Source organism: Rhizobium sp. HT1-10, from assembly GCF_049472505.1.
Lineage (GTDB): Bacteria > Pseudomonadota > Alphaproteobacteria > Rhizobiales > Rhizobiaceae > Rhizobium.
The window spans coordinates 1-230,686 of record NZ_JBCEBQ010000004.1 but is presented as its reverse complement, the minus strand read 5'-3'; the positions used below and the strand labels follow the sequence as shown (position 1 = coordinate 230,686).

The 230,686-nt window shown below is 60.3% G+C and carries 207 protein-coding genes, 1 tRNA gene and 6 pseudogenes (1 of these 214 cut by a window edge); 113 read left to right on the top strand and 101 right to left on the bottom strand.

Annotated features, from left to right (window positions below; translation table 11 throughout):
* Nucleotides 1-1,808, top strand: partial view of a DUF1989 domain-containing protein gene (locus VH564_RS12670; RefSeq protein ID WP_423340197.1) — the 3' portion only. The gene continues 553 nt to the left of window position 1, outside the view; 1,808 of the gene's 2,361 nt are visible here — the last part of the coding sequence; the start codon falls outside the window, past its left edge; the stop codon is at nt 1,806-1,808.
* A 25-nt stretch (nt 1,809-1,833) separates the two neighbouring features.
* On the opposite strand, the gene VH564_RS12665 is transcribed toward VH564_RS12670, so the two are convergent.
* From VH564_RS12665 to VH564_RS12650, 4 genes are read right to left on the bottom strand one after another with little or no spacing between them, the layout of a single operon-like run.
* Nucleotides 1,834-1,959: a hypothetical protein gene (locus tag VH564_RS12665; RefSeq protein WP_423340196.1), complete on the bottom strand. Its 126-nt coding sequence runs from the start codon at nt 1,957-1,959 to the stop codon at nt 1,834-1,836.
* Nucleotides 1,959-2,747: a membrane-anchored protein gene (locus VH564_RS12660; protein ID WP_423340195.1), complete on the bottom strand. Its 789-nt coding sequence runs from the start codon at nt 2,745-2,747 to the stop codon at nt 1,959-1,961. The genes VH564_RS12665 and VH564_RS12660 overlap by 1 nt, the downstream gene beginning before the upstream one ends.
* Before the next feature lie 23 nt (nt 2,748-2,770).
* Nucleotides 2,771-3,622, bottom strand: a complete 852-nt coding sequence (locus VH564_RS12655) for a 3-deoxy-manno-octulosonate cytidylyltransferase (RefSeq protein WP_423340194.1) — start codon at nt 3,620-3,622, stop codon at nt 2,771-2,773.
* A gap of 15 nt (nt 3,623-3,637) precedes the next feature.
* Nucleotides 3,638-4,324, bottom strand: coding sequence for a glycosyltransferase (locus VH564_RS12650; protein WP_423340193.1), 687 nt, complete (start codon nt 4,322-4,324; stop codon nt 3,638-3,640).
* Nucleotides 4,325-4,627: 303 nt separating this feature from the next.
* Here VH564_RS12650 and VH564_RS12645 point away from each other — a divergent pair, with 303 nt between their 5' ends.
* From VH564_RS12645 to VH564_RS12625, 5 genes are all read left to right on the top strand, one after another.
* Nucleotides 4,628-5,539, top strand: a complete 912-nt coding sequence (locus VH564_RS12645) for a glycosyltransferase family 92 protein (RefSeq protein ID WP_423340192.1) — start codon at nt 4,628-4,630, stop codon at nt 5,537-5,539.
* Nucleotides 5,540-5,725: 186 nt separating this feature from the next.
* The gene (locus tag VH564_RS12640) at nt 5,726-7,120 is read left to right on the top strand and encodes an FAD/NAD(P)-binding protein (RefSeq protein ID WP_423340191.1); all 1,395 of its coding nucleotides are present in this window, start codon (nt 5,726-5,728) and stop codon (nt 7,118-7,120) included.
* A 150-nt stretch (nt 7,121-7,270) separates the two neighbouring features.
* Nucleotides 7,271-8,119, top strand: a complete 849-nt coding sequence (locus VH564_RS12635) for a MetQ/NlpA family lipoprotein (protein WP_423340190.1) — start codon at nt 7,271-7,273, stop codon at nt 8,117-8,119.
* An 82-nt stretch (nt 8,120-8,201) separates the two neighbouring features.
* A complete protein-coding gene (locus tag VH564_RS12630) occupies nt 8,202-9,281 on the top strand; it encodes a methionine ABC transporter ATP-binding protein (RefSeq protein WP_423340189.1) in 1,080 nt (359 codons plus the stop codon).
* On the top strand, nt 9,262-9,915 hold the full coding sequence (locus tag VH564_RS12625; RefSeq protein WP_423340188.1) for a methionine ABC transporter permease: 654 nt from the start codon (nt 9,262-9,264) through the stop codon (nt 9,913-9,915). Before VH564_RS12630 ends, VH564_RS12625 begins: the two co-directional genes overlap by 20 nt.
* A gap of 6 nt (nt 9,916-9,921) precedes the next feature.
* Here the strand turns inward: VH564_RS12625 and VH564_RS12620 are convergent, their stop codons facing one another.
* From VH564_RS12620 to VH564_RS12590, 7 genes are all read right to left on the bottom strand, one after another.
* Nucleotides 9,922-11,838, bottom strand: coding sequence for a monovalent cation:proton antiporter-2 (CPA2) family protein (locus tag VH564_RS12620; RefSeq protein ID WP_423340187.1), 1,917 nt, complete (start codon nt 11,836-11,838; stop codon nt 9,922-9,924).
* Nucleotides 11,835-12,446: an NAD(P)H-dependent oxidoreductase gene (locus VH564_RS12615; protein WP_423340186.1), complete on the bottom strand. Its 612-nt coding sequence runs from the start codon at nt 12,444-12,446 to the stop codon at nt 11,835-11,837. The genes VH564_RS12620 and VH564_RS12615 overlap by 4 nt, the downstream gene beginning before the upstream one ends.
* A gap of 253 nt (nt 12,447-12,699) precedes the next feature.
* A complete protein-coding gene (locus VH564_RS12610) occupies nt 12,700-12,840 on the bottom strand; it encodes a hypothetical protein (protein ID WP_423340185.1) in 141 nt (46 codons plus the stop codon).
* Nucleotides 12,841-13,176: 336 nt separating this feature from the next.
* Nucleotides 13,177-13,434, bottom strand: coding sequence for a 30S ribosomal protein S21 (rpsU, locus tag VH564_RS12605; RefSeq protein ID WP_423340184.1), 258 nt, complete (start codon nt 13,432-13,434; stop codon nt 13,177-13,179).
* A 314-nt stretch (nt 13,435-13,748) separates the two neighbouring features.
* Complete coding sequence (locus tag VH564_RS12600; RefSeq protein ID WP_423340183.1) at nt 13,749-14,699, bottom strand: cation diffusion facilitator family transporter; 951 nt, start codon at nt 14,697-14,699, stop codon at nt 13,749-13,751.
* 84 nt (nt 14,700-14,783) lie between these two features.
* Nucleotides 14,784-15,878, bottom strand: a complete 1,095-nt coding sequence (locus VH564_RS12595) for an ROK family protein (RefSeq protein ID WP_423340182.1) — start codon at nt 15,876-15,878, stop codon at nt 14,784-14,786.
* Nucleotides 15,879-16,005: 127 nt separating this feature from the next.
* Nucleotides 16,006-16,839 (bottom strand): helix-turn-helix domain-containing protein, encoded by an 834-nt coding sequence (locus VH564_RS12590; protein WP_423340181.1) that lies wholly within the window; start codon nt 16,837-16,839, stop codon nt 16,006-16,008.
* Nucleotides 16,840-16,979: 140 nt separating this feature from the next.
* Between VH564_RS12590 and VH564_RS12585 the strand changes: the two genes are divergently transcribed.
* From VH564_RS12585 to VH564_RS12560, 6 genes are all read left to right on the top strand, one after another.
* Nucleotides 16,980-18,005 carry a fatty acid desaturase gene (locus VH564_RS12585; protein WP_423340180.1) on the top strand — a complete coding sequence of 342 codons (1,026 nt, stop codon included), beginning with the start codon at nt 16,980-16,982 and terminating at the stop codon, nt 18,003-18,005.
* A 134-nt stretch (nt 18,006-18,139) separates the two neighbouring features.
* Nucleotides 18,140-18,703 (top strand): acyltransferase, encoded by a 564-nt coding sequence (locus VH564_RS12580; protein WP_423340179.1) that lies wholly within the window; start codon nt 18,140-18,142, stop codon nt 18,701-18,703.
* Nucleotides 18,704-18,854: 151 nt separating this feature from the next.
* A complete protein-coding gene (locus VH564_RS12575) occupies nt 18,855-19,916 on the top strand; it encodes an LLM class flavin-dependent oxidoreductase (RefSeq protein WP_423340178.1) in 1,062 nt (353 codons plus the stop codon).
* Nucleotides 19,917-19,927: 11 nt separating this feature from the next.
* On the top strand, nt 19,928-20,719 hold the full coding sequence (locus VH564_RS12570; RefSeq protein WP_423340177.1) for an SHOCT domain-containing protein: 792 nt from the start codon (nt 19,928-19,930) through the stop codon (nt 20,717-20,719).
* A gap of 65 nt (nt 20,720-20,784) precedes the next feature.
* Nucleotides 20,785-22,155, top strand: a complete 1,371-nt coding sequence (locus VH564_RS12565) for an amidase (RefSeq protein WP_423340176.1) — start codon at nt 20,785-20,787, stop codon at nt 22,153-22,155.
* Between the two features lie 121 nt (nt 22,156-22,276).
* Nucleotides 22,277-23,509, top strand: a complete 1,233-nt coding sequence (locus tag VH564_RS12560; protein ID WP_423340175.1) for an adenylate/guanylate cyclase domain-containing protein — start codon at nt 22,277-22,279, stop codon at nt 23,507-23,509.
* On the opposite strand, the gene VH564_RS12555 is transcribed toward VH564_RS12560, so the two are convergent.
* The 4 genes from VH564_RS12555 to VH564_RS12540 form a co-directional block, all read right to left on the bottom strand.
* A complete protein-coding gene (locus VH564_RS12555) occupies nt 23,506-25,122 on the bottom strand; it encodes a GMC family oxidoreductase (protein WP_423340174.1) in 1,617 nt (538 codons plus the stop codon). The two genes, VH564_RS12560 and VH564_RS12555, sit on opposite strands and share 4 nt — an antisense overlap.
* Before the next feature lie 18 nt (nt 25,123-25,140).
* Nucleotides 25,141-26,358 (bottom strand): mandelate racemase/muconate lactonizing enzyme family protein, encoded by a 1,218-nt coding sequence (locus VH564_RS12550; protein ID WP_423340173.1) that lies wholly within the window; start codon nt 26,356-26,358, stop codon nt 25,141-25,143.
* 40 nt (nt 26,359-26,398) lie between these two features.
* A complete protein-coding gene (locus VH564_RS12545; RefSeq protein ID WP_423340172.1) occupies nt 26,399-27,823 on the bottom strand; it encodes an aldehyde dehydrogenase family protein in 1,425 nt (474 codons plus the stop codon).
* Between the two features lie 133 nt (nt 27,824-27,956).
* Nucleotides 27,957-28,865: a LysR substrate-binding domain-containing protein gene (locus tag VH564_RS12540; RefSeq protein ID WP_423340171.1), complete on the bottom strand. Its 909-nt coding sequence runs from the start codon at nt 28,863-28,865 to the stop codon at nt 27,957-27,959.
* A gap of 230 nt (nt 28,866-29,095) precedes the next feature.
* On the opposite strand from VH564_RS12540, the gene VH564_RS12535 reads away from it, so the two are divergent.
* From VH564_RS12535 to VH564_RS12505, 7 genes are all read left to right on the top strand, one after another.
* Nucleotides 29,096-30,229 carry an aminomethyltransferase family protein gene (locus VH564_RS12535; RefSeq protein WP_423340170.1) on the top strand — a complete coding sequence of 378 codons (1,134 nt, stop codon included), beginning with the start codon at nt 29,096-29,098 and terminating at the stop codon, nt 30,227-30,229.
* 12 nt (nt 30,230-30,241) lie between these two features.
* The gene (locus tag VH564_RS12530) at nt 30,242-30,847 is read left to right on the top strand and encodes a dimethylamine monooxygenase subunit DmmA family protein (protein WP_423340169.1); all 606 of its coding nucleotides are present in this window, start codon (nt 30,242-30,244) and stop codon (nt 30,845-30,847) included.
* Nucleotides 30,844-31,809 carry a PDR/VanB family oxidoreductase gene (locus VH564_RS12525; protein ID WP_423340168.1) on the top strand — a complete coding sequence of 322 codons (966 nt, stop codon included), beginning with the start codon at nt 30,844-30,846 and terminating at the stop codon, nt 31,807-31,809. The genes VH564_RS12530 and VH564_RS12525 overlap by 4 nt, the downstream gene beginning before the upstream one ends.
* 22 nt (nt 31,810-31,831) lie before the next feature.
* Nucleotides 31,832-32,872 carry a heme-dependent oxidative N-demethylase family protein gene (locus tag VH564_RS12520; protein ID WP_423340167.1) on the top strand — a complete coding sequence of 347 codons (1,041 nt, stop codon included), beginning with the start codon at nt 31,832-31,834 and terminating at the stop codon, nt 32,870-32,872.
* A gap of 44 nt (nt 32,873-32,916) precedes the next feature.
* Entirely contained in the window at nt 32,917-34,254 is a 1,338-nt protein-coding gene (locus VH564_RS12515; protein WP_423340166.1) for an NAD(P)-binding domain-containing protein, read from the top strand.
* A gap of 150 nt (nt 34,255-34,404) precedes the next feature.
* Nucleotides 34,405-34,614: a hypothetical protein gene (locus tag VH564_RS12510; RefSeq protein WP_423340165.1), complete on the top strand. Its 210-nt coding sequence runs from the start codon at nt 34,405-34,407 to the stop codon at nt 34,612-34,614.
* 238 nt (nt 34,615-34,852) lie between these two features.
* Complete coding sequence (locus tag VH564_RS12505) at nt 34,853-36,301, top strand: sensor histidine kinase (RefSeq protein WP_423340164.1); 1,449 nt, start codon at nt 34,853-34,855, stop codon at nt 36,299-36,301.
* Here VH564_RS12505 and VH564_RS12500 read toward each other — a convergent pair.
* From VH564_RS12500 to VH564_RS12490, 3 genes are all read right to left on the bottom strand, one after another.
* The gene (locus VH564_RS12500; RefSeq protein WP_423340163.1) at nt 36,298-36,618 is read right to left on the bottom strand and encodes a hypothetical protein; all 321 of its coding nucleotides are present in this window, start codon (nt 36,616-36,618) and stop codon (nt 36,298-36,300) included. The genes VH564_RS12505 and VH564_RS12500 overlap by 4 nt on opposite strands.
* 195 nt (nt 36,619-36,813) lie before the next feature.
* Entirely contained in the window at nt 36,814-38,262 is a 1,449-nt protein-coding gene (locus VH564_RS12495) for a DHA2 family efflux MFS transporter permease subunit (protein WP_423340162.1), read from the bottom strand.
* A gap of 26 nt (nt 38,263-38,288) precedes the next feature.
* Nucleotides 38,289-39,782 carry an MDR family MFS transporter gene (locus VH564_RS12490; RefSeq protein WP_423340161.1) on the bottom strand — a complete coding sequence of 498 codons (1,494 nt, stop codon included), beginning with the start codon at nt 39,780-39,782 and terminating at the stop codon, nt 38,289-38,291.
* A gap of 338 nt (nt 39,783-40,120) precedes the next feature.
* On the opposite strand from VH564_RS12490, the gene VH564_RS12485 reads away from it, so the two are divergent.
* Entirely contained in the window at nt 40,121-40,672 is a 552-nt protein-coding gene (locus VH564_RS12485) for a glutathione peroxidase (RefSeq protein ID WP_423340160.1), read from the top strand.
* Nucleotides 40,673-40,717: 45 nt separating this feature from the next.
* Here the strand turns inward: VH564_RS12485 and VH564_RS12480 are convergent, their stop codons facing one another.
* The 6 genes from VH564_RS12480 to VH564_RS12455 form a co-directional block, all read right to left on the bottom strand.
* Nucleotides 40,718-42,232, bottom strand: a complete 1,515-nt coding sequence (locus VH564_RS12480; protein ID WP_423340159.1) for a carboxypeptidase M32 — start codon at nt 42,230-42,232, stop codon at nt 40,718-40,720.
* A 12-nt stretch (nt 42,233-42,244) separates the two neighbouring features.
* Nucleotides 42,245-43,249, bottom strand: coding sequence for an ABC transporter ATP-binding protein (locus VH564_RS12475; protein ID WP_423340158.1), 1,005 nt, complete (start codon nt 43,247-43,249; stop codon nt 42,245-42,247).
* Between the two features lie 8 nt (nt 43,250-43,257).
* Complete coding sequence (locus VH564_RS12470) at nt 43,258-44,256, bottom strand: ABC transporter ATP-binding protein (RefSeq protein WP_423340523.1); 999 nt, start codon at nt 44,254-44,256, stop codon at nt 43,258-43,260.
* Nucleotides 44,256-45,107 (bottom strand): ABC transporter permease, encoded by an 852-nt coding sequence (locus VH564_RS12465; protein WP_423340157.1) that lies wholly within the window; start codon nt 45,105-45,107, stop codon nt 44,256-44,258. The genes VH564_RS12470 and VH564_RS12465 overlap by 1 nt, the downstream gene beginning before the upstream one ends.
* On the bottom strand, nt 45,104-46,042 hold the full coding sequence (locus VH564_RS12460) for an ABC transporter permease (protein ID WP_423340156.1): 939 nt from the start codon (nt 46,040-46,042) through the stop codon (nt 45,104-45,106). Before VH564_RS12460 ends, VH564_RS12465 begins: the two co-directional genes overlap by 4 nt.
* A 76-nt stretch (nt 46,043-46,118) precedes the next feature.
* Entirely contained in the window at nt 46,119-47,696 is a 1,578-nt protein-coding gene (locus VH564_RS12455; protein WP_423340155.1) for an ABC transporter substrate-binding protein, read from the bottom strand.
* Nucleotides 47,697-47,883: 187 nt separating this feature from the next.
* Between VH564_RS12455 and VH564_RS12450 the strand changes: the two genes are divergently transcribed.
* The 6 genes from VH564_RS12450 (at nt 47,884) to VH564_RS12425 (ending at nt 54,414) form a co-directional block, all read left to right on the top strand.
* Nucleotides 47,884-48,906 carry a GntR family transcriptional regulator gene (locus VH564_RS12450; protein WP_423340154.1) on the top strand — a complete coding sequence of 341 codons (1,023 nt, stop codon included), beginning with the start codon at nt 47,884-47,886 and terminating at the stop codon, nt 48,904-48,906.
* 11 nt (nt 48,907-48,917) lie between these two features.
* Nucleotides 48,918-49,619 (top strand): creatininase family protein, encoded by a 702-nt coding sequence (locus VH564_RS12445; RefSeq protein WP_423340153.1) that lies wholly within the window; start codon nt 48,918-48,920, stop codon nt 49,617-49,619.
* Nucleotides 49,616-50,632: a ketopantoate reductase family protein gene (locus VH564_RS12440; RefSeq protein WP_423340152.1), complete on the top strand. Its 1,017-nt coding sequence runs from the start codon at nt 49,616-49,618 to the stop codon at nt 50,630-50,632. The genes VH564_RS12445 and VH564_RS12440 overlap by 4 nt, the downstream gene beginning before the upstream one ends.
* A complete protein-coding gene (locus VH564_RS12435) occupies nt 50,629-51,384 on the top strand; it encodes an SDR family NAD(P)-dependent oxidoreductase (protein WP_423340151.1) in 756 nt (251 codons plus the stop codon). The genes VH564_RS12440 and VH564_RS12435 overlap by 4 nt, the downstream gene beginning before the upstream one ends.
* Entirely contained in the window at nt 51,381-52,760 is a 1,380-nt protein-coding gene (locus tag VH564_RS12430) for a dipeptidase (RefSeq protein ID WP_423340150.1), read from the top strand. The genes VH564_RS12435 and VH564_RS12430 overlap by 4 nt, the downstream gene beginning before the upstream one ends.
* 64 nt (nt 52,761-52,824) lie before the next feature.
* Entirely contained in the window at nt 52,825-54,414 is a 1,590-nt protein-coding gene (locus VH564_RS12425) for a gamma-glutamyltransferase family protein (RefSeq protein WP_423340149.1), read from the top strand.
* Between the two features lie 69 nt (nt 54,415-54,483).
* Here VH564_RS12425 and VH564_RS12420 read toward each other — a convergent pair whose 3' ends face one another.
* Complete coding sequence (locus VH564_RS12420; RefSeq protein WP_423340148.1) at nt 54,484-54,741, bottom strand: DUF2171 domain-containing protein; 258 nt, start codon at nt 54,739-54,741, stop codon at nt 54,484-54,486.
* A gap of 170 nt (nt 54,742-54,911) precedes the next feature.
* Here VH564_RS12420 and VH564_RS12415 point away from each other — a divergent pair, with 170 nt between their 5' ends.
* From VH564_RS12415 to VH564_RS12395, 5 genes are all read left to right on the top strand, one after another.
* Nucleotides 54,912-55,793, top strand: a complete 882-nt coding sequence (locus tag VH564_RS12415; RefSeq protein WP_423340147.1) for a hypothetical protein — start codon at nt 54,912-54,914, stop codon at nt 55,791-55,793.
* Nucleotides 55,794-55,842: 49 nt separating this feature from the next.
* Nucleotides 55,843-56,604 carry a transporter substrate-binding domain-containing protein gene (locus VH564_RS12410; protein WP_423340146.1) on the top strand — a complete coding sequence of 254 codons (762 nt, stop codon included), beginning with the start codon at nt 55,843-55,845 and terminating at the stop codon, nt 56,602-56,604.
* Between the two features lie 143 nt (nt 56,605-56,747).
* On the top strand, nt 56,748-58,082 hold the full coding sequence (locus VH564_RS12405) for an efflux RND transporter periplasmic adaptor subunit (RefSeq protein WP_423340145.1): 1,335 nt from the start codon (nt 56,748-56,750) through the stop codon (nt 58,080-58,082).
* Nucleotides 58,079-61,195, top strand: coding sequence for an efflux RND transporter permease subunit (locus tag VH564_RS12400; protein WP_423340144.1), 3,117 nt, complete (start codon nt 58,079-58,081; stop codon nt 61,193-61,195). Before VH564_RS12405 ends, VH564_RS12400 begins: the two co-directional genes overlap by 4 nt.
* Nucleotides 61,192-64,314, top strand: a complete 3,123-nt coding sequence (locus VH564_RS12395) for an efflux RND transporter permease subunit (RefSeq protein ID WP_423340143.1) — start codon at nt 61,192-61,194, stop codon at nt 64,312-64,314. Before VH564_RS12400 ends, VH564_RS12395 begins: the two co-directional genes overlap by 4 nt.
* A 1-nt stretch (nt 64,315) precedes the next feature.
* Here VH564_RS12395 and treZ read toward each other — a convergent pair whose 3' ends face one another.
* Entirely contained in the window at nt 64,316-66,097 is a 1,782-nt protein-coding gene (treZ, locus tag VH564_RS12390) for a malto-oligosyltrehalose trehalohydrolase (protein WP_423340142.1), read from the bottom strand.
* Nucleotides 66,098-66,292: 195 nt separating this feature from the next.
* On the opposite strand from treZ, the gene VH564_RS12385 reads away from it, so the two are divergent.
* Nucleotides 66,293-66,469, top strand: coding sequence for a hypothetical protein (locus VH564_RS12385; protein WP_423340141.1), 177 nt, complete (start codon nt 66,293-66,295; stop codon nt 66,467-66,469).
* A gap of 355 nt (nt 66,470-66,824) precedes the next feature.
* On the opposite strand, the gene VH564_RS12380 is transcribed toward VH564_RS12385, so the two are convergent.
* Nucleotides 66,825-67,853: an aldo/keto reductase gene (locus VH564_RS12380; protein ID WP_423340140.1), complete on the bottom strand. Its 1,029-nt coding sequence runs from the start codon at nt 67,851-67,853 to the stop codon at nt 66,825-66,827.
* 200 nt (nt 67,854-68,053) lie between these two features.
* Between VH564_RS12380 and VH564_RS12375 the strand changes: the two genes are divergently transcribed.
* Complete coding sequence (locus VH564_RS12375; protein WP_423340139.1) at nt 68,054-68,821, top strand: SDR family NAD(P)-dependent oxidoreductase; 768 nt, start codon at nt 68,054-68,056, stop codon at nt 68,819-68,821.
* Between the two features lie 3 nt (nt 68,822-68,824).
* On the opposite strand, the gene pncB is transcribed toward VH564_RS12375, so the two are convergent.
* From pncB to VH564_RS12345, 6 genes are all read right to left on the bottom strand, one after another.
* Nucleotides 68,825-70,129, bottom strand: a complete 1,305-nt coding sequence (gene pncB, locus VH564_RS12370) for a nicotinate phosphoribosyltransferase (protein WP_423340138.1) — start codon at nt 70,127-70,129, stop codon at nt 68,825-68,827.
* Between the two features lie 183 nt (nt 70,130-70,312).
* Nucleotides 70,313-70,606 (bottom strand): hypothetical protein, encoded by a 294-nt coding sequence (locus VH564_RS12365; protein WP_423340137.1) that lies wholly within the window; start codon nt 70,604-70,606, stop codon nt 70,313-70,315.
* A 97-nt stretch (nt 70,607-70,703) separates the two neighbouring features.
* A complete protein-coding gene (locus tag VH564_RS12360; RefSeq protein WP_423340136.1) occupies nt 70,704-72,338 on the bottom strand; it encodes an ABC transporter ATP-binding protein in 1,635 nt (544 codons plus the stop codon).
* Entirely contained in the window at nt 72,335-73,483 is a 1,149-nt protein-coding gene (locus VH564_RS12355) for an ABC transporter permease (RefSeq protein WP_423340135.1), read from the bottom strand. Before VH564_RS12355 ends, VH564_RS12360 begins: the two co-directional genes overlap by 4 nt.
* Nucleotide 73,484: 1 nt before the next feature.
* The gene (locus VH564_RS12350; RefSeq protein WP_423340134.1) at nt 73,485-74,576 is read right to left on the bottom strand and encodes a microcin C ABC transporter permease YejB; all 1,092 of its coding nucleotides are present in this window, start codon (nt 74,574-74,576) and stop codon (nt 73,485-73,487) included.
* A gap of 180 nt (nt 74,577-74,756) precedes the next feature.
* Nucleotides 74,757-76,595, bottom strand: a complete 1,839-nt coding sequence (locus tag VH564_RS12345) for an extracellular solute-binding protein (RefSeq protein WP_423340133.1) — start codon at nt 76,593-76,595, stop codon at nt 74,757-74,759.
* 333 nt (nt 76,596-76,928) lie between these two features.
* Between VH564_RS12345 and VH564_RS12340 the strand changes: the two genes are divergently transcribed.
* From VH564_RS12340 to VH564_RS12320, 5 genes are all read left to right on the top strand, one after another.
* Nucleotides 76,929-77,303, top strand: a complete 375-nt coding sequence (locus VH564_RS12340) for a methylglyoxal synthase (protein ID WP_423340132.1) — start codon at nt 76,929-76,931, stop codon at nt 77,301-77,303.
* Nucleotides 77,304-77,342: 39 nt separating this feature from the next.
* Nucleotides 77,343-78,368, top strand: coding sequence for a glucokinase (locus tag VH564_RS12335; protein ID WP_423340131.1), 1,026 nt, complete (start codon nt 77,343-77,345; stop codon nt 78,366-78,368).
* 89 nt (nt 78,369-78,457) lie between these two features.
* The gene (locus tag VH564_RS12330; protein WP_423340130.1) at nt 78,458-80,275 is read left to right on the top strand and encodes an ABC transporter ATP-binding protein; all 1,818 of its coding nucleotides are present in this window, start codon (nt 78,458-78,460) and stop codon (nt 80,273-80,275) included.
* Nucleotides 80,272-81,096 carry a 4-hydroxy-tetrahydrodipicolinate reductase gene (dapB, locus tag VH564_RS12325; protein WP_423340129.1) on the top strand — a complete coding sequence of 275 codons (825 nt, stop codon included), beginning with the start codon at nt 80,272-80,274 and terminating at the stop codon, nt 81,094-81,096. The genes VH564_RS12330 and dapB overlap by 4 nt, the downstream gene beginning before the upstream one ends.
* Before the next feature lie 23 nt (nt 81,097-81,119).
* Nucleotides 81,120-81,755 (top strand): 2,3-bisphosphoglycerate-dependent phosphoglycerate mutase, encoded by a 636-nt coding sequence (locus VH564_RS12320; protein ID WP_423340128.1) that lies wholly within the window; start codon nt 81,120-81,122, stop codon nt 81,753-81,755.
* 60 nt (nt 81,756-81,815) lie between these two features.
* Here the strand turns inward: VH564_RS12320 and phnF are convergent, their stop codons facing one another.
* On the bottom strand, nt 81,816-82,556 hold the full coding sequence (gene phnF / locus VH564_RS12315; protein ID WP_423340127.1) for a phosphonate metabolism transcriptional regulator PhnF: 741 nt from the start codon (nt 82,554-82,556) through the stop codon (nt 81,816-81,818).
* Nucleotides 82,557-82,650: 94 nt separating this feature from the next.
* Between phnF and phnG the strand changes: the two genes are divergently transcribed.
* The 14 genes from phnG to phnN all read left to right on the top strand — a co-directional run bounded on the left by phnG (nt 82,651) and on the right by phnN (nt 94,899).
* Nucleotides 82,651-83,130, top strand: coding sequence for a phosphonate C-P lyase system protein PhnG (gene phnG / locus VH564_RS12310; RefSeq protein ID WP_423340126.1), 480 nt, complete (start codon nt 82,651-82,653; stop codon nt 83,128-83,130).
* On the top strand, nt 83,127-83,732 hold the full coding sequence (gene phnH / locus VH564_RS12305) for a phosphonate C-P lyase system protein PhnH (protein ID WP_423340125.1): 606 nt from the start codon (nt 83,127-83,129) through the stop codon (nt 83,730-83,732). Before phnG ends, phnH begins: the two co-directional genes overlap by 4 nt.
* 3 nt (nt 83,733-83,735) lie before the next feature.
* The gene (locus VH564_RS12300; RefSeq protein ID WP_423340124.1) at nt 83,736-84,845 is read left to right on the top strand and encodes a carbon-phosphorus lyase complex subunit PhnI; all 1,110 of its coding nucleotides are present in this window, start codon (nt 83,736-83,738) and stop codon (nt 84,843-84,845) included.
* Nucleotides 84,842-85,723 carry an alpha-D-ribose 1-methylphosphonate 5-phosphate C-P-lyase PhnJ gene (locus tag VH564_RS12295; protein ID WP_423340123.1) on the top strand — a complete coding sequence of 294 codons (882 nt, stop codon included), beginning with the start codon at nt 84,842-84,844 and terminating at the stop codon, nt 85,721-85,723. Before VH564_RS12300 ends, VH564_RS12295 begins: the two co-directional genes overlap by 4 nt.
* Nucleotides 85,720-86,496 (top strand): phosphonate C-P lyase system protein PhnK, encoded by a 777-nt coding sequence (gene phnK, locus VH564_RS12290; protein WP_423340122.1) that lies wholly within the window; start codon nt 85,720-85,722, stop codon nt 86,494-86,496. Before VH564_RS12295 ends, phnK begins: the two co-directional genes overlap by 4 nt.
* Before the next feature lie 11 nt (nt 86,497-86,507).
* The gene (gene phnL / locus VH564_RS12285) at nt 86,508-87,227 is read left to right on the top strand and encodes a phosphonate C-P lyase system protein PhnL (RefSeq protein WP_423340121.1); all 720 of its coding nucleotides are present in this window, start codon (nt 86,508-86,510) and stop codon (nt 87,225-87,227) included.
* Between the two features lie 75 nt (nt 87,228-87,302).
* On the top strand, nt 87,303-87,920 hold the full coding sequence (locus VH564_RS12280) for a DapH/DapD/GlmU-related protein (protein WP_423340120.1): 618 nt from the start codon (nt 87,303-87,305) through the stop codon (nt 87,918-87,920).
* A 154-nt stretch (nt 87,921-88,074) separates the two neighbouring features.
* Entirely contained in the window at nt 88,075-88,929 is an 855-nt protein-coding gene (gene phnC / locus VH564_RS12275; RefSeq protein WP_423340119.1) for a phosphonate ABC transporter ATP-binding protein, read from the top strand.
* Between the two features lie 88 nt (nt 88,930-89,017).
* Nucleotides 89,018-89,926: a phosphonate ABC transporter substrate-binding protein gene (gene phnD / locus VH564_RS12270; protein WP_423340118.1), complete on the top strand. Its 909-nt coding sequence runs from the start codon at nt 89,018-89,020 to the stop codon at nt 89,924-89,926.
* A gap of 83 nt (nt 89,927-90,009) precedes the next feature.
* The gene (gene phnE / locus VH564_RS12265) at nt 90,010-90,978 is read left to right on the top strand and encodes a phosphonate ABC transporter, permease protein PhnE (RefSeq protein ID WP_423340117.1); all 969 of its coding nucleotides are present in this window, start codon (nt 90,010-90,012) and stop codon (nt 90,976-90,978) included.
* A gap of 7 nt (nt 90,979-90,985) precedes the next feature.
* On the top strand, nt 90,986-92,329 hold the full coding sequence (gene phnE / locus VH564_RS12260; RefSeq protein WP_423340116.1) for a phosphonate ABC transporter, permease protein PhnE: 1,344 nt from the start codon (nt 90,986-90,988) through the stop codon (nt 92,327-92,329).
* 122 nt (nt 92,330-92,451) lie between these two features.
* Nucleotides 92,452-93,147: a DUF1045 domain-containing protein gene (locus tag VH564_RS12255; protein ID WP_423340115.1), complete on the top strand. Its 696-nt coding sequence runs from the start codon at nt 92,452-92,454 to the stop codon at nt 93,145-93,147.
* A gap of 13 nt (nt 93,148-93,160) precedes the next feature.
* Nucleotides 93,161-94,300, top strand: coding sequence for an alpha-D-ribose 1-methylphosphonate 5-triphosphate diphosphatase (locus VH564_RS12250; protein ID WP_423340114.1), 1,140 nt, complete (start codon nt 93,161-93,163; stop codon nt 94,298-94,300).
* Complete coding sequence (gene phnN, locus VH564_RS12245) at nt 94,300-94,899, top strand: phosphonate metabolism protein/1,5-bisphosphokinase (PRPP-forming) PhnN (RefSeq protein WP_423340113.1); 600 nt, start codon at nt 94,300-94,302, stop codon at nt 94,897-94,899. Before VH564_RS12250 ends, phnN begins: the two co-directional genes overlap by 1 nt.
* Before the next feature lie 89 nt (nt 94,900-94,988).
* Here phnN and polA read toward each other — a convergent pair whose 3' ends face one another.
* Nucleotides 94,989-97,982 carry a DNA polymerase I gene (polA, locus tag VH564_RS12240; protein WP_423340522.1) on the bottom strand — a complete coding sequence of 998 codons (2,994 nt, stop codon included), beginning with the start codon at nt 97,980-97,982 and terminating at the stop codon, nt 94,989-94,991.
* 395 nt (nt 97,983-98,377) lie between these two features.
* On the opposite strand from polA, the gene VH564_RS12235 reads away from it, so the two are divergent.
* The 8 genes from VH564_RS12235 (at nt 98,378) to VH564_RS12200 (ending at nt 106,201) form a co-directional block, all read left to right on the top strand.
* Entirely contained in the window at nt 98,378-98,809 is a 432-nt protein-coding gene (locus VH564_RS12235) for a MarR family winged helix-turn-helix transcriptional regulator (protein WP_423340521.1), read from the top strand.
* A 125-nt stretch (nt 98,810-98,934) separates the two neighbouring features.
* The gene (locus tag VH564_RS12230) at nt 98,935-100,323 is read left to right on the top strand and encodes a M20/M25/M40 family metallo-hydrolase (RefSeq protein ID WP_423340112.1); all 1,389 of its coding nucleotides are present in this window, start codon (nt 98,935-98,937) and stop codon (nt 100,321-100,323) included.
* Between the two features lie 163 nt (nt 100,324-100,486).
* Nucleotides 100,487-101,530, top strand: coding sequence for a LacI family DNA-binding transcriptional regulator (locus VH564_RS12225; protein ID WP_423340111.1), 1,044 nt, complete (start codon nt 100,487-100,489; stop codon nt 101,528-101,530).
* Nucleotides 101,531-101,553: 23 nt separating this feature from the next.
* Nucleotides 101,554-102,573: a polyamine ABC transporter substrate-binding protein gene (locus VH564_RS12220; protein WP_423340110.1), complete on the top strand. Its 1,020-nt coding sequence runs from the start codon at nt 101,554-101,556 to the stop codon at nt 102,571-102,573.
* Between the two features lie 75 nt (nt 102,574-102,648).
* Nucleotides 102,649-103,479, top strand: a complete 831-nt coding sequence (locus VH564_RS12215) for an ABC transporter permease (RefSeq protein WP_423340109.1) — start codon at nt 102,649-102,651, stop codon at nt 103,477-103,479.
* On the top strand, nt 103,476-104,252 hold the full coding sequence (locus tag VH564_RS12210; protein ID WP_423340108.1) for an ABC transporter permease: 777 nt from the start codon (nt 103,476-103,478) through the stop codon (nt 104,250-104,252). The genes VH564_RS12215 and VH564_RS12210 overlap by 4 nt, the downstream gene beginning before the upstream one ends.
* Nucleotides 104,245-105,273 carry an ABC transporter ATP-binding protein gene (locus tag VH564_RS12205; RefSeq protein WP_423340107.1) on the top strand — a complete coding sequence of 343 codons (1,029 nt, stop codon included), beginning with the start codon at nt 104,245-104,247 and terminating at the stop codon, nt 105,271-105,273. The genes VH564_RS12210 and VH564_RS12205 overlap by 8 nt, the downstream gene beginning before the upstream one ends.
* A gap of 4 nt (nt 105,274-105,277) precedes the next feature.
* Nucleotides 105,278-106,201, top strand: a complete 924-nt coding sequence (locus tag VH564_RS12200) for a nucleoside hydrolase (protein WP_423340106.1) — start codon at nt 105,278-105,280, stop codon at nt 106,199-106,201.
* Between the two features lie 20 nt (nt 106,202-106,221).
* Here VH564_RS12200 and VH564_RS12195 read toward each other — a convergent pair whose 3' ends face one another.
* From VH564_RS12195 to VH564_RS12185, 3 genes are all read right to left on the bottom strand, one after another.
* Nucleotides 106,222-107,277 (bottom strand): ABC transporter ATP-binding protein, encoded by a 1,056-nt coding sequence (locus VH564_RS12195; RefSeq protein ID WP_423340105.1) that lies wholly within the window; start codon nt 107,275-107,277, stop codon nt 106,222-106,224.
* Nucleotides 107,274-108,848, bottom strand: a complete 1,575-nt coding sequence (locus VH564_RS12190; RefSeq protein ID WP_423340104.1) for an ABC transporter permease — start codon at nt 108,846-108,848, stop codon at nt 107,274-107,276. Before VH564_RS12190 ends, VH564_RS12195 begins: the two co-directional genes overlap by 4 nt.
* A 142-nt stretch (nt 108,849-108,990) precedes the next feature.
* On the bottom strand, nt 108,991-110,010 hold the full coding sequence (locus VH564_RS12185; protein ID WP_423340103.1) for an iron ABC transporter substrate-binding protein: 1,020 nt from the start codon (nt 110,008-110,010) through the stop codon (nt 108,991-108,993).
* Nucleotides 110,011-110,233: 223 nt separating this feature from the next.
* Here VH564_RS12185 and VH564_RS12180 point away from each other — a divergent pair, with 223 nt between their 5' ends.
* The 4 genes from VH564_RS12180 to VH564_RS12165 are packed head-to-tail and all read left to right on the top strand — an operon-like array spanning nt 110,234 to nt 113,838.
* Nucleotides 110,234-110,701 carry a MarR family winged helix-turn-helix transcriptional regulator gene (locus VH564_RS12180; protein ID WP_423340102.1) on the top strand — a complete coding sequence of 156 codons (468 nt, stop codon included), beginning with the start codon at nt 110,234-110,236 and terminating at the stop codon, nt 110,699-110,701.
* Nucleotides 110,691-112,769, top strand: coding sequence for an FUSC family protein (locus VH564_RS12175; RefSeq protein ID WP_423340101.1), 2,079 nt, complete (start codon nt 110,691-110,693; stop codon nt 112,767-112,769). Before VH564_RS12180 ends, VH564_RS12175 begins: the two co-directional genes overlap by 11 nt.
* Nucleotides 112,766-112,975 (top strand): DUF1656 domain-containing protein, encoded by a 210-nt coding sequence (locus VH564_RS12170; RefSeq protein WP_423340100.1) that lies wholly within the window; start codon nt 112,766-112,768, stop codon nt 112,973-112,975. Before VH564_RS12175 ends, VH564_RS12170 begins: the two co-directional genes overlap by 4 nt.
* Complete coding sequence (locus VH564_RS12165; RefSeq protein ID WP_423340099.1) at nt 112,972-113,838, top strand: efflux RND transporter periplasmic adaptor subunit; 867 nt, start codon at nt 112,972-112,974, stop codon at nt 113,836-113,838. The genes VH564_RS12170 and VH564_RS12165 overlap by 4 nt, the downstream gene beginning before the upstream one ends.
* Nucleotides 113,839-113,899: 61 nt before the next feature.
* Here the strand turns inward: VH564_RS12165 and VH564_RS12160 are convergent, their stop codons facing one another.
* A complete protein-coding gene (locus VH564_RS12160; protein WP_423340098.1) occupies nt 113,900-115,237 on the bottom strand; it encodes an MFS transporter in 1,338 nt (445 codons plus the stop codon).
* A 112-nt stretch (nt 115,238-115,349) separates the two neighbouring features.
* Nucleotides 115,350-115,568, bottom strand: coding sequence for a hypothetical protein (locus VH564_RS12155; RefSeq protein WP_423340097.1), 219 nt, complete (start codon nt 115,566-115,568; stop codon nt 115,350-115,352).
* Nucleotides 115,569-115,617: 49 nt separating this feature from the next.
* Between VH564_RS12155 and cyoA the strand changes: the two genes are divergently transcribed.
* The 5 genes from cyoA (at nt 115,618) to VH564_RS12130 (ending at nt 120,665) form a co-directional block, all read left to right on the top strand.
* On the top strand, nt 115,618-116,691 hold the full coding sequence (cyoA, locus tag VH564_RS12150; protein ID WP_423340096.1) for a ubiquinol oxidase subunit II: 1,074 nt from the start codon (nt 115,618-115,620) through the stop codon (nt 116,689-116,691).
* 50 nt (nt 116,692-116,741) lie between these two features.
* On the top strand, nt 116,742-118,748 hold the full coding sequence (gene cyoB, locus VH564_RS12145; RefSeq protein WP_423340095.1) for a cytochrome o ubiquinol oxidase subunit I: 2,007 nt from the start codon (nt 116,742-116,744) through the stop codon (nt 118,746-118,748).
* Nucleotide 118,749: 1 nt separating this feature from the next.
* The gene (gene cyoC / locus VH564_RS12140) at nt 118,750-119,379 is read left to right on the top strand and encodes a cytochrome o ubiquinol oxidase subunit III (protein WP_423340094.1); all 630 of its coding nucleotides are present in this window, start codon (nt 118,750-118,752) and stop codon (nt 119,377-119,379) included.
* On the top strand, nt 119,376-119,816 hold the full coding sequence (gene cyoD / locus VH564_RS12135; protein WP_423340093.1) for a cytochrome o ubiquinol oxidase subunit IV: 441 nt from the start codon (nt 119,376-119,378) through the stop codon (nt 119,814-119,816). The genes cyoC and cyoD overlap by 4 nt, the downstream gene beginning before the upstream one ends.
* A gap of 87 nt (nt 119,817-119,903) precedes the next feature.
* The gene (locus VH564_RS12130) at nt 119,904-120,665 is read left to right on the top strand and encodes an SURF1 family protein (RefSeq protein WP_423340092.1); all 762 of its coding nucleotides are present in this window, start codon (nt 119,904-119,906) and stop codon (nt 120,663-120,665) included.
* A 35-nt stretch (nt 120,666-120,700) separates the two neighbouring features.
* On the opposite strand, the gene VH564_RS12125 is transcribed toward VH564_RS12130, so the two are convergent.
* The 5 genes from VH564_RS12125 to VH564_RS12105 all read right to left on the bottom strand — a co-directional run bounded on the left by VH564_RS12125 (nt 120,701) and on the right by VH564_RS12105 (nt 124,338).
* Nucleotides 120,701-121,003 (bottom strand): GCG_CRPN prefix-to-repeats domain-containing protein, encoded by a 303-nt coding sequence (locus VH564_RS12125; RefSeq protein ID WP_423340091.1) that lies wholly within the window; start codon nt 121,001-121,003, stop codon nt 120,701-120,703.
* A 101-nt stretch (nt 121,004-121,104) separates the two neighbouring features.
* Nucleotides 121,105-121,335, bottom strand: coding sequence for a hypothetical protein (locus tag VH564_RS12120; protein ID WP_423340090.1), 231 nt, complete (start codon nt 121,333-121,335; stop codon nt 121,105-121,107).
* 310 nt (nt 121,336-121,645) lie between these two features.
* Complete coding sequence (locus VH564_RS12115) at nt 121,646-122,500, bottom strand: NlpC/P60 family protein (protein WP_423340089.1); 855 nt, start codon at nt 122,498-122,500, stop codon at nt 121,646-121,648.
* Between the two features lie 11 nt (nt 122,501-122,511).
* A complete protein-coding gene (locus VH564_RS12110; protein ID WP_423340088.1) occupies nt 122,512-122,862 on the bottom strand; it encodes a MarR family transcriptional regulator in 351 nt (116 codons plus the stop codon).
* A gap of 84 nt (nt 122,863-122,946) precedes the next feature.
* On the bottom strand, nt 122,947-124,338 hold the full coding sequence (locus VH564_RS12105; RefSeq protein WP_423340087.1) for a leucyl aminopeptidase family protein: 1,392 nt from the start codon (nt 124,336-124,338) through the stop codon (nt 122,947-122,949).
* Between the two features lie 150 nt (nt 124,339-124,488).
* Between VH564_RS12105 and VH564_RS12100 the strand changes: the two genes are divergently transcribed.
* Nucleotides 124,489-125,313, top strand: coding sequence for a tetratricopeptide repeat protein (locus VH564_RS12100; protein WP_423340086.1), 825 nt, complete (start codon nt 124,489-124,491; stop codon nt 125,311-125,313).
* Nucleotides 125,314-125,427: 114 nt separating this feature from the next.
* On the opposite strand, the gene VH564_RS12095 is transcribed toward VH564_RS12100, so the two are convergent.
* The 9 genes from VH564_RS12095 to VH564_RS12055 all read right to left on the bottom strand — a co-directional run bounded on the left by VH564_RS12095 (nt 125,428) and on the right by VH564_RS12055 (nt 134,303).
* On the bottom strand, nt 125,428-126,405 hold the full coding sequence (locus tag VH564_RS12095; RefSeq protein WP_423340085.1) for a type II secretion system F family protein: 978 nt from the start codon (nt 126,403-126,405) through the stop codon (nt 125,428-125,430).
* Nucleotides 126,406-126,420: 15 nt separating this feature from the next.
* A complete protein-coding gene (locus VH564_RS12090; protein ID WP_423340084.1) occupies nt 126,421-127,428 on the bottom strand; it encodes a type II secretion system F family protein in 1,008 nt (335 codons plus the stop codon).
* 10 nt (nt 127,429-127,438) lie between these two features.
* Nucleotides 127,439-128,908: a CpaF family protein gene (locus tag VH564_RS12085; RefSeq protein ID WP_423340083.1), complete on the bottom strand. Its 1,470-nt coding sequence runs from the start codon at nt 128,906-128,908 to the stop codon at nt 127,439-127,441.
* A 19-nt stretch (nt 128,909-128,927) separates the two neighbouring features.
* The gene (locus VH564_RS12080; protein ID WP_423340082.1) at nt 128,928-130,196 is read right to left on the bottom strand and encodes an AAA family ATPase; all 1,269 of its coding nucleotides are present in this window, start codon (nt 130,194-130,196) and stop codon (nt 128,928-128,930) included.
* A gap of 46 nt (nt 130,197-130,242) precedes the next feature.
* Nucleotides 130,243-130,947 carry a CpaD family pilus assembly protein gene (locus VH564_RS12075; protein WP_423340520.1) on the bottom strand — a complete coding sequence of 235 codons (705 nt, stop codon included), beginning with the start codon at nt 130,945-130,947 and terminating at the stop codon, nt 130,243-130,245.
* Nucleotides 130,948-130,998: 51 nt separating this feature from the next.
* A complete protein-coding gene (locus tag VH564_RS12070; RefSeq protein WP_423340081.1) occupies nt 130,999-132,516 on the bottom strand; it encodes a type II and III secretion system protein family protein in 1,518 nt (505 codons plus the stop codon).
* Between the two features lie 20 nt (nt 132,517-132,536).
* Nucleotides 132,537-133,346: a Flp pilus assembly protein CpaB gene (gene cpaB, locus VH564_RS12065; RefSeq protein WP_423340080.1), complete on the bottom strand. Its 810-nt coding sequence runs from the start codon at nt 133,344-133,346 to the stop codon at nt 132,537-132,539.
* Nucleotides 133,347-133,465: 119 nt separating this feature from the next.
* Nucleotides 133,466-133,978: an A24 family peptidase gene (locus VH564_RS12060; RefSeq protein WP_423340079.1), complete on the bottom strand. Its 513-nt coding sequence runs from the start codon at nt 133,976-133,978 to the stop codon at nt 133,466-133,468.
* Nucleotides 133,979-134,114: 136 nt separating this feature from the next.
* Nucleotides 134,115-134,303: a Flp family type IVb pilin gene (locus tag VH564_RS12055; RefSeq protein ID WP_423340078.1), complete on the bottom strand. Its 189-nt coding sequence runs from the start codon at nt 134,301-134,303 to the stop codon at nt 134,115-134,117.
* 398 nt (nt 134,304-134,701) lie between these two features.
* Between VH564_RS12055 and VH564_RS12050 the strand changes: the two genes are divergently transcribed.
* The 7 genes from VH564_RS12050 (at nt 134,702) to VH564_RS12020 (ending at nt 140,235) form a co-directional block, all read left to right on the top strand.
* Entirely contained in the window at nt 134,702-135,121 is a 420-nt protein-coding gene (locus VH564_RS12050; protein ID WP_423340519.1) for a pilus assembly protein N-terminal domain-containing protein, read from the top strand.
* 161 nt (nt 135,122-135,282) lie between these two features.
* Entirely contained in the window at nt 135,283-135,870 is a 588-nt protein-coding gene (locus VH564_RS12045; RefSeq protein WP_423340518.1) for a TadE/TadG family type IV pilus assembly protein, read from the top strand.
* An 80-nt stretch (nt 135,871-135,950) separates the two neighbouring features.
* The gene (locus VH564_RS12040) at nt 135,951-136,493 is read left to right on the top strand and encodes a TadE/TadG family type IV pilus assembly protein (protein WP_423340517.1); all 543 of its coding nucleotides are present in this window, start codon (nt 135,951-135,953) and stop codon (nt 136,491-136,493) included.
* Nucleotides 136,494-136,610: 117 nt separating this feature from the next.
* Entirely contained in the window at nt 136,611-137,831 is a 1,221-nt protein-coding gene (locus VH564_RS12035) for a phosphopentomutase (RefSeq protein ID WP_423340077.1), read from the top strand.
* Nucleotides 137,828-138,796 carry an adenosine deaminase gene (locus VH564_RS12030; RefSeq protein ID WP_423340076.1) on the top strand — a complete coding sequence of 323 codons (969 nt, stop codon included), beginning with the start codon at nt 137,828-137,830 and terminating at the stop codon, nt 138,794-138,796. The genes VH564_RS12035 and VH564_RS12030 overlap by 4 nt, the downstream gene beginning before the upstream one ends.
* A gap of 121 nt (nt 138,797-138,917) precedes the next feature.
* Complete coding sequence (upp, locus tag VH564_RS12025) at nt 138,918-139,547, top strand: uracil phosphoribosyltransferase (protein WP_423340075.1); 630 nt, start codon at nt 138,918-138,920, stop codon at nt 139,545-139,547.
* 157 nt (nt 139,548-139,704) lie between these two features.
* Nucleotides 139,705-140,235 carry a TIGR02281 family clan AA aspartic protease gene (locus VH564_RS12020; RefSeq protein ID WP_423340074.1) on the top strand — a complete coding sequence of 177 codons (531 nt, stop codon included), beginning with the start codon at nt 139,705-139,707 and terminating at the stop codon, nt 140,233-140,235.
* A 17-nt stretch (nt 140,236-140,252) separates the two neighbouring features.
* Here the strand turns inward: VH564_RS12020 and deoA are convergent, their stop codons facing one another.
* The 9 genes from deoA to VH564_RS11975 all read right to left on the bottom strand — a co-directional run bounded on the left by deoA (nt 140,253) and on the right by VH564_RS11975 (nt 148,802).
* Complete coding sequence (gene deoA, locus VH564_RS12015; RefSeq protein WP_423340073.1) at nt 140,253-141,560, bottom strand: thymidine phosphorylase; 1,308 nt, start codon at nt 141,558-141,560, stop codon at nt 140,253-140,255.
* 3 nt (nt 141,561-141,563) lie between these two features.
* Complete coding sequence (deoC, locus tag VH564_RS12010) at nt 141,564-142,337, bottom strand: deoxyribose-phosphate aldolase (RefSeq protein WP_423340072.1); 774 nt, start codon at nt 142,335-142,337, stop codon at nt 141,564-141,566.
* Complete coding sequence (locus VH564_RS12005) at nt 142,334-143,143, bottom strand: purine-nucleoside phosphorylase (RefSeq protein WP_423340071.1); 810 nt, start codon at nt 143,141-143,143, stop codon at nt 142,334-142,336. Before VH564_RS12005 ends, deoC begins: the two co-directional genes overlap by 4 nt.
* Nucleotides 143,140-143,532, bottom strand: a complete 393-nt coding sequence (locus VH564_RS12000; RefSeq protein WP_423340070.1) for a cytidine deaminase — start codon at nt 143,530-143,532, stop codon at nt 143,140-143,142. The genes VH564_RS12005 and VH564_RS12000 overlap by 4 nt, the downstream gene beginning before the upstream one ends.
* 2 nt (nt 143,533-143,534) lie before the next feature.
* Nucleotides 143,535-144,506, bottom strand: a complete 972-nt coding sequence (locus tag VH564_RS11995; RefSeq protein WP_423340069.1) for an ABC transporter permease — start codon at nt 144,504-144,506, stop codon at nt 143,535-143,537.
* Between the two features lie 4 nt (nt 144,507-144,510).
* A complete protein-coding gene (locus VH564_RS11990) occupies nt 144,511-145,620 on the bottom strand; it encodes an ABC transporter permease (protein WP_423340068.1) in 1,110 nt (369 codons plus the stop codon).
* A 7-nt stretch (nt 145,621-145,627) separates the two neighbouring features.
* Nucleotides 145,628-147,139, bottom strand: a complete 1,512-nt coding sequence (locus VH564_RS11985; RefSeq protein WP_423340067.1) for an ABC transporter ATP-binding protein — start codon at nt 147,137-147,139, stop codon at nt 145,628-145,630.
* 73 nt (nt 147,140-147,212) lie between these two features.
* Nucleotides 147,213-148,205, bottom strand: a complete 993-nt coding sequence (locus VH564_RS11980) for a BMP family lipoprotein (protein ID WP_423340066.1) — start codon at nt 148,203-148,205, stop codon at nt 147,213-147,215.
* 279 nt (nt 148,206-148,484) lie between these two features.
* Nucleotides 148,485-148,802 carry a hypothetical protein gene (locus tag VH564_RS11975; protein WP_423340065.1) on the bottom strand — a complete coding sequence of 106 codons (318 nt, stop codon included), beginning with the start codon at nt 148,800-148,802 and terminating at the stop codon, nt 148,485-148,487.
* 227 nt (nt 148,803-149,029) lie between these two features.
* Here VH564_RS11975 and VH564_RS11970 point away from each other — a divergent pair.
* Together VH564_RS11970 and VH564_RS11965 are read left to right on the top strand one after the other, a co-directional pair.
* Nucleotides 149,030-149,119: transfer RNA gene (locus VH564_RS11970), tRNA-Ser, on the top strand.
* A gap of 70 nt (nt 149,120-149,189) precedes the next feature.
* Nucleotides 149,190-149,429, top strand: a complete 240-nt coding sequence (locus VH564_RS11965; RefSeq protein WP_423340064.1) for a hypothetical protein — start codon at nt 149,190-149,192, stop codon at nt 149,427-149,429.
* 60 nt (nt 149,430-149,489) lie between these two features.
* Here VH564_RS11965 and eutC read toward each other — a convergent pair whose 3' ends face one another.
* From eutC to VH564_RS11905, 12 genes are all read right to left on the bottom strand, one after another.
* Nucleotides 149,490-150,278, bottom strand: a complete 789-nt coding sequence (gene eutC, locus VH564_RS11960; protein ID WP_423340063.1) for an ethanolamine ammonia-lyase subunit EutC — start codon at nt 150,276-150,278, stop codon at nt 149,490-149,492.
* Nucleotides 150,275-151,675: an ethanolamine ammonia-lyase subunit EutB gene (locus tag VH564_RS11955; RefSeq protein ID WP_423340062.1), complete on the bottom strand. Its 1,401-nt coding sequence runs from the start codon at nt 151,673-151,675 to the stop codon at nt 150,275-150,277. Before VH564_RS11955 ends, eutC begins: the two co-directional genes overlap by 4 nt.
* 183 nt (nt 151,676-151,858) lie before the next feature.
* Nucleotides 151,859-152,884: a sterol desaturase family protein gene (locus tag VH564_RS11950; protein ID WP_423340061.1), complete on the bottom strand. Its 1,026-nt coding sequence runs from the start codon at nt 152,882-152,884 to the stop codon at nt 151,859-151,861.
* A gap of 176 nt (nt 152,885-153,060) precedes the next feature.
* Nucleotides 153,061-153,975: an ABC transporter permease gene (locus VH564_RS11945; RefSeq protein ID WP_423340060.1), complete on the bottom strand. Its 915-nt coding sequence runs from the start codon at nt 153,973-153,975 to the stop codon at nt 153,061-153,063.
* A complete protein-coding gene (locus VH564_RS11940; protein ID WP_423340059.1) occupies nt 153,972-155,057 on the bottom strand; it encodes an ABC transporter permease in 1,086 nt (361 codons plus the stop codon). Before VH564_RS11940 ends, VH564_RS11945 begins: the two co-directional genes overlap by 4 nt.
* Nucleotides 155,054-156,310, bottom strand: a complete 1,257-nt coding sequence (locus tag VH564_RS11935) for an acyl-CoA dehydrogenase family protein (protein ID WP_423340058.1) — start codon at nt 156,308-156,310, stop codon at nt 155,054-155,056. The genes VH564_RS11940 and VH564_RS11935 overlap by 4 nt, the downstream gene beginning before the upstream one ends.
* 8 nt (nt 156,311-156,318) lie before the next feature.
* Entirely contained in the window at nt 156,319-158,193 is a 1,875-nt protein-coding gene (locus VH564_RS11930) for an adenine deaminase (RefSeq protein ID WP_423340057.1), read from the bottom strand.
* Complete coding sequence (locus VH564_RS11925) at nt 158,190-159,707, bottom strand: ATP-binding cassette domain-containing protein (protein WP_423340056.1); 1,518 nt, start codon at nt 159,705-159,707, stop codon at nt 158,190-158,192. Before VH564_RS11925 ends, VH564_RS11930 begins: the two co-directional genes overlap by 4 nt.
* 11 nt (nt 159,708-159,718) lie before the next feature.
* Entirely contained in the window at nt 159,719-160,708 is a 990-nt protein-coding gene (locus VH564_RS11920; protein ID WP_423340055.1) for a BMP family protein, read from the bottom strand.
* Nucleotides 160,705-161,322 carry a hypothetical protein gene (locus VH564_RS11915; protein WP_423340054.1) on the bottom strand — a complete coding sequence of 206 codons (618 nt, stop codon included), beginning with the start codon at nt 161,320-161,322 and terminating at the stop codon, nt 160,705-160,707. Before VH564_RS11915 ends, VH564_RS11920 begins: the two co-directional genes overlap by 4 nt.
* The gene (gene add / locus VH564_RS11910) at nt 161,316-162,305 is read right to left on the bottom strand and encodes an adenosine deaminase (RefSeq protein WP_423340053.1); all 990 of its coding nucleotides are present in this window, start codon (nt 162,303-162,305) and stop codon (nt 161,316-161,318) included. The genes VH564_RS11915 and add overlap by 7 nt, the downstream gene beginning before the upstream one ends.
* Nucleotides 162,306-162,409: 104 nt before the next feature.
* A complete protein-coding gene (locus tag VH564_RS11905) occupies nt 162,410-163,339 on the bottom strand; it encodes a LysR family transcriptional regulator (RefSeq protein WP_423340052.1) in 930 nt (309 codons plus the stop codon).
* A 117-nt stretch (nt 163,340-163,456) separates the two neighbouring features.
* On the opposite strand from VH564_RS11905, the gene VH564_RS11900 reads away from it, so the two are divergent.
* From VH564_RS11900 to VH564_RS11850, 11 genes are all read left to right on the top strand, one after another.
* Nucleotides 163,457-163,945, top strand: coding sequence for a nucleoside deaminase (locus VH564_RS11900; RefSeq protein ID WP_423340051.1), 489 nt, complete (start codon nt 163,457-163,459; stop codon nt 163,943-163,945).
* 187 nt (nt 163,946-164,132) lie between these two features.
* Entirely contained in the window at nt 164,133-164,774 is a 642-nt protein-coding gene (locus VH564_RS11895) for a DUF1007 family protein (RefSeq protein ID WP_423340050.1), read from the top strand.
* Between the two features lie 234 nt (nt 164,775-165,008).
* Nucleotides 165,009-165,749 carry a metal ABC transporter ATP-binding protein gene (locus VH564_RS11890; RefSeq protein WP_423340049.1) on the top strand — a complete coding sequence of 247 codons (741 nt, stop codon included), beginning with the start codon at nt 165,009-165,011 and terminating at the stop codon, nt 165,747-165,749.
* Nucleotides 165,746-166,609, top strand: coding sequence for a metal ABC transporter permease (locus VH564_RS11885; RefSeq protein WP_423340048.1), 864 nt, complete (start codon nt 165,746-165,748; stop codon nt 166,607-166,609). The genes VH564_RS11890 and VH564_RS11885 overlap by 4 nt, the downstream gene beginning before the upstream one ends.
* Nucleotides 166,610-166,684: 75 nt before the next feature.
* Entirely contained in the window at nt 166,685-167,530 is an 846-nt protein-coding gene (locus VH564_RS11880; RefSeq protein WP_423340516.1) for a metal ABC transporter substrate-binding protein, read from the top strand.
* A 179-nt stretch (nt 167,531-167,709) separates the two neighbouring features.
* Nucleotides 167,710-168,147: a Fur family transcriptional regulator gene (locus tag VH564_RS11875; RefSeq protein WP_423340047.1), complete on the top strand. Its 438-nt coding sequence runs from the start codon at nt 167,710-167,712 to the stop codon at nt 168,145-168,147.
* Nucleotides 168,148-168,387: 240 nt separating this feature from the next.
* Entirely contained in the window at nt 168,388-169,287 is a 900-nt protein-coding gene (gene bcsN / locus VH564_RS11870; protein WP_423340046.1) for a cellulose biosynthesis protein BcsN, read from the top strand.
* 125 nt (nt 169,288-169,412) lie between these two features.
* Nucleotides 169,413-171,605, top strand: coding sequence for a UDP-forming cellulose synthase catalytic subunit (gene bcsA / locus VH564_RS11865; protein ID WP_423340045.1), 2,193 nt, complete (start codon nt 169,413-169,415; stop codon nt 171,603-171,605).
* The gene (locus VH564_RS11860) at nt 171,602-174,037 is read left to right on the top strand and encodes a cellulose biosynthesis cyclic di-GMP-binding regulatory protein BcsB (protein ID WP_423340044.1); all 2,436 of its coding nucleotides are present in this window, start codon (nt 171,602-171,604) and stop codon (nt 174,035-174,037) included. The genes bcsA and VH564_RS11860 overlap by 4 nt, the downstream gene beginning before the upstream one ends.
* The gene (locus tag VH564_RS11855) at nt 174,034-175,086 is read left to right on the top strand and encodes a glycosyl hydrolase family 8 (RefSeq protein WP_423340043.1); all 1,053 of its coding nucleotides are present in this window, start codon (nt 174,034-174,036) and stop codon (nt 175,084-175,086) included. The genes VH564_RS11860 and VH564_RS11855 overlap by 4 nt, the downstream gene beginning before the upstream one ends.
* Nucleotides 175,083-177,398, top strand: coding sequence for a cellulose synthase (locus VH564_RS11850; RefSeq protein WP_423340042.1), 2,316 nt, complete (start codon nt 175,083-175,085; stop codon nt 177,396-177,398). The genes VH564_RS11855 and VH564_RS11850 overlap by 4 nt, the downstream gene beginning before the upstream one ends.
* A gap of 193 nt (nt 177,399-177,591) precedes the next feature.
* On the opposite strand, the gene VH564_RS11845 is transcribed toward VH564_RS11850, so the two are convergent.
* From VH564_RS11845 to VH564_RS11820, 6 genes are all read right to left on the bottom strand, one after another.
* Complete coding sequence (locus tag VH564_RS11845) at nt 177,592-178,701, bottom strand: FAD-dependent monooxygenase (protein WP_423340041.1); 1,110 nt, start codon at nt 178,699-178,701, stop codon at nt 177,592-177,594.
* A gap of 64 nt (nt 178,702-178,765) precedes the next feature.
* The gene (locus tag VH564_RS11840) at nt 178,766-179,968 is read right to left on the bottom strand and encodes a cytochrome P450 (RefSeq protein WP_423340040.1); all 1,203 of its coding nucleotides are present in this window, start codon (nt 179,966-179,968) and stop codon (nt 178,766-178,768) included.
* Between the two features lie 182 nt (nt 179,969-180,150).
* Nucleotides 180,151-181,746 (bottom strand): GMC family oxidoreductase, encoded by a 1,596-nt coding sequence (locus VH564_RS11835; RefSeq protein WP_423340039.1) that lies wholly within the window; start codon nt 181,744-181,746, stop codon nt 180,151-180,153.
* 253 nt (nt 181,747-181,999) lie between these two features.
* A complete protein-coding gene (locus tag VH564_RS11830) occupies nt 182,000-182,500 on the bottom strand; it encodes a histidine kinase dimerization/phospho-acceptor domain-containing protein (RefSeq protein WP_423340038.1) in 501 nt (166 codons plus the stop codon).
* Nucleotides 182,501-182,572: 72 nt separating this feature from the next.
* Nucleotides 182,573-183,631, bottom strand: a complete 1,059-nt coding sequence (locus VH564_RS11825) for a helix-turn-helix domain-containing protein (protein ID WP_423340037.1) — start codon at nt 183,629-183,631, stop codon at nt 182,573-182,575.
* Between the two features lie 431 nt (nt 183,632-184,062).
* Complete coding sequence (locus VH564_RS11820; protein ID WP_423340036.1) at nt 184,063-184,284, bottom strand: DUF1127 domain-containing protein; 222 nt, start codon at nt 184,282-184,284, stop codon at nt 184,063-184,065.
* Nucleotides 184,285-184,771: 487 nt separating this feature from the next.
* On the opposite strand from VH564_RS11820, the gene VH564_RS11815 reads away from it, so the two are divergent.
* A complete protein-coding gene (locus tag VH564_RS11815; protein WP_423340035.1) occupies nt 184,772-185,542 on the top strand; it encodes an alpha/beta fold hydrolase in 771 nt (256 codons plus the stop codon).
* A 172-nt stretch (nt 185,543-185,714) separates the two neighbouring features.
* Here VH564_RS11815 and VH564_RS11810 read toward each other — a convergent pair whose 3' ends face one another.
* The gene (locus tag VH564_RS11810; RefSeq protein WP_423340034.1) at nt 185,715-188,672 is read right to left on the bottom strand and encodes a PAS domain S-box protein; all 2,958 of its coding nucleotides are present in this window, start codon (nt 188,670-188,672) and stop codon (nt 185,715-185,717) included.
* A gap of 319 nt (nt 188,673-188,991) precedes the next feature.
* Between VH564_RS11810 and VH564_RS11805 the strand changes: the two genes are divergently transcribed.
* Both VH564_RS11805 and VH564_RS11800 read left to right on the top strand, forming a co-directional pair.
* Nucleotides 188,992-189,636, top strand: coding sequence for a response regulator transcription factor (locus VH564_RS11805; RefSeq protein ID WP_423340033.1), 645 nt, complete (start codon nt 188,992-188,994; stop codon nt 189,634-189,636).
* A gap of 95 nt (nt 189,637-189,731) precedes the next feature.
* A complete protein-coding gene (locus VH564_RS11800) occupies nt 189,732-190,088 on the top strand; it encodes a response regulator transcription factor (RefSeq protein WP_423340032.1) in 357 nt (118 codons plus the stop codon).
* 180 nt (nt 190,089-190,268) lie between these two features.
* Here the strand turns inward: VH564_RS11800 and VH564_RS11795 are convergent, their stop codons facing one another.
* Entirely contained in the window at nt 190,269-191,048 is a 780-nt protein-coding gene (locus tag VH564_RS11795) for an SDR family oxidoreductase (RefSeq protein WP_423340031.1), read from the bottom strand.
* Entirely contained in the window at nt 191,048-191,374 is a 327-nt protein-coding gene (locus VH564_RS11790) for a nuclear transport factor 2 family protein (RefSeq protein WP_423340544.1), read from the bottom strand. The genes VH564_RS11795 and VH564_RS11790 overlap by 1 nt, the downstream gene beginning before the upstream one ends.
* Here VH564_RS11790 and VH564_RS11785 point away from each other — a divergent pair.
* Nucleotides 191,370-191,528: pseudogene (locus tag VH564_RS11785) on the top strand (LysR family transcriptional regulator); the annotation flags it as partial. The gene VH564_RS11790 and the pseudogene VH564_RS11785 sit on opposite strands and share 5 nt — an antisense overlap.
* Before the next feature lie 58 nt (nt 191,529-191,586).
* Here the strand turns inward: VH564_RS11785 and VH564_RS11780 are convergent.
* A complete protein-coding gene (locus tag VH564_RS11780; RefSeq protein ID WP_423340030.1) occupies nt 191,587-192,978 on the bottom strand; it encodes an MFS transporter in 1,392 nt (463 codons plus the stop codon).
* A 99-nt stretch (nt 192,979-193,077) separates the two neighbouring features.
* Here VH564_RS11780 and VH564_RS11775 point away from each other — a divergent pair.
* Nucleotides 193,078-193,247: pseudogene (locus VH564_RS11775) on the top strand (IS3 family transposase); the annotation flags it as partial.
* A gap of 65 nt (nt 193,248-193,312) precedes the next feature.
* Nucleotides 193,313-194,502, top strand: a protein-coding gene (locus tag VH564_RS11770; protein ID WP_423340029.1) for an IS3 family transposase whose coding sequence is annotated in 2 segments (ribosomal slippage) — nt 193,313-193,562 and nt 193,562-194,502 — 1,191 coding nt in all. Because the reading frame shifts where the segments join, the coding sequence is not laid out codon by codon here.
* Between the two features lie 574 nt (nt 194,503-195,076).
* Here the strand turns inward: VH564_RS11770 and VH564_RS11765 are convergent.
* The 11 genes from VH564_RS11765 to VH564_RS11715 form a co-directional block, all read right to left on the bottom strand.
* Nucleotides 195,077-195,973: an alpha/beta fold hydrolase gene (locus VH564_RS11765; protein ID WP_423340028.1), complete on the bottom strand. Its 897-nt coding sequence runs from the start codon at nt 195,971-195,973 to the stop codon at nt 195,077-195,079.
* Between the two features lie 719 nt (nt 195,974-196,692).
* Nucleotides 196,693-197,979: a glycosyltransferase gene (locus VH564_RS11760; RefSeq protein WP_423340027.1), complete on the bottom strand. Its 1,287-nt coding sequence runs from the start codon at nt 197,977-197,979 to the stop codon at nt 196,693-196,695.
* 236 nt (nt 197,980-198,215) lie between these two features.
* Nucleotides 198,216-199,040, bottom strand: coding sequence for an SDR family NAD(P)-dependent oxidoreductase (locus VH564_RS11755; protein WP_423340026.1), 825 nt, complete (start codon nt 199,038-199,040; stop codon nt 198,216-198,218).
* A gap of 111 nt (nt 199,041-199,151) precedes the next feature.
* Nucleotides 199,152-200,021 (bottom strand): alpha/beta fold hydrolase, encoded by an 870-nt coding sequence (locus VH564_RS11750; protein WP_423340025.1) that lies wholly within the window; start codon nt 200,019-200,021, stop codon nt 199,152-199,154.
* A 164-nt stretch (nt 200,022-200,185) separates the two neighbouring features.
* The gene (locus VH564_RS11745; protein ID WP_423340515.1) at nt 200,186-200,698 is read right to left on the bottom strand and encodes a cupin domain-containing protein; all 513 of its coding nucleotides are present in this window, start codon (nt 200,696-200,698) and stop codon (nt 200,186-200,188) included.
* A gap of 157 nt (nt 200,699-200,855) precedes the next feature.
* Entirely contained in the window at nt 200,856-201,695 is an 840-nt protein-coding gene (locus VH564_RS11740; RefSeq protein ID WP_423340024.1) for an alpha/beta fold hydrolase, read from the bottom strand.
* 230 nt (nt 201,696-201,925) lie between these two features.
* On the bottom strand, nt 201,926-202,486 hold the full coding sequence (locus VH564_RS11735) for a c-type cytochrome (protein WP_423340023.1): 561 nt from the start codon (nt 202,484-202,486) through the stop codon (nt 201,926-201,928).
* A gap of 43 nt (nt 202,487-202,529) precedes the next feature.
* The gene (locus VH564_RS11730; RefSeq protein ID WP_423340022.1) at nt 202,530-203,336 is read right to left on the bottom strand and encodes a hypothetical protein; all 807 of its coding nucleotides are present in this window, start codon (nt 203,334-203,336) and stop codon (nt 202,530-202,532) included.
* 100 nt (nt 203,337-203,436) lie between these two features.
* Nucleotides 203,437-204,639 carry an acyl-CoA dehydrogenase family protein gene (locus VH564_RS11725; protein WP_423340021.1) on the bottom strand — a complete coding sequence of 401 codons (1,203 nt, stop codon included), beginning with the start codon at nt 204,637-204,639 and terminating at the stop codon, nt 203,437-203,439.
* Nucleotides 204,640-204,760: 121 nt separating this feature from the next.
* Complete coding sequence (locus VH564_RS11720) at nt 204,761-205,123, bottom strand: hypothetical protein (protein WP_423340020.1); 363 nt, start codon at nt 205,121-205,123, stop codon at nt 204,761-204,763.
* Nucleotides 205,120-205,893 carry an N-acyl homoserine lactonase family protein gene (locus VH564_RS11715; protein WP_423340019.1) on the bottom strand — a complete coding sequence of 258 codons (774 nt, stop codon included), beginning with the start codon at nt 205,891-205,893 and terminating at the stop codon, nt 205,120-205,122. The genes VH564_RS11720 and VH564_RS11715 overlap by 4 nt, the downstream gene beginning before the upstream one ends.
* 327 nt (nt 205,894-206,220) lie before the next feature.
* On the opposite strand from VH564_RS11715, the gene VH564_RS11710 reads away from it, so the two are divergent.
* The 4 genes from VH564_RS11710 (at nt 206,221) to VH564_RS11695 (ending at nt 213,330) form a co-directional block, all read left to right on the top strand.
* The gene (locus tag VH564_RS11710) at nt 206,221-207,507 is read left to right on the top strand and encodes a condensation domain-containing protein (protein WP_423340018.1); all 1,287 of its coding nucleotides are present in this window, start codon (nt 206,221-206,223) and stop codon (nt 207,505-207,507) included.
* A gap of 1,095 nt (nt 207,508-208,602) precedes the next feature.
* Nucleotides 208,603-209,124 (top strand): isoprenylcysteine carboxylmethyltransferase family protein, encoded by a 522-nt coding sequence (locus VH564_RS11705; protein ID WP_423340017.1) that lies wholly within the window; start codon nt 208,603-208,605, stop codon nt 209,122-209,124.
* A 400-nt stretch (nt 209,125-209,524) separates the two neighbouring features.
* Nucleotides 209,525-212,107, top strand: coding sequence for a two-component system VirA-like sensor kinase (locus VH564_RS11700; protein WP_423340016.1), 2,583 nt, complete (start codon nt 209,525-209,527; stop codon nt 212,105-212,107).
* Nucleotides 212,108-212,331: 224 nt separating this feature from the next.
* The gene (locus tag VH564_RS11695) at nt 212,332-213,330 is read left to right on the top strand and encodes a cytochrome-c peroxidase (protein WP_423340015.1); all 999 of its coding nucleotides are present in this window, start codon (nt 212,332-212,334) and stop codon (nt 213,328-213,330) included.
* A gap of 42 nt (nt 213,331-213,372) precedes the next feature.
* Here the strand turns inward: VH564_RS11695 and VH564_RS11690 are convergent, their stop codons facing one another.
* Complete coding sequence (locus tag VH564_RS11690; RefSeq protein WP_423340014.1) at nt 213,373-214,128, bottom strand: response regulator; 756 nt, start codon at nt 214,126-214,128, stop codon at nt 213,373-213,375.
* Nucleotides 214,129-215,536: 1,408 nt separating this feature from the next.
* Nucleotides 215,537-216,046: a hypothetical protein gene (locus VH564_RS11685; protein WP_423340013.1), complete on the bottom strand. Its 510-nt coding sequence runs from the start codon at nt 216,044-216,046 to the stop codon at nt 215,537-215,539.
* Between the two features lie 699 nt (nt 216,047-216,745).
* Between VH564_RS11685 and VH564_RS11680 the strand changes: the two genes are divergently transcribed.
* The 3 genes and pseudogenes from VH564_RS11680 to VH564_RS11670 all read left to right on the top strand — a co-directional run.
* Entirely contained in the window at nt 216,746-217,663 is a 918-nt protein-coding gene (locus tag VH564_RS11680; protein WP_423340012.1) for a LysR substrate-binding domain-containing protein, read from the top strand.
* A gap of 84 nt (nt 217,664-217,747) precedes the next feature.
* Nucleotides 217,748-217,914, top strand: a pseudogene (locus VH564_RS11675) (IS110 family transposase); the annotation flags it as partial.
* A gap of 673 nt (nt 217,915-218,587) precedes the next feature.
* A pseudogene (locus tag VH564_RS11670) lies at nt 218,588-218,731 on the top strand (IS66 family transposase); the annotation flags it as partial.
* A 265-nt stretch (nt 218,732-218,996) separates the two neighbouring features.
* On the opposite strand, the pseudogene VH564_RS11665 reads toward VH564_RS11670, so the two are convergent.
* Nucleotides 218,997-220,030, bottom strand: a pseudogene (locus VH564_RS11665) (IS110 family transposase).
* A gap of 73 nt (nt 220,031-220,103) precedes the next feature.
* Here VH564_RS11665 and VH564_RS11660 point away from each other — a divergent pair.
* Nucleotides 220,104-220,680 (top strand): annotated as a pseudogene (locus VH564_RS11660) (IS66 family transposase); the annotation flags it as partial.
* A 60-nt stretch (nt 220,681-220,740) separates the two neighbouring features.
* A complete protein-coding gene (locus VH564_RS11655; protein WP_423340011.1) occupies nt 220,741-221,040 on the top strand; it encodes a DUF6966 domain-containing protein in 300 nt (99 codons plus the stop codon).
* Between the two features lie 375 nt (nt 221,041-221,415).
* Here the strand turns inward: VH564_RS11655 and VH564_RS11650 are convergent, their stop codons facing one another.
* Both VH564_RS11650 and VH564_RS11645 read right to left on the bottom strand, forming a co-directional pair.
* Complete coding sequence (locus VH564_RS11650) at nt 221,416-222,573, bottom strand: serine hydrolase domain-containing protein (protein ID WP_423340010.1); 1,158 nt, start codon at nt 222,571-222,573, stop codon at nt 221,416-221,418.
* Between the two features lie 454 nt (nt 222,574-223,027).
* Nucleotides 223,028-224,068 (bottom strand): glutamine synthetase beta-grasp domain-containing protein, encoded by a 1,041-nt coding sequence (locus VH564_RS11645; RefSeq protein ID WP_423340009.1) that lies wholly within the window; start codon nt 224,066-224,068, stop codon nt 223,028-223,030.
* Between the two features lie 643 nt (nt 224,069-224,711).
* On the opposite strand from VH564_RS11645, the gene VH564_RS11640 reads away from it, so the two are divergent.
* The 8 genes from VH564_RS11640 to msrP form a co-directional block, all read left to right on the top strand.
* Nucleotides 224,712-225,080: a hypothetical protein gene (locus VH564_RS11640; RefSeq protein ID WP_423340008.1), complete on the top strand. Its 369-nt coding sequence runs from the start codon at nt 224,712-224,714 to the stop codon at nt 225,078-225,080.
* 300 nt (nt 225,081-225,380) lie between these two features.
* Nucleotides 225,381-225,752 (top strand): copper homeostasis periplasmic binding protein CopC, encoded by a 372-nt coding sequence (gene copC / locus VH564_RS11635; protein ID WP_423340007.1) that lies wholly within the window; start codon nt 225,381-225,383, stop codon nt 225,750-225,752.
* Between the two features lie 14 nt (nt 225,753-225,766).
* Nucleotides 225,767-226,621, top strand: coding sequence for a copper homeostasis membrane protein CopD (gene copD / locus VH564_RS11630; protein WP_423340006.1), 855 nt, complete (start codon nt 225,767-225,769; stop codon nt 226,619-226,621).
* A gap of 71 nt (nt 226,622-226,692) precedes the next feature.
* Nucleotides 226,693-227,160 (top strand): DUF305 domain-containing protein, encoded by a 468-nt coding sequence (locus tag VH564_RS11625; protein WP_423340005.1) that lies wholly within the window; start codon nt 226,693-226,695, stop codon nt 227,158-227,160.
* A gap of 14 nt (nt 227,161-227,174) precedes the next feature.
* On the top strand, nt 227,175-228,629 hold the full coding sequence (locus tag VH564_RS11620) for a YncE family protein (protein WP_423340004.1): 1,455 nt from the start codon (nt 227,175-227,177) through the stop codon (nt 228,627-228,629).
* A 51-nt stretch (nt 228,630-228,680) separates the two neighbouring features.
* Nucleotides 228,681-229,211 (top strand): RNA polymerase sigma factor, encoded by a 531-nt coding sequence (locus tag VH564_RS11615; RefSeq protein ID WP_423340003.1) that lies wholly within the window; start codon nt 228,681-228,683, stop codon nt 229,209-229,211.
* On the top strand, nt 229,208-229,981 hold the full coding sequence (locus tag VH564_RS11610) for an anti-sigma factor family protein (RefSeq protein WP_423340002.1): 774 nt from the start codon (nt 229,208-229,210) through the stop codon (nt 229,979-229,981). Before VH564_RS11615 ends, VH564_RS11610 begins: the two co-directional genes overlap by 4 nt.
* Nucleotides 229,982-230,050: 69 nt before the next feature.
* The coding region (gene msrP, locus VH564_RS11605) for a protein-methionine-sulfoxide reductase catalytic subunit MsrP (protein WP_423340001.1) at nt 230,051-230,686 on the top strand (636 nt) is incomplete at its 3' end.

Here is a 230,686-nt window from a genome sequence, read left to right as displayed (position 1 = left end):
CCCTACAGGATCTGCGCATCAGGGCGGCGACGGCATCGGCCTATTTCGTCCGGGCGGGAGAGTTCATCCAGATCATCGACGTGGCCGGGCGGCAATGCACCGATTTCCAGGCCTTTGCCGCCCGCAAGGTCGATAAGGGGCTGGACCGGGCGATCGACGCCACGGTCACGCGGACGCTGCTGAGCCGCAGCTATCCGACACCCGGCCTGCCGTCCAAATGCTTCGACCGCGATTTCGAGCCGCTGGTCGAGATCGTCCAGGATACGGTCGGACGGCACGATGCCTTCGCCACCGCCTGCAATTCCCGCTACTACGACGACATGGGCTACCCGGGCCACGCCAACTGCACCGACAACTTCAATTCAGCCCTATCGCCCTACGGCATCGCGCCGCGCAAGGGGTGGGAGGCGATCAACTATTTCTACAACACCAATATCGATCACCAGAACCAGCTCTATCTGGATGAGCCGTGGTCGCGACCGGGCGACTACGTGTTGATGCGGGCACTGACCGACCTCGTCTGCGTCTCGTCGTCCTGTCCCGACGACATAGACGCCGCCAATGGCTGGGATCCGACCGACATCCATGTCCGCACCTATTCCAATGTCGAAAAATTCTCTCGAGCCGTGGCGACCAGAATGACCCCCGATGCCGAACCGGAACTGACCCAGGAAACCGCCTTCCATCCGCGCCTGTCGGCGATGACACGCAACTACGCCGAATATCGCGGCTACTGGCTGCCCAACCGCTTCAACAATGACGGGCCGGTCGAGGAATACTGGGCCTGCCGGGAAAGGGCGGTGGTCATCGACCTCTCGCCATTGCGGAAATTCGAGATCACCGGGCCCGATGCCGAGGCGCTGCTGCAATATTGCATGACCCGCGACATCCGCAAGCTTTCGCCGGGCCAGGTCGTCTATACCGCGATGTGCTACGAGAACGGCGGCATGATCGACGACGGCACGGTCTTCCGGCTGGCGCAAAACAATTTCCGCTGGATCGGCGGCGATGATTTTTCCGGGATCTGGCTGCGTGAGCAGGCGGAAAAGATGGGCTTCAAGGCCTGGGTCCGCTCATCCACCTACCAGATGCATAATATCGCCGTGCAGGGACCGCGCAGCCGGGATATCATCAAGGACATCATCTGGACCGCGCCGACACAGCCGGCGATCGGCGAGCTCGAATGGTTTCGCTTCGCGGTCGGCCGGATCGGCCATTTCGAGGGACCCCCGGTGGTGGTTTCGCGCACCGGCTACACGGGCGAACTTGGTTACGAGATTTTCTGCCACCCGAAGGACGCGCTTGCCGTCTTCGATGCCGTCTGGGAAGCGGGACAGAAGCACGGCCTCAAGCCGATGGGGCTGGAAGCGCTCGACATGGTGCGCATCGAGGCCGGGCTGATCTTCGCCCACTACGAATTCTCCGACCAGACCGATCCCTTCGAGGCCGGTATCGGCTTCACTGTGCCGCTGAAATCGAAGACCGAGGATTTCATCGGTCGCGCGGCCCTGCTGCAGCGCAAGGAAAATCCCCGCTACCGCCTGGTCGGCCTCGACATCGATGCCAACGAGACCGTAGGCCACGGCGACACCGTGCATATCGGGCGGGCGCAGGTGGGTGTCGTCACCAGCGCGACGCGCTCGCCGTTGCTGAAGAAAACAATCGCGCTGGCGCGGCTGGACGTCCTGCATGCCGACATCGGCACGCAGGTCGAGATCGGCAAGCTCGACGGACAGCAGAAACGGCTGCCTGCCGTCATCGTGCCCTTCGCTCACTACGATCCGCAAAAGCTGCGGCCGCGTTCCTAGGGAGCGTCAAAGCGACAAGCCAAGTTCAGGGCGCCAACACGCCGAACAACACGGCAGCGATGGTCAGGGCAATGACGAGGAGCAGGGGCCAAGGAACGTAACGCTGTTCAAACCGGCGACAGAGCGCAACAATACCGCTGACAGGGTTCATCATTCGCTCCTTCCGCTCAGGGGATTGCCGTTTGCGCCAGCCGAAGTTGCGCCTTTTCTCTGCGCGTCCCTGCCCTGCCACAGCGGCAGGCCGATGGCCTCCGACACCGATGGGTCGGTGGTGAAAATCGGATAACCCTTCTGCATCAATCTCAAAAGTACCTCCTGGTCCATCCGGACATGCTGGCGAGAGAGATTTGTCTGATTATAGGCATGGCCGCCAGAATTGGGATTGATGCCCGTGATGATGACGGCCGGTGCGCCGTTGTATAGGGCAAACAGGACGGCGTTGATACCATTCGAGCACTTTGAATCGGCATCCAACTCGAGCGATTTTCGGCCGGCGACCCTGTCGAGAAGGGCCATGCGTTCGTAGCGATCGACGATCGTCAGGCGGTCGGGCCGGTAATTGAAGGCGCGCAAGCCATTCTCGAGCCGCTCGCGATCATCCTTGCGCCACAGCAGCACGAACAGCTCGCCGGTCCGCTCTCCGTTGAGGACACGGCGCACCTCGACGGCATTGGTGTTGGTCCCCTCGATCTGGTTGAACTGCATGAAGGTTACATCGGGCGCCTCGATGCCCCAGGCCTTGGTCACGGCCTGCGAGCCGTTGATGGTGACGACACGGAAGCTCGCGTCGAAATCGGCGGGCTTATGGGAGACCGGCGCAGATCCGACAATCAGCACCGGACCCTGAAAGGGCGGCGTCACCGTAGGCGGAGGCGGCCGGGTCAAGCGGTACTTGATATTGCGATAGACGCGTTTCTTGAGGTCGGAGAGAGCGGGCATGGGTATCCGTTGCGAGACGCGCTTCAGCGGCGCTTAAGGAAACGCGGCTTTAGCCGGCGGAAGAAATTGTCGATATCGCGGATGACATTGGTGAGGGATATCAGCTTGTCGATCTCGGCATTGGCGTTGCCCAGGCGCTCCGACAAGACATCGCCGATCGCTAGCGATATCTCGGAGGACGGGATGTCAGGGAAGCGCTTGGCAAGAGCCGCATAGGCATTCGGCGTGATACCGCCGTGGATCGAGATCTTGCCCATGCGCGCGAACAGGCGCAGGAACACCTGCTCGAAGTTCCAATCGTGGACCGACACCACCTTCCACTGCTGGCTGCGGCGGGCGGAAAAACCGGCAAGCACAATGGTACCCGGCAGGTTAAGATCGCTGAGCCAGAGGGCAATGGCAAATCCACTGGTCGGCAGTTTGTCCTCCGGGTAGAATTCATTGCAGAAGCCGGCAAGATCAAGATGGCCGGTCGGCGTGTTTTCGAATTCTTCCGCTGTGTTCAGCTTCTCCTCGGCATTCAGCCGGATATTCATGATTCCGAGGAAACGACCCTTTGGGAAGAACTTGACGACGTCGCCGACTTCCCGCCGATAGACGATATTGGCGCCCTTCGCACTGCCGCGCGAGATCAGCAAGGCGTCCCCTGGGAAGGGTGCGTCCAGCACTTTGTAGACCTTGTTGAAAAACACGAACAGGGTGTCTACCGGATACTGCGCGCGCAGTCCGGCAATGTCGACGCTGTCACTGTTGGCCACCAGCACGATCTGCGCGTAACGGGCAAACAATGCCCGCCATTCGTCCGTGTGCGAAATCCCTGCGACGGCGCCGGCCACCGGGAGGTTACCCCCGGCAGCCGACCCGATGTCCGACATGGGGTCCACGACTTTCTATTTCTGCTGCACGGAGAGAACGCGGTCGCGCATGGCGAACCACTCTTCCGCATAGTCGTCGTCGCGGTAGTCGTCGAAATAGGGTCCGCCATCGGTGAAGTGGACGATCTTTGCGTCCGGGCGGTGCTCGTATTCGTTGACGAGGTAATTCCAGGTCACCGGCAGTTCACCGATCATATCGTCGCTCTCGAGCCACTTGAACTGATGCAGTTCGAGACCCGTCGCCGTGTTGACGAACTCTTTCGTCAGCGCCCGGCACTTGGCATTGTTGAACATGATCAGGCTCGACCAGTTCTTCTTCTCGTACTTCGTCTGGGTCTGGCCCAGGAACTTGGTCTCCACCTTCGGCTGGTAATCGTGCTTCACGCACATGGCGGCATAGCGGTCATCGCGAAGCTTCCACAACTCGGCGATGTCGGTGCGCGCCAGCATGTCGCAATCCATGAAGATGCTCCAACCCTCATAATTGCAAAGGTGCGGCACGAGGAAACGCGAGAAGGAGAACTCGGTCGACTGCAGGGCATTGCGTTCGCGGGTGAAGAGATCGCCGAGATTGCTGAGCACGATCGGCGAGAAAGCCACCGGAATAGACGAGTGCTCGATGATGCTCTGCGCCAGAACGTGATAAGCAACAACTTCCTTGGAATCGAAGCCGACGAAAATACGCGCTAAATTATCGATCATGATCTCTCCACTATCGTCCGTGATGCTTAGATTCGAACCGGAGGCTGCTCCTGACAAGACAATGCCGTCGCAGTCTATACCGCCTCCAGACGCACGTCTGATGCTTGTAACTCCCGTTCTGGAAAGTCAAGCTGCAGCTGCGAAGCCAGATAGGCGCCGGGCAAGATATGTCGAGTATTTTATGACAGTTTTGTGGTAGGCGGCACATCGACGCACGACTTGCCCCTTGGGCTCGCCAAGCCGATATGCTGTCTCCACGGGCGAAAGATTCGGTGTCGCTACAGAGCACGAGAAGGGGATGATATGGGTTGGTTCAGTTCGGCAAAGCCGCTCACCCGGAAATTGACGATCGAACCACCAGCGCCACGCCCAGGCCGGCATGGCATTGCGATCATGGCCTGCGTCAAGAACGAGGCACCCTATATCGCCGAATGGGTGCACTTCCACCGCGCTGTCGGGATCCGTCACTTCTATATCTATGACGACGGCTCGAGCGACGGGACACAGGCGCTGCTGTCGGAACTGCTTCCTGCCGAGGCTCTGACGATCATTCCCTGGATCACCCGGATGGCCGATGAAGCAAGCGGCACGTTGCTAAATGGCCAGACGATCGCCTTTGCCCACGCGATCTTGAATTTTGGCGGCAACTATAGCCGCATGGCATTCATCGACGTCGACGAATTCCTGCTGCCCAAACAGGGCGACACGGTCGAGCAGGCGCTCGAGGGAGCCAGCGGATTTCCGAATGTCTCGCTGCCTTGGCACATGTTCGGCACGTCGGGACACAAGGTGAAGCCCGACGGACCTCTGCTCCTCAACTACACCATGCGGGGCGCCGATCCGTTGACGCGGGAAGCCAACGTGTCGAATTTCAAATGCATCGTCGATCCATGCGAGGTGGTTGAAGTCAGCGTGCACCAGTTCCAGACCCGCCCGCACGGCGACCGGACCGTCAACGACGCCGGCCAGCAGTTCACGCGATCCGGGCGCAAGTCGCCGGCCTTCTACTCCAACAGCTTTCTCCAGCTTAACCACTACTACAGCAAGTCACTGGCCGAGCTGGAGGCCAAGGTAGCCCGCGGATGGTCCTACGATGCCGAGCGGTCGAAGTACGAACGCAAGGTTTTCGGCATCGTCGAGGCCATCGAAACAGGCGCTGTCGAAGATCGCGCTATGGTCGATTTCATCGCCAGGCGCGGCATCGCGCTTGGATAGTGGCAGCACCTGCCGGGTTGGCGACCGCGGGTGATTGCTGTAGCTTGGAACCGAAGACGTCGTGCGATCTCTCGGGACATTAGGGATTTCGCCTGCGTTGTCAGTAACTTGGTTGGCGACGGGTGTTATCGGCTGGGCTGCGAGCAGCTGATGGTCTCGCCTGAACGAACTGAATTGGAGCCCTATATGGCGTATGATGTCGCTATCGTTGGCTCGGGGTTTTCGGCTATTGCCGTGACGATCAATCTGCTTCGGTTGCTGCCTTCCTCGGCGCGCGTGGCCGTCGTCGGTGACGATCCGGGGTTTGGGCGTGGCACTGCCTATCGGACGGAATTCTATCTGCACCGCCTCAACGTGCCGGCCGGGCGAATGAGCGTCTTTCCAGACGAACCGAATGATTTCGTCGACTGGCTGCAAGCGGAAGAGCGTCCTCTCAATGGCCAGGACTTTGCCTCGCGCGGCGACTATGGCCGCTATCTGCGTGACCGGCTGGCCGCACTGCTGCGGGACCGGCCCAATCGAGCAAGCGTCGAGTTCATCAAGGCCAAAGCTCGGGCCTGTGTCGAGTGCACGACATCCGGCGTGATTTTCCACCTCGACAATGCGAGCGAGATGACAGCGAGAAACGTCGTCCTCTGTCTCGGCGTCGGCAATGCGGCACTGCCGCTGGGCCCAGACAGCCTTGATGCCGCCGCAAAGCCCCGGATCGTCCGCAATCCATGGCGGCTGGGCTGGCTATCAAAAGTGGCGCCTTCGGACGAGATCTGCATCCTTGGCTCCGGCCTGACGATGATTGACCAGGTGCTTTCATTGCGCGCCCATGGGCATCGCGGCCGCATCCACCTGCTCTCGCGGCGCGGGCTGTTGCCGCATTCGCACCGCGCCGGGCATCATTCGCCCGCTAAACCCGACCTGCCAGACAGCACGACGGCGCTGAGCGCCATCCTGCAAAGCCTGCGGCGGCAAGTCCGCAGCGGCACCGACTGGCGCGATGTCATGGACGGCCTGCGCTCGCAGACACAGATCCTCTGGCAGCGGCTCGACAAGGATCAGCGCGCCCGCTTCCTTCGCCACGGGCTTGCCTGGTGGAACATCCACCGGCACCGTATCGCGCCGGCCGTGTTCAGCGAATTCGATGCATTGGTTCGCGACCGCACGGTAACCGTGCATGCGGGCTTCCTGCAGACCATCCGCCACTCGGACAAAGGCCTTGGCGTCGACTACCGGCCGCGCGGCCGGTTAAAGGCCGAGCGGCTGCAGGTCGACTGGATCGTCAATTGCACGGGAATGGAACGGGCGGGCATCGCCCACTCGCCACTTCTGCGTGAGATGCTGGAGGAAGGCATGATTGCAGCCGATGAACTCGGGCTCGGGATTGCCGTCGATCCGCATTCGCAGGTACTGGATTCTCGAGGTCACCCTCAAAGTGGCCTCTATGCCATCGGCGCGCTGACCGCCGGCCAATTTTGGGAGATAACAGCAGTGCCGGATATCCGCGTTCAGGCAAGGGATATAGCCAAAGCTATCGCCGGTCAGTTCGAAAGCGGACCTGATGTGAACACCCAGCCGGCAGTTCGCTGAAATAAACGCCATGCGGATCGCAGGCCGGCAACATGCCTTTTCCTGCTTGGGTGAAAAGAAGAGACTTTCTTGCTTCGCTTTGAGAAGCCCCTTTTGCGATTGTCTGGCCGTGAAGAGGCGGAAAGCCTCGCGATGTGACGGGACGAAACAATGACCAAGACCAACAACTTCAATTTTCTGACTTCCAGCGTGTCTCGCCGCGCCGGCCTTGCCGTGATGATCGCCTCTGCAGCGTCACTGATCGGCTTTGCCGCCTTGCCCTCGACAAGCCTTGCCGCTGACAAGTCCATCAAGGTCGGGATCATGAGCGGCGAGGACGAGGATGTCTGGCGCGTCGTCACCGCCGAGGCCGCCAAGAAGGGCCTCAAGATCGAAACCATCGCTTTCAATGACTACACTCAGCCGAACGAGGCGCTGGAGCGCGGTGAGATCGACGCCAATGCCTTCCAGCATCAGCCTTACCTCGACAACCAGATCAAGACGAACGGCTACCATATCGTCAGCGTCGGCTACACCGGTGTCTGGCCGATCGGCCTTTACACAAAGAAGTACAAGTCGGTCGCCGAGATCCCGACCGGCGCTGTCGTCGGCGTTCCCAACGATCCTTCGAATGAAGGCCGCGCCCTGCGCGTGCTGCAGAATGCCGGCCTGATCAAGCTGAAGGATGGCACCGGCATTCTCGCCACGGTCGCCGATGTCTCGGAGAACCCCAAGAACATCGAGATCAAGGAGCTGGACGCCGGCATCGTCGGTCGCTCGATCGATGATCTGGATGCTGCCGTCGTCAACACCGACTGGGCGTTGAAAAGCGGCCTGTCGGCCACCGACCGCATCATCCAAGAGCCGGTCAACGACAATCCCTACCGCAATTTCATCGCCGTCAAGCAAGGCAACGAGAACCAGGACTGGGTAAAGACGCTTGTCGCCTCCTATCAGAACGACACCGTCAAGGCGGCTTTCGACAAGGTCTACAAAGGCACAGGCATCAGCGCCTATTGATATCAGCAGAACAATCGCTATCGACCAAGGCGGTCCGGGTCATTCCGGGCCGCCTTGGCATGAAGGCATGAAGGATAATGCAATGAACGACATTTCGACCGCGCCAGGGGCGCCGTCGCCGGCCAGCACGCAGGAGGTGGTCCGGCTGACCGATGTCACCCGCCGCTTCGGCGCGACACCAGCGCTCGACGGCATTTCGCTGACCGTCCATCGTGGCGAGATCCTCGGCATCATCGGGCGCAGCGGCGCCGGCAAGTCGACGCTGATCCGCTGCCTGAACGGGCTGGAGCGCGCCGATACGGGACGGATCGAGATCGAAGGTCGCGACATCACCGGGCTGGCCGAGCAGGATCTGCAGCCGATGCGGCGGCGGATCGGCATGATCTTCCAGCATTTCAACCTGCTGTCGGCCAAGACTGTCGAGGAAAATGTGGCTTTGCCGCTGAAGATCGAAGGCCTCGGCAAGACCGAACGCCTGAAGCGGGCCGGCGAGCTTCTGGAACTGGTCGGGCTGGCGGACAAGGCGAAGGCCTATCCCTCTGCCCTCTCAGGCGGCCAGAAACAGAGGGTCGGCATTGCCCGGGCGCTGGCGGCAAAGCCGGCGCTGCTTTTGTCCGATGAGGCGACGTCGGCACTCGATCCGGAAACAACCCGGGCGATCCTGACGCTGCTGAAGGACATCAATCACAAGCTCGGCCTGACCATCTTGCTTGTCACCCACGAGATGGAGGTGGTCCGCTCGGTTGCCGACCGCGTTGCGGTTATCGACGCCGGTCGCATCGTCGAGGAGGGTCCCGTCTGGTCGGTGTTCTCAGATCCTCGGCAGCCGATCACGCAGAGCCTGCTCGAGGGTATTCGCCCGCAGTTGCCGGAGCACATTCTGCAGCGCTTGTCGCCAACATCGGGAACGGAAGCGATCATCAGCGTGGATGTCTCGGGGCCGGCAGCACAGGGTGCCGTGTTCAACGACCTGTCGACGGCGCTGCCAAACTCCTACCGGTTGGTGCATGGCGGCATCGACCATATTCAGAACCAGCCGGTGGCGCGGTTCTTCATCGCCGTGCCGACCCGCGACCCGGCGCTGGCCGGCAACGTGCAACAGTTTCTAAAGGCCCGCTCGGCGCGGGTGGAGGTGCTTGGCTATGACACCGATCATGCTTGAACTGCTCGGCCGCTCCATCTGGGAGACGCTGGTGATGACGATGGCCTCAGGGGTGATTTCGCTGGTCGTCGGCCTGCCGCTCGGCCTAGCAATGGTCGCCACCGGAAAGGGTGGCATTGCCGAGCAGCGCTGGATCAACAGCATCCTCGGGGCGCTCATCAACGGCTTCCGCTCCGTGCCGTTCATCATCCTGCTGGTGGCGCTGATCCCGCTCACCCGGCTGATCGTCGGCACCGCGCTCGGGACAACGGCTGCCATCGTGCCGCTCGCCATTGCTGCTATCCCCTATTATGCGCGCATCGCAGAGGTGTCGTTGCGTGACGTCGATCACGGACTGATCGACGCAGTGCGGGCCATGGGCGGCAACCGCTGGACCATCGTGCGCGAGGTACTGGTGCCGGAAGCGCTGCCGGGCCTGGTTGCAGGCTTCACGGTAACGCTGATCACCCTGATCGGCGCCTCCGCCATGGCCGGCGCAATCGGTGCCGGCGGTCTTGGCGACCTTGCCATCCGCTACGGCTACCAGCGGTTCGAGACGAGCGTGATGGTCGCCGTGGTCGCTGTGCTGATCGTCATCGTCTGCGTCATGCAATGGGCCGGAGACCGGCTCGTCGCACGGCTAGACCACCGCTGATCGCCGCTAGCCGGCGGTCTTCTCTTCGTCCGGCCGCTCCCGTGCGCCGGGCGGGGTCCATCCGCGATCCGTCCGATCGTGCAATGCGCTGCGGTCGCCGAGCATCGCCGCCTCTAGGATGGCACCGATTTCCTTGGACCTCGCGATATATTCCGCATTGTTGAACACCTCCACGTCCTCTCGCCAGAGCGGCGCGAGCTGGCGTAGACCCCAGCGGTCCTGCTTGACGAAGACGGCCTTGCTCTTTTCAACCTCGTAGGGATGCATGCCGAGTGCCGTCAGGGCATAGCCGCCGGCTCTCACCGAACTGTCGAACATCTCGCGGACGATGTCGTCGGCCCCGGCCTGGTAGAGACGATAGACATGGCCGCGGTCGAAAGCGCGGGCGATGATGTGCAGCTTCGGGTTTTCCCGGCGCGCATGCTTGACGATGGTGATCGCCCGCTCGACATCGTCGATCGCTACCACCAGCAGCTTGGCGCTCGGCAGTCCGGCCGCATGCAGAAGGTCCGGACGTCCGGCATCGCCGAAGAACGAGCGTACGCCGAACTTGCGCAGCCCCTCGACCACGTCGGCCTGATAATCGAGCACCACTGTCTTGTGACCATTGGCGAGCAGCAGCCGGTTGATGATCTGCCCGAAACGCCCGAGGCCCGCGATGATGATCGACCCCGGCTCGGTGATCTCATCCGCCTCCTCCGCCTGGCGCCTGTCGAAGCGTGGGAGGATGACCTTGTCGAGCAGGATGAACAGCGCCGGTGTCAGCATCATCGACAGCGCGACGACCAGCAGCAGCACGGCGGCGAGATCGGGCGGCAGCACGGCGTTCTGAACGGTGAAGGACAGGAGCACGAAGCCGAATTCGCCGGCCTGTGCAAGGCCGAGCGCAAACAGCCACTTGTCGGATCCCTGCAGCTTGAAGGAATGCGCCAGACCATAGAGCACCCACGCCTTGACGAGCATCAGCGTGACCGTCAACGCCAGGACCGTGGCCAAATGGGCCCAGAGGAGCCCGAAATCTATGCTGGCGCCAACGGTGATGAAGAACAGGCCGAGCAGCAGGCCCTTGAATGGCTCAATGTCGCTTTCGAGCTCATGACGGAACTCGCTGTTGGCCAGAACGACGCCGGCAAGGAAAGTGCCGAGCGCCGGCGATAGACCGACCACGGACATCAGGAGCGCGATGGCGATGACCAGCAGCAAAGCGGCTGCGGTGAAGATCTCGCGCAACTTGGCAGCGGCGATGATACGGAAGATGGGCCTGGAGAGAAAGTGTCCGGCGATGACGACGAAGGCGACGGCGGCGAGCGTCACGATAGCCACTTGCCAACCCGGCAGGCCGTCGACAAGGCTGGCGCTTGCGTGACCGCCCGATGCTGCCGCGACGTCCTCGGCATGCTGGCTCAATTCCGGCAGCGCCAGCAGCGGGATGAAGGCAAGCATCGGGATGACGGCGATATCCTGAAACAGCAGCACCGAGAAACTTGCCTGCCCGCCATCGGATTTCAACAGGCCCTTTTCACCGAGAGTCTGCAGCACGATGGCTGTCGAGGATAGGGAGAAGACCAGGCCGATGGTGAGCGCGACACTCCAGACCTGCCCGAGCGCCATGGCAATTGTCATGACGATTGCCGCCGTCGCGACGATCTGCAAGCCGCCCAGACCGACGAGTTTGGCGCGCATCTCCCAAAGTGCGCGAGGCTGCAGTTCCAGGCCGACCAGGAACAGCATCATCACCACGCCGAACTCGGCGAAATGCTGGAGATCCTCCGTCTCATTGCCGATCAGGTGCAAGACCGGACCGATCAACACACCGGCGATGAGATAGCCGAGCACGGAGCCGAGGCCGAGCCGCTTGGCGACCAGCACCGAGACGACGGCGGCAAGGAGATAGACGAAAGCCTGGAAGACGAAGCCGTTCATTGGGTGGCACCTTGAATGGGAAGCGTGTCGTGGTGCAGCACATCAAAATGGCGGGTCGCTGCGAAATCGAACCTGTCGTCCCTGAGCGCTTCGAGGATCGCGCGGTAATCGCCAAGATGCTGACCAGCGCGCCCATCGAGCGCCGCCTTGCTGGCCGAAAACAGCACGAAGGGTGGGACAAACTCCATCTGGCAGAGATTGGCCGTCTGCTCGAGCGGTGACAGAAGGGTGCGGAAGCTGAAATGGTTTCGGCCCTGAGGATTGTAGGCCTGCTCGTCACCCCCGGCTGTGGCTGCTATCAGCAGGCGCTTGCCCTTCAGGCGGTCCCCGTCATGCCCATAGGCAAAGCCGTATTCGAGGACGAGATCCTGCCATTCCTTCACGAGCGACGGGGTCGAATACCAGTAGATGGGGAACTGCAGCACCAGAACGTCATGCTCCAGCAGCCGCGCCTGCTCCAGGTCGATATCGATGTTGAAAGTCGGATAGTCGGCATAGAGATCGACGAAGGTGATACCTTCTAGGCCCCTAGCGACCTTTGCCATCTCGACATTGACTTTCGAATGACGCTGGCCGGGATGGGCGAACAGGACGAGTACGCGTGCCATGAAACCTCGGTGTGCGGGAGCATTAGCGGGAACGGCTGCAAGCGGGGACCCGCTCGTCAGCGATTTCTCTCGCCGCGACTTTGGATCATTGGTCTGCAATTTTCCAGTGCAGATACCGGATATAGCTCGTTAATTTGCGAAAACGCAAAGAGCTGCGGGGCGCCCAAGCGCTCCCCGCAGTGGAAGTATGTTCATCTCGTTTGACCAAGTCCCGATAGCGCTCCTCGCTGCGGCAGCGGGAGGCGTCGATGTCCTACTTGTCTTTCTTGCCGAGTTTCAGGCTGCTTTCCGCCTGCTTGACCTGCGAGCCGATCGGGGTCGCCGATTTGACATCGGCCTTGTCCTTCTTCGGCTTGCGCGTTTCGCGGTTGCTGCGCACTTGACCTTTAGCCATCGTCATCTCCGTTTTATTTTATGGGTGACCTATCGGAAGGATAGTCTGGCGGGTCGAAAACCTCTGACGCCGCGATAGCCAAGCTGGCCAAAGCCGATGGCGGACAGTCGGCAGCAATTGCGGCTTATCTGAGGTGGCTCCTCCATGGAGAAGCCGTACTATCTTCCTTTGCCTAGAGCAAGGGAAACGCCGAAAAACGCTTGCCGCGCGCACGACAAGCGTTAAAATTCTGATGAACAAAGGGAAGAAAGATAACAGCGACCGGTTTCTGGAGCGACGGAGGCTAGCGCCTGGGCGCAAGCCGTCCTTTCACATCAAGCTCCGGCTGCTAGGCAATCAAGCCTTGTTTGCTGCGCCATCGCGCGTGTAGACGGCCTTCTTAGGGCCGGGGATCAGGCCTTCGCGCTGCAGCTTCTTGCGGGCCAGCTTGCGATGACGAGCAATGCCTTCGGCCTTTTCGCGAGCGCGCTTTTCCGACGGCTTTTCATAAGCCATGCGGGCCTTGATTTCGCGGAACAGACCTTCGCGCTGCATTCTCTTCTTGAGAACGCGGAGGGCCTGGTCGACGTTGTTGTCTCTGACTAGAACTTGCAAACTTCTATCCTTCGTTGACATTCGCGGTCGCTGCTGGCGCGTGACCTGCGGGTGTTTATTCATCATTTGGCAGCAGATCGACTTGCGAAAGGGCATATTCCCGATTTCGCAAGGCCGCTGCTGTATTGTAATTACCGGCCGGCGATCTTGATCACAAAAGCCGGCGACGACGCGTCATACCCTGACACGATCGCTTTGCCAACGGCGTCCTATCACATCATGGCGTTTTGGCCATAAAAAAAAGACGGTCAGGCAAATTTTTGTATCGCGCGGCCAATACCGGCCATGGCGGTCCATGCCGGATCTTCAATATACTAGATATGAAAGTGAGCGGTGTTTTCAAGTGTGCAGCGAGCGATCTCCTGTTGCAGGGTCGCATGGCCTATCCCGAACCGTTGCTGCAGCCCCTTTGCCGCCTCTGCGAGGATTTCATCGCCGGGATGCCCGGCAGGTGTGACGAGATGGCAGGAGAGCGCCGTTTCTGTGGTGCTCAAGGACCAGATATGCAGGTCGTGCACCGAGGCCACCCCGGGAAGCTCGCTTAGAAAAGCGCGGACTTTGTCGGTATCTATCCCGGCGGGCACCCCGTTCAACGTCATGTTGATCGAACCGGTCAGGAGGCTCCAGGTACCGAGGACAATGACCAGGTTGATGGCGAGACTCATGATCGGGTCGACCCAGTGCCATCCGGTCATGAGGATGACCAGCGCACCAACGACCACACCCACCGAGACGAGCGCGTCTGCGGCCATATGCATGAAGGCACCCCGCACGTTCAGGTCGCTGCCACCAGACGAGAAAAGCCAGGCGCAGAAGCCGTTGATGGCGATGCCGCAGGCAGCAACGACCATGACCGTTACTCCGGCCACGGGCTGCGGATTGAACATGCGCCCGATGGCCTCCCAGCTTAGCCCGCCCACAACGACGAGCAGGAAGACGGCATTGAACAAGGCCGCCAGGATGGAACTGCCACCAAGGCCGTAGGTGAAGCGCGCACTCGGCTTGCGCTTGGCAAGAATGACAGCCGCCCAGGCAACACATAGTCCCAGTGCATCGGATAGATTATGGCCGGCGTCGGCCAGCAGCGAAACGGAATTGCTCGAAAGGCCGTAAATCACCTCGATCAGCACGAATGCGACATTTAGCCCGACGCCGATGGCGAAAGCCTTTCCGAAATTTGCCGGAACGTGACTGTGGCCGTGCCCACCATGATGATGATCGTGGCCATCATGCCCGTGATCGTGATGGTCGTGCGCGTGTGTCATGGAAGTGTCTCGATAAAGCGGCGTCTCCGAAGAAGAGACGCCGCAGTCTGGGTGAGGCGATTTGCCGAGACTTTAGCGTCCACGCTAGTTTTTGTCCGATTTTTTCTTCGGCGTCTTATTTGTGAAGCGCGCATTGCCGAGGCCGGTGCCAATGGTGATGACGCCCCATTTGTCGACGTCCTGCATGAACGGGATCTGCGACAATCCCTGCACCACCGCGTCATTATGGATAATCACGACGGTGTCGTGGGCGCCGATGCTCGGGATGGCCTTAACGAGAGCCTCGCCGAGGTTGAATGTGTCGCTTTCCCAGTTGCCGCCCGGGAGGTTTTGGCCGCCGCGCTTGATTGATCCATCGGGATTGATGATGCCGGGGCAGGCGATCCCGATCACCGGCGCCAGTGTCAGCTTGGCTTTTTCTGCCTTGGCAATAAGGGTATCGAGCATCGCCGCCAGGCGTTCCACCGTCGCGCTGCGACTAGGCGCATCGTCGGCGTGGCGCCAAAGATCAAATTTCCAGACGGCGGCCTTTGACAGATCAGGCTTATTCTTGAGATCCATCTCGACGACGCCTGCACGGATGTTGGTGCCTCCAATGTCAACGGCGAGGATCGCATCGTAACCGCCGATCATCCAAGCCGGCATCAGGTGGGCAGCGCCGATCAGGCCGGCTTCGTCGGGATGATGGACGATCGGCGTCAGTTCGATCTTGAAGCCCTCGGCCTTCAGCAGCACCATCGCACGGGCGATGGCCAGTTCGCCAAAGCCGCTTTCCTTCAAGCCGCCGCCGACGACGACCCTCTCTGTGCCCTTCCAGCTGTCTTCCTTCAGGAACTTGCCGAGGACATGCGCAATCTCACCCGAAAAATCCTCGACGGCACCCATCACCAGGGCAGCCGCTTCCTTGTCCTTGCCGGTCAACACCGCGTCGATCTGCTTCTTCGACAGATCCTTGGTGGCTATGTCGCCGAGCGGATCCTCTCCACCCTTGCGGATACGCTTTCGCCAGTCGTCGAGCTTGTCCTGAAACGCCGACTTGCTGGCGCGATCGCCGATGAAGCCGTCCTTATCCTTCAATTCGAGATTATAGCCATCGATCGTCACGGATGGCAGATTGGTGCCGCCGTGGGTGATCAATGTGCTGTTGTTCTTGTTCGGGTCGTTCTTCTTTTTGTCCATGGGGCTCCCGCTGCGCGTCAGGTGTCGGCTTTTGCTGAACCGATACGACTTGCCTGATCAGAGCGGGAAGAACGCGATGCGACGAGGGTTGTTCCTATCCATTCGCGTGCCAGCATCGGTTGACCGATCACCCAACTTGCAGACCACGGATGTACGCTGAAACCTCGTGGGCATGGACCTTCGTGTCGCGCACCAGATCGTCGAAGTGCCGCTGCATCATCCGCACGGAATCGCGGTTGTGCAGGACAAGATACATCCGCCCGGCAAAGACGGCGGCGCGCAAGGAACCGAAGACCGTATAGGGAATGGAAAACCGTTCTCGGCCGTCGAACAGGAATAGCCGGAAGGAAGGATACAGGTCATCGACGAGACCCGCCATGTGCAACAACTGTGCCCGCCGGGTCGATGCCGGAAGGCCCTGCCAGATCCCCTGCCCCGTTGCGAAAGCCTCAAGCGTCTGCAGGGGCATGCAGGATTCCATGTCGGTTCCCGGTTCGCGATTGTAATCCAGCCGGAAGGCGGTCCCCGCCACCTGGTTGGCGGCGCTCTGATGGGCCTCGGACGCTTCATAAGCGATGACCTCGGATGTGCGCAGCAGATCGGGAATACGCGCGGGGACATAACGGATCTTCGATCCCGTCGCCTCGGCATGCCATTTAATCAGCAGCCCCGCCCCTTCATCGTCGCTGGTCTCGATTTCGAGGCTCGGCAGCAGCGCGCCCATAAGTCCCTCGTCCTGGGAAATACCCAGCAACCAGTCGAGCGACACTTGGTGGCGCTCGGCAATGCTCAGAAGGGTTTCGACACGCGGCAATCGCGCCGTCTTTCCTGAAAGCAGCTGCGATAGAGCCGAACGATCGATGCCGATCGCATCTGCAAAAGCCGACTGGCTCTCCGTGGAACGGTCAAAAAGCGACCGCAGACGCTGCTGGAAAAGCAGGGCAAGTTCCCGTTTATCCACGAGAAGCCTCATTCTGTGACAATTGTCACCATTATGAAGATTTCGTGCGCAGTGTCAACGAATGGTCACCATAATCGCATTGCACAAATTATCGGCAGGATCGACTGTTGGGGGAGGGCAACGAATCACGGATCACGGGCATGATCATCAAGTTCAAAAAGAAAGGAATTTCCAAGCGTAGAAGCAGGCGCTTCAAGGTCGAATGGCTGACGCTTCTGCTTATTCTGGGCTGCTATGGTTCGTGGCTTGTCGCCGGGCTATCCTACGGCTCCATGCCATGGCTTGCGATCCTGGTCATCCCCTTCCTGGCGACGTTTCAATCTTCGCTGCAGCATGAAGCGCTGCATGGCCATCCCACGCGCAATGCAAAGATCAACGAAGCACTCGTGTTCCTGCCAATTGCGCTGTTCTATCCGTTCCGGCGCTACAAGAACCTGCATTTGCGCCATCATGCCGACGAGCGGCTGACCGATCCCTATGACGATCCGGAAAGCTACTATCGCGCCCTCACCGATTGGGAGAATCTGCCTGGCTGGATGAGAAGCCTGCTGCGGTTTAACAATACCCTGCTCGGCCGGGTGACGATCGGTCCGGCAATCGGCGTGGTCGGCTTCCTGATCACCGAGCTTCGGTTGCTTCTCGCCGGTGGCAAGGCGCAGCGGGTGGCCTGGCTGCTACACATTGCCGGGCTGGTGCCAGTCCTCTTTATAGTACACGCCGTCTTCGGCATGCCGCTGTGGCTCTACAGCCTGCTTGCCTATGCCTCCCTTTCCATTCTCGCCATCCGCTCCTTCTGCGAGCACCAATGGTCAGAGCGGCCGGATGGCCGAACCGTCATCATCGAAAAATCCGTTCTGGGGCTGCTCTTCCTCAACAACAATCTCCACCTGATCCATCACAAGCGTCCGACGGCTGCCTGGTACAACTTGCCGCGTCTTTACAGGGAAAAGCCTGAGGAATGGCAGACGCTGAACGAGGGTTACGTCTTCCGGAATTATTTCAAGGTCATGAAAGCCTTTGCCCTCAGGGGCAAGGAGCCCGTGGTGCATCCGCAGACCCATCTCATCGCACCGCAGGTCAACCCCGCGGGTGCGGCTATCCCGAGACCGGCCGCTCAGACGACACCCCTCGGCCCGACGATCGGGCATGGCTTGTCTGTCCGGTAGCAGGCTTGCGCATCGGCCGACGGAACACCATCTGCCTATCGACCCGGCGACGCAATCTTCGGAAACCGGCTTGACCAAAGCTCGTCACATTCCTGAGCTAGAGCTTCCGGGGGTCGAGGTGGCAGAGGGCGAGCATGCGAAATTTGGCATTTTTCTATCGACTGAAGGCGCGGATCTCTCGCGGTTCCCTCTCGCTCGCACCTGACATGCGCCTGCCCTGGAGCTCGAAGATCCTTTGGAAGCATGGCTCTGTATCCGTAGGCACGAACAGCAGCATAAGGGACGGCGTCATTCTCGATGCGCAGCACGGCAGCATCGAGGTGGGCAACTATGTCTCATTCAACGACTACACCATCGTTCTTGGCCATGGCGGCGTTCGCATCGGCAACGATGTGCGGATTGCAGCGCAAGTGCTGATAACCTCCTTCGAACACAACTATGCCGACCCGATGCGACCGATCCGGACGCAGGGCAACACCAATAAGCCTGTTGTCATCGAAGACGATGTGTGGATCGGCGCCGGGGCGAAGATCCTTGCCGGCGCCCACATCGCCAAGGGCTGCGTCATCGGCGCCAACGCCGTGGTCAAGGGGAAGACAATTCCTTTCGGCGTCTACGGCGGCGCTCCAGCCAGGCTGCTGAAGATGCGCGGCGAGCAGGGGCCCAGGCACAAGCTTTCGCTCGCCATCCCAAGCTAGGCGCACCGGAAAAGCTGGTTCGCCTGCGATCGCCGAATTGCCCTCTTCGACCTTGTCCCAGGCACGCGCCGCCTCCATATGTTTGGAATAGCAAGGCTGCCTTGCGATCCCCTGTGATCGCCGCCTTGCATTCCAAACCAGGAGTAGCTCCATGACGGCTTTGTCCATTCTCGATCTTGTCCGCGTCACCGAGGACACCGACGCACGCGGCGCGCTCGACAATGCGCGCGATCTCGCCGCCCATGCCGAGACCTGGGGCTACCAGCGCTTCTGGGTTGCCGAACACCACAACATGATCGGCATTGCCAGCGCCGCCACCTCGATCGTCATTGCCCATATCGCTGCCGGCAGCAAGACGATCCGCGTCGGCGCCGGCGGTATCATGCTGCCGAACCACTCGCCCTATGTCATTGCCGAGCAGTTCGGGACGCTGGAGCGGCTGTTCCCCGGCCGCATCGATCTCGGCCTCGGCCGGGCGCCCGGAACCGACCAGATGACGCTACGCGCGCTCCGCCGCACCAATGAAGCCTCGGAAAGCTTTCCGCAGGATGTGCAGGAGCTTCAGGCATTTCTGGCGCCCGCAGGTCCCAATCAGCGGATCCAGGCCGTTCCGGCGGCGGGCACCAACGTGCCGCTTTGGATCCTCGGCTCGAGCAATTTTGGCGCCATGCTGGCGGGCGAGCTTGGCCTGCCCTATGCCTTCGCCTCGCATTTCGCCCCCGAGATGCTGATGCAGGCCCTGCAGATCTACCGCATGCGTTTCAAGCCATCCGAGCAGCTGGCAAAGCCGCATGCGATGGTGGGCGTCAACATAATTGCCGCGGAGACAGACGCGGAAGCCAAGCGCCTGGCAACCACGCAGCAGATGTCCTTCACCAACATGTTTCGCGGCACCCGTGGCCTCAGCCAGCCGCCGATCGACGATATCGAGACCTATTGGTCGCCGATGGAAAAGGCGCAGGCGATGCAGATGCTTCGCCGCACCATTGTCGGTTCGGAGGCAACCGTGCGGGCGGGAATCGAGGCGCTGGTCGCTGAAACCGAGGCCGACGAGCTAATGATCGTCTCCGACGTGTTCGACCACAAGGCACGGCTGCGTTCCTACGAGATGATCGCTGCGGCAGCCAAGGGGCTTGTCAGCAATGCAGGCAATGGCAGTGGACAAGCGGGCGCCTTTGAGGAAAGAAGATACGCAGCAGCGTTAACGCTCTAAGGGGAAGTATCTTGATCAAGTTGACCGACGACGGCAGCCGAGCGCTGTCCGACATCGCTGCCCGGCATCATATCAGCCAGGGCGCTGTCGAGCATCTGTTCATGGCAGTCGTCGCCGGTCAGGGTTATCAGGCGCAGTTCAACCACCCTGAACTCGGCGGCATGGGCCAATGGTCCTCCGGCGGCATGACGATGATCGGCGACATGTTCAACGGCAACCTGAAAGGCAAGGTCGCAGATATCTGTGCGGAACTTGCCGAGCTCAGCCGGAATACCGACTTGTGGCAGGAGCAATCTTCGGCCGCGCCGACTGAGGGCGGTGGCGCCAGCCTGTCCCGCCAATCGACGACAACAGGGAACTGGTGGCCGGATAACCTCGGCCATGTCTCGTCGACCGGGGCCCAAAATGACCTGCGCTATGCGGTTTTTCCGTCGACCCAGCGGCTGGCGGTCAGCCTTGGCGGACACATCAAAATTTACGACACCGGGGATCATCGGATAAGCGGCTTTTCGCAACAACAGGGCAGCGAACAGTCTGTGACGTTCACCTCCCAGCATGGCCTTGTCCGCGTCGCCGATCTGCAGGAGGTAACTCCGCCGGGGCATTCCCGCCCCGTGGCGCAGGAGCCAGTTGCTACCCCGGCCCACGCGCCGGCGCCGAATGCCCCCGCAGAAAAGCCGGCGCCTTCCTCCGAGCATGACATCTTCGCAAAGATCGAGCGCCTGGCCGATCTGCATGCCAAGGGCGCCCTCCGGGATGAGGAATTTGACGCCAAGAAACGCGAATTGCTCGACCGCCTCTGAAATTCGCTCTAGTTTGCCGGCGACCATGCGCCGCCCTCAGGGCGGTCCGAGCCTAGAGGTTTCTCATGAGTGCCGCCAATACCCGGAAGTCCGTCGCGCAACTGTCCGCCCTGCTCCAGTCGGGCGCCCTCGATCCACAGGCATTGCTCGACGAGACCTTCGATGCGATCCGCGCTCATCCCGATCAGGCGATCTTCGTCAGCCTGACGGAAGAACGCGCCGCAGAGGAGGCGAAGGCGGCTTCCGTGCGAATCCGCGAAGGTCGCTCGCTGGGCTTCCTCGACGGAATTCCGGTCGCCTGGAAGGACCTCTTCGGTATCAGGGGCCTTCCGACAACGGCAGGCTCGGTCGTGCTCAAGGACGCCGCGCCGGAAGAGCATGATGCCGATGTCGTCGCCGCCGGTGCAGCGGCCGGCATGGTTGGCGTCGGGCGCGTCAATATGAGCGAATTCGCCTTTTCCGGCCTCGGCATCAACCCCCATTACGGCACCCCGCACAACCCTGCCTCGACCGATGTCCCACGCCTGCCCGGCGGCTCGTCATCGGGCTCGGCCGTGGCAGTTGCTGCCGGGCTCGTGCCGGTGGCGATCGGCACTGACACCGGCGGCTCGATCCGCATTCCTGCCGCCTTCAACGGCATCATCGGCTACAAGGCGACGCGCGGTCGATATTCGATGAAAGGCGTATTCCCCCTGGCAAAAAGCCTCGATTCGCTCGGCCCCCTCTGCCGCACGGTGCAGGATGCGGTCTGGATCGATGCTGCCATGCGCGGCCGGACGGCGCCCGATGTAGAGCGAGGCTCTATCAAGGGCCTGAGCCTCGTGGTTCCGGAAACGGTTGTTTTCGACGGCATCGAGGATGGTGTTCTTGCGGCCTTTGAGGCGGCCTTGGAAAGGCTTGCGAGAGCCGGCGCGACTGTCAGGCGACAGGCCTTCCCGATTTTTTCCGAGGTTTTTGCGCTCACCCAGCAGCACGGGCCAATGGTCACGGCCGAGGCTTTCGCGGTCCACCGCCACCGTCTGGCGGGGCCTGAAGCCGATCGGATGGACCGCCGCGTGGTGGCCCGTGCCCGCCTCGGCGCCAACATTACAATGACCGGCTATATCGACCTTCTGAACGGCCGCGAGAAGCTGATTGCCGCAATGGCGGCTTCGGTGGGCGCGAATGAGATCCTTGCCTTTCCAACGCTGCCGCATGTCGCTCCCCCGATCGGGCCGCTGATCGAGGATGATGCGCTGTTCGTCAGCACCAACGCCAAGACCTTGCGCAATACGCTGATCGGCAACTTCCTCGATGGGTGCGGCATTTCCATCCCCTGCGGCGCGGGAGATGCGGGGATGCCGGCGGGCCTCCTGCTATCCGGCCTACCCAATGCCGACGACCACCTGCTCTCCGTCGGTCTCGCCGCAGAGGCAGTGGTGCGCGGAGAGCACTGAGGATGCGCAAATTCGGAATCACGCTTTCAAATTGCCCTTGCCGCGCCCACATTGTGCGGCGGACAGTTCCAAGCGTAAGCGACACCTGAAAGCAGAGCCCATGACCGAATGGAGTGCCCCGATGCCACTGCCGCTGAATAGCGGCCCGGCCGCCCATTCCGAGCCAGCAGGCATGTGGCCGGCCCGGCGCCGTCCAACGCTTGACTGGCTGATGCTGGAGACCCGCACCCAGCCCTTTATCGATAATATATTCGTCGAAATGTGCAGTCGCCTGGTGACGGAAGGCGTGCCGATCGACCGGGCGACGCTGCATTTCAGCACGCGCAATCCCCAGTGGCTGGGCGCCCGCATCCTCTGGCTACCAGGGATGGACCAGGCCGATATCCAGACCTTCGATTATGGCGTCGAGCTGACCTCACAATATCTGAACAGCCCCATCCATACCATCAACGAAGGCGGCGACGGCGTGCGCCAGCGGCTCGAAGACCGCGACGAACGCGGTAGCTGGCATCCGATCTATGACGACCTCAAGCAGGACGGCTATACAGACTACCTGGCTTGGCCGCTCGACCACACACATGGCAGGCGACATGTCGTCAGCTACGCGACCCGGCGGGCGGGCGGGTTTTCCGATGGCGATATACAGGCGTTGCAGGACTTGCTGCCGGCGCTGGCGCTGGTCAGCGAAATCAGGCTAAAGAACCGCCTCGCCCGCACGCTGCTCGAAACCTATGTCGGGCCGCATGCCAGCGAGCAGATCCTCGCCGGCGCCACCACGCGCGGCAGCGGCGTCACCGTCGGCGCTGCCATCATGATCTGCGACCTGCGCGATTTTACGAAGCTCTCGGACATCTGGCCGCGTGACGACGTCATCGAACTGCTCAACGGCTATTTCGACGCCATGTCGGAGCCGATCGAAAAGTTCGGCGGGGAGATCCTTAAATTCATGGGCGACGGGTTGCTGGCGATCTTTCCGCTCAGCGATCCCGATGCATGCCGCAATCTGATGCGGGCGATTGCCGAGGCGCAAACGGCGATGGTGGCGCTGAATATTCGGAATGTCGAAGGCGGCCACGACGCCCTCGGCTATGGCATCGGGGTTCATGTCGGGGATGTCATGTACGGCAATATCGGCTCCAAAGGTCGGCTCGACTTCACCGTCATCGGCCCGGCGGTCAATGTCGCCTCCAGGCTCGAGAGCCTGACCAAGGAGATCAAGCGGCCGGTGCTGCTATCACGCGCCTTCGTGGAGACGGCCGGTTGCGCTAAAGTGCTCGAAAATCTAGGTTCCTATCCGCTGCGGGGGCTCGGCGAGCCCATCGACGTCTTCGCCTTCTCGGCCGAATGTCTCTAGGCGCGCGCATCCTCGAGGATCATCGCCGCTCCCTTTTCCGCTACCATCATCGTCGGGGCGTTGATGTTGCCGGCGGTGATCGTGGGGAAAATCGAGGCATCGACGACACGAAGACCATCGACGCCGTGGACTCGCAGGCGCGCATCGACCACCGACGTCGCCGGGTCCGAGCCCATCGCGCAGGAGCCGCAGAGGTGGTAGATCGAGCCGCTATTGGCCCGGAAATAGGCGAGCAGATCGTCGTCGCTTTCGACTGACGCCGATGGCGAAATCTCCGTCTCGGTGATTTCGGCAAGAGCCGGCGCCGCAGCAATGCGCCGGATCAGCCGGCTACCCTGCAGGACTTCGTCGATATCGCGGTCGGTCGATAGATAGTTCGGTCGGATCAGCGGCGGCTTGGCCGGATCGTTGGATGCGATCGCGATTTCGCCCCTGCTGGTGGGTCGGCAGGAATTGAAGGCGATGAGAAATCCCGGATAGGGCTCCGGCACCAGCCCTGCCTTTGGGTTGGCTGGAATGCGATAGGACAGCGGGTTGAAATAGAGCTGGATGTTCGGCCTTTCCTCCATCGGCCCGCCGCGAAAGAAACCGCCTGCCTGGTTGACGCTCATGGCAAAGGGCCCCTTGCGCGTCAGGATGTAGCGCAGGCCGAGCGAGGCCTGCCCGAACAGGCTGCCGAAAGCGCCATTAAGGGTCGGCCGGTTGGCGCGGTAGTAGAAGCTGGCGCAGAGATGGTCCTGCAAATTGGCCCCAACCGCCGGCAGATGGTGCTGGCTGGCGATCCCAAGCCCCGAGAGGAAGGCGGCATCGCCGATACCGGATAATTGCAGCAGCTTCGGGCTATCGACAGCGCCGGCGGCAAGGACGACTTCCCGCCGCGCCATGAAACGCCGCAGCTGTCCGCCCTGCAAAACCTCCACGCCCTCGACCCGTCCTTCCCCGGAAAAGAGCAACCGCTGCGCCAAGGCGTGGCGCTCGACCGCAAGATTTGCCCGTTTCAGCGCGGGGCGAAGATATTCGGCGCTGGAATGCGACCGCTGGCCGTTGCGGGTGTTGATGTCGTAGACGCCGGCACCCTCGATGGACGCGCCATTGAAGTCGTCATTCGAGGGCAGTTGCGCCTCGCTGCAGGCTTTCAGGAAGGCATCGCTGATGGCGTGGGTCATGCCGCGCATCGGTGTCACGTGGATAGGGCCGGCGTCGCCATGCCATTCGGATGTGCCCCTGGCATGGGTTTCCAGCTTCTTGAAATAGGGGAGGACGTCGCCTGCTCCCCAGCCTGGATTGCCGACGGCACGCCAATCGTCGAAATCGGCGGCGGCGCCGCGCACGAAAATCATCGCGTTGATCGATCCCGAGCCGCCCTGCACCTTGCCGCGCGGCACGTAGAGGCGGCGCCCGTCGAGCCTTGCTTCCGGTTCGGTCGAGTACATCCAGTTGACGGCGGGATTGTAGTAGCTCTTGGCATAGCCGACCGGGATCTTGAACCAGAAGGAATCGTCCTTGCCGCCGGCCTCGATCAACAACACGGTATATTTCCCGCTCTCGCTGAGGCGGCTCGCCAAGATGCATCCGGCCGAACCCGCGCCGACAATGACGAAGTCGTAGATCATGGTCTGTCTCTATCGTGATCAGCCGCGGGCGGGGGCGAAGGCTTTGACGTCCACTGGCTCAGGGGCCATCTGCAGATGTAGACGGTCGCCGCTATAGGGCGAATGGCGCTCGATGACGTCGAGATCGAGCTCGATGCCGAGGCCGGGCTCGCGGGACGGGATCAGGTAGCCATCCTCGAACTGCAGCTTGGTCTTCAGCACCTCCGCATGAAAACCGCCGAAATCCATGATGGCTTCATGAATGAGGAAGTTCGGCGTCGCGGCGGAAAGCTGGATACTGGCAGCAGCGCCGACCGGGCCATTGTAAAGGTGCGGCGCGATCTGCGCGTAATAGGCCTCGGCCATGCCGGCGATCTTCTTTGCCTCCAGCAGCCCGCCGACGCGGGCGACATTCATCTGCAGGATCGAGGCGGCACCAAGTTGAAGGACGCGCTGGAATTCATACTTGGTCGTCAGCCGCTCGCCGGTCGAAATCGGGATCGACGTGGCGCGGGCGACTTCGGCCATGGCGGCTTCCTGGCCGGGCGGAACGGGCTCTTCGAACCACAGGGGGTCGTACTTCTCCAGCCGCCGGGCGAGACGGATGGCCGAGGACGGCACCATCTGACCGTGGGTGCCGAACAGGATATCGGCGCTGTCGCCGACCGCCTCGCGGATTTTTGCGCAGAAGGTCTCGCAGCGGGCCATCACGCCCAGCGATAGCTGATGGCCGGAATAATTGGTGTAGGGACCGGCGGGATCGAATTTTAGGGCCGTGAAGCCTTGATCGACCATCTCGATCGCGCATTCGGCGGCAAGGTCGGGGTCGTTGTAGTCGTATTCGCCGGCGGTGTTTTTCGGATAGAGATAGGTGTAGGCGCGCAGCTTCTCATGAACCGTGCCGCCCAGGAGATCGGAGACCGGCCGGCCGGCCGCCTTGCCGATGATATCCCAGCAGGCGATCTCGAGGCCGGAGACGATGCCCATCATCGTCGGGTCTGGCCGCTGGGTGAAGCCGCTGGAATAGGCCGCCCGCCAGAAGCGCTCGATCTGGTGCGGGTCGTGGTCGAGCAGGTAGCGCTCAAAGACATCCTCGATCAGCGCCACCATGCCCGAGGGGTGGAAGGACGAGGCATAGATCTCGCCGACGCCCTCGATGCCGCAGGCGGTCTGCAGCCGGACAAACATCCAGTACATGCCGCCGACATGGGGTGGCGGGACGGCGACGATATGGGTCTTCAGCGAGGCGATCTTCATGGGCGATCCTTCAGGGTCCAGCGGCGCGAGGGAGCGGGCGTCAATGCTTCAGTATGACGAGGCGTGTCTGGGTGAATTCCAGCATGCCGTGCTTGCCGTCGTCGCCGCCGAGGCCGGACTTCTTCCAGCCGGCGTGATAGCCCTGGTAGGGATCGGCCGGGAAGCGATTGATGTAGAGCTCGCCGGCTTCGATCCGGTCTGCCGCCTGCATCACCTTCCGGTAGTTCTCGGTGAACAGCACCGACGACAGGCCGAACTGATGGTCGCTCGCGAGCGCCAGCGCCTGCTCGAAATCATCGTAGGACAGCACCCCCAGAACCGGGCCAAAGGCTTCGTCGCGGACGATCTCCATCGTCTGCGTGCAGCCGGACAGCAGCGTCGGCGGATAGAAGAAGCCGGGGCCATCAGGCAGTACGCCGCCGGCTTCGAGTTTCGCACCTTCGGCCTGGGCTCGTTCGACGAGGGCGTGAACGCGCGCGCGGGCGGCAGCGGTTGCCAACGGCCCCATGGCAGCGGCATCGACGGCGCGATCGCCGAAGCTGCGGGCGGCAAAGCCCTGCCGCAGTTTTTCGAGCAGCGCATCATGGACAGACGCGTGCACGTAGAGCCGCTCGGCGGAGGTGCAGACCTGGCCGCAATGGGCCGTCTTGGCGGCGATGATCGCTGCCGCCACCGCGTCGAGATCGGCATCCGGTTCGACGATGACGGGCGTCTTGCCACCGAGTTCCAGCGACGGCTTGGCGATATTGGTCTTGCAGAAATCCAGCACCGCCTGGCCGGCGGCGACGCTACCTGTCAGCGTGATCATGCCGACTTGCGGTTGGGTGCACAGCGTGCGGCAGACCTCGTGGCTCATGGCCATGATGTTGACGAGGCCCGGCGGCAGATCGGCATCGAGGATGGCTTCGGCAAAGACGAAGGCCGAGGTCGGCGTCGTGTTGCTGGGGCGCACGACGACGGCATTGCCTGTTATCAGCGCCGGCGCAATTTTGCGCACCAGCGTGTAGATCGGGAAGTTGAAGGGGATGAGGCAGGCGACGACGCCGATCGGCTCGCGCTTCAGCAACAGGGTTTCGTTGGGCGTATCGCTCTCGATGATCTCGCCCTCGACCCGGCGCGCCCACTCGGCGTGGTAACGCATCAGCTCGACGCCGTAGATGGCCTCGCCCGTTGCATCGGCAAGACTTTTGCCGGATTCGCGCGCCAGCGCTTCGCCGATACGGCCGGCATGCTTCTCGATGGCGTCCGCCAGCCGGCGCAAGGCATCGCCGCGCTGGATCGCCGGCAGGACGCGCCATTGCCTCTGGGCTGCTGCGGCCTGCGCCACCGCATCGATAACAGTCGCTTCGTCGGCTTCGGGAACGCTGGCGAAGACCTCGCCAGTGGCGGGATTGCGGACGTCGATCCGAAATGAGTTCGTCGGCTCGCAGAAACGGCCACCAATAAAATTGCGATACTCCGTCATCTCCAGCCCTCACCTCCCGGTCAGACGTCGGAACCCGACGTCGTTTGCCCATTAGGAGCGTGGGGCTGCGGGGCGCGCAAGCGCGTTGTTATCGGGCAAAGCATTCCAAAATGGAATGCTTGCGACGGGCAGATCAGGCATCGCCTGACGGCACGGAAAGCTCGCCGAGGAGCCATTGCTTGAACCCTCTGACATTGGCACTGTCGGGCTGGCCGGCGCGATCCACCAGCCAATAGGATTCATGCCCCTCGATCTCGACATCCGAGAGCTGGACGAGCCTGCCATCGGAGAGATATTCGCCGACCATCCAGCGATCGACCACCGCCACGCCCAGGCCGTTGCAGGCGGCTTCGATGACCAGATCCAGCAGATCGAACTCCAGGCCGCCGCTGGTGTCGATGTCGGCAAGGCCTGCGGCGTCCAGCCAATGTTGCCAGGTCATGTAGCGCCGATCGGCGGAGGCCAAAACATGCAGGAAGGTGAGGCCGGAAAAGTCGATCGGCGCTGTTGCACGCCTGCCCTCCAGCAGCTGCGGCGCGCAGACCGCGATATGCCGCTCCGTCATCAGGATCCGGGCATCGAGCATCGGCCATTCTCCATCGCCGAAGCGGATGGCGCAATCGAGCAGGCTGCGTTCGGCAAGGCTATCGCGGAGCTCCGTGCTGATGCTGATTTCGACATCCGGAAGGGCCGCACGTAGGCGACCGAGGCGTGGCATCAGCCAGCGCTTGGCGAAGGTCGGGGGCACGTTGATGCGCAGCCTGTTGCGCGCGCTCTTGTCGACAATGCCACGGACGGCTTGTTCGACGCTGTGAAAGGCGTGCTGGAGGGTGGCGAAGAGCGCCGCGCCGGCGGCTGTCAATTCGAGATCGTGGTGTCGGCGGACGAGCAGCGGTTCGCCGAGCTGCTCCTCGAGATTGCGCACCTGGCGGCTGACGGCGCTCTGGGTCAGATTGAGCCGGGCCGCCGCCTTCGTGAAACTGCGGGTCTGTCCGACCACCTCGAACACCTTCATGGCGGACAGTGCCGGCAATTTGCGCATTGGATGTTCCCGTCCGATACCCGATGATCCTCCATAGCAGTTTCCATGGCGGAGAGAATGCGCGTTTGCGGCGGAGGTGGGCACAAAACACCCGTCCGTTGAGGTCGAAGGGCCGCATTTAGGAGCAGACAAATCTCTTCGCGCAAGGCCAAATTCGCGCTTGCCGTTCGCGCCGACACCCATATAATCAGGAATAAATATTTCCACATAGTGAAATTTAGGGGAACAGCATGGCTTTGAGTTGGCGGTTTTCGGCACTTGCGGACAGACATCGGGCGCTCGGCTCCAACCTCGAGGACTGGAGCGGCATGGGAACCGCCTGGACCTATGACAAGGATATCTACGAGGAGCACATCGCAATCCGCACCAAGGCCGGGCTGATGGACGTCTCGGGGCTGAAGAAGGTCCACCTGGTCGGGCCGCATGCGATCGCCGTGCTGGAATACATCACCACCCGCGACATGAGCAAAATCTATCCGGGTCGCTCCGTCTACGCCTGCATGCTCAACGACCGCGGCCATTTCACCGACGACTGCATCGTTTACCGCACCGGGCCGAACGCCTGGATGCTGGTGCATGGCTCGGGCACGGGCCATGAGGAGATCATGAAGCAGGCGCAGGGGCGCAATTGCGCCGTGCTGTTCGACGACGACCTGCACGATCTGTCGCTGCAGGGGCCGCTTGCTGTCGATTATCTGGAAAAATACGTCCCCGGCATCCGCGAGCTCAAATATTTCCACCACATGCAGACGACGCTGTTCGGCGCACCCGTGATGATTTCGCGCACCGGCTATACCGGCGAGCGCGGCTATGAGCTTTTCGTGCGCGGACAGGATGCCGGCATGATCTGGGACCGGATCGTCGACGAGGGCAAGGAGATGGGCATCATCCCTTGCTGCTTCAGCGTCCTCGACATGCTGCGGGTCGAGAGCTACCTGCTGTTCTTCCCCTACGACAATTCGCAGATGTATCCGTTCGACAACGAGCAGCCGGGCGACAGCCTCTGGGAGCTCGGGCTCGATTTCACCGTCAGCCCCGGCAAGGTCGGCTTTCGCGGCGCGGAGGAACATGCGCGCCTCAAGGGCAAGGAGCGCTTCAAGATCTTCGGCCTGCTGGTCGACGCCGACGGGCCGACAGATCTCGGCGACGAGGTCTGGGCCGACGGCCGCAAGGTCGGCGTGATCACCTGCCCCTGCTATTCAAAGCTCACCAACCGATCCATGGCGATCATGCGCGTCGAAGTGCCCTTCGCCACGCAGGGGGTGAAGCTGGAGGTCAAGGGCAAGACGGTGAATGCTCCCGCCATCGCCCACACGATCACCTTCGACGATCCGGAGAAGAAAAAGCGGACGGCGAAAGATTGAGAGGCGGAGCCCATGCTGGTGGCAGGGATAAAGAGCAGACCGGAATACAAGGGGCTCGAGATCGATCCCCATGCGCGGCGGCATCTTTTCGTTCTCGAGGGTGAAGGGGCGCGGGCTCTTCTCGAACGCGCAGGGACCGACGGCGGTGCCTTTCTGGCGAAGGCCGAGATCCTGTATCTGCCAGGCGGCTCGGCTGGCCAAAACCACGTCGCCGACCTCGCAGCGCTTGGCGCCGACATCGTCTGGACGGCGGCAGGTCTGCAGACGCTGCTGGGGCGTCTCAGCATCTGCCTCGCCAATGCCACCATGGGCCTGCGGATCTACATCGCCGGCAAGGAAGGCTTTATCGGCCAGATCATACAGGTGGCCCTCGATTTCGGCGTCGACTTCAATTCACTGAGGACCGAGCATCGGGGATCGCTCGCCCGGCGGGTGCAATGCGTCCACTGCAAGGGGTTTACCGACAATGTCACGGCTACGCCCTTCGTCTGTTCCCACTGCGGATTGTCGCTGCTTGTGCGCGACCATTACTCGCGGCGGCTTGGCGCCTTCCAGGGCGTGAACATCGACGCGGAGGCGCCCGGCACAGCGCCCGAGCCGGAGGAGCTTTTCCTGTGAGCATCAACACCGAAATGGCGGTCCGGGTCGCGGCCATCACGCGAGTCGCTGCGGCAGTCAAAACCTTCCGGCTGGAGCGAACAGACGGTGCGCCGCTGCCGGTGTTTTCCGGCGGTTCTCATATCGTCGTCTCGATGAACGACGGCGAGCAGCTACGGCGCAATCCCTATTCGCTGATGTCGCCTCCGGACGACACGTCGGGCTATGAAATCAGCGTGCTGCGCGTTGCCAATTCACGTGGGGGATCGGCCTTCCTGCACGACAGGCTGGAGGTCGGCGACCATCTCACCATCAGCCAGCCGGTCAACCTCTTTCCGGTCGACCACCGCGGGCGCAAGCACATCCTGATTGCTGGCGGCATCGGCATCACGCCATTTCTGGCGATGATGGAGCAGTTCACGCGCGACAACGTGGCCTTCGAGCTGCATTACGCCATGCGCTCGCGCACCCACGGCGCCTTCTGGCAGCAGCTGCTGCAGCGCTACGGACCGCGCCGGATCAAGATCTATTTCGACGACGAGAAAAACCTGATCCCCGTCGAGACGATCGTCGAGAACCAGCCGCTCGGGACGCATCTCTATGTCTGCGGCCCCTCGGGCATGATCGACGGCGTGTTGCTGACGGCGCTGGAGGCCGGCTGGCCGAAGGAAAACCTGCATGCGGAACGCTTTCTGGCGCCGCCCGCCGGCCTGCCCTTCCAGGTGATGCTGGAGCAGTCAGCCATGGCCATCACCGTCGGCGAGCACCAGAGTATCCTCGAGGCGGTGGAGGCTGCCGGCTGCGAGGCGCCTTACATGTGCCGCGGCGGCGCCTGCGGCCAGTGCGAGACGGCGGTGCTCTCCAGCGACGGCGCGCTGGAGCACAACGACGTCTACCTGTCGGAGGCGGAAAAGGCCGAGGGAAGGAAAATCATGATCTGCGTTTCGCGCTTCAAAGGCCAGCAGCTGGTGCTTCAACTTTAGCCCCGAAGGAGGGACCGGACGGATGACCATCAAGTTCAGACAGGAAACATTCCGCGACGATTTCACCTTCCGCAACAGCCCGGACAACATCCGGCGTTTCCCGTTTCCCTTCGACCGCGATGCCTACATGTATGCCGTCAACATGGAACCGCATGTGCGGGGCGCGCCCAACAGCGTCTTTGAAAACCTGATCGATGTCGACGAACATTATGTCGCCGAGATGCAGGACCGGGCGCTGGTGCTGAAGGAGGATCCGCTGCGCTGCCAGGCCCTGCCGCACATGATGTCGGCCCAGTGGGACACGCTGGAACTGATCATGGAGCACCAGGCGGCAGATTATCCGGAGCATTTCTCGCTCACGAAGGACGGAGACCGCTGGCACTGGATCAACCGGCCACTCGGCATCGACGACCGCTTCACCTTCGGCGATGCCTCGACCCTGCCCTATCCGCCGATGGAATATATCACTCGCCAGGCGCAGGGCGACTTCTGCATCGTCGACCAGCGCGACGGCAATCTGTGGATGGATGCCGGCATGGTGACCACCCAGGCCGACTGGTCGCTCGATTTCGACATCGGCATGAACTTCATGGAATGGCACGGACCGGTGCCGCTGGCCCACCAGATCGGTGTCTTCGACCGGGCGCTGAAATTCCTTTTGAACCTGCAGCAGGGCAAGCCGACGCGGCGGCTGAACTGGACGATGACGGTCAACCCACGCCTCGACACCAGCCCGGAAAACTACCCCAAATGGGGCCCGGACCGCCTGACGGTGACGCCGGAAAACGTCGGCCGGAAGATGCACCTTCGCGTGGAGCTTCAAAGCCTGTGGCGCCTGCCGCGTTCGAACGCCATCCTGTTCGTGATCCGCTGCTATCTCATCAGCCTCGAGGAGCTGGTCACTGTGCGGAAATGGGCGCGCCGCCTGCCGCGCGTTCTAGAAAGCTTGCCGCCCGAGATCGTCGACTACAAGGGCCTGACCCGCAACCGCCCGATCATGATCGACTGGCTGAGCACCTATGACGACGGGGCGCCGACAAGCCCGGGCATCTTTCCGGACTGACATTTCAAGACCACCGCCTTAATCAAAAAAACGAGGGAACTGACATGACGAGAGTTGCCGTGATCGGCGCTGGCCCCTCGGGCCTGGCGCAACTGAGAGCGTTCCAATCGGCCGCAGCCAAGGGTGCAGATATCCCCGAGATCGTCTGCTTCGAGAAGCAGGCCGACTGGGGCGGCCTTTGGAACTACACCTGGCGGACCGGGCTCGACGAATTTGGCGAGCCGGTGCACGGCAGCATGTACCGCTATCTTTGGTCGAACGGCCCGAAGGAATGCCTGGAATTTGCCGACTATTCCTTCGAGGAGCATTTCGGCAAGCCGATTGCCTCCTACCCGCCCCGCGCCGTTCTCTGGGACTACATCAAGGGTCGTGTCGAGAAGGCGGGGGTCCGGGACTGGGTGCGCTTCAGCACGCCGGTGCGGATGGTGACCTTCGACGAGGACAGCAAGACCTTCACGGTCACAGCGCACGACCGCGTCAACGACCGGATGTATGATGAGGTCTTCGACTATGTCGTCGTGGCGTCAGGCCATTTCTCGACGCCGCATGTTCCCTATTTCGAAGGCGTCGCCAGCTTCGGCGGCCGCGTCATGCATGCCCATGATTTTCGCGATGCACTGGAATTCAAGGACAAGGACATCCTCATCGTCGGCCGCAGTTACTCGGCCGAGGATATCGGTTCGCAGTGCTGGAAATACGGCGCCAAATCGGTCACCGTCAGCTACCGCAGCAAGCCCATCGGCTTTGCCTGGCCGGAACGCTTCGAGGAACGGCCGCTGCTGCAAAAGCTGGACGGCAAGACGGCCCATTTCAAGGATGGCAGCACCAAGCAGGTCGATGCACTGATCCTCTGCACCGGCTACCTGCACCATTTCCCCTTCCTGCCCGACAGCCTGCGCCTGAAAACCGCCAACCGCCTGTGGGCCGACGATCTCTATAATGGCGTCGTCTACGAGAAGAATCCGCAGCTCTTCTACATCGGCATGCAGGACCAGTTCTATACCTTCAACATGTTCGACGCCCAGGCCTGGTACGCCCGCGACGTCATCCTCGGCCGCATCCCCCTGCCCGACGCGGACGGCATGAAGGCGCATTTCGACACCTGGAGAGCGCGCGAGGAAGGGCTCGAGGACGCCGAGCAGATGATCTGGTTCCAGGGCGACTACGTCAAGGATCTGCTGGCGGCGACCGATTATCCGGACTTCGACATCGAGGGCGTCAACCGCACCTTCATGGAATGGGAGCACCACAAGGTGGAAAGCATCATGGGCTTCCGCGACAATGGCTATCGCTCGCTGATGACCGGCAACATGGCGCCCAAGCACCACACACCCTGGATCGAGGCGATGGACGATAGCCTGGAGGCCTATCTCAGGAACTAGCCGGCATAGCCAGCGCCGAACCCTTCGGTGCAACCTCGGGAAGCGGCTGCCAACGCGGCAGCCGTTAATCCTTTGCAAACCAAGTATTCATGCCCGTCTGAACCCCTACCGATTGCGACCGTTACCAGACCGCAACCCTTGGAGGTTCATATGTACACCCTATCCCCTGTGCCTTTTGTCGGCCTTGGCTTTCTCTTCGTCGCTCTTATCGGTTTTATCGCCGTGGCTGCATCGCTTGACGATCATGTCGATCTGATTGTCTGTGTTATCTGCTGGTACGCCCTCATCATACCCGGCGCAGCCCTGGCTCTTCACAGGGTGTTTCGCGAGGCACGGCTGTTCAACCGGCTGCAGCGGTAGCTGCTGTCGCATTTACCCATCGGAAACCAAGCTGGTTTGTCCTCGGCGGAAGAGCAATCGCTCTCGATTTCTACTGTAGATTATCGAAGTCCGCGTGTTAGAAGAGTCCTCTGACAACCGCCAGGGGGATGTTCGAAGAGTGAATGCTCCGCAGCCGCTGAAAGCTCTCTTGACGTCAAGGTCGGCCGCCTCGCTTCTCTGCGTTTTTCTGTTTGCGGTTCTTGCCCTCGCAAGTCTGATGATCTGGCAAAACTATAATGCCGCAATCGTCGCTGGCGAGGCGCGGGCGAAATCTTCGGCCCATGTCGTGGCCGCTCACCTGCAGTGGATGATCGAAGCCAGTGACCAGGCGCTCAGGCGCATCGACGCGGCTCTCGACGACAAACCCATAGAAGCCAATGCCGACACCGTTGCGGATATTACCCAGGCCGTCGGCGATCTGCCGGCCGGATTTCAATATTCGGTCTATGACGCGAACGGAGAGCTTCGGCACTCAAGCTTCTCCCATCCGACGGGCATCAATGTGGACGACCGTGGCTACTTCCGGCAATTGCAAGGCGGCCGAGAGGTCGTGATCTCCGAGCAGTTGCAGGAGCGCCTGAGCGGCCAGCACGTTTTTATCATAGCTCGGCGAATAGAGCGCAACGGCCAGTTCCATGGCGTCGCCAGCATCGCCATCCCTGCCCAAAAGATGGACGATTTCTGGAACTCGATGGCCTTGGGGCCACACTCCAGCGTTGGCGTCATCCGCTCTGACGGCAAGCTTGTTGCTCGCCACCCATCATTCGATGCGCCTCTGGATCTCAGCGGAACGCCGCTTTTCACCACCTACCTCCGCCAGAGCCCGAACGGCTTTTACCAGAGCGGCGGTTCGCCGGTCGACGGGGTAGCGCGCATCGTCGGTTACTGGCAGGTGGAAGGCTGGCCGCTGATCGCCACCGCCGGCATCGACAGAACGGAGGCCCTGGAGATATTCTGGTCAGGCCTCTACACCCAGGTTATTTTCGGCCTGCCGATCGTGATCATGATCATCGTCAGCGGAATATGGATCATCGCGCTGCTGAACGCCTTTGCCACGCGAAATATCGAGCTGGAACGGCTGCTTGAGCGCAATCAATTTCTGTTCCGAGAGATTCATCATCGCGTCAAGAACAACCTTCAGGCGGTTTCCGCCCTGGTGCGCCTGCAGCCGATTTCATCGCAAGCCCGCAGCGACATGGAGCGGCGGATCGCGGCGATGATCGCGGTGCATGAACAGATCTACGAAACCGACCAATTCGACCGCGTCGAAGTCGCACCTTACGCGGAACGGCTCGTCAAGGACATCGCCGCCGCCTACGATGCCCATGTCACGATCGAAACAAGCCTTGGTCAGGTCACCGTCGATCGCGACCAAGCGCTGCCGATCGGGATGATCATCAATGAAGTTGTCTCCAACGCTTTCAAATATGCTTTCATCGGTCGGTCGGACGGCCGCCTGGTCGTAGAACTCTTCGGCGAGAGCGATGGCACCGCGGTTTTCATGGTACGCGACGATGGCCCAGGCATCGACACCGGGCTTGATCGCAAAGGCATGGGCAGCCGTTTGATCGCTGGTTTCGTGGCCCAGATCAACGGCAGCTATAACTATGAAAGCGGGAACGGCACCTGCTTCACGATGCGCTTTCCGGCCAATCGCCCATCTTAGTTGTAGACGGCGCGGTAGCCCTGGCTTGAGACGCAGGACATGTACTTCATCCTAGCCGCAGCCTCCGCCTGGCTCTCCTGCGCGGGAACTTCGCCTGGCAATACGCCTGGACCATTCATCCTGGCGCGTCTGGCGAATTCCTCCTTCTGCCGATCATAAGCTGCGTCGGCATCGCCGACGCACAAGACATGCACGACCTGGGGAAACTGGGCGGGACTACCGACAGGCAGAAGAAGAGGCTGGCCGACATGATCGACGCAGGCTGATAACGCGACGGCAACGCCGAGCATTGCTATTGGACGGCGGCGGTTTTTCATCATCACGTTCCGAATGTCTCTCACAGGCTGCTAAGCCGAACCCTATGTCTCGCAAGCTTGCCGGAGGCTTATATGAGGCGATTGCCGTGATACTTTATGAGGCTGATAGACGCTCATCGGCCTTATTCCCCTTCAAAGGTGACACGACAACGTCGAGAACCGCCCGGGGTGATGCGGCGCCGACGGATGCAGGCGTTATTTGCCAGGTGGAGGCTTGCGCGAAACATTGTCGCCGGCCTTCGGATCAAGGCGCCAGCAGTCGATGGTAGCGAGGAGAGCGACGATACCCAGAAGGACGAAGCCGAGGCGGAATTCGATGGCTGGCAAGGCAAGGCCCAGCGGCGGCGCAATGAGCTGGCCGAGGCGGATGCCGATAGCGCCGAGCGCAATGCCCATGCCCATGGTCAGTTGAAAAGCCGTGCTGAACAGCGTGTTGGCACCTGTCATCTGCGGCTTGGGTATGTCTGCAAAGGCAATGGTGTTCAGCGCGGTGAAGTGCATCGAACGACACATGCCGCCGATGAAAAGCACCGGGATGATGAAAGCGAGCGACGAACTCGGCGAAAACAACGCGCAGGCGGCAATGAAGACGGCGTTGAGGACACCATTGACCAGCAGGACAGGACGGAAGCCGTAGCGACGCAGGATCGGCGTCGTTGCCGGCTTGATCAACAGATTGCCGGCAAAAACGGCCAAAGTCATCATGCCGGCCTCGAACGCCCCGAGCCCGAAGCCGACCTGGAACATCAGCGGCAACAGGAAGGGGACCGCGCCGATCGCCATGCGGAACAGCGACCCGCCCCACAGGGCAACCGCAAATGTCTGCTGGCTAAGGCCGGAGAAGTCGATCAGCGGATGATCGACGCGGCGAAAGTGTAGGATCGCGAAAACCAGCAGTACGGTGCCGACGGCAAGATAGCTTCCGGCCGATAGCCACTGCGGATCGGTGCGGCCGATGATTTCCAGGCCGTACATGAAGGTTGCCAGGCCAAAGCCGCTGGCAACGAAGCCAGTCCAATCGAACGGCCGTTTCTCCGGCTGAAGCCCCTTCGGAATGAGCATCAGCGCGAAGACGAAAGCCAGGATGCCGAGTGGCAGGTTGAGAAAGAAGATCCAGCGCCAGCTGGCATGATCCGTGAGAAAGCCTCCCAGCGGCGGGCCCAGCACCGGCGCCACCAGCGCCGGCCAGGTGATGGTCGCGATCGCCGAAATCAGCTTTTCCTTGGGCGTGTTGTTCAGCACCAGCAACCGTCCGACAGGCACCATCATCGCGCCTCCCACCCCCTGCAGTATCCGCATCGCCACGAAGCTGCCGATGCCCTGCGCCAGGCCGCAGAGGACGGAGGCCAGGGTGAAGACGACGACCGCCGACGAGAAAACCAGCCGGGCACCAAACCGATCGCTGATCCAGCCGCTGATCGGGATGAAGATGCCGAGCGTCAGCAGATAGGCGCTCATGCCGATGTTGAGATCGACCGGCCTTGCACCGAACGAGGCCGCCATCTGCGGCAAGGCGGTGGCGATGACCGTCCCATCGAGGTTTTCCATGAAGAAGGCACCGGCGACGAGCAGCGCCAGAAATAAAGACCGCGATCCGGCTGTCTTGGCGGTATCGCCTTGGTGCTGTGTCGATGCGTTTGCCATGAAAAATCCAGATCGGTTCTGCCGGCTTAGTGGGACATTGCTTCCTTCGCATCGACCTTCGGTGCGGCACCACCGGTGCGATGGGCGACGGGAATGAGCCAGGTGGTCAGGAATGTCAAAACAGCAACGACGAAAACACCCCAGAAACTCCAATGCAGCGCCGCATTGAAGACCGCCCGGATGGCGGGGTTGCTGGAGAGATCGGAGAGGCCGGTCGGCTGGTTCAGCACGTCATGGAGCTGCGTCGCCAACGCACCGCTGCCGAAATGGGCAATGCCGAGATTGAGGATCGAGCCCAGCGCCGTCGCGCCCAGCGTATTGCCGAGGCTGCGCGAGAAGAGGATCGAGGCGGTGGCGCTGCCGCGCTCCGACCAGTCGACGCTGTCCTGTACCAGCACGATGCTGGTCAGGCTGATCAGCCCCATGCCGAAGCCCATGAAGAAGGCCCCGATGCCAGCGGGAATAGGCGTGCTGTCGGGTGTCAGGAACAGCAGGAAGGTTGCTCCGAACGGAAACAGCAGACTGCCGACCCTGAGGGTGCGACGGATGCCGAATGTGCGGAATAATTTCGGCGACAACACCACTGCGAGCGGCCAACCGACGATCAGCATGGTCAGCGTGAAGCCCGCCTCCAGCGAGGAGCGGCCGAGCACGCCTTGGACAAAGATCGGCAGCACCGTGGTGAGCCCGATCAGCGCCATGCCGGCCAAAAGCGTCGCGGCGTTGCTGGTGGCGATCAGCCGTCGGCTCCACAGGGCAATCGAGATCAACGGCTCGGGGGCGCGTTTCTCCTGCAACAGGAACAGGACGCCGGACACGGCAAAGAGAAGCCCGAAGCCGCCGAGGACGGCGGCACCAGCATCCGTTTCCGTCAGGATGATCAGCAGCGAGACAATGGAAATCGAAAACAGGATGGTGCCGAGATAATCGATATGGACCACGCGCGGCTCGATCTTCTCCTTCAGGAACAGGACGAATCCCGCAATCGTCAGGGCGCCAAGCGGCAGGTTGATCCAGAAGATCCAGGCCCAGGTCAGGTGATCGACGATGATGCCGCCGGCAAGCGGACCGACCACCGCCGAGATCGCCCAGACGCTTGCCAGCACCCCCTGCACCTTGGCCCGTTCCTCGAGCTTATAGAGGTCGCCGACAATCGTCGTGGTGACGGGCTGGATGGCACCGGCACCGATGCCCTGGACAAGCCGGAAGACGATCAACGAGGTCATCGACCAGGCAAAGCCCGCCAGCGCCGAACCGACGAGGAAGATCAGGATGCCAATGATCAGGATCGGTTTGCGACCGAAGATGTCTGAGAGCTTGCCGTAGATCATCGTCGTCGTCGACTGCGCGAGCAGAAAGGCCGAGAAAACCCAGCTGTAATAGGTAAAGCCGCCGAGCTGCCCGACGATGCGCGGCATAGCCGTCGCCACAATGGTAGCTTCGATGGCGACCATGAAGGTGGCAAGGACGATGGCGCCGATAACCAACGGACGCTTTGAGCGATCGACAAAATCGGTCATCGATATTCCTTTCAGACGAATGCGTCTGCAGCACAAGTCGGCCAGCCGTGTCTACGGCATCGGCTCGGCGATGGATGTGTTGTTATCAACGAAGGGGAAGAAGCAGGCGAAGCTCCTCGACAACCGGCCTGCTCGGACTTGGATGGCATTGAATATTTCCCGCCAGCGAAGTCAATATCGCTCCGTGGACAAAAAGGAAGGGAGACTTCATATTTTCGTTCATCGGTGATTCCGATACACGGTCACGCGATGAGCCGACCGTGGTCGTGATTGACACGGCCGGATCCGGGACATCTTATCGCCGCCACAACTCATGCCCCGATGTCATGGAGAATAGCTTGCCTGAAACCCTGTTCGATATCCCCCTGAAGCGCGCCGACGGCCGTCCCGCCACGCTCAACGACTACCGTGGCCAGGTGATCCTCGTGGTCAACGTCGCTTCGAAATGCGGGCTGACGGTACAATACGAGGCACTCGAAAAGCTCTATGAGGACAAGCGCGACCGCGGGTTCACTGTCGCCGCCTTCCCGGCCAACGACTTCAAGGACCAGGAGCCCGGTAGCGACGCGGAGATCATGACGTTCTGCCAGTCGACCTATGATGTGCAGTTCCCGGTGTTTTCAAAGATCTCCGTCAGAGGCGAGGCCAAGCACCCGCTTTACAAGACGCTGACCACCGCCTCCATCCCGACAACGGGCGATGGTCCGATGCGCGAGCGGCTGAAGGGCTATGGCATAGAAACGGGCGCTGCCGGCGAAGTTCTCTGGAATTTCGAAAAGTTCCTGATCGATCGCAAGGGGTCGGTCGTTGCCCGTTTCGCGCCCGATGTCACGCCGGATGACCCCCGTCTTCTCGCCGCCCTCGACGAACAGCTGGCCAAGACCGCCTGACGCGGTCCGGCAAACCGAGTGACGGACGTCTGCCGCCGCGCCCGATCAGCTGCTGAGGTCAGCGACCTTGGCAGTGAGGTCGGCGATATAGGCGTCGGCATTGAGCTCATTGCCGGTAGCCGCCACCAGGATCTCGCTCGGGCTCTTCGAGCGACCGTGCTGGTGGACGTTGTCGTGGAGCCAGGATTTCAGCGGCGTGTAGTCGCCGGTGTCCAGGCCACTTTCGACCGCGTCATCCTTCCGAGCCTCCGCGAACAGCTGCGACGACATGATGTTGCCGACGGTATAGGTCGGGAAGGAGCCGACCATGCCGGACGACCAGTGCACGTCCTGCAGGACGCCGAGCGTATCGGTGGGCACATCGAGGCCGAGATAGGACTTGACCTTGTCGCGCCAGATCGCCGGCAGATCGGCGACCCGGATCTCGCCCGCCATCAGCCCCGCCTCGATCTCCGAGCGCAGCATGATGTGGAAATCGTAGGTCAATTCGTCGGCCTCGACGCGGATGAGGCTCGGGCGGGCGGCGTTGATGACGCGCCAGAAATCGTCGACCGTAACGTCCGAGAGCTGCTCCGGGAAAACGGCCTTCAGCTCGTGGAAATGCAGGTCCCAGAACCGGCGCGAGCGGCCGACGCGGTTTTCCAGCAGCCGCGACTGGGATTCGTGCGTGCCGAAGCTCGTGCCGCCGACGGCGTAGAGATTGACGAAATCGGTCGTGAAGGTCGACCGCGAGAACTGCTCCGAGATGCCCTGCTCGTAGAGCCCGTGGCCGGCTTCGTGCCAGACCGCGAACAGGCCGCCGGGCAGCCAGGTTTCGCGGAAGCGGCCTGTGATACGGACATCGGCGCGGGTGAAGGATATCTCGAACGGATGGACGGCATCGTCGAGCCGACCGCGACCGAAGTCGTAACCGAGCCGCGTCGCCATCATGCTGGAGAACTGGCGCTGCCGGTCGACGGGATAGGCGCGATCGAGGATCTCGCCGCGCACCTTCGCCTCCTTGGCTTCAGCCAACAGCGGGATCAGCGATTGCTGTAGCTGCCCATAGAGCACCTGCAGCTTCGACCAGCGCATGCCGGGCTCGTAGGTCTCGACCAGCGCGTCGTAGGGATGCTCCTCATAGCCGAGGGCTCCGGCGATCTCGCGCTGCATGTCCATGGTGCGCTCGAGAACGGGCGCGAAGCCGGCAAAGTCATCGGCGGCGCGGGCCTTTACCCAGTCGGCCTGGGCCTGCGTCTTCAGGGTCGTCGAGGCCGCGACGAGCTGCGCCGGGATGCGCGACAGCTTGGCGATGGAGGCGGCCGCCTGTTCCACGGCGACGAGGCGCAGGTCATCCGATGGGGCGCCGGCAAGCTCCGCGCGGGCGGTCTCGATGGCGCGTTGCAGAGCGTCGCCGGTTGCCATGTCACGCGCGACACCAACCAGCGTGGCGATCTGCTGGCCGCGGGCCTCGACGCCCCCTGCTGGCATCATGGTGCGCGAATCCCAGGTCAGGAGGTTCACGGCGCAGAGAATATCGTTGATCCGGGCAACTTCGGTTTCGAAGACAGCAAAGCTCATGGGAAAAGGCTTTCAGGCGTTGGGGAGCGCTTCGGGGGCGCCGAACTCGGTGAGGTGGCAGGCGGCATATTGGCCGTTGCCGCGTGGCGTCAGCACGGGCCGCTCGACGAGGCAGCGCTCGAAGACATGAGGACAGCGCCCGGCAAAGGGACAGCCGACCGGCAGGTTCATCGGGCTCGGCAGCTCGCCACGGGTGGCGGCGGTCCGGTTGCGGCGGGTCGGGTCGAGCTCGGGCGCGGCATCGAGCAGCGCCTTGGAATAGGGATGGCGCGGCGATGTGAACAGCGCCTCGGAGGGGCTGACCTCCATCACCTGGCCAAGATACATCACGGCGACCCGATGGGAGATATGACGCACCAGCCTGAGGTCGTGGGCAACGAAGACGACGGTGAGCTGGAGCTTTTCCTGCAGCTGCAGCAAGAGGTTGACCACCTGCGCCTGGACGGAGACGTCGAGCGCCGAGACAAGTTCGTCGGCGACGATGACATCCGGCTCGACGGCAAGCGCCCGGGCGATGCCGATGCGCTGTCGCTGACCGCCGGAGAACTCGTGCGGATAGCGGCCCGCCGCATCTTGCGGCAGGCGCACCAGTTCAAGCAGCTCCGCAATGCGGTTCGGTATCTCCGCCTTCGGCCGCATCTTGTGCACACCGAGCGCCTCGCCGAGCATCTGGGCCACCGTCATGCGCGGATTGAGCGAGGAATACGGATCCTGGAAAATCATCTGGACCCGGCGGTTGAAGCCACGTCGCTCGGATGGCTTCAGCTCGGCAATATCCTTGCCCTCGAAGCGGATGGCGCCGCCATCGGGATCGAGCAGGCGCACCATGCAGCGCGCCAGGGTCGACTTTCCACAGCCGGATTCGCCGACGATGCCGAGCGTCTCGCCCCTGTTGACCTCAAGGTTGACGTCGCTCAGCGCATGGACGGCCAGCGGCGGCTTGCCGGACAATCGCCGCGTCAGAGAATAGGGACCGGCAAAGCGCTTGGTGACGCCATCGATGGATATAATCGGCATTGGCCCGCTCATAGGATGGCCTCCGCCGCCGCAACACGCTCATGGTGGAAGCAGGCCGCCAGCCGGCCGGGGGCGACCGGTGCCAGAGGCGGCCTTTCGCGCCGACATTGCTCCGTGGCAAAGCTGCAGCGGGGATGAAAGGCGCAGCCATCCGGCAGGTCCGTCAGGCTCGGCGGCGTGCCGTCGATCGACGACAGCATGGTGCGCACCGCCCGACCGCGCGGCACCGAGCCGAGCAGGCCCCGGGTGTAGGGATGGCGCGGCTGCGCGAACACATCGACCACAGTGCCGGTTTCGACGATCCGGCCGGCATACATGACAGCCATCCGGTCGCAGGTGGCGGCCACGACGCCGAGGTCATGGGTGACCAGCACGACGCTCATCGCCAGGCGGTCGCGCAGGTCGAGTAGCAATTTCAGGATCTGGTCCTGGATCGTCACGTCGAGCGCCGTCGTCGGCTCGTCGGCCAGCAGCAGTTTTGGCGAACAGGCGAGCGCGATGGCGATCATCGCCCTCTGGCGCATGCCGCCGGAGAACTGATGCGGATATTCGTTCAGCCGACGCTCAGCATCCGGGATGCCGACGATGGTCATCAGCTCCAGTGCCCTTGCACGGCGCTCGCGGCGACCGAGGCCGGTATGGGCGCTGAGGTTTTCCACGATCTGCAGGCCAACCGGCAGCACCGGATTGAGCGCCGTCATCGGCTCCTGGAAAATCATCGCGATTTCGCTGCCGCGAACGCGTCTGAGCTCCTCGTCGGACATGGCGACCAGGTCGCGGCCGCCCCACTCGACGCGACCCGTGACCTTGCCCGGCTCACGGATCAGCCGCATGACGGAGCGCAGCGTGACACTTTTTCCCGAGCCGGATTCGCCGACCAAGCCGACGACCTCGCCGGGCGCGACATCGAAATCGATATCGGCGGCGGCGATCGCCTGGCCCCGTGCTGTTTCGAACGTCGTCGTCAGGCCGCGAACCACCAGGCCGCTGTTGTCGCTTGCCGGCATCATCGGCGTATCCTCAAAAGTTCTGCGACGCCATCGCCGGCGAGGCTGAATCCGAGCCCCGTCAGGACGATCGAGATGCCGGGAAACACCGAGATCCACCAGGCGGTCGTCATGTAGTTCTTGCCATCGGCGATCTGGACGCCCCATTCGGAGGCCGGCGGCTGGGCGCCGAGGCCCAGATAGCCGAGGCTCGACCCGAGCAGGATGGCGAGCGCCATGTCGGTCATCCAGTAGACGATGGCCGGCGTGATGGCGTTCGGCAAAAGGTGGCGGAAGACGATGCGCGTCGAGGTGTATCCCATCACCCGGCCGGCATCGGCGTAGTCAAGCCGCTTCTGCACCTTGACCTCGGCCGCGACGATCCTGGCATAAAAGACCCAGCCGACGACGCCGATTGCCACATACATGTTGCCGAGACCCGGACCCAGCACAGAGACGACGGCGATGACGAGGACCAGGAAGGGAAAGGTGAGGACGGCATCGACGATGCGGCCGAAAACAATCTCCGTCCATCCTCCGGCATAGCCGACGAAGGCGCCGACCAGGGTTCCGAAGATGAATGGCCCGGTGGTGGCGAAGACAGCGATCTGCATGTCGATCGTATAGGCATGGATGACGCGGGAGAGGACGTCGCGACCAAAACTGTCGGTGCCGAAGGGATGGGCCCAGCTCGGCCCCTTCAACAGCGCGTTGTAGTCGAACGCCGTCGGATCGTAGGGCGCAAACCAGCCGGGGAAGAAGGCGAGCAGCAGGCTGAGGAAAAGGATCAGGCCGCCTAACATCAGCGTCTTCGGCCAGCTTCCGGGCTTCAGCCGCCATTTGCTGCGTGGTATCTCGCTAACGGCGCTCATCGGGCAACCCTCGGGTCGAGCCAGGCCTGGACGATGTCGGTCACAAGGAAGGTCAGGCAAACCAGCACGGCGAGCGCGATGGTGAGGCCCTGCAGGACCGGGTAATCGCGACCGTAGATGCTGTCGATCATCAGGCGCCCCGCACCGGGAACCGCGAACACAGTCTCGGTGATGACGCCGCCGCCCAGCAGCGAGCCGATCTGCAGGCCGAAAAGGGTGATGGTCGAGATCAGCGCGTTGCGCAGCACGTGGCGGATGAGGATGACGCGCGACCGCAGACCCTTGGAGCGGGCAAAGTCGACATATTCCGCATTGATGACGCCGATGATGGCGGTTCGCAGGTTGCGCATCAGCACGGCGGCAAAGCTCAGCGCCAGCGTCAGGGCCGGGAGGAAGAGATGGTAGAGCTTGCTACCGAACGTGTCTCCATAGCCGCCAACCGGAAACCATTTGAGGTTCGCCGCAAACACGGTGAGCAGCAGGATACCGATGTAGAACACCGGCATCGACAGGCCGACCTGGAAGGTGCCGCGAATGACGGTATCGGCGGCCTTCTCGCGGCGAAGGGCGGCAACGAAGGCCAGCGGTACGGCAAGCAGCAGCGCGATGACAGCCGCCATGCCGATGAGCATCAGCGTGACAGGCAAACGCTGGGCGATCAGATCAACGACCGGCGTCTTCAGCGTGATGGAATCCCCGAGATCACCGGTGGCGATGCGGCGGACGAAGTAGAAAAACTGCACGAGGACCGGTTTGTCGAGGCCGAGGCTGGCGTTGATGCGGGCGACATCCGCATCGCGGGCGCGGTCGCCGAGCATGGCGCTGGCGGGATCCCCCGGAAGAAGCCGGATCAGGACGAACGTCACGATCAGAATGAACACGACGGTCGGGATCATCTGCAGAATGCGACGGACTATATAACTGAACAATGGCACAGTGCCGCCCTCGTATTCCGGGTGATATCACGGGTGCCGCAGACAGCCCCGAGGGCCGCCTGCGGCGATTGCGATATCACTTATCGAGCCAGGTCTTGGTGAAGATGTTGTTGCCGAGCGGGATCTGCAGGAAGCCATGGACCTTCTTGCTGAGCGCCACCGGATAGGGCGTCTCATAGAGCGGCACGATCGGACCTTCGGCATTGTAGATCGCCTGGATGCGGGCATAGTCGGCCGCGCGCTTGGTCACGTCGATTTCCTTCTGCGAGGTCTCGAACAGCTTGTCGGCCTCATCACTCTTCCAGCCGGTATGCAACGCGCCGATGTTCGGCGAGTAGACGAAGTAGGAGGTGATCTCGTTCGGATCGGCGATATCGTCCGTCCAAGCGGCTTCGCGCATGGCGAAGGTGCCGGCGCGGTACTGGGCCGTACGGCTGGCATTGTCGACCTGCTGCAGGTCGAGCTTGATGCCGATCTGACCCCACATCTGCTGCAGCGCCGTGGCGATGCCGATTTCGTCCTGGTTGCCGGCGAGAACCAGCAGGCTGGTCGAGAAGCCTTTTTCGAAGCCGGCTTCCTTCATCAGGCTCTTCGCCTTTTCGATATCGTAGGGGAACAGCGGCTTGTCGCCGGTGTGCAGCGGCGTGGCCGACGACATGTAGGAGGTCATCGGCTTGCCGACGCCATGGGTGACGATCTGGATGATCGCTTCCTTGTTGGCCGCATAGTTCATCGCCTCGCGCACCTTGGCGTTGGACAGCGGGTTGTCCTTGCCGTCAAGCTGCGGCCTCGTGTTCAGCGTGATGTACTGGACACGGGTCGAGGGATAGAGCTCCATGTTCAGGTTGCCGGCCGACTTCAGCTCATCGACGCGCGAATAGGGAATGAACTCAGCGCCATCGAGTTCGCCGGAGTTGAGCTTGAGGATGCGGGTCGCGTCGTCGGGGATGACTTCGAAATTGATGCCGTCGAGATAGGGCAGCGCCTTTCCGTCCTCGCCCATGCCCCAGTAATAGGGGTTGCGCACCAGCTTCATGGTCGAGCCGCGATCCCAGGATTTTAGCATGAACGGACCCGAACCGATCGGATGCTCGGCGAAGGCCTTGGCCTTTTCGGCATCCGTCGTGCCGGCGGCGGCCTCGAAGGCCTTTTGCGGCATGATGCCGGTGTTGAAGACGGTGAGCGCCGTCAGGATTGCCGGATCGGCGTGCTTCAGCTTGATGACGACGGTCTTGTCACCCTCTGTCGTCACATCGGCGATCGAGCCGACGATGAAAGTCCATTCGCCGTTATCGGGCGTGGCGGCGCGCTTCAACGACCAGGCGACGTCCTGCGGCGTGATCGGCGTGCCGTCCGAGAACTTGATTCCGTCGCGCAGGGTAACCGTGACACTGAGACCGTCGTCGGCGAGCTTCCAGGCGGAGGCCAGACCGGCCTGCACGCCCTTGCCGTCGTCGGTCGGCAGCAGCAACGTATCGTAGAGGTTCGACAGAACCCAGATGTCGACATTGGCGTCGTTGAGCACCGGCTCGAGGAAAAGGCTATCGGCGTAGCGCCCGTAGTTGAGGGTTCCGCCGCGCTCGACGGCATAGGCCGATACGCTGGTGCCGAGAAGAAGTCCGGCGACGAGGGCCGCCTTGGCGATCGTTTTCATTGCATTCCCCTTGTTCTAATAAACGCTTAAAGTGTTCTTGTTGACTATAACGATTTCACGCGTTTCCGGCTGAGTCAACTGATTTCTTATAGGGTTGAACTATTGCCAAGCGCCCGGTTGACATGGGAAAAATGACGGAGCAGGATAATCGTCATAGTTCACTATAACAGCCAGATTGTGCCTTGACATGGAGTTCTTCATCGACCGCGAGTTGCCTGTTCCGCTGAGGACACAGCTCCATGGTCTCATCGAATACGGCATTGCCTGCGGCGAGCTGATGCCCGGCGAGACGCTGCCGTCCGTGCGCGAACTTGCCGAGAAAATCGGCGTGGCGCCGATGACGGTGAGCCAGGTCTATGCCGACCTCAAGGTCGCCGGCCTGATCGATGCGCGGCCGGGCTCTGGCACGTTCGTTACCGACAGCCGGCAGGCCCGCCTTGCCGGCCGAAACGATACCGCCAACCTGCACCGGCAGATCGACCAGCTGATCGACGAGAGCCACACGCTTGGCATCCGGGCGACGGAACTGGTGTCGATGATCAGTTCGCGCATCTTCTATCGCGACAGCATCGGACCGCGGCTGCGGATCGTCATGGTAGGGCTTTTTCCGGAGGCGACGGCCAGCTACGCCCGCTTCATTGCAGCAAGGCTCGGGCGCGGCGTCACCGTCGAGCCCCTGACAATATCTGCCATCGAGCGCGAGACGAATGCCAAGGCGCGGGCGAACTCGGCCGATCTCGCCATCACCTTTGCCAACCGCCATCGGGAAGTCGCAGGTCTGCTGCCGAACACCAAGGTGGTGTCCATCAGCTTCACTCCGGCCGAAGAGACCCGGATGTCGCTGGCCTCGCTCGATTCGCTCGCATCGATTGCCGTTGTCTCGCGCTTTCCGGACTTCCTGCCGATCATGAAGAGCGGCGTGCAGCGTTTTGCGCCTCATGTCACCGAGATCACGGCCGCAACGCTTGAGACGCCGGGCCTCGATGCCCTGCTGGCGCGCGCAAGCGTGCTGATCCATGCCTCGGGCGCCGAAGACGCGATTGCCCTTGCCCCCGCCGGCATCCAGACGATCGAATACCGCCATGCGCCCGATACCGCCGATATCGAGCGGGTCATCGTTCCCATCATCCGCGCCGCCGGCGTCCCGCAGCCGCAGGCAGAGGTGCCAGCTGTTCTCCAGCCCGCGCCGCAGCCGATCATTCAGAGCTAAAAGGAATGACCATGAAGATCTCCGATACCAACTGGCAGCAGATCGAGACCTATCTGAAGACCGACGACCGGGCGATCCTGCCGCTCGGCAGCACCGAGCAGCACGCCCATCTGTCGCTGTCGGTCGATTCGATCCTCGCCGAGAAGATCGCTCTCGACGCCGCCGAGCCGCTGGGCATTCCGGTGTTTCCGGTGCTGGCCTATGGCATCACACCCTATTTCCTCGCCTATCCCGGCACCATCAGCCTGCGCCAGGAGACCTATATCCGCATCGTCCGCGATATCCTCGATGGACTGCGCTTGCAGGGTTTCCGCCGCATCTTGATCGTCAACGGCCATGGCGGCAACCAGCCGGCCGGCAGCCTTGCGGTCGAGTGGATGGCCGACAATCCCGACACATCGGTCAAGTTCCACAACTGGTGGAATGCGCCGAAGACCTTTGCCAAGGTCCAGGACATCGACACCGTCGCCTCGCACGCCTCGTGGATGGAGAACTTTCCCTGGACGCGGCTGCCGGGCGTTGTCCAGCCGACCCAGCAGAAGCCGATGGTCGACCTCGCCCATATGCGCGCCATGAACCCCGCCGGCGTCAAGGCGCTGCTCGGCGACGGCAACTTCGGCGGCTACTATGAACGACCGGACGAGGAAATGCAGGCGATCTGGGATGTTGCCGTCCAGGAAACACGTGATCTTCTCGAGGGAGGCTGGGCATGAGCACGCCTGTAGTCATCTGGGGCGCCGGCGCCATCGGCGGAACGCTGGGCGCCGCCTTCATCCGTGCCGGCCAGGAGGTCATCTTTGTCGACAACGCCGCCGACCATGTGGCTGCCATCAATGAGAAGGGCCTGACGATCGAAGGGCCGATCTTCCAGGACACGATCAAGGCCAAGGCCGTCCTGCCGGAGCAACTGGAAGGCGTCTACGAGCGCATCTATCTCTGCGTCAAGGCCCACCACACCGAGGCGGCAAGCCACGCACTCGTCGATCATCTGGCCTCCGACGGCTATGTGGTGTCTGCCCAGAACGGCTTGAACGAGCAGGTCATCGCGCCGGTGGTCGGCATCCACCGGGTGATCGGCTGCTTCGTCAATTTCGGCGCAGATTACCTGTCGCCCGGCGTGGTCCATTACAGCGGGCGCGCAGCCGTGGTCGTCGGGGAGCTCGACGGCAGGACCACCGAGCGGGTGGAAGGAATCCACCGCCTGCTGCATCAATTCGACGACAAGGCGATCCTGACCGACAACATCTGGGGATTTCTCTGGGGGAAACTCATCTATGGCGCTCTGCTGTTCGGCACCGCCCTGACAAATGACAGCATCGCCGATGTCCTTGCCAATCCGCGCTATCGCCCGGTGCTGACAAAGCTGGCGCTGGAAGTCGGTCGCGTGGCGGGCGCCAACAACATCAAGCTGGAGGCCTTCAACGGCTTCGATCCCGCCGCCTTCTCCCCGAACGCAACAGCTGCGGAAACCGAACGCTCCTTCGACGAGATGGTGGCGCATAACCGCACCTCGTTGAAATCCCATTCCGGCATCTGGCGCGACCTTGCGGTGCGCAAGCGCAAGACCGAGGTCGATGCGCAGGTCCAGCCGGTGGTCGAGGTCGGCCGCTCGCTCGGCGTGCCCACGCCGATCGCCGCGCGACTGGTGGAGATGATCCACGAAATCGAGGATGGCAAGCGGGCCCTCTCGCTCAGCAATCTCGACGAGTTGGAGCGCGCGGCATGAACATCGATTTTGCTGGCAAGACGGTCATCGTCACCGGTGCCGCCCATGGCTTCGGCCGGGCCATTGCGCTTGCCTTTGCTTCCCGCGGGGCAACCGTTCACGCCTGCGATGTCAACGAGGCAGGTCTGGCGGAAACTGCGGCGCTTGGCGAAAATGTTCGCACCCATCTTCTGGATGTCGGCGACCGTAGCGCCGCCCAGCGGCTGATTGCCGGCATCGAGGCTGAAGGTGCTACCGTCGACATCCTCGTCAACAATGCCGGCGGCGTGCGCGGCCAGGTGGGGCGGCCGATCGAGGAAATTTCCGAGGAGGACTGGCAGTCGATCTTCGACGTCAACCTGTCCGGCGCCTTCTTCATGGCGCAAGCCGTGGCACCCGGCATGAAAAGACAGAAATACGGGCGTATCATCAACATTTCCAGCGGTGCCGGGCTCGGCATCTCCCTCACCGGCATCCAGGCCTATGCCAGTGCCAAGGCCGGCCAGATCGGCCTGACGCGGCAGCTGGCACACGAACTCGGCGCCTGGAACATCACTGTCAACAACGTCGCACCCGGCTTCGTGCGCTCCAATCCGACGACGGAACGACAGTGGGATGCGATGGGCGAGGACGGACAGGCGAAGCTTCTCCAGAATATCGCTCTGAAGCGGCTGGGCGTGCCGGACGATATCGCGGCCATGGTGCTGTTTTTTGCCTCGGACTTTGCGGGCTGGGTCTCCGGCCAGGTGATCAGCGTGGATGGCGGCAAATGAGCGAGATGGAAGATTATCTCGATGCGCATTTTGAAGAGGCGCTGGAAGACCTGAAGGCCTTCTGCCGCATCCCAAGCGTCAGCACCGATACGGCCTATATCGACGGAATTGCGGCAGCTGCTGACTTCGTTGCCGACCGTCTGAGGCGCGCCGGGTTTTCGGCGGTCGAACTGCTCAAGACCGGCGGCCATCCGGCTGTTTACGGTGAGCTGATCGGCGATCCCTCCCTGCCCACATTTCTGGTCTACGGCCATTACGACGTGCAGCCGCCGGACCCGCTGGACAAGTGGCAGACACCACCCTTCGAACCGACGGTGCGCGACGGACGGCTCTATGCCCGCGGCGTCTCCGACGACAAGGGGCCGCTGCTGATCTCGATTCTCGTCGCCGAGGCCTTCATGAAGACGGACGGCCGGCTGCCGGTCAATCTCAAGGTGCTGATCGAGGGCGAGGAAGAGTCCGGCAGCCCGCATTTCGAGGCGACGCTCGAGACCTTTCGCGACAAGCTCGACTGCGATCTCGTCATTTCCGCCGATGGCGCGATGTGGCGGCCCGACCGGCCGTCGATGACGGTGGCCAGCCGTGGCCTAGTGGCCATGGACGTCTCTGTCACCGGCGCCGCCAAGGACCTGCATTCGGGCCGGCACGGCGGCAGCGCCCCCAATCCGATCCGAGCCCTGGCGACGCTGCTGGCCTCGCTCCATGGTGACGATGGAAGGGTGGCCGTCGATGGCTATCTCGACGACACGGCACCGCCCGACCCGTCCATCATTGCGGCTATCGAGGCAGCCGAATTCGACGCCGGCGCCTATTATCGCGACATCGGCGTGTCGGCACCATTGCCGGTCACCGACGGCCGCGAGCTGCTGATTCGCCAGTGGCTCGAGCCGACGCTGGAGTTCAATGGAATTGCCGGCGGCTACCAGGGCGAGGGAACGAAGACCGTTATCCCCTCCTCCGCCAGCGCCAAGATCACCTGCCGGCTGATCGCCGGACAGAAGCCCGAGCACATTCTTTCCGTCGTCGGCCGCCACCTGCAGGCAAGACTGCCGGCTGGCTTCACGCTCGACATCCATCGGCATGGGCCGGGCAGCGAAGCCTTTTTCGTCGATCCGGATTTGCCAGCGCTTGAGGTCGCGGAAGGCGTGCTGGAGGAGTTGCTCGGACAGAAGCCCCTGCGTGTCGCCATGGGCGCCACCATCCCGATCGGGGCGGCTTTTCGCAAGCATTTGGGCCGCGAGGCAATATTCTTTTCCTTCTCGACCTCGGACGAGGATTATCACGCGCCGAACGAGTTCTTCCGGCTGGCCAATTTCCGCATCGGCCTGACGGCCTGGACGATGTTGCTCACCCGATTGGGAAGGGCCGGGGCTTGATCGCCCCGCCCATGTCGCGCATCAAAGGTCAATGATTCCAGCGCGCAGATAAAGGAACCGCCCGATGCAAACTCGTGACTTCTTCAAGCCCGGCCGTTCCGTGGCAATCTCCGACCGTGGCATGGCTGCGACCTCCCACCCGCAGGCCACGCTTGCGGCGGTCGATATATTGCGCGCTGGCGGCACCGCAGTGGATGCGGCAGTTGCCGCCGTGGCGCTGCAATCGGTCATCGATCCCTTGATGACCGGCATCGGTGGCGATTGCTTTGCGCTCTACTGCCCTGCCGGCGGCACGCCGGTCGCCCTCAACGGCTCCGGACGCTCGCCGAAAAAGGCGGTCCTCGACCATTATCTGGAAAAGGGCCTGACAACGATTGCCGATGACAGCCCGCATGCAGTGACCATTCCGGGGGCCGTCGATGCGTGGTGCCAGCTGATCGAGCGCCATGGAAGCTTTGGCCTCGACCGCGTTCTCGCGCCGGCCATTGCGGCGGCCGAGGAAGGCTATGTCATCACGCCCCGCGTCGAGCTGGACTGGACGCGCTATGCCGATCGCGTCGCCAAGTTTGCCGATTCGGCAGCCTATTTCCTGCCAAACGGCCGAGCGCCGCGCACCGGGGAGCGCATGGTCAATCCGGCTCTGGGCGCCACCCTTCGCGCTATTGCCCGCAATGGGCGCGACGGCTTTTACCATGGTGCAGTGGCTGACGAGATCGCGACGCTGCTTCGCTCGCTCGGCGGCCTGCATGAGGAAAGTGACTTCACCGAATACAAGGCTTTCGAGACCAAACCCATTTCCGCCGGATATCGCGGCCTCGATCTCCTGGAGTGCCCGCCCAACGGCCAGGGACTGGCGGCTTTGCTCATCACGCGTATCCTCGATGGATTCGACCTGCGCGATCCCCGGCTGACGGAAGCCGACCGCATTCACCTGTTGGCCGAGGCAACCAAGGCAGGCTATGCCCGCCGCGACCAGCTGATCAGCGATCCGGACCATATCGCCTTCGATATCGATGACATTCTTTCGGACCGCTCGATCGACGCCATCAGACGCGAGATCAGCCTGGAGCGGGCCTTGCCGGCCTCGACCTGGGACGGACCGACCCACAAGGATACCGTCTACGTGTCCGTGGTGGACCGTGACGGCAATGCGATTTCCCTGATCAACTCTGTGTTCTTTCCGTTCGGCAGCGGCATCTATGCCGCGCGCAGCGGCGTGCTCCTGCAAAATCGCGGTGCCGGTTTCGTGCTCACCCCGGGCCATTCGAATGCGATTGGGCCCGGCAAGCTGCCGTTTCACACGATCATCCCGGGCATGCTGATGGACAAGGGTCGGCCGCTTATGAGCTTTGGTGTGATGGGTGGGCAATACCAGGCATGCGGCCACGCCCATTTGCTGAGCCAGGTTCTCGACCGTGATCTCGATCCGCAGCAGGCGAGCGACCAACCGCGTAGCTTCTACTATGGCGGCAAGCTTTCGCTGGAGCCGACGATTTCACCGGAGATTCGTGCCGATCTCGACCGGCGGGGACACAGCACCGAATGGGCCGACGAGCCTATCGGCGGGGCGCAGGCCATCTATATCGACCATCAGCGCGGGCTATTGCTGGGTGGGTCGGACCACCGCAAGGACGGCATCGCGCTTGGCTATTGAAGCCTGCTCGTGAAAACCACGCAAAAAAGGCCTCGCAAGCGCAAGGCCTTTTTTTATTCCGAAGGTGGATTAAGCGGGCTGGCCGCCTTCTTCTTCTTCAAACGTGATTGCGACGTCGGCATTGGCGGACAGACGCACGCGTTCACCCTCGACTTCAGCCACGAGGCTGAGGTCGATATAGTGGTGATGTCCCTTGTGTGAGCCCTCGCCGCTATCTTTCTTCGTCAGCTTGATCCGCGATCCCTCGACGTGGTCGACGGTGCCGACATGCACGCCATCAGCGCCAATAACTTCAGCATGTTCTTTAATTGTCGAAGCATTTATCATAGCGTTCTCCTTGTAATGTATTCGTAACGCATCAGTGCGCTTTTAGATGCAGTGCGTAGCGAATAAATGCGCAGGCTACGAATTTGTTCAGAAGCAGTTCACGGCCGCAACAACATGATATGGCAAGCATTCCGCTGGTAGATCAGCGCATTCGTATTCGGGCAGCAGTCATGACGTTAAGAGCAGAAGATCTTAGTGCCAATCAACACTTTCTAACCGCAATCTTGAAATGCGCTCACGAGTTGATTGCGATCTATCACGAGAACCCACGCATAGCCTCGATATTTGCCGCACAGCAGCGATGGCTTCTTGCCCATGCGGGATTTGCTCTTCATTTCGGATATCCTGAAGAAGCGGGACGTGGTCTTTATGCCGCCCGATATGTCGATCTAGTGCTGCGGCACAAAATTGCCAGCCGCAATACAGCCGTCGCCTTCCTTCAGGAAATGCTTGCCTATCGTTTCCTGGCGACGGCCCCGGGCGGTATCGACAAACGCACCCGATTGCTGGAGCCGACGACAACAGCCGTAGAGTATCTGGGGCGCTGGATAAGCACGCATCTCTTCATCCTCGATCATCTCGATGGGGGCGCAAGAATGGAGCAGATGGCAGCACAGCCAGCCGCGGTCGGCGTCATGCAGCCGCTCATTGCCCAGCAAATCATCAACAGCGATGCCGTTCGCAATCCAGGTCCGAGCTTCGCCCTGTTCAACTGGGTCAACTCAGGCGGGGTGGTGATGGATTACCTAGTCTCCCGCATCACCTCCATGGAAGGGGATTCCGACAGGATCATGATCGGCTCGATCTCCATGCGGGACATCCACCAGCAGTTCATGATCTCCAACGCCCATCTGAAGCGCCTCCTGAAGCAGGCTGCCGGCATGGGCAGCGTCGGCTGGGCGGGCGTGCCCGGCAAGAGCAGTTTTTGGCTATCGCGCGGTTTCGTTGCGGAGTACTGGAACTACCAGGCCGAGAAATTTGCCGTTATCGACGCGGCCTTCCAGGCCGCCATGGACGAACTGCAGACATCGCCCCGGTTCCTCCGATCCTAATCATCGCGGTCTCGGCATGCTTGGATCCAACGGTCCGCAGGAAGAACGAATGACATCTCTCCCAGACAGTAAAGCCGCAACAGGCGACACCGCTGCAAAGCGTGAACTTCTCTCGACCGGCAGCCTGCGGGTCGGGGTGATTGCGGCACCTGCGCCATCGGTTCTTTTCGTGACCTTTGACAGGGAGAGTGGTTCTTACCGAGGTGTCACCGTCGATCTGGCCGAGCATCTTGCTCGGCAACTTGGCGCGCCGCTGGCCATTGAGGGCTTTGCAAATTCCGGCGCCTGCACCGAGGCGCTGGAAAGTGGCCGGATCGATCTCAGCTTCATGCCGGTCGACAGCGAGCGCAGCCAGCGCGTTGCCTTCGGGCCAGCTTACTACATTCTGGAAAGCACTTACCTTGTCAGCGCCGCCTCGGGGATCTCGGATCTCGCCGGCGTGGATCGCGCGGGCGTGCGTGTGGTGGGCATCGCCAATACCACGACCATTCGCAGCGCTGCCCGCACCCTGCAGCGAACGGTTCCTGCAGCGCTCTCGACGATTGCCGAAGCTGTCAATGCGATCCGGGATGGCGAGGCGGACGCACTGGCTCTGTCACGCGACGCCTTCCGGACGTTGCTGCCGCTCTTGCCGGGCGCACGCGTTCTCGATGGTGGCTTCCAGTCGACAGGAATAGCCATCGCGGTCGGACGCGACAAACCGTCGGCTCTTGCCCGTGTCAGCCAGTTCATGGAAGAGGCCAAGTCATCGGGTCTGGTCCGCCGGGCACTGGATTCGACCGGCTTTGCCGATGAGCCGGTCGCGGCTTGATGGCTCTAAAGTGTTGCAACGAGTGATGTTCTTGCTGTCCGTATGGACAAAATTTAATCCCGCCACAAATTCCTTCTGGGCTTGCCGCGCTATATGGTCGCGACCGTTGGCTCTTCTCTGGAACGATGAAAGAAGGTGAATGAATGGCTCGGACTTCTCGGGTCTTGATATCAGTCGTCATCCTGGGAGCAATCGGGATCGGCGCCTACGTGCTCCGGGACCGGTGGGTCGGGCCGGCCGAGCGGTTGCTTGGCCTCAGTTCCTCGCCAAACACACAGCAGGCGAGCGGAACGCGCGGCAGCGGAAGACGCCGGGGTGCGGCGCAGTCCACAGGCCCAACATCGGTTCTGACGGCTGTCGCCAAAATGACCGACGTCCCCGTCTATATCAACGGCGTCGGCTCGGTGAAGCCGCTCAATACCGTGACCGTGCGCCCGCAAGTCAGCGGCAAACTGCTTGAGATCGACTTCGAGGAAGGCCAGGACATCAAGAAGGGCGATGTCATCGCCCGTATCGACGATGCGGTCTACAAGGCGGCTCTGGACCAGGCTGTCGCCAAGAAGGCCCAGGATCAGGCGCTGCTGCAGAACGCCCAAACCGATTTCGAGCGATACCAGCGGCTCGTGCAATCAAGCTCAGGAACACAGCAACAGGTCGACACGGCCCGCTTCCAGGTTGCCCAGTACCAGGCACAGGTCCAGTCGGACCAGGCGGCCATCGAAAGCGCGCAGGCGACCCTCGACTATACCACCATCAAAGCGCCCATCGACGGACGCACCGGTATTCGCAACGTCGATATCGGCAACATCGTCAGCGGCACCGATACGACCGGAATTGTCACCCTCTCGCAGATTCGGCCGATTTCCGTCGTGTTTTCGGTCCCACAGCAGCAGCTGGCGAAGGTCAACGCAGCCAACGCAGGTGGCGCGCTCAGTGTGGAGGCGCTGTCCGGCGGCGAGCAGAGAGTGGTCGACACCGGTTCGCTGTCTGTCGTCGACAACCAGGTCGATACCACCACCGGTACCGTCAAGCTGAAGGCGACGTTTCCGAACGAGAAGCTTGCGCTCTGGCCGGGCGCCTTCGTCAATGCCCGGCTGCTGCTGGAAACCATGAAGGGGGTCGTGGTCATACCGACCGCTGCCGTGCAGCGCGGCCCGAACGGGACCTTCGTCTACCTGTTGCAGCCGGACCAGACCGTCCTGATGAAGACCGTAGAGGTCGGGCAACAGGATGATGTGCAGGCGGTCATTACCTCAGGCGTCGCCGCTGGCGACACCGTGGTCACCACCGGCTTCGCGCGGCTGCAGACCGGCTCGAAGGTCGAGGTCTCGCAGCCTGCTGCACCGGTCGCCTCCGATGCTGCAGCCCCCGGCTCCGCCACCGATGGAAAGCCGCATCGCCGGCACAATGGCAACGGCACCAACAAGCCGGCAGATGACGGGGCGGCATCACCCGCGCCGCCCGCAACGCCGCAATGAGTGTCTCCTCGCTGTTCATCAACCGGCCGATCGCTACGTCGCTGCTGGCGGCCGCCATCCTGCTCGGCGGCCTGCTCGGCTATTCGGAACTCCCGGTGGCCCCGCTGCCGCAGGTCGACTTCCCGACAATCCGGGTAACGACCCAGCTTCCGGGCGCCGACCCGGATACCATGGCGTCGCTGGTGACGGCGCCGTTGGAGCGGCCACTCGGACAGATCCCGTCGCTTGCCTCGATGACCTCGTCGAGCGCCTTCGGCATCAGCCAGATCACGCTGCAGTTCGATCTCGGGCGCAACATCGACGGGGCCGCGCAGGACGTGCAGGCTGCGATCAACGCTGCCGGATCGACACTGCCAAAGACGCTTCCCTACCCGCCCACCTATTCAAAGGTGAACCCGGCCGACACGCCGATCATCACCTTGGCGCTGCGCTCGAACAGTTATTCGATCCGTAATCTCAGCGATTTCGCCGACACGATGATGGCGCAGAAGCTGAGTCAGGTGAGTGGCGTCGGCAATGTCAGCATCCAGGGCGGCGTCAAGCCGGCCATTCGCATCCAGGCAAACCTTTCGCGTCTCGCGTCCTATGGCCTTGCGCTCGAGGATATCCGCACGGCGATCGTCGCCGCCAGCGTTGCCGGGGCAAAAGGTGCGCTTGACGGCACCCAGCAGTCCTTCACGCTGGCTGCCAATGATCAGATCGTCGATCCGGAAGCCTACAAGTCGGTCATCGTCGCCTACCGCAGCAATGCGCCTATCTTCCTGAAGGATGTGGCCGATGTGGTGGAAGGGCTTGAAAACACGCGTGTCGGCGCCTGGTATCAGGGCGAACCGGCCGTCATCCTCGACGTCATGCGCCAGCCAGGTGCAAACGTCATTCAGACGGTCGCCGACGTCCTCAAGCAATTGCCGCAGCTGAAGGAGGCGCTGCCGGCCGGTATCGCGCTCGATATCGTCAACGACCGGACGGAGACGATCCGCGCCTCGATCCATGACGTGCAATGGACGCTGGCTCTCAGCATCGGGCTGGTCATTCTCGTCGTCTTCGTTTTCCTGCGCACCGTGACGGCGACCATCATCGCGGCGGTGGCCCTGCCGCTGTCGCTGATCGCCACATTCGGGGTCATGTGGTTTGCGGGCTTCAGCCTCGACAATCTTTCACTGATGGCGCTGACGATCGGCACCGGCTTCGTCGTCGATGATGCGATCGTCATGATCGAGAACATCGCCCGCCACATCGAGGAAGGCGACGACCCCATGCATGCGGCGCTGAAAGGCGCCGGCGAGATCAGCTTCACAATCATCTCGCTGACCTTCTCACTGGTCGCCGTGTTCATTCCGCTGCTGTTCATGACGGGCATCGTCGGCCGGATGTTCCGGGAATTCGCGCTGACGCTCACCATCGCAGTCGTCGTATCTGCGATCATCTCCTTGACCCTGACGCCAATGATGTGCGCTCGCATCCTGCGTAAGCCCGCTGAAGGGCGCCGCGGGATGCTGGCCGGTACTGACCGGATGATGGATCGGCTGATCGGCGGCTATCGCGCCAGTCTGGTCTGGGCAATCGACCGCAGTCCTCTGATGCTGCTGCTGACGATGATAACGCTGGTGGCAACCATTGGTCTCTATATCGTCATCCCGAAGGGCTTTTTGCCGCCGCAAGATACCGGGTTGATTACCGCTGTGATCGAGACCGAACCGACGACCTCGTTCGAATCGATGAAGCGCACCCAGGCGCTGGTGACCGATCGCCTTCGCCATGATCAGGACGTCACGGGCATCGTCTCCGTGGTCGGGGCGAGCGCCAACAACCTGACGCTCAATACCGGAACGCTGAGCCTGGTTCTGAAGCCGCGTTCGGACCGCGCATCCTCCTCGGCCGAGATCATCGATCGGCTGCGCGAGGAAGTCGCCGGCATGCCAGGCGTGCACGTCACCTTCCAGAGCGTGCGCGACATCAGCATCAGCACGCGCTCCAGCCGGGCACCTTACCAGTATACGCTTACTGGAACGGATACCGCTGCCGTGGTCGATTGGGCGCAGAAGCTCGCAGCGCGGCTGCAGCAGGCCCCTGTCCTCATCGATGTTTCCTCGGAAGTGCAGACGGGCGGCGGTCGGATCTTTGTCGATGTCGACAGGGAAACGGCCTCCCGTCTCGGGGTTTCGATGCAGGCTGTCAGCGATACGTTGAACGACGCCTTCGGCCAGCGCCAGATCGCCACCATCTACGGCCAGTCCAACCAGTATCGCGTCATCATCGAGGCGGCACCGCAGTTTCAGGCCGACCCCAAATCGCTCGACAGGCTCTACGTCGCCGGCAGCAACGATGTGCAGGTGCCGCTCAACGCGTTTTCGACCGCAACCTTCACCACCGCCCCGCTGGTCATCAGCCATGACAAGCAGTTTCCTTCGGTGACGCTGAGCTTCGACCTGGCGAAAGGCGCATCCCTCAGCGACGCCGTTAGCGCGGTCAGTGCCGCCGAGCAGGAAATTGGCATGCCGAACAGCATCCAGCGTGCCTATTCGGGCGACGCGGAGGAATTCTCTTCGTCACTGGCCGGCGAGCCCTGGCTGATCCTGGCCGCCGTGGTGACGATCTATATCGTTCTCGGACTGCTCTATGAAAGTGCCATTCACCCGATCACCATCCTCTCGACACTGCCATCCGCCGGCGTCGGGGCGCTGCTGGCGCTGATGCTGTTCGGCCAGGACCTGTCGCTGATCGCGCTGATCGGCATCGTCCTGCTGATGGGGATCGTCAAGAAGAACGCCATCATGATGATCGACTTTGCACTTGAGGCAGAGCGAAGCGGCGGTCTTTCGCCGCGCGAGGCGATCCTGCAGGCTTCGATCCTGCGTTTCCGGCCGATCATGATGACGACGCTGGCGGCGCTGTTCGGCGCGCTGCCGCTGGCACTGGCGAGCGGCACGGGCGCCGAGCTGCGAATCCCGCTCGGCATCAGCATCGTCGGCGGCCTCGTGCTCAGCCAGTTGCTGACGCTTTACACGACGCCAGTGATCTATCTCGCCTTCGAGCGGCTGCGCAGCCGCGTTGTCGGCCGACCGACGGGGACCCCGGCGCCCGAGGCAAGTGAAGCCGGGGGGCGTCCATGAATATCTCCGAGCCGTTCATCAAGCGGCCGGTCGGCACGACGCTGCTGTCGATCGGGCTGATGATCCTCGGCTTCGTCGCCTATTTCTTCCTGCCGGTCGCCAGCCTGCCGACTGTCGATCTGCCGACCATCATCGTCTCGGCCAGCCGGCCGGGTGCCGATCCGGCCAGCATGGCAGCCAGCGTCGCCGCACCGCTCGAGCGCCACCTCGGCACCATCGCCGGCGTCACCGAGCTCACTTCCGTCAGTTCCCTCGGCTCGACCAGCATCGCCATCCAGTTCGATCTGTCTCGCAGCGTGGATGGCGCCGGCCAGGATGTGCAGGCGGCGCTCAACGCTGCAGCCATCGACCTGCCCGCAGACTTGCCGACCCTTCCGTCCTTCCGCAAGGTCAATCCCGCTGCCGCCCCCGTGCTCATTCTGGCGCTGACATCCGACAATGTGGCGCCGAGCGCCGTCTACGATGCTGCCGACACCGTTGTGGTCCAGCAGATTTCGCAGGTCGACGGCGTCGGCGAGGTCACCGCCAGTGGCGCCGACCAGCCGGCCGTGCGGGTGCGCCTGAACCCGGACAGGCTTTCGGCCATGGGCTTGTCGCTCGATGCGGTGCGCACGGCGATCGTCAATGCGAATATGCTCGGGCCAACCGGCTCGATCGATGGCAGCGACGGTGCATTCGCGATCGGCGTGAACGCGCAGTTGAAAACACCGGAGGCCTATGGCCGCATCGTCATCCGCAGCGGCGATGGAACCTCGGTTCGGCTTTCCGATATCGCCACCGTCGAGCCTGGCGTGCGCAACAGTCGTTCCGACGCGTGGTATAATGGCAAGCCATCCGTGCTGCTCAACATCACCAAGGAGGCGAACGCCAATGTCATCGCCACCGTCGATGCGGTGAAGGCGCTCATCCCGGAACTGCAGAAGACCATACCGGCCGGGATCGACATCGCCATCCTCTCCGACCGGACGACAACGATCAATGCCAGCGTCGACGATATGCAGTGGACGCTGCTGGCGACGGTACTCCTCGTCATGGTCGTTGTTTTCGTCTTTCTGCAGCGGACAACGCCGACGGTTGCCGCCGGTGTCACCGTGCCTTTGTCGCTGGCCGGAACCTTCGCGCTGATGTGGGCCTGGGGTCTCTCGATCGACAATCTGTCGCTGATGGCGCTCGTCGTATCGGTCGGCTTTGTCGTCGACGATGCCATTGTCATGATCGAGAACATCACCGCCAACCTCGAGAAGGGTATGCGGCCGATGCAGGCGGCCATGGAAGGCGCGCGGCAGATCGGCTTCACGGTCATTTCCATCAGCCTGTCGCTGCTGGCGGCCTTTATCCCGCTGTTCTTCCTCGGCGGCATTATTGGCCGGTTCTTCCAGGCTTTTTCCCTGACGCTCGGCTTCACGATCGTCGTCTCGACGGTAGTCTCGCTTACCCTAACCCCGATGATCTGCGGCCATTGGCTGCGCCACCGCGATACCGACATGGCGCGCAACCTGTTTGCACGCGTCGTCGAGGGAACGCTTGATGCCATCATCGGCTTCTACGGCAGGACGTTGAAGGCGGTGCTGCATCACCGCGTGCTGGCCGTGCTGGTAATCTTCGGCTGCGTTGCCATCACTGCCTTCCTTTACGTCAAGGTGCCTAAAGGCTTCATACCCCAGGATGACACGGGCTTCATCCAGGGCGGCACGCAGGCCGCGACCGATATTTCCTATCCTGCCATGGTGGTGCTGCAGCAGAAGGCCGCTGAAATCGCAGCGGCGGACCCCGCCGTTGCCGGCGTCGGCTCCTCCGTCGGCGGGGGTGGCTTTTCCAGCTCCATCAATCGCGGCCAGCTGCTGATCTCGCTGAAGCCGCCCTCGGAGCGGGTCTCCACCAATGAGGTGATCGCGCGGCTGAGAACGGAGATGACGAAGGTGCCGGGCTTGAGTACCTTCCTGTTTTCTCCCGGCGATATTCGAGCCGGAGCGCGATCGTCGCAGTCGCAATATCAGTTCACCCTCTGGGATTCGAACTACGACGAACTGGTCGAATGGGCGCCGAAGGTGCTGGCAGCGCTGCAGGGCGAGCCGGCACTGGCGGATGTGGCCACCGATCGACAGCCGAACGGGCTGCAGGCGACCGTCAATATCGATCGCGGCGAGGCGTCCAGGCTCGGCGTCAGCATCCAGTCGATCGACAGCGCCCTTAACAACGCCTTTGCCCAACGGCAGATCTCGACGATCTACAGCCAGCGCAACCAGTACCGCGTCGTGCTGGAGGCGGATCCGAACTATGCGCGGGACCCCGAGCAGATCCTCAATCTCTATGTGCCGGCATCGGGCGGAACGCAGGTGCCGCTCAGCAGTGTCGCCAAGGTCGAGCGAACGCTGGCACCGCTTGTCGTCAACCACCAGGGGCAATTCCCGGCGGTGACCATTTCGTACAACCTTGCTTTGGGCGCAACGCTGCAAGCGGCAAACGACAGCGTCGTGCGCGCGGTTGCCGACCTCCACCTGCCGGATTCGCTGCATGCCGAGTTTGCCGGGGATGCGGCCAACGCAGCGCAATCCTCGGGCGGCCAGCCGCTGCTGCTGGTCGCGGCTTTGCTAGCCGTCTATATTGTCCTGGGCGTTCTCTACGAGAGCCTCGCCCACCCACTGACCATCATCTCGACCTTGCCGTCGGCCGGACTTGGCGCCCTGTTGGCGCTGGAGATCAGTGGCACTGAGTTGACGATTATCGCCTTCATCGGCATCGTTCTGCTGATCGGCATCGTCAAGAAAAACGGCATCATGCTGGTGGACTTTGCCCTGGAGGCGGAACGCAAGGACGGACTTTCCTCCGAGGAAGCGATCTTCCAGGCTTGCCTGCAGCGTTTTCGCCCGATCCTGATGACGACGCTGGCCGCCATCATGGGCGCCGTACCCCTGATCATCGCCACTGGGCCGGGCTCGGAGCTCCGCCGTCCGCTCGGTATTACCATCGTCGGCGGTCTGGTGATCTCGCAGATCCTGACGCTCTATACCACGCCGATCATCTATCTGATGCTGGCAAAGCTGCACCGGCGTTGGTCATTTCGCGTCTTTCCCGGGCGGAAGACACCGCCCGGTTCCGAGCCCTCGGCACTAGGCTAGTTCAGGCAATCGACCAGATCACCGACCAAGGTGAGAGCTTCCCGTCGGTCAAGCCACCTTCGGACCAGATGATGCGACCTTCCGGCGCTGCGGCGCCCTGAATATCGTCGGCGCCGACATTGGCCAGCAGCCTCAGCGACGTTCCATCGCCAAGCGCCCACCGCACGTCGATCGACTTTCCTTCCACACGATAGGCGCCGCTATTCCCGCCGATATTTTCGAGGCGCGGAATGATCTCCTTGTGCCTGATCGCCAGCAGATTGCGGTAGTAAGCCAGGCGTTCCGCGCCCTCTCCCGAGGTCGCGTCCTGCCAATCCAGCTTGGCGGAAAGAAACGTCTCCCGTTTGGTTGGGTCCGGCGCATTGGCAGCACTGTCGCCATCGCCAAAGCCCGGTAGCCGCGAAAGTTCCTCCCGTCGACCTTTCCGGACGATGGCGTTCAGTTCTTCGTTGAAGTCACAAAAGTAAGGGAAAGGCTGCCTCGCATCCCATTCCTCGCCCATGAACAGCATCGGGATCTGCGGCGAGAGAAGGTAGATCGCTGCCATCGCGCGGATGGCCTCGGCAGACGCTGTCTCGTTCAGGCGGTCGCCGAAAGCGCGGTTACCGATCTGGTCGTGGTTCTGGATGAAGGCAATGAAGGCTGTCGGCGGCAACCCGCCGCTCGGCTGGCCGCGCTCGGCGCCGCGATAGGGCATGTGCTCGCCCTGGTAGACGAAGCCCTCGGCCAAGCCACGACCGATCTTGGCAGTGTCATCGGCAAAATCCGCGTAATAGCCAAAATCCTCGCTCGTTGCCGCGACATGCAGGACGTGATGCATGTCGTCGTTCCATTGGGCGGTGTAGAGCTCGGGCTTGCCGTAGTTGTTTCGAAACAGCAGCGCGCTGTTGTTTTCCTCGTTCTCGACGATGAGATGGATATGGCGCCCCGAAATCTCGCTGCGAATACGGCGGGCCATTTCCTTCAATAGATGCTCGCGGCTGTCATCGACGATGGCATGCACCGCGTCGAAACGCAGTCCGTCGACCCGATACTCCTGGAGCCAATGCAGGGCGTTCTGGATGACGAATTCGCGGACGAACTGCGAGTCTTCGCCGTCGTAGTTGATCCCCTGTCCCCAGGGGGACTTGTGCTTGTCGGTAAACAGCGGCGCATAGAGCGGCAGATAATTTCCATCGGGACCGAAGTGATTGTAGATCACGTCAAGGAAAATACAGAGGCCGCGCTGGTGGGCAGCGTCCACCAAAGCCTTCAGATCCTCCGGGCGGCCATAGCTGGTATGGGGCGCATAGGGCAGCACGCCGTCGTAGCCCCAGCCACGTTCGCCGGGAAAATCGTTGACCGGCATCAGTTGCAGCACCGTGACGCCAAGGGCTACCAAGTGGTCCAGCCGATCGATGAGAGCACGGAACGTGCCTTCAGGTGTGAAGGTGCCGACGTGCAGCTCATAAACGACGGCCTCTTCCCAGCGCCGGCCGGACCATTCCCTGGCCTGCCATTGATAGGTTTCGGGGTCGATCACTTCGCTATCGCCATGCGGGCCAGCCGGCTGAAAGCGAGATGCCGGGTCCGGCACCTCCATCCCGTCCTCGAGAACGAACTTGTACGCGGTTCCCGCACCGGCACCGTCGACGTTGGCGCTGAACCAGCCATCGACGCCTGCCGCCATGGAAATCGGCTGTCCGCCGTCAATCTTCAGCGAGACAACGCGCTGGCGTGGAGCCCAAAGACGGAAAAGTATGCCGCTGGCAGTGAAGACAGGGCCGAAATGGGCAAGGCTCACGGGTTACACTTTCTTGCGATAGGTTGAAAATCATCAACCGCGTAACCGACTGCAAACGGAAATGTTCCGCTGTTGACCCGTGAACGACAGGGCATATATCGCGTGACTGTCGCAAGGTGCAAACCAGCGACAACTTTGTCCGGAACCGTTTTGGCGTGAAACTGTTTAGACGGATCAACTACATAGGAGCGCATCATGGCTCGTGGCACAACGGCTCGCGGTCGATTCAAGTATTTCATCCTGGCGCTCATCGCCCTCGCCTGCATCCTTGCTGGCGGATATATCGTCTTCATCCACCCAGGCGATACGCACAACGACGTCAAGCCGCTCGACACATCCTCAGTGTCAATGCCGCCACTGAAGGTCGCGTAATTTAGGTGCGAGGAGAGAAAGATCGGCGCGCCCTTCGCGTCGGTTTCTTTCCGTTTTCAGCCAATCCAAAACGAAAAAGCCTGCCGCGGGAGGAGGTGCGGCAGGCTTTTCGAAAAGAACCGATCAGCAACAGGGAGGAGGAGTGTTGCCGATCCTACGAAAGATCCTGGGAGGAGGAGTGGATCCTTCGTAAACCTCGAAGCTTTGCGGGAGGAGGTGCATCGCTTCGATGAAGATAGATATAGCGAATTTCTGCTCAAAACCCAGGCAAAAATTCGCAGGGCAGCTATGCGTTATGCGCGGGGCGAATGGCTGACGGCAGCCCTGGGAAACCATCCTCCCGAAATCCCTCGATTCAGCCCGCTGGAAACGGGTTCCGCTCGCCGAAGCCGACCTGATGCCAGTATGGATAGGCCTTCGGGCGATCGCTCGCTGCATCCAGACGCGCCACCTGTTCAGCCGTCAGGTTCCAACCGATAGCCCCGAGATTATCGCGAAGCTGAGTCTCGTCTCGGGCACCGACGATGATGCTCGACACGGTCGGGCGCTGCAGCAGCCAGTTGAGCGCCACCTGAGGGATTGTCTTGCCGGTTTCCCTGGCAACGTCATCGAGCGCCTCGACCACCGTGTAGAGATACTCGTTGTCCACCTGCGGCCCCTGCTCTCCGGTCTTGTGCAGCCGGCTGACCGCCGGCAGAGGCTGGCCGCGCCGAATCTTGCCCGTCAAACGGCCCCAGCCGAGCGGGCTCCAGATGACAGCGCCGACCTTCTGATCGACGCCGAGGGGCATCAGTTCCCATTCATAGTCCCTGCCGATCAGCGAGTAATAGGTTTGGTTGGCGACATAGCGCGGCAGGTTGTGGCGTTCGGCAATGGCCAGCGACTTCATCAAGTGCCAACCGGAGAAATTAGAACAGCCGACATAGCGGATCTTACCGGCACGCACGAGGTCATCGAGCGTCGACAGGGTTTCCTCGATGGGCGTCATTGCATCGAACCCATGCAGCTGGAAAAGGTCGATGTAATCCGTCTTCAGGCGCTTCAGAGCCTGGTCGACCGCACGGATCAGATGGAAGCGTGAAGAGCCGACATCGTTCGGTCCGTCGCCCGACCTGAAGGTTGCCTTTGTCGAGATCATCAGCGCATCGCGGCGCCCCTTGATCGCCTCCCCGAGCACCTCCTCGGCAACGCCGCCGGAATAGATATCGGCACTATCGAAGAAATTGAGGCCGGCATCAAGGCAGATGTCGATCAGGCGGCTGGCCTCCTGGACATCCGTCGTGCCCCAGGCGCCGAAAAAATCTCCCTTGCCACCGAATGTACCGGTGCCGAAGCTGAGGACCGGAACGCGGAGACCTGAGCCACCGAGATAACGATATTCCATTTGATGATCTCCATTGAACAGTCAAGGTTGCGCCTGCGTGTCGAACCTAAACCCGGCCTCCGCCGGCGACGGAAGACACGGGGGCTTGCGCCATCTCTGGCCAGCGTCGAACAGTTGACCTAGCGTGGCATCCAAAGTTGCCAAGGTCCATCAAATCACTATCGTGTGGCGACAAGAAGCAGCAGCGTGGAGAAAGCGACGTGGTGGATAGGCTCAAGGGCAAAGTTGCGATTATTTCTGGCGGTGCCACTGGTATGGGCGGCGCCTCATCTCTGCTCTTCGCAGCGGAGGGGGCAAAGGTTGCTATCATCGACCGAAATGGCGCAGCGGCGGCCGAAACCGTCAGTGAAATACGCCGCCGGGGTGGGGTTGCGGAGCACTGGGTCGCCGATGTTTCTGAGGAGGCCGAGGTCAACGCCGCCGTCGCCGCCGTGGAGAAGACATTCGGCCCGACCACCGTGCTGTTCAACCACGCAGGCACGATCGTTATCAAGCCGTTCCTGGAGACAACGCTCGAGGACTGGGAGTGGCTGCATGCGGTGAATGTCCGTTCGATGTTTCTGATGACCCGCGCCGTGCTGCCGCAGATGCTTGCGGCCGGGGGCGGGTCTATCGTCTGCACATCGTCCATCTCAGCGGTCGCGGCCACGCCGATGGAGGTTCTCTACGATACCACGAAAGGGGCCGTGCACATGTTTGCGCGGGCGATCGCCGTGGAATTCCGAGACCGCAACATCCGCTGCAATGCCGTGTGCCCCGGCTTCATCCGCACGCCGCATGGGCTGAAAGAGGTGTCGGAGCTTCAGGCGCTGGGGGTCGACGTCTCGGATGCAGCGATTGCGGCCCAGCAGGGCCGGATCGGCGAGCCGGAAGACGTGGCACGGGCAGCACTTTATCTGGCGAGCGACGATTCGCATTTCGTCAACGGCGCGCATCTATTTGTCGACAACGGCTTTACCGCGATGTGATGATCAGACGAGGACGGGTTGCTCGACCCGTTCCTCGGTACCGAAGAACCTCAGGTAGCGCTCGACCTCGGCCGGCTCTCCTGTCGCCTTCTGCGGATTGTCGGACAGCTTGACGGCGGGGCGTCCATTGGCCTCGATCACCTTGCAGACGATCGAAATCGGCTTCAGGCCACTGATCTCGGTCGGCGCACAGCCGGCGAAGTCGTTGGTTAGGTTGGTACCCCAGCCAAAGCCCATCCGCGCCCGGCCGTCGAAATGACGATAGGTATCGATGATCGCATCGACATCCATGCCATCGGAAAAGATCAGCAGTTTTTGGCGCGGATCGCGGCCCATCTTCTCCCACCAGGCGATGATCTTTTCGCCGCCCTCGATGGGCGGCGCGCTGTCGGGACGAAAGCCGGTCCAGTCGGCCACCCATTCCGGTGCGTTGCGCAGGAAGGACGCGGTGCCGAATGCATCGGGAAGCACAATCAGCAGGTTGCCACCATAGAGCCGGTTCCAGTCGCGCAGAACCTTGTAAGGCGCATTGGCCAGTTCCGCATCGGTATTCGCCAGCGCCGCCGCTACCATCGGCAGTTCGTGCGCATTCGTCCCGACTGCTTCGAGATCCGAATCCATGGCCAGCAGGACATTGCTGGTGCCGGTGAACGCCTGCCCAACACCTTCCTTGAGCGCCTCCACGCACCAGCGCTGCCACAGGAAGCTGTGGCGGCGACGGGTGCCGAAATCCGAAATACGGAGATTGGGAAGCTCGCGCAGACGCTCGACCTTGCCCCACATCTTGGCTTTGGCCCGCGCGTAGAGCACGTCAAGCGTAAATGGTCCAAGCGCCTTCATCGCTGCACGGGAGCGCAACTCGTTGATGATGGCGAGCGCCGGAATTTCCCACATCGTCGTGTCTTTCCACGAACCGTGAAAATTGAGAACGTACTGGCCATCCTTCTTCGTAAGCTCGTAGTCCGGCAGCTGGAAATTCGACAGCCAGGCAAGGAATTCAGGCTCAAAGATCTGCGCCCGGCCATAGAAGGAGTTACCGGCGAGCCAGATCAGCTCCTTCTTGGAGAGCCGCAGGGTCCGGGCATGATCGAGCTGCTCGCGCAGCGCACCCTCGTCGATCTCGTCGGCAAGACGGACGGTCTTGGTGCGGTTGATGAGCGAGAACGTGGCGTTGACGTCCGGGTAAAGCTTCCAGATCATCTGCAGCATCAACAATTTGTAGAAATCGGTGTCGATCAGGCTGCGGATGATCGGATCGAGCTTCCAAGCGTGATTGTAGACGCGGTTGGCGATATCCGTCTTGGTCATGCTGGTCGTCCCGTGTCGCTGCGTCTTGTGCGTCCAGACTTACCCCACCGAACGAAGCAGCCGAGATCGCGATATTCTTATCAAAAAATGTTGGGGAAGAGTCCAGTCACGCAGAAGAAATCGGCGCAAATATATGCTCTGCCGCTCGCCAAACGCGCAGGGCTGCCCGTTCTTTAGTCAACTTCAGCGCTGCTGCGCGTCGGCTTCAGCGGGTGTTTGCGGGGCTGAGCTCGGGGGAGCCGTCGGCACCTGCGTATCGGCCGGAGCCGATGGCTGCATTTGCTCGCCCTTCTTGTCGCCCCATATTTCGACCGGGATCCAGACGATAAACGCCAGAACGAGGGCCGCGACGAGCACTGTCAGCACCCGGCGACCACTGCGCCCTTGCTTGGCCTTGGTTTCCGGGAGTTGCGATTCGACATGGAGCTTACCGTCGGATTGCTCGAAACGGGCCTCGGTTTCCATCGGTTTTGTCATTGCGGTCTCCTCCCATACGCGGTGCCACGGTGGCTGTTCGGTGCGCATCGTCATAAACGACCGCGCCTAAGGAAGGTTCCCGAAGCGAATTCAGCTGCTAGTGAGCGATGGCGGCGGTCGGCACCGCTTCGATGTCGAACGCGGCGGCGAGAAGGGCGCGGGTATAGTCGTGTTGCGGATCGCGAAATACATCCGCAGCCGTCCCCTGCTCGACCACCTTGCCGAACCGCATGACGATCAAGTCATTGGCCAAAGCCTTGACGACCCTTAGGTCGTGGCTGATGAATAGATAAGCGAGATCGTGCTTGCGCTGCAGATCGCGCAGCAGATCGACCACCTGCGCCTGCACACTCATGTCAAGCGCCGATGTCGGCTCGTCGAGCATGACGAACCGCGGCTTCAGCACCATGGCCCTGGCGATGGCGATGCGCTGCCGCTGGCCGCCCGAAAACTCATGGGGGAAACGCCAGCGGGTCAGTGGATCGAGCCCCACTTCCTCCAGCGCCCAGCAGACGCGCTGGTCCCGCTCGCCGGCAGTCAACCCATGCTCATGCACCTTCAGGCCCTCGGCCACGATATCGCCGACCGACATGCGGGGGCTGAGCGAGCCATAGGGATCCTGAAATACGACCTGCAACTGGTTGCGAAGCGGCCGCATCTCGGTAAAGGAATAGGCTTCGATGTCACGTCCGACGAAGCTGATGCGGCCTTTCGAGGAAATCAGCCGCGCCAGCGCCAGCCCGAGCGTCGTCTTGCCGGAGCCGGACTCGCCGACAACGCCGAGCGTCTGCCCTGCCCGCAATGTCAGGTCGATGCCATCCACCGCCTTGACGTGGTCGACGACCTTGCGCATCAGCCCGGACTTGATCGGGAACCAGACGCGGATGTCCGACCCCTGCATCACCACCGGCTTGCTGGCGTCTGCCAGAGGCGGCTCGCCGCGCGGTTCGGCTGCCAGCAGATGGCGGGTGTATTCGTGCTGCGGATGGGTAAAGACCTCCTCCACCGGCCCGGTTTCAACGATCTGGCCCTTGGTCATCACGCAGACGCGATCGGCGAATTTTCGAACGATGCCGAGATCGTGGGTGATGAACAGCATGGACATGCCGTGCTGCCCTTTCAGATCGCGCAAGAGTTGGAGGATCTGTGCCTGGACGGTGACGTCGAGCGCCGTGGTGGGTTCGTCGGCGATCAATAGTTCCGGACGATTGGCAAGCGCCATGGCGATCATCACCCGCTGTCGCTGACCGCCTGACAGTTCGTGCGGATAAGCCTTGAGGCGCTTCTCGGCGTCGCGGATGCCGACCTGCTCGAGCAGTTCGAGAATGCGGGCTCGCGCCGCCTGCCCGGTCAGCCCCTGATGCAGCCCCAGGATCTCGCCGATCTGCTTCTCGATCGAGTGCAGCGGATTGAGCGAGGTCATCGGCTCCTGGAATATCATGGTAATGTCGTTGCCGCGCACCGCGCGCAGTTGCTGATCCGTCGCCTTCAACAGATCCAGACCCTTGAACAGGATTTCGCCTGATGGGTGACTGGCAGCGGGATAGGGCAGAAGCCGCAGGATGGAATTTGCCGATACCGACTTGCCCGAACCGGATTCGCCGACCAGCGCGAGCACCTCGCCCTTGTGGATATCGAAGGAGATGCCATCCACCGCCGTCGTCGTACGACCACCCTGATGGAAGGCGACGGAGAGATTGCGGACGGAGAGGAGCGGTTCCATAGTCGTCATCTGAACGTCTTCCTTGGATCGAACGCATCGCGCACCGCCTCGCCGACGAAAATCAGCAGCGACAGCATGATCGACATGGTGAAGAAGGCCGTGAGCCCGAGCCATGGGGCCTGGAGATTGGATTTGCCCTGGGAGATCATCTCTCCCAGCGACGGCGAGCCGGGCGGCATGCCGAAACCGAGAAAGTCGAGCGAGGTCAGGGTGGTGATCGAGCCGGAGAGGATGAACGGCAGGAAGGTCAGGGTTGCGACCATCGCGTTCGGCAGCAGATGACGGACCATGATGGTGCGATTGTTGACGCCGAGCGCGCGGGCGGCGCGGACATATTCGAAATTGCGGGCGCGCAGGAATTCCGCCCTGACGATGCCGACGAAGCCGACCCAGGAAAACAGCAGCATGATGCCGAGCAGCACGAAGAAGCCGGGCGGCAGGATGGCCGCGATGATCAGCAGGATGTACAATACCGGCATCGACGACCAGATCTCGATGAAACGCTGCAGCAGCAGATCCGTCCAGCCGCCGAAATAGCCCTGGACCGCGCCGGCCGTGACGCCGACAATGGCCGAGCAGATAGTCAGCGCTAGCCCGAACAGCACGGAGATGCGAAACCCGTAGATCATCCGGGCCATGACGTCGCGGGCCTGGTCGTCGGTGCCGAGCCAGTTGAGATTGCCGAGCCGGCATTCGGGATCGGCCGCCTTCTGCGGATAGGCCGCGCAGCGCTCGTCCTTGCTCATCAGCCAGAAGGGCGGCGTCGGTGCCGAGCGCGGAATGTTCGAATTGACGGTCTGATAGGAATAGCGGATCGGCGGCCAGAGCATCCAACCATGGGCATTGATCTCGTCCGTTATGAAGGAGGAGCGATAATCGGTCTGGGCGAGAAACCCTCCGAACTTGTCCTCAGGATAGTTGACGAAAACCGGAAAGAGGATCTCGCCCTTGTAGGATGCGAGGATCGGCCGATCGTTGGCAATGAATTCTGCGCCGATGCTGAGTATGAACAGCAACATGAACAGCCAGAAAGACCAGAAGCCGCGGCGGTTGGCCTTGAAGTTTTCCCAGCGCCGCAGGTTCGGCGGCGACAGCAGGCCCTTGCGTGGCGGCTTGATCGGGGGCACGGCGGATAGGGCGATCGGCGTGTCCATCTCAGACATCCCTCCGGTCGAAGTCGATGCGCGGATCGATCCAGGTGTAGAGAAGATCGGAAATCAGGCCGACGAACAGGCCCATCAGCGAAAAAATATAGAGCGTTGCGAAAACGATCGGATAGTCGCGGTTGACGACCGAAAGGTAGCCGAGGCGGCCGAGGCCATCCAGCGAGAAAATATTCTCGATGAGCAGCGAGCCTGTGAAAAAGGCCGAAATGAAGGCCCCCGGAAAGCCTGCGATGACGATTAGCATGGCGTTGCGGAAGACGTGACCGTAGAGCACGCGATGCTCCGTCAGGCCCTTGGCGCGCGCCGTCGTTACATATTGCTTCTTGATCTCCTCGATGAAGGAATTCTTGGTGAGCAGCGTCGTCGTGGCGAAGGCGGCAAGAGACAGCGAGATCAATGGCAGCAGCAGATGCCAGAAATAGTCGAGCGGCTTCTGCCACCAGGCAAGATCGGCAAAATTGTCGGAGACGAGGCCGCGCAGCGGAAACCAGTCGAAGAACGATCCACCGGCGAAGACGACGATCAGCAGGATGCCGAACAGGAAGCTCGGGACAGCATAGCCGACGATAATGATGCCCGAGGTCCAGACGTCGAAGGTCGAGCCGTCCTTGACGGCCTTACGAATGCCCAGCGGAATGGAGATCGTGTAGGAAAACAGCAGGATCCAGATGCCCAGCGAGATCGACACAGGCATCTTGTCGAGGATGAGATCGATGACCGAGGTATTGCGGAAGAAGCTTTCGCCGAAATCGAAGCGGATGTAATTCCACATCATGTCGAGGAAGCGGGTGAGCGGCGGCTTGTCGAAGCCGAACTGCTTTTCCAGCTTGGCGACGAGATCGGGATCGAGCCCCTGGGCGCCGCGATAGTTGGAACTGCTGTCATCGAAGGATTGCTGGCCGAGTTGATCGCCACCGCCGGATAATCTGTCGGATGCGCTGTCGCTCTGGCCCGTCAGTTGGGCGATGACCTGCTCGACCGGGCCACCGGGCGCAAATTGGACCACGGTGAAGGAGATGGCCATGATGCCGATGACCGTCGGGATCATCAGCAGCAGTCGGCGGAGAATATAGGCGCCCATCAGCCCGCGATCCCGGTTATTGCGGCGGCGTTTCGGCCAGGCTGCGCTCTCATCTCGATCAAATCTTCTTCCCCTGGCGACCGGCGTCAGCCGGCCGAAATCCGTCATTTGCAGGCGGTATGGCCTGCTGATTCGCCCTAGGTCATTTGGACCCCAGCGGCTCTGCCATTGCAAGGCTGCTCATTTTGCCGCTGATTTCGACCACCAGACCTCCGGAAAGCCAAGTGAGTATTCAGGATAGTTGTCCGGATGTGCGATTCTGTTGGAATAGGCGATTTGCACTGTCGAGGAATAAAATAGCGGAACCACGTAGTGATGGGCCAACAGCACGCGATCGAGCGCCCGGGCCGTTGCATTTTTTTCCTCGCGACTGTTCGCTTGAACAACCTTTGCAATCAGTGCATCCACTCCCGGATCCGCAATGCCTGCGTAGTTTTGCGTTCCCTGCACGTCGGCTGCCTTGGAACCCCAAAAGATATTTTGTTCGTTGCCGGGATTGATGCTCTGGGACCAGATCCCGTAAATCATATCGTAGTCGAAGCTACGAATACGGCTTGTATATTGCGCAGTATCGACCGTTCGAAGTCGCGCATTGATGCCGATCTTTTTGAGATTGTTGGCGAATGGCTGGACAGTACGCTCGTAAGACTGATTTTGAAGCAAAATTTCAAAACTCAAAGGCTTTCCGGTTGCGACATTGACCATATTGTTGCCCTTGAGCTCCCATCCCGCTTCCTTGAAGAGTGCGATGGCCCGGCGGAAATTGTCTCGCATTTTCTGCGGGTCGCCGCCAACAGGATTGGTATAGGGCGTGGTGAAGACCTCCGGCGGAACCTTGTCTCTCACATCGTTCAGGATTTCGAGTTCTCGCCCTTTCGGCAGGCCGGATGAAGCAAGTTCGGTGCCCCAGAAATAACTGTCGATCCGCTGGAACGCGTTATACGCGAGACTGCGGTTGAGATCCTCGAAATCGAAAGCATAGTTCAAGGCCTCGCGGACCTTCTCATTCTTGAACTGGTCACGCCGCAGATTCGGAACGAATGCCTGCATGATGCCCCGGCTGCGCAGCGGGTTTGCCACCTGTTCTCGTATTATGCGTCCATCCTTTATCGCCGGAAAGTCGTAGGCGGTGGCCCATTTGCTGGCCGACTGTTCCTGGCGAAAATCGGTGCCTCCTGCACGAAACGCCTCAAACTTGACCTGGCTATCGCCGTAATAGGTGTAGGCAATCGCTCCGAAATTGTTTTCACCGACGTTGACCGGGAGAGACTTGCCCCAATAATCGTCGCGCAGTTCATAGCGAATCGTTGCGCCCGGTGCGAAAGCAGCGATCTTGTAAGGCCCGGACCCCATCACTGGCTCAAGCGTCGTGCGCGAAATGTCACGCGGCTTGCCGTCCGACCCATTGGCCTCCCACCAATGTTTTGGCACGATCAAAAACTGACCCAGCATCCACGGGAGCTCGCGATTGCCCTTTTCGTCGAAGAAAAAGGTGACGTCGCGGTCACCGGTCTTTTCCACCTTGGTGACGTGGGCGTAGTAGCTCTTGTGCATTGGATCCAGCTCCTTCGCCTTGTCGAAGCTGAAGACGACGTCCTCTGGCGTGACCGGCGTCCCATCCGCCCATTTGGCTTCGGCGCGGAGCCTGAACGTGGCGCTGGAAATATCGTCGGGGTAGGCCACCCCTTCGGCCAGCAGGCCATAGGCGGAGCCGGTCTCATCATCGGAAGACTTCAAAAGCGTATCGAAGACGAGCGAGAGGCCTTCGGCTGTCTCCCCCTTTTTCAGCAGCGGGTTGAACGTATCGAAGGTGCCGTCTGCCGAAAGCTTCAGGTCTCCGCCTTTGGGAGCATCGGGATTGACGTAGTCGAAATGCTTGAAGCCCGGCGTGTATTTGAGGTCGCCGAGAATGGCGGTTCCGATGCGAAATTGCGCTTCATCAGCCCTGGAGATGGGCGGCAACGCCAACAGCGCCATCAGACAAACGACCAGACCCGACTTCGACCACGACAACGCCATTCAGATACCTCGATGATTTCACCTGTCGCAAGGATAAGCCAAAACAGGGCGAAATATAGGGGCGGTCGAATTTCGGTTGTCGGTCGCTGGGAGGCTCAGGCAAAACTGGGAGTGGACGCCGACCAAAAGACCGGAAGCGTCGGCGGGCATGCCGCCAGAGATCATGCCAGTTGCCAACACATCCAGCCGCGGTGCCGATGCAAATAGCCGCTTGCCGCCGACCGACGAACCGTCGATAAGGTCTCATGGGACGTGCGTTAGAGCGACTTTCCATGGGCTTCAGCTTCGTATAGGAAGGCTGCAAATCGATTGAACCGGGGCGGGAGGGATGCCGTGGCAGAAGTTAAGCGCATCGCACTGATCGCGCATGACGAGAAGAAGAACGCCATGGCGGATTTCGCCAAGCGCTCGGAATTCATGCTGGCGAAATGGCAGATTTTCGCCACCGGTACGACCGGCGCCCGCGTGCTGGCGGCCTGTCCCGACCTGGACGTCGTCCGCCTGAAAAGCGGTCCGCTCGGCGGTGACCAGCAGATCGGCGCGATGATTGCCACCGGCGAGGTCGATGCCCTGATTTTCTTCGTCGACCCGTTGACGCCGATGCCGCATGATGTCGATGTGAAGGCCCTGATGCGGCTTGCCATCGTCTATGACATTCCGATGGCGTTGAACGAAGCCACGGCCGAACGACTGATCGCCACCCTTTGACCCATCCGCCTGTTGGCGACCGACCACGGATAAGGCCCCATGCCTAAGCTCAACAATAGCGACGCTCCCCTGCCCTTTCCCGTCCTTATGGGCGATATCGGTGGCACCAATGCTCGCTTCTCCATTCAGTCGGACGCTCATGCCGCGCCCAAACCCTTTCCGAGCATGCATGCCGCCGACTATGCGACCATCGACGATGCGATCCGCGAAGGGGTCCTGTCCAAGACGGCGATAAAGCCACGTTCGGCGATCCTGGCCGTCGCCGGCCCGATCAATGGGGACGAGATCCCGCTGACGAATTCGGACTGGGTGGTGCGTCCGAACACGATGATCACCGATCTCGGCATGGAAGACGTTCTGATCATCAACGATTTCGAAGCCCAGGCGCTGGCGATCGCCAACCTCTCCGGCGACGGTCGCGAACTTATCGGTTCTGCCCAGGACGGGCTGCTTGCATCGCGCGCCGTGCTCGGGCCCGGCACCGGGCTCGGCGTCGCCGGCCTTATTCACGCCCAGCATTCCTGGATCCCGGCGCCCGGCGAGGGCGGGCATATCGACATCGGTCCGCGCAGCAAGCGCGACCTGCAGATATGGCCGCATCTGGAGGCCATCGAAGGCCGCATTTCAGCGGAGCAGATCATCTGCGGGCGCGGCCTTCAGAATCTCTATCAGGCACTTTGCCAGGTGGAGGGGGTAGAGCCGACACTGAAGGAGCCGGCCGACATCACCAATCATGGCCTTGCCGCAACCGACCCTATCGCTGAGGAGACGCTGACGCTTTTCGTCACCTATCTCGGCCGACTGGCTGGCGACATCGCCTTGCTGTTCATGGCGCGTGGCGGCGTTTATCTTTCCGGCGGCATTTCGCAAAAGATTATCCCGGCCCTGAAGAAGCCCGAATTCCGGGCCGCCTTCGAGGACAAGGCGCCGCATAGCGCCATGATGCGGTCGATCCCGACCTATGTCGTGACCCATCCGCTGGCAGCGCTGGAAGGACTTTCGGCCTACGCCCGCATGCCGCAGAAATTCGGCCTGGCAACGGAAGGCCGCCGCTGGCGCCGCTGAGCGCGCTAGCCAAAGCCTGACGAACGCTTTATAGAACCGCGCAAGCCCGTGTACCCGCCGCTCGCTCGGTTCAGACAGGAAGTCGATTTTTGAAATCGCCCGAGACCAAAAAGATTATCGTCAATGCGGAGACCGTCACCGGCGTTCTTAAGCGGGTCATCGCAGAGAACGGCCGAGAGCACATCAGGGGCTACGCGATTGCGATTGCCTGCCTGATCCTGGTGGCGGCCTCGACCGGCTTCATCGCATTTATCATGCGGACCATCATTGACCAGGCATTCGTCAATCGGAACGGCGATGTCGTCTGGCTGATCTGTGTCGGTATCTTCGCAGCTTTCCTGATCCGTGGTTTCGCCGGCTATTTCCAGTCGGTCATCCTCAGCAAGATCGGCAACAACATCATCGCGGGCTACCAACGCCGCATCTATGCCCATCTGATGACCCTCTCGGTCGGCTTCTTCAATGAAGCGCGTTCTGCGAAGATCGCCGCCCAGGTCAGCCAGAACGTCTCGGGCATCCGCGATGTCATGAACCTGACGATCACCTCGACGGCGCGCGACCTCTTGATGTTCCTGGCGCTGCTCGGCAACATGGTCTACCAGGATCCGATCCTCAGCCTTGCCGTCTTCATCATGGCACCGCCGCTGCTCTACGCGCTGCGCTATGTGTCCAAGCGGCTGCGCTCGGCAACGCGCGAGGCCGTCAATCTCAACAGCCACGTTCTCGGCGCGATGCAGGAGACGATCCAAGGGATCGCCATCGTCAAGGCCTTCACCATGGAAGGGCAGCTGGAACGCAAGATCCAGAAGCTGATCACCACGGCCGAGCATCGGCAAAACCGCATTGCCCGGTTGTCGGAGCGCAACGGACCGCTGACCGAAACATTTGCCGGTATCGCCGTCGGAAGCATCTTTGCCTATGCCGCCTACCGCGCGATCTATTTCAACGTGCCGCCGGGCGCCTTCTTCTCCTTCGTGATCTCGCTGCTCATGGCCTACGACCCGGCCCGTCGCCTTGCCAAGCTGCAGGTGCAGATGGAACGGGCTGTCGTCAACGCCAGCATGATCTACGAGCTTCTCGACATGGAGACCCGCCAGCGCGATCTGCCTGACGCCAAGGAACTTGTCGTTACGCAGGCGCGCATCGAGTTTCGCGATGTGACCTTCGCCTATGCCAGCGGCGAAGCGGTGCTCGACAAGGTGAGCTTCGTCGCCGAAGGCGGCAAGACCACTGCCTTGGTCGGTCCATCCGGTGCGGGAAAGTCCACGGTCATCAACCTTATTCCGCGATTCTACGATCCGGCTGCCGGACAGATCCTGATCGACGGCCAGGATATCAGCCACATCACCAAGCAGTCGTTGCGCCAACACCTCGCCTATGTCTCGCAACAGCCTTACCTCTTCGAAGGCACCATCCGCGACAACATCCGCTACGGCCGTCCGGAAGCGACGGACCTCGAAGTCGAGGAGGCGGCGCGTCTTGCCTATGCCCACGATTTCATCATGGCGCAGCCGGAGGGTTATGACACGCCGGTCGGCGAAAACGGCGTGACCCTGTCGGGCGGCCAGCGGCAACGCGTCTCGATCGCCCGCGCATTGGTCCGCAATGCCCCGATCCTGTTGCTCGACGAGGCAACTTCGGCGCTCGACACTGAATCCGAGGCGGCCGTCCAGAAGGCTCTCGATGAAGCCATGAGCGGCCGAACGGTTGTCGTCATCGCCCATCGGCTGTCCACCGTCGTGCGCGCCGAGAAGATCGTCGTCATGCAGCAGGGCCGCGTCGTCGAGGAAGGCAACCACGAGACGCTAGCCAAATCGCCGGAGGGGCTCTACGCTCGCCTCAACAATCTCCAGGCGCCGGTTCTCAAAACGCGGACGCGAAAAACCCAAGGCAAGTCTATCCGATGAACGAAAAGGCGATGAAGCTCGTCGTGGTGGGCGCGTCCGGCCGGATGGGCCAGGCGCTGATCCGCATCATTCATGCCACCGAGGGCGCAACGCTGCACGCGGCCGTCGGTCGCGAAGGCTCGCCTTTTCTCGGCAAGGACGCCGGCGAGATTGCGGGGCTCGGTCCGATCGGGATCGCTCTCAGCGACGATCCGCTGACTGCATTCCTGCATGCGGACGGTGTCATCGATTTCACCAAGCCGGAGACATCCGTCGTTTTCGCAGGCCTCGCGGCCCAAGCACGGATCGTGCACGTCATCGGCACTACCGGCTGCTCGTCTGAGGACGAGGCCAGGTTCGAAGCCGCCTCCCGCCACGCGCGTATCGTCAAATCCGGCAATATGAGCCTCGGCGTCAACCTGTTGAGCGTGCTTGTCGAGCAGGCTGCAAGGGCCTTGCCGGCCAATGACTGGGATATCGAGGTGCTCGAAATGCACCACAAGCACAAGGTCGACGCACCGTCCGGCACGGCGCTGCTGCTTGGCGCCGCCGCTGCCAAGGGGCGCGGCATCGACCTTTCGGACCATTCGGTCCGGGTACGCGACGGCCATACCGGTGCAAGGGCAAGTGGCAGCATCGGCTTTGCGACGCTGCGCGGCGGTTCTGTCGTGGGCGACCATTCGGTGATCATTGCCGGTGAAGGCGAAAATATCACCCTCTCGCATTCCGCCGGCGACCGCTCCATCTTTGCGCGCGGCGCCGTCCAGGCGGCGCTCTGGGCGCGTGACAGGAAACCCGGCTACTATTCCATGCTCGACGTGCTTGGGCTAACTTCACACTGAGACTGTTACGGAGGAATATTTACATGAGCGGTACCCTCGTCCTCGTTCGCCATGGTCAGAGCGACTGGAACCTGAAGAACCTTTTCACCGGCTGGAAAGACCCTGACCTCACCGAACTCGGCGTTCAGGAAGCGACGACCGGCGGCCAGGCGCTTGCCCAGCACGGTATCGTCTTCGACGTCGCCTTCACCTCGGCTCTCACCCGCGCCCAGCACACGTTGAAGCTCATTCTTGACAAGGTCGGCCAGCCGAACCTGGAAACGATCCGCGACCAGGCCTTGAACGAGCGCGACTATGGCGATCTCTCCGGGCTCAACAAGGACGATGCACGCGCCAAGTGGGGCGAAGAGCAGGTTCATATCTGGCGCCGCTCCTACGACATTCCGCCACCCGGCGGCGAAAGCCTGCGCGACACCGGCGCTCGCGTCTGGCCTTACTACCTGACCGAGATCCTGCCACGCGTGCTGGCCGGGCAGAATGTGTTGGTCGCGGCCCATGGCAACTCGCTGCGCTCGCTGGTCATGGTGCTCGATCGCCTGAGCAAGGAGCAGATCCTTGAACTCAACCTCGCGACCGGCGTTCCGATGGTCTACAAGCTGAAGGCGGACTCGACCGTGGCTTCGAAGGAAGTCCTCGGCGATATGTCTGCCGCGCACTGAGCAGTCAGCAGGGGGCCGGCGCGTCGAGCGCCCGGCCTCCCATTCCCGCCCCCTTGATCCCTATTCATTTTCGACAGTGAACTGGACGCGATCTGCCGCAAAGCGGGTTGTGGAATACTGGACTGGGATCCCATCAAGATCCGTGTTGAGGGCGCGCGTCACCAAGACGATTGCGCCAGGCGACAGTTCGAGTTCGGCGATGTCAGCAGTTTCCGCATGCATTGCGGTGATTTCGGTTATGGCACGGATATAGTCCGACAGTCCCATCTCCGAGAATGACCGCGTGATCGAGCCGGTCTTGCGATAAGCGTCGCCCATGCCGGCAAAGCGATCCGCGGGAAACCAGCTGGTGGCGCGCGATATCGGCCTCTGGTCCGCTATCCCGATCGTTTCGAGGCGAACAACAGCGGCCTCCGGCGCAATCTTCAATCGGCCAGCCACATCGGCACTTGCCGTCTCCTCAGCCACGCCGAGAAGGCGGCTCCGGGCCTCACGTGCCTGATTTCCTATCCCCTGCGAAAACCGCGTCCGCTTGGAAATCGGAAAGTTCAGCTTTTCCCTGCGTTCGATCATCGTGCCGCGGCCTTGCACCGCCCGAACCACACCTTCCTGCGCCAGGGCCGCCAAGGCGCTCCTCACCGTATGGCGGTTGACGCCAAACTGCAGTGCCAACACCGTTTCCGGCGGCACCATGCCGGCCGCGTCAAAATCACCGTTGTTGATCGATGCCCGAATGCGATCGGCGATCTGCCGCCATAGGGCGACGCCCGTCTGTCGCTGGACCTGTTTCTGTACGGCCATTCTCGTTCCCCGTCACACGCATGTCATACCGCGCCCTTAAAGCTGACGTTAGCTTGTATGGTTGTCTATATCAATAGACATTTGGAGACGAAAGATGAATTCGGCGCAAAGACATGAGGCGGCCGCCCGGGAAATCCGCACCCGCAAGCGCGTCACGGACCTGCTGGCAAGAGCCGAGCGAGAGGAACTTGCCGCCGTCTGGGAAACGCTGTCGGAACGGCCGGTTGCCATTTCCGTGCGCGGGCCTGAAACCGGACTGGTGATGGTTCGCGGCCGGATTGGTGGCGGCGGCGCGATGTTCAATCTCGGCGAAGTCACCGTCACGCGCGCAACTATCCGCCTTGCGTCGGGCATCATCGGCCACGCGCAGGCACTTGGCACGGACAAGGACCGGGCTCGGCTAGCGGCGATCTTCGACGCTCTCTGGCAGGAACCAGCCACCCAAGATTTTGTCGAACAAGCGATCCTTTCGCCTATCGCCGAGCGAATAGAATCGGCCGATCAGCAGAAAGCAAAGGAAACGGCCGCCACCCGCGTCGATTTCTTCACCATGGTGCGCGGAGAAGACAAATGAGCGTCAGTGCGGACACTTTCGTCGGCGGCTTCACCGATCCCGTCTTCCACAGCCAGACTGTCTTCAAGGCCATCATGGACGGCATGGCGCGACCGGGGACGATCCAGACGGTCGGAACCGATATTGCGCCGCCGGCACCGCTCGGCATCGCCGCCGGCGCCATCGCGCTTACGCTCTGCGATCACGAGACGTCGCTGTGGCTGTCACCTGCGCTCGCCGCATCCGCCCTGCCCGACTGGCTGGCCTTCAATACAGGCGCGCCGATGGCGGAGAAGATCGAGGCACGTTTCGTGTTTCTGGAAAGCGGCGGCATGCTGTCTTCACTCAGTCAGTTCGCCGTCGGAACACAGGAATATCCGGACCGTTCGGCAACGGTCGTGCTGGAAGTCGGCGAGCTTGACGGCGGCGAGGAACTTGCTCTTACAGGCCCCGGCATCAAGGGGACAGCGACGATTGCGCCGGTCGGCCTGCCTGGGAGCTTCCTGCGGATCTGGAACGACAATCGCGCCGTCTTTCCGCGCGGTGCCGACATCATCCTGACCTCGGGCAAGCGTTTCATATGCCTGCCGCGCACCACCAAAATCACCGCAACGGAGCTCTGACCGATGTATGTTGCTGTCAAGGGTGGCGAAGCCGCCATCGCCAATGCCCACCGGCTGCTTGCCGACCGTCGCCGCGGCGACCGGTCGCTGCCGGCTATCGGCATCGACCAGATCGTCGCACAGCTGTCGCTTGCGGTCGACCGGGTGATGGCCGAAGCTTCCCTCTACGACCGGACCTTGGCGGCACTCGCCGTCCGCCAGTCGCGCGGCGACATGATCGAGGCGATCTTCATCCTGCGCGCCTACCGCACGACGCTGCCGCGCTTCGGCTATTCTCAGCCGATCGACACTGCCGCCATGAAAATCGAGCGGCGCATCTCGGCGACCTACAAGGACCTGCCCGGCGGACAGCTGCTCGGCCCCACCTTCGACTATACCCACCGCCTGCTCGACCCGTCGTTGCTGACGGATGAACCGGTCGAGGAGGGCGTGCTGCGCGAAGCCGAAGAGGGCCGCGTCATGCGCGTGTCTGAAATTCTCGCGGAGGAAGGACTGATCGAAGCCGATGGCGACATGCCGGAAGATCACGAAACGGGGGACCTGACGCGCGAGCCGATGGAATTCCCGATGACCCGCGACCTGCGGCTGCAGGCATTGGCGCGCGGGGACGAAGGTTTTCTGCTGGCGCTCGGTTACTCGACACAACGCGGCTATGGCCGCAACCATCCCTTCACCGGCGAGATCCGCATCGGCGAGGTCGAAGTCGAGATCGAAGTTCCCGAGCTTGGCTTCGCCGTCTCGCTCGGCACCATCCAGGTCACCGAATGCCAGATGGTCAACCAGTTCAAGGGTTCCGCCAAGGCACCGCCGCAGTTTACACGCGGCTATGGTCTTGTTTTCGGCCAGAGCGAGCGCAAGGCCATGGCGATGTCGCTGGTCGACCGGGCTCTACGCGCCGAGGAACTGGGCGAGGACATCACCGCGCCTGCACAGGACGAAGAATTCGTCATCTCCCATTCCGACAACGTCCAGTCGACCGGCTTCGTCGAACATCTGAAACTACCGCATTATGTCGACTTCCAGGCGGAGCTCGATCTGGTGCGCCGGATGCGCAGCGACTTCGATACAGCGCGCAAGGCTGGCCATGAACCCTTGCAGGAGGCCGCCGAATGACCGAACTTGCCGCCTACAACTTCGCCTATCTCGACGAACAGACCAAGCGGATGATCCGCCGCGCCATCCTCAAGGCGATCGCCATTCCGGGCTACCAGGTTCCTTTCGCTTCGCGCGAAATGCCGATGCCCTACGGCTGGGGTACCGGCGGCGTCCAGGTGACGGCATCGATCATCGGCCCTGACGACGTGCTGAAGGTGATCGACCAGGGTGCCGACGACACCACCAATGCGGTGTCGATCCGCGCCTTCTTCCAGAAGGTCGCGAATGTTGCGGTCACCACCCATACGGGCGAGGCGACGATCATCCAGACACGCCATCGCATTCCCGAGGAAAAGCTCGGACCCAATCACGTGCTGGTCTACCAGGTTCCGCAGCCGGAGCCGCTGCGGTTCCTGGAGCCGCGCGAGACCGAAACGCGCAAGATGCATGCGCTCGAAGAATACGGCCTGATGCACGTCAAGCTCTACGAGGACATCGCCCGCAACGGCCGGATCGCGACCACCTACGCCTATCCGGTCAAAGTCCAGGGTCGCTACGTCATGGACCCGTCGCCGACGCCGAAGTTCGACAATCCGAAGATGCATCAGTCGGAAGCGCTGCAGCTTTTCGGCGCCGGGCGCGAGAAGCGGATCTATGCCGTTCCACCCTACACCGACGTCGTCAGCCTCGATTTCGAGGATCACCCCTTCGAAATCCAGAGCTTCGACAAACCCTGCGCGCTCTGCGGCGCCGAGAATGTCTATCTCGACGAGGTTATCCTCGACGACAAGGGCGGGCGGATGTTCGTCTGCTCGGATACCGACCATTGCGAGGATCGCCGGGCCCATGGCCATGTCGGCGAGATGCTGGCACCCAACCAGGAGGCTGCAGAATGACCGAGACGCCACTCCTCAGGGTCAAGGACATCTCGAAGTTCTACGGCAAGCGCATCGGCTGCCGCAATGTCTCCTTCGACCTCTGGCCGGGCGAAGTACTCGCCATCGTCGGGGAATCCGGCTCCGGCAAGACGACGCTGCTCAACTGCCTGTCGACCCGACTGATGCCGACCACCGGCAGCATCGAATATCATATGCGCGACGGGCAATATCGCGAGCTCTTCCACATGAACGAGGCCGAGCGACGCTTCCTGATGCGCACCGACTGGGGCTTCGTGCACCAGAACCCGGCCGACGGCCTACGCATGACCGTGTCTGCCGGCGCCAATGTCGGCGAGCGGCTGATGGCTGTCGGCGATCGTCACTACGGCAATATCCGCGCCACGGCGATCGACTGGCTCGGCCGCGTCGAGATCAACGCCGACCGTATCGACGACCAGCCGCGCGCCTTCTCCGGCGGCATGCGGCAGCGCCTGCAGATTGCCCGCAACCTGGTGACCTCGCCGCGCCTCGTGTTCATGGACGAGCCAACCGGTGGCCTCGATGTTTCCGTGCAGGCCCGCCTGCTCGATCTCGTTCGCGGTCTCGTTCAGGATCTCGGTCTGTCGGCCATCGTCGTCACCCATGACCTCGCCGTCGCCCGGCTGCTGTCGCACCGGATGATGGTGATGAAGGATGGCAATGTCATCGAGCATGGCCTGACCGACCGGGTGCTCGACGATCCACACGAGCCCTACACCCAGCTGCTCGTCTCATCGATCCTGCAAGTCTAAGGAACAACGCCATGGCAACGCCTCTCGTCGTCTCGGAAGTTTTCAAGAGCTTCGTCATGCATCTGCGCGATGGCATCCGCCTGCCGGTCGTCGCCGATGTTTCCTTTTCCGTGGCATCGGGCGAATGTGTCGTTCTCGGCGGCCCCTCGGGTATCGGCAAGAGCTCCCTTTTGAAGATGACCTACGGCAACTACGCGGTCGATGGCGGGCAGATCCTCGTCGTCCATAAGGATAGCATCGTCGATCTGGCGACGGCTGATCCGCGCACGGTCATCGATGTCCGTCGTCACACGATGGGCTATGTCAGCCAGTTCCTGCGCACTGTCCCGCGTGTTTCCGCCATCGATGTCGTCGCCGAACCGCTGACGGCGCGCGGCGAGAGCGCCACCGTTGCCCGGGAACGGGCTGCGGAACTGCTGTCGCGGCTCAACCTGCCTAAGGAACTCTGGCAACTGCCGCCGGCGACCTTTTCCGGTGGCGAGCAGCAGCGCGTCAACATCGCGCGCGGCTTCATCACCGACCACGCCATCCTGCTGCTCGATGAACCGACCGCCTCGCTCGATGCCCGCAACCGCGCTGTCGTCGTCGAACTGATCGAGGCAAAGAAGAAGGCCGGGGTCGCCCTGCTCGGGATCTTTCATGACGATGAAGTGCGGGAAGCTGTCGCCGACCGGATACTCGACGTTAGCGCCTTCTCGCCGCGAAAGGCGCTGACGCCGGCCGACGCCTGATCCTCGACACCAGCCTCAACTTTGTGCGTGCCGCCTCGGCGGTGGAAGCGCAGCGATGCCTGAAAGGTCCATGAGATGAGCAGAAAAATCAGCGAGCAGCCTTACATCGATCCAAGCGCCAGGGTCAGCAATTCGGCGCTCGGGCGCTATACCGAGGTGTCGGAGCGCACACGGCTCGATGAGGTCGAGATGGGGGATTATTCCTATATCATGCAGGACGGTGCGGCCTGGTGCGCAACGATCGGCAAGTTCGTCAATATCGCTGCTGCCGTTCGCATCAATGCCACCAACCATCCCACATGGCGCGCGACGCTGCACCACTTCACCTATCGGGCCACAGACTACTGGCCGGACGCGGACATGGAGAGCGATTTCTTCGCCTGGCGCCGCGAGAACCGCGTCGTCATCGGCAACGACGTCTGGATCGGCCATGGGGCAACCATCTTGCCGGGTGTTACCGTCGGCAACGGCGCCGTCATCGGCGCGGGTGCCGTGGTTTCCAAGGATGTCGCGCCCTATGCAATCGTCGGCGGCGTGCCGGCAAAGCTCATCCGCGAACGTTTCCCGAAGGCTGTCGGAGAGCGCATGGATGCCCTCTCTTGGTGGGACTGGGACCATGATCGGCTTCGCACCGCGCTTGCCGATTTTCGTGCCCTCTCGGCAGACGACTTTCTCAGCCGATACGGTGGTTGAGAAGGCCTCCAGGGCCGGAGTGTGACAGCAGTTACACAAATCTGACATCGCAAGTTCATTAACCGGCAGTAGAAATTTCACCACACAGGCGCGCTCGGAGGCGCCTTTTTTTGAAAGCGTCACACATGACGTGTCGCCGCGAAAGAGAGACCTGATGTTCGAGCTAAAGGATGTAACCCGCAAATTCGGAAACAAGCTCGCTGTCGATTCCGTGACGCTGGACATCCCGCAGGGCCAGATGGTCGGCGTCATCGGCCGCTCGGGCGCCGGCAAGTCGACACTGCTGCGCATGATCAACCATCTTGCGCTCCCCTCGTCCGGTTCCATCCATTTCGCCGGCGCCGAAGTATCTGCCTTTCGCGGCAAGGCGCTGCGCAACTGGCAGCGCGACTGCGCCATGATTTTCCAACAGTTCAATCTCGTGCCGCGCCTCGACGTGCTGACCAACGTCATGCTCGGGCGCCTCAACCACCGCTCGACGACGCTGAGCCTGCTCAACATCTTCACCCGCGAGGAGCGTATCGACGCGATCATGGCGCTCGAGCGCCTCGGCATCGAGCAGACGGCAATGCAGATGGCGGGAACGCTGTCCGGCGGACAGCAGCAGCGCGTCGCCATTGCCCGCGCACTAATGCAGAAGCCGAAAATGCTGCTTGCCGACGAGCCGATCGCCTCGCTCGATCCGCTCAATGCCAAGATCGTGATGGATGCACTCCGCGACATCAACGAGCGCGACGGCATTACCGTCATCACCAACCTGCACACGCTGGATACGGCCCGCAACTATTGTGAGCGGATCATCGGCATGGCGGCCGGCCGCGTCGTCTTCGACGGCCCGCCCTCGGCGCTGACCGCCGATGCCGTCAATGCCATCTACGGCACCGATCGGGATGGCGCGGGCATCGACGAAACGATGACGTCGACGAGCATCAACACAGCCAATTTGCCCGCGCCGAGCGCGGCTCATGCATCTGCCGACGCTTCGCCGCTGGCACTGGCCGGTCTCTGAGGGAGAGACCGGGATCGAAGGCCCACGTCACGGGCGCAGCCTTTCAGACCGAACATCCGGGGACACCGGTTAATCAGGAGACGAACCCATGTTGAAGAAGACACTTCTTGCAGCCACGGCGATCCTTTCGCTCGTCGGCCAGGCAGCCTCTGCCGCCGATCTCAAGGAATTCCGCGTCGGCATTCTCGGCGGCGAGAACGAAGCCGACCGCCTGCGCAACTACGCCTGCCTTGCCGATCACCTCAAGGAAACTTTCGGCTTCGAGAAGGTCTCGCTGTTCCCGGCTGCCGATTATGACGGCGTTATCCAGGGCCTGCTCGGTGGCACGCTCGACTTCGCCGAACTCGGCGCTTCCGGCTATGCCGCAACCTACATCAAGGACCCGAAGGCCGTTACCCCGATCCTGACGACGCAGCAGGCCGACGGTTCGACCGGCTATTATTCGATCGGTCTCGCGCTGAAGTCTTCCGGCATCAAGACCATCATGGACGCCAAGGGCAAGAAGCTGGGCTACGCCGACCCGGACTCCACCTCGGGCTACCTCGTTCCCCTGACGCAGATCCCGAAGACCACGGGCGTTCCGAACGACAAGTTCTTCGCTTCGACCCAGTTCAACGGCGGCCACGAGAACAACCTGCTCGCAGCCTATGACGGCAAGGTCGACGTTGCGGTCGACGACTCGTCGGGCATCGGCAACTTCAAGGACGGCTACACCTCCGGCACCTTCCGCAAGGAAGTCAACAAGGGCGCCGTCGACCCGAACAAGCTGGTTGAAGTCTGGCGTTCGCCGCTGATCCCGAACGGCCCGCTGGTCGTTTCCAACAAGCTGGACGCCGCCTGGCAGACGAAGCTTGCCGACTTCTTCACGCAGCTGCCGACCAAGGACAAGAAGTGCTTCGACGCCATCGAAGGCGGCGACTTCAAGGGCTACGTTCCTGTCAAGGCCGAGTTCTACAACGCGATCGTCGAAGTCCGCAAAGCAGCCATCGGCGGCTGATCCGATATCATCGAGAGGCGGCCGGTCTGACCGGCCGCCTTTTTATTTGGCCTGACCATTCCCCTTTCGACGAGCAGCGCTTCATGACGATAGCCGACACCCACATGCAGACGCCGCCCACGGCGCAGGAGATCGGCGACAGCTGGGCGAAGCAGGTCGCGCGTCGTCGCGTCTACACGATCTTCGGACTGCTTGTGCTCCTGGCGGCCCTCGTCTCGTCGATGCAATTTGCCAACGACAGCAATGCCGGCCATTTCTTCGAGCGCCTGCCGCATTTGTTCGATTTCGTCAGCTGGCTGGTGCCGAAGGACTGGAACGACGTCTGGCGCGCCCTGTTCGACATCGCGAGCCCGAACGACCCCGGCACGGGCGGCGAGGAATTCAATTTCCCACGCGGCCGGGTCTACGTCTGGGGCGATTTCTACGTTCCCGAATATTTCGAGCTGATGCTCATCACCATCAACGTCGCGCTGGTGTCGACCATCATCGGCTTCGTGTTTGCCCTGCCGCTGTCGTTCATGGCGTCGCGCAACCTTACGCCGGCAAAGCCGGTGCGGATCGTCGTCAAGCGCGTCATGGAGGTGCTGCGCGCCTTTCCGGAAATCGTGATTGCCGGACTGTTTGCAGCCATTATCTCGATCGGTCCCGTCTCGGCCATCATCGCCGTCGGTCTTCATTCCATCGGCGCGCTCGGCAAGCTGTTCTACGAGACGATCGAAAATGCCGACATGAAAGCCGACGAGGGCATCCGCTCGGTTGGCGCCAGCTGGACCGAGCGCGTCCGTTTCGCAGCCCTGCCGCAGGTCCTGCCGAACTTCATGTCCTATGCCCTGCTCCGGGTGGAGATCAACGTGCGTGCCTCGACCATCATCGGCGCGGTCGGCGGCGGCGGTATCGGCGAAGAGCTGAAACTGTCGATCTCGCGTGGCTTCGGTGCGAAGACGATGGCTTTGATTCTGCTGCTCTTCATCACCATCCTGGCCGTCGACCAGTTCTCCGCCTGGCTGCGCAAGCGCCTCGTCGGCGAACACGCCTTCCTGCTGCACCACTGAGGTTCCCATGACGCTGACCGACGCAAGCCATGCGGCATCCATCGAAGAGCGCTTCCCGCAGGCCTTCAACCCGCCCTTTCACAAGCGCTTCGGTGGCCTTCTGGCTGTCATCGGGCTGCTTCTTTACGCCCTCTACGCCGTCTGGTTTTTCCAGCTGCCGAAGATCCTCGGCGAAGCCCATTGGGACCGCGTCGGTATCTTTCTCAGCCAGTGGGTCAGCTACGACGTCCAGCCTGAATTCCGCCTGACCGGCGATCAGGTGGCGCCGCACTATCCGCGCTTCTCGCCGCTCGGCGACGATCCGCATCCGGACTGGGTCAAGGCGCATGCCGATGGCAGCACGACGGTGGAGCTCGATGGCGCGAGAAAGCTGATCGAGATCACCAAGACGGAGGTGACGGTCGTTGCCAACGGCGCGCGTGTCGCCGTGTCTCTGGTGAGCGGCCAGCCGAAGGTTGTCGGCCCCGTGCCCGCCTGGATGACGGTCTATGACGACAACGTGCTTGCCGACCTCGGTTTCGACGGCGATGTCAGCATCGACAACGACCGGGTGAAGGTCCGCAAGCGCTTTCTCGGCTGGCCAAACTTCATCTTCGACACCAACTCGAAATTCTTTGAGAAGTCGCCGGGCGAGGTCGCGACCCTGCTCGTCAGCGGGCCGCCGTTGGTCAAGGGCCAGTCCAACTGGGCGCTCGCCTTCAACGACTTCTGGACCAACGGCCAGTGGCAGCACGGGGACGTGCTGACCAAGCTGCTGCAGACGATCGTCATGGCGTTTCTGGGCACCCTGCTCGGTGCCATCGTTTCCTTTCCGCTGGCCTTTCTGGCGGCGCGCAACATCACCTCGAGCCGTATCGTCAACCAGATCGTCAAGCGCTTCTTCGACTTCCTGCGGTCGATGGATATGCTGATCTGGGCGCTGTTCTTCACCCGCGCCTTCGGTCCCGGACCGCTGGCCGGCAGTGCTGCAATCTTCTTCACCGAGACAGGCACGCTCGGCAAAATCTACGCCGAGGCGCTGGAAAACATCGACGATAAGCCGCGCGAGGGCATCCAGTCGACCGGCGCGTCGGAAATGCTGGTGCAACGCTACGGCGTGATGCCGCAGATCGTCCCCATCATCGTCAGCCAGACGCTTTACCAGTGGGAATCGAACGTCCGAGGCGCAACGATCATCGGCGCGGTCGGGGCCGGCGGTATCGGCCTCAAGCTCTGGGAGGCGATGCGGACCAACAAGAACTGGGAAAACGTCGCCTACATGGTGCTGCTGACGCTTGCCGTCGTGATGCTGTTCGACGCTGCGTCCAATGCCCTGCGGACACGGCTGATGGGAACGCGCAACGTGCAATAAAGGTCGCCCGGGCCGGGTTTGATCATCATTCTGTCATGGAAATCTTTTAGCGCAGGGCCATCTTGCAGCCGCTCGAGAAATCACGGCACTGTGCTCTCCCGCACGCATCCGAGGATGGCCACTTGCGCTACGCCCTTTATTTCACGCCACCGCACGACGATCCCCTCACCATCCTGGCCAGCCGCTGGCTTGGCCGAGATGCCTTCAGCGGCGGGAGCTCGGAGCTGCGCTCGATCGGTGATCTCGCTGCAGAAGATCTCCGTCATATCACCGAGGAGCCGCGGCGCTACGGATTTCATGCGACCCTGAAGGCACCGTTCGAGCTCGCCTCTTCGGTCAACGAGCGTGACCTGATGGATGTCGCAACAGAATTTGCCGCCAGGACGCCGGCTTTCTCGCTGCCGGAACTTGTGCTCGGCCAGCTCGGCCGCTTCTTCGCGCTGGTGCCGGGCGATCTCTATCCTCAGCTGCAGGCATTCTCCGCCGATGTCGTCCGCTCCTTCGAACCCTTCAGGGCGGCATTGTCAGAAGCGGACATCGCCCGCCGCAAGCCCGAACAGCTCGATGCGGAGCATCGCGCCAACTTGTTGCGATGGGGATATCCCTATGTCATGGAGCAGTTCCGTTTTCATATGACACTGACGGGGCAGGTTGAGGCAGAGCGACAGGCGTCCGTCGCCGCCGTTCTGCGCCAGACCTTTGCCGACCATATCGGCCGCCCGCTTCTCATCTCTGGCCTTGCCGTTTTCGTCGAAGAGACGCGCGGCGCGCCCTTTACCGTTCGTTCCTGGCTGCCACTCGGCCACGCCCAAAGCTGAAAGACTCCCTGACATGCCTCAAGAAACCGTTCTTTCAAACGCCCGCATCATCCTCGAGGACCAGATCGTTTCCGGCTCCGTCGTCATCCGCGACGGGAAAATTGCCGAGATCTCCGAAGGCTCTTCTAAGGTCGGCGAGGATTTCGAGGGCGACTACCTGCTGCCCGGCCTGGTCGAGCTGCACACCGACCACCTGGAATCCCACTACTCGCCGCGCCCCGGCGTGCGCTGGAACAAAACGGCAGCTATTCAGGCCCATGACGCGCAGGTCGCCACCTCAGGCATCACCACCGTTTTCGATTGCCTGCGCATGGGTTCGGACGAGGACGGCGGCTTTGATCATGGCGAAATGCGCGAAATGGCCGATGCCATCGAAGCGGCCCAGCGGGATGATCGGCTGCGCGCCGACCACCTGATCCATCTGCGCTGTGAAGTATCCGCCGAGAACGTTCTTGAGCATTTCGCCGATTTCCAGCGGGACGATGCCGTTCGGCTTGTGTCGTTGATGGACCATGCGCCGGGCCAGCGGCAGTTCCAGACGATGGACAAGTACATCTTCTACTACCAGAAGAAGCGCGGTCTTTCGGATGACGCCTTTGCCGTATTCATCGCCAAGCGCCTGGAGGAGTCGGCCAAGTATTCGACGCCGCACCGCGATGCGATCACCAAGATCTGCCATGAGCGCGGCATCACGATTGCCAGCCATGACGATGCGACACTGGACCATGTCGACGAGGCGATTGCCTATGGTGTTCGGTTGGCTGAATTTCCAACCAGCGTCGAGGCCGCCAAAGCATCCCATGCTGCCGGCATGAGCGTGCTGATGGGGGCTCCGAACATCGTCCGCGGCATGTCCCATTCCGGCAACATCGCGGCCCGCGACCTGGCCGAGATGGGCGTTCTCGATGTGCTGTCGTCTGATTACGTGCCGCTGAGCCTGCTGCACGCGCCGTTCATTCTTTCCGACGAGATCGAAAGCATCTCACTGCCTAAAGCGATTGCCATGGTTACCGCAACGCCGGCGCGCACCGTCAGCCTCGACGACCGCGGCCGCATTGCCACCGGCCTCAGGGCCGACCTGGTGCGCGTTCGCCGCGATACCGGCGTTCCGGTGACACGCGCCGTCTGGCGGCAGGGGCGACGGGTCGCCTGATGGAGGATCTTGAGGCCCATCGCGAAGCGACCTCTGCCCCGCAGCAGAGCGGCAGGATGGTTGTGGTTGTCGGTCCGAGCGGCGCCGGCAAGGATACGCTGATAGGCAGGGCCGCGCAGTATTTCGAGGGACGCACGGATGTGCACTTCGCCCGGCGCGTCATCACCCGCGGCGCGGATGCCGGCGGTGAGGACCACATCAGCGTGTCGGAAGGCGGCTTCGAGGCGATGGACAGGGCTGGCAGCTTTGCCGTCTCATGGACCGCGCATGGCCTCAAATACGGGATTCCCGCCGCCGTCCTGCAGGAGCTCTCGCAGGGGAACATCGTCATCGCCAACGGCTCGCGTTCGGTGCTCGACCGCTTCCGGGCGGCCTTTCCGCGGTTGACGGTCATCAACGTGACGGCGCGTCCCGAGGTGCTCGCCGAGCGTCTTGAGGCGCGGGGCCGGGAGACGCGCGCCGACATCCTGAAGCGGCTGGAGCGCGGCTCGCTGATCGTTGACGGCGACGACGACGTCGTCACCATCGACAACAGCGGTACGGTGGATGAGGCGGCGCACCAGATGATCGACACGCTCGAGACTATCTTGCGCAATTGACGGGCAAGGGCAGGCCGCGAGCTTGGAGACAGGTTCAGCAAGCTGGATCTTCTAAAAGCTGGCAGGCGATTCCGTCGTCTTGCCAGCCGTCAGTGCGCCTCGTCCCAGTTGTCGGCAGCCCGCGCGTCGACCTTGAGCGGAACGCTCATCTCGACGGCCGGCATCGCGGCATTTTCCATGACCGAGACGATGACCGGCTGGGTCCGCTCGACGTCGCCATCCTCGACCTCGAAGATCAGTTCGTCATGCACCTGCAGTAACATGCGGACGCGTTCCCCGAGGCCGGCCTTTGCCAGGGCCGGCTCTATCTGGATCATTGCCCGGCGAATGACGTCTGCAGCCGAGCCCTGGATCGGGGCGTTGATGGCAGCGCGCTCGTTGAAGGCACGCATCGACGGATTGGAGGAACGGATCTCGGGGTAGTGTATGCGACGGCCGAAGATGGTTTCGACATAGCCCTTGTCGCGGGCGTAAGCCTTCGTCGCCTCCATATAATCCTTGATGCCGGGGAAGCGCTCGAAGTAGCGCTTGATATATTCGCCCGCCTCGGAGCGCTCGATCGATAGCTGGTTGGCAAGGCCGAAGGCGGAAATGCCGTAGATGATGCCGAAGTTGATGGCCTTTGCACGACGCCGCACATCGGAGGGCATACCCTCAACCGGTACGCCGAACATCTCGGATGCCGTCATCGCATGGATGTCGACGCCCTCGGAGAAGGCCTGGGTCAGTTGCGGGATATTGGCGACATGGGCAAGCACGCGCAGTTCGATCTGGCTGTAGTCGGCGGACAGCAGCTTGTTGCCGGGTGTCGAGATGAAGGCGGTGCGGATCTTTCGACCCTCGGCAGTGCGCACCGGAATATTCTGCAGGTTCGGCTCGGATGACGACAACCGGCCGGTGGTGGTCGAGGCCAGCGAATAGGAGGTGTGGACACGCTTCGTCAGCGGATGGATATAGCCCGGCAGCGCGTCCGTGTAGGTGGACTTGAGCTTGGTCAGCTGGCGCCAGTCGACGATCTTGCGCGGCAGCGGCAGTCCTTCGGCAGCGAGGTCCTCCAGCACGCTTGCAGAGGTCGACCATTGGCCCGTCTTGGTCTTGCCGCCACCGGCAAGGCCCATCTTGCCGAACAGGATGTCCCCCAGCTGCTTCGGCGAACCGATGTTGAAGCGCTCACCCGCGAGTTCGTAGATCTCGTCCTCGAAGGCGGCGGCCTTCTGGGCGAGCTCGCCGGAAAGGCGGGAGAGGATCTGGCGGTCGACGGTGATGCCGCGCTCCTCCATATGGGCCAGGACCGGCACCAGCGGCCGCTCCAGGCGCTCATAGACCGATGTCAGCTTCTGCGCGGCCAGGCGCGGCTTCAGCACCATCCACAGACGCAGTGTCACGTCTGCGTCTTCGGCGGCATAGGCGGTTGCCTTATCGATGGCGACGCGGTCGAAGGTGACCAACGACTTGCCGCTGCCGGCGACATCCTTGAAGGCGATCGGTGTGTGCCCGAGCCAGCGCTCGGACAGAGTGTCCATGCCATGCGTCGTGGCGCCGGCATCGAGCACATAGGACATCAGCATGGTATCGTCGAAACCTCGCGTGATGATGCCGTAGCGCTTCATCAGCAGGTAATCATATTTCAGGTTTTGCGCCACCTTGAGGACGGACGGGTCCTCCAGCAGCCCCTTTAGCAAAGCGAGAGCATCGTCCATGGGGATCTGGTCCGGCGCAAGCTTGACGCCATCGCTGAACAAATCCTCGCTACCGGTCTTATGGGCGAGAGGCACATAGCCGGCATGGATGGTCAGCCCCGTCGGGTCCGACGGATCGGCATAGGCAAGCGAGAAGCCGACCAGATCGGCCTGCATCACGTCGATCGACGTGGTCTCGGTGTCGAAGGCGACAAGCCCGGTGTCACGGGCGGCAGCAATCCAGGTGGAAAGCGTCGCGACGTCCCGGATGGTCGCATAGGTCGACGCGTCGAACTTGGCGGTCGCAAAACGTTCCGCACGACTTTTGGCAAGATCGGCGGCCGTTGCGCCAAGATGCGGCCCTTCGACCGGCAGCGGATCGGTCGGAGACGGAGTGATGTCTTCCTCGGATCGCTCGCCTTCCGTGACCGAGGCGAGCGTATCCATATCAGGCCCGTGGGCCTCGGCGACGACTTCCACTGGAATTTTGGCCGCGGAGATGGCCGAGGCGTCGGCGCCGGTCGCATCGGCAACGCGGCGGGTCAGCGTGGTGAATTCCATGGCTTTCAGGAAGGCAATCAGCTTCGGTCCGTCCTGCGGCTCCAGCGTCAGCTGTTCAAGCGGGACATCAAGCGGAACGTCGGTGCGCAACTCGACGAGCTGACGCGACAGCCGGGCAAGATCGGCATTGGCGACAATGTTTTCGCGGCGCTTCTGCTGCTTGATCTCGCCGGCCCGCGCCAGCAGCGTCTCGAGATCGCCGAACTCCTCCAGCAGCTGGGCTGCCGTCTTCGGGCCGATGCCAGGAATGCCCGGCACGTTGTCGGTGGAATCGCCCGTCAGCGCCTGCAGGTCGATCATCTTTTCAGGCGCAACACCCCATTTCTCGATGACGTCGGGGATGCCGATCTGCTTGTCCTTCATGGCGTCGTACATATGGACGTTCGGCGTCACCAGCTGCATCAGGTCCTTGTCGGACGAGATGATGGTGACGTCGGCACCGGTGGCCTCAGCGAGCCGTGCATAGGTGGCGATAATGTCGTCGGCCTCGAAACCCTCTGTCTCGATACAAGGCAGGTTGAAGGCGCGGGTCGCCTCGCGGATCAGGCCGAACTGCGGAACCAGGTCTTCCGGAGGGGCGGAACGGTTAGCCTTGTAGAGGTGATAGAGGTCGTTGCGGAATGTCTTCGAGGAATAGTCGAAGATAACAGCAAAATGGCTGGGCGTGACGCCGACATCGGTGTTGCGCGCGTCGCGCAGCAACTTCCATAGCATATTGCAGAACCCGGACACGGCATTGACAGGCAATCCGTCCGATTTGCGATTAAGCGGCGGAATTGCGTGAAAGGCGCGGAAAATGAAGCCCGAGCCGTCGACCAGGAAGAGATGATCACCATTTTTCATGGCGAAATGGATACCCTGCGACACCACAGACGTCCATACCAACTTCATCGGTTTCCGAACGCCGCGCGACCGCAGACGCGGCTAAAACGTTACCAATTTGTAACCGCCGGAGATGGCAGCTTTCCTTGAAAAGCCGCATTTGAAATCAAATATCCCTGTCACCGGCGTTTAAAAGCGTCGCGGGTCTGATCGACGGCATGTCCCCTGCCCCATCAGACTTGGACAAAGGCCTTCCCCCCGCTCTCCGGGCCTTTGTCCCTACTTTTAGCCGCCATGGTTCCCCTCCAGGCCATGGCGGCTTTTTCAATTCAACGCTCGCCTCCAATGTCGCTTTGGCCTGGTTAGCAACCATTTTAGCCGTTGTTCCCGTGCCAAATCGGGCTTATGCACAAGTCATGGGATTCAGTCGAACGGACTCCGCAACCTACCTTGCCAGTCAGCTGGCCAAGGGTTTTAGTCGCTCGTTGCAGCAGCGAGCGGCGGGGCTTGGTTTCTCTCCAGGCCAGTTTCCGATCCTGGTCGAATTGTGGGCCGAGGATGGCTTGACGCAGAAGCAATTGCTGGAGCGCGTCGATATCGAACAAGCCACCATGGCCAACACTTTGGCCCGCATGGAAAGGGATGGGCTGGTAACACGCGGGCCTCATCCCTCCGATAAGCGGGCACAGCTTGTTCATCTCACAGAAAGAGGCACAGCCATGCAGGCCGGGGCCGTAGAGGCCGCCATCGCCGCCGACCAGCAGCTCTTCAAAGGATTCAGGGTGTTCGAACGGGAACTGCTGCTGGAATATATCCGCCGCATCCTGGAAAACGCCAAGCGACTTTGAGAGCAGTCAAATTCCTGTTCGTAGGGCACGGGAGGACGTGCGAAATCACTGTCTGTGGGCGATTGCTGCTCGAAAGGCTTTCGGCTTTGGTCTATCGTCCCACGCATACGCAAGAAGGACACACCATGACTGACCTCTCCCCCATTCTCGATCGCGCCGATGAAAACCTGCCTGTTAGCCTCGACAAGCTGTTCGAACTGCTGCGGATCAAGTCGATCTCGACCGATCCTGCCTACAAGCCGGAATGCCGCAAGGCGGCGGAGTGGTTGACGACGTACTTGATCTCGATCGGCTTCGAGGCTTCCGTCCGCGATACACCCGGGCACCCGATGGTCGTCGCCCACCATGCCGGGGCCACCGCCGATGCGCCGCATCTGCTGTTCTACGGCCATTACGACGTTCAGCCCGTGGACCCGATCGAGCTTTGGGAGAATGATCCTTTCGCGCCTGCCATCAAGGATATCGGCAATGGCCGCAAGGTCATCACCGGACGCGGCACCTCCGACGACAAGGGCCAGCTGATGACCTTTGTGGAGGCATGCCGGGCCTACAAAGACATCGAAGGCACGCTCCCCTGCCGCATCACCATCCTGTTCGAGGGCGAGGAAGAATCGGGCTCGCCATCGCTGAAGCCTTTCCTCGAGGCCAATGCGGCCGAGTTGAAGGCGGACTATGCGCTCGTGTGCGACACCGGCATGTGGGATGCCGAGACGCCTGCCATCGCTGCCGGTCTGCGTGGTCTGGTCGGCGAAGAGATCGTGGTCACTGCTGCCGACCGTGACCTTCACTCCGGCATGTTCGGCGGCCTTGCGGCCAATCCGATTCATATCCTTGCGGACATCGTTGCCGGTCTGCATGATGCCACCGGCTCCGTAACGCTGCCCGGCTTCTACGATGGCGTCAGCGAAACGCCCGCCGACATCAAGGCGAGCTGGGAAAAGCTCGACGCTTCCGCCGAAAAACTGCTTGGCGAAATCGGCCTTTCCATCCCATCGGGCGAAAGGGGCCGTTCGGCTCTCGAGCTGACCTGGGCGCGGCCTACGGCCGAAGTCAACGGCATCACCGGCGGTTATACCGGCGACGGCTTCAAGACCGTCATTGCCTCCAAGGCATCGGCCAAGATTTCCTTCCGGCTGGTCGGCGATCAAAATCCGGCTGCGATCCGCGACGCCTTCCGGGCCTACGTGAACTCGAAGGTCCCTGCCGATTGCTCCGTCGAATTCCACGGCCATGGCGGCTCGCCGGGAATCCAGCTCTCCTACGAATCTGCGCTTCTCAACAAGGCCAAGGCCGCGCTGTCAGACGAATGGCCGAAGCCCGCCGTCGTCATCGGTATGGGTGGCTCGATCCCGATCGTCGGCGACTTCCAGAAAATGCTCGGCATGGAATCGCTACTGGTCGGCTTCGGCCTCAATGACGACCGTATCCATTCGCCGAACGAAAAATACGAGCTGGCTTCCTACCACAAGGGTATCCGCTCCTGGGTTCGGATTCTGAAAGCGTTGGCTGCTTAAGGTAAGCTCCGCCCTCACGCCAAGCGCGACCCGCCGGACAGCTGAGCGGGTTGCATTGCAACATTGACCCATGCACATTCAGCAGACTGTTCACTTTCGATTCGACAAGCAGGATTAACTGAATTATCGGTTGATTAAACGATTAATGAAGCTTTGACCCTGTATGGCACCCCACCGTTCCGGACCTAACCTCAGTCGCATTGCAGCATCACTTGGCGTTTCTGTGGCCAGTGTCTCCAATGCACTTTCCGGCAAGGGCCGCGTCTCCGCCGAATTGGGCGAGAGAATCAGGGCAACGGCCACGGCCCTTGGTTACGTGCCGAGCCAGGCCGGACGTGCGCTGCGGACGGGCCGGAGCTCGGTCCTGGGACTGGTTCTTCCCGACATTGCCAACCCTCTTTTTCCGCAAATTGCCCAGGCGATCGAATATGCCGCGTCGGTCGCCGGCTATGGAACATTGATCGCCGATTCGCGTGGCAGCATCGCACAGCAGACTGAAGCCATCGGCAGGCTCCTCGAACGCGGTGTCGATGGCATGGTCATCGTGCCACGGCGCGGGACGCGGGTTGCTGACATCGGCTGCCCTGTCGCGGTAATCGATACGCCGTCAACGCCCGGAAATACCGTGTCTGCCGATCATTGGCATGCGGGCGCACAGATTGCCCGGCATCTCATCGACCTCGGACACCGCAAGATCCTCGTGCTGGGCAACAACCCGGCTTCCAACGTGCAGAACGACCGGATCGGCGGAATCAAGTCGGCGCTTTCCAAAGATGCCAGGGCGGAAGTCCTGTGGGTCGAGACCATCGAGGCCCAGAATGGAGCCGGCTGCCTGCTCGGGCTCGCCGAAAAAGCAGGACAGGGCTTTACGGCCTTCGCAGCGGTTTCCGACCTGCCCGCCTTGCGGGCCCTCACCGAATTGCAGCAGGCAGGCATCGGCGTGCCGGACAAGGTCAGCGTCACCGGCTTCGACGATCTCATCTGGTCATCGGTGGTAAGACCCGGTATCACCACGATGCGGATGGACATGAAGACCATCGCCGAGATCGCCATCAACGCGTTGGTGGAAACCATAGAACAGAACGTCCCGAAAGCAGTATTGGCAGACGATGTGCCACCCGCCCACCGCGTCGTCACCGCCTCGCTCTCGAGGGTGCCGATGCAGCTTATCGCGCGCCAGTCCTCCGGCCCTCCCGGGGAGGCGTGAGCAGGCGGACGGAGACACATGCGATGAAACTGCTTGCGACCGCGATCTGGCTTGCCTGCATCTTGCCGCTGACTGCGGAGGCAGCAAACAAGACGCTCACCATATCCGTCTATGCCTATGCGCAAGATGACTACAAGAGGCTGGTTTACGATCCGTTCGAAGCCAGATGCGGCTGCAAGCTGGTGGTGGAAACCGGCAACAGCGTCGAGCGGCTGGCGAGAATGGAGACAAACAAGGCCCATCCGGTCGTCGACATGGCCGTGGTCTCGATGGCGGATGCCCTGCGCGCGTCCCGGGACGGGCTGCTCGCCAAGATCGATCCCGTCAAGTTGCCCAATATCGAAAAACTCTACGACTTGGCCAAGGACCCGAACGGCGACGGGATGAGCGTCGGCTACACCTTTTACGCTACCTCCATCGTCTATCGGCCCGACAAGATGAAAATCGAATCCTGGGCGGATCTTCTGAAGCCCGAATATGTCGGACATATCGCCTTTCCAAATATCACCACCAACCAGGGACCGCCGGCACTGCAGATGCTGGGCCAGGCGATGGGGGAGACTGCGCCGGATCTGAAGGCGCCGATTGCGGCGATCGGCCAAAACAAGGACGACATTGTCACTTTTTACGAGAAATCTTCGCAGCTGGTGCAATTGATGCAACAGGAAGAAATCTGGGCAGCGCCAATCGGCCGCTTTTCCTGGGGAGCCTTCACTAAACTCGACGTTCCCGTCGCCTGGGCGACGCCAAGAGAAGGCCAGACGGGCGGCATGAACGTCATGGTGCTGACAAAGGGTTCGCAGAACCAGGATCTGGCGCAGGAATTCATGAATTTCTGGATCTCGACCGACGTCCAGACGGCGCTGGCGCAGAAGCTGGTCGACAGTCCCGCCAACAAGGACGTCAAGGTCGCGCCCGACATCGCCAACAACCTGACCTATGGCGAGGCGACCGCCCGGAGCCTCAAACTCATTCCTTCGGCTGCCATACTTGATCAGCGCGATGGCTGGGTTAAAGAGTGGAACGAGGCGGTCGGCCAATAGACCGGCCTGCGTCGTGGATGTCTGAGTTCCAAGCCGAAGATACCGCGCGCATCACTGGCCGCAGGAAGCAATTGCATGTTCCACAACAGGTCCGAGGCGCTGACACTGGCAATCCCGGCGGCCCTGTTTGCAGCGGTCGTGTTCCTGGTACCGGTGATCATGCTGCTCTCGGAAGGGTTTCACGACCCCGCTGGGGACTGGTCGATCGGCGCCTACACGGCATTCTTTTCAGAAACCCTCAACCGCACCGTCTTCCTGCGCACCCTGCGGCTCGGTCTCGAGGTGACGGCAACGGCCGTCGTGATCGGCTATGCTGCGGCCCTAGCCATCGTCCACCTGCCGCCCAAGGGCAAGGGGCGGATGATCGGTCTTGTCGTTCTTCCGCTGATGATCTCGCCTGTGGCGCGCACCTATGCCTGGATCGTCATTCTTGGACGGACCGGGTTTGTCAATGAAGCGCTGATGGCGTTGCATCTCATCGACAGTCCGCTCCACCTGCTCTTCAGCGAAACGGCTGTCTTCCTCGGCCTGCTGCAGTTGTTCCTACCGCTGATGATCCTGCCGCTGATCAGCGCGCTCGAGAATTTACCAAAGGACGCGGTGGCGGCGGCCAGAGTGCTCGGCGCCAATTGGCTGCAGGTTTTCTGGAAGATAGTGCTGCCGCTCACCCGCGAGGGCCTGGTGCTCGGCGGGGCGCTTGTCTTCACAGGCTCCCTCACCGCCTACATCACCCCCGCCATCCTGGGCGGCTCGAAAGTGTTGATGCTAGAGACGCTGCTTTACCAGAGGGTTGCCGTTTCCAACGACTTCGTTGCCGCCAGCGTTATTGCCTTCATTCTCATCGTCATGAGCTTCGGCGCCAATCTGGTTCTGAAACACCTTGCGACGGCGCGGAGCAGGATATGAACAGGCTGCTGTCGCCCGTCGTGCTTTCTCTCGTGCTGGTCTTTTTGATCGGCCCGTTCTTCGTCATCGTGGCGGCGTCGCTTTCGGCCGGCGAAACGCTGGCCTTCCCGCCGCACGGCCTGTCGTTACAGTGGATGGCGAAGGTCTTCACCATCGACAGCTTCCGCGCCAGCTTCGCGATCTCCATGCTGCTTGCGGTGGGCGGAACAGCGCTCGCCCTGATGCTCGGGGTACCGGCGGCCTATGCCTTGTCGCGCTACCCGCTGCCCTTCAAGGAAGCCATCCGAGCGATCCTGTCGGCGCCGATCGTCGTCCCCGGTATCATCGTCGGGCTATCGATCCTGCGCTATCTCGTCGTTCCCTTCGGCTTCAGCATCACGCTGGCGCTGTTCTTCGCCCATACGGCGCTGGTGCTTCCCTACGCCGTGCGCGTCGTGTCGGCGAGCCTTGACAACCTGCGCTCGGATATCGAGGAAGCAGCGGTGCTTCTCGGCTCATCCCGGCTCGGCGCCTTTTTCAGGGTTGTGGTTCCCAACATTCGCGGCGGGCTCCTCGCGGCTTTCATCCTCGGTTTTGTCACCAGCTTCAATCAGGTTCCCGTATCGCTGTTTCTATCCGGACCGGGTATCCAGACGTTGCCGATCAATATGCTGGGATACATGGAAACGACCTACGACCCCTCGGTCGCAGCGCTTTCGGCGTTGCTCGCCTTCCTTTCCGTCGGGATCGTTTTCCTGGCGGAACGCTTCCTAGGATTTTCCCGATATGTCTGACGCGTCCTATCTCGCGCTCGAAAAGCTGACGCTTGCCTATGGCAAGACCGTTGCCGTCGCGGATCTCGACCTCACGGTTGGACGCGGCGAGCTTGTTGCGCTGCTCGGACCGTCCGGATGCGGCAAGACCACGACGATGCGGGCGATCGCCGGGCTGCTGGCGCCGACCTCCGGCAGGATCATCCTTGATGGCATCGATATCACCCGCGCTTCACCGAACAGACGTGCGATCGGGCTTGTCTTCCAGTCATACGCCCTGTTTCCGCATCTTTCCGTCTTTGACAACGTTGCCTTTGGTCTCAGATTGAAGGGCCTCCGGGGAAACGATCTCGATGCGCGCGTAAAAGCCGGCCTGGAATCCGTAGGACTTGGTGGTTTTTCCGATCGCAAGCCCGGCGCACTTTCCGGGGGGCAGCAGCAACGCGTCGCGATGGTGCGCTCGATGGTGATGGAACCGAAGGTGCTGCTGCTCGACGAGCCGCTCTCCAACCTCGATGCCCGGCTCAGACTCGACATGCGTGCGGAGCTTCAGCGGGTCCAGAGGGAAAGCGGCGTCACGATGATCTTCGTCACCCATGATCAGGTCGAGGCACTGGCGTTGGCCGACCGTATCGTCGTCATGCGGAACGGCCGCATCGAGCAGATCGGCCCGCCGGACGAGATCTACAATCGGCCGGTCTCGGCCTTCGTTGCGCGCTTCGTCGGCTTCGAGAATGTTTTCGAGACACACGGCAATAGGCTGATAACCCCGCATCAAGAGGTAACGCCGACAGAGGCGGTGCCCCGCGAAGCAGCAGGCCTTGCATGGCGGCCCAGAGCGGTGATCCTGGGTGCGGGACCGTTTCGAGGCACCGTGCGCAGCACGGCCTTCGGCGGCAACACACGCGACTATCTGCTGGATACAGCGCTCGGCCCCATCAAGGCGGAGGTCGATGCGGCAGTGGCCATCTACACGATCGGTTCCGAACTCGCATTCGATCTGCCCGTCGCGGCAGCTTCTGTCCTGAAGAGGTTTGAATAGGATCATGGGCGTCTGGATCGATACCGACATGGGCTTCGACGATATCGCTGCCATTCTCGTGGTCGCGCATTCGGGGATGACGATCGACGGGGTCTCGCTTGTCATGGGCAACGCCCCGCTCGATCGCGTCCGCGCCACTGCTGCCAGTGCCGCTGCCGCGTTCAGCTGGGACTTTCCGATCCATAGCGGGCGCGCCATGCCGGTGCTTTGCCGGCTGGAAACGGCGCAGGTAATTCTCGGCGATAGCGGCATTCGCAGCATCGGCCGGATCTTGCCGGCAGCGCCGCCACTCGCGCACAGCGATGCCTTCGCCGCAATGTGCGCATGGCTGGAGACAGCCGAAGAGCCCCACCGTATCCTGGCGCTCGGACCACTGACCAACATAGCGGCCGTGACACTGGCCCGGCCCGATCTCGCTGCGAAGATAAGCGAGTTGACCTGGATGGGCGGCGGCGTCACGTCGGGCAACCATAACGCCTCCGCCGAATTCAACGCTTTCGCCGACCCGGAGGCGCTGGCCATCGTGCTTGCCCACGGATTGCCACTGCGCATGGTGGATCTGGACATCTGCCGAAAGGTCCGCGCCACGATGGAAGATGTTGAAAGCGTGCGCTTGAACGATGGTCGGCATGCCGGCTTGCTGGCCGACCTTCTGGCCGGATATGTGGCGATCGGCACAAGCCGGGGACGGTCCGGCATGGCGCTCTACGATCCGACGGCCGCCGCTATCTTCGTCGCGCCTGACATCGCGGTATTCCAGCGCGCCCGCATCGACGTGGAACTGGAGGGGCGATACACGAGGGGTCGAACCATCGTGGAAACGCGCCCATCCCATGCCGTCTTCAACGCGCATTATGCCGCCGAGATCGATGCCGACATGGCCCGTGCAGCTATTCTTGGTGCCTTGTCAAAAGAAGCAAGCCGCTGACCAAGCCCGTCCGTTTCGCGTTACGCCCGGGCGAAGACGTGGGCACTGCCTCTTACGCTCACCTCGACGGTGCTGCCGATCGTCGGCAGTCCGATGCCCGAGCATTTTACCGTCAATGTGGAGCCGCCGTTTCGCTCGGCCAGCCGCAACGTGACGGTGCATAGGGCGCCGCCGAATTCGATATCGTCGACCGTTCCGAAACAACGCCCACCGTCGTCCATGTCCGCAGCGGTGGAGAGCTGCAGCTGTTCCGGACGAAGCATGATGTCGACGGGACCGCTCTTTCCGGCGCTGTCCGTTGCAAGCCGACCGAGGACGCAGTCGGCAAAGCCGTTGTCGAGATGGGCCGGCAGCAAAAGCGCATCGCCGAGAAAGGTCGCCGTCTCGCGGTCGACGGGATGCAGGTAGAGCGTCTGCGGTGGGCCCGCCTGGACGAGCCTGCCGCTTCGCAGCACAGCCACCTGATCGGCGAAGGACAGCGCCTCTGCCTGATCATGGGTCACCAGGATGGCGGTTATCCCCGCCGTCTGCAGCACCCGTGCGACGGCCTTGCGCATGTTTTCGCGCAAGCCCGTATCGAGAGCGGAAAAGGGTTCGTCGAGCAGCATCAGCCGGGGCTTGCGCGCCAGCGCCCGGGCAAGCGCGACGCGTTGCTGCTGGCCGCCCGACAGCTGGTGCGGGCGCCGGTCGAGCATGGCGTGATCGAGTTCGACCATGTCGACGAGATCGCCGATCCGCTTGGCCCTGTCGGTCGCGCCGCGTTCGATCCCGAAGCCGATGTTTTCGGCGACACTGAGATGCGGGAAGAGCGCGCCGTCCTGGGAGACGATGCCGATCCCACGGCGATGAGCGGGAACGGTAGCCGGTCCGTCGGCCAACGTCTCGCCCTGCAGCACCACGCGGCCGCTGTCAGGCTGCTCGAAGCCGGCAATGATGCGCAGCAGGGTCGTCTTGCCGGATCCGGATGGGCCGACGATGGCCGTCCGGCTGCCGGTGGCGACCTTGAGAGCGATGCTGTCGAGCGCCAGCACCGGGCCGTAGCGCTTGCTGATGTCTTGGATCGTCAGGAAAGTCATTGCCCGGCCGTTCGCTTGGATTGCATGTGGAGGAGGATGGTCAGCGGCAGCGACAGCACGACCATCATCAGCGCGTAGGGCGCGGCCGAAACATAGTCGATTTCGCTGGTCAGCGACCAGAATTTCGTCGCTAGCGTGACCGTGCCGTTGGGCGACAGCATCAGCGTCGCGGTCAGCTCATTGGTGATGCCGAGCGCAACCAGGGCCACGCTTGCGGCAGCGCCAGGAGCGGCCAACCGCATCGTGATCTGGCGAACCGCCTGTCCGGGCGTGCGGCCAAGCGCCATGGCTGCCCGCTCGAGTTCGACCGGCGCTTGCGCGATGCTCGCCCGAAGACCGATCATGGCGCGCGGCAGGAACAGCAGGACATAGGCAACCAGCAGCGTGGCGAAAGTCTGATACAGCGGCAAGACGAGCCTGACGGTGATCGATACCAGTGCCAGCGCGACGACCACGCCCGGAAGCGAGCCGACGTAGTAATGGCAGGCCTCCAGCAACCGCTGCAGCTTGCCGGGGGCGCGCACGGACAGCCATGCCATGGGCGCTGCGGCAATGGTCGCCAGGATACCGCCCGCGACCGCGAGAAGGATGGTCTGCGCCAGGGAAGAGCCGAGCAAATCGATCCGCCAGATCCCGGTTCCGCCGATGACCAGCCATTGGGCCAGCGTTACGAAGGGAACGCCGAGTGAAAGCGCCGCGGCGATCGCTGGCAGGAGCAGGCATGGCAGCGCCATCCAGCCGAGACGGCGACGATCGGCCGGCCGCGCGGCGCCCGAGCCGACCCGGGCATAGCGCTCGGTGCCACGGATCAGCGCATCCAGCCCCAGCAGCAACAAACAGCAGAGCACCAGCACGCCGCCCAGCATATTGGCGGCGGGGCTGTTATAGGCCGATTGGAACTGATCGACGATGGCGGTGGCGAAGGTATCGAAGCGGATCATGATGAACAGGCCGTACTCGGCCAGCAGATGCAGGCCGATGAGCAGCGAGCCACCGCAGATCGCCAGCCGCAGTTGCGGAAGCACCGCCCTGTAGAACACGCGCCAGGGGCCAAGGCCGAGCGAGGCTGCCGCGTCTTCGATCGCCGGATCGAGACGACGCAGCGCGGCGGCGACCGGAAGGTAGAGGAAGGGATAATAGGCAAGCACCGAAACCAGCACGCCGCTCGCCAACCCATGCATGCTCGGAACGAGGCTGACCCAGGCATAGCTGTGAACGAAAGCCGGAACCGCCAGCGGTGCCGCTGACAGCCAGGACCAAATGCGGGCGCCGAACATATCGGTGCGTTCGGTCAGCCAGGCCAGGGTGACCGCCACCACGATGCACAGCGGCAGCGTGCAGACTTCCAACAGCACGGTATTGATCAGTAGCTCGCCAACGCGATTGCGAAACACCAGCGCTGTGACTTCTTCCCAGCCGGTCCGGACGGTCACCCAGACGATGAAGCCGAGCGGCACGAGGCTGAGCAGCGAGACGAGACTGGCAATGGCGATGACGGACGCGTTCGGAATGCGGCCGCGGGAAGCGGCCGGCTGGGTCAGACGAAGCGCGGCGGCCGGGATTCCGGACACAGGTTGACTGTTCTTCTGCAGCAAGAGGGCTGCCTCTCATTCCTGAATACAGGACGGCAACCGCCCGAAGGCGATTGCCGATCTTAAGCATGACGCTAATCTCAAGCCCCTAGCAGGGCCGGCAAGCCTTGCGCAAGAGGGATCAGATGAGGCCGGCGGCCGTCATCAGATCGGTGACCTTCTTGCTGTTCAGCTTCGACGGCTCGATCTTTGGCGCCTGCAGCTCCGCGAGCGGTACCAGCTTCGGGTTGGACTCGGCGCCGTTGCCAACGGCATACTCGAACGAATTGCCGTCGCGCAGCACCGTCTGGCCGCCCTTGCCGGTGATCCACTTGATAAAGGCCTGCGCATCCTTCTGATGCTGGCTTGAGGCCAGGATACCGCCGCCGGAGATGCTGACAAAGGCGCCCGGATCCTGGTTCTTGAAGTAGTGGAGGGCAACGTTCTTGCTGTTTTCGCCGGTTTTGGCCTGATCGCCGAACCAGTAGTAGTGATAGATCAAGGCGCCTTCGATCTCACCGGCATTGACGGCCTTCATGGCAACACTGTTGCCCTTGTAGGCAGTGGCGTTGTCCTTCATCGACTTCAGCCATTTGGCCGTTTCATCCTCGCCCTTCAGCTCCAGGAAGGCGCTGACGATCGCCTGGAAATCGGCACCACCCGGGGAAGCGCCCCAGCGGCCTTTCCATTTCGGATCGGCAAGATCGAGCATCGACTTCGGTAGATCGGCGTCCTTCAGCTTCGTTTTGTCATAGGCAAAGACGGTGCTTCTGGCGGCAACGCCCGTCCACTTTCCATCCGCCGACTTGAACGTGTCGGGTACCTGCGCCAGTGCGTCGGCATTGATCGGCGCGAAAAGGCCGGCGGCGTCGACCAGGGTCATGGCCGGGGAATTTTCGGTCAGGAACACGTCGGCGGGCGAGGCTTCGCCTTCCTCGATGATCTGATTGGCGAACTGCATGTCGCTGCCGTTGCGGATCGTCACCTTGATGCCGGTTTCCTTCGTAAAGCCGTCAGCCCAGGCCTGTGTCAGGGTCTCATGCTGGGCATTGTAAACGACGATGCCTTCATCCTGGGCCTGGGCGGCGGACGCGGCCAGCAGACTGAGCGCTGTACCGCAGGCGAGCGTCAAGCCGGCAAAATAGGAACGGGAAAACTTCATGGCATCCTCTTGGTGAATGAACAGACAGATGGTGTCGACCAAGGCCTATATTTAACATGAGTAGAGATTTCAAGTTTCCGCTTGAAAGAAGATATCACGAATCTTTGAGATCGGCCCATTCGGCCGGCTGGGGCTTTGAGAACAGGAGCTTCCCACGTGCCGAGCAACTGGCTGGGGATTAATAATCGATTGCATCAGAACCAATTGAATGCTATCGATAAGCATGAACACATCTTTGGAAAAATCCTGGGCCGAGTTTGCCCCTCTTCTGCTCGTCTGCGGACGCGGGTGGCGGCGCGCTTTGAATGTCATGCTTGCCGAACACAATCTGTCGGACGCGACTGCCGCCCCGCTGATCGCCCTGTTGCGACTGGGCGATCGGGTTCCGCAAGGCGTACTGGCGGAGCGGGTCGGGGTCGAAGGGCCGACGCTGGTGCGTGTGCTCGACGGGCTGGAGAGCGACGGGTTGATCTGCCGGGTACCCGATAGCTCCGATCGGCGCATCAAACTGGTGGAGATGACGCCGGCCGGCCTGAAGGTCGCTCAACGCTGCGAAAACTGCGCGGCCAAGCTGCGCGAAATCATGCTCGGCGACCTGCCGGAGGAACAAATGCTGGCGACACTCGATGTGATGCGGGGCATAGCCGAAAAGGCAGCGTCGTTTACAGGGGCTCAGGACAATGGCGAGTAAGACCGGTCGCTTTCCCGAATTCGGCGATGTCCTGTTTTCGCTGAAGACGTTTGTTGCGGCCATGCTGGCGCTGGGTATCGCGCTCTGCTTCGACCTGCAGAACCCTTACTGGGCGGTCGGGACCGTCTACATCGTCTCACACCCCTTGTCGGGCGCCAGCACGTCGAAGGCTGCCTATCGCTTGCTCGGAACCGCCATTGGCGGGACGATGACAGTTATTCTCCTGCCAAACCTCGTCAACGCACCGGAGCTGCTGACGCTTGCCATTGCACTTTGGATGGGCGTCTGTCTTGCAGTCGCACTGCTGGATCGCACGCCGCGCAGCTATGTCTTCATGCTGGCCGGGTACACCACGGCCTTGACCGGCTTCCCGATCGTCTCGACGCCCGATGTCGCCTTCACCTATGCAGCGGCGCGCGTGGTCGAGATCGCCGTTGCCATCGTCTGCGCTGCGGTCGTCAGCCGCGTACTGATGCCACGCCACGCAGGCCCGGTGCTTGCCGCGCGCATCGATGCGTGGCTGAAAGATGGCGCGGAGCTTGCACTTGGAACTCTCAGAGGTCGCTATCAGGAGCCTGCCAACGCAGCCCTGATCGGACGCCTCTCCGCCGATGCCGTTGATCTGCATGCCTTCACCACCCATGTCGCCTACGACACTTCGGGCCATAGGGACATGGTCGACCTGGCGCGCGTGCTCCAGCGCCGCATGGTCGCCATCCTGCCGATCATCTCGGGCCTCGCCGACGTGCTGGCGGCCCTGTCGCGAGCATCGGGCTACACGCCCGCGATTACCGAACTGGTCGACGCCGTGGAGAAGTGGCTGAAGGCCGGACAGCCGCTCTCGCCGACGCAGCGTCAGGTCTTCCTGGCGATGATGGACGAAGCGGAAGCCGACGCCCCGAGCCGGACACAATGGGACCGATTGCTCGTGCAGAATGTCGTCGCCCGCCTGCGGGACCTCATACAGATCTGGAGCGACTGCCTCGACCTGAAAGGTGACATTACGTCGGGCTCGCGGCATGTGCTGCGATGGACCCGCTTCGGCACCTCGCTCGACACGCGACCGATGCACAGGGACTATGGCCTAGCCGCCTATTCCGCCTTAGTCGCCATGCTTTCCACCTGCATCGCGGCGGCTTTCTGGATCCTCACGGGCTGGCCTCAGGGAGGTGCGGCAGCCATGATGGCCGGCGTCGTCTGCTGCCTGTTCGCGGCCATGGATAACCCGACCCCGGCGATCCGAGGGTTTATTACGGCCAGCTTTGTCGCGCTTGTGGCGTCCTTCGTCCTGCAGTTCGGCATCTTCCCGATGCTGCACAGCTACTGGGAACTCGCGGCAGCGCTCGGCATCGTTTTCATTCCCGCCGGCATCCTGATGGCCAAGCCGAAGACAATGCTGCTCGGCCTCGGCGTCGGCGTCAACCTGCCGAATATGCTGTCGCTGCAGGGACGCCTTAGCCTGGATCTGGAAAGCTTCCTCAACACCAATACGGCGCTGTTCGTCGGCCTGTCGATCGCCTGCGCGACCACGGCGCTGGTGCGCAACTTCGGTGCGGAATGGAGCGCCCGGCGGATCTTGGAGGCGGGATGGGTGGATATCGCAACTGCCGCCCGCAGGCAGAAGGACGGCGACATCACCGGCCTGCTGCATCGGATGATGGATCGGCTCGGTCTTGCCGCCCCAAGGCTTGCCGCCTTTCCGGCCGGCGCTCCCGTGACGCCGAACGATGTGCTGAAGGATCTGCGCAGCGGTCTGAATACGGTCGACCTGCAGCGCTTCAAGCCCGCCCTCTCCGCCAGCGACCGTGCCGCCGTGGAAGCCGTGCTGCTATCGGTGGCGGAACACTATCAGGGCAAGCGGGACACAACGGCAGAAGCGTCTGGCGCCTTGCTGAAGACGCTTGATCGCTCTCTGGCGACGCTTGGCAATGACGACATCTCGATCGAAGCAGCGGGCGCACGGCGCGCCATGACAGGGCTTCGCTACAACCTTTTCCCCGACGCGCCGATTTTCGCTACCAACGAAAACCGCTCCGTCGAGGTCGAAGACGAGGAGAAGGCGGCATGAGGCCGGAAGTGGACATCTATGGGGTCTACATCCCCACCCTCGGCGCGCTGGCGATCATTGCCTTCTTCATCAACGCCATCCTCAGGCGGGTGCTGGCGGCCGCTGGCTTCTACCGCCTTGTCTGGCATCGACCGCTTTTTGATACCGCCATGTATTTTTGCCTGCTCGGCGCCATCGCGCTGACCATCAATCGGATACCTCTATGAAATCGCTTCTCGCATTTTCCGGTCGCTTTCTGCTGACTGCTGTCGTCGTTGTCATTGCCGGTGTCCTCGGATGGCATCTCTGGGACTACTACATGAACGCGCCCTGGACGCGCGACGGCAAGGTGCGGGCCGATGTCGTCCGGGTTGCCGCCGATGTCTCGGGCTTCGTGACCGATGTCGATGTCAAGGACAACCAGACCATCAAGAAGGGGGATGTCATCTTCCGGATCGATCAGGCACGGTTCACGCTCGCGCTCCGACAGGCCGAGGCGCAGATCACCAGCGCCAAGGCAGCGCTCCAGAGCGCTCAGAGCGACCTCGAACTGTATCAGCGGCTCGGCGATGGTTCGGTCACACGGCAGAAGATCCAGCAGACACAGGCGACGGTTGCGCAAGGCGAGGCAACATTGCAGGAGGCCATTGTCAGCCGGGATACGGCGCAGCTGAATATCGACCGATCGACCGTGAAGGCGCCGGTCAACGGGATCCTTACCAACTTCTCGCTGCAGCCCGGGAACTATGTGACCGCAGGCACGGCGATAACCGCGCTGATCGACGCCGACTCCTACTACATCGACGGCTATTTCGAGGAAAACAAGCTGGATCGTATCAAGGTCGGCGACGCGGCGGTGGTGCATCTCATGGGGACCAGGGACGCACTGACGGGCCATGTGGTCGGCATCGCCGGCGGTATCGAGGATCGCGAACGCAGCGACACGAGCAGTCTTCTTGCCAACGTGACGCCGACATTCACCTGGGTTCGCCTGGCCCAACGGGTGCCGGTGCGCGTCGCCCTATCCGACGTTCCGGCTGGAACCGCGTTGGTCGCGGGACGCACGGCCAGCGTAACGATCAAGGACTGAGTTGCCGCAAGTGAAAGAGACCGCATGACGTGCTGCGGTCTCCCTTGCTTTATTCAGACGATCAAGTGTCGAGCGTCTCGAGCCTGCGGCTGAAGGCCAGCGCCGCAAGCGTGCAGACGGCACCCGACAGAAGATAATAGCCAGCAAAGGCGATGCCGAACTGGCTGGAGAGGCTGAGAGCCACGAAGGGCGCGAAGCCGGCGCCAATCAGCCAGGACAGGTCGGAGGTCATCGCCGCTCCGGTGTAGCGATAGGTCTGGCCGAAGCGCGAGGCCAGGGCACCAGCCGCCTGGCCGAAGGACAGGCCGAGCAGCGAATAGCCGATGATGACGAAGGCATAGCGTCCAGTCTGTTCCCCGTCGAGCAGGTGCGGGGCGATGAAGCTGAAGATGGCGATCAGCACGGCGCAGACCGCAAGCTGTCCCCGCCGACCGATGCGATCGGCAATCAGACCCGAACAGACGATACCGACGATCGCAAAGATTGCCCCGAGAAATTCGACCATGAGGAAGGAGCCTGGTGCCTGCTCACTGTAGAGGGTGACCCAACCCAGCGGAAAGACCGTCATCAAGTGAAACAGCGCGAAACTCGCCAGGGGCGCGAAGGCGCCGATGATGACATCGCGGCCATGGACGCTGAGCATCTCCGTCACCTTGACAGCTTCAAGCTCGTGACGCTCAAGCAGCGATCCGAATTCCGGCGTTGCCACCAGACGCAGCCTGGCAAACAGCGCGACGACATTGACGGCGAAGGCGCAGAAGAACGGAAAGCGCCAGCCCCAGGACAAGAAGTCCTCGCTCGACAGGCTAACGACAAAATAAGCAAACAGGGCGCTTGCGATCATGAAGCCGATGGGCGCGCCTAACTGCGGGATCATCGCATACCAGCCACGGTGTTTTGCCGGAGCATTGAGAGCCAGAAGGGAAGCGAGGCCGTCCCATGCACCGCCGAGCGCCAGGCCTTGCCCGATCCGAAATGCTGCGAGCAACCAGATCGACAGAACGCCGATTTCCTCGTAGCCGGACAGAAAGCTGATCGAAACAGTCGATCCACCCAAAAGGAACAGGGCGATCGTGAGCTTGACGCCGCGGCCATAGGCGCGGTCGATCGTCATGAATATCACAGAGCCGATCGGGCGAGCCACGAAGGCAAGCGAGAAAATCAGGAAGGAATACAACGTTCCCTGTAGGGCATCGGCGAACGGAAAAAACAGCTTTGGAAAGACCAGCACCGACGCGATGCCGTAGATAAAGAAATCGAAAAACTCGGACGTGCGCCCAATGATTACGCCGATGGCGATATTGCCTGCGGCAACCGGCTTGCCGGAATTTATCTGACGTGCGTCACGCTCCAGTCCCGATGAGCCCGGTTCTGCAGCGACATGCGTAATGCCTGCCATGTTAAAACTCCTCTCTCCCCGGGCGCGCTCCTCCACGAACTCGCCCTGAGAGAGTGTCCGCCTAGTTTCACCCCTTATCAAGTCAGAAACCGCTAATTTGGCAAAAGAGCCCTTAAAACCATGCGATTTTCTGCATTCCGGCCTGCTTGAGTTTTTCTTTGGAACAGACGATGGAGATTTGTCGCAGTCGGGGTATATTCTCTCTCCAGAAACCGCCGCCATATGAGGAATCCTTCTGGATTTCTCGGCCTTTTGCCGTTAGGTGCAGTAACGACGCTGCCGCGACGCAGTATGCCTGCTGCGATGCGACGAAACACCTCATATCGTTCATGGCCTCTGTCCTTTAGGTCGGTGGCGTGGAAACAAAAAGAGCTTCAGACGTGTACAGAGCATCAAAAATTCTAAGCCGTTTTTCCGCCCTTTCCCTGCTTGTCCTGCTTGCAGGCTGCAACATGGTGGTGATGGGCCCGTCCGGCGATATCGCCGTCCAGCAGCGCGACCTCATCGTCGTTTCAACGGTGTTGATGCTTCTCATCATCATTCCGGTGATCTTCCTGGTGTTCTTCTTCGCCTGGAAATATCGCCAGTCGAACACGGATGCTCCATACGATCCTGAATGGCACCACTCGACGCGCCTCGAAGTGATGATCTGGTCGGCACCGCTCGTCATCATCATTGCGCTGGGCGCAGTGACATGGATCAGCACCCACAAGCTCGACCCTTACCGTCCGCTCGACCGTATCGATTCCTCCACGCCGCTGGCAAAGGACGTGAAGCCCTTGACCGTGGAAGTCGTGGCGCTCGACTGGAAATGGCTGTTCTTCTATCCCGACCTGGGCATTGCCACGGTGAACGAACTCGCAGCGCCGGTGAACACGCCGATCAACTTCAAGATCACGTCCGGCACCGTCATGAACTCCTTCTACATCCCAGCGCTGGCCGGCCAGATCTACGCCATGGCCGGGATGGAAACGAAGCTCCATGCCGTCATCAACAAGCCGGGCGAGTTCGAAGGCATTTCCGCAAACTACAGCGGCGCCGGCTTCTCGCATATGCGCTTCAAGTTTCATGGCCTTGACCAGGCTGGTTTCGACCAGTGGGTCGAGAAAGCCAAGAACGAAGGCAAGGTGCTCGACACCAACGCCTATGTCGCGCTGGCCAAGCCAAGCATCAAGGATCCGGTCCAGTACTTCTCGTCGGTTGGCGACGGGCTTTACAACTCAATCCTCAACATGTGCGCCGTACCCGGCAAGATGTGCATGAGCGAGATGATGCATATCGACGCCAAGGGCGGGGCAGGCAAGGAAAGCCAGGAAAACCGCGCGCGGCTGATACACGACAACCGCGACGCCGCTGACGATGCTGCGCCTGCAACGATGGAACACGGCGACACATCGATGCCGGGCATGGACATGGGGCATGGTTCGCACGCCCCCGCCACGCCGAGCAATTGATTTCCGTGAGCCAATTCAGAACAAGACATTCATAAGGACAGAGGCAATCCATGTTCTCCAACCCGGACCTCTTGAAGTTCATCTTCGGTCGCTTGACCCTCGATTCGATTCCGTACCACGAGCCGATCCTCATCGTGACATTCATCGCGGTGGCGATCGGTGGCGGAGCGGTGCTCGGCCTGCTCACCTATTTCAGACTGTGGGGCTACCTGTGGAACGAATGGTTCACCAGCATCGACCACAAGAAGATCGGCATCATGTACATGGTGCTGGCGATCATCATGCTGCTGCGTGGCTTCTCCGACGCTCTTCTGATGCGCATGCAGCAGGCGATGGCGTTCAACGGCAATGAGGGCTATCTGCCGCCGCACCACTACGACCAGATCTTTACCGCCCACGGCGTGATCATGATCTTCTTCGTGGCGATGCCGCTGGTCACTGGCCTGATGAACTTCGCGGTGCCGCTGCAGATCGGCGCGCGCGACGTCTCCTTCCCGTTCCTGAACAACTTCAGCTTCTGGATGACGACGGCCGGCTCCATGCTGATCATGATCTCGCTGTTCATCGGCGAATTCGCCCGCACCGGCTGGCTCGCTTACCCTCCGTTGTCGGAAAGCGCCTACAGTCCCGATGTTGGGGTCGACTATTATATCTGGGGCCTGCAGATCGCGGGGATCGGGACCTTGCTATCGGGCGTGAACCTGATTGCCACGATCGTCAAGATGCGCGCTCCCGGCATGACCATGATGAAGATGCCGATCTTCACCTGGACCGCACTCTGCACCAACGTTCTGATCGTTGCCGCCTTTCCGGTCCTGACGGCCGTCCTGGCGCTGCTGACGCTCGACCGCTACGCCGGCACGAACTTCTTCACCAACGATCTCGGCGGCAACCCGATGATGTATGTGAACCTCATCTGGATCTGGGGTCACCCTGAAGTCTACATCCTCATTCTGCCGGCTTTCGGCGTCTTCTCGGAAGTGGTGTCGACCTTCTCCAGCAAGCGCCTGTTCGGCTATGCCTCGATGGTCTACGCTACGGTCGTCATCACCATCCTGTCTTACCTCGTGTGGCTGCACCACTTCTTCACCATGGGCTCCGGCGCCAGCGTGAACTCGTTCTTCGGGATCACGACGATGATCATATCGATCCCCACGGGGGCGAAGATCTTCAACTGGCTCTTCACCATGTATCGCGGGCGCATTCGCTTCGAGGTGCCGATGCTGTGGGCCATGGGTTTCATGGTGACCTTCGTCATCGGTGGTATGACCGGCGTGATGCTTGCCGTTCCCCCGGCTGACTTCGTGCTCCACAACTCGCTGTTCCTCATTGCCCACTTCCACAACGTCATCATCGGCGGCGTCGTGTTCGGTGCGTTTGCGGGCATCAACTACTGGTTCCCGAAGGCTTTCGGCTTCAAGCTCGATCCGTTCTGGGGCAAGATGTCCTTCTGGTTCTGGCTGGTTGGCTTCTACTTCGCCTTCATGCCGCTCTATATCCTCGGTCTGATGGGCGTCACCCGCCGCCTCAGCCAGTTCGAAGATCCGTCGCTGCAGATCTACTTCGTCATCGCAGCCTTCGGTGCCGGCCTGATTGCCATCGGTATCGCGTCGTTCCTGATGCAGATCTTCGTCAGCATCAAGAACCGTCATGCGCTTGCCGATGTTACCGGCGATCCCTGGGGTGGACGCACGCTCGAATGGTCGACATCGTCGCCTCCGCCGAGCTACAACTTCGCCCTCACACCGATCGTTTATGACCACGACTCGTGGTGGGACATGAAGAACCGCGGCCATATCCGTCCGACCGATGGCTTCCTGCCGATCCATATGCCGAAGAGCACCGGAACCGGCGTCATCCTCGGGATCCTCAGCATCATCTTCGGCTTCGGCATGGTCTGGCATATCTGGTGGATGGCGGCACTCGGCTTCGTGGCCATGCTCGTCGTGACAATTGTCCATACCTTCAACTACAACCGCGACTTCTACATTCCGGTGGAAGAGGTCATCCGCACCGAAAATGCGCGGACCAAAATTCTGGCGGAACAGGTACAGTAAAATGACAGCGACGCATGCGAATACCACCGCTAACGACGAACCCGCGGCCTTCTATCTGAAGGAAGCGCACCATCCGGAAGAGAGCACGATGCTCGGCTTCTGGATCTACATCATGAGCGACTGCCTGATCTTCGCAGTGCTGTTCGCAACCTATGGCGTGCTCGGTCGCTCCTATGCGGCCGGACCGTCGCCAGCCGACCTGTTCGAGCTGTCGACCGTGGCGATCAACACGACGATGCTGTTGCTCTCCTCGATCACCTACGGCTTTGCCATGCTGAGCATGGAGAAGAACAATACCAGGTCGACCCTGCTCTGGCTCGGCATCACCGGCCTGTTCGGCGTCGCCTTCGTTGCTCTCGAACTCAACGAGTTCTATCACCTGATCCTCGAAGGCGCCGGCCCTCAGCGTAGCGCCTTCCTGTCGGCGTTCTTCACGCTGGTCGGCACCCACGGCCTGCACGTGACTTGCGGTATCATCTGGCTGGTCACCCTCATGGTCCAGGTCGGCAAGCGCGGCCTGATCCACGAGAACAAGCGCCGCCTGATGTGCCTCAGCATGTTCTGGCATTTCCTCGACGTCGTCTGGATCGGCGTCTTCTCCTTCGTCTATCTCATGGGAGTTCTCGGATGAGCTCGAACGCGCACACATCGGACACCAAGGTCGACGATCACGGCCACGCCTCGCATGATCATGGCGGTCATGATCATGGCGGTCATGGGCACGGCGGGCACGAAGCGGCCCACGGCACTTTCAACAGCTACATGACCGGCTTCGTCCTGTCGGTAATCCTGACGGTCATCCCGTTCTGGCTGGTCATGGGCAAGGTTATCGAGAGCCCTGTCACCACGGCCGGCATCGTCATGGCGCTCGGCGCCGTGCAGATCGTCGTCCACATGGTCTATTTTCTGCACATGAACACCAAGTCCGAAGGCGGGTGGAACGCTCTTGCCCTTACCTTCACGGTCGTGATCGTCGTCATCACTCTCAGCGGATCGCTCTGGGTCATGCACAACCTCAACGCCAACATGATGCCCATGTCTCCGGAAATGATGCGAAACATGCCGTAAACAACCGCTGGGCGGTCTCCGATCGCCCAGCCTCTCCGGCTCGAGCAGCTCGCTCGCCGGTTCGCGCCTCCTATGGAGCTTCGCGCCATGACTTCCTCATCACCTATATCCGGCCCCAACATGCCGCATCGATCCCGTCTCACCCTGTTCGTCTGGGTCCTGTCGCTGCTGTTCGTCACCTCGGTCTTCGTTGGCCTTGGCGTCTGGCAGGTCAAACGGCTGCACTGGAAGCTGGACCTGATCGCCAGAGTGGATGCCCGCGTCCACGCAGAACCACAGGAAGCGCCTGGTCCTTCGGCATGGGCTTCGGTGAACGCCAATGACGACGAATATCGCCATGTGCGCAAGACGGGCACGCTTCTCAACGACGCAGAGACGCAGGTCTATGCTGTGACGAACCTCGGGCCCGGCTTCTGGGTTCTGACGCCTCTAAGATCTCCGGACGGGACCATCACGCTGATAAACCGGGGCTTTGTGCCGACGGACAAGCGTAAGCCAAGCACGCGACCGGAGGGAGAAGTCTCGACGCCGGTCACCATCACCGGGCTCCTGCGTATCGACGAGCCGAAAGGAACCTTGCTTCGCTCGAACGTTCCCTCGGATGAGCGGTGGTATTCACGCGATGTCGCAGCAATTGCTTCGGCCCGCGGGCTGACGGATGTCGCACCCTATTTCATCGACGCGGACGCCACCCCGAATCCGGGAGGGTTGCCGGTCGGCGGCCTGACCCAGATCGTTTTTCCAAACAGCCATCTGGTCTATGCCATCACCTGGTTCGGCATGGCGATCATGTCACTCGGAATGACCGCCTATCTCATTTTTCTCGAGCGGAAGCGGGCTGGGAAGTAACAAAAAAGCCGCCGTCTCTCGACGGCGGCTGTCAACTACCAGCGTGGCGGAGGCGGACGGCGCCAGCCGTCATGTCCACGACGATCATCGTTCCAATGGTGGCGGTAACGGGGCGGAGGAGCATCCCATCCGCGACGTGGCGGCGGCCCGCGGCGCCAACCGTTCGGCCGGCAATCTCCGCCTGGCGTTACATGCCAGCCACGACCACAGGCGTAATCTACCTGGAGAACCGTAGCCTTTTCGGCCGCAACAGCCGGGGCAGCCATGGGCATCGCCTGCGCGGCCGAAGCTGCCAACCCACCCCATATGACGGCGGCGGCTATCAAAGAATATCGCATTGTGATGACCTTTCGTTGAACTCATCCAGGACAGATTGCGCCGTGCGGCATGAACCGGGACTGAACTCTCCGTTCATCGAAAGGTCGAGGTGAGAAGGAACTCAAAGCTCCCTGGCGGCTTTAGATGCCTTCTTGGGCGCGGCAACCGGCGCCAGCTTGGCATCCTCCGCCTCCTTCAGCAGACGCTGTTCCTTGAGCCGGGCGGTCTTGCGCAGGCGCGCAACCGATTCCTCGTTGGCGATCGCCCGGAAGGGAGGCGCATCGGCGGCGCCCTTGTCACGCTTGCCGGCCTTGTCGGTCTTAAAGAATGTGTCTTTAGCAGTTTTTGGCATGCCGCGTGTCCTTGGTTAGGTTCAGTTTGAGCGGCGGGCAATGGGCGCAGCCTCACCGGCTGACAATTCATCGCCGATGGACTGGAACCACATGTCCCGTAAAGTCTATTTTAGAAAGACGGCCGACTTGCCAGCGTCAGCCCATAAGTTGTCGAGAATGGCTCCATTTCGGAGCGGATATTTCAAACGCCTGGATCGCGCCAGCAAGGGCGTGATCAATATCGTTCACCATTCCTTATGGAAGCAGGATAGGGCATCAAACCGGGCGTGGCAAGATGGCGTTGATATTGGTAGAAGATGAAACACCCGTTCAGCGAACAGGACGCCGATAGCCCGTCGGCTGCTCGTAAAGCCAGCCGATGCGCTCGACGGCAGCGGCAAAGTTTTCCCGGGCAACCGTCATCGTATGGCCATTGGCGTGGATAATCGTTTCCGCATCCTCCATGATCGCCACATGCCCCTTCCAGAATACCAGATCGCCGCGTTTTAGCTCGGCCCGATCGATCGGATCACCTAACGAGGACGCCTGCATGTCGGCATCCCGCGGCGCCGCTCGGCCGACCATGGCCATCGCCAGCTGCACCAGACCGGAGCAATCGATACCGAGGCCGGACCGCCCGCCCCAGAGATAGGGCGTCTCGAGAAACATCGCCGCTATTGTGATGTAATCGCCGTGTGCTTCGGCGCCGATCGGTCGGACATGCTTGGCATAGAGCGCGGTGCCGTCGTCCAGCACGACGTAATGGTTGCCACGCGCTTCCGCTTCCCCGACCACCCGCACCCGGCTGCCCATGGAAAGCACAGCGACATGCGGCTTGCGAAGCTCCGGCACGGGATAGAGCGGACTGCGTTGCGTCCAGACGACGTGGGTTGGCTCCGCCTGCCCTTCCGTGAGGGTCTTTTCAGGCAAATAGCCGACATAGCCGTCCGACAGAGCCTTGACCCAGCACCAGCCATCTCTGCGCTCGAAGATTGTCACCGCCTCGCCCAGCAGCAGTTCTGTATCGATGCCGACTGCCAGATCCGGCTGCGGGCGCAGTCCGATGACCGGCACCGCAACCTGTGCCGGTGTTCCTGTAACGAACAGCTCCGACTCTACCCTTCCCTTGAGCGCTGCGTCGGCAATATCCGGCCGATAGGCGTGGAGGCGGCGATCGGGGGTCATCTGGGCATCCTTCAGAGCGTCAGTCGGCGTCCCTGGTCGATAACCAGGTCGCCGAGTTTTTCGAGGTAAAGCGCACCGGTTACGGTTCGCTTGATGATGACGTTACGGCGGTCGTTGCCATCGCGCACCCGGTCGACCAGCCCCATCGCCCCCATCGTATCGAGGGCACGGGTGATCACCGGTTTGGTGACCCCGAGCGTCATGGCAAGGCCACGCACGGTGTGGGGCGGCGGGACCAGATAGATCTGCAGCAGTATCGCCATCTGTCGCAGCGTCAGGTCACGCTTGTCGAGATGCACCTGCTCCATGGTCACGCCATGCCAAAGGCCGAGCGCTTGTGAGGCAGTGAGTTCGAAAGACAAGACGTACCCCGGGTTCGTTACGCTACCGTTCCATTCTTCCGCGAGATCACGGCCTTTTCAAGAGGCCGTCTGGCGATCCACGGATTACCGCACAGTGCGGCGTATGTGGTGATAGAGGGCGCGGATCGCTTGTGCCTCGCCGCCGCCTGGTGAGTGGGCGCGTTCGCCGGGCGCCCAGCCATAGATATCCAGATGCGCCCAGCTGCGGGTATTGGTCACGAAGCGCTTGAGGAATAGCGCTGCGGTGATCGCCCCCGCCATGCCGCCCGCCGGCGCATTGGTGATATCGGCGAACTTGGCGCGGATATCCTTGTCGTAACCCATGTAAAGCGGCAGCCGCCACAGGGGATCGTCGGTCTCGAGGCTGGCTTCGGTGAGATCGTCGGCGAGATGTTCGTCGTCGGTGAACAGCGGTGGAAGATCAGGACCGAGTGCCACGCGTGCGGCGCCCGTCAGGGTCGCCATGTCGATCATCAGATCGGGCGCTTCCTCGTCGGCATAAGCCAGAGCATCGGCGAGGATCAACCGGCCTTCGGCATCGGTGTTGTCGATCTGCACAGTCAAGCCCTTGCGGCTCTTGTAGATATCGCCCGGGCGGAAGGCATTGGCCGAAATCGAGTTCTCGACGACAGGAATTATGACGCGCAGGTCGACCTTGAGCTTGGCGTCCATGATCATCAGTGCCAGTCCCATGATATTGGCTGCGCCGCCCATATCCTTCTTCATCAACAGCATGGAAGCGGACGGCTTGATGTCGAGGCCGCCAGTGTCGAAGCAGACGCCCTTGCCGACCAGCGTTATGCGACGATGACCCTTCTTGCCCCAGCGCATCTCCAGCAGTCTCGGCGCATCGGCGCTGGCACGACCAACAGTGTGGACCAGAGGGAAGTTCTGGGCCAGCAGGTCATCGCCGGCAATCACGCTGCACTCGGCCTTGTAGTGCTCCGCCAGGGCGCGGAAGACCGCCTCCATCTGGTTCGGCCCCATGTCGTTGGTCGGCGTGTTGATCAGGTCGCGGGCAAGGAAGACACCCGCAAGCTGCCGCTTTATGTCAGCGGCATCGGCGTCGCGGGGAATCATCAGTGTCGGAAAGGCGCCTTTGTCGGCCTTGTAGCGCTCGAACCGGTAGCTGCCGAGACCGAAACCCATGCCAAGACGCTGGGCCGTGAGCGGGGCCGTCTCAATGTGCCAATCGCCTGCCGGCAGTGACCTGGCGAGGCGACCCGTGATGTATGGCTGCTCGGAAGGATTGGCACCGAGACCGAACAAGGCGCCACCAAGGACACCCCCTTCGCCCGGGATGAGCAGCACGGAACCGCTATCGGCCTTGTAGCCGCTCTTGCGCGCCCAATCGAGCGCGAGCGGATCGATGGTGCCCGTTTCGATGTGCGCCGGCGTCACCGCGAAGATCGGCAGGGTCTTACCGCCCTTGGTGTTGAAAGGTGTCGGTCTGTCGATATACTGAAAGGGGCTCATGATGATCCTTCGATGTCGCATCCGCCTGGCTCGGCAAATTAACGGTCTGTTAGGGTTAACAGATTATTGCTGGAGCGAAGATTGCGCCACGCCGTTTTACATCATCTTTGTTGACTCGGCGCAGGACCACCGGATTTCAGGGATCGCGCCATGACTGCTTCGGCACCCTCTTCTTTGACGCGTCGCGCGCTCCAGGCCAGCAGTGCGGCGCTGATAGCCCTTGCGCTTGGCGGATGCGCTACAACCTCGACCGACAGGACCACTACCGGCTCCATCCCGAAGATGTCGAAGCCCGCTGACGAAATGAGCCAGAGCGAGTTGGCCAGCAGCACTGCGGCGCTCGGCAAGGCCTACGAAGCCAACCCAAGAGATCGAACCATCGGCGTCCGCTATGCCGACGCCCTGCGCGCCAGCGGCCGCAGCGCTCAATCGCTTGCTGTCATGCAGCAGGTGGCAATTGCCAATCCCAACGATCGCGGCGTGCTTGCTGCCTATGGCAAGGCCCAGGCGGCCGCCGGCCAGCTGAACGAAGCCCTTGCCACCATCGATCGCGCCCAAACACCCGATCGCCCCGACTGGCGGCTGGTCTCAGCACAGGGCGCCGTGCTCGATCAGCTCGGTCGCCCCGCAGATGCGCGGGCAAAATATCGCGATGCACTTGCCCTGCAGCCGAACGAGCCGTCCATCCTGTCCAATCTCGGCATGTCCTACGTGCTAAGCGGCGACCTCAAGACCGCAGAGACCTATTTGCGTTCGGCCGTCGCGCAACCGGCGGCGGACAGCCGCGTTCGCCAAAACCTGGCGCTTGTCATTGGCCTGCAGGGCCGCTTCCCGGAAGCGGAGCAGATCGCCCAGGCTGAACTGACACCGCAGCAGGCCGATGCCAACGTCGCCTATCTGCGCGCCATGCTCGCCCAGCAGAATTCCTGGCAGAAGCTGGCTTCCAAAGACACGGCACCGAAACCGGTCAACTGAACGTGACGCGCTCGGTGTTGCCGCGGCGCGGACCTTGCTGACTGCAACTATCGCAGGCTTTTCCCGCGGTCGGACCGGCGCTGCCGCCAAGCGGGAGCATCCCTCGGATGCCTATCAGTGGAACCGGTCCATGACCTGCATGATGGCGGGGCCGAGAATAACGGCGATCAGGACCGGCAGGAAGAAGACGATCATCGGAACGGTCAGCTTCGGCGGCAGTGCTGCGGCCTTCTTCTCGGCGTCGTTCATGCGGTCGTCCCGTCCCTCCTGCGCCAGAACACGCAGCGCCTGGGCGACCGGCGTACCGTAGCGGTCGGCCTGGATCAGCGCCTGGGTGACGGATTTCACATTTTCCAGCTGTGTGCGGATGGCTAGGTTGTCGAGAGCGGTGCGGCGGTCCTGCAGAAACGACAGTTCCGCGTTGGTGAGCACCATTTCCTCAGCGAGTTCCGGCGACTGCTCGGCAAGCTCCTCCGAAACACGGCGCATGGCCGCTTCGATTGAAATGCCCGACTCCACGCAGATCAACATCAGGTCGAGGGCGTCCGGCCAGGCGCGCTTGATCGATTTCTGGCGTTTGCCCATGCGGTTCGAGACATAGATATTCGGCGCATAGAAGCCGAGATACCCAACGCCGACGACCGTCAGCATACGGATCATGAACCCCTTGCTCTCGAGGTTTCCAAGACCGAAGACCCAAAACCCGGCAAGCGCGAGGAAGAGAAAAGGCAAGAGGAAGCGCGCCACCAGGAAGGTGTTCAACGCATTCTCGGAGCGAAGTCCGGCAGCACGGAGGCGATTGACGGTATTGGCGTCAACCAGAGCCTCCTTCAGATTGAAGCGCTCGGCGATGTTGCGAACAGACTGGTTGTTCTGGTTGCGCAGCGAAGGCTTGCCGGCCTCGTTCATCCGCGCCCGCTCGCGCGCCCGAATCTGGTCGCGCTCGGTCGATACGGCTTTCATCCGCTTGTTGAGATCGCCGCGCTCGAAATAAGGGATGGCAAGGGTGTAGAAAGTGGCGAAGACGGCAATCGACACAGCTACCGCAAGCAGAAGACTGGGGTCGGTGAGCTGGCTGGCTATGTCGGACATGGTCGCAACTTTCGGTCAGATATCGAAATTGATCATTTGGCGCATGAAGAAAATGCCGACGCTCATCCAGAGGCCCGCGGCGATCAGAATGAGATGTCCACGGGGATCGGTAAACAGCAGCATGATGTATTGCGGCGATGTCAGGTAGACGAGGGTGGCGACGATGAACGGCAGTGCCCCGATGATGCAGGCGGAGGCCTTGGCTTCCATCGACAGCGCCTGGACCTTCGCCTTCATCTTCTTGCGCTCGCGAAGGACGCGCGCCAGATTACTCAGAGCTTCGGACAGGTTGCCGCCGGACTGCGCTTGGATGGCGATCACGATCGCGAAGAAATTGACCTCCTGCAAGGGAAGGCTGATCGCCATGCGGGCACAGGCGTCGGCAACGCTAAGGCCAACCTGCTGCGCCTCGACCAGACGCCTGAACTCCGTCTTCACGGGCTCTCGCGCATCGGATGCCACCAGACGGATTGCGTCGTTCAGCGGCAGGCCGGACCGTAGCGACCGGGTGATGACGTCGAGTGCATTTGGAAACTCGTCGAGGAACTTCTTTTGCCGTCGCTTGATCAGAAAGCCGACGATCCACCGCGGCAGACCCACTCCCGCGGTGAAAGGAAGCCCCAGAATAACTGCCAACGGCGCCCCGAGAATGAACGCGGCGGCCATGACGACGAGGCCGAAGATGGCGCTGAACAGATAAAAGCGACCGATGGTGAGCGGCAGGCCGGTTTGGGCCAACCTTGCCTTCATCGATTGCGACTTCTTGCTTTTTTCCTGCTGGCGCTTTTCCAGATCCTTTAGCGATTCCTGAACGGATCTGCGGCGCTTCGTCAGCTCCTGCACACGATCGCGGGCCGAGGCGATCTTGCTGGCATCTGTTTCCGCCGACTTTACCCGGCTGACACGGCTGTTGGTTTTCTTCTGGGCTTCCATACCGGAATAGAGAAGACCATAGCAGACCGCCGCGGCCGAGACGGCCGCCAGCAGCACGATGAGGAGAACTGTCGGATCGATCCCGAACATCGGCTAAACCCTATTGCGATTGCTTTTCCATCTCGTCCAGAACCGCCGCCAACCGCTTTTCTTCGTTGTAGTAGCGGGCACGATCCCAGAAATGTGGCTTGCCGATGCCGGTCGAGAGATGACGCCCGATAATGCGGCCATTGGCGTCTTCACCCTCGATTTCGTAGCGGAGCAGGTCCTGCGTGATGATGACGTCCCCTTCCATGCCGACGACTTCGGTAATCTGCGTGATGCGGCGCGAGCCGTCGCGCAGACGGGCTGCCTGGATGATGACATCGACCGAGCCGGCGATGATTTCACGAACGGTTTTAGCCGGCAGCGTGAAACCACCCATGGCGATCATCGATTCGATACGGCTCAGGCACTCACGCGGCGTGTTCGAGTGGATCGTGCCCATCGAGCCATCGTGACCGGTATTCATCGCCTGAAGAAGGTCGAAAACCTCAGGTCCGCGGACTTCGCCGACGATGATGCGTTCTGGACGCATACGCAGGCAGTTCTTGACGAGATCGCGCATGGTGATCTCGCCTTCGCCCTCGATATTCGGCGGTCGGGTTTCCAGGCGCACGACATGCGGCTGCTGCAGCTGCAGTTCGGCTGTATCTTCGCAGGTGATGATACGCTCGTCTTCGTCGATATAGCGTGTCAGGCAGTTCAGAAGCGTCGTCTTGCCCGAGCCGGTACCGCCCGAGATCACGACGTTGCAGCGGACACGGCCGATGATCTGCAGGATAACCGCACCTTCCGCCGTGATCGCGCCGAAACGGACGAGCTGGTCGAGGGTGAGCTTGTCCTTCTTGAATTTACGAATGGTGAGCGCGGGGCCGTCGATCGCCAGTGGCGGCGCAATAACGTTGACGCGCGATCCATCGGGAAGGCGGGCGTCGCAGATCGGGCTCGATTCGTCGACGCGGCGTCCGACCTGGCTGACGATGCGCTGGCAGATCGACAGCAGCTGGCTGTTGTCACGGAAGCGAATTTCCGATTCGATCGTTTTGCCGCCGACTTCGATGAAGGTCTGGCCTGAGCCGTTGACCATGATATCGGAGATATCGTCGCGCGCGAGCAGCGGCTCGAGCGGACCGTATCCCAGGACGTCGTTGCAGATGTCGTCGAGCAGTTCTTCCTGCTCCGAGATCGACATCGCGAAGTTCTTGATGGTGATGATGTCGTTGACGATGTCGCGAATTTCTTCACGGGCGCTTTCGCCGTCGAGCTTGGAAAGCTGCGACAGGTCGATCGTATCGATCAGGGCGCCGAAGACCTGCGCCTTGGTGTCGTAGTACTCCTCGGTGCGCTGCGGGCGACGGCGCTGCTGGGGTGTCTGGATCGGCGGTGCGGCGACCTGCTGACGCTGCGTGTTTTCGCGCGTCGGCTCGACAAGCATCGTGGTCGCGGCAGGCGGGGCTCGTGGCGGCGATGGCGGTGGCCGAAGGCCGTCGCTTTTCCCAGATCCTTCATTTCCGCGTTTACCAAACATTGGCGTTCCAATTCTCGTCTTACTTGCGCTTCAGGAGACCCATCAGGCCGCCCTTGCGCGACTTTTTCACGGCAATTCGGCCGGTAACGATGTGCGAGATCTGCGCAAAGGTCTCGGCAATCGGCGACTTGGCGTCGACTTCCGAAATCATGCGGCCGCTGTTTGCGGCATTGCCGAACAAGCCGATATCGAAAGGGATGATCGCGATTGGCTCGATTTCCAGCGGCTCGCAGAATTCGGAGATGCCGATTTCCGGCCGCTTGGGCATGCCGACCTGGTTGAGGACGAGATGCGGTGCCTTGTCGTTCGGGCGCAATTTGCGGAGCGCGTCGACCATGTTCTTGGCGTTGCGAAGGTTGGCAAGATCCGGCATGGCGCAAATAACCACATCATCGACGCTGGAGAGCACCGCCCGCGTCCACTCAGACCACATGTGAGGAACATCCAGAACGGTGACCGGGGCGCTCCGTTGCAGGACATCGAGCACCGGCTGGAAAGCATGGCCTTCGAAATCATAGGCGCGATCCAGCATCGACGGAGCGGCCAGCAGCGACAGATGGGTCGAGCACTTGGTCAGCAGGCGATCGAGAAAAACCTCATCCAGGCGATCCGGGGCGAAGACGGCCTCGGCGATGCCCTGTGCGGGGTCCTGGTCGAAGTCGATGTTGGCCGTCCCGAACGGCAGGTCCAGATCGGCGAGAATCGTCTCGGTGGAAAACAGATTGGAGATGCCGAAGGCGCAGTTGTGGGCGATAGTCGAAGCTCCGACGCCACCCTTGGCACCGATGAAGGCAACGCTGCGACCGATCGGCTCGGCGTCCGGATCGATGAAGATGGTCGACATTGCCGCCATCAGATCCGACATCGACACGGGCTGGACCATGTATTCGGAGATGCCGTTGCGCATCAGCTCGCGGTAAAGGGTGATGTCATTGTGGTAGCCGACGATTACCACCTTTGTGCTCGGATCGCAGACTGCGGCCAGAGGCGCCAGATCGGCGAGGAGCGAGGCCGGCGCGGATCGGGTTTCGATGATGATCAGATTTGGCGTCGGAGCGCTCGAGAACATGTTCGCCGCGGCGGCCGCGCCGCCGCTTGTTATACGCAGGCTGACCTTTGCCATACGGCGGTCGTTGCCGAAGCGCTCCATCAATTGCTGGAGCGGCTCGCTTTCGCAAAAGGCGTGGACAGAGATGCGCGGCAGCGGACGCATGTTTTCGAGATCGCCGGTGCGCTGAACTTCAGCCTCCGTTCTCTCCGTCTGAATATTGTACTCGATCGCGCTCATGGTCTTGTCCTGTCATCGTTCCCGGTCGGAGCATTCCAATCGATCATCAACCACCGAAGCCGCCGATGGTGGATGAGCTTGTCGGGGTTGAGCCGTTACGGTAGCTGTCGATCACCTTGCCGCGCTGCTCGGCATCGATGGGCGTCTGGGCTCTCGGGGCAATGAGGTCGGTCGGGTTGGCGACCTGGGCTGCCAGGTTGCTCTGCTGCGCGCAGCCGAAATTGTAATAGTTCTGGTTATCGAAGGCGTTGGCCGACAGATCCTCCGGCCATTGGCCGCAGGCATTGGTGACTGCGGTGGTGGCCGCGAAACGCAGACGGATGGGAGCGGCATCGCCGGCGCCACCGGCAGGGTAGAAGGTATCGGCAATCCGTCGCGACGGGATACCGTTGGCAACCAGTTCCTGGCGGACCTGCTGGCGAACGTCCGAAACTGCCCTGCTATTCATCGACCCGCGAGGGGTCATGATTTCAACGGTGCCGGTTGCATGCGCCTTGTAATCCTGGATGAAGCCGCGGATCATATCGCGGGTGCCCTGCGTGAGGCGCCGATCGCTGGCGGCCACGGGAATATCGACATTATGTTCGGCTTGCGTCAGGACAATCGGATGACGCTGGCGATAGTCGTCATGAACCGCCCCGGTCGGCATGTCATCACGACCGGCGCAACCGCCCAGGGCGAGAAGTACCAATGCCGCCGAAGCGAAGCCGAACTGCTTCGCTGCAGAGACGCGTTTTCCCGAGCCGGCCATCGTGAGATCTCGCTCGGCGTTCGTTGACTGTCGCATCGTCATCACGCGCCCCTACTTGTAGATAAAGCCGACGGAGCCATGGAATTCGGCATCCGCGACGGGAGTGTCACGTCGGCCATAGACCTTGTTGACACGGTTGAGGAAAAAGGTGCCGGCATCGCCCGCCGGAGAGAAATTGTCGTCGGGGCGCGAGAGGGCGTTGCGCGCAACGGGGCGCACGAGGAATGGCGTCGCGATGATGACCAGTTCGCTCTCGTCGCGCTCAAAGCTCTTCTGGCGGAACAAGGCGCCGAGGATCGGAATCTTGGACGCACCGGGCGTTCCGTTGGTGGTCTGCTGGACATTGTCACTCAGCAAGCCGGCAAGAGCAATCGAGCCGCCGGAGGGAAGCTCGACCGAAGTGTCGGCGGCACGCTGGTTGTAGGTCGCGGCGCCGGCCGTCCCCACCGGTTCGGATACCTGGGTATTGATGTGGAGACTGATGCGCCCGGCCGAGAGCACGACAGGCGTAAATGATAGACTGATGCCATAAGTGTAGGGTGTTATGGTGACTTTGCCGTCGCTATCCGTCGAGGAGTAAAGTGTCTGGCCGCCGGAGTTGAAGGTGGCTGCTTGCCCGGAAATCGCGGTCAAAGTCGGTTCCGCCAGCGTGCGGATCGCCTTTGCCTGTTCCAAAGCGTTCAGGTAGCTGTGAATATCGTATTTGCCGACGGCGTATTTGAACAAGGCTGACAGGCCGCCATTGCCGGTAGCCGCCGAGGGATCTCCACCGATGAGGCCCGTGGACGAGTCTTTGGTGATATTGCCGAGTTGTGCGACCGCGAGGCCGGACGAATTCCCAACGAGATTGTCAAAGCCGATCTGCTTCAGGACGCTGCGTTTGATTTCGGCCACAGTGACCTTCAGCGTCACCTGATCCTCACCCTCGATCTGCAGGAAGTTCTTGATCTGCGATGTCTGGCGGCCTTCCGCGAAGATCGCCACCGCGCTGCTGCTGCCGGTGCCGCTGACGGTCTGGTTGCGGGTCGTCGCCTCACCGCCCTTCAGGAAGGCCTGCGCGAGATCGACCGCGCGCGACGAGTCCATCGGGGTCCGAACGGTGCCTGTGAGCACGACGTTGTCGGAGACGATCTCGACCTTGATGTCTGAATCAGGAATAAAGCGCTTCATATTCTCCTGCAGGCCGCTGATGTCGCGCTCGATGGAGATGTCGAGTGTCGCGACCTCTTCCCCGTTGGCACCGAAGACGAAGATATTCGTCTGGCCGACCGTCTTTCCGAACAGATAGATGCGCCGGGAGGTGCGCGTCACCGCGTCAGCCCTCGTCGGATCGGAAACGAGGATGTCATGGGCGTCGGCTGGGAGGTCGACAACCAGGGCCTTGTTGAGGCCGAGGTTCAGCCGCTTGTGATTGCCGATGCCCGCGATCGTAACGATGCTGTCCGCCGTGTCGGCCATTGCTGCGTCGACCGCCAGGAACGACGAAGCGCTGCCGAGCGGCAGACCGCTGAAGGCAACGGAGAAAGCGAGCAGTGCCGAGAACGACGGGCCGATCTTAAAATGTGTCATCCGCATGGTCCCGCCCCTGTTCATTGTACTTTGATAGGCGCGTCGCCAGTAACAACGGCGCCGGACTTGATGACCTGAACCGCCGAAGCGCCACTGTCGCCGGTAATAAGATAGTCCGCGGCGCCTGTATCCGACTCCTGGGCGTCGGCGACGGAGCGAAGCGCCATCGACAGGCGGTCTGCCATCTGCTGTGCAGTCGCCAAAACCTTCGTCTGGTCTGGAGTCAATTCCAGTGTCGCGGTTGCGCCGACGGCGGTTTTGGAGCCGTCCGGCTTCTGTTCGATCTGCTGATCGATAGCAAGCACGCGGACATTGGTCAGAATTGTTTCTGTCTGGAACTTGGCCGTCGTGCCTTTGCGGACCATAAGTATGTCGACGCGGTCATTTGGAAGAATAAAGCCACCCGCACCGGTGGCGACGGAGATTTCCGTGGCGACGGCTCTTTTTCCTGCCGGAAGCAGCGATGAGAGAATGCGGCTGTTCGAATCCGCGACTTTTTCCTCGCGGATAGGCTCACCTTCGAAGATCGGCAGGCGGACGACCGCGCCGAGCATGTCCTTCAAGGCATTCGGTCGCTCTGCCTCGGTAATGACACCCTTGACGACGCCGCCTTGGGGCCATTCCATCCAGCGGATGGAGCTGTCGTTCAAGCGCGAGCCGACCGGAAGATTGGCACTCGCGACCAGAACGTTGACGCTCGGTTCCTTTTGATAAACCGTTTCAGCGACAGGCGCCATGTTGCGACCGCCGGCAAGTCGCATTGCCAGCACGCCGGCAAGACCTGCCGCGCCAACTGCCACAACGAGTATTATCAGGCGAGCGGGTTTCATTACTAATCCTCAGGGGAACACGACTGTTCACCGCCGAAGATGCACCGCAATTGGTATACTTACGGTTAATAAAACGCTTACGATCGAGGTTAACAAAATCTTTGCAAGGTTGCTCTCGTTCAGGAATGCTGGCCGAGAGCGGCGATCACCAAAGGCGAAGATGGAAAGGCAAGGAAGCCGCCGAGGCCTATCGCAATTCCGTAAGGGATCTTCTTCGCATGCATCAGGGAGCGCGGCATTGCTACGCCAATCGCGCTGAGCAAATCAGAGCGCGACCGGATGACAACGATCAACACCGTCATCATGCCGCCGATCAGGCTGACATAGACGGCGAAAGCCAGCAGGGACTGATCGAAGCCGAACCACAGGGCCGCGGCACTCAGAAGCTTGGCATCACCTCCGCCCATGACGTTAAGCGCGAAAAATCCGAAGCAAACGGCAAATACGATGGTCGCGCCTAGAAAATGCATGCCGATGACGGATGGCGCGAGCCCGGAAAACGGCACGACCAGAACGAATGCGCCCACGAGGATGATCGAAACGCGGTTGGGGATCGTCATGGTGAAGAGGTCGGACAATGCAGCAACCGCCATGCACAGCGGGAATATCAGAAAAATCGCGGCATTGATCATCATCGTCTCCTAACCTCAGAAGCAAAAGCTAACAGCGATTGCCTAACAAGGAATGATTGCTGCGCAGAGCCCTGAAACGAATGAAGTCCGCCTCGATGGAAGAGGCGGACTCCAATTTAACCAAGTCAGTCTGAAATCAGCAGGCGGTGGCAGCGTTGCCGCACTTGAGCTTGGTCGCGATGTTTGCGAACTGGTTGTTCAGAGCACCGCCGAGTGTCGTTGCGCCAGTGATCAAGGCTACGGAGATCAGGGCAGCGATCAGACCGTATTCAATCGCAGTCGCACCGGATTCGTCTTTCAGGAAACGCGAGAAAAGCTTTGTCATGGAAACTCCTAATCCACATGTTGACAGCACGTCCGCCAACTGTTTGCCGTTGATCGGATGAGGACAAATTATCCACGCCCCGTTTCAATCGACTTAAAAAAACCGGTTAACGAGATCCTAACGGGCCGTGACTAATAAGATAGTTAATGAACAATCCAAATAACGATTAGTATTGTTGCAGTGTAGAAATCGCCGCGAAGCAACGGCAACATTCCAATTTTGGGGCGACTCAAATCTCTTCAGCGGCGCGAATGGAAATGTGGAAATCCCATTATCCGACACCGTTGAGAGTGCGTAGTGCCGCCGGTGACACAATTTCAGACATCTTAACGGTCCATTCACTAATATTTTTCATTCTCTCGCATGATAAGCAGAGAAATCGCCCACGAGGCCCCATGATGTCCATTCGCGGCAAAACCGCTCCATTCGTCTGCATCATCGCGGCAGCCGGACTGATGCCGCAATTTTCCATGGCACAGGAAGATATGTTGCGCGTCTTCATGGACCATGCCCGAATCTTGAAGCTGGACCGTCCTGTCAGCAAGGTGATTGTCGGAAACTCACAGGTGGCCGATGCGACGGTGGCCGATCCAAAGACTATCGTGCTGACCGGCCGCAGCTTTGGGACGACCAACATTGTCCTCCTGGACGCCGACGGAAATGCAATCGTCGACGAACGTATTCTCGTGTCGATCGACGAAGGTAATACCGTGCGCGTGTTCCGCCAGACCGACCGTTCCGTCCTGTCCTGCACACCGAACTGCGAAGTCCACGCCCAGCAGAATGGCGCGGCGGCGCCCGGCGCAGCCACGCCATAACTCATTTCTGGCTCATTCGGCGCATAGGAAGTTAGCGAAAGCAGCAACGGAATTTCAACGAAGTCGGCCTAGGGTGCGCTTTAGTAGAGAGTAACGCGGGTACGAGCATGAGGGCCGACGATGATGAAAGCGGCAGCGACGCGCTTGCGCGACCTTCTGCCATGGCACGCCTGCGACAGGTTGCCCGATCAAGGGACGGCGCAACGGCAATCGAATTCGCCTTGCTTGCCGTTCCCTACTTTTTCATCATCTTCGCAATCCTCGAGACATTCGTTGCCTATACCGCCGAGCAGCTCGTGGTAAACGCGACCGACACCCTGTCACGCAAGCTGCGGACCGGCCAGATCACCTACAATATGTCTCGGTCGTCAACGGACATGGATAAACAGGCGTTTCGTCAGGCCTTCTGCAATGAGATCTCGATTGTGATCAAGTGTTCGGCAACCGAGGCCGCAACACCTTCGAAGCTGTATCTCGACGTTGAGACCTTTTCCTCGTTCAGCGACATCCCAACGACAATACCGCGCGTATCGACGGCCGCTTATGCCGATATCGATGCAACGGCCGTATCCAAGTTCACACCCGGCGGGCCGCGTTCGATCAACATGATGCGTGCCTATTACCGCTGGCATATTATCACCGACATCGTGAGGCCGTACATCACCACCATCCGGCCTGCGGATGGATCGATACCCACCGACTTCCTGATTGTCGCCACGACGGCATTTCAGAACGAGAACTACCCTTGAGCCCGTTGGACAAGCTTGCGCGAGAAAAGGCGGCCCGCTCCGATGCGAGCCCTGCCGGCGCCCGCCCCTTTGCCGCACTCGTGGCGCGGTTCGCACAGGATACAAGCGGCGTAGGCGCGATCGAATTCGCAATTCTGGTCCCTGTTCTCCTCCTTCTTTACCTGGGTGCGCTGCAAACAACCATGGCGCTCAGCGTCGCCCAGCGCGCCAGCCGAGCAGCGGGCACTGTTGCGGACATAGTTACCCAGCAACCTACCGTGTCGAAAAGCGCCCTGTCGGCGATGCCGTCGGTCGCGAACGCGATCTTCGTGCCCTACAAGATTACCGGCATGACACTCAAGATCACCGGCATCCAGATCGACGCCAGCAGCAAGGCTACCGTGCTGTGGTCTTGGGAACAGGATGGGACCACGGCCTATGTTGCCGGCAGTGAGGTCACCAATGTTCCGAAAGATCTCAACAAGGCAAGCTCGTTCCTGGTCCGAACGGAGATGGGCGTGCCTTTCAAGCTCATCAGTTTCGGTCCGGATTTCTTACCTAGCGGCATGAACTCCATCACCATGCAGCGCCAGTATTTCTATCGCCAGAGAACCGGTTCATCGATTACCTGCTCCGACTGCTGAAATATCCGTGCCCGGGATCGTCGCCAAAATTGTCAACGCAGGGCAAGCGCTATAAGGGTAGCTGCTTTAAAGCCCAGGATATTCGTCCTGTGGCCGCTCCTCCCATCAGGCTAGACAATGGCGCGTGCATTTCTCTTCGTTCTTGATTCCTTCGGCGTCGGTGGCGCTCCCGATGCGGCTGCCTATGGTGATCAGGGTGCCGACACGCTGGGCCACATTGCCGAGTTCTGCGCCGCAGGGGCCGCAGATCGCGCCGGGTTGAGGTCCGGCCCGCTGATGCTGCCCAACATGTCGTCGCTCGGCCTGATGCAGATTGCCAAGAGCGCTACCGGTGCCTACCCCGCCGGCATGCCGCTGCCGGATCGCATCTATGGCCTGCACGGGTGCGCCAACGAAGTTTCGCGCGGCAAGGACACGCCTTCGGGTCATTGGGAAATCGCCAGCATGCCCGTTGCCTTCGACTGGGGCTATTTCCCATCGGAAGGTGATGCCTTTCCGGCGGAATTCCTGGAAGCGTTCTATCGCGCGGCTGAGATCCCCGGCATTCTCGGTAATTGTCATGCATCCGGAACGGATATCATAGCGCGCCATGGCGAAGAGCATATGCGGAGCGGCAAGCCGATCTGTTACACATCATCCGATTCGGTGTTCCAGATTGCCGCCCATGAGGCCAGCTTTGGGCTCGACCGTTTGATGCATGTGTGCCGGATTGCGCGGGCCTTGCTCGATGAATTCAACATCGGCCGCGTCATTGCCCGCCCTTTTGTCGGCGACAGTGCCGCCACCTTCCAACGCACCGGCAACCGCCGCGATTTCTCGGTGCTGCCGCCGGAGCCAACCCTGCTCGACCGCCTCGTCGGCGCCGGGCGGAAAGTCCATGCTATCGGCAAGATCGGCGACATCTTTGCCCACCAGGGCATATCCACCGAGGTCAAGGCGAATGGCAACGACGCCTTGATGGATGCCTCGCTGAAGGCCATGGAATATGCCGATGACGGCGACTTGGTCTTTACGAATTTCGTCGATTTCGACATGATCTATGGCCATCGCCGCGATGTCGCTGGCTATGCGGCAGCGCTGGAAGCCTTCGATGCGCGGTTGCCGGAGGTTCACCGGAAGCTCCGGGCGGGTGATCTGGTGATATTGACGGCCGACCATGGCTGCGACCCCACCTGGCGAGGCACCGATCACACCCGCGAGCGCGTACCGATCATTGCCTATGGTCCGGGACTGCGGTCGCGCGCCATCGGCATCCGGCCGAGCTTTGCCGACATCGGCGAAACCATCGCCGCCCATCTCGGCATCGCCGCCGGAGCGCACGGAAGGAGCTTTCTGTGACATCGCATTTGAAAAAGGTCGAGCTGCACTGCCATCTGGAAGGGGCCGCCCCACCTTCCCTGACTGCGCAACAGGCACGTAAGTACGGCATGGATACCAGCGGATTCCTGCGCGACGGGACTTATCTCTGGAACGATTTCGCAGAATTCATTCTCGCCTACGACAAGGTCTCGGAGGTCTACCGCACCGAAGAGGACTATGCGCTTCTGACGGAGACCTATCTCGATGAACTCGCGGCCATCGGCACCATCTACAGCGAGCTTATCGTCTCGCCCGACCACGGTGAGCGCATCGGGCTTGGCGCCGATGCCTATATCGCGGGTGTGTGTGCCGGCATCCACGCGGCCAAGGCAAGGACCGGCATCGAGGCACGGCTGATCGTAACGGGAGAGAGGCATTTCGGTCCGGAACGGGTCGTCAAAGCTGCAGAATATGCCGCCCACAGCGATAATCCGCTGATCACCGGCTTCAATCTAGCCGGCGAAGAGCGCATGGGGCGCGTTGCCGATTATGCCCGAGCCTTCGACATTGCTCGCGATGCAGGCCTCGGCCTGACCATCCATGCCGGCGAGGTTTGCGGAGCGTTCAGCGTCAGCGACGCTCTCGACCTTGTCCGCCCTGCGCGTATCGGGCACGGCGTTCGTGCGATCGAGAATAGCGAATTGGTTCGGCGCCTGGTCGATCTCGGCACCGTTCTGGAAGTCTGTCCAGGTTCGAACATCGCCCTGAAGATCTTTCCCGACTTCGCTTCGCATCCGTTGAGGCAGCTCAAGGAGGCCGGCGTCCGCGTTACCATCAGTTCGGACGACCCTCCCTTCTTCAAGACCTCGCTGGAGCGCGAATATGCGCTGGCGAGCTCCGCATTCGGTTTCAGTGACACCGAAATCAACACGATGACCCGAACGGGAATAGAGGCGGCCTTTGTCGACGAGGCGACCCGAGCGCGGCTTCTGGCGCAGCTTTAGGCGCTGTGCCCGGGTGAGAGATTGGGGATGTTTGAACGTGAAGGCGCCTGTTCACTTGCGGTGAAGGCATTTTCCGTGAAAGAACACGTTTTATTCTGAAACCAAGCGGAAGGTTGAAATCATGAACGGCGTTACGGTTATCGATCATCCGCTCGTGCAGCACAAACTCACCATCATGCGGCGCAAGGATACGTCGACTGGCAGCTTTCGGCGTCTGTTGCGCGAGATTTCGACCTTGCTTTGCTATGAAGTGACGCGCGATCTGGAACTAACGATGGAAACTATCGAAACGCCACTTCAGACGATGGAATCGCCTATCCTCGAAGGCAAGAAGCTGGTGTTCGCCTCGATCCTGCGTGCCGGCAACGGCTTGCTGGAAGGCATGCTCGATCTGGTTCCCTCCGCCCGCGTCTCACATATCGGCGTCTACCGTGACCATGAGACATTGCAGCCGGTCGAATATTACTTCAAGGCGCCGGAGGATATCTCCGAGCGACTGATCATCGTCGTCGATCCGATGCTGGCGACGGGCAATTCGTCGATCGCAGCGATCGACAAGCTGAAGGAACGCGGCGCCCATAACCTGCGCTTTCTGTGCCTGCTGGCGGCGCCTGAAGGTTTGAAGAACTTCACCGAAGCCCATCCCGACGTACCGGTATACACCGCCTCCATCGACAGCCATCTCAATGAGAAGGGCTATATCATGCCTGGCCTCGGCGATGCCGGCGACCGGATGTATGGCACCAAGTAAGCAATAACTCCTGGTTAACCGTGATCGAGAATTGGTCGCCGCGGTGCGGCGGCCGCTCTCTGTTGGCCCACGCCGTTAGGAAGTTGTCAGTAATCTGAGGATAAGGGTTGCTGGACATCACGCCTCGCATGACGCCGGGTTTATACAGGAAGGATTCTTGTTGATGCTTGTACGCAGCCTCGTGTTTGCTGGCGTCTTTGCGGCGTTAGCGACCCAAGTCCCGACGCTTTTTCAAAAGAGCGACGCGGCGCCAGATCCCATGCCGTCTCTCATGAGCCTGTCCACGCCGTTACGGCAGGGCATTGCCGTCGATGCCCACGGCAATGTGCAGCTAAAGGCCGATACCCAGGGCCACTACAGCGGCGATTTCAAGATAAACGGAAAGACGGTTCCCGGTCTGATCGACACGGGTGCCACCTACGTTGCCTTGAACGAGACGACAGCCCGCCGTCTCGGCTATTCCGTTGGGGCACTCGACTTCAGGAACGTAATCAACACCGCAAACGGCCAGACGAAGGCCGCCTATCTGAAGCTCGACCGGGTCGAGATCGGGGGCATCAGGGTGCGTGACGTCGACGCGTTGGTGCTGAGGGACGAGGCGCTCAACTCGACGCTGATAGGAGTGAGCTTCCTCAAAAAGCTGGCATCCTACAGCGTTGAAGACGGTGCGCTGTCTCTGGCACAATAGATACCGACCCATCGACCCTACATCCGTGCGACGATGAGCGGCTCTATCTGGGGCCGCGCGTCGGCGATGCGGTAATTGGACGTCATTGCGGCAATAGCCCGCTCGGCAGACCCGTCATCGGCTGCATGCACAGTGGCAATCCGATCGCCTCGGTGGACGCGGGTTCCGAGCGGAAGCAGGTCGCTGAAGCCGACCCGGTGGTCGATCTTGTCCTCAGGGCGGAGACGGCCGCCGCCCAAGGCTATGACATCCATCCCGATAGCCCGCGCATCGCAGGCGGCAAGCCAGCCATCACGGGCGGCCAGAACCGGTCTTTGCACCGGTGCTGCAACCAGATAGGCGTCGGGGCGATCCATCAGGTCTGGTGGCCCACCGAGGCCCTGAACCATTTGGGAGAAAATCTCAGCCGCTCGACCGGAGCCAAGCGCCCGGCGTGCGAGACCCTCGCCCTCTTCCGCACTATCCGCAACCTTCGACCGAACCAACATCTCGGCCGCGAATGCCATGACCACGGCTTCGAGCCGAGTTCCAATGCAATTGCCCTTCAGAAACTCGATGGCATTGCGGATTTCCACGGCATTGCCGGCTGCATTGGCCAGCGGCTGGTTCATGTCAGTCACCAGCGCCGACGTTCGCAGACCGGCACCATTGGCGACCTCGACCAAGGAGCGTGCCAGCGTCCCGGCTTCGTCGAGCGAGGTCATGAAGGCGCCGTTGCCGATCTTGACGTCCAGCACCAGCGTTTGCAGCCCGGCGGCCAGTTTCTTCGACAGGATGGATGCAGTGATCAAAGGGACCGAATCGACAGTGGCTGTCACGTCCCTAATGGCATAGAGCCTGCGATCGGCCGGTGCGAGCGCCTGGGTCTGGCCGATGATGGCACAGCCGGTGTTTTCGAGCACCGTACGAAAGCGTGCTGCGTCCGGCGTAATAGAGTAGCCCGGGATCGATTCCAGCTTGTCGAGCGTGCCGCCGGTATGGCCGAGGCCACGACCTGAGATCATCGGCACCGCCAAGCCACAGGCGGCAGCAATGGGTGCCAGCACCAGCGAGACATTGTCGCCGACGCCCCCTGTGGAATGCTTGTCTGCGATCGGGCGCTCAATGCCCGCCCAGGTCAGCATCTCACCCGAGCGTGCCATTGCCAGGGTAAGCGCTACCGTTTCGTCCTGGGTCATGCCCTTGAACCAGACGGCCATCGCAAAGGCCGCGATCTGGCTCTCCGAAATTTCATCGCGCACTAATGCGCCGATGAAGCTATCGATATCGGCCGGCGAAAGCGTCTCGCCGTCGCGTTTCCGCCGGATGATCTCCTGCGGGAGCATCCTTCAGTATCCGGCGGCGAGTGTGATCGACGGCCCGCCGCTGAGCACGGAAAGAATGTCGTCGAGAAGGCCGGATGCGCCAAACCGGAACGTCGAGGGCATGGCCCAATCCGGCGCCATGATGGTATCGGCAAGACGGAGATACAGTGCGGCCTCGGCAACCGATCCGATGCCACCGGCGGGCTTGAAGCCAACCTTGCGACCGCTGTCACGGATCGAGCGCAGCATGATGTCGGCGGTTTCCAGCGTGGCGTTGACGGCAACCTTGCCAGTCGATGTCTTGATGAAATCGGCGCCCGCCGCAATTGCCAGCTCCGAGGCGCGCCTGATCAATGTGGCATCCCTGAGCTCGCCGGTCTCGAGAATGACCTTCAGAAGGGTCGGGCTCGTGCATTCGGCGCGAACGGCAGCGACCATATCGGTCACCGCCTGTTCGTCACCGGCCATGAATTTGCGATAGGGTATGACCAGGTCGATCTCGTCGGCACCATCCGCGATCGCTTCGCGCGTTTCGGCCGCGACGTCGGCGATTTCCATGTCGCCCGCCGGGAAATTGACGACGGTGGCAATCCTGATCGCATGGCTGTTGCCGAGAATGCCGCGCGCGCGGGCGACGAAGCGTGGCCAGATGCAGATCGCCGCGCTGCGGCCAAAGGGGGTCTCGGCACGAGCGCAGAGCGTGACGATCTGCGCATCCGTGCAATCGTCCTTCAGGTTGGTCAGATCGAGAAGGGAAAGCGCGACCGCGGCCGTTTCCCGAAGCGAATGGTCGTTCATCGATTTGCTCCTCCGCCGGCGATCATTTCCTTCAGGATCGCGGCAAGACGGGCACCGCCGATCGGCGCCATGTCCTTGGTCTCTTCATGACTGAGTTCTCCCCCGGTCATTCCCGCCCCATAATTGGTTATCACGGAGGCAGCGGCAACCCGCAGACCGAAGAAACGCGCCAGTATCACCTCCGGCACGGTCGACATGCCCACGGCATCGGCGCCGAGAACCCTTGCCATGCGGATTTCCGCCGGCGTTTCGAAGCTCGGGCCGGAGAACCACATATAGACGCCCTGCCCCAATTCGATCTCGCATTTCGCAGCAGCATTATGCATGGCGCGCGCGAGATCGGCGTCATAGGCCGTGGTCATGCCGACGAATCGCCTGTCGCTATCGACGCCGATCAGCGGGTTCATGCCGGAGTAGTTGATATGATCGGAAATCTGCATCACAGAGCCCGGAGGAAGATCCTGCCTGAGCGAGCCTGCGGAGTTCGTCAGGATCAGCTGTTCGACCCCGAGGCCGGCGAGCACCTCGATGGGGATGCGCATGGCATTCGCATCGCCCTTTTCGTAATAATGGACCCGGCCGGACAACATGACAACAGGGGTGCCGCCCAGCGTACCCGCGACGAGTTCGCCAGCATGGCCGGATACGCCGCTGACGGGAAAGCCCGGGAGCTCGCCATAGGCGATGCGCACGACGTCCTGCAGTTCGCCAACAAGGGCACCGAGGCCTGAGCCCAGAATGATGCCTGTGCGAGGCGAGAGGTCGCCGAGCTTTTCTCTCAACAAATGGACGAGTGCGGCGGTCATCCGAGGATATCGGTCTCGAAGCTGAAAGGCAGAAGCTCTTCCATCGTAATCGTCTTCTTCACGCCGGCCTCGTCGCAGAGGTAGATCTTCGTGTCCTTGCCGGCAAACTCGGCGATCTTCTGGCGGCAGCCGCCGCAGGGCGGGCAGAGTGCCAGCTTCTCGGCGATGACAGCCATCTCGACGATCTTCTTGCCGCCGCCCATGATCATCATGCTGATCGCCGTCGGTTCGGCGCACCAGCCTTGCGGAAAGGACAGGTTTTCAATGTTTGCACCGGCGTAGACCTTGCCATCGTCAGCGCGGATCGCGGCACCGACCGGGAACTTGGAATAGGGTGCGTGGGCAAAGGCCATGGCCGCGCGGGCGGCTTCGAACAAATCGTGCGACATGTCTATCGCTCCTTTGAATAGGGCACGCCGCCGGCCTTGGGCGGATGGGCGACGCCGATGAAGCCGGCGAGCAGGATGCAGGTAAGAATATAGGGCAGTGCTTGGAAGATCTGAACCGGAACCTCACCGATCAGCGGAACGGACTTGCCCTGCATGAAGTTGGCGAAAGCGTCCAGGAAGCCGAACAGGAGGCACGCAAACATCACGGGCACTGGCTTCCACTTGGCGAAGATCAAGGCCGCGAGCGCGATGTAACCCTTGCCGGCCGACATGTCCTTGATAAAGGCGGCAGATTGGGCGATCGCCAGATAAGTGCCGGAGAAGCCGCAAAGAATGCCAGCGCAGATAACCGCGCGGTAGCGCAGCCAGCTGACCGAAATGCCGGCTGTATCGACCGCGCCGGGGTTCTCGCCGACTGCGCGCATCCGCAGACCGAAGCGCGTGCGATAGAGGATCCACCAGGACACCGGTACGGCGAGGAAGGCCAGATAGGTGAGGACATTGTTGCCGGAGATGACGTCGGCATAGATCGGGCCGATGACCGGTATTCCGCGCACCTGCTCGGCGCCGGGAAGGATGATCGACGAGAAACGGCCATTGCCGGAAACCTGGGGCGTACGGCCACCCTGACCGAACCAGGCTTGTCCGAGCACGATGGTAAGACCGGCAACCAGGAAATTGAGTGCGACGCCCGAGACGATCTGGTTGCCGCGATTGGTGATCGAAGCGAAGCCATGAATAAGGCTCAGCGAGACCGATGCCCCGATGCCGCCCAGCAGGCCGGCCCAGGCCGATCCGGTCAGATAGGCGATGCAGGCAGCGGCAAAGGCGGAGGCCAGCATCTTTCCTTCCAAACCGATGTCGAAGACGCCGGCGCGCTCGGAAAACAGGCCCGCCAGTGCCGTGAAGATCAAGGGAACGGACAGACGGACGGTGGACCCGATAATGCTGATGAGGATATCGTAGTAATCCATAGGGTTATCCTCCCGTCCCGACGAGTTTCTGATAGATGCGGACCAGCGCCGGCCGGAACATGTATTCCAAGGCGCCAGCAAACAGGATGACGAGACCCTGGATCACCAGGATCATTTCTCGCGTGATGTTGGGCATGTCGAAGGAGAGCGCATCACCGCCCTGATACAGGATGCCGAACAGGATCGCCGCGAGGATGATGCCGACGGGGTGGTTGCGGCCCATCAGCGATACCGCGATACCGACAAAGCCGGCACCGCCGACGAGTTCGACCTGCAGACGGGCAGACGCACCCATCACCGGATTGAGCGCCATCATGCCGGCGAGACCACCGGAGATCAGCATCGCGATGATCACCGTGCGGGCATAGGGGATGCCGGCGTAGATCGCGGCTGACGGACTAATGCCGAGTGTGCGCATCTCATAGCCGAGCTTTGTGCGCCAGACGAGCAGCCAGACAAGAAGACACATGACCAGCGCAATCAGGAAGGAAACGTTGAAGGGCGCGGCACCGATTGTCGAACCGAACATCTCTATCAGCCAGCCGAGCTTGGGCAGCTGACCGCCCTCGAGGAAGGTTCGGGTTTCCGGCGCCATCTTGCCCGGCACGATGAGGATATGCGCGAGCAGATAGACCATCAGTGCCGAACAGATATAGTTGAACATGATGGTCGTGATGACGATGTGGCTGCCGCGCTTGGCCTGCAGCCAGGCAGGGATGAAAGCCCAGGCTGCCCCGAAGATGGCAGCGCCGACAACCGCGACCGGCATGGTCACGTACCACGGCACGTAGCGGTCGAGGCTCAGCGCCACCAGGGCGCAACCCAGGCCGCCGAAATAAGCCTGGCCTTCCGAGCCGATGTTGAACAGCCCGGCATGGATGGCGACGGCCACCGACAATCCGGTGAAGATGAAGCTCGTTGCGTAAAACAGTGTGAAGCCGATGCCCTCACCGCTGCCAAGCGCACCCTGCAGCAGCAGCTTGAGCGCCTCGATAGGATCCTCTCCGATCAGCCACACGACCAAGCCGGAAATGAGGAACGCGACGAGCAGGTTCAGGACTGGCATCAACCCGTAGGTGATCCAATTGGGGAGGCGGACAGATGCAGTGCTCATTCGGGCCTCACGCGGCAATACCGGCCATCATCAGGCCGAGGGTCTGTTCACCGGCATCAGCCGTCTTCTCGCCGACCACGTGACCGGCGAACATCACGAGGATGCGGTCCGACAGCGCCCGGACTTCATCCAGCTCGACCGAGACAAGCAGTACCGCCTTACCGGCATCGCGCATTTCGATGATTCGACGGTGGATGAACTCGATGGCGCCAATATCGACACCACGCGTCGGCTGGCCGATCAGCAACATCTTCGGGTCGCGCTCGATTTCCCGGGCGACGACGATCTTCTGCTGATTGCCACCGGAGAAATTGGCCGTGCGAAGGCGTGGGTTCGGCGGGCGGATGTCGTATTTCTCGATCTTCAGCGCGGCATCCTTGCGGATCGCCTCCAGGTTCATGAAGGGACCGGTGCTGAAGGCCGGATCGCGATGATAGCCGAGAATGGAATTCTGGTATTCCTCGAACGGCAGCACGAGGCCCATATGGTGGCGGTCTTCCGGAATATGCGCCAGCCCCAGCGCTCGCAGATGGGCCGGAGTGACCTTGTCGATGGTCTTGCCATGCAACAGGATCTCGCCCGAGGTCGGCTTGCGGATGCCGGCGAGCGCTTCCAGCAGTTCGGACTGACCGTTTCCGGCCACGCCGGCGATACCGACGATCTCGCCGGCACGGACGTCGAAGGAGACGTTGTCGACCATGGTCACGCCGCGGCCGTCCTTGACCGTCAGATTGCGCACCGACAGCACGATCTCGCCGGGGGTTGCGACGCCCTTCTCGACCCTCAGAAGCACGCGGCGGCCGACCATCAGCTCGGCCAGTTCCTCGACTGTGGTCTCAGAAGTCTTGCGCGTCGCTACCATCTCGCCACGTCGCATGACCGACACAGTATCGGTGATCGCCATGATCTCGCGCAGCTTGTGGGTGATCAGGATGACGGTCTTTCCCTGATCGCGCAGGACCCGGAGAATGCGGAACAGGTGATCGGCTTCGGCCGGCGTCAAAACGCCGGTCGGCTCGTCGAGGATGAGGATTTCAGCGCCACGATACATCGCCTTCAGGATTTCAACCCGCTGCTGCAAGCCGACGGGCAGTTCCTCGATCAGCGCGTCCGGATCGACCTCGAGGCCATAATCGGTTTCAAGGCGCTTCAGTTCGGTGCGGGACGCTGCGACGCCCTTTGCCAGCAAGGCACCGCCCTCGGCGCCGAGCATGACGTTTTCCAGCACAGTAAAATTCTCCACCAGCATGAAATGCTGATGCACCATGCCGATGCCGACATCGATGGCAGCCTGGCTGTCGCGGATCGTTACAGGTTTCCCGTCGACGCGGATCTCGCCGCCGTCGGCTTGGTAGAAGCCATAGAGGATCGACATCAAGGTCGATTTGCCCGCGCCGTTTTCGCCGATGATCCCGTGGATGGATCCCTTGGCGACGGTCAGGTCGATATTTTTGTTGGCATGGACGACACCGAACTTCTTGTCGATGCCCACAAGCTCAATGGCAGGCGCTTGGCTCACTTGGTGCTCCCGAAACCCTACATCAGGATATGAAAAGGGCGTATGGCGAATCGCCATACGCCCTTCTATCAACTCACTTCGGGCAGGTATTGTCCGACGTATAGTCGTGAACGCTGACCTTGCCGGAGATGACATCGGCCTTCGCCTTGTCGACTGCCGTCATCATCTCAGCTGTTATCAGCGGCTTGTTGTTGTCGTCCATGGCAACGGCGACGCCGTCTTCCTTCAGGCCGAGATGCTGGGCACCGGGCGTGAACTTGCCATTCTTGGAGTCCATGAAGGCGGTGTAGACAGCGAGATCGACGCGCTTGACGACCGAGGTCAGCACTGAGCCGGGGTGCAGATAGTTCTGGTTCGAGTCGACGCCGATCGAGAGCTTCTTGTTGTCGGCAGCCGTCTGCAGCACGCCGAGACCGGTCGCGCCGGCAGCCGCGTAGACGACATCCGCGCCCTGGTCGATCTGGTTTTTCGTCAGCTCGCCGCCGCGGACCGGATCGTTCCAGGCAGCGCCTGTCGTGCCGGTCATGTTCTGGAAGACTTCGATCTTCGGATTGGCCGCGCGCGCGCCCTGCTCATAACCACACTCGAACTTGCGGATCAGCGGAATGTCCATGCCGCCGATGAAGCCGATCTTGCCGGTCTTCGAAGCCATTGCCGCCATAACGCCGGCGAGGTAGGAACCTTCGTTTTCCTTGTACATGACCGAACGGACGTTCGGCAGGTCGACCTGGTCGTCGATCAGGACGAACTGGGTCTTTGGAAATTCTGCGCCAACCTTCTGCAGCGCCGACGACCAAGCGAAGGACACTGCGATAACAGGGTTGAAGCCCTTGCTTGCGAAATTGCGCAATGCCTGCTCGCCCTGCGTATCGCCGCTTGGCTCGAAGTCGCGATAGCCGATGCCCGTTTCCTTCTTGAACTTCTCAGCGCCGTTGTAGGCCGCCTCATTGAAGGATTTGTCGAACTTGCCACCAGTACCATAAACGATTGCCGGCTTGATATCAGCAGCGAGCGCCGACGCCGACATGGCGGCCAAGGCAAAAAGGGTCAAAACAGATTTTTTCATTAGCGCAGCCCTGTTGTTGCTATGATGGGGTCCTCCCGCAAGCCCGTTAGCCGGGACATGTCTGCGGAACCGCCGACCTCCCCCGAGGCCTGGCTTGGCGCATCCTTGCATGCTGACATCAAAAATTCACCAGAAATTTTTCAGCTGGTAAAAATTTGTCGGAACTGCCGAAAACCCAGGTCGGCTGCCGGATTTTTGCGCTGCGAGCTGCCTAATATGCAGCTTTTATAACCATTTAGGCTTCTAGCATCCGGTTAGGAGCTTCAAGCATCGGAAAGATCACGCCACGAAGCGGCCGGCGGGAGAAGGTTTTCGGTAGCCCATCATCCAGAACAGCAGCGATACCACGAGTAACACGCCGAAGGCCGGTTGCGACAACAACCATGTCACCGTTGAGACGTACAGCCGGTCGGCATCCCCTGCCGCCGTCGTCGACAGCAGCTTCTCGAAGCTTGATGGGCTCACGCTCATCCAGAAACTGCCAAAGGATGTCATGTCTATCGCAGAAGACGCGACGGAGCGGATGGAATCAATCGTACCGGCAATGGTCGCCAAGACGAGCGACACGAGGCTAAAAAAGCGCAACAGAAAACGCAACGGTCTCTCCAACTGCCCGAGCCCATAAGCGGCAGGTCATTGCCGCAGGATTTCCTCGTCTCATGTTAGAGATATGTTAGAGAGACAATCCATGCAATGTGCATTCACAGAGGCTTTGCACAGAGAAGTCGAAAATACTCTTCTCTATGGGGTTGATCCCCGCGCATTCCTCGGTATATATCGCGCCGTTCCCACAATTGCTCCTTAACCGGATGCGAAGTGCAGATGGACAGGTGGCCGAGTGGTTTAAGGCGCACGCCTGGAACGCGTGTGTGCGTGAAAGCGTACCGTGGGTTCGAATCCCACCTTGTCCGCCATCTCTTCGGCAAATGGCTTCGGCCCACCCAATCATAGAATAAGCAGCCGAGAGCGACATCGGAGACTGACATGGCCGCCCGCGACCGCTTTTCAAAAAAGCTTATCTGTCCCCAGTGCGGACATTCCGGTTTCGCCGAGGCATCAGAGGATGATGATCGCAACCGTAAGAATCCGGGCTTTGCGATCGATGTCCTGCCGCGTGGCTTTTACGAGCAGCGCGCCTCGAAATACCAGGAAAGCTATGTCATCCGCTGCCACTGCGGACGGAAGTTTCCGTTTCGCGCCATCACCGAACCTGCGCATGATTGACGTGGAACGGTCCGGCGACGGCAGCATGTCGCGAAGGCGTTAGCCGATCCACCGGCTGCCTTATCCCAGCAAGGTGAACGTCGGGCTGTTGTCCTTCAACTGCACCCCCGTCCCCCCCATCCGGAAGGCTTCCTCGATCAACCAGACCAGCTTATGGGCCGCTTCCCCGAAGGTGAGGCCGCCTGGGCGGATGTTGGAGACGCAGTTGCGGTCGGCATCGTTCTTGCCGACGCGTGGATCAAAGGTCAGATAGGCGCCTATGCTGTCCGGAGAGGAGAGGCCGGGCCGTTCGCCAAGCAGCATCAGCACCGCTCGCACGCCCTGTAAAGCACCAACCTCGTCTGCCAGCGCCACCCGGGCATTGCGGGCGATAGCGATCGGCGCGATCGTCATTTGCTTGATGCGCAGAAGCGGCGTCAGGGCGCGCAGCAACGGTTCGACATTCTGGTGGATGGCTGTTGCAGAAAGCCCATCGCCAATGACGATGCCAATATCGGCGCCTGTTTCAAGGTTGGCCTGTAGCGCGACCCTGCTGACGTCCGACAGGCGCCGCCCCAGATCCGGCCGCCGCAGGTAGCTTTCCCGGCTGACAGCGGCGCTTTCGACAAGGCGCGGTTCGAAACCCATCGCCTGAACTGCTGCCGCTATTGCGCCCGTATCAAATGCCAGATGCACGGCGTCCCTTGCCTGCGCATGGGCCAGGCCGAAACCAAGAACTTCGGATGTGGGCAAGGACGATCCGGAGCGGCCAAGGGCGATGCGGGCTGTGGTGTGGCTCTTCAGCCTTGTCCAGCCGTCGATGCTGGTAAGGGCTACGCGCTTATCGACCGGCGTGTCGCGGTTGCTCATGCCGCTGCTCCCATCATCGGATCTTCGGCAAGTGCCATGAAGAGGCTGTTGGCACTCTGCGGCAAAAGCCGACCATTTGCATCGCTGATGCCGCTGCTTTGCAGCCAGGCCTCGAATTCCGGTGCACGCTTCAGGTCGAGCAGTTCGCGGACGTAGAGCTGATCGTGAAAGGATGTCGACTGGTAGTTCAGCATGATGTCGTCGGCGCCGGGGACACCGATGACGAAATTGACGCCGGCCGTTGCCAGCAGGGTCAACAGGGTGTCCATATCGTCCTGATCGGCATCGGCATGGTTGGTATAGCAGATGTCGGCGCCAATCGGCAGGCCCATCAGCTTGCCGCAGAAATGGTCTTCCAGCCCTGCACGGATGATCTGCTTGCCGTCATAGAGATATTCCGGACCTATGAAGCCGACCACCGTGTTGACGAGCAGCGGCTCGAACTGCCGGCAGACGGCATAGGCGCGGGCCTCCATGGTCTGCTGGTCGACGCCGAAATGGGCATTTGCCGAAAGCGCCGAGCCCTGCCCGGTCTCGAAATACATGCAGTTGTTGCCGACCGTGCCGCGATTGAGCGAGCGTCCGGCGTCGAGACCCTCCTGCAGCACCTTGAGATCAATGCCGAACGAGCTGTTGGCCTTCTGGCTGCCGGCCACCGACTGGAAAATTAGATCAACCGGAGCGCCGGCATTGATCATCTCGATCGACGACGTGACATGGGTCAGCACGCAGGTCTGGGTGGGGATGGAGAAGCGCTCAATCAACTCGTCGAGCATCCGCAGAATGCCTGAAAGGACGCTGGGATTGTCGCTTGCCGGATTGATGCCGATCACTGCATCGCCGCAGCCGTAGAGCAGCCCATCAATGGTAGAGGCAAGGATACCCTTGAGGTCGTCCGTTGGGTGATTTGGCTGCAGCCGCACGGCCATTCGACCCGGCAGGCCCAGTGTGTTTCGGAAGGCTGTCGGCGTGCTGCACTTCTTGGCAGCGAGGATCAAATCCTGATTGCGCATCAGCTTGGACACAGCCGCCGCCATTTCGGGCGTTATCGCCGGTGCGATCGCCGTCAGCGCCGACGGGCTGGCTTGCTCGGACAGAAGCCAGTTCCGGAACTCGCCGACCGTCAAGCTGGCGATTGGTCGGAAGCTCTCGACATCATGGGTGTCGATGATCAGCCGCGTGACTTCGTCATCCTCATAGGGAATGACCGTTTCGTTGAGGAAGGTGGTGAGCGGCAGGTCGGCAAGGCACATCTTGGCGGCAAAGCGATGGACGTCGGATTGTGCGGCGACGCCTGCCAGCGCATCGCCCGATCGCGCCGGTGAAGCGACGGCCAGGACATCCTTCAGATCTTCGAACCGAAAGCGCTGGCCGCCGGCCGTCATCGTATAAGCCATGGATACGCCGCCCCGTCTTCCTGTGATCGAACTTCATACTAGCTGCAGCATCAGGTCATGGGAAAGGCTGCCGGAAGCGGGGCAGATATGCATAAAATAAAGGTCACCTTTGTCAAGCGACCGTTATTGCCTAAATAATTACCAGAAGAATGCAGAGCAGCTCATGTAGACAGCACAGCCAGACTATTTGCGGTGGATCAGCCGCAGTTTCCGTGCCAGTCGGGCAATGTCGCTTTGCAGCACCGGCGGGACGACATCCGTGGGCTTCGGTGCCTTGCCGATGATCTGCCGCCGCCCCTTGGCGGAGAAGGGCTGCGTGAGCTGGGCCCGAAAGCCCTTGGCAACCTTGCCGCTGATGCCGATATTGACCGAGGATGGACGTGGCGGATTGTAGTAGGTGCCGAGGATCTGGTCCCAGAGGACAAGGTTTTCGCCGTAGTTCGTGTTGCCCTCGGCAAGCAGCCTCGAATGGTGCCAGCGATGCAGGCGCGGCGTGCTCAATATCCAATCGAGCGGGCCGGTCCGGACATCGATGTTACAGTGGGTGAGCAAGCCGACGAAGGCCGTCACCGCGCCGATCCACAGGAAGACCGGCAAGGGCGCGCCTAGAAGATAAAGCGGGATCTGGCTGAGCGCGATCTTCAGCAGCGAATCGATGAAATGAAAACGACCGGTGTTGATGACCCACAGGCGCTCGACGCTGTGATGCAGCGCATGGAAGCGCCAAAGCGACAGATTTTCGTGGGCAACGCGGTGGGCGATATAAAGTCCGAATTCGGCAATGATCAGCCCCAGGATCACCTGCAGGAACAACGGCGCGCTGTGCGGCCACAGAAAGCTCGGCGGGCTGAACATCGGCTGCGCCACGGTGGCGACTGCCATTGGGAAGGAGGTGCCGATCGCCGCAACGATCTGGACGCCGCCCTTGTTGAGCAAGGTATGGGCAAAATCGTTGAACGTTTCGCCGTCACGCCGCAGCCACGTCTGCTCGTAGGGCATCAGGCGCTCGGCAAGGCTGATCGAGATGACGACGGCTACATAGACCACGTTGAACCAGAGAAGTGGTATCGTCGTCCTGAAGGCGAAGTAGGCGCCGATCAGTCCGCCAACGAAGAGTGCCGGCCAGAGCAGGCAGGACACCGTCGTGTAAATCAGGCCGTGGGTGGGGGGATCGATATCGCTCGCCGCGGTCTGGGGCGCCAGTGTCATGTCGTCACGTCCAATTTCTTGTATCGCTTCGCCTAATTCCTATACCGATGCGATCAGCTATCCAAGCCCATGTCCGTCGAGAAGCAACGGGGAGCGGAATTCGATCGGTGACCGACGTTGGAAAGCAACTCATGGCTTTCGGTGGGCGGGCTGCATCTGCCTTTCTGGTTGATCGACTATCTGCCGAGTTCCCGGGGCGCGATCTTCGAGCGCGCGGTGACAATCAGCACGAGAAGCGTCATGGCATACGGCAGCATCGAAAACACCTCGTTCGGCAGGAAGCCCATACCGCTCTGGGCCCTGAGGCCAAGGCTGTCGAAGAATGCGAACAGGAATGCACCGAGGACGGCGCCAACCGGCGACCAGCGACCGATGATGACGACTGCAAGCGCGACATAGCCACGGCCGTTGGTAAGCCCATCGTTGAAGGAGCCGAGAAAGCCGATGGTAATGGCGGCGCCGCCAAGACCCATCAGGCATCCGCCAACGATGATGGCAATCATCCGCACACGGTCCGTATCGATGCCGCGGATGGCCGATGCCGCCACGCCGTCGCCCACCGCGCGAAGAACCAAACCGAGGCGTGTGTGGTTCATCAACCAGGCGGTGACGACAAGAAGCACCAGCGCGGCGTAGGTGATGAGGTTCTGCTTGAACAGGATAGGCCCTATCAAGGGAATCTCGCTGAGGAAAGGAATGGCGATGTTCGGCGCCAGCGGCACGAACATCATGCTCTGGCCGGAGGGCTGCCAGAGTTGGAATAGAAAGGACGTCAGCCCGCTGCCGACGAGCGAGATGGCGATACCTGTTATGATCTGGTTGGCGCCGCCCTTGACGACCCACAGGGCAACGACAGCGCCATAGAGGGCTCCTGTCAAAGCGGCTCCAATTAAGCCGCCTTGCCAACCGGCGAAAGAAGCGCAAACGACGGCGCTGAACGCCCCCGCCGTCATGATACCGTCGATGCCGAGATTGATGGTGCCGCTACGTTCGGTGATCATCTCTCCCAGCGCGGCCAGGAAAATGGGCGTCGCCAATCTGAGCGTTCCACCCAAAACGATTTGCCAGAATACCAGATCCGACCAGGTCATGGCTTTGCCTCAACAGTTTCTGAAGGCTGCGGCGCGACCTGGTGCGGCGGCGTCTTCGATGAGAGAGCGCCCTTGCCCACGGCCAGTGTCACGGCGAGAAGCACGAAGCCTTGGGCAACGACTGCAATCGCCGCCGGAACCGACGTGCCGATCTGCATCCCTTGCGCGCCGGTCGACAGCGCCCCGAACAGAACCGCAGCGATAACAATGCCGATCGGATTGAGGCCACCGAGGACGGCGACGAGGATTCCTGAGAAACCGAGGCCGCCATCGACGCTGGGGTACAGAGTATGAGCGACGCCCGCGACCTGAATCCAGCCGGCAAGACCGGCTGCGCCGCCGGAAAACAACATGGTCGTCACCACCGCTCTCGGGCTCGACAAGCCCAGCCGTGCCGCCAGATGAGGACGGCTTGCAAACAGCGAATAGACAAGCCCGGAACGCGTGCGGGTCCAGAACCAGATGACGACAGCCAGGAGGAGGACGGCGAATATCCCTGAGTGCAACCGCGTGCCGTCCAGAAAATTGTCGATCAGCGCGTTGTCAGGCAGAGCATCGCTGCGCGGTGTGGCCGTCTGCATCGATGAACGCAGAGGTCCCTTCAGCGCCCAGAGTAATCCATAGCCGGCGATGTAGTTGAGCAGCAAGGTCGACAGGATTTCGTTGACATGCATGTAGGCTCGCAGCAGCGCCGGCAACAGGGCATAGATCAACCCGCCACCGATACCCGAAAGGCATCCAAGCAGGAGCAGCACCGGCGCGGTGGCATCGGCATTGGCCTGAATGACAGCGGTTGACAATGCGGCGCCAGCGACCAGCTGGCCCTGCGAGCCGATTGTGAACAGGCCCGACCGCAGAGCGGGCATGACGCCGAGGGCAACGATGGCAAGCGGTGTCGCCGTCACCAGCGTTTCGGCCAGCACGTAGCGCTCACCAAAGGCGCCGCGCAAGAGGGCTGCCAACGCATCGAGCGGGTTGGCCCCGGCAAGCGCGATCAGCGCAGCCAAGGCGAGGAAGACGACAGATAGAGCGAGAACGGCGCGTCCGCGCTGGTGGGACGGCATCAGAGACTTCACCATCATTGATAGAGGCCCGGCTCAGGCTCCCAGCCCGTCAGCAGGTGCCGGCCGATTTCGGCATATTTCCACGCCACGGGATCATGCAGCGACAGTATGCGAACATTGCGCCAGTGGCGGTCGAAGCCATTCTTGCGGGCGGCCGAACGCGTTCCCATCAGCGTGAAGATCTCGGAAGCAGCGTCGAGGGCCGCTTTGTTTGCTGCGGCCTTGGCGGCATAGACCGGGATTGCCAGCTCCGTGCGCGAGACCTCGCCGCGCTCGAAGGCATCGAGTAGATCGGCAGCCATCAGCATCAAGGCGTAGGCGGCAGACAAGCCGGCAGCCAGCTCGCCCATGGTCTTGCGGATGTGCGGGTCGTCGGCCGCGCTGTCGACACCGGCGGATGGCCATGGCCGGCTGCTTGACGGCACGAAGCCGGCCGCCTCGCGCAGGGCGGCGATGCCGATGCCGATCATGATGGCGGCAAAGCCGACCTGGTAGCGCAACGACGCGTGCGGCGGCGAAAACAAGCCTGGGATGGTGGCGTTCCAAAGCGGATCGGTCTCGACATTGTCGAAGGTGATCGTGCCGGAATCAGTGCCGCGCTGGCCGAGGGCGTCCCAATCGCGATGGATGGTGATGCCAGGAGTGGACGGCTGGATGAGATTGAGCTGCATGCCGGCGAGCGGATTGGCAGCGACACCAGGCGCTGCCGCGTTGAAGGCCCAGGTGGCGATGTAATCGGCTTCCGCTGCGCCGGTCGTGTAGATCTTGCGACCGTCAACCACGAAGCCGCCCTCCGCTTTTGGCCTTGCCGTCGTCGTCATGGGGTCGTCGACCTTTCGTCCGGCTTCGGCAACGGCAAGGCCGATGATCGCGCCATCCTCGACGATCGCACGCGACAGGCGCGGCTTCAGGCCTTCGGGGCAATAAGTGAGAATCTCGCGGACGATCTCGTCGTGGACCTTGTACAACTGTGCGACGGCGGAATCGGCGATGGCGATACGAAGCTGGGCTTCCATGGAGACGCGGTGCGGGACGGCGCGGCCGCCAAACGCGACGGGAACCACGGATTTGAGAAAACCCGAGCGCTTCAACGCCTGGATCGACTGCGTCGGATACCGGCCGATACGGTCCGTTTCGGCCGCTCGAGGTGCAATCTCGGTATCGAGCACTGCCTGCAAAGCCAGCAGATCGGGCAAATATTCAGGTGCGATGCCGCTGGGCGGAAAGGCCGCGCCGAGAAGGGGTGACAATTTTTCGGTCGGGCTTGGCATGCGGGACCTCACACTTCGACGGCCTGGAAACCAACGGCATCCATCATCCTGTGGACCTCGTGGGCGTGGCTGGGGCAGCGGCAGCATACCATGCCGCCTTCGAGCCCGAGCACCAGGTCTGTGAAACTCTGCGTCTTCGTCTCCACCAGGCCGCGCTCCGTCAGACCCAGATCCGGAACCCCGACAAGACCGATGAAGGACATGATGAGGAAGGGGGCCTGCATGGTGCAGCCGATGGTGCGCGCTGCATCGTCGCAGGCCAGAGACTGGTCCCGCACGGTCTCCCACGGCTGGTCGCTCATGCAGCCGGCGACCGCGAGCGGAACGCTGCCCAAAACCTGGCCTTCCGCCACGGCGACATAGCCACCGCCTATTCGTTCGATGGCCCGGGTCGCGACCTCCATTTCTTCGTCCGACGTGCCGACGATCACCAGATTCTGGTTCTCGCAGTTGGTGGTCGCGGCAATTGCGCCGCGCTTCAGCCCGAAGCCCTTCACGAAGCCAACACCGATCGTTTCTGTGGCGTGGTGACGGTCGACGATCGCGACTTTCAGGATGTCGCGCTCTATGTCGCATTGGACGATGCCATCGACGACGTCGAGTTCGGCATGGAAGGCGCGCTTGAAATAACCATCGTACATTTCCATCGCCTGAACCCAGGCCTTGCTGCCTTCAGCCTTCGTGGCAAAGGAATTGGCATCGATATCTGGGTGCAGATAGATGGTGTTGCGTGTGAAGTCGGGCACCGGATCAGTGTTTTCGAACAGCGGCTGGCCATCGCGAGCGACGACCTTTCCGCCGACGATCACCAGATGCGGCCGTGCCTCTGCAAGATCGGCGACGAGCTGGATGTCGGCAAGCCGGCTCGGTGTAACGGAGCCGACCAGATGATCGATGCGATAGTAGGAAGCGGCCGACAATGTCGCCATCCGCCAGGCTTTCAGCGGCTCGACCCCGCAGGCGATGGCCTGGCGGACATGATGGTCGATATGTCCCTGACGATCCAGATCCTCGACCAGCTTGTCGTCGGCGCAGAAGGAAATGTGAAACAGCCCATCCTTCAGGGCCGGGATATCGGCAAAGACTTCGGGCACGTTGTCGTTCATGCTGCCGGCCATGACGGTCAGCATCGCGCCGAGACGAAGGCGATCGACGACATCCCTGGTCTTGTGAGCATTGTGGTCGTCGCTGACGCCGCCAGCGAGATAGCTCCACAGCGGCTCGTTTTCGAGCAGCGCCGTGTGACCGGTGATCCGCTTGCCGGCGGTGATGGCTGCGACTGCCTTGCGGGCCGAGCTCTCATCCAGATTGAAGGGATTGGATTCGCCGAGCGTCGCCGCATCCGGGCGCTGGACGCGAGCGGCGATCTGCTCGGTCGTCAGATGGGCGCCGCCAAGTTCGAGATCTGGCGCCTGCGGCACCTTGTGGGACACCTGGCGCAGGATGCGCAGTGGCGTCGTCGTCTCGCCCATGAAGTCGAGGCCTTCTTCGCCGAGAACATTGGCGATGCAATTGGCATCGGCGAGAACCAGCGTTGTACCACGCGGCACGGAAAGACGGGCGAGCTCGCCTGGCACCAGCTTGGTGTATTCGATATGCAGATGCGTATCGATGAAGGTCGGCGCGACGAAATAACCCGAGGCGTCGATGACCTCGTCGGCGTCGAAATAGCCTATGGGCGTTACGGCGGCGATATGGCGCCCCGAAATCACGACGTCGCGCTCGAGGACTTCTCCGATATGCAGCGCCAGCACCTTGCCGCCGCGAATGATGAGGTCCGGCTTTTCCTTGCCGGCAGCGACGAGCCGCATTTTCATCAGTTCGGCGACGCTTGGCGCAAGCCCCGCGCCTGTTGCCGGGAAATCGATCTTTACGTCACTCATGCAGCAGGCTCCCTAGGAGTAAGATCGATCATCGCCTGGCCGAGCGCGGTCATGTCCATGGGCGTGTCTAGATCGAATTCGGCCGTGATATGGCCGTTGGCAAGAACGATCATCCGGTGCCCCATCTCCATGAGTTCATCGAGATCGGCGGAAAGGACGACAACGGCCGCGCCGCCTGCTGCTGCCGTGACGATGGCCGTGCGGATGGACGCGGCGGCGGCGAGGTCAAGACCCTGGGTCGGCCCATGCGCAACGATCACGCCCGGCTGGCGCTCCAGCTCTCGGCCGACCAACAATTTCTGCAGATTGCCGCCGGAAAGGCCGCTTGAGACGAGAGCGGGATTGGGCGGATGCACATTAAAATCAGCGATAATGGTTTGGCCGAGAACGCGCTCCATTGCACGATTGCGCATTCCAAAACGGCTGAAACCCGCCTGTCCTAGCCGCAGCAGGCTGGCATTTTCGCAATTGGCAAGATCGGGGGCAACGCCTTCCAGCCGGTCTTCCGGGATGTAGGCAAGCCCAAGGTCCGTTGCCCGAGCCGCATCGCCAGTGACGTCGATGCCATCGACCAGGACTGCACCGTTCCCAGGTCTTTGCAGTCCGGCAAGGCACTGCGCCAATGCCGGCTGCATGGCTCCCGAGACACCGGCGATCGCCAGAACTTCGCCTTGGCGCACGGAGAAGGATAGGTCGGAAATAATCGGTTGGCTCTCGCCGCTGACGCTGAGGGACTTGACCTCGAGCCGGCGCCACTCGGAGGTGACAGTGGTGCGGGTGGGTGGCCGTCGGTCGCGGTCGCCGACCATCAGCCGAGCGATTGCATCCGCGTTGAGACCTTTGGTCACGTCGTCGAGCACGACCCGGCCGCCGCGCAGCACCGTGAGGTGATCGGCCCCTTCCATCACTTCGGCAATACGGTGGGTCACCAGACCGATCGTCGTGCCGCCGGCGCAAAGACGGCGGATAGTGGCGATCAGTTGCTTGACTTCGACCGGTCCGAGCGATGACGTCGGCTCATCGAGGAGCAGAACTCTTGCGCCACCGGCAACGGCTGAGACGATTTCGCCCATCTGTCGCTCGGCGAGGCTGAGGGTCTCTACCGGCGCCGAAAGATTGAGCGTGACGCCCATCTCCTCTGCCGCCTGCCCGAGCGCGAGCGCTCCGGCCCTGCGCTGCAGCCGCCAGCCCCTATCGGCAAGGAGATGGTTTTCGACGATCGTCAGGGTCGGGATGAATGACAGGTTCTGCGGCACGAAGCCGATACCTGCGGCAACGGCTTCACGCCGCGACCATCTTGCCTTGGCAACGCCGTCACTGACGATGTCGGCCTCGTCCGCCGGCAGGATGCCGGCGATGATCTTTGCCAGTGTCGACTTGCCCGCCCCGTTCTCACCGACGATCGCCGAGACCTCGCCGCGCCGAAGCGTGATCGAGGCCTGGTCGAGCGCCGTCAGTGCGCCAAAGCGCTTCGTGACGGCACGCGCGATGATCGGGGTCAAAGCTAAGGTCAAGCGGGCCAGCCTTACTGGAAGAAGTTGGGCAGCTTCAGCTTGCCCGAGGCAAGATCAGCGACCAGGGCATCGACTTGCTTGTTGAGATCGTCCGGCAGCTTTGCGCCGACAGTGTTGATCGAGGTCATCACCAGGCCCCTGTTGGCGATCCCCGACACCAGGAACTTCTTGCCGAAGCTGCCGGCCTTGATGTCGTCGATGTAGGTCTTATAGGTCGGATACATGTCGAGCACGATGCTGGCGACATTGACCTTGGCCGCATTGCCGCCGGCCTCGCCGGTGACGCCGATGGTCAGCGCTCCGTCCTGGGCTGCAGCGGCCGCAACACCGTTGCCGATGCCATCGCCCGAGGTCCAGACGAGCTTCGCGCCCTGGGCAATCATGCCGCGGGTAACTTCGGCAGCCTTCTGGGCGTCATCGAACGAGCCCGTGTAGGTCTCGATGGTCTTGGCGGCCGGATTGCCTTCCTTCAGGCCCTGCTTGAAGCCGTTGTGCGATGCCTTCACGAAAGCCAGTTCCGGGCCGCCGACCATACCGACCGTTTCGAGGCCGGCAATCTTGCCGGCGATGAAGCCGCCGAGATAGCCCTGCTGACCGAAGTCGTAGGTCCAGCCATCGGCGTTCGGCAACAGGCGATCGGCGAGATCGGGGCCGCCAGAGGCTGCGAAATGGACCTTCGGATAATCCTTGGCAATCTTCAGGATCGGCTCAGACAATTCGATGCCGTGGCCGATGATCAGATCGTAGCCCATAGCTGCGTATTGGCGAATCACAGGCTCCGACTGGCTCGGATCTGCCATCGCTTCACGGAGTTCGAGCTTGATGTCGCCCTCTTTCTGCAGCTTCTCGGCCGCTTCGCGAGCAACCTGGTTGAAGGAGCCGTCATTGGCGTGACCCGGAACCAGCAGGACGACTTTCAGGGGATCTGCGAAGGCGGTGGAGGCGAAAAGACCGGAGACAGTCAGCGCTGCGGCAAGGCCGAGGGTGCGAAGGGAAATCATGAAGCGTTATCCTTTGGGAGGAGAGAGGACGGGGAGGCGGCAGGCTTTTCAGAAGAAATGCGGATCTTCACGGAAACGGGGTCCAGCGACGGCCCGTCGAAACGGTGACTTGTGCGGTGTTTCTGGGCTATCGCCGCGCCGCTTCGAAGCTCGAAACAGGGATCGAGGATCGGGGCGCTGATCGAAAGCTGTTCACCGGGTATGCAGACGACTTCGAACGCGCCGTAGGGCTCGACCGCCGCGCTGCCGTGCAGTCTTCCCAGCCTGGATGCGGCGAGCAAAGCGGCAGTGGAGAGGAAGCCGGCAGGCCTTGCCGGTTGTCGGCAGTCCATGCCGGACGGGCAGACCTCATGGGCGATGGAGCCGTCAGCGGAGACGATGACTGCCTCCAACGAACGCTCCATCCAGGCTGGAGCGCCTCCGCGGATGGTAAACCTGTCCCCGTCACGGGCAATGTCGATGGCCGCAAGATAGGTTGGCTCGTTCTTGGAGCCCGAGACGTCGAACGCAGGCGGCAATGCTTTGGCCCAGCTGGCAAGATCGACTTCCGTTGCCCGAGCATCGCTGCAGCAGAGCGCCAGAAACAGGCCGACTGCGGAGCCGCGCCCTACCAAAGGCTGAGATCCTTCAGCAGGCGGGCCTTGATATCACCATTGGCGAAGGAGGCGTTGATGGATGTGGCGGCAACGGCGCGGCAGGTTTCCTTGTCCCAGCCATAGGCGGCAGCGCAGCCACCGATCTCGCCCGGCAAATCGGTTGCCAACAGCGCGGGATCGTCGGTGTTGACGGAAACCGGCACGCCCGCCTTTCTCAGTCGTTCGAGAGGATGGGCGGCGAGATCCGGATAGAGGCCGAGCGTGAGATTGGAACTCGGGCAAACTCCGAGGGCGATCTGGCGGTCAACGAGAATCTTTATCAGGTCCACATCCTCTATCGCCCGCACGCCGTGATCGATGCGGTCCGCCTCCAGCAGGAAGATGGCGTCCCGAACGCCGTCCGGGCCGCTCGATTCTCCCGCATGCGCCGTCCGCTTCAGGCCGAGCTTGCCCGCGAGCCGGAAGGCTGCGGCAAATTTTTCTCCGGTTCTGCCGGCAGCGGCTTCGTTGCCATCGACCGAAAGGGCGACGACCCGGGGATGGCGCAAGCGACCGAGTTCCTCAACCACCTCGATCGCTTCCTGCGCGGTTTGCTGGCGCAGCAGGCTGATGCACAGGCCCACCGGAGGCAGGCCATCCTGCTCGGCGGCCTTGAAGCCGGCATCCAATCCGTCAATCATGCCGCCGAGATTGTCGTGCCATCCGCTCCAATGGGTCGGGTTGACGATGACGTCGGCATAACCGGTCCCGGCGTCACGCAGGCGCTGGCTAAACGCATAGGCAGCTTTGGCCAGCTGCTCTTGTGTCCTGCAGAGGCTGCAGATGAAGTCGAGGAAATTCAGGAAATCGGATAGACCATCGAATTTCAGCAGTTCCGTCTCAGGACGCGGCAAGGGTACGTTGTTTTCCACCGCAAGACTGACGATCGTCGCCGTGTCGAAGCAACCTTCAAGGTGAATATGAATCTCTGCCTTAGGCAAAGTTCTGAAATTCAGGGACACGCGTTTTTCCGATACAGGATACTCTATGTCATTTGAAGATTTCACTGCAGCGGCGGACGAACAAGAATTGATTTGCGCATGCACCGTCCGAGAAAACGCAACAGTTATCGTTGCACATCGCCGGCGTGCGGCTGGCCGATGAAACGCAGGCTCTCGTCGACCAGATCGATCATCATCTGCGCCGCTGCCGACTGGTTGCGGTTGGCGGGTGCACAGATTGCGAGAATCTCGTCCTCGATGTTTCGGTCCTCTATGGTTGCGAAAGCCAGTTCGCCCCTTACCAGTTCGCCATAGACGTCGAAGACGCTGAGCACGGCCATGGACTGCCCAAGCTTAACCATCGATTTGATCAGGGCGATCGAATTGGTACTGACCATGCCGGAGAACTCTACGCCCAGCTCGACGAAAGCCTTGTCGATGAACTCGCGTATACCCAGCGACGGGTCCGGCAGGATGAAGCCATATTGCAGGCAATCCGCAAGCCTCAGGCTTTTTGATAGCGCCAGCGGATGGTTTGCCGCCATGATCAGGCCCGGCCGTGCCTTCAGGAGACGAATGGCGTCCATAGCGACCCGGTGGGGCGGATTGAACAGCAGGGCAAAATCGATTTCCTTGAGATTGAGCTTGCGCAGCAGTTCATCCGTGCCGCCGATGAGCACGCTGACCTCGATCAGGGGATTGACGCTGTGCAGCTTCTTGATGACATCGGGCAGCAGCGTGTTGCCGAAGCACTCCATGGCTCCCAGCGTGATCGAGCCACGCCGCTGCCCCTTCAGGTCGCGCAGCTGACCTTCCGCCCTCTCCTGCTCGCGTCGCCAGCGGCGAATGTCCGCCAGCAAGCGCTCGCCGGCGGCCGTCGGACGGATGCCGCGCGGGAGGCGCTCGAACAGTGGTAGACCGATCTCCTCCTCGAGTTTGAGTATCTGCCGGTTGATGGCAGAGGCGGAAAGATTGAGGCGCTCGGCGGCCCCGCGAAAAGATCCGGCCCGCGCCACGGCGTCCAGCAGGAGGGCGGCGTGGGAAATAAGCTGCATGCGGATGCCACCTCAACAGTGTTGCGTTTATTCGAACGATAGCATCGAAAATGGGCTCTTGTCAGCCATCTGACATTCCTCGAAGGTAATCCGATTATTCTTCAAGGATCCTATCGCATGACAGACACAAGCTTTTGGGCGGCGAATGACGAGCGCCTGCTGCGGCACGCGTTCACGGTCGCAAGCCGCGCCCGCAGCAACGGAAATCATCCTTTCGGAGCGATCCTTGCCGGGCCGGACGGCGCGGTGCTGATGGAGCAGGAAAACGCCTACAATCCGACGCGCGACATGACCGGCCATGCCGAACGCGTACTGATGACCCGGGCGTCGCAGGCCTATCGCCCCGACTTCCTCGCCAATTGCACGATGTATACCTCGGCAGAACCCTGCGCCATGTGCTCCGGTGCAGCCTATTGGGCGGGCGTCGGGCGCGTGGTTTATGGCCTGAGCGAGAGCCAGTTGAAGGATATCACCGGCAACCATCCTGAGAACCCGACACTCGATCTGCCCTGTCGCGCCGTCTTCGACGCCGGCCAGCGGAAAATGGAAGTTGTGGGGCCCATCCTTTGCGAAGAAGCTGCGGCACTGCACGACGGCGTGTGGTAACCTCAGGCGCAGGTCCTCTCGCGCCTCTCGACGTTGCGCAGCAAGCGCGGTAGTTCGTTAAGTCGTCGTCCGACGATGCGTCTCCTTCTCGCCACCTTTGCGGTGTTGAAGCGATGAACGCCCGCCCATGGTCCTTTATGACAGTCGGGCGGGGTCTATCGTCGAATTGCAAGCCTGGAGAGATGCGGTGGGCCGACTGAGGATATTGATCGTCGCGTTGGCGGCATCACTGCCTGCAGAGGCCTACGCACATCCTCATATCTTCATCGACGCCAAGTTCGAAGCCGTCTCGGCGGCCGACGGCAGCCTTGCGGAACTCCGCAATGTCTGGACATTCGATGATGTCTTCTCGTCATCCGTGCTGCTCGATTTCGACAAGAACGGCAACAACACGCTCGACAAAAGCGAATTGCTTGCGGTCGGCAAAACGGTGCGAACGTCGCTCGAGCAATATAAATACTACACCAACGTCACGGTGAACGGCAAAGCCGTGCCGATGGCAAAGCCCGAGGTCATCCAGGCCGACTACAAAGACGGCGCGCTCATCCTCAGCTTCTCATTGAAGCCCCTAAAGAAGACCATGCTGACAGGCACGGCGATCTTCGGCATCTACGATCCCTCCCTTTACACGGCGGTCGATTTCGCGACTGACGCCGATATGGCCGTCTCGGGCTCCGGCTTTGCCCATTGCAGCCGCAAGGTCGTGCGGCCGAACCCCGACGAAATCATCGCACAAAACCAGGCGACTTTGACCAGCCTGTTCTTTAACGACCCAATGGGTACCAATTTTTCCCAGCTGGTTGCGACCAGGCTGGAAATGAAGTGCTGAACGTGGGCCTTAGTTATAGCTACCGGCGAAACGCGAAGATGGTCAAAATTCGAGTCGACAACAAAAATGATATGTTATAACACATCGCCATAACCTGATGAGTTTAGACATGTCACCAGACCTCAATCCCTTCCATCGCTCTCTGATGGGGCGCTCCTTTGCAGCTCGGCTGGCCGCCATGTGCCTGCTGCTCGCGCTTTTGTGGCTGGCTATAGCCTGGGCGGTGAACCTGCCATGATGGAACCGCGCATCCGGCTCGAAAACGTCTCCATCGCCTATTCCCGGAATCTGGCCGTCAAGGATATCTCCGGCAGCTTCGAGGCCGGCAGCCTGACGGCCATAGCCGGTCCGAATGGCGCAGGCAAATCGACCCTGCTGAAAGCCTTGATGGGCGACCTCAAGCTGCAATCCGGCGCCATCCACATCGACGCGTTGCAGCCCAAAGACTTCGGCTATCTGCCGCAAGCAGCAGAGATAGACCGACATTTCCCGCTGAGCGTTGCCGATACCGTCATGCTTGGGGCGTGGAACCGCAGCGGCGCGTTCCGGGGCATCTCTCAGGAGGCGGCGGAGCGTGGCCAGTCGGCACTCGAGGCTGTCGGTCTTGGCGGGTTCGAGCGCCGGCATATCGGCTCGCTTTCGGCCGGCCAGTTTCAGCGGGTGCTGTTTGCCCGATTGCTGCTGCAGGATGCCAAGGTCATCGTGCTCGACGAGCCGTTCACAGCCATAGACGCTGCCACCACGCGCGATCTTCTGGCGATCATCCACCGGTGGAACGACGATGGCAGGACGATTATCGCAGTGTTGCACGATTTCGAGCAGGTCCGGAGCCATTTCCCACGGACATTGCTGATGGCCCGCGAAACGATCAGTTGGGGACCGACCGAAACGACCATGACCACAAGCAACCTGCAGAAAGCCCGTGCCATGGCGGAAAACGCCGCCAGCGAGCAACCGGAGCGGCTGGCCGGATGATGCTTTACGATACGCTTGTCCATCCCTTCGTCGAATACGGTTTCATGCGCCGCGCCCTGGTTGCCTGCGTTGCCCTCGGGCTCGGTTCGGGGCCTGTCGGCGTGCTTCTGATGCTCAGGCGGATGAGCCTCGTCGGCGACGCCATGAGCCATGCAGTCCTCCCGGGTGCCGCGATCGGCTTTCTGATTGCCGGCGGTCTGTCCCTGCCGGCCATGGGCCTCGGCGGCATCATCGCCGGACTGGTCGTCGCGCTATTGTCGGGTTTGGTAAGCCGGACGACCGTGCTGAAGGAGGATGCCAGCTTTGCGAGCTTCTACCTTGCGTCGCTGGCGCTCGGCGTACTGATCGTTTCCCTGCGTGGCTCGAACATCGATCTGCTGCATGTGCTGTTCGGCACCATTCTGGCGATCGACCCGACGGCGCTCTATTTTGTCGGCGGTATTGCCTCGTTCACCGCTCTGGTGCTGGCAACCGTCTATCGGCCGCTGGTGGCGGAGTGCTTCGATCCCGGCTTCCTGCGTTCCGTCCGGGGCCACGGCTCGTTCTATCACGTGCTGTTCCTCTTCCTGGTGGTCCTCAACCTCGTTGCCGGCTTCCAGGCACTGGGCACGTTGATGGCTGTCGGGCTGATGATGCTGCCGGCATCGATCGCGCAACTCTGGGCCCGGACGCTGCCGGTCATGATGGCAATTTCCGCCGCCGTCGCGGCATTTTCCGGACTGGTCGGGCTGATCGTTTCCTTTCACTTCGGCCTGGCGTCGGGTCCGACGATCATTCTGGTCGCCGCCGCCCTCTACTGCCTGTCGCTGCTTTTTTCCCCCTCCGGCGCCTTCCGGCGCCTGTTTCCCAGCCGCATCTGACGATGCAAACACAGGAGTAAAAGCGTGAGAAACCTTCGCAACATCGTTTACGCGGGCACAGCGCTCGTATCGCTGATGGCCATGACATCCACGGCTTCGGCAAAGACCCTGGAGGTCGTTGCCAGCTTCACTGTTCTCGCCGACGTCGTTCATGAGGTCGGCGGCAAGAATGTCGAGGTCAAGTCGCTGGTCGGGCCGAACGGCGACCCTCATGAATTCGAACCCTCGCCAGACGACGCGCGGAACCTGAAGGCAGCCGACGTCGTCTTCGTCAGCGGCGACGGCCTCGAAGGATGGATGGACCGGCTGATCACGGCGTCCGGCTACAAGGGTACGCCTGTTGCCGTCTCCGAAGGCATCAACACCCGGACGATGGAAGAAGACGGCAAGACGGTCACCGATCCGCATGTCTGGAACAGCCCGGTCAATGTCATGGTCTGGGTCGACAACATCGAGAAGGCGCTTTCCGCCGCCGATCCCGAGGATGCCGCGACCTTCAAGCAGAATGCCGATGCCTATCGCAAGCAGTTGAAGGAACTCGACGCCTACGCCCATTCGAAGCTCGATCCGATCCCGGATGCCAAGCGCAAGATCCTCACCAGCCATGACGCGTTCGGCTATTTCGGCCGGGAGTACAAGGTGAAGTTCCTGGCACCGGTTGGCTTTTCGACCGAGACCGAAGCCTCGGCAGCAGACGTTGCGAAACTGATCGACCAGATCAAGGCCGAGGACGTGAAGATTTACTTCTTCGAAAACTCCAACGATCCCAAGCTCGTCAAGCAGGTTGCAGCCGCGACCAGGGCAAAGCCCGGCGGCGAGCTTTACGTAGAAGCCTTGTCCGACAAGAACGGCCCGGCTTCGACTTACGTCAAGATGTTCCGTTATAACGTTAATCAAGTTGACAAGGCGATGGAGAGATAGGACGGAACGGCGATAGCGCGCAAAGAAACGCGCTATCGGCCATAGGTTTGCCTCGCCGGCGCGGTCCGGGATTGATTTCCGGGTCGTGCAACCTCATTTTGTTCAAGAGACGCACTTTCATGATATGGATGAGATGCCGGTTCGCCGGCACCCGACATAGATAACCTTGGCGATCGGCATTGACCTTACCGGAAAAGCTCACGAAAAATCAGACCCTGGTGCTCGGCGTTCTTGAAAAGTCGCACGAGCCGGTGAGCGCCTATACCATCCTGGAGCGACTGCGGGACGAAGGCTTCAGGGCGCCGCTGCAGGTCTATCGCGCGCTCGATAAGTTGCTCGCCTTTGGCAAGGTGCATCGACTTGAGAGCATCAACGCCTTTGTTGCCTGCAGCCATGCGGGTCACAGTCACAGCGGCGGCGTGACCGTTTTTGCCATCTGCGAGACCTGCGGCAAGGTCGATGAATTCCACGACGACATTATCAGCGAGCGGCTCGCACTCTGGCAGCAGAAAAGCGACTTCAAGTCGGAGAAGACAACGATCGAGATCCGTGGCCTCTGCACCAAATGCAGGACATCGGCAACCCCAGCCTCTGCGGTGATGACAGAGACTCACTGATCGAGGAGACTTTGTTGCCGGCGTCTCAGATGCCGGCTGCCGTCTCCCCGGACCGAATAGGACCCAGCCAAGCTGATCCTACTCCATCTGTCTCAGTTGATCCGAGGCATTTCCGTCACGCCTCGTTGAGCGGCCCGGATGCAGGTTCCTGTTGCTTATGCAGCATAATTGGCTAGTTCATTGCACATGATCTTGAACTCCCTGATTCGGCATGGCCAGTCGTTGAGCGTCGCAAGGTGCATGACTGCGGCGCTCCTGCTGACTGCGGCAGCATCCCTCGCGGGCTGCGCGTCGCGGGATGGTATCCGCCTGCCCGGCGCGGCGGAAACGGTGACCAGCGACAAGGCCTTTGCGCTTCCGCCACCCGGCGGTCCTTCCATCGTCAATGTCGTACAGCATTCCTTTAACAACGCCGTCCAGCAGGACATATATCTGTTCACATCGGCAGCCACGCCCGGCCAGAACGAACTGCAGGTAACGTTCTTCGGGCCGGTCGGGCTCGACTACGACAATCGCAAGGATCTCGGCTACGCCTCGGTGCGGGATTCCGCGGTCAATAGCGACATGCGGCGAGCGCTTCCTGGCGTCGCCATGGTCCGGTCGGGTATCTACGTCCAGAACAATTACGGGCCCTTCGGCTACGCGACGGGCAAGAGCGCCCAGGGCGACACTTGCCTCTATGCGTGGCAGCAGATCCGTTCCAGCGACAATGCCCGCAGCGCCTTCCTCAATCGTGGGACCGTGCAGGTGCGCTTGCGGCTGTGCGACAGTCGTGCGACCCCGGAGCAATTGCTGCGTGTCATGTATGGCTATACCATCACCGGCACCTTCCCGGCTCCCGGCTGGAACCCGTATGATAGCGCCCCGCCGGTGGACCCATCACTCGGTCGCACGGGTAATCCGATCTATCCCGTCATTGGTCCCAATAGCCCCGGTCAGCTCCCACCCGCCTACCAGATCCCGGCCGCAGCACCGGCGTCGCAGACCCGCGGCCCTGCAGTGGCACGGACGCCTCGGCCGGCTGCACCCCAACCGGCCAGCTTGCCGAAGCCGATCGGCCCTGTCGTGCCTTCTCCGACCTCGATCGGACAAAACGGCCAGGCCACCACGTCGACAATCGTCGTCCCCGTGCCAAACTAGGGCCAGGGTTTCTTATTCGCATGAGCGAATGCTGAATCAATCATTTATAAACTACAGGATGTCACTTTGCAGACGACGCCATGATCGCGTCGTCCGCTAGGTTGAACCGAAGCACAGGAATGAAGATGCGCAAAACCGCCAGTATTTTGATCTGGATGATCGTCGCGGTATGCGTGCTGACCCTCATCACATTGCCAATCAACCTCCAGACCCAGTTGATCGTCAGCGTCACCGTGGTTGTGATCATGGGGCTGATCAAGCTCTTCAAGGGCGAAGGTAAATGGCGCCTGGTGGCGCTCGCCTTCGGCAGCTCGATCATCCTGCGCTACGTCTTCTGGCGGACGACAAGCACGCTGCCGCCGATCAACCAGCCGGAGAACTTCATTCCCGGCTTCCTCGTCTACCTCGCGGAAATGTACAGCGTCATGATGGGCGCGCTCAGCCTGTTCGTCGTCGCCATGCCGCTGCCGCCACGCCCTTCGCGGGCAGCCACCAATAACCGGTTTCCGCATGTCGATGTCTTCGTGCCGACCTACAACGAGGATGCCGGGCTTCTGGGCAACACGTTGGCGGCCGCCAAGGCGATGGACTATCCCGCCGACAAGGTAACCGTCTGGCTGCTGGACGACGGCAGCACACTGCAGAAGCGCAATGCCAACAATATCCTCGATGCCCAGGCCGCCAACCTGCGTCACGTCCAGTTGCAGGAGCTGTGCGCGCAGCTGGACGTTCGCTACATGACGCGCGATCGCAACGAGCACGCCAAGGCTGGTAATCTCAACAATGGCATGAAGCATTCAACCGGCGAACTCCTCGCTGTCTTCGATGCCGACCATGCCCCGGCCCGCGACTTTCTTCAGGAAACCGTCGGTTATTTCGACGACGATCCGCGGCTCTTTCTCTGCCAGACGCCGCATTTCTTTCTCAATCCGGATCCGATCGAGCGTAACCTGCAGACCTTCGACCATATGCCGAGCGAGAACGAGATGTTCTACGGCATCATCCAGCGCGGCCTCGACAAGTGGAACGCCTCGTTCTTCTGCGGCTCCGCCGCTGTTCTCCGGCGAAAGGCGCTGGAGGAAACCAAAGGCTTCAGCGGCGTCAGCATCACCGAGGATTGCGAAACGGCGATCGAACTGCATTCGCGCGGCTGGAACAGCATCTATGTCGACAAGCCGCTGATCGCCGGCCTGCAACCGGCCACCTTCGCCAGCTTCATCGGCCAGCGCAGCCGCTGGGCGCAAGGGATGATGCAGATCCTGCGGTTCCGCTTCCCGCTGTTCAAGCGCGGCCTCTCCCTGCCGCAACGGCTTTGCTACATGTCGTCGACGCTGTTCTGGCTGTTCCCCTTCCCGCGGACGATGTTTCTGTTCGCGCCGCTTTTCTACCTGTTCTTCAACCTCGAGATCTTCACCTCGTCGGGCGGCGAGTTTCTCGCCTATTCGCTGGCCTATATGGTCGTGAACATGATGATGCAGAACTATCTCTATGGCTCATTCCGCTGGCCATGGATCTCCGAGCTCTACGAATATGTCCAGACCGTGCATCTGCTGCCTGCCGTCATCTCGGTCATCCTCAATCCACGCAAGCCGACGTTCAAGGTCACCGCCAAGGACGAGTCGATTGCCGTTGCGCGCCTTTCGGAAATCAGTCGACCTTTCTTCGTCATCTTCGGCGTGCTCCTCGTTGCCTTCGGCATGGCGATCTACCGTCTCTACGCGGAGCCCTATAAGGCGGACGTAACCTTGGTAGTTGCCGGGTGGACGCTGCTCAACCTGATCATGGCGGGCTGCGCGCTGGGCGTGGTGTCCGAGCGCGGCGAGCGATCATCCTCGCGGCGGGTGCGCGTCAACCGGCGTTGTGAATTCGGCTTCGAGGACCGCTGGTATCCCGCATCGATCGAGGACGTCTCCGTTCATGGCGCCCGGCTGCACGTGTTCAGCAAGACGTTTGATCCCATTGGGGTCGACAGCAGGGCGACGATCCGCTTCACGCCCTATAGCGGCGCCGAGGAGGCGGCGCTGGAAGTCACGGTACGCAACACCCAGCCGAGCGGCGAGATCACCGCGATCGGCTGCCTCTATAATCCGCAAAGTGCCCTCGATCATCGACTGATCGCCGATCTGATCTTTGCGAACTCTGATCAGTGGACGCAATTCCAGCTTTCCAGGCGTCGCAACCCCGGGCTGATCCGCGGAACGATCTGGTTCCTCAGTGTTGCGGCTTATCAGACCAGTCGCGGGCTGGTGTATTTCTCCCGCAGCATCACCCACAAGGGACAGAAGCCGTTGCAGCCAGCAAAGGCAGGCATTCAATGAAGCCGGTTCGCATTGCGGCCGTCGCCGCCCTTGCCACATGGACATTTGCCTCCCTGGCGGCGGCGCAGTCGAGTTCACCATTCGACATGTCGCCCGAGCGGCCAAAGGACGTATCGCCCACACGGCCTCCGGCGCAGCCGTCGCCGCCGCCTGCTCCCGCTCCTGCACAACCGGTGGCCCCACCGCCACAGCCGGTACCATCGGCGCCAGCACCGGCAACGACAGTGACACCGCCTGGCGGACCGATCCTTCCAAAAAGTGCCGCCGCAATTCAGGGTAAACAGGCCGAAAACAGACGCTTCATTGTCCCGGCAGCGGATTTCGGACTGGATGGCGAGCTCGACAAACGGTCATGGTCGATCTATCTGACGCCGGCCCAGGCTGCAGCGCCGGCCAAGCTGAACCTCGCCTATCAAAACGCCGTGGTTGTGGCGCCCGAAGCCTCGAAGCTTTCGATCCTGATCAACAACCGCGTGGTCGGATCGACGCAGATCCGCTCGGCCGAACAAGCGGAAGAGTTGAATTTCGATATACCTGCGGGTCTCTTGCAGGCCGGCTCCAACCTCGTGACTTTCGAGGCCGAACAGCGCCATCGCACCGATTGCAGCATCGCATCCACCTACGAACTCTGGACCGATATCGACCCTAGCCGCACCTATTTGAGCTTCAGCAACAGTGACGCCACGCGTTTTGTGGGCTCCGACGGCGTGCGCGCAATCGGCGTCGACGACAAGGGGGCGACCGAGTTCGACTTCGTCGTTCCGGCGCTGGCCCAGCCCGGCACCGCCAAGCCGCTCATGCGCCTGGCGCAGGGGCTATCTGTTCTCAGCGGCATGCCGAACCAGTCCTTCATGTTCCAGACCTCGGGCCTTCCTGTGGCGGCGCCGGGCAAATTGACGGTTCTGGTTGGCACGGCCGGCGAATTGCAGCCGCTGTTTCCTTCGCTACCCTCGGCAGCGCAACTGGCGCCGCTGGCAACCTTTGTCACCGATCCGCGCGGCGGCGGCCCCGTTCTGTTGGTCGCCGGCCCTTCCTGGCAGGCGATCGGCACGGCAATCGACAGCCTGGTAAATTCGACCGATCGGGCCGTCGACAATCGCCGCGACGCGATCCTCACGCAGAGGTGGAGGGCGCCCAACGCGCCGTTGATATTCAACGACACGACAGTGCCTTTGTCGCAACTCGGCGTGACCACCACACAATTTTCAGGGCGACGGTTCCGGACGGATTTCACGGTCGCCGTACCTGCGGATTTCTACGCCAATGCCTATGGCGAAGCGACCATCCTGCTCGATGCCGCCTATGCGCCTGATGTCCTGCCGGGCAGCCATCTCGACGTCTATGTCAACGGCAGCGTGGCATCGACCGTGCCGATTACCAACAAGGGCGGCGGGATTTTTCGCCATCTGCCAATTCGCGTGACGTTGCGACATTTCAAGCCGGGCATCAACGAGATTGCGCTGGAGGCCGCCGTGACCACTAGCGCTGATGCCGTCTGTGCGCCGGGCTCGACCGCCTCGACGGAGCCCCGCTTTGCCCTGTTCGATACCTCTGAATTCCACCTGCCGAATTTTGCCCGGGTTGGCCAACGGCCCAATCTCGCGGCGACCAGCGGCACAGGCTTTCCCTACGGCCTGATCGACACCGCCCTGCCGCTGTACCTCGATCGCATCGATGCCGATACGCTCTCGGCATCCGCGACGTTCCTTGGACGGGTTGCTTTGACCGCCGGCCGGCCAGTTCCTATCGAAATCGTCACATCGCCGGCCGGGATCGGCGACAGCAACGCCGTGTTCATCGGCGCGATCTCCCAAATTCCGCCGACAGCCCTCACTCAGTTGAACATCGCGACAGCGAGCCAGCTCACATGGCAACCCGCTACCGCAGGCAAGATAGCCGAGGTCGACACGGGGGCCACCTTCGAACAGTGGCGCTCGATGGTTCGCGGCGGAAGCTGGACAGGGCAGATTTCTTTCTTCGAGGAATGGATGCGGCGGAATTTCGACATTTCCTTCAGCTCGCTTCGTTTCGCGCCTGCTGCCGAGGCGACATTCACCCCCAACAACACCGCAACCCTGATGGTTGCCCAAGGGGCCAATCCCTCCGGTTCGGGCACCTGGACGATCGTCACGGCACCGAGTTCGGGCGATCTGCGCATGGGCCTGACAGCGCTTGCCATGCAGCAGAATTGGCCCGAACTGGCCGGCCGCATCACCACCTATACCGCGGCGACCAACAAGATAGAAACGGTGCCCGTGGCGCGCTTCGACTTCGTCTCGACGCAGGATTTCTCGCTTTCCAACTACAGGCTGATCGCCGCAAACTGGCTGTCGACCAACATTCTCTCCTATGCCCTGCTGTTTGCCGCCTTCACCGTGTTGATGGGGCTTGCAACAGCCGCGCTCCTGTCCAACCTTGGACGGCGTTCATGAGCCGGCGGCGGATCCTGGCAGCGGCAGCCGGACTGGTGTGCCTGTTCTTCGGCGGGATAACGGCGGAAGCGCAGCAGGCGATGGTAAAGCCGACCGATTGGCTAGCCTACAAGGCCAAGTTTCTCGGTCCTGGCGGGCGGATCATCGACGACGGCAATGGGGGAATCAGCCATAGCGAGGGTCAGGGCTACGGCCTGCTGCTTGCCTATCTCGCTGGAAACGCGGCCGATTTCGAGCAGATTTGGTATTTTACCCGCACCGAACTGCTGATCCGGGATGACGGCCTGGCCGCCTGGAGCTGGAACCCCGGCGCAACGCCGCATGTAACCGATATCAACGATGCGACCGACGGAGATCTGCTGATCGCCTATGCGCTCGCCCAGGCCGGAAAGGACTGGAGCAGATCCGATTATACCGAGGCGGCAGCCAAGATTGCCGGTGCCCTGCTCGACAAGGCAATCGTGCGGAGTGGAGGGCGAACCCTACTCCTGCCCGGCGTGTCGGGTTTCGCGGCGGCCGATCGTTCGGATGGGCCGGTGATCAATCCGTCCTATTGGGTATTCGAAGCCTTCCCCGTCATGAACGCGCTGGTGCCATCGACGAAATGGCAGGAGCTGTTCGATGACGGCCACAGGCTGATATCACAAATACAGTTTGGTCCGCAGAAACTTCCGGCCGACTGGGTCAGCCTGCGGCGCCAACCCAAACTCGCCGACGGCCTTCCCTTCGAGTTTGGCTACAATTCGCTGCGCATTCCGCTCTACCTGATGCGCGGTGGCGTGGATGACAAGGCGCTGCTGGCGAGATTGCACGCCGGAATGGCCGATGCTAGCAGCTCGATCCGCCTCTACGACCTCTCCAGCAACAGCGTCAAGGCGACGCTCGACGACCCCGGTTATCGGATTATTAACCATATTATGGCCTGTATACTGGATGGATCGGTCCTTCCGGCGACGGCCAAATCATTTGCTCCGACGCTGTATTTCCCCTCCACGCTCCACCTTCTGGGGCTTGCCTATGTTACGGAAAAGCATCCGGAGTGCCTATGAGACGGTCATTTGTCGTCCTCTCGACTACGATCATCATGATGGTGAGCCTAGTCGCCCTCAAAGACCGCGCTGTCATCTCCGAGAGAGCCAGCAATCTCCTCGGCGTGGATGCGCCGAAGGAAATACCGCAACTCATGCGCATGGGTCGGATCAGCGGGCCGGACTTTCATCCCTTCGACCGGCAAGCAAGCGCGCCGCAGCAGCAACCGCTCCTGCTGAGCGACGCCACCGCGCCGGTCGGCACGGCTTCTGCGGCCGAAGTCGCTGACGAGCCGCCGGCCAAGCCCTCAGCCGAGCCCGCCGTCGTCGCTCAAGCTGCGCCACCCCAGCAAGCGGCCTCGTCCCAGCAGTCCTCCGTCGACGAGAGCGCCCTGCGCTATTTCGCCAGTCGCGGCGACAAGGCGCGGCTGCAGGTGGAAATCTCCAGATTGCGGGCGCTCTATCCCACTTGGACGCCGCCGGGCGATCCGCTGGCCGTGCCGCAGAACCAGGACAAGCAGCTGGAATCGATGTGGCAGCTTTATTCCGAAGCGCGCTACGCCGAGGTGCGTAAGGCCATTACAGCACGTCAAGCCGCCGAGCCGGGCTGGCAGCCACCTGCCGACCTGAACGACCGCCTCGCCGTGGCGGAAGCCCGGACACGATTGATAAACGCCTCCGACCTGAAGCAGTATGAGACCGTCGTTAACGTCGCTGCTGAAACGCCAAGCCTGCTCACCTGCAGCGAGGTCGACGTGCTATGGCGAGTGGCCGATGCCTTCGGCAATACCGGCCGCCTTCAGCGCGCCGGCGACGCCTACATGTATGTGATGAAAAATTGCGACAATCCAGCCGAGCGGCTGGCGACGATCCAGAAGGCATCGGCGCTGCTGCCCTATGGCGTCATGCAGGACCTGCTCTCGCAGGAAAAACCGATGCCCGACGGGACGCGCGAGTTCGAGAGTATCCGCGACGAACTAAGCCGCCGCTTCGTGGCCGAAGCCAATGCCGACCCGAAGCTGGCGATCGCACCGGACTATCTTGCCCACCTCGAGCGCCTCACCGAAACGAAAGGGTTGGCCTCCGACGCGTTGCTGCTGGGTTGGTACAACTACGGTCATAAGGATCTGGCGGCGGCGGAGAAGTGGTTTGCCGCCGCCCGCACAAAGGAGGATTCGGCCTTCGCCTCGCAAGGGCTGGCGCTGACGCTGATTGCCCGCCAGGCACCTCAGCAGGCCGAGGACATCATGTTCAAATGGCGCGACGCATCGAAGGAGGCCGGCGCCACCTATCTGGCCGCCGCCGCCAATCTCCTGGCCATCGAGCCACCCGTGATCTTGCAGGTGGACGTGCTGCAGCGTATCGCCGCCGCCGTTGTCAAGGCCCGCGACGTGCCCAGCGCGCAGCAATTCGGCTGGTATGCACGTGGCCTGCATCAACCGCAAACGGCCGTGCAATGGTTCGAAACGGCGCTGGCCTGGAAGGCCGACGACGAGCCTTCCGCCTATGGATTGGCGATCACCCGCGCCCAGTTGAACGACAGGCCCGGCGTAGCCGCCATCCAACATCAATGGGCCGGTCGATCCACAAGAATCGCTGATCTTCGCGACACCGATCCGACACAGCCACCATCGCGCGCCGTCCCCATGCCCTCTGGATTGGACGCCAACGACACGAGCGCCACCAATGGCGCGCCCGAGGTCGCGCGTCGCGACCTCCAGGAGCCTGTGCGCGACGCTCGCTATCTGGCCGCCGCGCCACGAGAAGCGACTCCTATCACGCGCGTCCGCGGTGCCCGAGCCAATGCGTCTATCGGCTGCACCTCGACCATCGATCCCGCCATGCTGTCGCCTTCCGCCGCCCTGTCGCGCGGCTGGTGCCTGATGGGGCTGAAAAGGCCGGCCGAGGCCGCCGCCGCCTTCGAAGCGGCACTGGTCAGTTCGGCACCAAGGGATCGGCAGGACGCCGCCTATGGCCAAAGTCTTGCCTATCTTCAGCTCAACCTTGCCGGCAATGCCGCGGTGGCGGCCATCAAGGCGCCGCAAAGTCGCGAGAGGGCTCTCAGCCTGCAGACCGCGATCCTCGCCAAACGCGCCAACGCTGCCTTCGACGAAAAGCGCTACCGCGAAACCATTCTCTATCTCGATCAGCTAAAGCAGATCCAGCCGGAGCAGATCGGACTGATGGTCCTGCGCGGCTATGCCTATTTGAACCTGAAGCGCTATTCCGATTCCATACGAATCTTCGAAGCCGCCGCCAGCACCGGCGATCGCGACGCACTGAACGCACTGGCCAACGCCCGAGACGCCATGGCCCATCCCAGCCCCGGCTAGCAGTCGCCCTTTCAGAATCGCAAGCTCAGCGACGCGCTTGATGCCGCCGATATGTGCTGATGTTCCCCCGTGCTCCAGTCCACAGGCAGCCATTCGATCAGGATAGGCATGCCGCTTTCCCGACGCAGGCGCTTTCCCATGCTGAATTCTTTCAGGATCGAGCGATGCGATTTCAGCAGTAAGATGGCCGCATTCACAGCGGCTTTTTTAAAGGTCTGTAGGACCTGCGATAGATCGCACCACCGGCAAAGCCCAGGAGCATGTTTCTGAGGGCCGGTGGCAAGCGGCGCATCTTGTCACGTGCCGCACATTGCCGGTGAACCCAGTCTGCCCTGACTTTTTGTCTGTCCTGGTACCGACCCAATGCACGCTCGATGCTGGGCGATGCAGCGAGCTCCTCGGCGAGAACCAGGGCATCCTCGACGGCAAGGCAGGCACCTTGCGCCATGCTCGGGGGAGATGCATGGGCAGCATCTCCCACCAGCACCACCCGATCCTGATACCAGGATCCCAGTTGCAGGCGCACCAACTCTCCAAAGTGGACCAAAGCCTCGGACGACAGTTCGAGAGCCGGCCTGAGCGGGCCGGCCATGTCACCGAACAGCGGCAACAAAGCTGTCTCCTGGGAATAGTCACGGGCTGCGGCCTGGTCGACAGAGATATCTGCGTAGATATAGAGCTCGGTCTTTGAAATCGGCTTCGCCAACAGGCTGCGATCGGCCCCCAGCATGACGGACCATTCATCCACAGAGCATGTGTTGGGAACGATGAAGCGCCAGCAGACATTTCCGACGTATTCGGGAGTGACCGGCGGATTGAAGGCCAACCCGCGCACGAGTGAGTTCACGCCATCGGCGCCGATCACGACGTCGAACGCGTCCATGCCTCCGTCCGCGAAAGCGACATGGCAGCCGTCGGGGCTGCTTGCGATACCGACAATCTGTCGGAACTCGATGTCGCTTGGGTCCATGCCGTCGTTGAGCAATTGCCAAAGGTCGGATCGCCGGATCGCCCGACATGGCGCAACACCCTGCCAGTACGCATTGGTGTCGACTTCCGTCAGCAACCGTCCCCTCTCGTCATAGAACCGTTGGGCGTTGACGGGGTGGGACAGCAGGAACAGGCCGTCCCGTAGCCCAAGGTCACAGAGTGCTCGCACGCCGTTTCCAGGCAGGAACAGCCCCGCGCCGCCAAGGCCTGCGGACCGGGTTCGTTCGATAACCTTGACGGAGAAGCCACGGCGGACCAAGGCCCGCCGGGCAGCCAAACCGGCGATGCCGGCCCCTACGATCAGGATGCGCATGTTACGATCTATCTTCCACGGTACAATTGCGCGCTCTCAGGACAGAGCGCCTCGGCGACCCGCCTCACCGCTCCCACCGCACCCAGCATTCGCCGGCCTTGCGGACAAACATGTGCCCTTGGAACGCAGGTACATTTTCGAGTTCAAGCCCGGGCAGACGTTCAGCCAGTATCAGTAGTCCCTCCTCGAGTTCGGCCCGCCCCATCGCCTCGGCCACGCACTTGTGCGCCCCGCCGCCGAAGGCAAGCCGCGTCAGCCTCAGGTTCGGTCGCAACATGTCGAAGACGTCGGGCCGATCAAAAACACGATCATCCCGCAATGCGGAAATGGCCGACAGCAGGACGAGTTGGCCCGCCGGCAACGTCCAACCGTCGAGTTCGATGTCTTGAACGGAGACCCGCACGACGCCGGCGATGCCGGGTTCAAGGCGCATGCCTTCGGCGACAGCGTTTGCGACCAGTGTCGGGTCTGCGCAAACGGAGCGCCATTGGTCGGGATGGGAGAGCAACTGGACGGTCTGCGCGATCAGCGCCGTCCGCACCGATTCCGTTCCGCCGATAATCAACTGGATGATCTGAACGAGTACCTCGGACCTGCTCAGTTCGTCGTCCTCGGCGAACCGCAGGTATTGGGCAAGAAAGCCCTGCGACTGATTGGCCTCGGCCTTCGCAAGCAGAGCATCAAGATAGTTTCGCACCCGAAGCGCAGCCGTTTCGGCATCTGCAACGGCATCTTCACTCGGATTCGGTCTGAAGAACGCGTTCATGGCGTAGACATCCCGGGGGAAGGCCGGGAGATCCGCGTCGGGAACCTCCAGGAGTCCCGCCAAGGCAAGAATGGGGAGCTTGGCTGCATATCCTGAGGCAAGTTCCAGCCTGCCGCTCTCATAGCTGGCGTCGATCAATGCGGTCGCCGCTTGCCTCAGATGCTGCCGAAACCGGTCCAACACCTGGTTTGCAAGTGCTCTGGAGATCGCAGACCGGCGACGGGCATGAACCTCCCCATTGGCCGTCAGCATCCCGTGGGCGAAGATATCATACAAGACACCCTCGGTGATCCCAGCCTGAACCGGCATCGCAATATCCGTTGCCTGTAGCCGTGAATCGCTCATCAGTCGCGCGACATCGTCGTGACGGAGCACGATGGAACCGCCTGTATCAAGCGTCACAAAAGGAAAGGACGAGCGATAGCGTGCAAACGTGGAGTGAACGTCGGCGTCCAGGTCTGCCGATGAAACAACTGGAATAGTGCGAATGTTATCCAACATGTGAAAATCCTTCATGGGGACCACGAGATCGATAAGGTGGGGTGCGGCCCCCTCGCCTGGCGATTGCCTGACGAGAGCTCAACCGCCACACGTGAGCGGCATCTTCAACGCCAGCCTGCCAGAGGCTCGGCCTGCCGCAGACTGGCGTTGACTGTTATGCGGGCTGTGACAGCAAAGCCGCGTCAGAGTTCATGCTGGGCGCGGATCATGTCTGCAGCCCGTTCGCCGATCACGACGCAAGGTGCCATGATGTTGCCCGTGGGGATCCGGGGCATGATCGACGCATCGGCGATACGCAGACCCTTGATGCCATAGACCTTCAGTTCGTGGTCGACGACCGACATGCTATCCCGACCCATCTTGGCCGTGCAGGACTGATGCCAATAGGTCACCGCCGACCGCCGGATAAAGTCGATCAGGCCCTTGCGATCCCGCGCTCCGGGCGCCGTTTCGGCACTCACGAGCGGCGTGAAGGCCGCACTATTGCCAAGCTCCCGGCAAAGTTCGACTGCCGCAATGGCGGTCGCCATATCCTCCGGCTCGCTGAGAGAATTGGGCTCGATCAGGACAGCATCGTTCACGCCCGGACCGGAGAGCCTCAACCTGCCCCGGCTTTTCGGCTGAGCAAGGCCTGAAAACATCGTCCAGCCGTGTTCGGGCGTATCCAATCCGGTTTCAGCGGGGGATGGAACCGGGAATTCCAGCTGGCATTGCAGGATATCCGGCTGAAGCAGACGGGAATCGCTCTTCCAGTAGATCTTCGCCTCGCAGCCCCCACCTCCCACAGCCTCGGGCTTGCGATAGGCCCAGGTGCAGCCGAAGGCGATATGATCCTGGTGATTTCGTCCGACACCAGGAAGGTGCTGCACAACAGGGATACCATGCGTGGAAAGCTCGTCCTCCGGACCGATGCCGGACTGCATCAAAACCTTTGGCGTGTTGACGGCCCCGAGCGAGAGGATCGTTTCGTATTGGGCCTTGAACTGCCGGCGCTGTCCATCGACCAGAACCTCGACGCCGATCACCCTCTTGCCGTCGAACAGAAGACGGGAGACCAGTGCACCCGTGAGGATGGTCAGGTTTCGTCTTGTCGCCAGTGGAGCAACGTAGGACTGGTAGACGGATTGCCGCTTGCCGTTGACGATCCGCAGATCCGCAATTGCCGCGCCGCCGTCGGCTTCCATCATCGCACCGTTCGTGCTGTCGAACACCGGAATGCCAAGCGCCTTGGCCGACTCGACCATCGCATGCGCAATCGGCTGGGGAGCGTCGGGTTGGGCGACATAGACCGGACCTCCGACGCCACGACGGATCGGATCGGGTGCACCGCGCCAGTCTTCGATACGGCGATAATATCCAAGAACGGATTGGTACCCCCAGGCATCATCGCCGGCCTCGGCCGCAAAGTGGTTCCAGTCCTCTTTGTGACCGCGGGCCCAGACCATCACGTTGATGCTGGAGCCTCCCCCCAGTCCCTTGCCCATGCTGAGGGGCAGCTGCCGACCCGCGAGAGCAGCAGCGGGTTGTCCGATGAAGCCCCAGTCACGCGAAGAACCGAGATTGAGTGGCCACTGTGCCGGCTCGCGGACGCTATCGGCATTGTCGTCTTCCCCTGCCTCGAGCAAGAGCACGCGCGCGCCACCGCACTCGGCCAGCCGGGCAGCCACGACGGAGCCGCTGGAGCCGGCGCCGCACACGATGAAATCAAATTCCCCGACACTCTGACCCAGAGGGATAGTCGCTTCGCGTATGTCAGTTTCGGGATGATGTCGCTGCATGGAACTTACCTCTCTGAATGGTGGCTGCAAAGCCACTAACATCCAAAATTCCACTTTTCAATGTTTTTATCATTTTTATCAATTTCATTGAATCGCATAAATGTGACCTGGCACACGCTGTCACGCCGTCGTCGACCTGCATCTTCTTCAGTTGACCCTTAGCGGTCCGGCATCTGAGGCGGACATGATCCAGGTCCGCTTCACTCCGCAGGAGTGAGCAAGGCGAGGTTGGTACTGAACCGTGGAGACCCGTTCAAACGGGCGAAGACTTCTCTCCGTGAGAGAGCACTTTTCGGCGCTGAACATGGACGGTATGAGCGTCAATCTTGACCGTCTGGCCGCATGCTGACGCCTGGCACGCATTTTTGCAGAGGTTCATCACGAGCTGATGGACGTCGACCGGATTGCCTTCGACGACAGCCGGCCCTCCACTGAGGCTGGATTCGATCGCAACATGATTGCCGAGGGTCACCAGCAGGAGTGGCAGGATATCGGCGACAGCATCCCCGACGTCGAAGGGTTTGACGATCCGCTCTCGCTTCCGGCTGAAGGTCAGAATCTGGTCGACGATATGTTTCGCGCGGGCCCCGCTCTTCAGGATCTCCTCGACATAGTGGCGCGTGGGCGTGGGTTTGCGAAGCAGCTGAACTGCCATTTCGCCGTAGCCGAGGATTGCGCCGAGCACATTGTTGAATTCGTGGGCAATGCCGCCGGCGAGCGTGCCCACCGCTTCCAGGCGCTGCGCATGTTCCAATCTGCGATCCGGTGCCGGGATTACGCCCCGAGTGGACCAAATTCCAAAGCATGCGGCGGCTTTGACGCATCATCAGCACCCCTCGATCGCTGTTAGACGGATCAGGTTGGAGACCGCTTCGGCAATCGTGATCAACGCGTCACGTTCTTCGCGTTTCAGCGAACGGGGCACGGTATCGATCACGCACACCGACCCTAACGCGAAACCCCAGGGATCCCGAACCGGGGCACCGGCGTAGAAGCGAAAACCGTAGGGTTCTTTCAAAGTAGGGTTCGCTTCGAGTTTACGGTCTTCCCTCATGTCCTCGATAACAGTGATCTCGTTTGCAATGAGCGTCTCATTGCAAAAAGCCCAATCCCGCGACGTGCCTTCACCATCGAAACCGACGCGAGATTTGAACCATTGCTGATCCTTCGTGATCAGCGTGAACATCGCAATTGGAGCACGCGTGACAAAGGCCGCAAGACGCACCAGGCGATCAAAGCGGCTGTCCGCGTCGGAACCGACGAGTGCGGTGCGACGAACGGCTTCCAGGCGCGCCTTCTCATTCAAAGGCCTCGCAAAACCCGGGCTATCACCGCTATCATCGAGCAGCCGCGTTTTCAGACTATCGATCACAGCCGCACTTGCAGCCGACGCGCTGGGAAGCATCCGCATCTGGATGCGCATGTCGCTCCGCGCAGCCGGTGAGCCCGCGCCCTTCTCCGTCATCGTGAAGACCAGCGTTTGTCTGTACCGGGGGTCGCTGCTGATAGTCGTCACGAACTTCTTCCGCTCGACCTCCTCGGCATTCTCGACGATCAACAAGGTCGGCGGCGCAGGTTCAAGCAGTGATCGGACGAGGTTCAGCTCTTCCGCGACCTCGATCAGCAAGCCGGAGCCAGGAAGACCAGCCTCGACCCAGTCCGAACCCCGCCCCTTGCCAGCGAGAACGACGGCATTTGCACGAAGATCCACAGGCGCCTGTGCCGGGTCCTCGATGAGATCGAGAACGGCTTGCCGGGGGATCCGTCGATGCCCGCCCGGCGTCTTCCAGGACGGGAGTTGACCGCTTTCCACCCATAGCTGAGCCGTGCGGATGGACACGCCGAGCAATTCCGCGGCATTCGCCGTCGTCAGGATATCTTTCATCATTCGCCCTACTGCAATGGAGACAAATGTAGGAAAAATTGGAAAATTTGCAAGAAGCGAACTATCTTCGCTGATCCATGGGCGGCGCCCGGTGCTCAATAAATAGGGTTGGCAGAATGCCAAGCAAAATGGTGGCGTTCAGCGGAGCATTTTTGAAAGGCGCAATCAAGCACCCGAGTGGCCGCGCTTACCAGGGTGAAACGTAGCCGCGTCAGTTCCATGGTCATCATCCCTAATAGGCGGTGATGGGCAAAGTTTAAGATGCGTCTCCTTGCTGGGCACTTTGGCGACGAAGCTCGGGATCAGCGTTACCGTTGAAATTTGCGCCCGAGGTGCCAGAGCTGTTTGACATGCTCCTAACGCGTGTCATCTGCCCCAGCAGCCGAGCTCCCAAGAAGCTTTTGCGAGCGCCGGGAGACGCCGGACGGGTCTTAGGAAATCGCGACGATCTCGTTCAGCGTGAAGGCCTCGTGGCGGGCGCTCGTCGCCTTTACGATATCTCCTCGGCAGAGGCCGATATCCTTCAACAGATAATCCGGCATGCTGCGGAGCTGTTCGGCCGACTTCCGCCTTTGTCGCCAGCGGATGAACCGGTCGAGAAGATCTCCCCTCCGCGTGTTGTCGCTTGGCCGGTATGTCTGCCGATTGAGCAAATGTCGCAGCCATCGATCATATTGTCCTCCATGCGCGGAAATGCACCCATCCGTAGAAATGACGGGTGCCGTCGAACTGGACGCGAGGATGCGCGATGTCTGGCGCGAGAATGTTTCAGGACAGGAGAAGCGGCTTACGAATGAAACGAACGCGTTCCAGACGCCTGGGCGACAAAATCTGGCAGAGGAGTGCGTCCGCTCCCAGTCTCCGCGGAACAGGATCAGATGACCCCTTACCTTGGTATGATGTGGTACGCCGTGAGCGTGACGGTAGTACCCGCCTGTCTAGTATGATCGCGTGTGTTCCCCTGTAAATTCTTCCTATCACCGGTGCAGAGCGTGCCGGAGATACCAGAGAGCTTCCAGCCTTCCGGATCGACGATCCAACGGTGGCCGAAGCGCAACTGGGAACGAAGCGCACGCGTTTTTCCGGAGAGGACAACGCATTCCGAACATTACACCAATTCCTATATGAAGGAGATCACACATGACAAAGCTAACTGCCACTACCGTTGCCCTTGCCGCCGCCCTTTTTTCAACTGGCGCAGGTGCTCAGTCAGAAAAACCCACCATCCTCCTGGTCCATGGTGCATTTGCCGACTCGTCAAGCTGGAGCGGGGTCATCAACATCCTGCAGAAGGACGGTTATCCGGTCGTCGCCTCGGCAAACCCGCTCCGAAGCGTTTCGAAAGACGCCGCCTATGTCTCGTCCATGATTTCAAGCATCGACGGACCGGTCGTCCTGGTCGGGCATTCGTATGGTGGGCAGGTCATCTCGAAGGCTGCCGTCGGCCATGAAAACGTAAAATCGCTGGTTTTCGTTGCCGCCTTCGCACCCGAGAAGGGTGAAACGATCCTCGAACTCTCCGGCAAGTTTCCGGGAAGCACATTGGGTGAGGCATTGGCCGCACCTGTAGCGCTCGCAGATGGGAACGTCGATCTGTACATCGCGCAACAGAAGTTCCACGGACAGTTTGCGCAGGACGTTCCGGCTGAACTTGCCGCGTCCATGGCTGCCGGACAACGCCCGATCACCGAAGCTGCGTTGACCGAGAAGGCGGATGAGCCCGCCTGGAAGACACTTCCGTCGTATTTCATCTACGGAGACGGCGACAAGAACATCCCGGCAGCATCGCTCGGCTTCATGGCAGAACGCGCCGGCTCCAAGCGCACCGTGGTGATTGCCGGTGCATCGCACGCCATCACCGTTTCGCAGCCTGAAGCTGTCGCTGAGTTGATCAAGGACGCCGCAAAGTGATGCTGGTGGCCGCCACGAGGCTCCCTGAATAGTTTGAAGGCGGACAGCAAACCAGTCCGCCTTCAACCAACTTTCGTCAAGCGCGGCCTGCGCGAGGACTCGCGCATGGCTTCACGTCCGTTTCAGACAAAGGCAACAAGGCGCGAACCCTGCAAAGCCGAGCGCGCTTTCCTTACCGCGACATGGGCAAAACGAAGGAAAACCGCGCGCCACCGAGAGAACTGCCGTTGTCCGCCGTTAGACGACCCTCATGCGCCTCGATGATGGAGCGCGAAATCGGCAACCCCATCCCCATCCCACCATCCTTCGTCGTGACGAAACTCTGGAAAATGCGGTCCACGGACTCCTTGGGTATTCCAGGGCCGGAGTCTTCGACCGAGCATCGAACCAGCGTCCCCTCCTCTATCGTCTTGACCAGGACCTCGCAACGGGTGGAGCCTGACATGGAGATCGCCTGGACAGCGTTGATGGCCAGGTTGACGATCACCTGCTGAAGCTGGATCCGATCGACATTCACCAAGGTCGAACCGGCAGGCGGGATATGGGTGACTTTGACATTGTGCAGCCGGAATTCATGGCCGAGGAACGACACGGCTTCGGCAACAAGGTTATCAAGCGACACAACCTCTTCGTCCTGCTTTCTGTGCGAGGCCATGTTGCGGACACGCGCGATAACCCCGGCGGCACGCTGGGCGTCTGCCACGATGCGGGTGACGATGTCCCGCACCTCGGAAAGTTGGGGATTTGGGCGGTTCAGCCATCGCAGTCCAGCTTCTCCATAGGTCGTGATGGCAGCAAGTGGCTGATTGACCTCATGGGCAATGGACGCTGTCAACTCGCCGAGCATCGAGATGCGCGCCGCATGGGCATACTCCGCCTCGATGTGACGCAGCCTACGCTCCGCATTCTTCTTCTCCGTCGTGTCAACAAAGGCATTGATGGTGACACCCAGCTTCGCCAGATCGGGCGGGAACGTCACGGTCAGAGTTCCTTCCCGGGTCCGCCCGTCGAAAGTTGTCAGGGTCACTTCTTCTTCATAGGCAGTGAAATCGAAATAGCGATTTTGCAGGAGGCGTGCATAGACTTCCGGGTGGTTGCGCCACAAGGGCGTGATCGGCCCCCGCATGTCGCCGGGATTGGGCGCACCCAGAACCTTCAGCGCGGCATCGTTGGCCTGCTCGATGACCGTGCTTTCCATCGCGGTCCAGAGAAATTCGGGGTTCTCCAGAATATGCGCTTTCAGGTCCTCGACCCCCTGGCTCTTCAATTCCTCGAAGCGCTCAAGAAGACCGGTGGAGTTCACCTGAAGGACGGGAACGGGCAGATGCTGGAAAAGGTCGCGAAAGCGTTGCTCGCTTTGCTCCAGTTCATTGAAGGCATGCACCCGCTCGCTGATATCCGTGACCGCAGCAAGCCCGCGGCGCCGGTCATCCGTCGAAAACCACAACGTGAACTGCGCATCGAAATCGACACCGTCCAAACGCCTCAACCGCGTTTCGATCGTCACGCTTGCGTCGTCTGTCAGAACCGTCAAGACCGCGGCGGCACCGTCCACCCATCGATCTGGAGACCAGAATTGATCAAGCGTTCCAAGCAGTTCTGCCTTTTCCGCTCCGCCAAACAGCGCCAAGGTCTGATCGTTCACATCAACGATGCGTGCCGCCTTCAAAATCGTCGCAACACAATCCGGATCGTTTTTGAGATAGTCGGCAAAATCGCCGTCAGCGCCGGGAAGCGACGTCTCCAGCAGATCAGTGATCGTCGTCAAATCCAGTTCCCAGAACGACACCGTCATGGCCTGGAACAGATCCTGATAGCGCCGTTCGCTGCGTTTGAGGGCCTGTTCCGACCGCTTCCGGTCGGAAATGTCCATGAATGCAACGAGGCTCTTGTTGGGCAGGCTGCTGTGACGTGACGCGGCATACAGCACATCGACAACGCTACCATCGAGCCGTCGCAACTGAGCCTCTTGCTGGAAAAAGTCCTCGCCTCTGTAGCGCGCCTCCAGCGATTTTCGCAGCGTCTCGCGTCCGGTATCCCAGAAATAGGGGGTGATGGGCCCACGCATTTCCTCGCGTGATTTGGCCGCGAAAAGCTCGGCATTGGTCTGATTGACCTGTTCGACCAGCATGACTTGCATCGCCATGTCCATGAACTCGGGGTGGTCATCGATGTAGGCCGACAGATCCTCCACCCCTTGGCGACGAAGCTGCGTGAAGATCTCGACGAGTCCGCTGGCATCGACCTGCGTCAGCGCAATTGGCATGTATTCGAACAGGTTCCGGTATCGCAGCTCGCTTGCCTCGAGCGTCTCATAAGCTTCCCGCGCTGCCGAAACGTCCCTGATGGCAAGCAGCAGATGAGCATCGTCTGTCGCTGAGGATGCTCGTAGTGCGGTTATCTCTGCGTGGAATGTCGCTCCGCTCGGGTTCAGCAGCTTGCAGGAAACGTGCGCCGGGAGCCCGTCGAGCAGCACGGAAACGATGGAGTCGATGAAAGCATCCTCGCTTTCCAGGGGCCACAAGGAGTTCAACCCGTCCAAGGGCAGGTCGAACTGCGAATGCGACGACCTCTCTTTGCCGGAGCGATCCCAATCTTCGATCTTGGCCGACAACACCAACTGGTGAACCAGATCTGGTTCCCGACGCAGATGGTAGCGAAGATCCAAGACCTGGCTGCCAAGCAGGGCCAGAGCGTGAAATGCCTCTGTGGCATCCACCTTCAGGATCGCCATTCCTGCCGCAGACAGTAGAGCCGCCAGATCGGCGGATGGATCTTCTACCACGGCAACGGGTCGGGACGTTTCGACAATGGCAACAGGTTCGCCCTCGGCGTTACGCAGGATTTTTGACGTCACGGATACGGTCGTTGACCCGGACCTACCTCTCACGCCCCGTTCAAGGGTCCCTTTCCAATCCGGCACATGCCCGACCTCGCCTTTAGAGTCGGCATCGCGTGACTGAGGCCCAAAAAGATCGTCCATGGACATGCCAATGGCTTGGTCACGCGGGACGCCATAGATGTCTTCAGCCGCCCGATTCCAGTCTGTTACACGCCCGTCAAGGCCGTAGACGATCACGACATCATCAAGGAGATCGAAGATCTTGCTGTAATCTCGCATCGCATTCATCCGGTAACTCTTTTGCTTGCAACGAATAGCCCGTCTGCCGGACAGAAAGATAAACGGCCGAGACGCTGCAATTATTGCAACCGCGCATCGAGGACGGCTTCGCAAATAACAGAGTGTCGCCACCTGCCGAACCGCTGCTAACCTGCTTGCGACTTTGCCAGTCGCCCAACGGCAGAATGCATTTCCGCAGTTGGTGGACGCCATGCGAGACAGCTTAAAGGCCGAGGATTAACATCGAAACGCTTTCAATAATAAGGTTTATTTGGCATGACCTGGTAAGCCCATCGGAATTTTGCGCGGTTCAAGGACGAGGCAGCAGGTGAAAAAGTTCGCACCAATTATCTACATTATCGATGACGATGAATCCATGCGACGCTCACTCGACCACCTGTTCAGATCGGTTGGCTTCGTGACGAAAATGCATGTCTCGACACAAGAATTCCTGGCGACCAGTCGCCCCGACACGGAAGCCTGTCTGGTGCTGGACATTCGCCTCCAGGGGACAAGCGGACTGGACTTCCAGCAGCAATTGAACGAGGCGGGCGTCCACATCCCGATCGTACTCATGACAGGCCATGGGGACATCCCAATGTCCGTTCGCGGGATGAAGGCTGGTGCCATCGATTTCCTGACCAAACCGTTTCGCGACCAGGACATGCTGGATGCTGTCGCCTCAGCGCTCAAGGTCGATCGGAAGCGTCGCGCCAGCCACGAATTGCTGGCAGATATCGAAGAAAAATTCCAATCCCTGACAATGCGCGAGCGGCAAGTCATGCTGATGGTCACCAAGGGCCTGCTGAACAAGCAGGTTGCCGGCGAGCTAGGCATCAGCGAAGTGACGGTCAAAATCCATCGCGGCTCGGTGATGAAGAAAATGGGCGCACGGACGCTGCCGGACCTGGTTCGTATGGCGGATGCATTGAAACAGCGCGGCACAGTGGACGCGAGTAACACTACCGTATGATTTTCGGGACCGCTGAAGTGTGCGATTGAGGGTCGAATGTTCTCGATGCCGAAAAGGCCAGCGTGATGCCCCCGCCCCGAAATGTGCATATCGCAGTGATTGACGATGATGACTCTTTCCGTGCTGCGACGGAATTGCTGGTCAGGTCGCTGGGATTCGATGTTGCAGGCTACGAGTCGGCACAAGCCTTTCTCGACAAGTGTCCGGGTCGGAATACGGACTGCATCATCTCGGACATCAACATGCCTGGAATGACGGGAATTGAACTGAAGCAGCGGCTGAACCAGGAGGGAATTGAAGTCCCGGTGATCTTTGTTTCCGCACAAACCGACACCACCCTGCCCCGCCGCGTCATCGAGTGTGGCGGCATGGCGCTTCTGCAGAAGCCATTTCATGGCCAGAAGCTGATCGATGCCATACATCACGCCGTCGAAGCTCGACCGCTGGATTGAGGCAAGTCCTCCGATGACGAGCCGGCAACGCCAAGACCGTCGGGTAAAACGATAATCTGACTTTACCGATCGCCTCCCAAAACAAAAGTCAAGCCCGCCTCGCCTGTCGACACTGTCGCTGGGCGAGGCGGGCTTGGAGCAAGCATCTTCAGGTTATGATCCGGGCAACAATCAGGCTCGTCAAACCGTCGGAACCGTACCGCCATCAATGGTGTATTCCACACCGGTGATCGATGCTGCGAGATCCGAGGACAGGAAAGCAATCAGGTTTGCCACTTCCTCCGGCTTGGCCGGCCGGCCGAGGGGTATGCCCCCGAGGCTGTCCATGATGATCTTCTTGCCACCTTCATAGTCAGTGTTGGCCTGAGCGGCCAGGCGTTGCGCGAGATGCACCGATCCTTCGGTCTCGATCCAGCCGGGCGAAACCCGCACGACCCGAACGCCACGCGGCGACACTTCCTTCGACAGAGCCTTGCTGTAGGTCGAGAGAGCAGCCTTGGCCGCCGCATAGGCAGTCGTGGACTCGGGCAGCGGCAGAACCCGCTGAATGGATGTGACGTGAATGACGACACCCTGCCCTTGCGCCACCATTTGGGGCATGAGTTCCCTATCGACACGAACGGCAGGAAAAAGGTTCATGGTCATCTCGTTCTGCCACTCTGCATCATCGAGTGCAGCAAACCCGCCGCCGGGAGCAGACGACCCGCCCAGCATGTGAACGATGATGTCAACACCGCCAAATCGCTCCCGTACGGCATTTGAGACCGTTACGGCACCTTCAGCCGTTTTGAGGTCGGCGGAGATGAACTGTTCCTCTGGCAAGTCATCGGGGCGCGAACGTGCCGTGACAAGCACGCGGGCTCCAAGTCTGCGAAACAGGTCCGCCGTGGCTCCTCCCGTACCCTTCGTGCCACCGGTAATGAGCGCGCGTTTTCCGTCCAGTGTGAGGATCCCGGTCATCATCCAATCTCCAGCTCAGTGATCTTGTCCTGTTCCAGGACGAACCGGAATCGAAGCTCGGCTGGGCTGTTGAGAAAATTGCCACTGACATTGGCGAGCACCGAGATCTCCTTGCCATCGGCGGTCGCACTGATCGGCTCCGCCGTGTGATTGTATTTGCGCTTCGCCTCGAGCCACCAGATACGGATCGGCTCCTGGCCGCGGTGGGTTTCGCCTTCGTCATGGACGATCGCGGTATCGGAGAATGCGCCGACCAGGGCACCCGCATCGGTGGATTTGTCGGCGTCGAAATAGGTTTTGACGGCATCTGGCAATTTCGCCGACATAGAGGCCGGTCGTCTCATCCGTGTGCTGGATGATTGGACGCCCGCTTTCCCCGGTCTTTGCCTCTACTACCCCAACCGTCGTAACCCTGCCGCCGGCATGAAGGAGTTTCTCGCCTTGGCGCGCCGACATGCGGCCGAAACCTCGGAGCCGTGACCCGTCCTCGTGGGCACGCCCGTCGCCCGCGTCACGGACATGCTAGAGCGTTTCAGGGTTAAATCGACAGGCCCTCATCGCGTGCAGCCCTATAGCGTATGGCTTGCGGCCTCAGGCACACATAGGCTCCGAGCAGGAACATGCCGAGAGCAACCACGATTAGATAGTGCATCGGCAACAGCGGCGCTGTGGGGAGGAGTGCGCCGACCATCACCGGCGTCAGCCCCCCGATAACCGCAAAGGTGACATTGTAGGCGAGCGATATGCCCGTGAAACGCACACTGCTCGGGAACGCTCGGACCATGAAGCACGGAATGACCCCGACCATCCCGTTGAAGAAGGAAGCCAGGCCGTAGAGCAGATACACATTGCCGTTGGCGAGGCTGACATAGGAATAGAACAGGAAGGTGGCCGCTGCGAACGGCAGGCTGGCAAACAGGAAGTATCTGCCGAGCCCGATCCGGTCGGCCAGGTAGCCGGCAAAAAGACCGCCGACGCAAACAAACGGAGATCCGAAGGCCGATATCGCCAATGCCGCCTGCGGCGCGAACTGGTACTGTTTTTGCAGGATCAACGGGGTCATGAGCGTCGTCACGATCACCACCGCCGACAGGATCCAGGTCGCAACCACCGAAATAGACAGTGCCTCCCAATGGCTGCGCAAGACCACCGCAACGGGCAGCGATTTCGTGAGGGCACGCTCTTCCCGCGCCCGAAGGAAAACAGGGGTTTCGCTCAGCCAGCGCCGTAATATTGCCCCCAATACCCCCAGACCCCCCGCTACTATAAAGGGCACGCGCCAGCCATAGTCGAGCATGGCCTCGGGAGAGAAGGTGCTATGCGTTGCCAGTGTGACCAGAGAGGCCATTAGCACCCCGGCAATGAGAGATGAACTCATGAAGGCGCAGGCCAGAGCGAGATGACGGGGAGCGACGTGTTCGGCGACGAAGGTCCAGGCCCCCGGGGCCTCACCACCGATCGCGACCCCTTGGCTGATGCGCAGCAGGACAAGAATGAGCGGCGCGATCCAACCGGCTGTCGCATAGCTCGGAATGAACGCGATTCCGGCCGTCGCAAAGGCCATGAGCAGGATCGAGAACAAGAACACCCGCTTGCGGCCCGAGCGATCCCCGAAATGCGCCATGACGAGGCCGCCGAGAGGGCGAAAGACATAGCCAGCGGCAAAGATGCCGAGCGCTTGCACGTCAGCCAACCATTCTGGAGTATCCGGCGGAAAGAAGGTCTTGCTGATAACAGGTGCAAGAAAGAGAAAAATGACAAAATCGAAAAACTCAAGTGCGCCGCCAAGGCTGGAAAGCGCCAGAAGTCTGGTCAGCCGCACTGCACTGTTTTTCATCCGTGCCTTTGTTGATAGGATGCCAAGATAGACCTCGTTGTCGAATATGAGAAGGCCACGACACGTTCGCGCCGCTTCGTCGGGTCCCCGCACTGAGACCCCAGATATTCCATTGTGACCAGAATGTGCAATGACTGCGTGTTGTGATCTGCCACTGCGATCTTCCTCCAGAATTGATTAGGGTCCGGCCCATCACCGTTCCTCGTCGAAGCAAAGGCCAATGCCCGCTGCTCGCTGGATTCGTTCACGACCAGTTCGCCTGCGGCAGACGCTTCCGTGTGCTCCACGTTGTCGACGACGTCACGCGCGAATGCCTGGCGGCAATCCCGGACACATTGATTTCCGGTCGTCATGTTGCTCGTGTGACCTTGCCCCGCCGAATTAATCCATTTTGAAGTAAGCTCTGGCCCATTGAGAGGACCAGAGGATGAAGCGCAACCGTTTTACAGACGAACAGATCATCGGCATTTTGAAGGAGCATGAGGCAGGCACACCTGTCTCTGAGCTTTGCCGCAAGCATGGCGTCAGCGATGCCAGCATCTATAAATGGAAGGCCAAGTTCGGCGGCATGGAGATATCCGAGGCCAAGCGCCTGAAGACGCTTGAGGACGAGAACACGAAGCTGAAGCGGCTTCTGGCGGATGCGATGCTCGACAATGCTGCCTTGAAAGACCTTTTGGGAAAGAAGTGGTGACGCCCGCAGCCAAGCGAAAAGCTGTCGTGCATCTGATGAGCCATCATGAGATGAGCGAACGGCGGGCGTGTAAAGCCATTGGTCTTTGCCGAATGACGATCCGTTACGAAACCAGGCGCGACGACGACCAGGACCTTCGCSAGCGGATGAAGGCGTTGGCGCATGAACGCCGCCGCTTTGGATATCGACGCATTCATGTGCTGCTCCGGCGGGAGGGTCACGTTGTGAACCACAAGAGGCTCTTCCGGCTCTATCGGGAGGAGAAGCTGACTGTGCGCAAGCGCGGCGGTCGCAAGCGAGCGATTGGCACGCGAGCACCGATGCTGGTGCCGATGGCGGCCAATGATCGTTGGTCGCTGGACTTCGTGTCGGATCAGTTCACCGACGGGCGCAGGTTGCGAATTCTGACCGTCGTCGATGATTGCACGCGGGAGTGCCTGGCGCTCATTGCCGATACATCGCTTTCCGGTCATCGCGTCGCACGGGAGCTTGACCGGATTATCGAGGGGCGCGGCAAGCCGAGGATGATCGTCAGTGACAACGGCAGCGAATTCACCAGCAACGCGATCTTGCAATGGGCGGACCGAACCAAGATTGACTGGCATTACATTGCGCCTGGCAAGCCTATCCAGAATGCCTTTATCGAAAGCTTCAACGGGCGGCTGCGCGACGAATTCTTGAATGAAACGCTGTTCTCGTCGCTTGCTCATGCCCGGTCTGCACTTTCAAACTGGCGTAGCGATTACAACGATCAACGCCCGCATTCAGGCCTTGGCTGGCTGACACCGGCCGAATTCGCTCGGACACTCAACCCGCGACGTGATGCGGTGCTGCGCAGCCGAAATGGCTCCGCACCGCAACCCGCCGCTACCGACCCAACAACAGAAACCAAAAACCGCTGGAGCGAACTCAAAACTGGATAAAACTTGGGGGCAAGGTCAACTGTCTTACCAATGAGGTGCGTTGCCCCAATTCCCGCGGTGACGACGATCCCTGCACCTTCATTGCCGACCGTCAAGGATAGGCCAAGCCGGCTTTTAACGCCTTCGAGCCGATGAGGTGGGACAAGGCCTTTAATGACACGACGTTCAACTGACCCCTGTGCTGTTAGGGAACTGGGGTCGACCGGGCCGAACATGCCTAGAAGATCGGCGAGGTTTATTGGCGCGGCTTCCACGCGCACCGTAACCTCTCCCGGCGACGGATCGTGCGCCTCATGACGCTCGAGCGAAAGCACAAACGTGCCATCGGCTGAAATGGTAGACCTAACCTCTTTACCTGTATTGTATTGGGACAATGTAGAAACCCTTGCTTTCCAAAGCATGACGGAGAGGCGTCACGAAGAAGCCGTGGCGGCGGCTGCATTTTTTCCCGAATCGCGGTATCCGCTCATAGGGGACGCGCGAGCTTCGTTCCACCGGTTGTTCATGCGCGCTGTTTCTCTAACTTGGGCTCGCCGGCACCGCTTGCCGATCGAAGAAACCAATAAACAAGCGGCTAATTTCGCTCGAGAAAGTCTTTAATGAGATCTAGGAGCTTTTTCGGATTTTCCAGAAAAGCAAAATGCGATCCACCATCGTCTGCATCAAATATAAACGTTTCAGACTGACTGATCATTTCGCCGACTGCGGTCATGGCCTGCCATGGCGCTATGCTCGCCTGAGCGCCAATGACAAGGGTTGGCACATCAATCCGCCTGATGACGTCAGTCCAGTTTTTGAAGACGTGATCATAAAGCAGCCTGCCCGCGAGGTCGCGGGGCATCAACAGATTTTCCGCCACAAGCCATTGAAAATCGTCCGCCGGGAAAACGTGGCTTGTCATCGACTTCAGCAGGCGAGAGGTTAAAGCCGCACCTTCGGGCCCGCGTAGGCCCTGAATTAATTGTAAAGCTTCCTCTGAGCTAAAGATCGAGCCAATCTTTGCTTCGTCGCTGATAAGTTCACCAGGTTCCGCGACGAGCGCCGGCGTCTGATCGATGAGGACGAGATTCTTCACTTTGGAACTGCCAAATAGCTCAAGATATGACCAGATGACGGCACATCCCATCGAGTGCCCAACAAGGGTTATTTCTTCCAAACCTTCGGAAGTAAGGACAGCCTGCAGATCTGCCGCAAGTCGGCTTATTCTGTACCCGTGCGCAGGTTTCGAACTTGTTCCATGGCCTCTCATATCGATCGCCAGGACCCTGTACGAAGCGGAGAGGTCAGCAACGTACTCCACCCATTGATTAGCCGTCTGAGACCACCCAGGCAAGATTACGATGGGCCGCCCTTCACCGGATTCGATAACACCGAGATGGACGTCAGGCTCGGCTTGAACATATCTCACGTTCTGCTGGAGTTGGCTATTTGCGCTGTGGCGGGGTGTGCTGACTGCATCATTGTTCGGCATCTGCTGCTCCTAAGTCCATACGTTCGAAATGCGGCTTTAGACCGCGTACCGTGAGACCGCAGCAGACTGACGATCAGCGGTTGCGGCCCAATTTCACAGCAGTGGCCTTGAGCTTCATCTGCAACACAGACGAGGGCGCATCTGGAGGCTGTTGCGAGAACAAACATGCCCCTCGAGACCGCCATCACGAGCAAGTTGGAGGTGGCGAGTCTTGCTTAGAAACCCGAGCCGTGATCTCTCCTAACGAAGATGTCGATCGCCCGATCATATTCAAACGACGTCCTGTCACGAAGGTTGAACGATATATCGGAAAGTCCGATGTCCCGCTGAAGGTGTGGAGAAAGCGAATAGATGGCAGGGTCGCGGGGAAATAGATGGGCCTTAAGTTTCTTGATAGTTGAAAGGAGAGTTCGTTTAGAGCTAAGTTGGCAAGGCGGTGTTGTTTGCAGCGAGCCGCGCGGCAGTCTCGACGTCAAAATCACTACATTGTCGGACTGACGACGATCGGAGTTTTGATTGCCAAATAGGACGGCGAACTCGTTTGAATTGGCTGAATTTTTCATAGCTGACCTCTGCTATCGTGCGCGTCGGAATTCAACGCACGATAAACATCGGCAGGGGGAGCTATCTTATGATGAGAGGAAAAGCTCGGAGTGTTACGATTGTAGGACGTCGAGAGCCTCCAGCGTTTTTGTTACACTTGGCGGTAGCTATGAGAGCTACTGGGACGGGGGTGTCCGAACAACATCTGTCAAAATACGCAGAATTTCCGAGGGCGCATGGGAGCGCGCGAATTCTTTCGCAAGTCTCGACGCCCGTTTTCGGTAGTCCGATGTGTCGATGACGGCCCGGACGGCTGTGCGTAAAGCTTCCTGCGAGGGAGAATTGGTTTGCAGATTGATCCCGGCGCCCGACCAAGCAACGCGGGCATTTACGTCGGCCTTATCTTCGGTCAATCCTGCAGTAACAAGCGGGATGCCGAAACTCAACGCCTGATTGACGCTCCCGTAGCCGCCGTTGGTCACTAATACATCGACTTTAGGCAAGGCCCACTCGAATGGCAAATACTCGGCAACGAGTGCATTGCTAGGCAGTAACCCGCCTATGGCATCAATCGAGCGTCCGCCCATAGTGATGAGGACGAGTAGATCAGGCTCGGTTGCCAAAGCCTTTAGTGCCGGTCTGATGAGAAGCCCGAAATCGTCGTTTGCAACCGTACCCTGCGTGACGAGGACGACCTTACGCGAGCCATCGAGCTCTCCCGCCCAGGATGGGAGTGCCGCTTGATTGGGAATGATGGGCAACTGGCCGATGAAATGGACCGTGTCTGGAATGGTCCGCGGAAACTCGAAGCCGGCGACCGTGAGCTGCAGGTAGGCGTCAGCTAAAACAACGACGGAATCGAACAAGGTGTCTGGCAGCGCCCTAACGCCGGCCCTTGCTAGCCCGTCGGCGATCGGTCGATGGAATTGGGCATCGTACTCCAGCGCTAGTCGCGCATATCTTTCGAGCTCGATAGGACCGGCTGCGGGGGGCAGTCCAACAAAGTGCGGCGCCCCATCGTCTCTGTGCCAGTGCAGAAATGACGTACCGCATAGAATGATCGGAGGTCGCCCCTTGCGCGGCGTCAGCAGCATTGGAAGCAGGCCGAACATCATGCTGTCCGCAACAATAACATCGGCGGGAAAGTCGTCCAGAGCCCGCGCGATATCATCCTGTTGCGCCGGAATTGTTTCGACAAAGCGGCGTTCGATTGCGAGACGCAGTCGCTGTATTCCGGGTGGGAGCTCCCGAAGTTCGGCGGCAACTGCAACCGGTTCCCGACGATTGAGATCTGCCGCTGCTGAAAAGCTGCGGAAGCTGGCGCCGATATCCTTGACGCGCCCCTCAAGATGAGGCCCGGACAAGCACGTGACCTGATGGCCAACCTCTAACAAAATGCGCCCAACGCCTAGAAGAGGGTTGAGATGACCGGCCAAGGGCGAAGCGACAATGAGGATGTTCATGGCAAATCTCGGGTTAGTTAATGGGCGCCGGCGCGAAAAAGTGTCAGAGACACCGAGCCACGAGGCGGGAACTTGCGAGAACTTCTGCCGTCGAGAAGCGCTCACTGCAAATAACCGGCGTCGGCGAGATGGCCCCTGCCGTAAACCTGAAGCAAGCCAATCGAACAATGAGGTGCTTCAAGCGGTTGGCTTCAACACTGGCGCGCCCCAGCGGGAGAGCTTCGGCCCGTTCCCTTTCAATAGGCAACGGAGGTCGTCAAGTCTTTCCATTTCCTGTCGGAGGCGGCAACCTCGTCGGCTGCTACTAGCGCGTATTCATGAGCATCCTGGCCGATAAGAAGCTCGACTGGAGCACCATCCCGACCTGCGAGATCGACGATAAGTTGAGCGACCTTTTTAGGATCGGTGGGCTCGTTGCCGGAATAGTCTTGCAGCATTCTGGCAAAGGGCGCGACAGTCTGAAGGTAATGCGGGCTGATCGCGGGTATCCGCATTGACGACCCTGCCCACTCCGTTCGCATACCGCCGGGTTCGAGCGTCGTCACTTGTATGCCAAGTGGTTGCACTTCCTGCGCAAGAACGAGGCTGAAGGCCCTCACCGCAAATTTAGAAGCTTGATAGGGTGCAAGGCCCACCGAAGTGATGCGGCTGCCGATGGATGCAACCTGGAAAATATGGCCTGACCCCTGTCTTCGCATGATAGGCACGACTGCTTTGGACACGTAGACGGTGCCAAAGAAATTGGTTTCCACCTGCTCGCGGAAATCTTCCATGACGATATCTTCAACCGACGCGACGTTTGCGTAGCCGGCGTTGTTGACGACATAGTCGATACGACCAAAGCTTGACATGCATTTCGCGATGGCTGCCTGTACGGCTTCAGGATCGCTGACATCAAGGGATAGCGGCATGACACGGGAACCGTACCGGCCAACGATGTCATCAAGATCGTCGATATTGCGGGCGGTCGCCGCGACAGTGTCGCCTGCAGCGAGAGCAGCGAGTACAATGTGCCGGCCGAGGCCACGCGAGCTTCCGGTGACAAACCAGATATTCGGCATTCTGTGTCCCTTGTTTCTCGTCGCAAGGATGGGATCTGGCTTCATCTCTCGCCAGCTCCACGCACGCGACGTGTTAATTTCTTTCAGGAGTGGCAGCAAGCCCTCAATCAGTCATTTACCCGTGTGGAACTCGCCAAGAAATTTGAGTAATGCTTTGGTTACTTGGTCGGGCTGTTCCTCGTGGGGGAGATGGCCAGATTGCGCGATCGCGAGCGTTTGAAGCTCTGGAGCCATTGCGCGCCAAATTGCCTCCATATCGACCATCTTTGCCGCATCATAATCGGCACCCCAAAGAGATAATACCGGGCATGATCCGAAGGTCTTGATAGCGTCGGCCTGATCCTGAGAAAGATCCTCTCGCCAAGCGCGATAATCCTCAAATGCACCCCGAAGCCCGCCTGGTTGGGAATAGGCTTTTGTATACACCGATATGACCTCCTCCGATAAAGCTTGCGGATTGTAGGTCCAGTTCGTCAAAATGGATCGCAGCCAGAGTTCTTCTCTGCCCTGGATCAAGGCTTCGGGGAGGTCTCTTACGCCCTGGAACAAAAAGAACCATGCCGCCTGCGCAACTTCAGCATTCATATTTTCGAAGATCACCTTTGTCGGAATGTTGTCCAGAGCGGCAAAACAGGTTGTCACATCTGGATGATCCTTGACAAAACGAGTGCCGACGCGGGCGCCGCGGTCATGCCCGACGATCGCGACCTTCTCGATTCCAAGCACGCGAAGAAGATCGCGAACATCGTTCGCCATCGTCCGTTTGTCGTAGCCGGTAGACGGCTTTTCCGTCGCTCCGTACCCACGAAGATCAGGAGCGATGACACGATAATGCGCAGCCAGGGGCCCCATCTGGTGGCGCCATGCATACCATGTTTCCGGAAAGCCATGAAGAAGCACCACACAGGGGCCCTCGCCGGCTTCGACATAATGCATCTTCACGCCATTCGCGCGCACGCGATGATGTTCTAAACTGCTCATTACGGTCCTCCTGAATTTTAGGTCGGCTTTGGCTAGCGGTGTGCCGTCGGCCGGCTCCACAGCGCGTTGATTGCTTCTCACCCTTCCATTACAACCGCCATGCCAAGAGCATTAGGGGTCAGATGTCCCATGGTCGATCGCATACTGAGTGAGGTCGGCAAGTCCTACTTTTTTGGAGCCGTATCGTCGGGTAAAGGCGGTAGGAAGTGAGTGTCGGTTTGTGCCCCGATGGCGATAACGCGGGCAAAAGCTGCATCTGGCGGGAGCATCCCGAACGGCTCCTGCCTATCTGCATCCTCAACCGCATCGAAAAATCGTTCATGTGCAGCAATAGAGATACTGAGCATCCGCGCCGTATCAGTGCCCTGATTGAAGAAACCGTGCGGTGTATGGGGGCGGGCAATCACGACATCGCCGCTCTTGCAATCCCAACCCTCGTCAGACGCGGCGCTTGAAACGAAGTGGATGGCACCGCTAACGACGTAGAAGGCTTCGGGATAGCTATGGGTGTGAAGTGGCACGCCATCTCCGGGTTCAACAATCTGCTCAAAAAGGCAGAGTTCCCCCTCCGCGTCATCGCTTCTAACCTTCCAGGTGAGATTTGCTCCCGCAACCGAGAAACCCTTTCCTTCGCCTGCCGGTACGCGAATAAGTGTGCGGTCTTCGGTGTTCTCCATCACTTTAAATATCCTTTATTTGAACCTGAATAATCCGCCGAATGCCGTGAGCGGAGTGGCGCTTTCGAACAGCACGTGCGAGACCTCTTCGTTTGCCTCCCTGCCATTGACGGAGCACTAGATTTGGTTGATAGCCCGCTGCGGCTTGCTGCGGTCACTAGTTTGCTAGGAACTTAATGATGGCGGCGTAAAAGATTTCGGGCTGCTCAAACCACGGCATATGCCCGCACTCCGTGATCACAGTGAGTGATGCGTCTGAGATGCCTGCTGCTATGTGTTCCGAGATCGCGACAGGCGTCTGGAAATCATCTTCGCCGACGATGACAAGCGTCTTTGCGGTAATCTTATCGAGTAAGTCTATCTGCCTGGCCTCTGGCAGACTATCTGCCGTCATTTGCGTTCGCGTTGCCCAGCTGTTGATAGGCAGATCGAACGTCTCGATCGCTTTCTGCGCATTTTTGACTGGGTCAAAGAAATAAAGCGGTAAGGTCGAGGTGAGGACATCTGTGATGGCCTGGTCCTCAAACACGAATGGTCCCATCTCTATGAGCGCGGAGACAGCCTTGCTGAAGCGTGGATCGTCTGCGCGCCGAGCAATGATGGCGGAGGTGACTTCCCTCGCGGAAAGGCCGACAACCTGGCTGTCCGCCAGGATGAGCCTGCGGCAAGCGGCCGGATATCTCGCGGCGAAGCCGAGCGCAATTGCTCCCCCGTTGGAATGCCCAAAGAGGTCGATCAAATCCAGGCCGAGATACCTGCGCAGATGTTCTATATCGTCTGCCATTACAGAGGTGCCCATCGCGCTTTCGTCAACCGGGCGCGATGACCCGCCGCTACCTCGGGTCGAGATGACAACAACGGTAAAGCGTTCTGTGAGCGGCGCGAGCGCATGGCTGAGATAGCTCGATCCTACACCCCAGCCCGAAGAGACTGCGAACAAGAGAGGTCCCGCGCCATTTACCGTATAAACGAGGTCCACGCCGTTGATTGATGCCACGTGCTTCCCAGAAGATAGACTCATTGGCTTAATACTCCCGTCTGCATAATGCATATTAGATGATTTCTGTGATGATCTAGCAGCGTCCTCGGAACCGAGCGATAGTTATTGGCTTACAAATGACACACGCGTAGAATTGATATCGCCGTTGTAATTTTTAATTTGAACCGCGCGGATTGCACGGCAAACTGAGCCTGTTGGGCGCTAGCGCTTGCCACCGGCCAAGGTTTTCAATTGGAAGACTGCGGTTGAACGATCCTCATGACAGGAATTGTCACGCGTTCGGATGCACCATAGGGACCAGCAACCTTGTTGCTCACGGCAGGGAGGCTTTTAAGGTAGGCTGCAATTGCGTAGGCGTCGGATTTCTTCAAGCCTGCAAAGCGGCGCCAGGGCATCATCGGCGCCAGCTCTCGTCCTTCCGGCGTGACACCCGTTTGAATGGCTGTGACGATATCATCCGGTGACCAGTTTCCAAGACCCGTCTCTGCATCGGGTGTCAAGTTAGGTCCGACATAAGTGCCATGGTCGGATCCAACAAACCCAACATCAGACCCCCCAAGAATGCGGTTTTGGTCTGGCTTGCCGAAAAAATATCCCGGCGTATGACAATCGTTGCATCCTCCCATGGTCACAAGATACCGACCGCGCTCCACGGGAGTCTCCGCCTGCGCTAAACCGCAGTTTAAGCCTGCGGCCATCATTAACGGTAGCATAGCTGCGAGGGGCAGCCGGAGGAGATGCCTGCCAAACGCAATGGACACCATTTTCATTTTCGATCCCTCTTTCATCGCGTGCATCCGTTTCTCAAGGCAGAGTTTGGCTTTACTGAAGCTAGGCCGACCGAGAGAAATTTGGCCTTGTGTATAGTTGCGTAAATCCGGCCCGCTGGTAGTTGGAAAACGATGTATGCTGCGCCGTTTTTTCAATCTCTGGCTGCCCCGTTTCAGCTGTCACACCTTTCAGGCCGAGCTGGGCTGCAACCGTCAAGCGGGAGCGGATAAGCAGTGACTGCCCGCCTTTACCGCGATGATCTGGCAAGGTCGCATCCATCCCCATCCAACCCACGTGGCCGTCTGTGTAAAGGGCACCGCAGGAGACCGGGATAGATCCCGCAAAGGCCAATTGCACGGTCCAGTTGGGTCGGCCAACAACAGCCGCAAACCATTCGGAAAAATCGATGGGAAGACCGAAGCCGCCGGACAAGATACTGGCGAAGGCTCCCGCCAGCTCCGTGTCGATCGTGCGGACGGTCAGTTCGGATGAAAAAGGCGCTTCCTCGCGACCGACCTCGCGATAAAATTTTGCCCAACCATTGCCGACCGATCGGAACCCGTTGCCGGCCAAATATCGCGTGATATCTTCAAACACTGGCGGCACTTGGACCACCCATCCCGGCACGCAATTGGTCGTCATCCAATCACACGCGCCTTTGATGTCCCCGATCCCGGTAACCCCAACGATACGGTCTAACTCGGGGATGACGATAGTACCGTGGGTAAGGCAGGCGCCGTCGGCAATTTTACGCAGCTGCACCTTGTTCGCCGAGGCATAGGATGGAGGAACCGCCCGGTACACATCTGCAAAGGCTTGAGCTTCGATATGCTCGACGAGAAGAGACAGAGCTTGAATAGGGCGCATAAAGTCCTCAACATTTCATATGTTAACAAGGGCAAAAACGACCGCAGGGCGTGCGGTTCTTACGACAGCACCGGTTTCCTCGAGGTGAAATCGCTTTGTTTCAAAGGAACCAACTTTGTGGGTCCTTGTGGCTTTGAACACGGCCTGACAACTCAAAGTTCGTGGTCGGGTTTAGAGCCCCATGCAGGCTTGCGACCTTGGCATCTCGCCAGAGCCTTCCGAGCGCGTTGCCATTCTTGGCGATTGTCCCGCCCGACGAAGTGGCAAGACTATCTATTGCTTGCCACAGCAGGCCATTAACGAACCCAGCGTCTCGCATAAGGCGCGCACGCGTCGCAATATCCATCGGAGACGACCTGTCCGCGTGACACATTAGAGCTCGAATGGAATTGCGTAATATTTCCTCTGCGGCATCGATCTTCGCAGATGACTCGGCCATTTGGATATGCGTCACTGCGGCCTCGTCCTGTCTACCATAGACGGTAAAGGGAATGCCTCGCCGCGAGGCCGAGACAAGCGCGAGTTCTAGGGCAGCTTTTGCCATTCCGAGAGAGGGGAAAAGCAACTTTGTTGCAAGGAAGGGAACCAGCGGAAGCCTGTAGAGCGGAACGGCATCGAGATGGACCGACAGATACTCGCCCCTCATCGCCGCGGTCAGCGAAGCAACGTGGCTTTTGGGCACAAAGACGTCATCGACTTCAACGCTGGTGCTGCCGCTCCCTCGCAGGCCGAAAGTATCCCAATCGTTCAATATCTGGCATTGATAGACGGGAAGCAACGCTGCCTGCATTTCCGGAGCGCCCTGCGCCTTAGCCAGTGGAAATCCCAGAAGATTCCACTGGGCGTGATGAACCCCACTATTGAAGTTCCATATTCCGCGTTCGATCCAGATGCCCTCCGTCACCTCATGGGCTTTGATGACGCGGGGCGACAAGACGGTCGCAACCCGACCGCCAGGTGCGGAGAAGACATTATGGACAACATCACGAGGAAAGAGCATAGCTGCCATCCACGCTGCGCCGGTGAGAATACCAAGTGCCCAGGCAGCGGAGCCGTCGCCGCGACCGACTTCGACGATCATATCCATGTAGCTTTGAAGATCGATCTCGGATCCACCGTGAACTTGGGGCACCAAGGTTCCAAATAGACCGGCGTCATCGAAATCTGTCACCGTGGCGTCAGGCATTCTGCCTACCGCTTCGGTTTCCTCGCCACGCGCCCGCAGAATTGGGACCAGACCCGATAGAGTGGATGTATGATCTTGTAACCCACCGCTTGGCTGAGTTCGCATGCGATTGATCAATGTTGCCTCCTGGATAAGATCTGCCGTGTGCGATGCTTCGACTGCGGCTCTAATCGGACTAGGGCCAAGGTGGCTGTGTCGCATTGAGGAGTGCCGCCTGTTCGACGGGCATATTTTTGTTTCAGCTCGAATGGTCTAAGCCCACGCATTGCGCTTCCCCGGCTTTTTTGAAGCCGAATACGAGATGATGTGTGAGCAAAGACAGGTAACCGAACAGATTGGCACGCGCAGTTTTCGGACCTATTTCGGCGCCGGCGGCTGCTTGCGGAGGCACGGGTCGCTCGATCAGCTTGCCGTTAACGGCGACAAGTCTCACACACTGCGACACCACGTCTTGATCATTCTCTTTCATCGCGCGCCCGTGCTCCCGTTTGCGAGGAGCAGGAGTGAGCCCGTTAGATTTCAGGCGTGTTTCGTGGGAAGGCTGCATTGTTACAAATCGAACAAAGCAGGCAACAGAATTGGCGGCCGACAGGCCGGTCACGCTCCTCTAGCCGCTGCAGCCACAGTTGCGTAGGTAAGCTCCCTTATCGGCCCACTGTTGAGCTGCTTCCACTGCTCGGGATCATGGCCAAATACAATGAGAACACCATCATTCTGGTATTTCTGCAGGCGGCGGAAGCACTCCAGCATTGCAGTGTCATCCCGAACGAAGGGAGGCTCCGGAAGCACCATCTTTTCAAGAGCCTGCCGCAGATAGCAGGCGTCGGCCGAAAGGATGACCTCCCCATCCCCGAGCTTGACCTTGAGCGACTGGTGGCCGGGAGTATGGCCGTGGGTCGGAATAAGGATGACACTGCCATCACCGAAAAGATCATGCTCTCCCTCAACAAGGAGCTTGTCGTGACCGAGATCATACTGGCGAGTCAGATAGCTATTTTCTTCGATGGTTTCCGGCGTGGTTGCCGCTATCCACTCTCTCTTCTGGAGAACCAGCCGAGCGTTCTTGATCAATTCATTACCGCCGCAGTGATCGAAATGCAGGTGGGAATTTATCAGGTAGTCAATTTTCTCGGGGTCGACGCCAAATGCCTTGAGGCGCTCGGCGACGTCCTCGCCGGACTTGAACTCGGGCTTCACTAGAGGCTCAAACTTCCCCAATGTCCGTTTGACTTCCTCTGGATCGAGGCTCTGTAGGCCTGTCTCGAGTCCGGTATCGAACAAGGCAGTCCCCTTCGGATGAACGACTAGGTAGCTCGGCACCGGGATGGCCAACCAGCCTGGACTTCCGTTCATGAAAAGCTTGTATGGCATTGTCAGCCATCCGCATGTCATCGCATAAAGACGTGGGCCCATTTTCTGCTCCATTGGATTTAGACGGACGACAGGGGCGTCGTCTCACCAGGTTATTAACCCTGTTCGTGTCACCAAATCAGGTGACCATCCGATTGCACTTCCAGCGCTTCGTGTTTCAGATGTCATCGACGATGCAGACCTGTCGTCGCTCATTGGTAGGAGCCGTTCAGGGACGCCGGGCTCCACGGGTTTCCTCCACGTCATCTGTAACAACTTTTCTACACCTTGAAACATTGCGGTCGCATCGCTCGCCGAGGATCAAGTCAAAGATTTTTGGAGAGGCGAATGACCAAAGACCAAGCATTTGACGACCGCTATGCACAAAGTTCACGCCTGCTGGGTGCGCATGAGCGGCTCCTCTACCTTTATTCCAAAAGGCATCATCGGCATTTCTGCCTCGTTGGGGAGTTCGAAGGGCATCTCAACGAAATGAACCTTCAAGAGGCACTGCAACAGCTGCGCCAGCGATATGCACGTCTTCAGTTGGCAGTTGAGGATGGCGACGAGGGACCGCGCTTTATCGAGCATATCAGGCCACTGCCGGTCCAGTTGATCACGTCTGAAGGACGGCCGGATTGGCAGCCAATTGTTGAGGCCGAGCTTGCGAAGCCGTTTCACCCCTGGATGGGACCGCTCATGAGGACCTCTGTCCTCAGAGGAAGCACCGACTCGATGCGGTGGGTGATCGTTCTAACCTTCCACCATTCTATCGCCGACGGTCTGTCCGGAGTGGCTTTCTTGCATGGATTGGCTCGCGCCTTGAATGGCGAGGAGCTTCCGGCAGCTTCGGAGAGAAAGCCAGTCGAGGATTTGGTTCGGCAGGTTCTTGGCGCCAGGGTTCCTGCAGATGCCGATCAGACATCGCCTGGTATCCCCGACCTCGAAACCATAGAAGCCATTGCCCGGCGGCCGCTATGGCGGCCCTTCGAAGCCGACCGGCCCAAGGTCGGCGCCATCGCACTCCCTGCCAACGTAACGTCTGCGCTTGTTGGAAAGGCCCGAAAAGAAGGCAGTACCGTGCATGGTGCAATTTGTGCCGCAGTTGCTATAGCGAACGCCGCCCAGCATCCCTCTGGGAGCTATGCGATCATGTCGCCGATCAATATGCGTCCCGCTCTAAGAATTGAGCCTGACGAGATGGGATTGTTCATCACGGCCGCCACAATTCGCGTGCCGATCGCAGCAAGGCTCCCGCTGTGGGATTTGGCGAGAAGCTTTGCTGAAGAATTGAAACCGATGCGGTCGGCTCAGCACCTTTTTAGAAGCATCGCTGGGGTGGATGCGATATTGCCACGCAACGCGACCGTGGACCTAGCCTGCGGGCTTGTAGGCTCCCTCGCCTACGACGCAGTTGTCTCCAACCTAGGAGTTGTTGACGCCAACCTACCGGTCGGCGCGACGCGTCTTTCGGCTATTTGGGGACCACTGGTTCTCGGTCGGATACGAAACGAGCGAATGATCGGCTCTGCCACAATCGGTGGGTATCTTCGTCTGACCGAAGCGAGGCCTAGCCATATGCCAGACAGCCTGCAGCAGATCGTCACAACCTTGGCCGATGCTTGCTCCAGCTGAGCCTGCCTGCTGTCGGCGATCCACAACGAGGAACTCCGCGTGACCCCTGCCCCGCCTAACGTTTTTAGAATCCTATGAAGTCGCGCTTTCTCCAGCTCCTCGAAAAGCTCAGACGGCGAACACTTGCTGTCGCGGGGTGGCGGCGTTTACCATCACCGATCTTGCAGACGGTGATATGCCCCTGCTATTCCCTAGTGGAGGTCTTGGCATGCCTCCGACTTGCGAGTAGCAGGTCTATTCTTTCAACGGTAGTGCTGGCCGATCCCCGTGCTGAATGCGAGCTTCCCCACAGCAACCAGGTTTCGGTACGCCAGCTCGAATTGGGGTTGCTGTTTGCTGACCGGCTCGTTATCGAATGGCGCTGCCAAAGCCCCTGCGTGTAAGGCGCAATAAACACCGACTGAAGCCGAAATGATGAAGTCATTCAGATCGCCCTATATACTGTTGGGGGTAGACAAGGGGCTTTCAGCCGAGTCTGGATAGAACAGCCTTATGACGTATGCCGACGTTCGCCTTTGCCGAAGGTCCATTGGGGAGCATTGATTCAATCACATCTTAGCTGGCGCGGCGTATAAAAAAGTCGCCGGCGGAGGCCGGACTGTGCCTCAAGGGGAACTATCAACAGACTGGAGTGCCCTGCAGACCTGATCAAACTAAGCGCGATAGACCGTCACATCAAATGAAAACATGTTACAAATTAAATAGTTAGCAAATTTTGAAGCATGGCGTGGCTATGCAGATCCTGTCAGTGAGATAACCGAGCAATTATGAGCGTCTAATTATTCCGCGGCGGGTACTAATTTGTATATCCTAATGAACCAACCAAGTAAGCTGAACCAGTCCTGAAAAGGTGCCCCAACCGCGCAACATCGTCCCGCCCCCAACCGATAAGCTTCAAGTGTACCAGAAGCCAGGTGGAAAAAAATCGAAGCCTGCGGCTCAGCTACATATGAAACGCAAATAAGCAGGCCGGAAGCTTTTTAGAAATGTAAGAAGCGCATTCCGACCCACCATTTCCGACATCTCAAAAGTTTGGCCGCGCGTTCGGTCCTGCCCAATGATATGTTTTTCCTGCCTAAGTTCAGAGAGCTTTCGATGATAATTTATCTTACTCTATTCTGTGTGTTTGCGGTTTTGTTCCGCGTGGGTTCGCTGCTCATTTCATTGCGCCATGAAGCGGCGCTGAGAAAATCGGGAGCGGTGGAGATTGGCAGAAAGAATACGACAGTGCTAGCCGTGGCTCATGTGCTTTACTACGTATGCGCAATTATCGAGGCTGCGTTCAGACCTCACGATGCAGGCCCTGCTTTATGGCTGGGCATCCTTCTTTACCTTGTCGGGACTCTGGCACTTGTTTTCGTGATCCGTTTGCTCGGCCCGCTGTGGACCGTTAAATTGCTCATAGCGCGCGATCACGTGCTCGTTAAGCACCCGCTGTTCCGCTGGTTCCGACACCCCAATTATTTTCTAAATATTCTGCCTGAACTTGCTGGGCTGGCGTTAATATTGAATGCCCATACAACATTCGTTGTTGGTCTCGCCCTCTATGCCGTACCCTTGACGATACGGGTTCGACAGGAAGAGGCCGCGATGCGCGCGCGCTTCAGAGATTACTGAAGGAGTCGCATCTGTGAGGGTGATCGCCTCATTTCCTGTTTGTCGCTCGAGCCTGGAGTTGCTCACGACTACCTGAGATGACGGCCATATCCGACGAAGTCTATTGCGTTACATTTGTAACCCGATTCAACTTTCGCGTAGCAAAAGCAAGTCCTACAGTTTTCCGTGTCCTTTGGGTGGGGCATCGGTGAGGAAAGCCGATGCTACCTTCAGATGATCGTCGGACTTTTGCTGCAATATCGACCACTCGCCTCCCTATGGCAGCGGCTGGACCAGCACAGCCTCGCAGGTTGGGAAATAGCTTCCGCCACGAGCCCGCCGTCGTTATAACCTATTGTGTGAATTCAAAGGCTATGTGGCAGCCCCATTGTAATGGACGTATTGGCGCAGGGATGAAGAGATGATCGCCTCCAATGTCATGCCATCACTGGCCTCGATCTTTGGGAGACGGCATAGCCTGGCAGGTCAACCTTGGCTAATCGTATCAGTGACAATGGCTGCGGTGCTTTTTGCCGTGCTGGCAACAGGACGTGGTCCCGACAGAGAGACCCACGAAGCCACTCTAACAGCGCTCCGCGCAGTCGACATTAATGATGCTTCTCTTCAAAGGGACGTCCTGCAATCACGCTACGGGATACTACAGGACTACGACCCAATCGTCGCATCAATCGTCAACTTGCATAGGACGATCATAAACCTTCGCTCCCTGTTGAACGAAAGCGACACGTCAGGGGACAAGCAACTCTCCACCCTTCTTGATTCTCTCGATCAGTCAGTTGGTCAAAATGAAGAGGTGGTTGAGAGGTTCAAGACCCAGAACTCCCTACTTCAGAATTCTTTGCAGATCTTTGGCAGGTCGCTTAGCCGCCTGCATACGGAGCAAAGTCCGTCTGGACTGAGAGCACCCGGAGATCTTGGCAATCAGATGATGCAGTTTTCGATGCAGCCGAGCGCTGATCTTGCAGCTTCGCTGCGGCAAAAGCTTGAGATTATGATCCTGCCCGACGCGGAGAACCCTGCGGCTGTGCGCAGCGTCGTTGTCCACGGCGTTTTGGTACTTTCGACCCTCCCGGAAGTTGACCGAATGGTTGCGGAGGTGCAGGCCTCAATTACGTCCGGTCGGGCCCAAAGCCTTCAGAAGGAGTATCTCGAGGAATATGGCCGTTTGAACCTGCGCGCCTCATGGAGCCGGATCTTCCTCGGCTCGATATCCTTTGCCCTCTGCGGCTACGTCGTTAACCTGGTGTACAGATTGCGTCGTCAGACTGATCGACTGAGGCAAAGACTTGATTTCGAGGCTGCTCTCTCGAACCTCAAATCCTGCTTCGACAATGCCCGGTTGGGGCATTTCGAGGAAGCGCTACAAGCAGCCCTTCATCAGGTAAAAAATCTCTCACAAGCAAGCGCATACCAGTTCGCCCTCACAAACCTGGATAGTAGCGAGATTGAAGAAGCCTATAGCAGCGCTATGGTTGTGAGACGTTCGACGATTTTTTCCCGCGACCAGATCCTAAGAGACATGACCGCTAGCGGAACAATAACGGCATACTGCCATAAGCCGGTTAGTATGAACTTGCCGCCACCGACCAGAGATGGTGGCTGCAAGAGTGTACTTAGCGGGGGGCTTGTTGTGGGCGTTAGGCTTTCGGAGCGAATGGTAGGCATTATTGCCATTGAATACGAGAAGGCAAGGCTGAGAGCAGCTGAGGAGGAAATCGAGGTAATAGCCGCCATGATGCAAGTCATCCTACAAAATATCGACCAGCATCGGATGCTGTCGGAGAGAGAGATATTGGAGCGTCGTCTCGAGCACGCAGAGCGACTGCAGGCGGTTGGGACGTTGGCAGGCGGGATTGCGCACGAGTTTAACAATATATTGGGTGCCATGCTTGGTTACGCAGAAATGGCACTGCATTCTCAAAGGCGGAAGTCACCGACGTCGCAGTTTGTGCGGGAAATCATTTCCGCAGGGGAGCGCGCAAAAAAAATCATCGATCAGATACTCACGCTTAGCCGACGACGAGAGCGCGTTACCAAACCCATCGATGTTGTGGAGGTCGTCAACGATATAATGCCCCTGCTGCAAATTTCCCTTCGTGATGATGTCCAGCTGAGAACCAAGATGCCGGCCAGGAAAGCGGTAGTACTCGGAAATCCCGTTGAAATTCAGCAAATTGCGATGAATCTCTGCAAGAACGCTGCGGAGGCCATCGTCGGTGACGGGGAGATCGAGCTTGAAGTATCTGTTGTCGAAACCACTGAGCGATTGACTCTTTCCCATGGTGATCTTCCTGTAGGCTGCTGGATCAGGCTTACGGTGTCGGATAACGGAGGAGGTATTCCCGAGGTCGTTCTGCCGCACATCTTCGAACCTTTTTTCACCACGAAAACAGATAGCGGCGGGACGGGGCTTGGTCTTGCGGCTGTACACGGAAACGTCATTGCGCTTAGCGGTCATGTCGACGTTCGCAGCGAAGCTGGAAAGGGCACCCAATTCGAGATCTATCTGCCCCTGTGCCGGAAGGTGCCAGTCGGGATAAGTGAGTTCTTTGATGAGGCGATCGTCCCGGTAGGGAGTGGAGAGTTTGTTGGCGTGTTGGAACGGGATCAAAAGCAGCGCTTGATGTACGAGGAAAAACTTGCCGCTCTTGGTTACGAGCCTATCGGCTTTCCAGACGCCGCTTCACTCGATCGATGGGCCAATGGCGGGCAGTCAAAACTCGATCTGCTGATCGTCGACAGCGGCTTACTCCTGACGTCATCGATAGAGCATGGCCAGATGGTCTACCCGCAAGCCCCGTGCATCATCATCGCACCACAAGGTCTTAGCGATCCGTCAATCCGCCGTCAGTTCACCAACGCCGTGATCCTGCGAAAGCCTGTCAGCGCGAATGAACTTGCGAACGCCGTCCATGACCAAATTCACGCTCGTCCGGGTTACGTGCGACCCGAAGTAGGGGAAAAAACCAGGGCATTGCTTTAGCGGAGTGGCGCGTCGCAATTCCGCGCGACTGCCGCGCCGAGCCTCGTCACTTTCAAATTTGAAAACGTCTGTGTTTCATTTGTAACCCAATTTGTCCTGGATCGGGGTCATATTTCATCGATTTCGCGCTATCATTACCGTTATCTTAACGTCCGTAGTCTGTAGGTCCGTGTTCTGGAATACCGACAAATGAAGGCGCTCCCACCCGCTAGAATGGCGGACATATGAAGATCGCATCTATGAAAATGCCAGCAATCATCATTGCGTTTGCCTTGTTTATGGTACCCGGTGCGTCATATGTATTGTCCTCCGACACTATATTACAATCCCGGGAACCAATTTCGCCGCTTCAACCCGCTCCTGCTCTCGATGCACGCAAGGTGCGGCTAGGCGAGGACCTGTTTAACGACCCGATCCTCTCTGGCAAGAACCAGCTCTCCTGCTCGGCATGCCACAATCTTAATGTCGGCGGGACCTCTCGGATGCGCAGGACCGTGGGCTACAGTGGCAGGCTCCATCGGTACAATGCTCCGACCATATTTAATGTTGCCAACAATTACAGGTTCGGTTGGCGTGGAAATTTCACGTCGCTTGAGAAGCAAAACGAAGCAGTCCTGCTCGATCCAGATCTCATGGCGAGTGATTGGCAGACACTGCTACAGAAATTACTTCACAGTCGCTACGCTGCGCTTTTTCAAAATGCTTACGCCGAACAGCCATCGCGCGACAATGTTTTGGACGCTCTCGTAACCTATCAGAAAACTCTGGCGACACCCAACTCGCGTTTCGATCGTTACCTTAGGGGAGATGTCAGCGCTCTCGCGCCACAGGAGATACAAGGTTATGCATTGTTTAAAGCGCTGGGCTGCGTATCCTGTCATCAAGGATCTAACATCGGCGGCAATCTTTTTCAAGTCTTCGGGATTTTTTCCCGTCCGCAGCCGAACAAAGATCCTAGCTACGATGGTGATCTGGGACGCTTTACAATTACGCAAGCGGCCGACGACAAAGGCGTTTTCCGCGTTCCGAGTCTACGCAACGTCGCGCTGACAGCGCCATATTTTCACAATGGCCGTTCGGCCACCCTTGCTGAAGCTGTAGACGTAATGGCGAAAAGCCAGCTTGGTGAGGATATCCAACAAGCAGATATAGACGCCATAGTCAGTTTTCTGAACACTCTGACCGGAGAGTACCAAGGAAAGATACTGAAAGCAGAAAAATGACTGGATGCTCGCTCTCAGCGCTGGGGTCAAAAACCTCAAGATTTAGCCGTGTTCCTGACCGATGATACGGCCCGAACCACGCAGTGGTGCAAGTTGCTCAATAACGACGTCTGTCTCGAGGTAGTATCCAACTCCGCGTTCGGTTTTGATCATCGATGAACCTGAAGTTGAAAGCGCTAGCTTCCGTCTGAGCCTCAAGATCAGAACATCGATGCTTCGGTCGTACACTTCCTCTTCGTGTACCCGACTTGCGGCAAGCAATTGTTCTCGGGATAGTATGTGCCGCGGCGCTTTGAGGAACGCGACGAGAAGATTGAATTCCCCAGCTGTGAGCTTGACCTCATTGCCCTCAGGAGAGAGAAGTCGACGCTGACGGATGCTGAGCTTCCATCCTTCGAAATGAAAGATTTTCCGCTCTTTTTCGCGATTTTTTTTTGGTCGCTCCCGCATGACGGATCTAACCCGGGCCAAGAACTCCCTCAAGCCAAACGGCTTGGTAATATAATCGGAGGCGCCAAGTTCAAGGCCGACGACTTTATCGGCTTCTTCGAGCCTGTCACCGCTGATGACGATGATAGGTGCATCCGTTTTGCCAGAAAGGCTTCTGACTATTTCGAGGCCGTCCTCAAAACCAAGATTGAGATCAACCACCACGAGATCGACTCCTTCGGTATCGAGAACACGCGCCATGCTTTGGCTGTCTGGTACGGCCGTCACCCGGTAGGCAAACTTTGCAAGATAGTCCATCAGCATATTGCGGATGGCACTGTCGTCATCAATGACCAAAATATGTTTCAAAACATTCCCCGTATTCAATACACCCTCGCCGAGCGTGCTTCATGTTGCCAGCTAGAAATTTTCGATTAGCTTCATGCAGCGAGAGAACGATCAAAATCCCCTCGCAGTAGAGGACCAACCTGTCAGCCAGGTTTCAATTTTCTGGTCCCATGTTGCAGCTGTCATGCGATGCAAATTTGTGCGCTACACGCGCCTAGTCGAACGTAGCGAAGCATGAATAGGCAACGAAACAACTACTTTGGCCTCTTTTTCTTCCAACAGGTAGACATCGAAATCTGCAGTTTATTCCGTCGTCCGTGAAATAATTTTGGCAGCCGTTGTGGACATGGCTGAGCCAGCGGCGTGCTATCGCAGCCCCCCAACCACCAACTCATCAAGCGACTGAATTTTCCCGATTGACGTCAACGAACCGCCTCAGTCCAGGGCTTGTTCTTTCCCGAATTAGACCCGTCGATCCGGCATCGGAGATTGGGCACTGTAAAAAACAAGGATGGTCGCGACCTCCGACCTACGTCTGTACAGACACACCTATGCGAACACACATGCTCAAGCACGCAGACTGTCGAGGCTAAATGCGGTTAACCGCCTCGGCTAACTTTTTTCATCCCGACTTTTCCCTTAGGTTGACGATATGAACATATAGCTGTGGGCTCATTGTAATAGAAGGTGCGCCAATGTCCCTGCACTCGTTCCCCCAAGGCACTAATCGGTGAGCAGAGGGTAGAGGCTAAGCAGTAAGTAATAGGAGCGCTCAGTCTCGACAGCCACACAATGTGCGGTCTTGACTTGCAAGTCCGAGCCTCTTGCAAGGTCACCGTTGTAGAATGCGACACATATCTTCATCAGATTCGGTGCTGTTGGGATCCCGTTTAGCGCGAGGATCTCTCTGGCAGTTCCTCAAACGTCACTGCAAGAACACGTCTGCAACACGATTTTCGAGACCTGAAATCGATATTGACGCCAGCTCGGACATCTTAGGAGCACGCAGCCGCGGCTGCATTGACGACGTCACTTACGCGTTCCAATGCACGTTTCTCTGCGAAATCCGCTCACGCTTCGTAAACTGGCGGGCTGTTATCCGGAAAGCCGCACGTTGAATTGAAAGATGAAAAACGAGATCTATCGCAGGAAAAACGAGGGCTGGCTGAATGTACTGGGACCCCTAGTTAGACCACTCAACCCAAACGCAACCGATGCCGAAGGCTACGTAGTTATCCTTGGGGTCGCCGGGCCATGCGTCCCCGTTCCCCGCATCACCACGCGGACCGAGAAACCATTTTATATGCTGGATGGGCTACGGGCTTGCGGGCAATCGAAAAGCTGGCCAGCATGGAGGTCACGCACGGTTCGCTTATCTTTGCGGAACGAGCGTGACCATTGTCATCAGAGGCGCATTGTCGTGGCTGTACTATGACTTAAGGTTGGTCTGCATTATCTTCATAAGGTCAGCGTACATATCGGTGTCACCAGCTTGCACGCCGATTTGCGACAGGGACGTCTCCACATCATCTGTGTGAAGATCGACTCCCAAGTGTAGGGAGTGCCCGTTGGAGCTGGCGGTTGAAAATGCCGTTGAGGCTGCCTTGAGCATCGCCAACTTGTCTTCAGGCGGAGGCTGACCGTCGGCATCTTCGAACGTCACACCTTCGCTCGATTTAATCATCGTGTAGCCGGTTGCTTGCTGAAACATCGCCGCGCCGCGCGCATTCGGGCCACTGCCGTCACCTTTTGGAACCGAAACCGACACAGACGGCTCTGGGAGCTCATTGCTCCTGCCTGTCCAAGATGTCTTCTCGTCCTGGTCGCTGGCAGCGTCCGGATCGAAACCGCTTGAAACCGAGACCTCGGAGCGACCCGTCCTCGGTTTGGCAGAATAAGCGTACGAAGAATCTAAATGAGCATTCTTTGAAATAAGCATGATAATTGATCCCTGTCACAATGTGAGCAACTCTAAACAGCTCTGGCTTGTGTAGACCTGATGGATAGCTCGCAGGGGACGTTTGAGGGACCGCCTCAAAAAGAGGTGGGGGATTGCAACAGGTTATCATTTCCTCGAGTTTGCACAGATTCGATGGACTGACGATGGCCCGTCAAGGTCAGGGTTGATGCCAGCGATTCGCTTCAGCAAATCGCCGCAGGGATGTGGATTGGTCCACCGCCTTTCCGGATCTGAGAAAGGCCGGATACCGTCTGATGGGTGGTGGCGTAACCCCAACGGAGCAAGGTGCTGGCTTCATGCTGACGTATGGCGACGACTAGGGCACCGTCTCGTGACGCTATCGCGTCATATGGCGGTAGATCAGCACAAACCGATGATCGGCAGCAGCCGCGGCTGGAGTTGGGCCAAGGATGCAATGGGCTAAAGCATGGTCGGCTAGCTCCCTTCCAACAACCTCCACGCCATCGCAGATGCGGTCCGTTCACAGATCTGAAAGGTGTGCGGTACAGTTTCCACGACATTTCAGTATGATTGAGGCCTCCCCCCAAAGAGCTCCTTGCATTTCGTCGTGTTCAGATTGTAGTAGCGAAACGAGTTTTACCTGCGAACGCAGGTGCTCGACCTTCCACCTACCTAGTATATGTACCTAGTTCCAAGATGACCACGGGAGTTCAAATTTTGGCGACAGATCGCCTTGGCAGCATCACGGCTTTCATCAGAGTGGCTGAGCTGGGTAGCTTCGCGGCGGCGGGCCGGTCCCTTTCTATCTCGCCTTCGGCAGTAAGCAAAAGCGTGTCCCGATTGGAAGAAAGGCTGCAGCTACGACTGTTCCAGCGCACGACACGGACGCTGGCCATGACGGACGACGGCAGACTTTTCTTCGAACGGTGCAGCACCATCCTCAAAGATCTTGATCAAGCCGAAGAAGACATGCTGCAGCGCGCTGCCCGTCCAAGTGGTCTGCTTCGCATCGAAATGCCGACGGCTCTGGGTCGTCTGCGGATCATTCCCATGCTTGGGCAACTTACTTCCCGGTTTCCGGAACTGCGCATCGCCGCGACATTCGCCGACACCTTGACAGACCCGATCGCCACCGGGATCGATGCGGTGGTGCGGATTGGTTACCCTCGAGATCCGCGGCTGATGGTAAAGCGGGTGGGGACAGTGAAGTATATCACCTGCGCTTCCCCCGCTTACCTTGCGGTTCGCGGTAGGCCTTTAACACTGGAAGATCTCTCCCAGCACGACTGCGTGAGACGTGTTTCCTATGACCCGCCTGGCTTTGCCCCCTGGAGGTTTAAAGACGTTGAAACAGGTACACCTCTTGAACGCAGTGTCGAGGGCACGTTAAGCTGCGACAGCCCTGATGCCATGGTGGATTTCGGGCTTGCGGGCAGCGGCCTCGTGCAGCTTCATACGTATATGGCGGAGCCTCATATCGCCTCGGGCAATCTGCTGGAGGTACTTGCTCCTTATGCGGGCGATGGACCGCCGATTTCCATTCTGTTCCCCTCAAGCAAGAACCTGGCGCCGAAAGTGCGTGCTTTCATTGAGTTTGTTACTCACGTTCTCGACCAACGGTCTGCAACACCATAATCAACGCTGTTATAGGACAGCAAGCTCCAGCTCCTTTTGACATTGGACCGCACCCGTCTATCAGGGCCATGAGTGCAGGAGGTGGTTGTCGCCCCGTCATCGATCCCGAGGAAGCCTTGCGACCGAGTGAAGACGAATGTCGAGATTCACCCGCGCTTGCCCAGCTGTACAGGGCCGGCGAGCTCACGGCCGTATGGGTTCCTGACGAGCGACACGGAGCTATGCACGATCTTGCTCGTGCTCCTGCTGCGTGATGGGGAGGGAGAATAACCGGCCCGATTGCGTCAAGACGAGCGTCGTCCAACAAGAGCGCGTGTCAGGGGAGGTCGTTCTCGAACGATCTCCAGAATTGAGGGGCGCCGAATTCTGAAACGACGTTGTTTATGAAGGCGAGGCTTGTTGCTGAAAAGAGTCAAATCCTTTGGTGAGCCGGCGATTGATGCCAAGCCATGCGTGGGTCCGATCAACCATCCAGCACTTCGGCATATCCGTACCCCGTCAGCCTTGCCGCTCGTGTCGGTTGGAACACAAATCGATGCCGACTGAAACAAGTGAACATATTACAGGCGCTGCGCATGCAGCCGCAAATTTGGCTGCTCATGAGCAGTAAAGACGATGGACAATGCAACAGGCCTCAGCAATGCGGCCTTGGGCGCGTCGAGCTCGAACTAGGAGCGGCTGCAGGCAACAGCGGCAGATGCCAGCACTCACAGGGAGTTGACGCAGCGAGAGCTAGAAGCTGCAGAAGAATTTCATGAGGGACTTGAGGCGCCGGGGAAAATCACGGCGGAAATTCCGCGCTAGTGATCAATCATGCAAAAAGTGCATATTCTGATCCGCACACGTCGGCGTCTTTGATGAGAGAAGCAATGACAGCTGAGATGAAGGCACGGCACAATCTGAAAAAAGGGTGACAGCAAGTTTCCTGGTCGAGGCGGCATTCATGCCGAACGGATATTGCAGGGCTTCTCCGGTATCCTGCAGGTCGATGGCTATGCCGGATACAACAGGCTGATCGGGCCAGATAGGATTGGCCCAGACATTCAGCTTGCTTATTGTTGGGCGCATCTATGGACGCCCCAGACTTTGCAAGGGTGAAATAAGCCATTCCGGCGAAACCTGCGGCTGCAGTCATCTATTCGGCCTCTGAATGCGCCGCACCCTGCGACACCGGCCTTGATGGTAGATCCGCAAACCAGCTCCCAATCACGCTGCGCGAACTCGAAGTTCGATGCGCCCAACGGGCTCTGCTGGTTCCCGGTTTAGCCCGGCTTTGCCATCACTCGCTATTTATCCTCGCAACCACATCGACAGTCGAGGTCGAATTCGAAACTTACGCTGTTCTCATCGTCGCGCCCTCTCCGGGATGCCCGTACGTTCCGCCGAACATCAGCAACGCCCAAACAATACGCGCTGTTTTGTTCGCGACCGCAACAACAGCGACATTCGCAGGGCGGCGGTCTCTGAGCTTTGCAAGCCACGTCCAGGAACGCCCCCGCCAGCGCATGATCGAACAGCTACCGTGGATCAAGAGCCTTCGGAGATATCCATCGCCGCGCTTGCTAATCCCTCCGAGGTTCTCCTTACCTCCAGTCGAGTGCTGGCGTGGGACAAGCCCGAGCCAGGCTGCGAAATGTCGGCCCGACTTGAAATCAGACGGTTCTCGCATGGAGGACACCAAGGCTGTCGCCGTGACAACACCGACACCGGGAATTGTCATCAATCGTTGACAGGCGTCGCTCCCCTTCACAACCTGACAAGATCCCGCTCAATACGGAAGAGCTTCGTTTTGACCTCCCTCAGTTGCTCGACGAGATATCGTAAAGCATGGCGCGCTACGGCCGGAAGCTCCTCAAACTCCTCATCCTCAATCAGCTTGGTTAGAAGGCCAATATTGTGGGCGCGGTTTGGAGCAACGATGCCGAATTCTGCGAGGTGGCCCCGGATGGAATTAATGAGCGGCGTCCGCTGACGAATCAACATCTCTCTGACACGATGAAGGACCAGAACCTCTTGCTGCATCTCTTCCTTGATCGGAACGAACCGCATGGTTGGCCGCGTGACTGCTTCGCAGATGGCTTCTGCATCAGCAGCATCATTTTTGTTGGTCTTGACATAGGGCCGGACATATTGCGCCGGAAGAAGTCGAGCATCATGTCCTAAACTCCGCAGCAGCCGTGCCCAGAAATGGGAGCTTGGGCAAGCTTCCAAACCCACGAGGCACGGCGGTAGGGTGCGGAAGAAATTTTCTACCTCCTCACGCCGGAGCTTTCGTCGCATTACTGCCTTACCCGAGGCATCTGCGGCGTGAACTTGAAACACAGACTTTGCGATATCGAGGCCAACAACACTGATTTGAGCTTCCATGACAAACTCCTTGGTTGATACCCATCCATAATTAATCGCGACTGGCTCCGGCGGAAGGGGGCGTCCATACCATCATGCCCGGCGCAAGCTGGTGGAGATCACCCGCAACGGCTCAGCACCCATTGCCGAGGACGGCGTCAAGCGGATCGGTGAACTGTATCGGATCGAGGCCGAACTGCGTGGCCTCGATCCAGAGGCTCGCCTTGCGGGGCGACAGGAACGGTCTGCGCCGCTCGTCGCCGACATGCATACGTGGCTCGTCCATCACCGTGCCCGTGTCGCAACAAAGTCGCCACTCGGCGAGGCCTTGGCCTACTTCGCCAAATACTGGGATGGCCTGAAGCTCTTCCTGACCGATGGCCGCATCGAGATCGACACGCGTGGAGCGAACCATCCGGCCGATAGCCCTCAATCGCAAGAACGCCCTCTTTGCCGGACATGACGCGGGAGCCGAGAACTGGGCGACCATCGCGTCGCTGATCGAGACGTGCAAACTCAATGCGGTCGATCCGTTGGCCTATCTGGCCGACACTCTCACCGCCATCATCAACGGTCACAAACAAAGTCGGATCAATGAGCTGCTGCCTTGGAATTACAAGAGGAAGCAATATGGCAGTCTGAAGACTGCAGTCCGCCAATGCGATATGTAGAGAGGCCGCAGGTAATCTATAAAAGATGACATGAGTTATCGCCGACGCTAGGATCGACACATGTCACTTCATCCAGACATCCTCAGATTCGCCAGCGCACTTCGCAAACTTGAGACGCATCTGCGCACGAATGATGCGCCTCACTGGGCTAATGACATAGCAAGATGCGCAGCCTGGATTGAACAGTCTGACTATAACGGAGTTGAACGCTTCCTTAGGCTTTTCGGCGGGATGGGTTCGTTGAACGATCTTATTCTCCACCGCAATGGCCAAATGCTTACTATCGAGAATGACGAGTTGCGCACGTTGCTGACGCGAAGCTATGAGATGGCCGATGGGTTCCGCCGCGAGCGACTATGAGCAGGCTCGGCAAATTCTACTGTCGGTCGTAAGCGCTCTACTTTTGCGACGCGATGCGTGCGAACGAAGCAAATTCTTCGTCCCGCTAGGCTGAAATATTTGAAACCAATCCATACAGATGGCCAAGGTGCGATCAGGAAACCGCTTACAGTGAACTCGACGTCGAAAAATAAGGCAGCACCTCCAACGCTTCTTCCACAATCGCGTGGATCGCACGCAACGGATGGTTTCCTTTGTCCAGGGGACCTCGGAGAGTCGAATTGAGTGAGAAGGCGTGTATCCCGTATCCGGCTGCTAATGGTGACGCTAGGGGACGGGTGTTCAGGCCATTTTATCAACGGGAATATATTCTTTTTCGACTGCAAGGGTGGTGGTTCAAGGCAGCACTTCGGCGTAGATGGCGCGCTCGAAGTCCGCAAGTACATCCATGAACTGAGGATCAAGAAAAGGTGTAAGCTGCGTCATTAATACAGCGGCGACCTTTTGCGCCGGGTCAAACCAAAAATGTGTATTGAGCACGCCCGCCCAAAATTGCGATCCCCTCGATCGGCCGCCTGGGATATTGTCTTCCATTCGCGCGAAGCCAAGGCTGTGGCTTTTTCTGAAGCCGCGAAAGAAAGCCAGATCATTGGTTGCCATGGGTAAAGTAGTTTTCATCCGCGGCAAAAGTTTTTCTCCGATTTTGTTAGAGAGAAAATCGATTACCGTATCTTCTCTAAGCAGACGCCGACCTTCAAGCTCTCCGTGGTTAAGCCACATTTGAAGAAATCGGATGTAATCCGGTGCGGTGGAGTACAATGCGTGGCCCATCCCATGGAATTCGGGATTGTTCGGCGGATCGAGTGCGATCATTCCAGCATCCATCGACCCATCTGCTTGCCTTGAATAAATTGGGCCGAGATTTGCAACTATTTCGGCAGACAGCGAAAATTTGGTGGCATTCATCTTCAACGGTTCGAAAATCTCCTCTGCGCAGAAGCGGTCGATCGGGCGGCCATCAATCTTCTCGATAATTTGCCCCAGCCAATCGATACCGAGGCCGTAGTGCCAGCGTGTACCTGGATCTGAGGCAAGCGGCGAAAGCAAACTGGATTTTATACCGGACAGAACTGAGGGATGCTCCATAACCTCAAGATATTTTGCGTTATTTTTATCCCACAAGTTGTAGACGAGGCCCGAAGTATGCGTCGCGAGTTCAAGTAACGTGGCACCTCGCCGCGGCGCTCGCGTACGCGGCTGATCGCCCGTGAATCCTTCGAGAACTCTAAGTTGCTCGAATTCAGGAAGTATCGATGCGACAGGCCACGACCAATTAAGTTGGTTCCGTTCCGCCAAGATTGCTGCAGCCGTCGCGCATACAGCTTTGCCCATCGAAAAGATTCGGAATATCGTTTGTGTCGTTGCAATGTGATTGCCGGCCAGAGTTCCCGCTGCTCCGGTGAACAGCGTTACCTTTTCGTTTGCAACTGCCCCAACCAGGTAGGGCGCACCGCCTCTCGATACAGAACTCTCGAGAAGCTGCTGGAGTGACATGATGAACCTCATTTTATCGATCAAGAGGTCTGGTGACCCGTATGAATTCTGGTGCTGGTCAGGTGCGGTAGCGATGAGCCGACGACCGCCGAGCGAAAGACGACGTAAGCTACACCTTGCACCACTGCGGTTTACGGCTGTCTAGTCGTTGGAGCGAATAGCAGTCGCGCGACAGTCGGCTCTCAAATGATAAGATCACCGTCTTTCCCACGAACAATAGTGAATCGATTTCTATAAGGCTGAATAATGAGGGCTGGATTAGGCACCTTAAAATCGAGAACGGCAGTAGCTCATGCATTGATCGTTACAATAATCTCTGTTTTATTCAGTAACGGGATAGCGATCGTCTCGTTACTATTGAAGGCTTCAGGCGGGTGCTTCAGCAATGAAAGCCATATAGACTATCCAATCTATTGGATCGCCTAAACTCTTACGCTTGGCGTATGGGTCGAAGCTAATAGGCAATTGATCTGGAGCGAGATGTCGGGACTTCCGAGATCGTTTTCAAGACCTGCGAAGCGATCTGATAGGGGTCGCCCTGGGAGTTCGGACGACGATCTTCGAGGTAGCCCTTGTAGTCGTTCTTGACGAACGAGTGCGGCACGCGGATCGACGCCCCACGGTCGGCGACGCCGTAGGAGAACTTGTTCCACGGAGCAGTTTCGTGCTTGCCGGTCAGGCGCTTGTGGTTGTCAGGGCCGTAAACGTTGATGTGGTCCGTCAGGTTCTTGTCGAAGGCAGCCATCAGCGCTTCGAAATAGGCCTTGCCGCCGACTTCGCGCATGTAAGCAGTCGAGAAGTTGGCGTGCATGCCCGAACCGTTCCAGTCGGTGTCGCCGAGCGGCTTGCAGTGATATTCGATATCGACACCGTACTTTTCGGTCAGGCGCTGCAGCAGGTAGCGGGCAATCCACATTTCGTCGGCGGCGCGCTTGGAGCCCTTGCCGAAGATCTGGAATTCCCACTGGCCCTTTGCCACTTCGGCGTTGATGCCTTCGTGGTTGATGCCAGCGGCCAGGCAGATGTCGAGGTGCTCTTCGACGATCTGGCGCGCGATGCTGCCGACGTTCGAATAGCCGACGCCCGTGTAGTAAGGGCCCTGCGGAGCCGGGTAGCCAGCTTCAGGGAAGCCGAGCGGACGGCCGTTCTCGTAGAAGAAGTATTCCTGTTCGAAGCCGAACCAGGCGCCTGCATCGTCGAGGATGGTGGCGCGCGAATTGCTCGAATGCGGCGTAACGCCATCAGGCATCATGACTTCGCACATGACGAGAACGCCATTCATGCGCTCGCTGTCCGGGAACACGGCAACCGGCTTCAGGACGCAATCGGAGCTGCGGCCTTCGGCCTGCATCGTCGACGATCCGTCGAAACCCCAGAGAGGCAGTTCCTCGAGCGTCGGGAATGCGGCGAATTCCTTGATCTGGGTCTTGCCACGCAGGTTGGCAACCGGCGTGTAGCCGTCGAGCCAGATATACTCGAGTTTATATTTCGTCATCAGCTCGATCCCTTATATGTTCGTGGTGTTGCATTACAACTGAACGCTTCCTTTTCATTTCAATGCGTCACGATCCCATTTCATTGGAAATATATTGCCGCTTCGGCCGGCTCTCAAAGGCGAAGTTGGACTGCTAACACCAGCTCGCAAGCCAAGATGCTGATCCCGTGGTCTGAATGTCGCCACAAAGACAGACATCGAGAAATCGGCCATAATCCCGCCCCGTCGACCCGCTCCAAGACTGAGCCTTCCGGTTCGTGGCCAAGGCATTCAAACTTGGGATATTCAGGCGACAAGCCGCAAAATGCAACGCTAGTCGACGTCGCCCGCAAGCCGAGGGATTTGGTCGGCTCAACCGTCATTCAAGTGATGGGTTGTCGAGCGCTTTTTTGCCCGGATCAGCCGAAGCTCCGCCTATGGAAAGACCGGAAAGCAACCATCAAGTCAGCCATGACCTTCCTTTATGCCGCACCCATCATGACCATTCTCAGACGGATCGCACGCCGATCATGAATTGTCGGACGGACTACGCCCAGAGAGATAGCATCGCGTATTTTAAAAAAGAGTCGGCATCAGGGAATAAGTCGGGAAGCCAGATGTCTACTCTCCTGTAACGCGATCAAACCACCCGAAAGGTGCTCCGATGACCTTCTCAATCAATTCGAAAATGAAGACCTGTGCCGGACCACGACCTGTTTTGAGTGGCGTAAAGCGGGCCGTGATGATTGCTGTATCAGCAAGCGTACTGTCTCTGCTCGGTGCGTCGTTCGCTGTAGCTGGGTCACCTGCCCGTGCGGAAAATTGCGCACACATCAAGGATGTCGTTAAAACCGTGGGTCAGGATCTCTATCGCTATCGGGATCCACAGCATCCGGGCCTGCCGCTCTACACCTTGTATGTGCGCTCCGACTCTCAATGCAATATCGGCGAGGCATTGGAGCCGCGAGCCGTAGCATCATTGGATGGATGCTTCATTCAGACATGTGTCCAAGATGATAATGGCAATAATTAGCACTTGCTGATCTCAATCATCAGCGCAGTATGACAAACTCGCGTCCATTTTGCCAACGGCGGGCGTTTGTTCCCTCCGTCACCAAACTGAAGCCACCGTCGGCTTATGCGGAGATTTGTCAATCTCGGCCTGAAGTACACCAACTCGCCTACCACGCGAAAGCCCATGACTTCGCGCGTCTGTTCAAGCCCAGACAACAGCTTCGACGTCTTCCTCGATCTTTTTTGAAGTGTGAGGGAATTTCTATGCCGGAGCGATGTCTACGCGATGAAATTCACGCTCGTTTAAAGAAAGCCCACTATGACACATTTGTTCACACGTTTTGCTCTTGCCGCAACATGCATTGTCAGTCTGGCTGCACCCGCATGGGCGCATGCGCATCTGCAGGCCTCGACGCCGAGCGCTGGCTCGACAGTCCAAATAGCTCCCTCCAAGATTTCGTTGAATTTCACCGAAGGCCTGGAACTTGCCTTTTCCGGCGTCGCTGTCACCGACGCCAAGAGTGCGCCGGTCGCGATTGGTGATCCGGCCCTTGGTGGTGCCGACGCCAAAGAGCTTTCTGCAAATTTCAGCAACCCCCTCCCCCCCGGTCCTTACCACGTTGGATGGCACGCGCTTTCGAAAGACGGTCATAAGACCGAAGGGACCTTCGACTTCGTGGTCGGGCCGTGACACCCGAAAGCGCGATGGTTCTGACCCGTTTCTTCCATGACGGGGCGCTCAGTCTTGTTTGGGGCGGACTGGGCTATGCCACCTGCATTGCCGGACCCGACTTGAGACAGGCACTTGTCCGGCGGTTGGCGGCTATTGCTGACCTATCGGTCTGCATCACTGTGGCGACCAGTGCTGCGGCCTTTCCTATTCAGACTGCCGATATCACAGCGCAGTGGAAATCGGCATGGGATCTCGGCACGCTGCATCTTGTGGCCGAAACATCGGTGGGACAGGCACTGGCAGTGCAGATAGCCACCGGTGTTGGACTGGTCGTCGCTGTGTTGGTGCGAGCACATAGGACATCCGCCGCGATTGCGGGATCGATGTTGTGCGAGTTGGCTTTTAGTGGTCATGCCGCGGAGGGAAGTGGCTTTTCTGGTCTGATCCATCAAGCCATCGACTGTGTGCATGTCCTCACTGGCTGCGCATGGTTGGGGGCACTGATCCCCTTCATGACTGTCTTGCGTATGTCAGCCGTGCCGGAACTGCGACAGGCCTCGCTCAGGGCTATGAAGCGCTTCTCTGTATGGGGGCATGTGGCAGTTGCTCTAGTGTTGATCAGCGGCCTCGCCAATATCTGGTTGACGCTCGGTAGGCTGCCTTTTGACTTTACCTCTCCTTATGACCAGAAGCTGATACTAAAAATCTTCGCCGTCGGCCTGATGACATCGATCGCTATCGCCAATCGCTACGTGCTTGTACCGATGATACGCAAGCATAACTCGTCTGCACGTCCGGCTATGATTTATGGCTGCATTGCAGAGATCATTCTCGGTGCCTTTGCCCTTGGTCTTGTCGCTTCGTTCGGCCTCCAGGATCCTGCCTAAAATTTATTTCGTGTCGCTCGGAATAAACACCGCGCCGCGCTGTCTACCTCAATGCAACAACAGAGAAGAAGATGACCATGCAAGGTTCTTCCAGATATGTAATGACCCTATTTCTCGCATCTGCGGCGGCATTTTCCACTTACAATGCCATAGCTCAAGACGCAGGCAGCAACGTCGCCGTCGCAGCTCCAGTCCAAAGCGCTGCGGAAACAGCCTACCTGGCAGAAAACGATGCTGCCATGACAAAGATGATGGACGACATGTCCATTAAGCCGAGCGGCGACATCGACCGTGACTTTGTCACGATGATGACACCACATCATCAGGGTGCCATCGATATGGCTGTGGCTGTTCTGAAGTTCGGAAAGAACGAGCAGATTAGACGCATCGCCCAGGAAATCATCGTCGAACAGCAGCAGGAAATCATCGCGATGAAGCTCGCGATCGGCGACCCCCTGCCTGCCTCAGTTGCCGCACCGACGCAGGAAGCTGCCCTCAACGGAACCATGCAAGGCATGGCTCCGAATATGAAAATGTAAAGAAAGGTTTTCAAATGCTACGTTCATCGATCGCCGCCATCCTGCTTGCCAGCAGTGTGCTCTCTCCCCTCGCCGCATTTGCTGGGCAAGCACCCGAAGCCGCATCTGCGCCGGATATCGCCATCAGTCATCACGACCGCGTTTACGCCGCCGAGCAATTTTCCAACACTGTCTCGGTCACCGATCCGGTCGACAACAAGCTGCTCGGCGTCATCAAGCTCGGCGACCCTCAGCCCGGGAATCTCAGCCCGCTCTACAAAGGCCAGGTTTTGGTCCACGGCATGGGCTATTCTCCCGACCACAAGACGCTCGCCGTCGTCTCAATCGGTTCGAACTCGGTGACCTTCATCGATACGGCGACGAACGCGGTGCAGCACACGACTTATGTCGGTCGCGCGCCACATGAAGCCTTCTTCACCCCCGACGGCAAGGAAGTCTGGGTCACAGTGCGTGGCGAGGATTACATCTCTGTTATCGATGCCAAGACCTTTGAGGAAAAGACCCGCATCAAGGTGCCGGCCGGCCCCGGCATGCAGATCTTCTCCCCGGACGGCAAATACGGCTACATCTGCTCATCGTTCAATCCTGATACGGTCGTCGTAACGGTCGCAGACCACCAGATCGTAGGCCACGTGAAGCAGGAAAGCCCGTTCTGCCCGAACATCGCCGCCTCGCCAGATGGCAAGCAGGTCTGGTTTACCCTCAAGGATGTCGGCCGAACGCAGGTCTTCAATGCCCAGGCTCCCTTCAACCTGATCAAGAGTTTTGACACAGGGCCGATCACCAACCACGTCAACATCGTCCACAACGCCAACGGCACCTTCGCTTACGTCACCGTCGGCGGCCTGAACCAGATCAAGGTCTTCAACACCGAAACGCTTGAGCAGGTGGCCACCATCCCGGTCGGAAATCTGCCGCATGGCATCTGGCCATCGGGCGACGGCACCCGCATCTATGTCGGCCTGGAAAATGCCGATGCCTTTACGGCTATCGACACGCTGACCAACAAGGTCATCGCCACCGTGCCGATCGGCCAGGCGCCGCAGGCTGTCGCCTACGTTCCCAATGCCGTTCCGGAAGGCGATGGGTTGCAAAATCTGGTACCGCTCGGCCTGGCCGGAGACGCCGTCCATCTAAGGCTTGATGCCAAGACCAAGGGCAAAGATGGGTCGCCGACCAGCATCTCGCTCTTTAACCAAGGTCTCACCCAGGTGCTCCAGGCGTCTGTCACCGGCCTTGACCCCAAGAAGCCATACGTCCTTGCCCTGTCTGACAATGCCAACGGTAGCGGCACTCTCGAAAGCCTTGCATCTTTTATGACGAACCCTGCTGGTTCGGCTATCGTCAATACGGTGGGTCCGATCCGACAGATTGTCGAGGCCAAGCACAAGGATGAACGTCGTTATCTGGTCGTTGCCACTGCAGTGGATGGCAAGCCGGACAGCATTGTCCAAGTCCAAGCCGACTGACCGTGTAGGCCCGCCTCGATGAGGCGGGCTCCTCAACGACAAAGGTGACCAGTGGACGATATGCTTTCTCTTGTGGAACCGCTCATTCCGACCTTGCGGCGCTACGCCCGCGGGCTTCTGCGGGATGTCGAAGCGGCTGACGATACCGTGCAGGATTGCTTGGAGAAAGTCGTCGCCAACTGGCACCGTCGCCGAAACGACGATCCGCGCACCTGGATTTTTGCCATTCTGCATAACCTTGCCATCAATCGGCTGCGGCAAAAGACGCGGCGTGGCTATGCCATGCCGATCGAAGACATGCCTGAAGCGACGAATGCCACGCCGGCCACGCAGGAGGACGTCGTTTTCGGCAACGAGATTCTCCTTGCGATCGACAGGCTTCCGCCCGACCATCGAAGCGTGGTCTTATTGATTTCCGTTGAAGACCTGTCATACGCAGAGGCTGCCAAAGTTCTTGGAATTCCGCTTGGAACCGTGATGTCCAGACTTTCGCGAGCAAGAGAGCAACTGCGAGCCACACTTGAGTCGCCACGCACCAACTCCACAGCGGGGCAACCGCAGCTCAGGATTGTAAAGTCATGAAAAGACCAATCACAGAAGAAGATATTCAGGCTTACGTCGATAACGCGCTTCAGCCAGAGCGACACGACGAGGTCGAAGCGTACTTGAGCGCCAACCAAGATGAAGCTTTGCGAGCATCCGCCTTCAAAGCGGATGCCGCAACGCTGCGAGCTGCCTTGGATCCAGTTGCGCGAGAGCCAATTCCAATGCACTTGAACCTATCGCAGATCGCCGCAAGGCGGCAGCCAGAAAAACTTCCGGCCTGGAGGATAGCGGCGGCCGCCATGGTTCTCATCGTTGCCGGTGCAACCGGGGGCTGGGCCGTTCGCGGCTATTCACTGCCGCCGTCGGAAGGCGTAGCAGCACTCGCTCAGGAAGCGTCCGCAAGTTACACAACATTTGCCGGCAACGCTGTTCAGCCCGTCGAATTCAAGGCCGACGATCTTCCAGGCCTTACCGACATCGCGTCGATGACGTTAGGCACCAAGACAGTTGTGCCGGATTTGTCCCGGTCCGGTTACAGTCTCATGGGCGGCCGGATTGTCTCCACAGTGCACGGGCCAGGGTTCATGCTGATGTACAACGACGGCAAGGGCAACCGGCTGGTGATGCTAGCAAGGCACATGATTATCGATCAGAACAGGCCAATGGCCGTGCATGCCGACGGCAAGGTTAGCGGCTGGACCTGGGCTAGCGGCGGAATGGGTTTCAGTTTGGTCGGTGCTACCAATGCAGCAGATCTGCATCCGATTGCAGATGCGATCCGATCCCAAGTGACAACGTCATCGTAGGCGATTGTCTAACGTCTATTCCATTCGCCATCCACGACGCAAACAATTGTAAATCAGAGGACTCGAACTATGGCCGTATATCACCCGCCGAAGATCGCCAGTTCAGAGATCACGCCCCGGTCGATCTACCTCGGACGCCGCGCCTTCCTGACGGCTGCTGCCGGTGCCGGCCTGGCAATGACTGCCGGACAGAGCGCCATGGCGGAAGCACTGTCTGCGACGAAAACGGACTACAAGGTCGACGAAAAGCTGACGCCGCTGAAGGATGTCACGACCTACAACAACTTCTACGAATTCGGCCTCGACAAGGCCGACCCTGCCGCCAACTCCGGCAAATTCAAGCCACGCCCGTGGACGATCACTGTCGATGGCATGGTCGTCAAGCCGCAGACCTTCGACATCGACACGCTGATTAAGGCCTTTCCGCCGGAAGAGCGCGTTTACCGCATGCGCTGCGTCGAGGCCTGGTCGATGGTCATCCCCTGGGACGGTTTCCAGCTGTCGAAGCTGCTTGATATGGTCGAGCCGCTGGGTAGCGCCAAATACGTCGCCTTCGAGACCGTCGTCCGCCCTTCCGAAATGCCTGGGCAATCCGGCAGCTTCCAGTCGCTAAACTGGCCCTATGTCGAAGGCCTCAGGCTGGACGAGGCACGCAATCCTCTAACCCTGCTTGCCGTCGGCCTCTATGGCGAAACGCTGCCCAAC

Excerpts from the sequence above, each read along its gene's own strand:
- VH564_RS12665 (WP_423340196.1), bottom strand. The coding sequence starts at position 1,959 with ATGAACCCTGTCAGCGGTATTGTTGCGCTCTGTCGCCGGTTTGAACAG.
- VH564_RS12660 (WP_423340195.1), bottom strand. The coding sequence starts at position 2,747 with ATGCCCGCTCTCTCCGACCTCAAGAAACGCGTCTATCGCAATATCAAG.
- VH564_RS12655 (WP_423340194.1), bottom strand. The coding sequence starts at position 3,622 with ATGTCGGACATCGGGTCGGCTGCCGGGGGTAACCTCCCGGTGGCCGGC.
- VH564_RS12650 (WP_423340193.1), bottom strand. The coding sequence starts at position 4,324 with ATGATCGATAATTTAGCGCGTATTTTCGTCGGCTTCGATTCCAAGGAA.
- VH564_RS12645 (WP_423340192.1), top strand. The coding sequence starts at position 4,628 with ATGGGTTGGTTCAGTTCGGCAAAGCCGCTCACCCGGAAATTGACGATC.
- VH564_RS12640 (WP_423340191.1), top strand. The coding sequence starts at position 5,726 with ATGGCGTATGATGTCGCTATCGTTGGCTCGGGGTTTTCGGCTATTGCC.
- VH564_RS12635 (WP_423340190.1), top strand. The coding sequence starts at position 7,271 with ATGACCAAGACCAACAACTTCAATTTTCTGACTTCCAGCGTGTCTCGC.
- VH564_RS12630 (WP_423340189.1), top strand. The coding sequence starts at position 8,202 with ATGAACGACATTTCGACCGCGCCAGGGGCGCCGTCGCCGGCCAGCACG.
- VH564_RS12625 (WP_423340188.1), top strand. The coding sequence starts at position 9,262 with ATGACACCGATCATGCTTGAACTGCTCGGCCGCTCCATCTGGGAGACG.
- VH564_RS12620 (WP_423340187.1), bottom strand. The coding sequence starts at position 11,838 with ATGAACGGCTTCGTCTTCCAGGCTTTCGTCTATCTCCTTGCCGCCGTC.
- VH564_RS12615 (WP_423340186.1), bottom strand. The coding sequence starts at position 12,446 with ATGGCACGCGTACTCGTCCTGTTCGCCCATCCCGGCCAGCGTCATTCG.
- VH564_RS12610 (WP_423340185.1), bottom strand. The coding sequence starts at position 12,840 with ATGGCTAAAGGTCAAGTGCGCAGCAACCGCGAAACGCGCAAGCCGAAG.
- VH564_RS12600 (WP_423340183.1), bottom strand. The coding sequence starts at position 14,699 with ATGACACACGCGCACGACCATCACGATCACGGGCATGATGGCCACGAT.
- VH564_RS12595 (WP_423340182.1), bottom strand. The coding sequence starts at position 15,878 with ATGGACAAAAAGAAGAACGACCCGAACAAGAACAACAGCACATTGATC.
- VH564_RS12585 (WP_423340180.1), top strand. The coding sequence starts at position 16,980 with ATGATCATCAAGTTCAAAAAGAAAGGAATTTCCAAGCGTAGAAGCAGG.
- VH564_RS12580 (WP_423340179.1), top strand. The coding sequence starts at position 18,140 with ATGCGAAATTTGGCATTTTTCTATCGACTGAAGGCGCGGATCTCTCGC.
- VH564_RS12575 (WP_423340178.1), top strand. The coding sequence starts at position 18,855 with ATGACGGCTTTGTCCATTCTCGATCTTGTCCGCGTCACCGAGGACACC.
- VH564_RS12565 (WP_423340176.1), top strand. The coding sequence starts at position 20,785 with ATGAGTGCCGCCAATACCCGGAAGTCCGTCGCGCAACTGTCCGCCCTG.
- VH564_RS12560 (WP_423340175.1), top strand. The coding sequence starts at position 22,277 with ATGCCACTGCCGCTGAATAGCGGCCCGGCCGCCCATTCCGAGCCAGCA.
- VH564_RS12555 (WP_423340174.1), bottom strand. The coding sequence starts at position 25,122 with ATGATCTACGACTTCGTCATTGTCGGCGCGGGTTCGGCCGGATGCATC.
- VH564_RS12550 (WP_423340173.1), bottom strand. The coding sequence starts at position 26,358 with ATGAAGATCGCCTCGCTGAAGACCCATATCGTCGCCGTCCCGCCACCC.
- VH564_RS12545 (WP_423340172.1), bottom strand. The coding sequence starts at position 27,823 with ATGACGGAGTATCGCAATTTTATTGGTGGCCGTTTCTGCGAGCCGACG.
- VH564_RS12540 (WP_423340171.1), bottom strand. The coding sequence starts at position 28,865 with ATGCGCAAATTGCCGGCACTGTCCGCCATGAAGGTGTTCGAGGTGGTC.
- VH564_RS12535 (WP_423340170.1), top strand. The coding sequence starts at position 29,096 with ATGGCTTTGAGTTGGCGGTTTTCGGCACTTGCGGACAGACATCGGGCG.
- VH564_RS12530 (WP_423340169.1), top strand. The coding sequence starts at position 30,242 with ATGCTGGTGGCAGGGATAAAGAGCAGACCGGAATACAAGGGGCTCGAG.
- VH564_RS12520 (WP_423340167.1), top strand. The coding sequence starts at position 31,832 with ATGACCATCAAGTTCAGACAGGAAACATTCCGCGACGATTTCACCTTC.
- VH564_RS12515 (WP_423340166.1), top strand. The coding sequence starts at position 32,917 with ATGACGAGAGTTGCCGTGATCGGCGCTGGCCCCTCGGGCCTGGCGCAA.
- VH564_RS12510 (WP_423340165.1), top strand. The coding sequence starts at position 34,405 with ATGTACACCCTATCCCCTGTGCCTTTTGTCGGCCTTGGCTTTCTCTTC.
- VH564_RS12505 (WP_423340164.1), top strand. The coding sequence starts at position 34,853 with ATGATCTGGCAAAACTATAATGCCGCAATCGTCGCTGGCGAGGCGCGG.
- VH564_RS12500 (WP_423340163.1), bottom strand. The coding sequence starts at position 36,618 with ATGAAAAACCGCCGCCGTCCAATAGCAATGCTCGGCGTTGCCGTCGCG.
- VH564_RS12495 (WP_423340162.1), bottom strand. The coding sequence starts at position 38,262 with ATGGCAAACGCATCGACACAGCACCAAGGCGATACCGCCAAGACAGCC.
- VH564_RS12490 (WP_423340161.1), bottom strand. The coding sequence starts at position 39,782 with ATGACCGATTTTGTCGATCGCTCAAAGCGTCCGTTGGTTATCGGCGCC.
- VH564_RS12480 (WP_423340159.1), bottom strand. The coding sequence starts at position 42,232 with ATGAGCTTTGCTGTCTTCGAAACCGAAGTTGCCCGGATCAACGATATT.
- VH564_RS12475 (WP_423340158.1), bottom strand. The coding sequence starts at position 43,249 with ATGCCGATTATATCCATCGATGGCGTCACCAAGCGCTTTGCCGGTCCC.
- VH564_RS12470 (WP_423340523.1), bottom strand. The coding sequence starts at position 44,256 with ATGCCGGCAAGCGACAACAGCGGCCTGGTGGTTCGCGGCCTGACGACG.
- VH564_RS12465 (WP_423340157.1), bottom strand. The coding sequence starts at position 45,107 with ATGAGCGCCGTTAGCGAGATACCACGCAGCAAATGGCGGCTGAAGCCC.
- VH564_RS12455 (WP_423340155.1), bottom strand. The coding sequence starts at position 47,696 with ATGAAAACGATCGCCAAGGCGGCCCTCGTCGCCGGACTTCTTCTCGGC.
- VH564_RS12450 (WP_423340154.1), top strand. The coding sequence starts at position 47,884 with ATGGAGTTCTTCATCGACCGCGAGTTGCCTGTTCCGCTGAGGACACAG.
- VH564_RS12445 (WP_423340153.1), top strand. The coding sequence starts at position 48,918 with ATGAAGATCTCCGATACCAACTGGCAGCAGATCGAGACCTATCTGAAG.
- VH564_RS12440 (WP_423340152.1), top strand. The coding sequence starts at position 49,616 with ATGAGCACGCCTGTAGTCATCTGGGGCGCCGGCGCCATCGGCGGAACG.
- VH564_RS12435 (WP_423340151.1), top strand. The coding sequence starts at position 50,629 with ATGAACATCGATTTTGCTGGCAAGACGGTCATCGTCACCGGTGCCGCC.
- VH564_RS12430 (WP_423340150.1), top strand. The coding sequence starts at position 51,381 with ATGAGCGAGATGGAAGATTATCTCGATGCGCATTTTGAAGAGGCGCTG.
- VH564_RS12425 (WP_423340149.1), top strand. The coding sequence starts at position 52,825 with ATGCAAACTCGTGACTTCTTCAAGCCCGGCCGTTCCGTGGCAATCTCC.
- VH564_RS12420 (WP_423340148.1), bottom strand. The coding sequence starts at position 54,741 with ATGATAAATGCTTCGACAATTAAAGAACATGCTGAAGTTATTGGCGCT.
- VH564_RS12415 (WP_423340147.1), top strand. The coding sequence starts at position 54,912 with ATGACGTTAAGAGCAGAAGATCTTAGTGCCAATCAACACTTTCTAACC.
- VH564_RS12410 (WP_423340146.1), top strand. The coding sequence starts at position 55,843 with ATGACATCTCTCCCAGACAGTAAAGCCGCAACAGGCGACACCGCTGCA.
- VH564_RS12405 (WP_423340145.1), top strand. The coding sequence starts at position 56,748 with ATGGCTCGGACTTCTCGGGTCTTGATATCAGTCGTCATCCTGGGAGCA.
- VH564_RS12400 (WP_423340144.1), top strand. The coding sequence starts at position 58,079 with ATGAGTGTCTCCTCGCTGTTCATCAACCGGCCGATCGCTACGTCGCTG.
- VH564_RS12395 (WP_423340143.1), top strand. The coding sequence starts at position 61,192 with ATGAATATCTCCGAGCCGTTCATCAAGCGGCCGGTCGGCACGACGCTG.
- VH564_RS12385 (WP_423340141.1), top strand. The coding sequence starts at position 66,293 with ATGGCTCGTGGCACAACGGCTCGCGGTCGATTCAAGTATTTCATCCTG.
- VH564_RS12380 (WP_423340140.1), bottom strand. The coding sequence starts at position 67,853 with ATGGAATATCGTTATCTCGGTGGCTCAGGTCTCCGCGTTCCGGTCCTC.
- pncB (WP_423340138.1), bottom strand. The coding sequence starts at position 70,129 with ATGACCAAGACGGATATCGCCAACCGCGTCTACAATCACGCTTGGAAG.
- VH564_RS12365 (WP_423340137.1), bottom strand. The coding sequence starts at position 70,606 with ATGACAAAACCGATGGAAACCGAGGCCCGTTTCGAGCAATCCGACGGT.
- VH564_RS12360 (WP_423340136.1), bottom strand. The coding sequence starts at position 72,338 with ATGACGACTATGGAACCGCTCCTCTCCGTCCGCAATCTCTCCGTCGCC.
- VH564_RS12355 (WP_423340135.1), bottom strand. The coding sequence starts at position 73,483 with ATGGACACGCCGATCGCCCTATCCGCCGTGCCCCCGATCAAGCCGCCA.
- VH564_RS12350 (WP_423340134.1), bottom strand. The coding sequence starts at position 74,576 with ATGGGCGCCTATATTCTCCGCCGACTGCTGCTGATGATCCCGACGGTC.
- VH564_RS12345 (WP_423340133.1), bottom strand. The coding sequence starts at position 76,595 with ATGGCGTTGTCGTGGTCGAAGTCGGGTCTGGTCGTTTGTCTGATGGCG.
- VH564_RS12335 (WP_423340131.1), top strand. The coding sequence starts at position 77,343 with ATGCCTAAGCTCAACAATAGCGACGCTCCCCTGCCCTTTCCCGTCCTT.
- dapB (WP_423340129.1), top strand. The coding sequence starts at position 80,272 with ATGAACGAAAAGGCGATGAAGCTCGTCGTGGTGGGCGCGTCCGGCCGG.
- VH564_RS12320 (WP_423340128.1), top strand. The coding sequence starts at position 81,120 with ATGAGCGGTACCCTCGTCCTCGTTCGCCATGGTCAGAGCGACTGGAAC.
- phnF (WP_423340127.1), bottom strand. The coding sequence starts at position 82,556 with ATGGCCGTACAGAAACAGGTCCAGCGACAGACGGGCGTCGCCCTATGG.
- phnG (WP_423340126.1), top strand. The coding sequence starts at position 82,651 with ATGAATTCGGCGCAAAGACATGAGGCGGCCGCCCGGGAAATCCGCACC.
- phnH (WP_423340125.1), top strand. The coding sequence starts at position 83,127 with ATGAGCGTCAGTGCGGACACTTTCGTCGGCGGCTTCACCGATCCCGTC.
- VH564_RS12300 (WP_423340124.1), top strand. The coding sequence starts at position 83,736 with ATGTATGTTGCTGTCAAGGGTGGCGAAGCCGCCATCGCCAATGCCCAC.
- VH564_RS12295 (WP_423340123.1), top strand. The coding sequence starts at position 84,842 with ATGACCGAACTTGCCGCCTACAACTTCGCCTATCTCGACGAACAGACC.
- phnK (WP_423340122.1), top strand. The coding sequence starts at position 85,720 with ATGACCGAGACGCCACTCCTCAGGGTCAAGGACATCTCGAAGTTCTAC.
- phnL (WP_423340121.1), top strand. The coding sequence starts at position 86,508 with ATGGCAACGCCTCTCGTCGTCTCGGAAGTTTTCAAGAGCTTCGTCATG.
- VH564_RS12280 (WP_423340120.1), top strand. The coding sequence starts at position 87,303 with ATGAGCAGAAAAATCAGCGAGCAGCCTTACATCGATCCAAGCGCCAGG.
- phnC (WP_423340119.1), top strand. The coding sequence starts at position 88,075 with ATGTTCGAGCTAAAGGATGTAACCCGCAAATTCGGAAACAAGCTCGCT.
- phnD (WP_423340118.1), top strand. The coding sequence starts at position 89,018 with ATGTTGAAGAAGACACTTCTTGCAGCCACGGCGATCCTTTCGCTCGTC.
- phnE (WP_423340117.1), top strand. The coding sequence starts at position 90,010 with ATGACGATAGCCGACACCCACATGCAGACGCCGCCCACGGCGCAGGAG.
- phnE (WP_423340116.1), top strand. The coding sequence starts at position 90,986 with ATGACGCTGACCGACGCAAGCCATGCGGCATCCATCGAAGAGCGCTTC.
- VH564_RS12250 (WP_423340114.1), top strand. The coding sequence starts at position 93,161 with ATGCCTCAAGAAACCGTTCTTTCAAACGCCCGCATCATCCTCGAGGAC.
- phnN (WP_423340113.1), top strand. The coding sequence starts at position 94,300 with ATGGAGGATCTTGAGGCCCATCGCGAAGCGACCTCTGCCCCGCAGCAG.
- polA (WP_423340522.1), bottom strand. The coding sequence starts at position 97,982 with ATGAAAAATGGTGATCATCTCTTCCTGGTCGACGGCTCGGGCTTCATT.
- VH564_RS12235 (WP_423340521.1), top strand. The coding sequence starts at position 98,378 with ATGGGATTCAGTCGAACGGACTCCGCAACCTACCTTGCCAGTCAGCTG.
- VH564_RS12230 (WP_423340112.1), top strand. The coding sequence starts at position 98,935 with ATGACTGACCTCTCCCCCATTCTCGATCGCGCCGATGAAAACCTGCCT.
- VH564_RS12225 (WP_423340111.1), top strand. The coding sequence starts at position 100,487 with ATGGCACCCCACCGTTCCGGACCTAACCTCAGTCGCATTGCAGCATCA.
- VH564_RS12220 (WP_423340110.1), top strand. The coding sequence starts at position 101,554 with ATGAAACTGCTTGCGACCGCGATCTGGCTTGCCTGCATCTTGCCGCTG.
- VH564_RS12215 (WP_423340109.1), top strand. The coding sequence starts at position 102,649 with ATGTTCCACAACAGGTCCGAGGCGCTGACACTGGCAATCCCGGCGGCC.
- VH564_RS12210 (WP_423340108.1), top strand. The coding sequence starts at position 103,476 with ATGAACAGGCTGCTGTCGCCCGTCGTGCTTTCTCTCGTGCTGGTCTTT.
- VH564_RS12205 (WP_423340107.1), top strand. The coding sequence starts at position 104,245 with ATGTCTGACGCGTCCTATCTCGCGCTCGAAAAGCTGACGCTTGCCTAT.
- VH564_RS12200 (WP_423340106.1), top strand. The coding sequence starts at position 105,278 with ATGGGCGTCTGGATCGATACCGACATGGGCTTCGACGATATCGCTGCC.
- VH564_RS12195 (WP_423340105.1), bottom strand. The coding sequence starts at position 107,277 with ATGACTTTCCTGACGATCCAAGACATCAGCAAGCGCTACGGCCCGGTG.
- VH564_RS12185 (WP_423340103.1), bottom strand. The coding sequence starts at position 110,010 with ATGAAGTTTTCCCGTTCCTATTTTGCCGGCTTGACGCTCGCCTGCGGT.
- VH564_RS12180 (WP_423340102.1), top strand. The coding sequence starts at position 110,234 with ATGAACACATCTTTGGAAAAATCCTGGGCCGAGTTTGCCCCTCTTCTG.
- VH564_RS12175 (WP_423340101.1), top strand. The coding sequence starts at position 110,691 with ATGGCGAGTAAGACCGGTCGCTTTCCCGAATTCGGCGATGTCCTGTTT.
- VH564_RS12170 (WP_423340100.1), top strand. The coding sequence starts at position 112,766 with ATGAGGCCGGAAGTGGACATCTATGGGGTCTACATCCCCACCCTCGGC.
- VH564_RS12165 (WP_423340099.1), top strand. The coding sequence starts at position 112,972 with ATGAAATCGCTTCTCGCATTTTCCGGTCGCTTTCTGCTGACTGCTGTC.
- VH564_RS12160 (WP_423340098.1), bottom strand. The coding sequence starts at position 115,237 with ATGGCAGGCATTACGCATGTCGCTGCAGAACCGGGCTCATCGGGACTG.
- VH564_RS12155 (WP_423340097.1), bottom strand. The coding sequence starts at position 115,568 with ATGAACGATATGAGGTGTTTCGTCGCATCGCAGCAGGCATACTGCGTC.
- cyoB (WP_423340095.1), top strand. The coding sequence starts at position 116,742 with ATGTTCTCCAACCCGGACCTCTTGAAGTTCATCTTCGGTCGCTTGACC.
- cyoC (WP_423340094.1), top strand. The coding sequence starts at position 118,750 with ATGACAGCGACGCATGCGAATACCACCGCTAACGACGAACCCGCGGCC.
- cyoD (WP_423340093.1), top strand. The coding sequence starts at position 119,376 with ATGAGCTCGAACGCGCACACATCGGACACCAAGGTCGACGATCACGGC.
- VH564_RS12130 (WP_423340092.1), top strand. The coding sequence starts at position 119,904 with ATGACTTCCTCATCACCTATATCCGGCCCCAACATGCCGCATCGATCC.
- VH564_RS12125 (WP_423340091.1), bottom strand. The coding sequence starts at position 121,003 with ATGCGATATTCTTTGATAGCCGCCGCCGTCATATGGGGTGGGTTGGCA.
- VH564_RS12120 (WP_423340090.1), bottom strand. The coding sequence starts at position 121,335 with ATGCCAAAAACTGCTAAAGACACATTCTTTAAGACCGACAAGGCCGGC.
- VH564_RS12115 (WP_423340089.1), bottom strand. The coding sequence starts at position 122,500 with ATGACCCCCGATCGCCGCCTCCACGCCTATCGGCCGGATATTGCCGAC.
- VH564_RS12105 (WP_423340087.1), bottom strand. The coding sequence starts at position 124,338 with ATGAGCCCCTTTCAGTATATCGACAGACCGACACCTTTCAACACCAAG.
- VH564_RS12100 (WP_423340086.1), top strand. The coding sequence starts at position 124,489 with ATGACTGCTTCGGCACCCTCTTCTTTGACGCGTCGCGCGCTCCAGGCC.
- VH564_RS12095 (WP_423340085.1), bottom strand. The coding sequence starts at position 126,405 with ATGTCCGACATAGCCAGCCAGCTCACCGACCCCAGTCTTCTGCTTGCG.
- VH564_RS12090 (WP_423340084.1), bottom strand. The coding sequence starts at position 127,428 with ATGTTCGGGATCGATCCGACAGTTCTCCTCATCGTGCTGCTGGCGGCC.
- VH564_RS12085 (WP_423340083.1), bottom strand. The coding sequence starts at position 128,908 with ATGTTTGGTAAACGCGGAAATGAAGGATCTGGGAAAAGCGACGGCCTT.
- VH564_RS12080 (WP_423340082.1), bottom strand. The coding sequence starts at position 130,196 with ATGAGCGCGATCGAGTACAATATTCAGACGGAGAGAACGGAGGCTGAA.
- VH564_RS12075 (WP_423340520.1), bottom strand. The coding sequence starts at position 130,947 with ATGGCCGGCTCGGGAAAACGCGTCTCTGCAGCGAAGCAGTTCGGCTTC.
- VH564_RS12070 (WP_423340081.1), bottom strand. The coding sequence starts at position 132,516 with ATGACACATTTTAAGATCGGCCCGTCGTTCTCGGCACTGCTCGCTTTC.
- cpaB (WP_423340080.1), bottom strand. The coding sequence starts at position 133,346 with ATGAAACCCGCTCGCCTGATAATACTCGTTGTGGCAGTTGGCGCGGCA.
- VH564_RS12060 (WP_423340079.1), bottom strand. The coding sequence starts at position 133,978 with ATGATCAATGCCGCGATTTTTCTGATATTCCCGCTGTGCATGGCGGTT.
- VH564_RS12055 (WP_423340078.1), bottom strand. The coding sequence starts at position 134,303 with ATGACAAAGCTTTTCTCGCGTTTCCTGAAAGACGAATCCGGTGCGACT.
- VH564_RS12050 (WP_423340519.1), top strand. The coding sequence starts at position 134,702 with ATGTCCATTCGCGGCAAAACCGCTCCATTCGTCTGCATCATCGCGGCA.
- VH564_RS12045 (WP_423340518.1), top strand. The coding sequence starts at position 135,283 with ATGGCACGCCTGCGACAGGTTGCCCGATCAAGGGACGGCGCAACGGCA.
- VH564_RS12035 (WP_423340077.1), top strand. The coding sequence starts at position 136,611 with ATGGCGCGTGCATTTCTCTTCGTTCTTGATTCCTTCGGCGTCGGTGGC.
- upp (WP_423340075.1), top strand. The coding sequence starts at position 138,918 with ATGAACGGCGTTACGGTTATCGATCATCCGCTCGTGCAGCACAAACTC.
- deoA (WP_423340073.1), bottom strand. The coding sequence starts at position 141,560 with ATGCTCCCGCAGGAGATCATCCGGCGGAAACGCGACGGCGAGACGCTT.
- deoC (WP_423340072.1), bottom strand. The coding sequence starts at position 142,337 with ATGAACGACCATTCGCTTCGGGAAACGGCCGCGGTCGCGCTTTCCCTT.
- VH564_RS12005 (WP_423340071.1), bottom strand. The coding sequence starts at position 143,143 with ATGACCGCCGCACTCGTCCATTTGTTGAGAGAAAAGCTCGGCGACCTC.
- VH564_RS12000 (WP_423340070.1), bottom strand. The coding sequence starts at position 143,532 with ATGTCGCACGATTTGTTCGAAGCCGCCCGCGCGGCCATGGCCTTTGCC.
- VH564_RS11995 (WP_423340069.1), bottom strand. The coding sequence starts at position 144,506 with ATGGATTACTACGATATCCTCATCAGCATTATCGGGTCCACCGTCCGT.
- VH564_RS11990 (WP_423340068.1), bottom strand. The coding sequence starts at position 145,620 with ATGAGCACTGCATCTGTCCGCCTCCCCAATTGGATCACCTACGGGTTG.
- VH564_RS11980 (WP_423340066.1), bottom strand. The coding sequence starts at position 148,205 with ATGAAAAAATCTGTTTTGACCCTTTTTGCCTTGGCCGCCATGTCGGCG.
- VH564_RS11965 (WP_423340064.1), top strand. The coding sequence starts at position 149,190 with ATGGCCGCCCGCGACCGCTTTTCAAAAAAGCTTATCTGTCCCCAGTGC.
- eutC (WP_423340063.1), bottom strand. The coding sequence starts at position 150,278 with ATGAGCAACCGCGACACGCCGGTCGATAAGCGCGTAGCCCTTACCAGC.
- VH564_RS11955 (WP_423340062.1), bottom strand. The coding sequence starts at position 151,675 with ATGGCTTATACGATGACGGCCGGCGGCCAGCGCTTTCGGTTCGAAGAT.
- VH564_RS11950 (WP_423340061.1), bottom strand. The coding sequence starts at position 152,884 with ATGACACTGGCGCCCCAGACCGCGGCGAGCGATATCGATCCCCCCACC.
- VH564_RS11945 (WP_423340060.1), bottom strand. The coding sequence starts at position 153,975 with ATGACCTGGTCGGATCTGGTATTCTGGCAAATCGTTTTGGGTGGAACG.
- VH564_RS11940 (WP_423340059.1), bottom strand. The coding sequence starts at position 155,057 with ATGATGGTGAAGTCTCTGATGCCGTCCCACCAGCGCGGACGCGCCGTT.
- VH564_RS11935 (WP_423340058.1), bottom strand. The coding sequence starts at position 156,310 with ATGCCAAGCCCGACCGAAAAATTGTCACCCCTTCTCGGCGCGGCCTTT.
- VH564_RS11930 (WP_423340057.1), bottom strand. The coding sequence starts at position 158,193 with ATGAGTGACGTAAAGATCGATTTCCCGGCAACAGGCGCGGGGCTTGCG.
- VH564_RS11920 (WP_423340055.1), bottom strand. The coding sequence starts at position 160,708 with ATGATTTCCCTTCGCACCCTCGGCCTTGCCGCAGCGCTGACTGTCTCC.
- VH564_RS11905 (WP_423340052.1), bottom strand. The coding sequence starts at position 163,339 with ATGCAGCTTATTTCCCACGCCGCCCTCCTGCTGGACGCCGTGGCGCGG.
- VH564_RS11900 (WP_423340051.1), top strand. The coding sequence starts at position 163,457 with ATGACAGACACAAGCTTTTGGGCGGCGAATGACGAGCGCCTGCTGCGG.
- VH564_RS11890 (WP_423340049.1), top strand. The coding sequence starts at position 165,009 with ATGATGGAACCGCGCATCCGGCTCGAAAACGTCTCCATCGCCTATTCC.
- VH564_RS11885 (WP_423340048.1), top strand. The coding sequence starts at position 165,746 with ATGATGCTTTACGATACGCTTGTCCATCCCTTCGTCGAATACGGTTTC.
- VH564_RS11880 (WP_423340516.1), top strand. The coding sequence starts at position 166,685 with ATGGCCATGACATCCACGGCTTCGGCAAAGACCCTGGAGGTCGTTGCC.
- bcsN (WP_423340046.1), top strand. The coding sequence starts at position 168,388 with ATGACTGCGGCGCTCCTGCTGACTGCGGCAGCATCCCTCGCGGGCTGC.
- bcsA (WP_423340045.1), top strand. The coding sequence starts at position 169,413 with ATGCGCAAAACCGCCAGTATTTTGATCTGGATGATCGTCGCGGTATGC.
- VH564_RS11860 (WP_423340044.1), top strand. The coding sequence starts at position 171,602 with ATGAAGCCGGTTCGCATTGCGGCCGTCGCCGCCCTTGCCACATGGACA.
- VH564_RS11855 (WP_423340043.1), top strand. The coding sequence starts at position 174,034 with ATGAGCCGGCGGCGGATCCTGGCAGCGGCAGCCGGACTGGTGTGCCTG.
- VH564_RS11850 (WP_423340042.1), top strand. The coding sequence starts at position 175,083 with ATGAGACGGTCATTTGTCGTCCTCTCGACTACGATCATCATGATGGTG.
- VH564_RS11845 (WP_423340041.1), bottom strand. The coding sequence starts at position 178,701 with ATGCGCATCCTGATCGTAGGGGCCGGCATCGCCGGTTTGGCTGCCCGG.
- VH564_RS11840 (WP_423340040.1), bottom strand. The coding sequence starts at position 179,968 with ATGTTGGATAACATTCGCACTATTCCAGTTGTTTCATCGGCAGACCTG.
- VH564_RS11835 (WP_423340039.1), bottom strand. The coding sequence starts at position 181,746 with ATGCAGCGACATCATCCCGAAACTGACATACGCGAAGCGACTATCCCT.
- VH564_RS11825 (WP_423340037.1), bottom strand. The coding sequence starts at position 183,631 with ATGAAAGATATCCTGACGACGGCGAATGCCGCGGAATTGCTCGGCGTG.
- VH564_RS11815 (WP_423340035.1), top strand. The coding sequence starts at position 184,772 with ATGACAAAGCTAACTGCCACTACCGTTGCCCTTGCCGCCGCCCTTTTT.
- VH564_RS11810 (WP_423340034.1), bottom strand. The coding sequence starts at position 188,672 with ATGAATGCGATGCGAGATTACAGCAAGATCTTCGATCTCCTTGATGAT.
- VH564_RS11795 (WP_423340031.1), bottom strand. The coding sequence starts at position 191,048 with ATGACCGGGATCCTCACACTGGACGGAAAACGCGCGCTCATTACCGGT.
- VH564_RS11790 (WP_423340544.1), bottom strand. The coding sequence starts at position 191,374 with ATGTCGGCGAAATTGCCAGATGCCGTCAAAACCTATTTCGACGCCGAC.
- VH564_RS11765 (WP_423340028.1), bottom strand. The coding sequence starts at position 195,973 with ATGCCGAACAATGATGCAGTCAGCACACCCCGCCACAGCGCAAATAGC.
- VH564_RS11760 (WP_423340027.1), bottom strand. The coding sequence starts at position 197,979 with ATGAACATCCTCATTGTCGCTTCGCCCTTGGCCGGTCATCTCAACCCT.
- VH564_RS11755 (WP_423340026.1), bottom strand. The coding sequence starts at position 199,040 with ATGCCGAATATCTGGTTTGTCACCGGAAGCTCGCGTGGCCTCGGCCGG.
- VH564_RS11750 (WP_423340025.1), bottom strand. The coding sequence starts at position 200,021 with ATGAGCAGTTTAGAACATCATCGCGTGCGCGCGAATGGCGTGAAGATG.
- VH564_RS11745 (WP_423340515.1), bottom strand. The coding sequence starts at position 200,698 with ATGGAGAACACCGAAGACCGCACACTTATTCGCGTACCGGCAGGCGAA.
- VH564_RS11735 (WP_423340023.1), bottom strand. The coding sequence starts at position 202,486 with ATGAAAGAGGGATCGAAAATGAAAATGGTGTCCATTGCGTTTGGCAGG.
- VH564_RS11730 (WP_423340022.1), bottom strand. The coding sequence starts at position 203,336 with ATGCGCCCTATTCAAGCTCTGTCTCTTCTCGTCGAGCATATCGAAGCT.
- VH564_RS11715 (WP_423340019.1), bottom strand. The coding sequence starts at position 205,893 with ATGCCATACAAGCTTTTCATGAACGGAAGTCCAGGCTGGTTGGCCATC.
- VH564_RS11710 (WP_423340018.1), top strand. The coding sequence starts at position 206,221 with ATGACCAAAGACCAAGCATTTGACGACCGCTATGCACAAAGTTCACGC.
- VH564_RS11705 (WP_423340017.1), top strand. The coding sequence starts at position 208,603 with ATGATAATTTATCTTACTCTATTCTGTGTGTTTGCGGTTTTGTTCCGC.
- VH564_RS11700 (WP_423340016.1), top strand. The coding sequence starts at position 209,525 with ATGATCGCCTCCAATGTCATGCCATCACTGGCCTCGATCTTTGGGAGA.
- VH564_RS11695 (WP_423340015.1), top strand. The coding sequence starts at position 212,332 with ATGAAGATCGCATCTATGAAAATGCCAGCAATCATCATTGCGTTTGCC.
- VH564_RS11685 (WP_423340013.1), bottom strand. The coding sequence starts at position 216,046 with ATGCTTATTTCAAAGAATGCTCATTTAGATTCTTCGTACGCTTATTCT.
- VH564_RS11655 (WP_423340011.1), top strand. The coding sequence starts at position 220,741 with ATGTCACTTCATCCAGACATCCTCAGATTCGCCAGCGCACTTCGCAAA.
- VH564_RS11650 (WP_423340010.1), bottom strand. The coding sequence starts at position 222,573 with ATGTCACTCCAGCAGCTTCTCGAGAGTTCTGTATCGAGAGGCGGTGCG.
- VH564_RS11645 (WP_423340009.1), bottom strand. The coding sequence starts at position 224,068 with ATGACGAAATATAAACTCGAGTATATCTGGCTCGACGGCTACACGCCG.
- VH564_RS11640 (WP_423340008.1), top strand. The coding sequence starts at position 224,712 with ATGACCTTCTCAATCAATTCGAAAATGAAGACCTGTGCCGGACCACGA.
- copC (WP_423340007.1), top strand. The coding sequence starts at position 225,381 with ATGACACATTTGTTCACACGTTTTGCTCTTGCCGCAACATGCATTGTC.
- copD (WP_423340006.1), top strand. The coding sequence starts at position 225,767 with ATGGTTCTGACCCGTTTCTTCCATGACGGGGCGCTCAGTCTTGTTTGG.
- VH564_RS11625 (WP_423340005.1), top strand. The coding sequence starts at position 226,693 with ATGACCATGCAAGGTTCTTCCAGATATGTAATGACCCTATTTCTCGCA.
- VH564_RS11620 (WP_423340004.1), top strand. The coding sequence starts at position 227,175 with ATGCTACGTTCATCGATCGCCGCCATCCTGCTTGCCAGCAGTGTGCTC.
- VH564_RS11610 (WP_423340002.1), top strand. The coding sequence starts at position 229,208 with ATGAAAAGACCAATCACAGAAGAAGATATTCAGGCTTACGTCGATAAC.